This window comes from Rathayibacter sp. VKM Ac-2801 (genome assembly GCF_009834245.1).
GTDB lineage: Bacteria > Actinomycetota > Actinomycetes > Actinomycetales > Microbacteriaceae > Rathayibacter.
The window spans coordinates 1,922,404-2,146,479 of the sequence record NZ_CP047183.1; the positions used below are offsets into that span (position 1 = coordinate 1,922,404).

Below are 224,076 nucleotides of genomic sequence, written 5' to 3' on the forward strand. Positions count from 1 at the left end.
CCCTGGCTCCATCCGAGCATCACGATCTTCTCCTCCGATCCGACGGGCGGTACGTAGAACAGCAGTTGGTAGCCGTAGGTGGTCTCGATGCCGGTCGTCGACTTGTCGGTGCCCAGCAGGGTCTGCGAGGCGCCGGAGGTCGAGACGGTCGAGCCCTCGGCGGTGGGGCGGACGGTCGACGTCTCGGCGATGCTCGCCGCGACGAGGGCCCCCGAGTCGTTCGTCGCGAGCGCGATCGTCGGCGACGTGCCGGCGGCGTTCGAGAACTCGATCGAGGCGGTGTCCGGCAGCGCCTCGCGGTCGGCGTTCTTCTTGTCGACGCCGACCTGGCCCCGGAGGGTGTCGCCGTCGGCCGCGAAGAGCTCGGCGTACTGGCTCGAGTCGCCGTTGGCGAGCACGTCCGCGTACGCGGAGCCGACCGTCTGCGGGGCGAGCTTCATGAGGCGCGAGTCCGGCGCCACGATCGACGTGCCGACGGTGACCGGCGCGACGTCGGGGATCCGCGCGTTGGCCTCGAGCGAGATTGCGTAGTCGACCTTGTAGTCGACCCGCGGGCTCGCCTGGCTCATCATCAGCGCGATCGGGGCCTGGGTGGTGTCCGCCGAGTTCTGCACGACGGCGGTCACCAGGCGCGGCCACGACTCCGTGTCCTGCGGGAGCACCAGGCTCACCGGCGAGGCCGGGATCGTCTGCGGCGGGTCGATCGTCCCGCCCTTGGCGACGACGTCGTAATTGGTGGTGCGCTCGGTCAGCGCCTCGCCCTGGAAGCGCTCGGCGAGGATCCCGGCGTCCCGAGCGGCGTCGGCGCGCGACGCGACGTCGGCGACCTCGGCGACGATGTCCTCCGCCTGCTGCGTGGTGACCACGGGGGTCGGCTCGGCCGAGACCGGCTCGGCGCCCGCGGTCGCCGTGGCGGTCGCCGTCGGCGCCTCGCTCGCGCCCGCAGCGAGATCCGGCCAGTAGTCGGAGCTGCAGCCGGAGAGGAGCACGGTCGTCCCGAGGACGACGGGCAGCACCAGGGCCGCCCGGCGTCGCGAGGGCGCCGGCGACGCCGTGGAGGCCTGGATGCCGGCGCGCGGCCGGGGGCGGCGGGCGCCGCGCGGGATCCGGCCCTGCGGTCCCTTCCGGCGCGGGCCGTGCTGGCGGCGCAGGTGGACGAAGGCCCAGATGTACAGGACGAGGCCGAGCAGGAGGAACACGGCGCCGCCGAGCAGCAGCGGGCCGGCGAGGGGCGTCGCCGTGTCCACGGGCCAGCTGACGCGCACGGAGTCGGCTGCCGGCGCGGTGCCGTCGCTCGCGATGAGGATGGAGACGTCCTCCGGGACGTCGAGCGCCAGGGTCACGCTGCCGCTGCCCTCGAACTGCTCGAGCCAGAGGTCGGAGCCGCGCGGGTCGACGACGGCCGCGTCGGCGGTCTCGACGTCGGAGGAGAGCTGGACGCGCTCCCCCGTCTCCTCCGCGGAGGTGAGGGTGTCGTCGGCGCGTTCGTACCCGATGGCGTCGTAGCTCGAGCCGCCCACCCAGCCCAGCACGTCGGAGGTCGGGGCGTAGGCGACGACGAGGTCGCCGCTGCCCTCGACCGTGATCGTCTGGCGGCCCGGGTTGGCGCCCAGGGTGCTGCCTCCGATCACCGCGTAGGGAGCGGAGGAGTCGAGCGCGGTCTCGGCGGTGAGGGACTCCGGAGGAGCCCAGACCGTCCGCTGACCGATGCCGAGCACGATCATCGCGGCAGCGATGACGGTGGCGATGATGGCGAAGACGAACCGCACGAAAGAACTCCTCCTGCGTTGCCGGATCGGGGTGACGGCCGGGGCCGGCTCGGGGTACGCAGCCGGACCGGGGCGCGACGGCAACAGACAAAGACAGTCCACGATAGCCGATGCCCTCGCTCCGATGCCCGGGAGAAGCCGAGAGTGCGGCCCGACCGGCGCGCGGTGCGGGTGTCGCCCCGGCCGCGGCCTCCGCGCTGAATACACTTTCCGAGTGCCGCGAGCCCCACCGCGGTCCTGCTCTGAAGGAGACGACGTGGCGAACGACGAGGCCGAATTCACCCAGGTGTTCCGTGGCTACGACCGGGACGAGGTCGACAAGGCCGTCCAGGGCCTGCGCCGCGAGCTCATCCACTCGAACACCCAGGCGGCCGAGAGCGGCCGCGAGGTGAAGCGCCTCTCCTCCCGGATCGAGGGCCTCGAGAAGGAGCTGCAGCAGGTCGGCACCCCCACCTACGCCGGCCTGGGCGCCAAGCTCGAGCACACCCTGCGCGTGGCCGAGGAGCAGTCCGAGCGGATCATCGCGCAGGCCGAGAACGACGCCTCCGCTCTCCGCCGCTCCACGCGCGACGACGGCGACCGCATCGTCCAGGAGGCGCGCGACGAGGCCGAGCGCCTGGTGACCGAGGCGCGCCGCCGTGCGGACCGGACCCGCGACGAGTCCGAGGCGCAGGCCGCGGCGACGCTCGGCAAGGCCGCCGACGACCGCGACGTGATGACCCAGGACGCCGTCCGCGAGGCCGCCGCGATCCGCGGCACCGTGGCGACCGAGGCCGCCGAGACCCGCGCGACCGCGAAGCGCGAGGCCGCGGCGATCCGCTCCGAGGCCGAGCGCGAGGCCGCGGAGATGCGCGCCGTCGCCGCCCGCGAGATCGAGGTCGCCCGGGCCGAGGCAGCCCGCCTCGCCCAGGCCAACGAGCTCCTGCGGGCCGAGGTCGCCTCCGAGGTCGACCGGCTCCGCGCGGCCGTCGAGGCCGAGGTCGCCCAGGCGCGCTCGGCGGTCGAGGCCGAGGTGCTCTCGACTCGCGCCGCGCTCGACGCCGAGGTCGCCGCCGTCCGCGCCGAGGGAGCGCGCGAGATCGCCGACCAGCGCACCCGGCTCACCCAGGAGCGCGCCGAGGCCGTCGCCGTGCTCGACGCCGAGCTGGCGGGCCTGCGCGCCGCGTCCGCCGACGAGGCTGCAGCGCTCTCGCGCGAGGTCGAGCAGGCCCGCATCGACCTGGTGGTCGAGCTCGCCGCGCGCCGCGAGGAGGCCGACCGCGACGACCTGCTCCGCCACCAGGAGGCCGTCGCGCAGACCCAGCGCTACCTCGACGAGTCGAACCTGCAGCTCGCCGACGCGATCCGGCGCGCGAACGACAAGCGCCTCGAGGCGGACGCCCTCCGCAGCGACGCCCTCGACGACACGACGCGGCTGCGCCGGAAGGCCCAGGACGACTCCGACGCCCTCCTCGACGACGCTCGCGACCAGGCGCAGAAGCTCGTCGCGGACGCGGAGCGCCGCAGCCGCGAGCTGATGGACACCGCCGAGCGTCGCCTCGACGAGATCCGCACCGAGCGCGACGCGATCGCCGGCTACGTGTCCGGACTGCGCGGTCTCATCGGCCACATCGACGGACTCGCGGACGACAGCGACAGCGACGACTCCGACTCCGACGGCAGCGACTCCGACGGCGGCTCGTCCGGCCGCTAGGCGGTCGCCGCGCGGGCGGGCTCAGCCGAGCTCGCCCGCCCACTCCGTCGGCAGCGGGGACGAGGCGGGCGCGACGACGCGCACGATCTCGTCGAGGACCCGGCGGGTCTGCGCCTCGCCGACCCAGAGGTGCTTCCCGCCCTCCACGGCGACGAGGTCCAGCTGCGGCACGCTCGCGAAGCGCTCGGCGGCCGCCTCCGGCCGCAGGTAGTCGTCGAACTCCGGGACGAGCGCCACGAGCGGACGGCCGTCCTCGCCCCAGGCGGCGACCTCCTCCGCGCTCGTGCGGTGCAGCGGCGGCGAGAGCAGGATCGCTCCCTCGACCGGGTGCTCCCTCCCCCACTTCAGCGCGAGCTCGGTGCCGAAGGACCAGCCGACCAGCCAGGGGTGCGGCAGTCCGCGCTCCGCGACGAGCGCCAGGGCGGCGGCGACGTCGGCGCGCTCGTCGGTGCCGTGCCCGAACGCGCCCCCGCTCGTGCCCCGCGGCGACGCGGTGCCGCGGGTGTTGAAGCGGAGGACGGCCAGATCGGCGAGCGCGGGCAGCCGGGCGGCCGCCTTCCGCAGGATGTGCGAGTCCATGAAGCCGCCGTGGGTGGGCAGCGGATGCAGGGTCACCAGCGTCGCGACCGGCTCGCGCTCCAGGGGCAGCGCGAGCTCCCCGACGAGGGTCAGCCCGTCGGACGTGTGCAGCTCGACGTCCTCGCGGCGGGCGGGGAGGACGACGCCTCCGCGGATCTCGTGGCTCATCGTGCTCCTCGGATTCTCCAGCAGTGCGTGTGCCAGTGGCGGCGGCCGGCCAGGTCGGCCGCGTCACCGAGTGCGCCGTCGGCGCGCCAGGTGACCAGGTGCGCCTGGCCGATGTCGATGGTGAGCCCGCAGCCCGGGCAGAGGTAGTTCTTCACGGCCCGTGCGGCGGAGACGGGCTGGACGTTCCACTCCCGGCCCGCGTGGGACTCGGTGCGCCGGAAGCCGGCGAGCATCTGCGAGAGATCGCGCTGCTCGTCGTCGTCGTCACGGCGGCTGCCCCGGGGTCTGTTGCTGCGCGGCATCCCCCCAGTCTAGGAGGCCGCCGCCGGGCTCCTCCCGTCAGTGGGAGCTGTCGTCCATCTCGAGCCGGGTCTCCTCGGCGTCGAGCATCAGCTGCGCCCGCCGCAGCGTCCGCGAGGCGTAGACGCCGCGCCCTCGGGCGTCCAGCAGCGCCTCCCGCTCGGCGAGCAGCACCGCTCGGCGCAGCCGCAGGTACTGCGCGTGCGGGCCGAGAGGGGCGTCCTCCGCGCGGCCGACCTGCTCCCAGGCCACCTGGGAGCGGGTCAGAGTGTCGCGGCGCACGCGCTCGAGGACGCGCTCGCCCGCCTCGCCGTCGGGCAGCTCCGCCACCGCCTCGGGGAGGGCCTGGATGCCCGTGGCCGCCACCTCGTCGAGCAGGGTCGCGAGCTCGCGGCGGTCGGCCTCGCCGTCGGTGCCCTGGATGCCGGTGAGCCGGATCAGCGCGGGGAGCGTGGCACCCTGCAGGAGCAGGGTCACGACGGCGACGGTGAAGGCGATCAGGATCAGCTGGGAGCGGTAGGGAGTCTCGTCCGGCAGCGACTGGGCCGCGGCGAGCGTGACCACGCCGCGCATCCCGGACCAGGACAGGACGACTCCGCCTCGCCAGCCGAACGCCTCGCTCGTGGTCGCGGCCAGATCGGTCTCGCGCCGGAGGTAGAGCCGCTCCGCTCGCACCTGCCGCCGCCGGAAGCGCTCATCGCTGGTGGCGCTGTTGCGCAGCCGCATCACGCCCACCGCCAGCCGCCGGTTGATCCGCTCCGCCCGCCGACCGGAGCTGCGCAGCCACAGGAGCAGCGGCCACACGAAGAGCGTCCGCAGCACGATCAGGATGACCACCGTCGCCAGCCCCAGCAGCACCGCGGTGCCCACTCCGAACTCACCCGGGTCCACGACCCCCGAGACGATCGCCTTGATCTCGGCGCCCATCAGCAGGAAGACGCCGTTCTCGAGCAGGAACTGCGCTGTCCGCCAGTTGACCCGCTCGCTGATCCGCGACTGCGGCGAGAGGAAGCGCGCGCTGTTGTGGCCGGTGTAGATGCCGGTGACGACGACCGCGAGGACGCCCGACGCCCCCAGCTCCTCGGCCGGGATGTAGGCGAGGAAGGGCACAGCGAAGGAGACGGCGGTGTCCAGCACCGGGTCGCGCAGCTTCGAGCGGACGAAGACGGTGAGGAACCCCATAACGAGTCCGAGGGCGATCGCCATCAGGACGGAGTAGACGAAGAGGACGCCCACCTCGCCCACGTCGATCGCGTCGGTCGTGACGGAGGCGCCCACCACGGCGGCCGCGGCCGTCGCGGCCCGCAGCAGCACCAGCGCCGACGCGTCGTTCACGAGGCTCTCGCCCTCGAGCACCGTCACCAGGCGGGGCGGGAGTCCGAGCTTCTTGCCGATCGAGGTCGCGGCCACCGCGTCGGTCGGGCTCACGACGGCGCCCAGGGCGATCGCCGCGGGCAGGCTCAGATCGGGGAACACGAGGTAGAGGAAGCCGCCGACCACGAGGGCGGTCACGACGACCAGCAACACCGAGAGCCCGAAGATCGAGCGCAGGTTCCGCCGGAAATCGGTGAGCGGCACCTGGATCGCCGCCGAGTAGAGCAGCGGCGGCAGCACGCCTGCGAGGATCAGCTCCGGCTCGACCTCGATGTCCGGGACCCCGGGGAGGTAGGACGCGCCGATCCCGATGACGACCAGGAGCAGCGGCGCGGCGATCCCGAGGCGGCTCGAGAACCGCGCGACGGTGACGACCGTGATGATCCCGACGACCCCGAGCAGCGCGTAATCCACGGCACCAGGGTAGCGAGAGGCTCAGCCCGCCGGACGCGGTGCCGAGCCGAGGGGACCGATCAGTACCAGCCGACCGACTCCGAGTGGGCCCAGGCACCGCAGGGCGAGCCGTAGCGGCCGGAGATGTAGCCGAGGCCCCAGGTGATCTGGGTGCTCGCGTTGGTCGCCCAGTCGGCGCCGGCCGTGGCCATTTTGCTGCCGGGGAGCGCTTGCGGGATGCCGTACGCGCCGCTGGACTTGTTCTCGGCGTACACGTTCCAGCCGGATTCACGGTTCCAGAGCAGGACGAGGCAGTCGTACTCGCTGTCGGCCCAGCCGCGCTGCACGATCATGTCGTACGCGATGGCCTTCGCGGATCCGGGATCCGGAGCGGCGGCGCGCTGGACGGGAGCGGCGGTCTCGGCCTCGGCGGAGCCCGACTCCTCCTCGTCGGCGGTCGCGGAGGCGGTCTGCGTCTCGGTGGGGGTGGGCGTCGGGGTCGGAGTGGGCGTCGGCTTCGCCTCGGCGCCGAACGAGTCGCGCTGGACGGTCCGCTCGACGGCGTCCGCGACGACCAGCCGCTGTGCGGAGTCGCCGTTGAAGCGTGCCGGGGCCTGGTAGTAGGGAGACGCGACCGCACCGCTGGACGGATCGACGACGTTCACCATGGCGAACGCGATCGAGGCCGTGAACGCCAGCACCGTCACCGGGATCCGAGCCCAGGAGCGCCGCACCGGGGTCTGGTGCGGGACCGCCGGGCGACCGCTGGTGCGGTTCGCGGGCGTGCGGGCGACGGAGGTCTGAGGATGCTGAGCCACGATTACGAAAGCATAACGGACGATGACCTGATCGGCCAGCAGATCCGGCTCCGGTCAGCGGACCGCCAGCATCACGTCGACGACCGTGTCGAGCAGCAGGTCGACCTGCGCCTCGGCGTACCCGCCGCGCTGCGGGGCGAAGGAGACGGTCCGGACGTCGTCGACGGTCAGCACCGATCCGTCGCGGAAGTAGCCCGAGATCCTGTCGGCGAAGGCGTCGACCTGGCGGATGTTGTAGCCCGTCGTGAGAGCGCCGGCCCGGGTGAACCGCTCGCGGGGCGCACGGGCCAGCCGGTTCACGATCTCCTGCGCGGTCGCCCGCGCGTCCGCGAGCCACGCCTCCTCGCCCCGGGCCGCGATCGCGTACTGGCGCTCCCGCAGGGCGAAGGCGTCCTCGAGGCGCTCGAGCGCCGCATCGACGTGGGGCGCTGAGTAGCCGCCCTTGCGCAGGGTGAAGGCGGTGTGCCGCAGGTCGGCGGCGAGCAGGTCCGCCGGCCCCCCGGAGAGCTGCGAATAAGCCTCGCGCGCCGACGCGAGGAAGGAGTCGACCTCGGCCGTGTCGTAGCCGGGACGGGACTCGCGGGCTCGGGGGAAGGGAGCGGTCATCCCGACATCATGCCAAGCCGCGCGCCGGGAGCGGAATCGGCACGCCCCGCGGAGGCGCCCGCTCAGTGGGCGAAGAGGAAGTACAGCACGTAGGCCGCTGCGGCCGACGGCAGGATCGAGTCCAACCGGTCGAGGACTCCCCCGTGGCCCGGCAGCCAGGAGCTCATGTCCTTGATGCCGATGTCGCGCTTGATCAGCGACTCGGCGAGGTCGCCGAGCGTCGCGGTCAGCAGCACCACGGCCCCGAACACCGCGCCGACCCACCAGGGCTGGCCCAGCATGAGCAGAGCGAGCACGACGCCGACGACGATCCCCGCGACGGCGGCACCGGCGAAGCCCTCCCAGGTCTTCTTCGGGCTGATCCGCGGCGCCATCGGATGCTTGCCCCAGGTGAGTCCGCTCACGTAGGCGCCGGTGTCGACGACGATCACGAGCACCAGGAACGCGAACGCCCAGAGCTGGCCGCCGGGCTCGGCGACGAGGCGGATCGCGAAGGCGCCGAGGAAGGTCGTGTAGCCCTGGACGAACGCGCCGAGGCCGATGTCGAGGACGAGGTCCCGTCGGCTGGAGGCCGTGCGCCGGAAGAGCTGCTCGCCCAGGCGCCAGAGGCCGATGAGGACGGATCCGCCGAGGACCGTGGCCCACGCGGCCCCGAGTCCGCCATAGTAGGCGGCCGGCACGGCGACCACCGCGGCGATCCCGGTCGGGACGCGCGGGATGTCGCGACCAGCGTGGCGCAACGCGTTCGAGAGCTCCAGCGCCGCGAGCAGCACCACCACCCCGGCGAGCACCATGAAGAGCTCCTTGACCAGCAGCAGGCTGACGACCATCGCGCCGCCGCCGAGGAGGCCGATCGCGGTCGCGGAGACGAGGTTCCGGCCGGAGCGGGCGGTCAGGCGATCGTTCGTCGCCTCGAGCTGCGCGCGGGTCGCCTCGAGCTGGCGCTCGACGTCGGCACGGCCCTGCTGGGCGCGCGCACGCAGCGCGTCGCGGGTGACCATCCGGGATCCCCGGGCACCCGGGACGTGCGGAGACGGTCTCTTCTCGCCGCCCTCGGGTCCTTCGGGGATCTCGGGCACCGCTACACCTCGAGCAGTTCGGATTCCTTGCGCTTGAGCGCCTCGTCGATCGCGTCGACGTGCTGCTTCGTGAGCGCCTCGAGCTCCTTCTCGCCGCGGGCGAGCTCGTCGTCTCCGATGTCGCCCTTCAGCGCGTCGAGGTCGTCCTTGCCCTTGCGGCGGATGTTGCGCACCGCGATCTTGGCGTCCTCGGCCTTGGTGCGGACGATCTTGACGAACTCCTTGCGGCGCTCGGCGGTGAGCTCCGGCAGGGTCACGCGGATGATCGTGCCGTCGTTGGTCGGGTTGGCGCCGAGGTTCGGCATGTCCCGGATGGCCTGCTCGATGTCGCGCAGCGAGCCCTTGTCGTAGGGCGTCAGGACGAGCGTCCGGGCCTCCTGGTTCTGCATCGAGGCGAGCTGCGACAGCGGCGTCGGAGTGCCGTAGTAGCTCACCAGCACTTTCTGGAACATGCCGGGGTTCGCGCGTCCGGTGCGGACCGTGGAGAAGTCCTCCTTGGCGACCTCGACGGCCTTGCCCATCTTGGTCTTCGCGTCGGCCAGTACATCCGAGATCACAGGGAGCTCCTTAAGAGAGGGAAGTGGTCAGTCTAGTTCGAGACGAGCGTGCCGAGCTCGGCGCCGCGGATGGCCTTCGCGACGTTGCCCGAGGGCTCCATCCCGAAGACCTGCATCGGCATACCGTTGTCCATGCAGAGGCTGAATGCGGTGGAGTCGACCACCTTGAGGCCCCGCTGGAGCGCCTCCTGGTAGGTCAGCGCGTCGAGCTTCTTCGCGTCGGGATTCGTCCGCGGGTCGGCGTCGTACACGCCGTCCACGCCGTTCTTGGCGACGAGGACGACGTCGGCGTGCGTCTCGAGCGCACGCTGCGCGGCGACCGTGTCGGTCGAGAAGTACGGGAGTCCGGCGCCGGCGCCGAAGATGACGACGCGGCCCTTCTCCATGTGCCGGATCGCCCGGCGGGGGATGTAGGGCTCCGCGACCTGCGTCATCGCGATCGCGGACTGCACGCGCGTCTCGGCGCCCGCCTGCTCGAGGAAGTCCTGGAGGGCGAGTGCGTTCATCACCGTGCCCAGCATGCCCATGTAGTCGGCCCGGCCGCGGTCCATGCCGCGCTGCGAGAGCTCGGCTCCGCGGAAGAAGTTGCCGCCGCCGACGACCACCGAGATCTCCACCTCGGTGGCGGCATCGGCGATCTCGCGCGCGAGGGCGCTGATCACGTCCGGGTTCACGCCGAGCGTGCCGGCTCCGAACGCCTCCCCCGACAGCTTCAGAAGCACCCTGCGGCGCTTGCCCGTCGTCATCGCATCCGTCTCCGTCATGGACGTTTCCTCCCGTAGACCCGTACAAACCTATCCCGCGCGGAGCGGGCCCCGCGACCACGCCCGGGGCCGCCCCGGGCAGAGCGAAGGGAGCCCGGGTCGACTGAACGACCCGGACTCCCTCCTGCAGTGCTGTTAGGCGCCGACCTTGAAGCGGGCGAAGCCCGACACGGTCAGGCCCGCGTCGCTCAGGACCTTGCTGACGGACAGCTTGTTGTCCTTCGCGTAGTCCTGGTCGAGCAGGGCGACCTGCTTGAAGTACGCGTTCACGCGTCCCTCGATGATCTTCGGCAGGGCGGCCTCGGGCTTGCCCTCGCCGCGCGAGATCTCCTCGACGATGCGGCGCTCGTTGTCGACCTCGGACTGCGGCACGTCCTCGCGCGAGAGGTAGGACGGGTTCGCGAACGAGATGTGCTGGGCGACGGAGCGCGCGGTCTCGGCGTCCTCGCCCGCGTAGCCGACGACCACGCCGACCTGCGGGGGCAGGTCCTTGTTCGTCTTGTGGAGGTAGATCGCGAAGTGCTCGCCCGAGACGGAGGCCACGCGGCGCAGCTCCACCTTCTCGCCGAGGATCGCGGCCTCGTCGTCGATGAGGCCGGCGACGGTCTTGCCGTCGGCGGGGGCCGCGAGGGCCTCCTCGACCGTGGTGGAGCCGGCGGCGACGACCGCGGCGAGCACGGCGTCGGCGAGGGCGATGAACTTCGTGCCCTTGGCGACGAAGTCGGTCTCGCAGGCGAGCTCGATCATCGTGGCGACGCCGTCCTTCTCGGCGGCGGCGACGAGGCCCTCGCTCGTGGAGCGGTCGGCGCGCTTCGCGTTGCCCTTGGCGCCCTTGAGGCGGAGGATCTCGACCGCCTTGTCCAGGTCGCCGTCGGCCTCGACGAGCGCGTTCTTCGTGTCGACCATGCCGGTACCGAGCTGCTCGCGCAGCGTCTTGACGTCAGCGAGGCTGAAATTTGCCATGTTCTCGGAACTCCTCTTGGTTCGGAAACCCTGTGGCGCCGTCTCTCGCGGCGGCGGGCTCACGGGAGGAGCCCAGCACGCCGAGGTGACGGCGGTTCTTACTCGTGGTGAACGTGCACCGACCGAGCGGGGGCCGGACGACCGCGGGTGCGGCGTCCGACCCCCGTCACGGAACGGGGTGTCAGGCGGTGGCGGTCTCGTCGGTCGAGGTCGCGGCGACGTCGGCCTCAGGGGCCTCCTCCGCGGCGGGGGTCTCGGCCTCGACGACGGCCTCGTCGGCGGTCTCGGCCTCGGCGTCGGCGACCTTCTCGGTCTCCGCGCCGGCCTGCTCGTTCGGCTCCTGCACGTCGGCGGCGGGCGCACCGGTGGAGAGCAGCTCCTGCTCCCACTCGGCCAGCGGCTCGACGGCGGAGACGTTGCCCTCGGCCTCGGGCTTCTGGTGGCGCTGGATGAGGCCCTCGGCCGCGGCGTCGGCGACGATGCGGGTGAGCAGGCTCACCGAGCGGATCGCGTCGTCGTTGCCCGGGATCGGGTACTGGACCTCGTCCGGGTCGCAGTTCGTGTCGAGGATCCCGATGACCGGGATGCCCAGCTTCTTGGCCTCGTCGATCGCGAGGTGCTCCTTCTTGGTGTCGACGACCCAGAGGGCCGACGGCGTCTTCGAGAGGTTGCGGATGCCGCCGAGCGACTTGTGCAGCTTGTCGAGCTCGCGCTTCTTGATGAGGAGCTCCTTCTTGGTGAAGCCGCTCTTCGACGTGTCGTCGAAGTCGAGCTCCTCCAGCTCCTTCATGCGGGCGAGGCGCTTCGAGACCGTCTGGAAGTTGGTCAGGAGGCCGCCGAGCCAGCGCTGGTTGACGTAGGGCTGGCCGACGCGGGTGGCCTGCTCCGAGATCGCGTTCTGCGCCTGCTTCTTGGTGCCGACGAAGAGGATGGTGCCGCCGTGGGCGACCGTCTCCTTGACGAAGTCGTAGGTCTTGTCGATGTACGCCAGCGACTGCTGGAGGTCGATGATGTAGCTGCCCGAGCGCTCGGTCAGGATGAAGCGCTTCATCTTCGGGTTCCAGCGACGGGTCTGGTGCCCGAAGTGGACGCCGCTGTCGAGCAGCTGGCGCATGGTGACGACTGCCATGAGTCGTTCTCCTTGTCTCGGGGCCCGGGCGCACGACGGCGCCGAACTCCCGTTCGGTTGTCTGCGACGGCCGGTCGGCACGTCGCCCTGGCGCCCGGCGCACTCCCGCCCCGGCCGCGTGAGCGGAGAGGGACCGTGGGGAGCGGAGGCCGAATGGGCGCGCGTAGTCACCCCGACGAGCGAGGTGCTCCGTGGAGTCTAGCACCAGGACGGCCGCCTCCCCCGCTGCTGCAGGAGGGCGGCCGTCGGGGCTCGGGAGGCCGGTGCTACTTGCGCGCCGACTTCATCACGGTGCGGATGTGCAGCGTGTCCATCTCCTCCAGCGACCGGCCCTTCGTCTCGGGGACGAACATGAACACGAAGACGAACGAGAGAGCCGCGAACGTCGCGTACAGGCCGTAGGCCAGGGTCAGCGAGACGTCCTGCGAGAGGATCGGGAACGTCACCGTGATGGCGAAGTTGGCGATCCACTGGGCGGAGGCGGCCAGGCCGAGCGCGGCCGCGCGGATCCGGTTCGGGAAGATCTCGCCGAGGAGGACCCACACCAGCGGCCCCCAGGTCGCGCCGAAGAAGACGACGAACGCGTTCGCCGAGACGAGGGCGATCGGGCCCCAGGCACCGGGCAGCGAGACGTCCTCGCCGCTGATCGTCGACTGGCTGAAGGCGATCGCCATCAGCGCGAGGGAGATCGCCATGCCGGCGGAGCCGACCAGCAGCAGCGGCTTCCGGCCGACCTTGTCGACCAGGAAGATCGCCACGAAGGTGACGACGACGTTCACGACCGAGGTGAAGACCGAGATCGCGAAGGAGTTCGACTCGTCGAATCCGACCGCGCTCCAGAGCGAGGTGGAGTAGTAGAAGATCACGTTGATGCCCACGAACTGCTGGAACACCGACAGCAGGATGCCGACCCAGACCACCGGGAGCAGGCCGAGCGCAGGGCCGCGCAGGCTGGAGCGCTGAGCGTTCTCGGCGTCCTCGTCGATCTTCTTCTGGATGTCCGCGAGCGCCTCGTCGACCTCGTCGCGCGGAGTGACCGTCGCGAGCACTGCTCGGGCGTCCTCCGACCGGCCGCGGGTCGCGAGGTAGCGGGGCGACTCCGGCAGGGTCAGCGCCAGGAGGCCGTAGATCACCGCGGGAACGGCGCACGCGATGAACATCCACCGCCAGGCGGCGACGCCGAACCAGAAGGGCTCGGAGGCACCGTCGGCACTGGTCGCGATGAGGGTGTCCGAGAGCAGGGCGGCGAAGATGCCGAGCGTGATCGCCAGCTGCTGCAGCGACGCGAGGGCGCCGCGGATGGCCTTCGGCGCGATCTCCGAGATGTAGGTCGGAGCGATCACGGAGGCGATGCCGATGCCGAGGCCGCCGACGACGCGCCAGAGCACGAGGTCCCAGACCGCGAATGCCGCACCGGCGCCGATGGAGGAGATGAAGAAGAGCCCGGCGCCGAGCAGCATCACCTTGATCCGGCCCCAGCGGTCGGCCAGGCGGCCTGCGAGGTACGCGCCGAGCGCGCAGCCGAGCAGGGCGGAGGCGACGGCGAAGCCGATCAGGGCGGCCGAGAGCTGGAACTCGCCCTGCACCGCCTCCACGGCGCCGTTCACCACCGACGAGTCGAAGCCGAAGAGGAAGCCGCCGACCGCCGCCGCGATCGCGAGGCCGATCACCTTCCTCTTCAGCTTCGCCGCCGAGGGGTTCGGGATGTCCGCTCTCCCGCTGGTCGTGTCAGATCGTCCGCTGGTCATGGTCGTCTCCGATTCTCGCCGCCGGTGGGGCGGGGTGCCGCTCCCGAGCCGGATCACCGGCACGTTACTCCTCGCCGTGGTATCGCTGGGACGGGTTGCGCTCCGCCCCGGCCGAATGCCCTCCCTCCACAGCCGGGCTCATCGCGCTCCTCTCCCCTGATCCGCTCGGCCGGCGTGCGCCCGTGGACCGGTGCCGCGAGGGTGGCCGGATGATCCACTCCTCTCTTCTGCGCCCGGGCGTGTTCGCCCTCGCCGCTCTGCTCGTCGGGGCGCCTCTCGGCGCCTCGACTCCCGGTGCCCCGTCTCCCGGCCGGTCCGACCCGCGGTGGACGTCGCCTGTCGCGGGCTTCTCCGTCGTGGAGCCGTGGGGCGCGCCGGCCCACCGCTACGCCCCCGGGCACCGCGGGATCGACCTCGCGGCCCTGGCCGGGCAGACGGTGGTCGCCGTCGCGTCGGGGACGGTCTCCTTCTCGGGCAGAGTGGTCGACCGGTCCGTGGTGAGCATCGTGCACGCCGACGGGCTGGTGTCGACGGTCGAGCCGGTCGACGGATCGGTGACCGCGGGGCAGGTCCTCGACGCGGGGCAGCCGGTCGGAGTGGTCGGAGGAGGGGGCCACTGCGACGGGCGGTGCGTGCACCTCGGCGTTCGCGAGGGCGGAGACTACGTGTCGCCGATGCGGTTCTTCGGCGGGATCCCCCGGGCGGTGCTGCTGCCGATGGACGAGGCGGCGCAGGGTGCGGAGGGCGCGGCGGCCGCGTCCGGTGTCTCGCGGACCCGGTCAGGCGCGGGGGTGGGCGAGGCGGTAGGCGTCGCGGATGCGCTCGGTCGAGACGTGCGTGTAGATCTGCGTGGTGCCCAGGCTCGCGTGACCCAGCAGCTCCTGCACGGCGCGGAGGTCGGCTCCCCCGTCGAGCAGGTGGGTCGCCGCGGTGTGGCGGAGGGTGTGCGGGCCGGAGGGCCCGGAGCCCTGGCCGCCGTCGAGCAGCCTGGCCACGACGCCGTAGACCGTGCGCGGGGTGAGCCGCGCCCCCCGTCGGCCGAGCAGGAGCGCGCGGCTGCCGTCGCCGGTGGCGAGGGCGGGGCGGGCGCGGTCGAGGTAGGCGACGAGCGCCTCCTTCGCGGGGACGCCGAACGGGACGACCCGCTGCTTCGCGCCCTTGCCGGTGACGAGCACGGTGAGCCGGCCGAGGTCGACGTCTCCCACGTCGACCGCGACCAGCTCCGAGACGCGGATGCCCGAGGCGTAGAGCAGCTCGACGATCGCGAGGTCCCGCAGCGCCACCGGGTCCTCCGTCGCGCCGCGCGCCGCGACCGCGTCCAGCACCTGCTCCGCCTGCGGGTGCGTCAGGACCCGCGGCAGAGTCCGTCCTGACTTGGGCGTCTTGAGGCGTGCAGCGACGTCGAGGGGAAGCCTTTCGGTCCGCTGCGCCCAGGACGAGAAGGAGCGGACGGCGGCGGTACGCCGGGCGAGCGTCGCACGGGCGATCCCCGACTCCGACTCGCGCCAGAGCCAGTCGCGCAGCAGCTCGAGGTCGAGCTTGGCGGTGAGGAGCCGTTCCTTCTCCTCCGCGTGGGCGACGAGGCGCGCGAGGTCGGAGCGGTAGCCCTTCGCCGTGGCGGGCGAGAGCGAGCGCTCGTCGAGGACGTAGCGGAGGAAGTGCTCGACCGAGTCGGCGAGCGTCTCGCTGCTCATGATCCGTCCGGCATCCGCGACCAGAGGTCGATGCGCCCCTGCTCGTCGAGCCCCTCGAGCCGCTCGATCAGGTCCGTGCCGAACCGCGTCGCGATGGGGGCCGGCGCCGTCGGCACGAACGAGGCGGCCACCGTCTCCGGGTGGACGTGGACGAGCGAGAGGCTCTGCGCCCCATCGATGCCGGCCAGCTCCCGCTCGGGCGCCCCGAGGTCCATCGTGTAGCTGGTGGCGCCGGCGACGAGCACGGGCACGTCGGCGAAGGCCGCCGCGGTGGGGTAGTGCAGGTGCCCGCCGAGGATCGCGCGGACGTCGGTGCCGCGCACCACCTCCTCGAGCCGGTCGATGCCCCGCAGCTCGAGCACGGTCATCGCGCCGAGCGGTGTGGGCAGCGGAGGGTGGTGCAGGGCGAGGATGGTCCCGAGCGGCGCCGGTGCGGCGAGCTCCTCCTTCAGCCAGGCCAGCTGGGCCTCGGTGAGATCGCCGTGGTGGAAGCCGGGCACCGCGCTGTCGAGCGCGATGAGCCGGAGCCCGCCGAGGTCGACGACCTGGTCCACGGGTCCTGCGCCCGCCGGGTCCTGGTCGAGGAGCACCCGCCGGAAGGCTCCGCGCTCGTCGTGGTTGCCCATCACCCAGACGATCGGGCAGCCGAACCGCTCTGCAATCGGGTCGAGCTGCTCCCGAACGCGCCGGTAGGCGTCCTCCTCGCCGCGGTCCGCGACGTCCCCGGTGACGACGATCGCGTCCAGGCGTCCGCCGCGCTCGGTCAGCCGGCCGACCGCCTGCGCGAGACGGGCGACCGTGTCGACCTTCCCGTAGAGCGGAGCACCGCCGGCCAGCAGGTGCGTGTCGCTGAGATGCGCGATGACCCTGTCGGCCGCGCGGAAGTACCCGAGCTGCGGGCGCTCCCCGCCGTGTCCTGCTGCCGTGGCGTCCATGCCGCTCCCCTCGCCGATGCCCCTTCAGCGTAGGGCGGACCGCCGACAGCGCCGCGGCGGCGGGGCCGCTCTACGCTCGTGGGATGGATCTGGACTCGCAACTCGCCGCTCTGATGGTGCGCGATCGGACGTCGCTGGAGGAGCTGCTCACTGCGCACGCATCCGGGCTCTACGCCTGGTGGGATCCTTTCGGAGCCCTCGATGGACGGTGGCCTGAAGGCTTCCCCGTCGTCGGACAAGACGTGCCGCTCTACGTCGGCATCGCGAGAACCAGCCTCGCCGTCCGTGGTGGACAGATGCACCTCAAGAAGACCAGGATGTCGACCCTCCGCCGGTCGCTGGTCGGGCTCCTGCTCGACGAGCTCGACCTCTCCTCGTACATCCTCCCCTCGGGTGGGACGAAGTTCGGACTACGGCCGGACGGTGAGAGCGTCCTGATCGATTGGATGGTGGAGCATCTTCGGGTGTCCTCCGTCGCCGTCCCGCATCCCGGCGAGCACGAGCGCGCAATCGTCAGCCGCCTGCATCCACCGCTCAACGACGTCTTCGCTCATGACGGTCCCTACGGGTCGGCGATGCGCGCCGTCCGCGCCACGGCCCTCGCGCGCATCAGTGCCGCGCCTCGCGCCTGAAGACGGCGTGGTGCTACTGGACGGATCGCGGTCGACCGGACCTACCGGGCGCCGGTCGCGCGCCACCGGCCGTCGTCCCTCCGCTCGACGAGTCCTTCGGAGAGCAGTACTCCGAGGAGCGCTGACGCAGCGGTCGCTCCGAGGCCGCAGGCCTCACTGACCGCCGCTGCCTCCGAAGGTCCCCGATTGCGGAGAAGATCGAGGACCCGGGTCTGCTCCTCCGAGAGCGCCGTGCTCGGCTCGTCGGCGTCGCCCACACCGACCAGTTCGAGTACGTCCGGCGGCGAGGTGACGCAGGTCGCCGCGTACTCGCGCAGGAGGCGGTGGCAGCCGGCGGAGGAGGCGCTGGTCACCGGGCCCGGGACCGCGCCGAGGGGGCGGCCCAGGGCGGCGGCGTGGCCGGCGGTGTTGAGGGAGCCGGAGCGGGCGCCGGCCTCGACCACGACACTGGCGGACGTGGAGGCGGCGATGAGGCGGTTGCGCTGCAGGAAGCGCCAGCGGGTGGGGGTGGTGCCGGGCGGTACCTCCGTCGCGACGGCGCAGCCGGGGGTGGCGATGATCCGGTGGAGGAGGTCGGCGTGGGCCGTGGGATAGAGGCGGTCCGCTCCCCCGGCGAGGAAAGCGACGGTGCGGCCTCCCGAGCCGAGGGCGGCGCGGTGGGCGACCGCGTCGATCCCGAAGGCGCCGCCCGAGACGACGGAGACGCCTCGCGACGCGACGCCCGCGGCGAGTTCGGCGGCGACGTGCTCGCCGTAGCCGGTCGCAGCGCGTGCGCCGACGAGGGCGAGGCGGTGCGGCGGAGCGAAGGCGGCGGGATCACCGCGCAGCCAGAGCAGAAGGGGTGCGTGCGGCCCGAGGTCGTCCAGCGACTCGGGCCACTCGGGAGCCCCGGGAAGCAGCAGCCGGGCGCCGAGGCGCTCGGCGATCTCGAGACGGCGGAACAGGAGCCTGCGATCCAGGCGCGGACGCCATCGGGCCAGCCCCGACTGCAGGGCGGCGACCTCGGAGTCGAGGGGCGCGCGCGCCGGGTCGCCCTCCTCGGAGGGAGCGCGATGCGGGGGCGCGAGGATCTCCTCCGCGGAGCACGAGGACACGACGTGAGCGAAGGCCGCCGCCGCACCGAATCGCTCGACGAGGAGAGCTGCGACGGAGTCGCCGGGCTCGGTCAGCGAGTTCCAGCCGCACCGAGCGGCAGCGTCGATGAGCGCGCGCCGAGCACGGTCGGACTCGTCCGCCGGCTCACCGCCGGCAGCTGGACACGGTTCGGCTGCAGTGCGAGGCAGCAGTCGGCGGACGGCGCCGAGCTCCGCGGCGTCGAAGAGGGAATCGGGCAGGATCATGCGGCACCTCCTCGGAGGACGAGTGCGCGCGAGAGATGAGCTGCGGTCGGCCGGTCGGCCCCGTCGAGGTCCGCGAGCGTCCAGGCCAGGCGCAGGACCCGGTCGTAGCCGCGCATGGTCACAAGCCCGCGCTCGAGGGCACGGTCGAGCGTGCGGGACTCGGCACTGGTCGGGCGCACCGCGTCCGAGCGCAGCCAGGCGCCGGAGACCTCCGAGTTGAGCGTCCACGGAGTGGAGGAGAGGCGGGCAGCGGCCAGGGACCGCGCCGTGGCGACACGGGCGCGGGCCTGCGCGGTCGTCACGCCGGACGAGTCGCGGCGAGCGGCCAGCTGAGCCGCGCTGATCCGGCGGACCGTCAGGCGGATGTCGACGCGGTCGAGCAGCGGGCCGCTGAGCCGCGCGAGGTATCTGCGGCGTACCGCAGGAGCGCAGGTGCAGGTCTCTCCCGGGATTCCGAATCGGCCGCACGGGCACGGGTTCGCCGCGAGGACGAGCTGCACCCGCGCGGGGAACTCGGCGACGGCGTTCGCGCGGTGGATGCGGATCACTCCGGATTCGAGCGGCTGGCGGAGCGCGTCCAGGGCCACGGACGAGAACTCGGGGGCCTCGTCGAGGAACAGCACTCCCCGGGTGGCGCGGGCGACCGCGCCGGGGCGGATGCGGCCGCTGCCTCCGCCGACGATCGCTGCGGACGAGGCGGAGTGGTGCGGACTCTCGAACGGCGGCCTGCGCACCAACGCGCCACCCGTCGGCGCTCCGACGAGTGAGCGCATGCACGTGGCCTCGAGCGCTGCACCGTCGTCGAGATCGGGGAGGATGCCCGGCAGGCGCGAGGCGAGCATCGTCTTCCCGGCGCCGGGAGGCCCGAGCAGGAACACGTGGTGCCCGCCCGCCGCCGCGACGATCATCGCCTCGGCCGCCTCCTCGTTCCCCACCACGTCGGACAGGTCGAGGCGGGCCTCCGGCTCGGACACGGCCGAAGGTGACGGCGCGGCCTCCGGGAGTACCGGCACCTCCCACTCCGCTCCGTGCCAGACCGCGGCCGCCGCCAGCGAGGAGACCGCGATCACCTCGACGCCGTCGACCAGCTCCGCCTCGAGCCGGTCCTCGACGGGGACCATGACATGGCGCCTGCCCTCGCGGGCGGCCGCGAGCACCGCGGGCAGCACGCCCGGGACGGATCGGAGCCGGCCGTCCAGCCCGAGCTCCCCGATGTGGACGACCGCGGCGACCGACTCCGCATCGACCTCGCGGAGCGACGCGAGCGCGGCCAGCCCGATCGCGAGGTCGAAGGCGGAGCCGTGCTTGGGCATCGCCGCCGGCGAGAGGTTCACGGTGATCTTGTACTCGGCGATGGTGCTGCCGGAGTTGATCGCCGCCGAGCGCACCCGCTCCTTCGCCTGCGCGAGCGCCGCGTCGGGCAGCCCGATGATCACCATGCCGGGCGTGCCGTCGGCCGAGTGCGCCTCCACCCCGACCACGGCCCCCGCGAAGCCGACGAGACCGACGGCGGACGTCCTCCCCAGGCCCATCACGCCACCGCCCGCAGGTGCCGGATCTGCGACGGGACTCCCCCGGGTGCGACGATGCCGACCGCGTCGATCCGCAGGTGGCGGGAGCGCTCGTGGTGCTCGTCGGCCCAGGCGTAGGCGAGCCGGCGCAGACGCTGCGCCTTGGCCCGGGTGATGGCCTCGACCGGCAGGCCGAAGCGCGTCGACGAGCGCGTCTTCACCTCCACCACGACCAGTGCCGACCCGTCGCGGGCCACGATGTCGAGCTCGCCCTCTCGGACCCGCCAGTTGCGGTCGAGGATCTCGAATCCGCTGTCTCTCAGGTGCGCCGCCGCGATCTCCTCGCCGCGCCGCCCCAGTTCGTCCTTGTCCATGCGTCCTCCTGCCGGAAGCGTGCCGGAGCGGCGAGGAGCGCTGGACGGCCGGGAGGCTGATCCGGGGAGAGGAGGGCTGAGGAGGCGGGTGTGGAGGGATGTCGGAGCGGGGTCTCGGTACGCCGCCGAGGGCGGCTACTCGACCAGCAGGGTTCTTCGGCTCGTCCAGTGAGGAGCGGGCGATGCAGAAGACGAACGGCGCCCTACTCGTCGAGTGCGAGCTCCTTGGGGAGCTCGAACTCCTTGCGGGAGAGCTCCTCGACGTTGACGTCCTTGAAGGTCAGCACGCGCACCGACTTCACGAAGCGGTCGGAGCGGTAGACGTCCCAGACCCAGACGTCGCGCATGGTCAGCTCGAAGTAGAAGTCGTGCTCGGTGTCGCGGCGGACCAGGTCGACCTCGTTTGCCAGGTAGAACCGGCGCTCGGTCTCGACGACGTACGAGAACTGCGAGACGACGTCGCGGTACTCCCGGTACAGTGCCAGCTCGACCTCGCGGTCGTAGTCCTCGAATTCGTCCTCATCCATTGTTGGACAATCCTACGCCGCGCCGACGGGCCCGAGCGCCGGGAGCGGCTCCTCGACGCTCTCCCGCGACTTCGACAGCCAGGTCACCCGATGCAGCGGGGACGGGCCGACGCGCTCGATCCCCGCCCAGTGCGCAGCGCTGCCGTAGCCCTTGTTGCTGTCCCAGGCGTAGTCGGCGAAGTCGTCGTGGTGGCGCACCATCTGGCCGTCCCGGCCCACCTTGGCGAGCACGGAGGCGGCGGAGACGGCGGCGCAGTCGCGGTCGGCCTTCACGCGGGTGACGATGGTCAGCTCGGCCGCCCACTCGCCCAGCGCGGGCGTCAGCCAGTCGTGGGCGCCGTCGAGGAGGACGACGGCGGTGGCGAGGTCGACGCCCTGGTCGGCGAGGCGCTCGATGCCCCTCGAGGCCGCGCGGCCGAGGCCGGCGATGATCCCCGTCTCATCGATCTCGTCCGCCGAGGACTCGCCGATCGCCCAGGCCGAGACCCACTTCGCCACTCCCGGCAGCAGCGCCTCGCGGCGGGCGGGGGCGAGCATCTTGGAGTCGCGGAGCCCCTCGGGGAAGCGCCCGCAGCGGCTGCCGATCGACACGACACCGACCGAGACCGGGCCGGCGATCGCGCCGCGGCCGACCTCGTCGCAGCCGATGACCGTCTCGTAGCCCTGCCGGAAGAGGCGCCGCTCCTGCGTCAGCGTCGGCTCGGCGACGACCACCTAGCCCTGCCCGCTCTGCGCGTCGTCCGAGCCCTCCTCGGAGGCCTCGGTGTCGACTCCGCGGAACACCGACGGGTAGTCGTCGAGCCACGCCCACTGCTGGACGGGCCAGGTGACGAGGATCGCGCGGCCCACGACGTTGTCGATCGGCACGAAGCCGCCGCCCGGCTTGTCGGTGTTGTAGCGGGAGTCGGCGGAGTTGTAGCGGTTGTCGCCCATCACCCAGAGCGAGCCCTCGGGCACCACGACGTCGAAGGGGGTGGCCGAGACGGCCTGCACCCCGTCCGGCAGCTTCACGTAGGGCTCGTCGATCGGGTTGCCGTTGATCTCGACCTGGCCGAGCGGAGTGCAGCAGGTCACGTGGTCGCCGGGCAGGCCGATGACGCGCTTGATCAGGTGATCGTTGCTGTCGGGAGCGGTGAGGCCGACGAGCGCGAGGGCCGAGTCGACCGCGGCCTGGAACGGCGGCACGGAGGGCTCGGAGCTCGGCGAGAGCCATCCGCCGGGATCGCGGAAGACGACGACGTCGCCGCGCGAGATCGGCACGACTCCCGGCACGAGCTCGTTCACGAGGATCCGGTCGTTCTCGACGAGGGTCTGCTCCATCGAGGAGGACGGGATGTAGAACGAGCGGATCAGGAAGGTCTTCACGAGGAAGGAGACGAGCACTGCGACCACGAAGATGATCAGCACGTCGCGGAGGAACAGCAGGACTCCCCGGCGCCTGCGCGGGCGCTTCTCGGACGGATCCGCCGAGTGGCGGGCGTGATCCTCGCCTCCGGGGAGGCGGACCGGGGCCGTGCTGTCTGTCATCGCTCGCCGTCGCCCCTACTGTGCATCACCGGGTGGACTCCCCGGACGGATCGCCCCCGAGAAAGGGAGGAACCCCGGTCCATCATAGGTGGACCGGGGTTCCCGAGAAGTCGTGCGGATGCCGCTCAGGCGTCGCGCTTCTCCTTGATCTTGGCCTTCTTGCCGCGGAGGTTCCGCAGGTAGTAGAGCTTCGCGCGACGGACGTCACCGCGGGTGACGACCTCGATGTGGTCGATGACCGGCGAGTGCACGGGGAACGTGCGCTCGACGCCGACCTGGAAGCTCACCTTGCGGACGGTGAAGGTCTCGCGGACGCCCTCGTTGGAGCGGCCGATGACGACGCCCTGGAAGACCTGGATGCGCGAGCGGGTGCCCTCGACGATGTTGACGTGGACCTTGACGGTGTCGCCGGCGCGGAAGTCCGGGACATCGCTGCGGAGGGACGCCGCATCGACGGAATCGAGGATGTGCATGCTGTATCGCTCTCCGTGCCCGCCACAGGTCGAACACCGTTTCGTTGATGGAAGTCGGTCGTGCCCACGTCGTCGCGGCTCCCCTGTGGCAGAGCCTGCGCGAGGCACAAGCGCTCATTCTGCCATGCGGCGTCGATCCGCGTCAAAGCGGGGCCGTCGAGAGGGCGGGCCTCGCGACAAGGCGGAGTCTCGCAGGAGGTCTGACCCCTCAGAGGACGATCGTCTGCCCGTCCTGCGGGCGCTCCGGGTCGAAGCCCTCGCCGGCGACCGGACGGTGAGCGCCCTCGGCCTGGACGGTGGCCGCCTCCGTGAAGGCGAGCAGAGTGGCGCGGGCGTCCGTGAGGAACCGCCACGCCGAGTGCCAGAAGGCCGCCACTCCGAGGACCACCGAGAGCAGGCCCAGTGCCCAGGCGCCGGGCGGGAAGAAGCCGAAGGCGATCAGGGAGAGGTGCCAGGCGCCGACCACGGCCACGTCGCCCCAGGCGGGAGTGCGCGTGGGCCGCACGGTCACCCGGAATGCGACGATCGCGGCCACAGCCGCCAGCGCGACCGCCAGAATGGGGAGGGCGATCACCAGACCGAGCACGGTCCAGCCGCTCGATCCTCCGAAGACCCCGTACCCGAGGAGGATCCACAAGGGCAGCACGATCGCCGCCGGGAACTGCCAGGAACCGAATGCCCGTCGCGTGCGCATGCACCGACCGTACCCACCACCGCTGAGCGACGGCTCAGCGGACCCCGAGAGGATCAGGATGATCGAGCTACGCACGCCCGCCGAGATCGAGGAGATGCGTCCCGCCGGCCGCTTCGTCGGCGAGGTCCTGAAGGCCACCTCCGCCGCCGCCGCCGTGGGCGTGAACCTGCTGGAGCTCGACCGGCTCGCCCACGACATGATCCGCGCGGCCGGCGCCGAGTCCTGCTACATCGACTACCACCCCTCCTTCGGCGCGAGCCCGTTCGGCAAGGTCATCTGCACCTCCGTCAACGACGCGGTGCTGCACGGCCTGCCCTTCGACTACCGCCTGAAGGACGGCGACCTGCTCACCCTCGACTTCGCCGCCTCCGTGGACGGCTGGGTCGCCGACTCGGCGATCAGCGTCGTGGTCGGGACGCCGCGCGAGGAGGACCTCGCCCTCATCGACACCACCACCCGCGCGCTCGAGGCCGGCATCGCCGCCGCGCAGCCCGGGAAGAAGATCGGCGACATCTCCGCGGCCATCGCGGCCGTCGCGCACGCCGAGGGGCTGTCCATCAACACCGACTTCGGCGGCCACGGCGTCGGCCGCACGATGCACGGCGATCCGCACATCCCCAACGACGGACGCGCCGGGCGCGGCTACCCGCTCCGCCCGGGCCTCGTCGTCGCGATCGAGCCGTGGTTCCTGCAGACCACCGACGAGATCTACACGGACAAGGACGGCTGGACCCTCCGCAGCCGCGACGGTTCGCGAGGCGCCCACATGGAGCACACCATCGCGATCACCGAGACCGGGAACATCGTCCTGTCCGCGCGGGACTGACGTGCGGCGCTGGAGGAACGGGTGGACCGCGCTCAGCGTGGTCTACCTCGTGCTCGCGGCGGCCGGACTCGTCGGCACCTGGACCTGGAACGTGCGAGCGGTCCTGGACGGTGCGGACGTCGTCGCCGGCCTCGCCGCAGGCGGGCCATGGGTGTCGTCGTTCTCGACCGATCTGCTGGTGGTCGCGATCGCGGCCGTCGCCTTCATGGTGGTGGAGGGCCGTCGGATCGGGATGCGCCGCGTGTGGATCCTGGTGCTGCTCGCGCCGCTGGTCGCCCTGGCGTTCGCGTTCCCGCTCTTCCTCGCCCTCCGGGACCGGCACCTGGCCCTCGCGACCCGGTGATCGCCGCCGCGAGATGCCACCTGTGAGGACGACACGCCGCGGCGCCGCGTCAGAGGTGGCATCTCGCGGCGGGCGGGGCTCAGGGCAGCAGTTCGGGGCGGACGCGGCGCGTGCGCTCGACGCTCTGCTCGTGGCGCCAGGCGGCGATCGCTCCGTGGTTGCCGCTGAGGAGCACTGGAGGGACGTCGAGGCCGCGCCAGGACGCCGGCTTGGTGTAGCTCGGGTACTCGAGGAGCCCGTCGGAGTGGCTCTCCTCGACGAGGCTCGCCGGGTTGCCGACGACGCCCGGGACCAGGCGTCCGACGGCCTCGATCATCGCCATCACGGCGACCTCTCCCCCGTTGAGGACGTAGTCGCCGAGGCTGATCAGCCGGACGCGCGCGCGCTCGGCGGTGTGGTCGACGACGCGCTGGTCGATGCCCTCGTAGCGGCCGCAGCCGAAGACGAGGGAGGACTCCTCCGCGAGCTCGCGGGCCGTCGCCTGGGTGAAGAGCTCGCCCGCGGGCGACGGGAAGATCACGACGGGGTCGTCGGTGCCGTCGAGGATCGTGTCGAGCGCCTCGCCCCACGGCTCTGGTCGCATCACCATTCCGGCGCCGCCGCCGTAGGGCGTGTCGTCGACAGTGCGGTGGCGGTCGTGGGTGAAGTCGCGCAGGTCGTGCACGCCGAGCTCGATCAGCCCGCTCTGCCGCGCACGGCCGAGCAGGCTGATGTCGAGCACGCCGAAGAACTCCGGGAAGATCGTGACGATGTCGATCCTCACGACCGGGGCTCCTCCTCGGGGGCGGGGGCGGGGGCGGAGGCGGCGTCGGCGTCGGATGCGGCCGAGGGCTCGTCGTCCGCGGGCGACACGGGAGCGGCGTCGGCGTCCGACTCGTCGGCGTCCGCGGGCGCGCTCAGCGCCGGGTCCGCGAGGTCGACACCGCTGAGGTCGACCGCGGCGGGCTCCTCCTCGGGAGCCTCCTCGAACAGTCCGATCGGCGGCGTGACCGTGACGATCCCCGCGGCGGCGTCGACGGAGGGCACGATCGCGTTCACGAACGGCACCATCACCTCGCCGGAGGGAGTGCCGACGATGAGCAGGTCCTGCGCGGGGAAGTGGTCGACCCGGCGGACGGTGCCGACCTCGACGCCGTCGCGGACGACCTTCATGCCGACCAGCTGGTAGTCGTACCAGGAGTCGTCCTCGCCCGGCTGGGTCTGCACCTCCTCGTCGATCCAGAGGATCGCCTTCAGGAGGGTCTCGGCGGCGTTGCGGTCGTCGACGCCCCGGAAGAACGCGACGGGGTGGCTGTTGTACCAGCGCAGCTCGACGAGCTCGAGCTTCTTGCCGTGCCACTCGGAGGTGCGGGGCACCTGCAGCGTGAACGTGGATCCGGGGGTGAAGCGCTTGTCGGGCTCGTCCGTGTAGAGCTCGAGCTTGATGGCGCCCTTGAGCCCGTGGGCCTTGGTGAGTCGGGCGACGCGGAGCTGCGTCGTGCCCGGTCCGGTGACCGACACCTCTACTTGTCGGTGTCGACGACGTCGACGCGCACACGGCGCCCGTCGGCGAGCGCGGCGACGAGAGTGCGGACGGCCTTGGCGGTGCGACCGGAGCGTCCGATCACGCGGCCGAGGTCCTCGGGGTGCACACGCACCTCGAGGACCTCTCCGCGCGGGGAGCTCGTGGCCACGACACTGACCTCATCGGGGTTCTCGACGATCCCCTTGACGAGGTGTTCGACGGCGGGAGCGAGCACGAACTACGCCTCGGTGGAGGTCTCGTCGGCGGTGTCCTCGACCGGGGCGGCCTTGGCCGGAGCCTCGGACTTCGGCTTGAGGACGGGCTTCTTCTTCGCGTCGACGACGAACGGAGCCTTGGGCTCCTTCACCTGGACGGTGCTGACGGCGTCGGCGTCGCCCTGGAAGCGGCCCCAGTCGCCGGTCAGCTTGAGGATCGCGGCGACCTGCTCGGTCGGCTGCGCGCCGACTCCGAGCCAGTACTGCGCGCGCTCCGAGTCGACCTGGATGAACGAGGGCTGCTCGGTGGGGTGGTACTTGCCGATCTCCTCGATCACGCGGCCGTCGCGCTTGGTGCGCGAGTCGGCGACGACGATGCGGTAGTAGGGCGCCCGGATCTTGCCGAGGCGCTTCAGACGAATCTTGACAGCCACAATTCTCCTGTGTGGTCGTTGACCGGTGTCCGGTCGATGATGGATGAACTGAGCCGTGAGCGTGGGGGCACACCCGGCGGAAGCTCGAGGGGGTTTCGTCGGCGGTGAGTAGAGGGTCGACCGCCTCGGACCCGACGGATCATTCTGCCAGAAAAACCGCCCCGGTGCGGGCCCGGCACGCCGCCGCCGTCCAGCGCCCGCCCGGGAGCGGGCCGGGCGGTGCCGGGAGGGCCTCCGCCGGGGCTCGGCGTCCGCCCCGGCCACAGGTGGCAGGATGGCGAGGCGCGTCCCGATCGGCGGACGCCCGGATCCGATGAGGACCACGCCATGGAGATCAGCTTCGCCGCATCAGACCGCTCCACGCTCGGGATCGAGTGGGAGGTCGCGATCGTCGACCGGCAGACGGGTGATCTCGCCAACGTCGCCGACGTGGTGCTGGAGGCGCTCCGCGGCGACGACGGCGCCCCGCACCCGCACATCACCGGCGAGCTCCTGCGCAACACGGTCGAGCTGGTCTCGGGCGTGCACACCTCCGTCCGCGACGCGGTCGCCGACCTGCAGGACCAGTTGCGGCAGGTGCGCGAGATCACCGACCCGATGGGACTCGACCTCGTGTGCTCGGGCACGCACCCGTTCGCGCAGTGGTTCGACCAGACCATCACGGACAAGGAGCGGTACCACCGCCTCATCGACCGGACCCAGTGGTGGGGCCGGAACATGATGATCTGGGGCATCCACGTACACGTCGGCATCGAGCACCGCGACAAGGTGCTGCCGATCCTCAACTCCCTGCTCGACTACTACCCCCACCTGCAGGCGCTCTCGGCGTCGAGCCCGTTCTGGGGCGGAGTCGACACGGGCTACGCCTCGAACCGCGCGCTGATGTTCCAGCAGCTGCCGACGGCGGGCCTGCCTCCGCAGTTCGGAGCCTGGGCGAACTACGAGGAGTACGTCGACGACATGATGCGCACCGGTGTCATCGACGACCACACGGAGGTCCGCTGGGACATCCGCCCGTCGCCGCAGTGGGGCACGCTCGAGATGCGCGCCTGCGACGGCCTCTCCTCCGCGGAGGAGATCGGAGCGGTCGCGGCGCTGATCCAGTGCCTCGTCGAGCACCTCTCGTCGCGGCTGGACGCCGGCGAGGACCTGCCGACCATGCAGCCCTGGTACGTGCGCGAGAACAAGTGGCGCGCGGCCCGCTACGGACTCGACGCCGAGATCATCCTCGACGCCGCCGGAGCGGAGCGGCTGGTCACCGACGACATCCGCGACCTGCTCGTCACCCTCGCGCCGATCGCCGAGCGGCTCGACTGCGTGAAGGAGCTCGCCGACGTCGAGCTGATCCTGGTCGCCGGAGCCAGCTACCAGCGCCAGCTGCGGACGGCCGCGGCGAACGACGGCGACCTGAAGGCAGTGGTCCGGGCGCTCGCGGGCGAGCTGCGCGACGGGCTCCGGGACCCCCGTTCATGACGCGTCCCGTCCTCCTCGCCGCTGCGGCGATCGGCGCTCTGGCCCTCGGCCTCGCCGGCTGCTCGTCCTCGACCACGACCGGCCCGGCGAGCGCGTCGCCCGCCGGCACCGCCACTCCCCTCCCCACCGTCACCGCGGATCCGCTGCCGCTGTCGATCGGCGGCTCGCTGCCCGCCGGCTCCCGGGTGACCGTCGTCGGCGACAGCATCGTGCGCGGTCTGAACGTCGACCCGGACCAGGCCTGGCCCGCAATCGTCGGCGACGACCTCGGCTGGGCGGTCACCAACCTGGGCTGCGACGGCGGCGGCTTCATCGAGCCGGGCGACTGCGGCATCGCGATCGGCGACCGCGCGGAGGAGATCGCCGACACGGAGCCCGACGCGATCGTCCTGATCGCCAGCAGCAACGACCTGGGCTGGGATCCCGAGGACGTGGACGCGGCGATCGGCCCGGCCGTCGACGCGATCGCCTCCGCGTCGCCGTCGGCCCGGCTCATCGCGCTCGACTCGGTCTGGGGCCCGGACCCGCGCCCCACCGACCTCGACGAGTACGACGCGGCGCTGGTCGAGGCCGTCACCGCCGCCGGCGGCGGCGCGCTCGAGTACCCGGACCCGCTGCGCGATGACGGCCTGCTCGGCGAGGACGGCGTGCATCCGACCGTCGAGGGCCAGCGGGCTCTGGCCGACGCGTTCGAGGTCGCAGCGGAGAAGTCCGGGCTCGCCCGCGCCGTGCCGACCGGCCAGAAGGCGACGGACGCTCCGGCGGCCTGACGCCGACGCGGGACGCCGCCCGACGACGGCGTCCGACGGGTCAGCGCGCGGTGCTGTTCTTCCCGTCGCGCCAGCCGAGCAGGTCGCGCACGGGCGCCAGGTCGATGTCCGGGCCCGTGATGCCGAGCGTGAACAGGCGGGCGCCGAGGTCGTACTGCTGGTCGAGAACATCGAAGGAGGCGTCGCCGACCCCGCCGCGCACGCTCGCGCCGGTCGAGATCTCGATCGCCGCCGGGTCGCGGTCGACGCGGCCGCACCACTCCGACAGCACGCCGAGCTTGCGCTCGAGCGTCGGGACGTCCGAGAAGCTGTGCCAGATGTCGGCGTGCTCGGCGACGATGCGCAGCGTCTTCTTCTCGCCGCCGCCGCCGATCATCACCGGGATGTCGCGGGTGGGCGCCGGGTTGAGCATCGACCAGCGGCTGCGGATGCGCGGCATCGCCTCGGAGAGCTCGTCGAGTCGCGAGCCGGGGGTGCCGAACTCGTAGCCGTACTCCTCGTAGTCGCGCTCGAACCAGCCCGAGCCGATGCCGAAGATCAGACGGCCCTCGGCGCCCTTGGCGCTGATGTGGTCGACCGTGCGCGCCATGTCGGCGAGGAGGTCGGGGTTCCGGTAGCTGTTGCAGGTGACCAGCGGGCCGAACTCGATGCGGCTGGTCTGCTCCGCCCAGGCCGCGAGCATGCTCCAGCCCTCGAAGTGCAGGCCGTTCGGCTCTCCGGAGAGCGGGAAGAAGTGGTCCCAGTTGAAGGCGATGTCGACGCCGAGGTCCTCGAGCTCGGCGAGCGTGTCGCGGATGACCTCGTAGGGGACGTGCTGCGGTGCGATCTGGACGCCGATGCGGACGGGGCGCGCGTGTGCGGTTGTCATGCCCTCACGCTAGCGAGCGGGGCGCCTCACGGGGATCCCCGGTGCGGCGCAGGAGGGATGGCGCGCTACTCCCCCGCCGGATCCGGCGAGGCCGAGGGCGCCTCGTCGCTGGTCGAGCGGGCGAGCTTGACGACGGTGGCCCCCTCGTCGTCGAAGAGGCGGAGCCGGCCGCCGTCGAGCGAGGCCATCGCCGCCTCCGAGAAGATCATCGGCAGCGCGACGCCGTCGCAGGCGATCAGCGTGCTGGGCCCGGCCGAGACGGTGAGCGCGCCCTCCTGGTCGATCGACCACTCCCCCTGCGCGCCGTTGCAGCCGTCGGAGCCGGTCCAGGTCCCGTCCTCGGCGATGAGGAGGAACGGCACGTCGGGCGCGTCGTAGGCCACTCCGGTCACCCAGCGCCCGACGAGGTCCTCCGGGGAGGGCGCTGTCATCGCGTCGACCCCGGAGCCCTCGGCGCAGCCGGTGAGCCCGAGCACGGCCGCGAGGACGAGGACCCCGCCCGCGCGCCCGGCCGCGACCCACCTCATCGGCCGAGGAGCTTCTGCAGCTGCTCGAGCTCCTCCGGCGTGGGCTGGGCGCCCTTGCCGGCCCCCCCGCCCAGGCCGAAGCCGGAGCCGCCCGCGTCGCCCGGGCGGGGCCCGGAGGTGATCGCGGCGTTCTCGGCCGCGCGCTTGGCGGGGTTGCCGGACTTGCTGCTCTTCTTCTTCTGCGGCTTCGGGCGGCCCTGGTACCCGGCTCCGGGCACGGGGCCCATGCCGGGGACCGAGGGCATGCCGCCCTTGGCGACCGTCTTCATCATCTTGGCGGCCTGCTCGAAGCGCTGGACGAGCTGGTTGACGTCCGTGACCGTCATGCCGGAGCCGCGGGCGATGCGCAGGCGCCGCGAGCCGTTGAGCAGCTTCGGGTTGACCCGCTCCGCCTTCGTCATCGACTGGATGATCGCCTCGGTGCGCACGATCTCGCGCTCGTCGAACTGGTCGAGCTGCTCGCGCATGCCCTTCGCGCCGGGCAGCATGCCGATCATCTTCTTGATCGAGCCCATGTTGCGCAGCTGCTGCATCTGGCCGAGGAAGTCGTCGAGGGTGAACGTGTCCCCCATGATCTTCTCGGCGATCTTGCGGGCCTCGTCCTCGTCGAACGCGGACTGCGCCTGCTCGATGAGGGTCAGCACGTCGCCGAGGTCGAGGATGCGGCTCGCCATGCGGTCGGGGTGGAACTGCTCGAAGTCGTCGAGCGACTCGCCCGTGGAGGCGAAGAGGATCGGGCGGCCGGTGAGCGAGGCGACCGAGAGCGCCGCGCCTCCGCGGGCGTCGCCGTCGAGCTTGGACAGGACGACGCCGGTGAAGTCGACGCCCTCCTGGAAGGCCTTCGCGGTCGCGACCGCGTCCTGGCCGATCATCGCGTCGATGACGAACAGCACCTCGTCGGGATTGGTGACGCGGCGGATGTCGGCGGCCTGCTTCATCATGTCGGCGTCGACGCCGAGGCGTCCGGCCGTGTCGATGATGACCGTGTCGTACTGCTTGTCGGTCGCGAAGCGGATCGCGTTCTGGGCGACCTTGACCGGGCTGCCGACGCCGTTGCCCGGCTCGGGCGCGTAGACCGCGACTCCGGCCTGCTCGCCGACGACCTGCAGCTGCTGCACCGCGTTGGGGCGCTGGAGGTCGGCCGCGACGAGGAGCGGCGTGTGGCCGTCCTTGCCGAGGTACTTGCCCAGCTTGCCCGCGAGGGTCGTCTTGCCCGCGCCCTGGAGGCCGGCGAGCATGATGACGGTCGGCGGGCGCTTGGCGAACTCGAGGCGGCGGGACTGCCCGCCGAGGATCGCGACGAGCTCCTCGTTGACGATCTGGACGACCTGCTGGGCCGGGTTGAGCGCCTTGTTGACCTCGTCGCCGAGGGCGCGCTCGCGCACCTTGCCGGTGAACTCCTTCACGACCTCCAGCGCGACGTCGGCGTCGAGCAGGGCGCGCCGGATCTCGCGGACGGTGCCGTCGACGTCCGACGCGGAGAGCTTGCCCTTCGTGCGGAGGTTCTTGAAGGTCTCGACGAGTCGATCGGAGAGGGTGCCGAAAGTAGCCATGATGCCCGGAATTCTACCGGAGGCCCGGAGGGTCGGCGGGCGGGGCCGCCGATCGGCCCGTTAACGGCGCGATCGCGGTGTGGCGGATTAACTGGTCCCGGTCCAAGAACGAGGTTAGGGTGTCCCGGTGATCGAGACACTGGTGGCGGGCGACTCCGCGGACCCCCTGGACTACCGCGACGGCTGGGAGCTCCAGCGCCGCCTGCACGCCGAGGTGGTGGCGGGCGCGAGGCCGGACACCCTCGTGCTCTGCGAGCACTCCTCCGTCTACACCGCCGGCAAGCGCACCGAGGCGCACGAGCGCCCGGACGACGGCTCGCCCGTGGTCGACGTCGACCGAGGGGGCAGGATCACCTGGCACGGCCCGGGCCAGCTCGTCGGCTACCCGATCGTGCGTCTCGGCGAGCCGGTCGACGTCGTCGCCTACGTCCGCTCGCTGGAGGGCGTGCTGATCGCCGCTCTCGACGACCTGGGCGTGCAGGGTCGGCGCGTCGACGGGCGCTCGGGAGTGTGGATCCCGAGGGACGGCGGCGCCGACAAGATCGGCGCGATCGGCATCCGCGTCGCCTCGGGCGTGACGATGCACGGCTTCGCCCTCAACGTCGCGAACAGCCTCGAGCCCTACTCCCGCATCGTCGCCTGCGGCATCGCCGACGCCGGAGTGACCACACTCGAGCGCGTGCGCGGCGAGGCTCCGCCCATGGAGGCGGTGCGCGCGCGGGTCGCGACGCGCTTCGCGGAGGCGGCTCCCGCCTTCTCCGCCCGCGTCGAGGACGTCTTCGCGTGAGCGCCGAGGCCGGTGGTCGCAAGCTCCTGCGGTTGGAGATCCGCAACGCCGAGACGCCGATCGAGCGCAAGCCCGAGTGGATCCGCACGAAGGCGTCGATGGGCCCCGAGTACCGGCAGCTGCAGTCGCTGGTGAAGAGCGAGGAGCTGCACACGGTCTGCCAGGAGGCGGGCTGCCCGAACATCTTCGAGTGCTGGGAGGACCGGGAGGCGACCTTCCTCATCGGGGGCGCCCAGTGCACCCGCCGCTGCGACTTCTGCCAGATCGACACCGGGAAGCCCGCGGACTACGACGCGGACGAGCCCCGGCGCGTCGGCGAGTCCGTGGCGCGGATGAACCTCCGCTACGCGACCGTCACCGGAGTCGCGCGCGACGACCTGCCGGACGAGGGCTCCTGGCTCTACGCCGAGACCATCCGCCAGATCCACGCCCAGGCTCCGGGCACGGGCGTCGAGATCCTGGTCCCGGACTTCACCGGGCGCGCCGAGCACCTGCAGCGGGTGTTCGACGCGGAGCCGGAGGTGTTCGCCCACAACGTCGAGACGGTGCCGCGGATCTTCAAGCGCATCCGACCGGCCTTCCGCTACGAGCGCTCGCTCGACGTGCTGACCCAGGGCCGGGAGGCGGGGCTGATCACGAAGTCGAACCTCATCCTCGGCATGGGCGAGGAGCGGGAGGAGATCTCGCAGGCGCTGCAGGACCTCCACGACGCCGGCACCGACATCGTGACCATCACGCAGTACCTCCGGCCGACGCCGCGGCACCTGCCCGTGGACCGCTGGGTGCACCCGGAGGAGTTCGTGGCGATCAAGGAGGAGGCCGAGGACATCGGCTTCCTCGGCGTCCTCGCCGGGCCCCTGGTCCGCTCCTCCTACCGGGCCGGCCGCCTCTGGGCGCGCTCGATGGAGTCGAAGGGGCTGCCGGTTCCGGAGCACCTGCGCCACCTCGCCGACGCGGCGCTGGGCTTCTCGCAGGCCGTGTGAGCCGCCGCACCTAAATCCGGGCATGACATCAGTGCGTTCCCCTAACATACCTCAGGGTCTAGAATCGGCGAACGCCAACCAAAGCGCGTTAGTTCCGATAACACCAACTGCCAAGCGAGGACGCGACTTCATGGAAGATCCTACGAAGCTTTCGATAGGCCTTAAGGGAATTGGACATATCCTCCGGGACCAATCCCTGGAGGTTCCAGCTTATCAACGCAATTATGCATGGGGTCTCGAGCAAGTTGACGAGTACTGGTTCGACCTTCTTGCAGCACTATCGGCGGATCAACCTTTCTATTTTCTAGGGACCGTCGTCGTCGGCAAATCCCAAAGCGGCCTCACCTCCGTGATAGATGGGCAACAGCGCCTTGCTACCACGTCGATGTTGATTGCAGCAATCCGAGAGCAATTCACTACACATGAAGATACTGGCCGCGCTGAAACTATTCAGCGTCAGTATTTGGCCGCACCTTCACTTTTTGAAAACCGAATCCTCCCGAAACTTCGGTTGAACGCGGTCGATCAGCATTACTTTGAGCAGAAGGTACTCGGACTTAGCCCCGTCCAGCCACAGAGCGCACGACTCGAAATAGAACGAGCATACGATCGACTGAACTATCATCTAGAACGCGATATTCAGAGCGTTGGTCCGCGATGGGAGGATCGACTTCTTCGTTGGATTAGACTCCTCGAAGATAAAGCGCAACTGATCGTCGTTGCGGTTGCAGATGACGCTGACGCATTCGTCATTTTTGAGACATTAAATGATCGTGGTCTCGAATTATCGGTGGCTGATCTGATCAAGAACTATCTTCTTGGGCTTAGCCGATCAAATATTGACATCGCTCAAGACGAATGGGTTCGGCTGGTTCAAACAATAGAGCAAGTCGCAACTTCAAAGGAAGTGACGAACTTCATTCGGCAGTGGTGGAACTCGAGCAATGGAGCCACCAGAGAGAGAGATTTATACAGATCGCTCCGGAAGAAGGTGTTCTCCGAGACGAGCGCACTCAACACGCTCGAAGGGCTAGCGACCTCAGCCCCGCTGTATTCTGCACTACTCGACGCTGACCACTACTTGTGGGGAGACCACGATCCTCGTACGCGCAAGACCGTTGCACTTTTGCTTGAATTCGGTCTCGAGCAATATCGACCACTTGCACTTGCGGCACTGGAACATTTACCAACTCAGACAGTCGACACTCTTCTCCGTGCCGTCTTAAATTGGTCGACACGAGGAATAATTGGGGGCGGTATTGGAGGCGGGACAGCGGAGAGGGTGTACGCCGAAGCAGCCGTGCGAGTGCGCAACGGCAGGGCGGAATCAGTAAGGCATATACTCCACGAAGTTTTCCCCATTGTAGCCAGCGATCGAGAGTTTGAAACGGCCTTCACTTCACGTCGGATATTGCGCACTAACTACCTTCGCTATTTCCTTAGATCCTTAGCTAGCGAAGACGCAGTAGAAATTGAAGCCTTCAATGACTGCGTCCCAATAGGACTCTTTCCCCGCTCGGACCCTTCGGGATTTTGGCTTGGTGTAGTCGAGGAAGATCTTCGAGTCCAGCTCAGTTCACGGATTGGGAATTTTGCTCTCATCCGCGCGCAGGAGTCTGCGAATGTCCCCGTTGCGCCTGAAGACAGGCTTAAGTTTCTCGCCGAACATGACAAAATGCCGGAAGAATACCGCCTTTGGAACTCTATTTCTGAGAGAACAATCAATGAGCGCCAGCGTCTCATGGCAGCACGAGCTGTAAGTGTCTGGCCTTCCGAGCCTCTAGGTGGAGCTATTTGATGGACGCGAGCGAGCTCGGAGAAAATTGGCAACGCGCCTGCCGAAATGACGCGCTTTTGCAGCGCTTCGATGCTCCCGCGAGCAGTGAGCAGCTCGTTGCAGCCGTCCTTAGCAGAGTCAAGGGCGAGGGACGTCCATCTTTAACAGTCCTTAAGGGCCTGGCGGTCGGCTTTGCCGTATCAACTTGGGATTCGTTTCCTGAGGCTGCGTACCTGCAACTTGCTACTCTAGTTCAAGAGGCCGCTCGCGCACCTGACGCGGATCTTACGGAAGCGCTTGGAGTTCTTGCAGCACTGGGAGACGCATCAGTGACGATGTTACTTGAGGTGTGGAGGGGAGAGGCGGAGCAAGACAGTCTCACACAACTGGGTAATCGACGGCGCATGGAGACGACCGCTCGTGCACTGACGGATGCGGGAGTAGCATTCGAATATGCGTCAATCGATGTAGATGGTCTCAAAGCAGTCAATGATGGGCCAGGCGGCCATTCCGCAGGAGATGCCCTCCTTCGGAAGGTTGCAAAGCATCTGCAAACGCAAATACTTGAGAGCCAACTCGACTGCTTCCGCTATGGCGGAGATGAGTTCGGGATTATCTGCCGTGTTGGTGAGAATGGAGCACTAATTTTAGATAAGGCTATCGAGTCGTCCATGGCGAAGCTCGAGGATGGCATATGGTTTAGTTGGGGTTCGGCATCTTGGCCACAGCATGATGACAATTTCAACACAGTTCTCACCGCCGCCGACGAGATCATGTACGAACGGAAAAGAGCTCGCAAGGAGACACTACATGGTCATATTAAGTGAAATGACACCAAGATCGTCGAATAATGCCAACGGATATCAAGCGTCCAAGCGTTAGCTGACGAGCTGCTGGGCGAAGACGTGGGGGGTGAAGCCGGTGAGGTCGCCGATGCCCTCGCCCTGGCCCACGAGCTTGATCGGGATGCCGGTGCGCTCCTGGACCGCGAGGACGAAGCCGCCCTTCGCGGAACCGTCGAGCTTCGTGATGACCAGGCCGGTGACGCCGGCGTGCTCGATGAACGCCTCCGCCTGGCTCAACCCGTTCTGACCGGTCGTCGCGTCGAGGACGAGCAGGATCTCGGAGATGGGCGCCTGCTTCTCGATGACGCGCTTGATCTTCGTGAGCTCGTCCATCAGCCCGCCCTTGGTGTGCAGGCGGCCGGCCGTGTCGATGATGACCATCTCGACGCCGGTGTCCTTCGCGAACTGCACGGTCTGGAAGGCGACGGACGCGGGATCCTGGCGCTCCTGCTGCGGGCGGACGATCTGGGCGTCGGCGCGCTGCGCCCAGGTGGCGAGCTGGTCGACGGCGGCGGCGCGGAAGGTGTCGGCCGCGCCGACCACGACGCTCCGGCCGTAGTTGCGGAGGAACTTGGCGAACTTGCCGATGGTGGTGGTCTTGCCGACGCCGTTCACGCCGACCACGAGGATCACGGCGGGGCGCTCGCTGAGCTTGAGGGTCGTGTCGTACTTCGACAGGCGCTCCTCGAGGGACTCGCGGAGCATCCGCTGCAGGTCGCGCGGGTCGGTGGTGGAGTAGCGGGCCACCTTGGCGCGGAGGTCGTCGACGATCTCCTCGGTGATGTCGGGTCCGAAGTCGGCGGTGATCAGCGCCGTCTCGAGGTCGTCCCAGGTCTGGTCGTCGATCGTGCGCTTCTCGAACAGGCCGCGCAGTGCGCGGCCGAGCGACCAGGAGGTGCGTTCTGCCATGGGTCCAGGCTACCGGCGGACACGGTCGGCGCGGGCTGGGCGGGGGCTGGCTGGGCGGGGGCTGGCTGAGCGGGCAGGTGCTGGCGGCGCCGGTGCAGACGCGCGGGTGCGAGATGCGCGGGTGCGATCTGCAGGACCGACCCGCCCTCGCGCGCAGTCCTCGCGGAGGAGAGCGCTCACTTCCACAGGACCCCTGCAGATCGTCCCTGCAGATCGCACGCCTCCCTGCAGATCGCACAGGGGCCTGGAGAACGCACAGGGGCCCGCAGATCGCACACGAGCCTGCAGATCGCACAGGGGCCGGGAGAACGTACGCGGGCCTGAAGAGCGCGCACGGTCCTGGAGAGCACGCACGGGCCTGGAGAGCGCACGAGGGCCTGCAGATCGCACCAGGTCCTGGAGATCCCCCGCGCGCGGCTGCTTCAGGCCGGGGGCGCGGCGACCCGCTGGCCGACGACGGCCGAGACTCCGTCCTGCCGCATCGAGACCCCGTAGAGGGCGTCCGCGATCTCCATGGTCCGCTTCTGGTGGGTGATGACGATCAGCTGGCTGGAGGTGCGCAGGTCCTCGAAGATGCTGAGCAGCCGGCCGAGGTTGGCGTCGTCGAGCGCGGCCTCCACCTCGTCCATGATGTAGAAGGGGCTCGGGCGCGACTTGAAGATGGCGACCATGAACGCCACGGCCGCGAGCGAGCGCTCCCCTCCGGAGAGGAGCGAGAGCCGCTCGATCTTCTTGCCGGCCGGCCGCACTGCGACCTCGATGCCGGTGGTGAGCAGGTTCTCCGGGTCGGTCAGGCGGATGCTGCCGGTGCCGCCGGGGAAGAGGATCGGGAACACGTCCGCGAACGCCGCCTGCGTGTCGTCGAAGGCGGAGGCGAACACCGTCTGCATCGTCTCGTCGAGCTCCTCGATGATGGTGAGGAGGTCGCGGCGGGTCCCGGTGAGGTCGGCCAGCTGCTCGGTCAGGAACGCGTGCCGCTGCTCCAGGGCGGCGAACTCCTCCAGCGCGAGCGGATTGACGCGGCCCAGCTGCCCGAGCTGCTTCTCGGCCTTCTCGAGGCGGCGGCGCTGCTCCTCGCGGACGTACGGCCGCGGCTCCTGCTCCTCGTCCGTCTCGTCGGGGACGCCGACTCCGGGACCGTACTCCTCCACCAGCACGTCCTCGGCGAGCCCGAGCTCGGACGCGGCGCGCTCGAGCAGACCGCTGAGCTGCAGCCTCTTCTCGTAGATCTGCAGCTCGAGGCCGTGGACGCTCTCGGTCACGGACTGGAGCCGGTCGCGCAGGCTCCCCTCCTCGCGGCGGAGCCCCTGCAGCTCGGCGTTCTGCTGCGCGCGCGCCGCCTCGGCCGCGACGAGCTCGGCCCGGGCGTGCTGGACGGAGCGGTCGACGGAGGAGAGGACGGCGGGGAGCGCGGCGGTCACCTCGGCCGCCGCGTCGCGCTGGCGGCGGCGGATCACGGCGCGGCGCGCGGCCTCGTCGGCGGCGGCGCGGTCGGCGGCCAGCTGGCGGGCCAGCGCCTCCCCGCGGGACTGCTCCGCGCGCACCCGCTCCTTGGCGGTCTCGACGCCGAGCCGCGCCTCGATCTCGCGCTCGCGCGCGGTCTCGACGTCGCGCTGCAGACCGTCGCGGGCACTCGCGTCGAGCACCGGCCGGGGCCGGGCGCGCGCGGCGTCGAGCGCCGACTTCGCCTCCTGAGCCGCGCGCTCGGCGTCGCCGACCCGGTCCGAGGCGACGGCCAGCGCCCTCGAGCCCCGGCCGTGCTCGGCGGTGGCCGCCTCGAGCTGGGCGCGCACGCCGCCGAGCCGCTCGGTGTGGGCAGCGCGGGCGGCGTCGTGCTCGCGGAGGGCCGAGAGAGCGCTCGCGGCCTGCTCCTTCGCTCCGCGGAGTGCGCCGGTCTGCTCGGCCAGCTCGAAGCGGAGCCGGTCGATCCCGCCCTCGACCTCGTTCAGCCGGGCGGCGGCCGAGTCGCGCTCGGAGACGAGCTCGATCCGGCTGCGCTGCCCGCCGGAACCGGCGCTCTGCACGGCGTCGGAGAGGATCGCTCCGTCCCGGGTGGCCAGGACGGTGCCGGGATCGGTCCGCTCCCGCAGGCGCCGCGCCGCGGCGAGGTCCTCGACCACGAGCACGCGCTCCAGGAGCGAGAGGACGCCGGCCGGCGCCGTGACGAGGTCGCCCGCGCGGACCGCTCCCTCGGGAACGGTGAGGGCGACGTGCGGGCGCGCGGCGTCGGCGACCAGCAGCTCGACGCGTCCGAGGTCGCGTTCCAGCGCGGCGTCCACTGCAGCGTCGGCCCGGGCGGTCGATTCGACCAGCACGGCGTCGGCGATCGCGCCGAGGGCGGCGGCGATCGCGGCCTCGGACCCCGGCCGCACCTGGATCCCGTCGGCGACCCGCCCGCGCACCCCCTCGACCCGGGCGGCGATCAGCTCGGCCGAGCCGTCCGAGACGTCGAGGGCCAGAGACAGAGCACCGGTGCGGGCGGCCAGCGCCTCGCGCTCGCGCTCCAGGGCGTGCAGCTCCTCGCGCAGCCGATCGATCCCGCCCTCGGCGGCCGAGACCGCGGACTGGGCGAGCTCGTAGCCCTCGTCGAGGCCGCCGTCGGGGCCGCGGCCCGCCTCGTCCAGCTCCGCCTCCAGAGCATCGAGCGCCCGCCGCGCCGCCTCCTTCCGCCGGTCGGCCGCGTCCAGGGTGTTCTGCGCGCGCAGGACCTCGCCTCGGACGGACGCGAGACGGGACGCGGCGGTGTCGGCCTGCCCCGAGAGAGTCGAGAGCTCGAGGTCGTACCGCGAGACGAGGGCCGCCTGCGCTGCGATCTCCTCGTCGACGGCGTCGAGGGCGGAGCGGGCCGCGACGGTCGTGCGCTGAGCCTCGAGCCAGGCCGTCTCCGCGTCGAGGACGGCCTGCCGCAGGCGCTCCAGCTCGATCCGTGCCTCCTCCACCTGCGCGGGCGTGACCCGCGGCTGGATCTGCGGTTGCTCGGACTCGAGCTCGAGCATCGCGAGCCGCTGCCCGGCGAGGGCCGACAGGTTCCGCAGCCGCTCCTGCACCGACTCCAGCTCGAACGAGGTGCGCCGCGCGTCGTCGACCGCGTCGCCGACCGCCTCCGCCTCGATCCGCGCTCGCCGCAGCGTCGCCTGCTCGAGCCGCTGCTGCAGGACCACCCGCTCGCTGTGCCGCTCGCTCTCGGTGCGGGCGAAGCGGTCCAGAGCGGTCCGGAGCGCGACCACGTCGTCGGCGAGCAGGCGTGCCCGGGCGTCTCGCACCACGGCGGCGATCGTCTGCGCCTGCCGCGCGACCTCGGCCTGTCGCCCGAGCGGCTTGAGCTGGCGCCGGATCTCGCCCGCGAGGTCGGAGAGGCGGGTGAGGTTCGCCTGCATCGCCTCGAGCTTGCGGAGCGTCTTCTCCTTGCGGCGGCGGTGCTTGAGGATCCCGGCGGCCTCCTCGATGATCCCGCGCCGCTCCTCGGGGGTCGCGTGCAGCACCGCGTCGAGCTGCCCCTGTCCGACGATGACGTGCATCTCACGCCCGAGACCGGAGTCGCTCAGCAGCTCCTGCACGTCGAGCAGTCGGCAGCCGCGTCCGTTGATCGCGTACTCGCTGCCGCCGTTGCGGAAGAGGGTCCGGGTGATGGTCACCTCGGTGTACTCGATCGGCAGGGCGCCGTCCGAGTTGTCGATGGTGAGAGCCACCTCGGCGCGGCCGAGAGGACCGCGGGTGGAAGTGCCCGCGAAGATGACGTCCTCCATCTTGCCGCCGCGGAGGGTCTTCGCTCCCTGCTCCCCCATCACCCAGGCGAGCGCGTCGACGACGTTGCTCTTGCCCGAGCCGTTGGGGCCGACGACGCAGGTGACCCCCGGCTCGAAGGCGAACGTGGTCGGCTGAGCGAAGGACTTGAAACCCTTGAGGGTCAGGCTCTTCAGGTACACCTGGCCGCCTCGCTCCCGTCCACAACGCCTCCACGGTAGCCGACGGCCGCGCCGGGACCGGGAGGCGGAGCCCGATCGCGCGGACCTGCTGCGACGCTGGGCGGACGGAACGGGCCGGACGGGCGCTCCCGGCGCTCGGGAGTGCACACTGGGGTGGTGAACCGCTCCTCCGACCCGACGCCGCGCATCCGCGAGCTCGTGATCCCCGAGCGAGTGGGGGGCACCGGCTGGAGCGACTTCCTCGCCTTCACCGCCATCGGCGACGCGGTCGAGGCGGAGGGGACCGGCACCGCCGATCTGGGCTTCCCCGCCGAGGCGAGCCTCGGGGAGTGGCAGCAGCGCGAGCACTCCCCCCGCCGCGCCTTCCTCGCCGAGTCCGGCGGCCGTCCCGTCGGCAGCGGCGAGCTGCACTGGAGCACCGCCCCGGACGACGACGCGGCCTGGGTGTCGATCTCGGTCCTCCCGGCCGAACGCGGGCGAGGAGTGGGAACGGCGCTGATGGAGCGCCTGAGCGGCGAGGCGGTCGCTCTCGGCCGCCGTGTCCTGCAGACCTGGACGGCCCACCGGGCCGACGCCTCGGGCCCGCGGATCGACGCGCTCTCGGGAGCCGGATCCGTCCCCTCCGCCGACCCCGGGTCGCGACGGCTCGCCGCCCGCGGCTGGTCGCTCGAGCAGGTGGAGCGGGTGAGCGTCGCCCGGCTCCCCCTCGACGGCGAGGTCACGGCGTCGCGACGGGCCGCGGCGTCGGAGCACGCCTCCGGCTTCGACCTGCTGCACTGGCGAGGCGCGGCGCCGGAGGAGTGGATCGAGGACCTCCTGCTCCTGCGCTCGCGGATGTCGGTCCAGGCCCCGTCCGCCGGCCTCTCCGTGCCGGAGGAGACGTGGACCCGCGCGAGGCTCGCCGCCCACGAGACCGGCGCCGCGGCCGGAGGGCGTATCGAGCTGACCTCCGCGGCACTGCACCGCGCGAGCGGGCGCCTGGCCGGATACTGCACCGTCGACGTGATCCCGGGCCGCGCCGCCCTCTGGGGCGACACCCTCGTCCTGCCCGAGCACCGCGGACACCGGCTGGGGATGCTGCTCAAGCTCGACGCCCTCGAGCATCTCGCCCTGACCGCGCCGGAGTGCGGCGCCGTCTACACCTGGAACGCCGAGGAGAACCGCCCCATGCTCGCCGTGAACGAGGCCGTCGGCTTCGTCCCCGTCGCCCACGAGGGCCAGTGGAGGAAGGAGCTCGCATGACTCCGCTCGTCGAACCCGGACCACCGCTGACCGCCGCCGAGCGGGAGCGATTCGCGCGGCAGATCCGCCTGGGGCCGATCGGGGAGCTGGGGCAGCGGCGCCTCCGGAACGCACGCGTGCTCGTCCTCGGAGCGGGCGGCATCGGCTCGCCGGTGATCACGGCGCTCGCCGCGGCCGGGATCGGGCGGCTCGGCATCGTGGACGGCGACGTCGTCGAGCTCTCGAACCTGGCGCGGCAGACGGCGCACGACGACTCCTCTGTGGGCCGGTCGAAGGCGGAGTCCGCTGCGGCGACCGCGCGGCGGCTGTCCCCGGGGATCGACGCCCGCGCGTTCCCCGTCTCGCTGACCTCGGCCAACGTCGACTCCCTCGTCGCCGGCTGGGACGTGGTGGTCGACGGTTTCGACACCTTCGGCGCGCGCTACCTGGCCTCCGATGCGACGACCCGAGCTTGGATCCCGCACGTCTGGGGGTCGGCGCTCGGCTTCGACGGCCAGCTGTCGACCTTCTGGGCCGCGGCTCCGGGCGGAGGGGTGACTCTGCGAGCGCTGCACCCCGAGGCGGAGGACGCGGGCGACAGCTGCGCGAGTGTCGGCGTGCTGGGCGCGCTCTGCGCGATGATCGGCTCGGCGATGGCGGCGGAGGTCGTGAAGCTCGTGACCGGGGCGGGAGAGCCGCTCTTCGGGCGCGTGCTGGTGCACGACGCTCTCGACGCCTCCTGGGCCGAGCTCCCCCTCGAGCGGCGGGTGCCCGCGGTACCGGAGAGGCGGGCCTCGGCCGGCTCGATCACGGCGGCCGAGCTGCGGGAGCGGCTGGCCGGGCCGACGCCCCCGACCGTGGTGGACCTCCGCGAGGACGACGAGGACCGCTCCGTGGCGGTGCCGGGAGCGGTGCGGATGCCGATGTCGCGCTTCGATCCCGCAGCGCTGCCGTCGGGTCCGCTCGTGCTGCACTGCGCCTCCGGCGTGCGGTCGCGGCTGGCAGCGGAGCGGGCGGCAGCGGCGGGCGTGGCGTCCGACTCGCTCGACGGTGGCGCGGCAGCGTGGGCGCGGTGACCGCCCTCTGAAGCGCATCGGCCCCCGGGTCGTCGACGGGGGCGCGGGCTCCGTCGCCGTCGACCGGGATCGGCGAGGTTTCGGGCACGTCCCGACGAGGAATCGTGCTCGATCGCGGGATCGCGTCGAGCGCCGTCGGATGCTGAGAGGTGGCGCCGTGGTCACGGCCGCTGTCCCGAGGAGAGCATCGATGTCGTCCCACACCCTCCGCTCTGCGCGGCGCGCGGCCCTCCTCGATCCGTTCGACCCCGTCCCGCGGCGAGCGGTGCGGTGATGCCGCAGTCCTGGAGCGCAGCGGAGAGACGGCTCCGACGCCTCGGCTGGATCCCGCAGCGGCCTCTCCCCCACGGTGCCGTCGTCGATGCGATCACCTCGCCCCGGCTCAGCCTCAGCCGTGCCTGGCTGCAGAGCGGGGAGTTCGAGGTCCTCCCCCACCCCGGGCGGCTCCGCGTGCTGTTCAGTGCCGACGGGATCGGTCGCGTGAGGATCGGGGACGTCGACCACCGGCTCCCGCCCGGCAGCGCCCTGATGACCCGCGCCTCGACCGTCCAGTACGCGGCGGCGGTGAGCCCCTGGGCCCGCTTCGAGTGGCAGCTGCGTCCGTCCGTGCTCCGGGGAAGCTCGTTCTCGTCGATCATGGACACGGTGCTGGATCTTCCCGAGCCCTACTGGCGGGCTCTCATCGGCGCCGCGAACACGGTCCTCAACGTCGACGTCGAGCCGTCCGACGCGGCCTTCGAGCACTTCGAGATCGCGAGCGAGCACCTCATCGCGTCGGCGTTCTCAGCGCTCCTGCCCGCTCTCGACCGCGAGGACCGCTCCGCAGCGGGGGTCCTCGCCGCGGGCACTCGACTGATCGAGCGCCACTACCGCGACCGCTCCTTCACGGTGGAGACGCTGGCGGAGACCCTCGGAGTGTCGGTCAGCCACCTGCACCGCGCGTTCTCCTCCGCCGGCACCACACCGCGCCAGCAGATCGAGCGGTGGCGGGCCTTCGAGGCGCAGCGCCTCCTCGACGAGCTCGGCTCCCGATCGGGGGCGGACCTGGACCGCGTCGCGCAGTCGGCCGGGTTCAGCTCGCGCATCCACATGCAGCGGACCTTCCGCCGGATCGACGACGTGGGATGACGCCGACGGCGACGGAATCTCCGGGAACGGGCATCGAACGTCGTCGCACCCCGTTCCTCGTCGAGCAGAGGTCCGCTCTTGGGCAGGATCAGCGCGTCGGACACCCCTGACACCTCCGACAGAGACGGACACCCCATGACACACATCGACTCAGTGGACCCGAGCGCGGAGCCCTCCGGCACCCCGGACTCCTGGACCGTTCAGACCTCGGGGCGGCCTGCCCGCCGGACGATCGTGCAGGGCGCGGCGTGGACCATCCCGGTGGTCGCCGCCTCCGTGGCCACGCCCGCCTTCGCCGCCTCGACCCCCCTCGCGCTCGCCTTCGACGCCCCCGCCTACACCTTCGCCGCCTGCACGACGCGCAGCGTGTCGGTCCTGGCGACGACCGGCGGCACCCCGGCGGCGGGAGCCGCGGTCACGATCACTCTGCCCGCCGGCCTGACCAGCGGCGGCGCGCAGACCGTCTCGGCGACGACCGGCTCGGACGGACGGGTCAGCATCCCAGTCACGGCCGGCAACGTGGCCCAGACCGGCCTCGCCCTCACCGCCGTCTCCGGCGCCACGACCGCGGGCGCGTCGGCGAGCACCACGGCGACCGAGGGGAGTGCCATCCGGTACGTCCTCAACAACGAGGCGACGTCCACGACGTCCAACGGCAGCGTCCCCTCGGGCGCGGCGACCGTCGGACCCCGGCTGTACCTGACGGCGTCCGGCGATCTCTACCACAGCTCGACGAAGGTGGCGAGCGGCGTCACCAGCGCCCAGGGCTTCCGAGACCAGCAGAACCGCGACGTCGCCGATTTCGTCGCCGACGGAGTGTTCTACCGATTCGTCTCGGGCGATCCGGCGCCGAAGGCCCTCGGCACGGGCGTCCCGGCCGGCTCGACGGTGCACGCCCCGGCGTACTACGTCACTCCGTCCGGCGAGCTGCGGGTCGCCGACGGAACACTCGTCACCACGGGAGTGACGAGTGCGGACTCCTTCCGCGATGCGAGCAACCAGAACGTGATCGACGTCCTGACCGGAACCGAGATCGTCCGCTACATCGGCACGACGAAGAACCAGGTCATCGCCACGGGTGTTCAAGCAGGATCGACCGTCCTGGCGCCCGGGTACCACCTGACCCCGGACGGGCGCCTCTTCAACGGCTCCATCCTGATCACCACCGGGGTGACCAGTGCCGACGTGTTCCGCGATCAGCAGGGCCGCAACATCGCCGACGTGATCCAGAACGGCGCGCTCGTCCGGTACGGCGTGTTCGCGGACGTGACCGTGCCGCAGACGCGGATCGCGTCCGGCGTGCCCTCCGACGCGACCGCCTACGCGCCGGACTGCTACGTGACGAAGGACGGCCGCGCGTTCAGCGGCACGAAGCTGATCGCCACGGGAGTGGCGTCGGCGTTCAGCTTCCGCGATGTGCAGGGCCGCACGGTCTTCGACACGATGACCAACGCGATCTGCCCGTGATCCGGTCGGTCGGCCGCTGAGCCGAGCCCAGGCCGCGGGGCCGGCGACGCGCAGGTGGGACGCGACGGATCGTCGCGGTCCCCCGCTCTCGACATGCGCTCGCCGTCGGCGGCCATGCCGTCCACAGCTGCGCCGGGGCGCCTGGATCACTCCGGGAGTCCCGGCGCAGCCGCGACCGACCACCGAGATCTCGGCCCGCCTCCAGAGGACTGCGACGACCGTAGGAGCGCCGGTGGTCGCGGGTCAGCCGCCGGCGAACGGGGGCAGGACGTCGACCGCGGAGTCCGGGCGGAGCGGAGTCGCCCGGTCCGCCGTCGACACGCCGTCGACGAGGTACGTGCACCGCGCGAGCACATCGGCGGCCCTGGGAGCGGAGGCGACGAGGCGCTCCTCGAGCGCGCCCAGGTCGGGCACCTCGTCGAGCTCGTCGGAGGCGCGGCCGAGGGCGGCCTTCGCCGCGGCGAAGTAGCGGACCCGCACGATCATCCGCCGATCGCGCTCATCGTGCGCTCGGGCTGGACGAAGCCCGCGACGTTCATCTCGTGTCCTGCGGGCTTGGCCCACATCGCGCCGCGCCAGAGCTGGGCGACCTCGTGGTCGTCCGCCCCCGCGCGCATCGGGCCGAGGAGATCGGTCTCCTCGTTCGAGAAGAGGCAGCTGCGGACACCGCCCTCGGCCGTGAGCCGGGTGCGGCGGCAGTCGCCGCAGAAGTTCTCGGTGACGGACGCGATGATCCCCACCTGGCCGAGCACCTCGGTTCCCCCGGCCTCGCGCACGTCGAAGAGCTCTGCCGGCGCTCCGTCGCGCGGCGCCGCGTGGGGGCTGAGGGTGAAGCGCTCCGACAGCAGGGTGCGGATGTCCGCCGCCGTGATCATCGTCTCCCGGTCCCAGCCGTGGTCGGCGTCGAGAGCCATCTGCTCGATGAAGCGCAGCTGGTGGCCGCCCGCGAGGGCCCAGGCGAGCAGCTCCGGAGCCTCGAGGTCGTTGATCCCGGGCAGGAGCACCGCGTTGATCTTCGTCTGATCAAGGCCCGCGGGGCCGAGCGCGTCGATGCCGGCGAGCACACGGTCGAGGAACGGCCGCCGGGTGACCTTCGCGAACGTCTCGGCGCAGATCGAGTCGAGCGAGACGTTGACCCGGTTGAGCCCGGCCTCGGCGAGCGCCACCGCCCGTCCCGAGAGTCCGATCGCGTTCGTGGTGAGCGAGATCTCGGGACGCGGCTCGAGGGAGGCGACGTCGCGGATGATGTCGACGAGGTCCTTCCGCAGGAGCGGCTCGCCGCCGGTGAAGCGGATCTGGCGGACGCCGAACTGCTCCACGGCGATGCGCGCTAGGCGGAGGATCTCCTCGCGGCTGAGGAGGGACGCGGGCGGCTGGAACGGCAGGCCCTCGGCCGGCATGCAGTACGTGCAGCGCAGATTGCACTTGTCCGTCAGCGAGATCCGCAGATCGTCGGCGACGCGCCCGTAGCTGTCCAGGAGGAGCGGAGTGTCGGGGCGGTCGGCCGGGAGGACCGCGCTGCGCTGTCGGGGCCGGAAGCCCGGGATCCCCAGTGCTGTGCTCATCCGCTCACACTACGCCGCGGAACCGGGCGCGACCCGGCAAGATGGACTCGGTCCCGCCGCCGGTCGGGAACCGCCGCTCGCGAGAGGACACGATGACCTCGATCGACCTGCACGCCGCCCGGGTGCGGGCGCTGCTCGCGCCGCTGGCGACGCGGGGCGCCCGCGAGACGCTGAGCCTGGATCCGGCCGCCGTCGCCGCCGATCCGGGCGCCTACGACCGGCGGGTCCTCGCCCGCTCCGTCGACTCCCCGCTCGACCTGCCGCGCTTCGACAACTCGCAGATGGACGGCTTCGCGGTGCGGGCGGCCGACCTCGACGCCGCCGCTCCGGAGCATCCCGTCGCCCTGCCCGTCTCGGCGCCGATCCCCGCAGGCGACCGCGCGCCCCGGCACGAGCCCGGCACGGCGACCCCGATCATGACCGGCTCGCCGCTGCCGGAGGGGGCCGACGCCGTCGTCCCGGTCGAGCGCGTCGATCCTCCGCGCTTCCCCGCGGAGGGCAGCGTCGCCTTCGCGCACCCGGTGGTACCGGCGACCTTCGTGCGCGCCCGGGGCAGCGACGCCCGCCTCGGCGAGCTCGCCCTCCCCGCCGGTACGGTCCTCCGCGCGGCCCACTACGGACTCCTGGCCTCCCTCGGCCTGACCGAGGCGGAGGTGCTGCCGCGGCTCCGGGTGCTGATCGTCCCCACCGGCAACGAGATCCGCCCCGCCGGAGCGGTCCTCGAGGAGGCGCAGATCCACGACGCGAACGGCGCCCTGCTGGCCGAGGCGGTCCGCGAGGCGGGCGCGCTGCCCGTCGTCGCCGCCTGCACCAGCGACCGGGCCGAGGACCTCCTGGCGCTGCTCGAGGAGCACGCGGGCGAGGCCGACCTGGTGATCACGGTCGGCGGCGTCAGCGCCGGCGCCTACGAGGTCGTCCGCGACGCGCTCGGCCCGGCCGGGTCGGAGTTCGGCCACGTCGAGATGCAGCCGGGCGGTCCGCAGGGCCTCGGGCTCGTGCGCGTGGCCGAGGGGCTGCACCTGCCGGTCGTCTCGCTGCCCGGGAACCCGGTGAGCGCCCTGGTCTCGTTCGAGGTGTTCCTCCGGCCCGTGCTGCGCTCGCTCGCGGGACGGACGCCCGCCGAGAGGCCACGGCTGCGCGCGCGCCTGGGCACGGCGCTCGACTCGCCCGCGCACCTGCACCAGATCCGCCGCGGCGTCCTCGACGACGAGGGTCTCGTCCACCCGGTCGGCGGACCGGGCTCGCACCTGCTGGCGTCGTACGCCCGCTCCACCGTGCTCATCCATGTCCCTGTCGGGACGGACCACGCAGCGACCGGCGACACGGTCGAGATCTGGAGGATCGATGACTGAGAGCGACCGGCTCACCCATGTGCGCGGCGACGGAGCCGTGCACATGGTCGACGTGAGCGCGAAGGAGGTCACGGCCCGCACCGCCGTCGCCGAGGGGTACGTCGAGACCTCGCCCGAGGTGGTGCGGCTGCTCGAGCAGGGCGAGCTGCCCAAGGGCGAGGCACTCGGCGTGGCGCGGATCGCCGGGATCCTCGGCGCGAAGGCGACCTCGACCCTCATCCCCCTCTGCCACCCGCTGGCGCTGGACGGCGTCGACGTCGACCTCGAGCCACAGGACGGCCGCGTCCGCATCGAGGCGCGCGTGCGCACGACCGGGCGCACCGGCGTGGAGATGGAGGCGCTGACCGCGGTCAGCGTGGCCGCCCTCACGGTCTACGACATGATCAAGGCGGTCGATCGCGGTGCTGCGATCACCGGGATCCGTGTGCTCGCCAAAGCGGGCGGGAGGAGCGGCTCGTGGACGAGCGAATGAGCCCCGTGACGCGGCGGGCGGTGGCGGTCGTCGCCTCCACCCGAGCCGCCTCCGGCGTGTACGAGGACCGGACGGGGCCCGCACTCGAGGCCTGGTTCACCGCCCGCGGCTGGGAGTCCCGGGTGGTCGTCGTGGCCGACGGCGACGCGGTGGGCGAGGCGATCGCCGACGCGATCGGCGGCGGAGTCGACGTGGTCGTGACCACCGGCGGAACGGGTGTCGCCCCGAGCGACGTCACCCCGGAGCAGACCGCTCCCCTCCTGGAGCGGCCCCTGCCCGGCCTCGCCGAGGCTGTCCGCGCCAAGGGCGCCGCCCACGTCCCGACCGCCGTGCTCAGCCGCGGACTCGCCGGCGTCAGCGGCCGCACCGTCGTGGTGAACCTCCCCGGCTCCCCCGGCGGCGTCCGCGACGGGATCGACGTGCTCGACCCGGTGATCGGGCACCTGCTCGACCAGCTCGGAGGCGGCGACCATGCCCGCTGAGCCGGTCGCCCTCGCCCGCCTCGCGGCCGAGGCCATCACCGTCGACGAGTGCGAGCAGGCGGTCGAATCGCCGACGCACGGCGCCGTCGTGACCTTCGCGGGGGTCGTCCGCGACCACGACGAGGGCCGCGGCGTGCTCCGCCTGTCCTACGAGGCGCACCCGGACGCCCCCGCCGCACTCCTCGCCTCCGCCCGCCGCATCGCCGAGCGCTGGCCGGACGTCCGGATCGCCGCCGTGCACCGGGTGGGCGACCTCGTGGTCGGCGACCTCGCCCTCGCCTGCGCCGTGGCATCTGCCCACCGCGCGGCGGCCTTCGAAGCCTGCGCAGCGCTGGTCGACGACATCAAGGCGTCGGTGCCGATCTGGAAGGAGCAGTCCTTCGTCGACGGCAGCTCGGAGTGGGTCGCGAGCTTGGGTTGAACTCCGAGCCCGTCCCTGCCGGGCTCGGCGCGGTCGGCCCTCCGGGGTGGTCGCGTCCCGCAGAGCGAGGGACGACCGCCTAGATCGATCCGCTGGCACGCGGATCGACCGTTCGAACGGTGCTGATCTCCGAACCCGACCCTGCCGGGCTCGGCGCGGTCGGCCTTCCGAGGTGGTCGCGTCCCGCAGAGCGAGGGACGACCGCCTCGATCGATCCGCTGGCACGCGGATCGACCGTTCGGCTCATGGGCGAGAGCGGAGGGGGCGCTGCTCGAGAGCGGGAGGGTGCAGGCGGTTCCGACGTCCGGGCGGCTGCGAGGACGGGCGTCTCATGGCGGATCCGCCGGGGGGACGGTGGGCGGGGCCGCGGGAGGACGTGGTGGGGAAACACGGGCGTCACACGGGTGGGGTTCACTGGGGGGAGGCGCCCGACGGGCGCGGGACGGAGGCGCGGCATGGACCTGAATACGATCCAGCGCGTCCGGGTGGTGCGCGAGCGCTCCGAGCTGGCCGACCGCGGACCGCGCTCAGCGGTCATCGGAGGCGGCTCCTGGGTGTTCTCCCTCCCCCACGACCACCTCGACGAGCTCCTCGACCTGCAGGGATTCGAGTGGGAGCCGATCGTGCGCACGGACGACGGGCTCTCGATCGCCGCGACCTGCACGCTCAGCGAGCTCGCCGCGATGCCCGACGCGGGCGACTCCGCCCATCCGCTCTTCTTCCAGTGCTGCACGGCGCTGCTGGGCTCGTTCAAGATCTGGAACGTCGCCACCGTCGGCGGCAACATCGCCAACGCCCTGCCCGCCGGACCGATGATCAGCCTCGCCGCCGCGCTCGGCGCCACCGCCCTCGTCTGGCGGGCCGACGGCTCGGACGTCGCCGTGCCGGTCGCCGAGCTCGTGACGGGCAACATGACGACCTCCCTCGCCCGGGACGACGTCATCCGCTCGATCCAGTTCCCGCTCTCCTCCCTCCGGGCGCGCACCGCGTTCCGCAAGACGGCGCTCTCGCCTCTCGGACGCTCCGGCGCCGTCGTCATCGGCCGCCTCGACACCGACGGAGCGTTCGTGCTCACGATCACGGCGGCGACCGTCCGGCCGGAGCTGCTCCGCTTCGCCGCCACTCCCTCCGCGGCCGAGCTCGGCGCGGCCGTCGACGGCGTCGCGACCTGGTTCACCGACCCGCACGGAGCCGCGGACTGGCGCCACGCCGTCGTCCGCGTCCTCGCCGAGGAGATCCGCACCGAGCTGACCGGAGGCGCCCGATGAGGTTCACCGTCAACGGGGAGCCGGTCGACGCCTCCCCCCGCCCCGGCCAGGTGCTGCGCACCCTCCTCCGCGACCACGAGCACTTCGAGGTGAAGAAGGGGTGCGACGCGGGCGACTGCGGCGCCTGCTCCGTCCTCGTCGACGGGACGCCGTTCCACTCCTGCCTCTACCCCGCCCACCGCGTCGAGGGGCGCGAGGTGACGACCGCAGCCGGCCTCGGCACGCCCGAGGAGCCGAGCGCTGTGCAGGAGGCGTTCGTCGAGGCCGGCGCGTTCCAGTGCGGCTTCTGCACGGCCGGCATGGTGGTCACGGCCACGGCGCTCGACGGAGTCCGCGCCGAGGACGTGCCGCGGCTGATGAAGGGCAACCTCTGCCGGTGCACGGGCTACCGTCCCATCCGCGAGGCCGTGACGGGCGCCTGTGCGTCCGAGCACGGCGCGCATACGGCCGAGCCGTCCGGATCGGGTCGCACGGAGGCCCCGGCTCACGGACGGCACGCGGCCCCGCCGTCGGGTCTCACGCCCGTCCGCCGCACCGGTCGCCCGTCGGCCGAGGAGTCGCGGGTCGGCCGCTCGCTCGGCGCGCCCGCCGGCCGGCGGATCGTCCAGGGCCGCGAGCCCTTCACCCTGGACGTCGCCGTGCCCGGCCTGCTGCACCTGAAGGTCGTCCAGAGCCCGCACGCCCACGCGCGCATCCGCTCCATCGACACGACCGCCGCCCGCGCGATGCCGGGCGTCGTCGCGGTCCTGACCGCCGAGGACGTTCCGGACGTCCTCTACTCCACCGCCCGCCACGAGTCCCGGCTCGACGACCCGGACGACACCCGCATGCTCGACACGGTGGTCCGGTTCCGCGGGCAGCGCGTGGCCGTGGTGGTCGCGGAGTCGGTTGCCGAGGCGGAGGCGGCCTGCCGCGCCGTCGAGGTCGACTACGAGGTGCTGCCCGCCGTCTTCGACCCGGAGGAGGCGCGCTCCCCCGGCGCGCCGCTCCTGCACGCCGACAAGGACCCGATCGCCTCGCGCATCGCCCGGCCGGGGGCGAACGTCGTCGCCGAGTTGCACGGCGAGTACGGTGACGTGGCCGCCGGACTCGCGGACGCCGATGTCGTCGTCGAGGGCCGGTACTCGACCTCCCGAGTCGCGCACACGGCGCTCGAGACCCACGGCACCATCGGCTGGCTCGAGGGCGGAGAGCTGGTGCTGCGGACCTCGACGCAGGTGCCCTTCCTCGTGCGCGACGAGATCGCGCGCCTGTTCGACCGCGACCCGTCGACCGTCCGGGTCTTCACGGCACGGGTGGGCGGCGGTTTCGGCGGCAAGCAGGAGATCCTGACCGAGGACGTCGTCGCCCTCGCCGTGCTCGCCACCGGTCGGCCGGTGCAGTTCGAGTTCACCCGGAGCGACGAGTTCACGATGGCCCCGTGCCGTCACCCGATGCGGGTCGGCGTCACCCTCGGCGCCCGGCGCGACGGACGGCTGACGGCCCTCGCCGTGGACGTGCTCTCGGACACCGGCGCCTACGGCAACCACGGACCCGGCGTGATGTTCCACGGCACCTCGGAGTCGGTCGCCGTCTACAGCGCGCCCAGCAAGCGCGTCGACGCGCAGGCCGTCTACACGAACAACCTCCCCTCGGGGGCGTTCCGCGGCTACGGCCTCGGGCAGGTGATCTTCGGCATCGAGTCGGCGATGGACGATCTGGCCTCGGAGCTCGGGATCGACCCGTTCGAGCTGCGGCGGATCAACGCGGTGCGCCCGGGCGAGCCGCTGGTGGTCACGCACGTCGAGGGCGACGACATCGGCTTCGCCTCCTACGGGCTCGACCAGTGCCTCGACCTCACGGAGGCCGCGCTGGCCGGCGGCGGCGGCTCCCCCGCCCTCGACGGACCGGGATGGCGGACTGGGCAGGGCACCGCGCTGGCGATGATCGCCACCATCCCTCCGCGGGGCCACTTCTCGGAGGCGACCGTCACCGTCGACGGCGAGGGAGTGCTGACCATCGGCGTCGGCACGGCGGAGTTCGGCAACGGGACGACCACCGTGCACACGCAGCTGGTCGCGAGCGCCTTCCGCGCCTCCGCCGACCGGGTGCGGATCCGCCAGTCCGACACGGACGCGGCGCGCTACGACACGGGGGCGTTCGGCAGCGCGGGGACGGTGGTCGCGGGCAAGGCCGTGTACTCGGCCGCGACGCGCCTCCTCGCCGAGCTGCAGGCGCTCGCCAAGCGGCTCACCGGGCACGACGAGACCTTCGAGCCCGACGACGAGGGACTGCTCGCCCCGGACGGCACCCGGGTCGCTTTCGCCGACCTGGTGCGCGCGGCCGGCGGACCGGTCACCGCGACCGGGAGCGAGGACGGCGCTCAGCGCTCGCTCGCGTTCAACGTCCAGGGCTTCCGCGTCGCAGTGCACGAGCCCACGGGCGAGGTGCGGATCCTGCAGTCGGTGCAGGCGGCCGACGCCGGCTTCGTGATCAACCCGGCGCAGTGCCGCGGGCAGGTCGAGGGCGGAGTCGCGCAGGCGATCGGCTCGGCGCTGTACGAGGAGGTGATCCTCGACGGCGAGGGCACCGTGACCACGGCGATCCTCCGGAACTACCACATCCCGCAGATGGCGGACGTGCCCGTGACCGAGGTCCTCTTCGCGGACACCGCCGACGACCTCGGGCCGTTCGGTGCGAAGTCGATGAGTGAGGCGCCCTACAACCCGGTCGCCCCCGCACTCGCCAACGCCGTCCGCGACGCGATCGGCGTCCGGCCGACCGAGCTGCCGCTCTCCCGTGACCGGATCTGGCGGCTCCTGCACCCGGGCGCGGCCCCGGTCGCGACCGTCGAGGCGGAGGCGCCTCCCGGCTGAGCGACGGCGGGTCGAGCGCCGACCGACCGAGTGGCGCCCGGCTGCACGCCGATCGGCTGCCGCCGCTCAGACGCGCGACGCCAGCTCCGCGCTCGCCCGGGCCACCTCGCGGGCGATCGCGTCCTCGTCCGCGTTCACCAGCCGTCCCTCCCGCACCGTCGGGCGCCCCTGCACCAGGAGCAGGCTCAGCGGCGGCTGCGCTCCGAGAGCGAGGGCAGCGACCGGGTCCGCGATGCCCGCGTGCTCGATCCCGTCGATCCGCCAGAGCGCGAGGTCGGCGAGCTTGCCGACCTCGATCGATCCGATCTCGTCCTGCCGGCCGAGCACTCGGGCCCCGCCGATCGTGGCGACCGAGAGGGCCTGCCGGGCGCTCATCCGGTCGGCGCCGGCACGCAAGCGGTTCATCAGCACAGCGGCACGGATCTCGGAGCCGAGCTGCCCGGACTCGTTGGACGCCGCGCCGTCCACGCCGAGGCCGACCGGTGCTCCTGCCGCCAGCAGCTGCGGGATCGGCGCGATGCCCGCCGCGAGCCGGCCGTTCGAGGACGGGCAGTGCGCGACTCCGGTGCCCGTGGCCGCGAACTTCGCGATCGCGTCGGAGTCGAGGTGCACGCAGTGCGCCATCCAGACGTCGTCGCCGAGCCAGCCGAGCGACTCCAGGTGGTCGGTGGGCGAGAGGCCGAACGCCTCGCGCGTGTAGGCGTCCTCCTCCACGGTCTCGGAGCCGTGGGTGTGCAGCCGGACCCCGAGCTGCCGGGCGAGGACCGCCGACTCGCGCAGCAGGTCGGTGGTCACCGAGAACGGCGAGCACGGCGCGATCGCGACCCGCACCATCGCGTCGGCGGAGGCGTCGTGGTAGCGCTGAACCGTCTCTCCGCTGGCCTGCAGCGCGGCCGCCGTGGTCTCGACGGCGAAGTCCGGCGGGAGGCCGCCCCGGGACTCGCCGAGGTCCATCGACCCTCGGGTCGCGTGCAGCCGGAGGCCGAGGGTGCCTGCCGCGTCCACGATGCCGCCGACGATGTCGCCGGAGCCCCGCGGGAAGACGTAGTGGTGGTCGGCGACGGTGCTGCAGCCGGACCGGGCGAGGACACCCATCGCGCCGAGGGCGGCGGAGCGGGTCAGGTCGGCGTCGATGCGGGACCAGGCGGGGTAGAGCGCGACCAGCCAGTCGAAGAGGATCGAGTCCTGCGCCCAGCCGCGGGTGAGCCACTGGTAGAGGTGGTGGTGCGTGTTGACGAGCCCGGGAGTGAGCAGGTGGCCGCGGCCGTCGACCCGTGTGAGCGCGATCGCCTCCTGCGCCGGCAGACCCGTCGGGGACCGTCCGTCGAGGGCCCAGGCCGGCGGGTCGCCGGCCCCGACCGCGACGATGCGGGAGTCGTCGACGACGACGTGGCCGACGGGGTGCTCGGTCGCGTGCGCGTCGACGGTGGCGACGTGGGCTCCGGTGAGGACGTGGCGCTGCATGCCCCGAGCATGGCAGCGCGGTGTTTCGCGGCCGTTTCCCGCCGGTGCGCGCGATCTGCAGGGGGCTGTGCCGTCTGCAGGAAAGGTGCGCGCGATCTGCAGGGGGCTGTGCCGTCTGCAGGAAGGGTGCGTGCGATCTGCAGGGGGCTGTGTCATCCGCAGGACCGGCGCGTGCGATCTGCAGGAGCGGAGTGTGCGATTCGCAGGAGGGAGTGCCGTCTGCAGGTGGCGTGGGTGCGATCTGCAGGGGATTCGCGCCGGAAGGCTTATCCTTCCGCGCGATCCGTGGAGGACGAGCAGCATTCCCTGCGAATCGCACATACTCCTGCAGACGGCACTAAACCCTGCAGATCGCACAAAGGCCTGCAGATCGCACGGGACCTGCACATCGCACAGGCGCCTGCAGATCGCACGGAACGCAGCGCTCAGCGCACCGCGTGGATCGGGCCCGAGCGCCCCACCAGCGGCTCCCCCGACGTCCCCGTACGCGCGGCGAGCACCTCCGCGAGGATCGACACGGCCGTCTCCTCCGGCGTCGACGCGCCGATGTCCAGACCGATCGGCGAGTGCAGGCGGGCGAGCGCCTCCTCCGGCACCCCCGCCTCGCGCAGCAGCCGCAGCCGCCGCTCGTGGGTGCGCCGCGAGCCCATCGCGCCGACGTAGGCGACCGGGAGCGCGAGCGCGGTCTCGAGCAGCGGAATGTCGAACTTCTCGTCGTGGGTGAGCACCGCGATCACGGTGCGGGAGTCGACCGCGGCGCGGGCGAGGTGGTCGGACGGCCACTCGACGACGACCTCGTCGGCGCCGGGGAAGCGCTCGGCGGTCGCGAACACCGGACGCGCGTCGCAGACGGTCACGCGGTAGCCGAGCAGGGAGCCCGCGGAGCAGAGCGCGGCGGAGAAGTCGACGGCGCCGAAGATCAGCAGACGCGGCCGCTCGGCGTTCACGACGTAGGCGATCTCGAGCTCGGCGCCCCGGCAGGAGGTCTCGACCGTGGCCGAGCGGCCGGAGGCCAGGCGCGCCTCGCGCTCGGCGAGGATGCGGCGGGCGGTGTCCTCGTCCAGGTGCGGGCCGACGACGTCCTGGAGGCGCGTCGCTCCGGTGAGCACGAGGCCGACCAGCTCCTCCGGGCCGCCGACGACGATCGCCAGCGCGGCCGAGCGGCCGGCACGGGCGGCGCGCAGCTCGGCGAGGACCGCGGTGGAGCCGGGGTCGACGACTTGGCCGAACACCCGCAGCTGCCCCCCGCAGGACAGGCCCGCGGCGAAAGCGGCCTCGTCGTCGAAGCCGAAGTGCTCGGACGCGCTGCCCGAGGTGCCGAGCACCTCCTGGGCCAGCGCGTACGCCTGCGCCTCGACGCAGCCGCCGGAGATCGAGCCGATCGCGCGCCCGTCGGCGTCGACCGCCATGGAGGAGCCGAGAGCGCGGGGAGCCGAGCCGAAGACGTGCGTGACGGTGACGACGGCGACGCGCCCGCCCTCCTCGACGCGCTCGAGCAGGGCGGCGGCGATGTCGAGCACGACGGCCTCCTCTTCTCGGACGGGAGGCGACGGCGCCGGGGCTGCGGGGAGGCCGGGCGGAGCCGCCGACGGGCGCTCACACGCAGGAAACATGCCGAGTATAGGGTCGATCCATGCCTGACGACGCTCCCTTCCTCGACCTCGTGATCCGCGCCTCCGACGTGCTGACCGAGAACGGCCGGCGTCCGGCCAGCATCGCGATCGCCGAGGGCCTGATCGTCGCGGTCGGCGAGCGGGACGCCCCCTGGCGGACGACGGAGGAGATCGTCGTGCCCGAGGGCCAGGTCCTGATCCCGGGGATCGTCGACACCCACGTGCACGTCAACGAGCCGGGCCGCACGGAGTGGGAGGGCTTCGCCTCCGCCACCCGCGCGGCCGCCGCCGGGGGCGTCACCACGATCATCGACATGCCGCTGAACTCGATCCCGCCGACCACCACGGTGGCGGGGCTCGAGGCCAAGCGCGCGGCCGCCGGGCCGCAGGCGCAGGTGGACGTCGGCTTCTGGGGCGGGGCGATCCCCTCGAACCTCGGCACGCTGCGCGAGCTGCACGACGCGGGCGTCTTCGGCTTCAAGTGCTTCCTCTCGCCGAGCGGCGTGGACGAGTTCCCGCACCTGAGCCGGGAGCAGCTCGTCGAGGCGATGCGCGAGATCGCCCGGTTCGACGGACTGCTGATCGTGCACGCCGAGGACCCGGCCGAGCTGGAGGCGAGCGCGCTGGAGCCCGGCGCCTCCTACGGCGCGTTCGTCGACTCCCGCCCGCCCGCCTCCGAGCGCAGCGCGATCCTGCACGTGATCGAGGCCGTCCGCGAGACCGGCTGCCGGGCGCACATCCTGCACCTCTCCTCCGCCGATGCGCTGCCGCTCCTGCGCGAGGCGAAGGCCGAGGGGCTGCCGATCACCGCCGAGACCTGCCCGCACTACCTCACCTTCGACGCCGGCTCGATCCCCGACGGCGGCACGCAGTTCAAGTGCTGCCCGCCGATCCGCGACGAGCGCAACCGCGAGCTGCTCTGGAAGGGGCTGCTCGACGGGACGATCGACATCATCGCCTCGGACCACTCCCCCGCCACCGCCGAGCTGAAGCTCCCCGCGGGCGGCGACTTCGGCGTCGCCTGGGGCGGGATCTCCGGACTCGAGCTGAGCTTCCGCGCGGTCTGGACCGGGGCCCGCGAGCGGGGCATCCCGCTCGAGCAGGTCGTCGCCTGGATGTCCACGGCGACCGCCGCGTTCGCCGGGCTCGGCCAGAAGGGACTGCTGCACGCGGGCTCCGACGCGGACCTGGTCGCGTTCGATCCGGAGGCGCAGTGGCGCGTGGACGTCGACGCGCTCTCGCACCGGAACCCCGTCTCGGCGTACGAGGGCCGCGTCCTCCGCGGCGCCGTCGCCGCCACCTGGGTCGGCGGGCGCCGCGTCACCGCCGAGACGATCCCGCCCGCCGGACGCCTCCTCACCCGCCCCTGACCTCGTCCCGCCGATCTCCCGCGCCCATGACGACCACATCTCGGGGAGCCCCGTCACTCGCGGCGGCCGCCCCCGTGTCATCAGCACGTTTCGAGCGTGTGAACGGAGGCGGGTCGGGGCCGCGGAGCGGGCGGATCGCACAAGACTCGGAGTCTCGGCGACGGCTGCTCGGGATGCTCCGCCGGTGCGCGGAGCCCCCGGCAGGCGCGAGGCTGGCAGACGGGCTCGCAGGAGCCGCGAGCAGGACGGGCACCACCGCGTGACCTGGCCCGGCCGCACGGAACGGACAGGAGCGGACATGTCGATCATCCTCGGGGACCACCAGTACGGGAAGGCCGAGAACCGCGTCGTGCGGATCTACCGCGAGACCCCGCGGCACGAGATCCACGACGTCAACGTCTCCACCGCCCTCCGGGGCGACTTCGAGGCCGCGCACCGCGAGGGCGACCAATCGGCCGTCCTGCCCACGGACACGCAGAAGCAGACGGCCTACGCCTTCGCCAAGGAGAAGGGTCTGCGCTCGATCGAGCCGTACGGTCTTGAGCTGGCCCGCCACTTCGTCGACGGCTACGAGCCCGTCCACGGCGCCCGCATCGAGATCGAGGAGTTCGCCTGGGAGCGCGTGCTGGTGGACGGGCGCGAGCACGACCACACCTGGGTCCGGAAGGGCCAGGAGACGCGGATCGCGTCGGTCACGGTCGAGGGCTCGGGCGAGGAGCGGCGGATCTGGATCACCGGCGGCTTCAAGGACCTCACGATCCTCAAGTCGACGGGGAGCGAGTTCCACGGCTTCCTCACCGATCCGTACACGGTCCTCCAGCCGACGAACGACCGGGTGATGGCGACCTCGCTGGTCGCGAAGTGGCGCTTCGCCCTCACCGAGGACGAGATCGCGGCGATGGACTGGGAAGCGGTCTACGCGGGCGTCAAGGCGCTGATGACGAGCCGCTTCGCGACCGTGCACTCCCTCGCCCTCCAGCAGACGCTCTTCGAGATGGGGAAGGCGGTCCTGGAGGAGTACCCGCAGATCGTCGAGATCCGCCTCTCCGCACCGAACAAGCACCACTTCGTCTACGACCTCTCGCCCTTCGGCGTCGAGAACGACAACGAGGTCTTCCACGCCGACGACCGCCCGTACGGGCTGATCCAGGCGAGCGTCACCCGAGACGACGCGCCGCCCGCGGGCTCCGCCTGGACCGCCTACACGGGCCTGGTGTGACCGGCGCCGGGGGCGTCCACCGGGGGCACGTCCTGCACGTCTCCGGAGGCGCGACCCTCGAGACCGCCCGCGAGTCGCTGGTGTCGATCCCGGACGGTGCTCTCGCCGTGGACGACGACGGCACGATCGCCTGGATCGGTCCGTACCGCGAGCTGCCGGACCGCTTCGCGCGCCGGCCGGTCTCCGGCGACGCCGCGTCGATCCTGCTGCCCGGCTTCGTCGACGCGCACGTGCACTTCCCCCAGACGTTCTCGACCGACGGGTTCGGCGGCGGCCAGCTGCTCGAGTGGCTCGACCGGACGGTGTTCCCGGCGGAGGCGCGGCTCGCCGACCCGGAGTTCGCCGACGTGGTCGCACGCGCCTTCACGCGTCGGCGGGTGGCCGCGGGCACGACCGCCGCGATGGTCTTCGGCTCCGCGTTCCCGGCCGCGCAGGACGCCCTCTTCCAGCGCACCCGCGAGGCGGGGCTGCGGATCGTGTCCGGGCGCGGCATCCAGACCGTCGGCCCGGCCTCGGCGGCTCCCCTGATCACCTCGGAGGAGGAGGCGCTGACGCTCGCGTCCGAGGAGATCGCCCGCTGGCACGGGAGAGACCCGCTCCTGCAGGTCGCGCTCGTCCCGCGGTTCTCGCTGTCCGTCACTCCCCGGACCCTCGGAGCACTCGGCGACCTCTACGACGACGTCCGCGGACGCGGCGTCTACGTCCACAGCCACCTCAACGAGAACGACCGGCCCGGCGACGGCGAGATCGCCGCCGTGCTCGGCTCGTTCGGCACCCGCAGCTATCTCGACACCTACGACGGGCTCTTCCTGCCGGGCTCCGCGCGCGGCGGCTCCTCGCTCCTCGGGCCGCGCACGATCCTCGCCCACGCCGTGCACTGCCAGGACGCGGAGCTGCACCGGATGGCGGAGACCGGCACCTCGATCGCCCACTGCCCGACCTCCCAGCAGTTCCTCGGCTCCGGCACCATGCCCTGGCGTCGGACCGCCGCCTCGGGGGTCACCGTCGCTCTCGGCACGGACGTGGGCGCGGGAGACGAGTGGCTGCTGGCGCGAGTGGCGAACGACGCCTTCAAGGTGCACCTCTCGGAGCCCGGCGACGCGGCCGTCGCCCTGCATCCGGCCGAGCTCCTGTTCACGTCGACCCTCGCCGGCGCGCGGGCGCTCGACCAGGAGGACCGCTTCGGCAGCCTCGACCCCGGGAAGGACGCGGACTTCCTCCGGATCGAACCCGACCGGTGGGAGCCGCTCGCCGACGTGCTCGCCCACGGCATCCGCGCGGAAGACGAGGAGGAGGCGACCGCCCAGCTTCTCTTCGCCCTGCTGATGACCCTGCGCGAGCCGGCGATCGCCGCGGTGCACGTCCGGGGCAGGCGGGTCTCGGCTCCGGAGTGACGGGGCGGGCCGGGGCGGCACGGTACGGACCGCGCGCCGCCGGCCGTCAGCGCAGGCGCAGCGCCAGGAACAGGTCGGCGCGGTCCGCCGTGTCCGACAGGTCGCGCTGAGTCAGCTCCTCCACCCTCGCGATGCGGTACCGCACCGTGTTCAGGTGCAGGTGCGTCTGCTCCGCCGTGCGCACCCACGAGCCGCCGCAGTCGAGGAACGCCGCGAGCGTGGCGACCAGCTGCGAGCCGTACCGAGCGTCGTGCTCCACCAGCCGCCCGAGCACCAGCTCGACGAACACCGAGCGCAGGTGGTCGGGGACCGCGCTCAGCAGCTGCACGGCGGAGGTGACCTCCCCGGAGTCGCTGACCCGCACGGGCGCGTCGTCGCCCGGAGAGCCCGGCAGCAGCATCCCGTAGCGCGCCGAGCGAAGGGCGCCGCCGAGCGCGGGCAGCGGAGTCGCGGCGCTCGTCCCGACGCGCAGCACGGCGCCCGGCCACGCGGCTCCCGCTCGTCGGAGCGCCGAGGTGACGACGGCGAGCGGATCCGCGCCGGTCGGGATCGCGTCGGTCGCCTCGGTGGGCAGCACGGCCACCGCGCAGCCCTGGGCGTCGCGTCCGACCACGGCTCGGCCGAGGTGCGCGGCGGCGTCGACCAGCACCCGGCGCGCCAGGTCCGGAGGCGCGTCCCCCTCGAACTCGGCGGCGACCACGGCGCACCGCCCGGCGCCGCCGAGTCCGAGCTGCCGCAGGTACACCGCGGCCTCGGGCTGCTCGCTGTCCTCCTCCACGAGCTCGAGCAGGCGGTCGGCGAGAGCGGAGTCGGCCGAGAGCGCCGCCTCCCGCTGCAGCCGGTAGACCCCCACGACTCCGGCGAGCTCGGTCACGGCGTCGAGGACCGCGGCGGGCCAGTCGTTCCAGTCGCCCCCGACGACGACCAGCCAGGAGGTGGCGCGGTGCTCGCCCGCACCGGCGACGGTGAGGACCGACAGCGCGCCGCCGCGGGCGTCCGGGACCACGACCGGGCTGCGCCGGGCCGTGAGCGCCCCGTGGACGACCCGCTCGACCTCGCCCAGCCCGAGGGGCGAGGCGGAGGCCGCGGTCCGGCCGGTCGCGGTCAGCACCGACACCGGGAGTCCGAGCTCGCGGGAGGTGCGCGCGACGAGCTCGTCGAGCTGCTGCCCCCGGTAGACCTCGGTCAGCAGCTCCCGCTGGCGGGCGAGCGCGGCCGTCAGCCGGGCCACGCGGTCGCCGGCGAGAGCGTTCGAGAGGTGCGCCGTGATCGCGCCGAACGACACGTCGGCCGGCACGGCGATCAGCGGGACGTCGTGCGCGCGGCAGGCGACGACGAGGTCGTCCGGCACGAAGCCCAGCAGTCCCTCGCCCGCGAGCAGAGCACTGGCGCCGGAATCCGCGACCGCAGCGACGAAGGCCGCGCTGTCCTGGGCGTCCCGGCGCCAGACGAGACCGGTCAGCACCAGCTGGTCGCGCGAGAGGTAGCGGCGCGGATCGAGGAGATCGGTCGTGAAGATGCCGTCGACCGGCCGCGCGAGCGCTCCGTCGCCGGCGACCAGCACGCGCAGCCGCAGCTGCGGCGCGTCGAGGACGTCCTGCAGCTGCATCAGCTGCCCCGGTAGGTCGAGTAGGCGAAGGGGCTGAGCAGGAGCGGGATGTGGAAGTGCGCCTCCTCGTCGTCGAGCCGGAACGCGACGACGACCTCGGGGTAGAACGACTCGGTGTCCGAGGCGGCGAACCAGGCGCCGGTGTCGAAGACGACCCGGTGGACCCCGGCGGGCAGGCGCTCCGGCCCGAAGGCCGTCACGCGGCCGTCGTCGTCGGTGAGGGCCTCGGCGAGGCGCTCCCAGCCGGGGCCGACGCGGGCGTCGAGTGCCACCGGGACGCCGCGCGCGGGGCGGCCGTGGACGGCGTCCAGCACGTGGGTGGTGACGCGGCTGGCGTGCCCGCTCATCGTCCCGCCTCCGCCCGGACGAGGCGCCCGTCCTCGAGCCCGCGGACCCGCAGCACCGTGATCTCCCGCAGCTGCTCCGCGACGACGCGCGCCTCCGTCTCGTCGTCGAGCCCGAGCCTCCGCTCCAGCTCCGCGACGACCTCGGCCCGGTCGCGGCCGGCCGCGCGGAGGAGGAACACGCGTCCGAACCGCTCCTCGTAGGCGCGGTTGCCGGCCAGCAGCCGCCGGGTCAGCTCCTCGTCGCCGGTGCTGCTCGCAGCCTGCTCCGCGGCCGAGAACGCGGAGGAGCGCCCCGCGCCCGCGTGCCGCTCCCCGATCCGCGGGTGGTCGGCCAGCGCCGCCTCCACCTCCTCCTCGGTGAGCGTGCGCGCCGCCCGCCCGGCGGCGTCGGCCAGCGCGTCGGCCGACGGATAGGGCGCACCGGAGGCGACCTCGTCGGCCCAGCGCGGGACGGCGAGGCAGGCGAGCAGCACGTCGCGGGCGGTCTCGGATCGGGTGTCGGTCATGCGGTCTCCTTCGTCCGGCGGAGCGGGGGCTCGGCCTGCGGCACGATGGTCGGATGGAACTGGTCGGGAGTCGGGACCTCGTCGGCCTGGTGCTCGCGGCGGGCGCGGGACGCCGGGCGGGCGGCCCGAAGGCGCTGCGACGCGACGCGGCGGGAGTGCCCTGGGTGGAGCGGGCCGCCGAGAGGCTCCGCGCGGTCGGCTGCGGGCGGGTGCTCGTGGTCCTGGGCGCCGAGGCCGGACGGGCGCGGCTCCTGGTGCCGCCGTCCGCGGACGTGGTCGTCGCGGCCGAGTGGGAGACCGGCCTCTCGGCGTCGCTCCTCGCGGGTCTCGCCGCGGCCGAGGGCGTCGCCGCTCTGATCGCCCTGGTCGACCTGCCCGAGGAGCCGCCGAGCGTGGGGGCGCGACTGCTCGCGGAGGCGCCGGTCGCGCCGGACGTGCTCGCCCGCGCGCTCTTCCGCGGTCGGCCCGGTCATCCGGTGCTGCTGGGGCGTGACCACTGGCCGGAGCTCCTCACCGGCGCGCACGGCGACGCCGGCGCGCGCGACCTGCTCCGCGCGAGGGGCGCGCGCGGGGTCGAGTGCGGCGACCTGTGGACGGGAGCCGACCGCGACGGGCCGGACTGAGCCGGTCACGTCAGGCCCGCGTCGTCGAGGGCGGCGGCCAGCGCCCGCCACGCCAGCGTGGCGCAGACGGATCGGACCGGGTTGCCCGCCACCGCGAGCAGCGCCTGCTCCTCGCCGGCGAGAGCACCCTCCCGGAGCGCCATCGCCGCGAGGAAGGCGTCGATCCGCTCCCGCACCGCCGACGCCGGCAGCCCGTCGAGGCCGTCCACGAGCAGCGAGGCGGAGCCCCGCGAGACCTCGCACCCCCGCCCGCTCCAGGCGAGGCGCACCTGCTCCGCGCCGCCGTCGACGCGCAGCTCGATCCGATCGCCGCAGGTGGGGGTGATCAGCTCGGCGCGGCCGAGGGACGGAGCCGGGTCGGCCTGCCCGACGGGATCCTTGGCGTGCGCGCGGATCAGCTCCGCCGCCTCGCTCACGGCCGGTCCTCCAGCTCGGCGAGCTCCGCGTAGGCGGTGCTGATCCCCGCGATCCGCTCGCGCGACTCCCTCGGGGACGCGCCGAGCACTCCGGAGGCCACGAGCGCGACCGCGCTCATCGCCGCCGCGTAGCTGTCGAGCGCCGTGCCGCTGTCGACCGGGCACTCCAGCCAGACCGCAGCATGCTCCGCGTAGCGCCGGGCGGGCGGATCCGCGAGGAGCACCACGGGCACCTCTCGCGCGGCGAGCGTCCCGATCAGGGCGGCGAAGGAGGCGGGGCGGCGGCGGAAGCCGACCAGCACGACGGCGTCGTCGGCTCCGAGCCCCTCGAGCTCCTCGCCGAGCGACTGGCCCGGCTGCGGGGCGATCCGGACGCGCCCGCGCGCCTGCGCGAGCTGCTGGCGCAAGTGCAGCGCCACCGGGTAGCTGTTGCGCAGTCCGATCACGACGACCTCGCGCGCTCCCGCGATCAGCCGCACCGCCTCCTCCAGCCGCCCGCCGCCGAACGCGGCGGCCAGCCGGGCCAGGTTCGCCCGCTCGCCCTCGAGGTGCGCGGCGAGCGGATCCCCCTGCCCCCGCGCAGGACCGACCGGCACCCCGGAGGACCGCAGCGCCCGGGCGTGCTCGCGCACCTCCTGCGAGTTCGAGAACCCCAGGCGGCGGAACAGCCGCGAGACCGTGGCCTTGGACACTCCGCTGTGCTGGGCGAGCTCGGTCGCCGTGTAGACCGCCAGATCGCCGAGGTGGTCGAGGATGAAGTCGGCCGCCCGCTGCTCCTGCCGCGACAGCGCGGCGTAGCCGGCATCGATGCGGTGGCCGATGCTCGTCGAGGGGGCGGGGGCGGCGGTCACGCGGTCGGCGTCCCGTCGGCGAGCGCCAGGACGGCCGCCTCGAAGGCGTCGAGCGCGGTCGCGACGTCGGCCTCGGTCACGTTCTCGTCCGGGTGGTGGCTGACACCGCCCTCGCAGCGGAGGAAGAGCATCGCGTACTCGGCGAGGTCGGCGACCGCCATCGCGTCGTGGCCGGCCTTGGAGAACAGCACCATCGGCTCCGCGTCCCCGGTCGCGCGGATGCCCGCCCGCACGACGTCCTGGAGCCGCGAGGAGGCGACGACGGCGGGGGCCGAGTGGGTCTCCTCCACCGTCAGGGCGAGACGGCGGCGCGACGCCGACTCCGACATCGCGTGCTCGATGGCGTCCCACGCCGCGTCGCGCTGGGCATCGGTCTCGGCGCGGAGGTCGAGACTGAACTCGACCCGGCCCGGGATGACGTTGACCGCGCCCGGGAAGGTCTCGAGCCGGCCGACGGTGGCGATCACGCCCTGCTCCCGCGCTATCCGCTCCACAGCGAGCACGGCCTCGGCCGCTCCGGTGAGCGCGTCGCGGCGGCGGTCGAGCGGGACTCCGCCCGCGTGCCCGGCCTTGCCGGTGAGGGTGAGCGCGAAGCGACGGGCACCCGCGATGGAGGAGACCACCGCGAGGGCGCGGTCGGCCTCCTCGAGGTAGGGGCCCTGCTCGATGTGCGCCTCGAGGTAGGCGAGCACGTCCTGCGCGTCGCGCGCGGCGGTGCGGATGCGCGAGGGGTCCAGCCCGAACCCGTAGAACGCCTCGACGAGCGTGGTCCCGTCGGCGTCCTCGAGCTCCCACCAGTGCTCGTCCCAGGTGCCGGCGAGGGCGCGGGAGCCGAGGAGCGCCGTGCCGAAGCGGGTGCCCTCCTCGTCGCCGAACGCGACGACCTCGACGGCGAACGGCAGGCGCCGGCCCGCCCCGTGCAGCCGCGAGACCACGGCGATCGCCAGCATCACGCCGAGGATCCCGTCGTAGCGGCCCGCGTCCGGGACGGTGTCGAGGTGCGAGCCGAGCAGGAGCGCCGGGAGTCCCGGAGTCGCGCCCTCGTAGCGGCCGCACTGGTTGCCGGCCGCGTCCTGCCAGGTGCGCATGCCGGCCTCGGTCATCCAGCGCGCGGCCATCGCGTTCACCCGGGCGTGCTCGGGCGAGAGGTAGACCCGCTCGATGCCGTCGCGGCTCGAGGAGACCGCGGCGAGCTCGTCGCAGCGGGCCATGATCGCGGCGGCGTCGAGGGCGGTCGCGCGGGCCTCGGCCGTGGAGGCCGGGTCCGTGGCGGCGGGATCCGTGGTGGTGCCGGTCACGCCCGCGCCGCCCCGTACACCTCGTAGGCTCCCGCGACTCCGCCGCCCACCGGCACGGAGGCGCCCGCGCGGCGCAGCACCGCCTCCAGCGCCGCCAGGGTGGTCAGCACAGCGTCCGTCCGGGCGTTGTAGCCCATCGTGCCGATGCGCCAGACCTTCCCGTGCAGCGGGCCGAAGGACGTGCCGATCTCGATGCCGAAGTCGGCGAGCATCTCCCCGCGCACCGCGTCCCCGTTCACACCCTGCGGGATGTGCACCGCGACGACGTTCGTCATCTTGTGCCCGACGTCGCCGAACACCTCGAGGCCGAGGCCGCGGACTCCGGCGAGCATCGCCGAGCCGTGCAGCGCGTGGCGGGCGACCGTCTCGTCCAGGCCCTCCTCGACGACGATGCGGGCGCACTCGCGCGCGCCGTAGAGCATCGTGGTCGCCTCGGTGTGGTGGTTGAGGCGGCGCGGCCCCCAGTAGTCGAAGACCATGCCGAGATCGAAGTAGTTGGAGCGGACGCGGTGGGCGCTGACGGCGTCGCCCTCGTCGCGGATACCCGCCTCGATGCTCTTGCGCGACTCGATCACCGCGACGGCCTTCTCGGAGAAGGTGACCGGCGCCGATCCGGACGGGCCGCCCAGGCACTTCTGGAGCCCCGCGGTGACCGCGTCGAGCCCGAGCTCGTCGGTCGCGAAGGCGTTGCCCGCGAGGGAGGCGGTGACGTCGGTGTAGAAGAGGGCGCCGTGCTTCTCGCAGAGCGCGCCGAGCTCCTCCAGCGGCTGCGCCATGGTGGTCGACGTGTCGCCGTGCACCACGGCCAGCATCTTCGGCTTCACCCGGGCCAGGGCCTCGGCGATCGCCGACACGGGGAAGACCTGCCCCCACTCGGCCTCGATCACGTGCACCTCCGCGCCGCACCGCTCCGCGATCTCGCGGAGGAGATGACCGAACCGTCCGAAGATCGGCACGAGCACGCGGTCGCCCGGCTCCAGCATCGAGACCAGCGCCGCCTCGATGCCCGCGCGGCTCGTGCCGTCGACGAGCATCGTCTTCTCATTGCGGGTGCGGAACACCTGCCGGTACAGCTCCTGCGTCTCCGTCATCGTCGCCGTCATGAACGGGTCGTACTGCCCGACCAGCTGCGCCGACATCGCGCGCAGGACGCGCGGATCCGCATTGATCGGCCCCGGGCCCATCAGCAGGCGCGGCGGCGGATCGACGGGCAGGAACGGTGCGGGCGCGGTCATGGGCCACCTCTTCACGAGCGGGAGAGAAACAGTCGTTTCACCCGGGAAGCCTATGCGACAGACGTTTCGCCGGTGTTTCGAGGCGTTCATCGGGTCGAGATCCTCGACAGACCTTCCTCCACAGGGGTGTTCCGGGAGCGGGTTCTCCCGACCGGACGCACCCGCGGCCCGTGTGTCGGTGGTCGCTGGTTCAATACAGGTATGGCGGATCGGATGCAGCAGGGACTCGAGGAGGTCCGCGCCCTCGGCGACCGCGCGGCGCTGCTCGCCCGCTCCGCGGCTCCGCTCCACCTCGCCTCCGCCGAGGCGCTGCACGAGGCGTACACGGCTGCCGTGCGTCGCCCGGAGGCGTTCGCCCGCGGCGGGTCGCCCGCCGAGTCGCGCGACCTCGTGGAGCGCTCCGTTCGGGCCGAGCTCGCCGTGGCGCTGGCCGTGTCCGAGCGCGTGGCCGCCCGCGAGCTCGACCACGCCCGCCTGCTGGTCGAGCACCTGCCGTGCACGCGCGCCGCGCTGGCCGATGCCCGGCTGCGCTGGGAGGCGGGGCAGATCATCTGCGGAGTCGCGGCCACCCTGCCGCCGGCCTCCCTGCCGGAGTTCGACGAGCGTGCCGCTGGACTGGCCGCCTCGATGACGCCCACCCAGCTGCGCCGACGCCTCGCCCGATTGCGGGACGAGCTGCACGACAGTCCTCTCGCCGACCGGCACACCCGCGCTCGGGAGGACCGGGCCGTCTGGGTCTCGCCCGAGCAGGACGGCATGGCCACGCTCTGCGCGACCCTCCCCGCTCCGGCCGCGCTCGGTGCGCTCGCGCGGCTCGACCGGATCGCCCGCACCCTTCGCGACTCGAACGGCGACGGGAGCGATCCGGTGGAGGAGCGCACGCTCGCGCAGCTGCGGGCCGACGCCCTGGTCGACCTCCTCTGCGACGGCGACGTGTCCGGCACGGCGCCGGGCGACGATCGGCCGCGCACCTCCGCCCCCGGCATCCGCGCCGAGGTGCGCCTGATCCTCGCCGCGAGCACCGCGACCGGACGCGACGAGACTCCCGCGGAGCTCGACGGCTACGGCCTCGTCCCGGCCGGCGTCGCGCGCGAGCTCCTCGGAGCCGATTCGAGCGTCACTCCGGTGCTCACCCAGCCGAGCACGGGCGCCGTCGTCTCCGTCGGACGCACGCACCGCCTCCCTCCCCCGCGGATGCGCCTCGCCCTCCAGCTGCGCGACCGGACCTGCCGCTTCCCCGGCTGCACCCGGTCCGCGGCGATCGCCGAGGCCGACCACACGCTGGAGTGGCGTCACGGCGGCGCCACCGCCCTCCACAACCTGGCGTCGCTCTGCGTCGCCCACCACCACGTCCGCCACGGCGACCGCTGGACCTACACGCTCCACCCCGACGGATCAGCCGACTGGACCACCCCCACGGGCCGCCGCGTGGTCACCCGTCCGCCCGATCCGCCCGTACCGCCCCCACCGCCGACGCGCAGACCGAGCTTCAGCGATGCGCCGCCTCCGTTCTGACGGCGGAAGGAGCCGCGCCCGTGCGGGCGTGCGCACGCGGGCGTGTGCCCGGCCCCGCGCCTGCCGTGCAGGGCTGATCCGGCGGCCGGCATCGCCCGATGGCCAGCCCGTGGAAGCCGGTCGTTCGAAGCGCCCGCCGACGAACCGGCCTGCGGAACCTGCACTCGCTGCACCCGGGATCGTTCCACCCTCCGGGCTCGGCGCTCCTGCCCACAGCCGGATCCGCACCCGGGGACGGCGATCACCGCAGCGATACGGGCACGACGGCGCAGCTCCCGCCCCGGATCCACGAGGGAGGGAGAGTGCAGCGCAGCTCCGGTTCCGGATTCGCGACGAGGGAGGAGGGAGGGAGAGAGGCACGCAGGCACAGAGGCAAGGAGCGCGCGGCTCGGCCGACCTCACATCGCGTCTGCCAGCTCCAGCAGCGCGAGATCCGACCCCCGCGGTCCCACCAGGCAGAGACCCGCCGGAGCGCCGTCGACCCTCAGCCGCGGCACCGACAGCGCCGGGTACCCGCCGATCCCGGCGACGCAGGTCAGGCCGAGCGTCGCCGTCCGCGCCGCGTCGATCGCGTCGGCCGACGCGTCCAGGGCCGGCGCCACCGACGACGTCGACGGCAGGAGCAGCACCCGCCCGTCGAGCGCGCGGTCGAGCGCCTCCCGGAAGCCCGCGACACGCGCCCGCGCGCCCGCCTCCGTCTCCTCGTCGACGAGCGAGGCCGCGTCGAAGCGCGCCTGCACGTCCGCCGCCAGCACCCCCGGGTGCGCAGCGACCCACGAGCCGCTCGACCGCCACGCCTCCGCCGCCTGCACGAGCCGGAACGCCTCGAGCATCTCCGCGACGGGCGGCAGCTCCACCTCGTCGGCGCTCAGACCCACGACGGCCGCTCGGAACGCCGCCCCGACGGCCGCGTCCACCCCGCCCAGCAGTGCCGGTGCCACCGCGAGATTCCGAACCGGCGTGCCGGCCGTCAGGCAGACCTCGGCCACCCGCCTCAGCGTGCCGAGATCCCGCGTCAGCCACCCCACGGTGTCGAAGCTCGGAGCCAGCGGCAGCAGCCCCTCGACGGGCACCGCACCGTGGGTCGTCCTCAGACCCCACAGCCCCTGGTACGAGGCGGGGACCCTGATCGAGCCCGCCGTGTCGGTCGCCAGCCCGACGGCAGCCTGCCCGAGCGACACGGCGGTCGCCGGTCCGCTCGACGATCCGCCCGGGATCGCCCCGGGCACGGCCGGATTCGGCGGCGTCCCGTAGCCGGAGTTCCGGCCGGCGATGCTGTACGCGAACTCGTCGGTCTGAGCGATCCCGCGCACCGACGCTCCCGCTGCGAGCAGCTGCGCGACGGCCGGAGCGGTCGCCGCCTCGATCGGCGCGGAGGCGAGGCGGGCCGGCACTCCCGCGCCGATCCGCTGGCCCTCGATCGCGAAGAGGTCCTTCACCGCGACGTCCAGTCCGTCGAGGGTCCCCGAACCGGCGGCCGGCACGAGCGGCGCGCCGACGGCCCGCCAGACGCGGGGGTCGAGCGCCGGCGCGGGCGCCTGCACCTGCGCGGCGCGCACCCGCCAGGTCCCGCCCTCCCGCGACCACAGCTGCGTGACGAGCCCGCGCCCACCACGGACCGGAGCGTTCACGCTCACCACGAGCGCCGTGTCCGCGTCGATCGCCCGCACGTGCAGCTCGACCAGCTCCCGCACCGGCGCACCGCCCCGACGGCCCCGGAAGCCGGTGATCGCCGTGTGCCCGACGAGCAGCCCGGAAGGGTCGCCCCGGAGCGTCGTCGGCGCGTCGACGAACGCGTCGGCGAGCGCCGCGACGTCGTCCGCGCCGAGCGCCGCCTCGTACGCCAGGACCGCGTCCACCAGCATGTCCGGCAGATCGCCCTCGAGGGTCGTCACCCGCGGGTCAGTCATCGAAGTCGGCCGTCCGGACGCGGGCGTGCACGCCCTTCACCAGGTCGACCACCTGCGAGATGTCGAAGTCGGTCGCCGCGCTGAGGTAGGCGTAGGCGTGAGCCGGGTCCATCCCGTAGCGGGCGGCCAGCAGCGCGATGGCGGCGCGGACGCACTTCTGCACGGCGACGTCCAGGTCCTCGTCCATCCCGGTGGGCACGAGGAACTCGCCGGTCTCCCCCATCGGTCCGAGCATCTCCCCGAACGCCGCGAGCGCTTCGGCGCGCGGGACGACCTCCAGGCGCACCCGGACGCGCAGGCTCGCCTCCATCGCCGTCAGCGCCACCTCGCCGTCGCCCTGCGCGAAGTGGGGATCGCCGACGTACGCGAGGGCGCCCGGGACCTGCACGGGCAGGTAGAGGCTGGTGCCGGCCGTCAGCAGCGCGATGTCGATGTTGCCCCCGTGCGCACCGGGCGGCACCGAGTGCGGGCGCTCCTCCCCCGCGACAGCGACGCCCATGATGCCGAGGAACGGCCGGAGCGGGAACCGGGCGGCCCGCTCCCCTCCCGGCACCAGCGGGATCACGCCCCGGAGCCCGCCCTGCGCGTCCTCGTCGACGCGCGCGAAGACGCTGAACGGCCCCTCCTGCAGCGGGTACTCGCCCGGCAGCGCCCCGCGGCCGTGCCGGTTCGAGACGACTCCGTACGGCACGCGCGGCTCGGCCTCGAGCAGGGTCATCCGGAGCAGGTCCCCCGGCAGCGCTCCCCGGACCGCGATCGGTCCCGTGATCACGTGCGGTCCGTCCGTCTCGCCGTCGCGGAACGGCCCGTCGGCGGCGAGTGCCACCGCGTCGCGCAGCACCCCCTCCGGAGCGACTCCGTGGCGGCCGAAGAAGGCGACCGGATCGCGGCCCTGGTCCTCCAGCACGCCCTCGTGGCTGAGCGTGTCGATGACGACCTCGGCCCCCGAGTCGACGGTGAGCACGGGCGCGTCCGCCGCGCAGGGCAGACGCCCCCACAGCACCGACCCCGGCTCGGCCGGCAGGTAGTCCACCCCCGGCGGCACTCCCTCACCGGGCTGCACCGCCCACTCCGTCCACCGCATGCGCGACCGCCTCCCGCGCGGCCCGTCCGCGCCGTCCGACCCTAACCGCGCCGTGTTTCGAGCAGGTGCACGCGTGTGCCACGATTCTCCAGACCCGCCCCCGACGACAGGACTCCTGTGCTCCGACGCCTGCGCACCCGCTCCGAGGGCGCGACCCTCGGCCTGATGCTCGCCCTCACCTTCTCGACCGGCATCATCGACGCCGTCGGGTACCTCGGGCTCGACCGCGTCTTCGCCGGCAACATGACCGGCAACGTCGTCATCCTCGGCATGGCCCTCTCCGGCGCGGCCGACCTGCCCGTGATCGGACCCCTGATCGCGCTGGGAGCCTTCATGATCGGCGCCGTGATCGGCGGCCGGGTACTGCGGCCGGTGAAGAAGGGCTGGACGTCGCGCTCGACCTGGCTCTTCGCGGTGGTCGGCATCCTGCTCGGCGCCCTGGCGATCGTGCTCGCGGTCGTGCCCGAGCACCCCGAGCCGCTCGCCTTCACCGTCACCGGCGTGCTGGGCGGTGCGATGGGCCTCCAGGCCGCGACCGCCCGCCACCTCGCCGTGAAGGACGTCACGACGGTCGTCGTCACCTCGACGATCACCGGCCTCGCCGCGGACTCGCGCCTCGCGGGAGGCTCCGGTCAGCCGTGGTTCCGCCGCGCCGCCGCAATCGCCCTGATCGCCGCGGGTGCCGGTGTCGGCGCGCTCGCCCTGCTGGTCGGGCTCTGGCTCGGCCTCGCGATCGCCGCGGTCATCACTCTCGTCGCGACGCTCCTCGGCGAGCTCGTCGTCCACTCCCGGTACGCTCCGGCGCCCGCCGACGCCGCCGCCTGACGCGACACCTCCCGGCGCCTCAGCGCGGCAGCTGCTGGCAGTGCGGGCAGAGGTGCGAGGAGCGGTTCATGAACGGCACCCGAACGATCGCCTCGCCGCACCGGGCGCACGGCTTCCCGGTCTGCCCGTAGGCGTGCAGGCTGTGCGAGAAGTAGCCGGAGGCGCCGTTCACGTTCACGTACTGCGCGTCGAAGCTGGTGCCGCCCTCGGCCAGCGCCCGCTCGAGCACCGAGCGGACCTCGGCGAAGAGGCGGCGGATGCGCGCCTCCCCGAGCGACGAGCTCGGCCGCTCCGGGTGCAGCTCCGCCGCCCACAGCGACTCGTCCGCGTAGATGTTCCCGATGCCGCTCACCAGCGTCTGGTCGAGCAGCGCCCGCTTGATCCCGCTGCTCCTCCTGGCCAGCGACGCGACGACCGCGTCCAGGTCGAAGGAGCGATCGAGCGGATCCCGGGCGATGTGCGCGACCTGCGAGGGCACGGCGTGCAGCCAGCCGCCTCCGCGAGCCTCCTCGCCCGCATAGCCGCCCGGCGCTCCGTCCGGGGTCGGCACCAGCGCGTCGACCGCCATCGAGCCGAAGATCCGCTGGTCGACGAAGTGCAGGGCGAGCTCGCCGTGCTCGGGGTGCTCGATCCCGATCCGGATGCGCGCCAGCCGCGGCAGCGCCGCATCCGCCGTGCGCAGCAGCACCTGTCCGCTCATGCCGAGGTGCACCAGCAGCGCCTCGTCGCGGCCCGCCGGCAGCCAGAGGAACTTCCCGCGCCGCACCGCCGCTTCGAGACGGCGCCCGACGAGCAGGCGCTCGAAGGTCCCGTTTGGATGCACATGCCGCTTCAGCGAGCGCTCGTCGACGATCTCGACGCCGGTCACCAGCGAGCCGGTGACCGCGGGAGCGAGGCCCGCCCGCACCACCTCGACCTCGGGCAGCTCGGGCACGGTCAGTCCGGGACCGCGGGAGCGGCGGGTGCACCGGGGGCCGCCAGACGCGTCCACGCGTCCAGCGCGGCGGCCATCTCGGCCGCCTTCTTGCTGGTCCCCTCGCCGCGGGCCGTCACGAGTCCGCCGACGATCACGGTGGCGACGAAGACCTTGTTGTGGTCGGGGCCGGTGGCGGCGATCTCATAGCGCGGGGCCGGCGCACCGCGCTCGGCGGCCGCCTCCTGGAGGCTCGTCTTCGGATCCATCGAGACGCCGAAGCGGAGCGGATCGGCCCGCAGAGGGGCGATCAGGCGCAGCACCAGATCGCGGGCGGCGTCGGGTCCGGTGCCCAGGTAGACGGCGCCGATGATCGCCTCGACGGTGTCGGCGAGGATCGACGCCTTGTCGCGGCCGCCGGTCAGCTCCTCGCCGCGTCCGAGGCGGAGGAACTCGCCGAGGCCGATGCCGCGGGCGATCTCGGCGAGTGCGACGGTCGAGACGAGGCTCGCCCGGCGCTTGGCCAGGTCGCCCTCGCTGAGGGCCGGGTACTCGGTGTAGAGCATGACGGTCACGGCCTGCCCGAGGATCGAGTCGCCGAGGAACTCGAGGCGCTCGTTGTGCGGGATGCCGCCGTGCTCGAAAGCGAACGACCGGTGCGTCAGGGCCAGCTCGAAGAGCTCACCGTCGAGGCTCACGCCGAGCGTGGCCTCCAGACGCGACCGGTCGTCGCTGGAGGGTCGTGCGGAGGTCTGGTTCACCATGGACCGCGGTCCGTTCGTCGAGAGGCGGTGCGCCCCGCGCCGTGCGGACCAGGAGCGGGATCAGACGTCGGCGACCTTGCGGCCCTTGTACTCGAGGAACAGCGCGGTGCCCGCGGAGTCCTCGACGACCTTGGCGCGGTGGGGAAGGCTGTAGACGACCTTGCCGTTCTCGATGGTCTTGACGAGGGTGGGGACCTCGGCCTTCCACTGCGAACGACGGGCGTGGGTGTTCGCGCGGGACTTCTTCCTCTTGGGAACAGCCATGATTCTCTCTTCTCTACCTCTAGTCGGATTCGGTGCGGGCGGTCGCGCCCTCACCGCTGTCTGCGGAAGCTCTGTCGGTGGAAGCTCCGGGCGCTGCGGCCCCGCCGTCCCCCTCGCTCAACCCTGCGAGCGCGGCCCACCGGGAGTCGCGCGGCGCCTCGGGTTCGGGCGTGGAGGAATCGGCCAGCCGCTCCCCCGTGACGGGGTCGAGGCCCGGACAGTCCGGCCGGCAGACCGGCTGGAACGGCAGCGACAGAACCACCGCATCCCTGACCAGAGGTTCAAGATCCACGTGGTCGTCGTGAACCTCATAGTCGAAAGCTTCGTCAGAAGAGTACGCGAAAAGTTCCTGGAACTCGACATCGACAGGCAGGGAGATGTCGGTCAGGCACCGGCTGCACTCGCCGTCGGCCCTCGCGGACACCTCGACACTGGCCAGGATCCCCTCGTGCACGGACTCGAGCCGGACGTCGAGATCGACGGCCGATCCCTTGCGGACCGCGACGATCCCCTCGCCGAACTGCTCCGGCGCCTCGAGCTCGAGGCGGTGCTCGCGCATCTCGCCCGGCCGCCTCACGAGGTCGCGCACGTTCACGGTGAACGGCGTCTTCTTGAAAGTAGTCACGAGGATCCAGCCTACCCCTCCCGGCCCGCCCCTGGGCGGGAGGGGCCGGGAGGAGCGGCGCCGGGGCTCAGGCGCCGCCGGCCTCCAGCGTCACGTCGATCGGCGCGTAGTCCGCGCCGCTCGTGTCCACTCCCTCGTCGGCGAGCTCCGCGAGCGCCTTCTCGACGTACTCGTTCGAGTAGGCGGTGGCGGGCGGGTCCGCGCTGATGATCGTCGCGCCGGTCTCGTTCTCCGTCTCCTTCGCGATGTCGACCGTCTGCTGCCATGCAGCCTCGTCGATCATCCCGACGCCGTCTGTCGAGGGCCAGATCAGCTTGTTGACCTCGTTGGTCATCCAGAGCTGGTGGCTGGTGCCGAGCGTGGACCCGGCCGCGGTGACGATGTCGGCCGCCGCCTGCGGGTCGTCCTTCGCGTAGATCCAGCCCTTGATCGAGGCCTTGATGAAGGCGACCGTCTGCTCGGCGTACGCGTCGTCGTCGGCGAGCCTGCCCGCGTCCGCCCAGATCGCGTCCTGGAGCATCGCGGTGCCCACGTCGTTCCAGCTGATGACGTTCAGGTCCTCGGGCCGGTACAGCTCCCCCGTCGCCGGGTCCACCGTCTCCAGGACCTGCGCGTACTCGTTGTAGGTCATCGCCTGCGCCGCGTCGATGTCGCCCGCGAGGAAGCCGTTCATGTCGAACTGCTGCTGCACCAGCGAGATGTCGTCGAGGGAGACGCCGTCCTTCTGCATGCCGGCGAACAGCTCCCACTCGTTGCCGTAGCCCCAGCTGCCCACGCTCTTCCCGGCGAGGTCGGCGGGCGAGGTGATCCCCTTGTCCTTGAAGGAGATCTGGGTGGTGGCGCTGCGCTCGAAGATCTGCGCGACGTCGGTGATCGCGGCCCCCTGCTCGATCGAGCCGAGGACCTTGGGGACCCAGGAGATCGCGTAGTCGGCGTCGCCCGAGGCGAGCACGTCCTGAGGGACGATGTCGCCGCCCCCCTCGGCGATCGTCACGTCGAGGCCCTCGTCCTCGTAGTAGCCCTGGTCGACGGCGGCGTAGTACCCGGCGAACTGCGCCTGGGCCACCCACTGCAGCTGCAGGGTGACCGGCGTGAGGCCGTCGGAGCCGGAGTCGGATCCCGGGTCGGAGCCGCCGGAGGCGCTGCAGCCGGTGAGCGCGAGGCCCACGGCCGCGAAGGCGGCGGTCGTCGTCAGGGTGATGCGGGTGCGTCTGGTCACGGGTCCTCCTGGTGCGGTCTGCGGGGTCGCCGGTGCGGCGCGCCCCGTGGTGCGGCGGTGCAGGTGGTGCTGTGGTGCAGGTGGCGCTGGTGATGCGGGCGGTGCGGTGGTGCAGCGGTGCGGATGGTGCGTCGGGTGGAGTCGCTCGTCGGGAGACGGGAGACGGGAGACGGGAAACGGGAAACGGGAATCGGGAATCGGGTAACGGGAATCGGGTGAGGATCGAGGAGGGAGCCCGGACGCGCGGCGCCGCGCTCAGCGCAGCCGGCTGCGGCGGAGCGCGAACGCCTCGAGCGCGGCCGTCACGCAGTAGAACGCGAGGCCGACGAGCACGGCGCCCAGGACGTAGGCGTAGGCGAGCGCGTAGTCGCTGCCCGAGGCCGCCGTGGTGATCGACTTGCCGAGCCCGCCCACGGGTCCGCCGAAGTACTCGGCGACCAGCGCCGAGATCACCGCGAGCGAGGAGGCGATGCGGAGCCCGGTGAAGACGTAGGGCACCGCTCCGGGCAGCGTGATCGTGCGGGCGGTCTGCCACGGCGTCGCCGCGTAGGCCTTCAGCAGGTCCCGGTGCACGGGGGCCGCCTGCCGCAGCCCGCGCAGCGTCGTGACGTAGACCGGCACGAACACGGCGAGTGCCGCCACGAGCTGCCGCGCGGTCTCGGCGTTCGCTCCGAACATCGTGTAGAGCACCGGAGCGAGGGCGACGATCGGCACGACGGCGGCCGCGGCCACGATCGGCGCGACCAGCCCGTCGAAGACCCTCGCGAGCGCCGAGAGCCCGGCGACCACGACCGCCAGCACCGCGCCGACCAGCAGGCCCACCAGCGCGTTGCGGCCGGTCACCGCGCTGCCCTCGGCGACGGATCCGACGTTCGCGGCGAACTCCCGTCCGATCGCGAGCGGCGACGGGAGCACGAACGGCTGGATCGCCAGAGCGGTGACCCCGGCCTGCCAGAGCAGGACCGCGGCGATCCCGAGCACGAGCGGAGCGAGCACGCTGCGCGCCAGCGCCGTCGTGCTCACCGGTTCTCCACTCCGCGCGGCACGGCGGCGAGGTCGCCGTGCAGCAGCTCGCGCACGGCGCTCACGTCGCGGAAGAACGCCGTGTCCTCCCGGACCGCCGCGTCGCGCTCGGACGCTCCGGGGAGTCCGACCGGGAGCACGTCGCGGATCCTGCCCGGACGCGGCGACATCACCACGACGCGGTCCGAGAGGAACACCGCCTCCGGGATCGAATGGGTGACGAAGACGACGGCGGCGCCGGTCTCCCGCCGGATCCGCAGCAGCTCCGTCTGCATCCGCTCGCGGGTCATCTCGTCGAGCGCCCCGAACGGCTCGTCCATGAGGAGCAGGCGCGGGCTCTCGGCGAGCGCCCGGGCGATGGCGACGCGCTGCTGCATCCCGCCGGAGAGCTGGTCGGGGTAGGAGTCGGCGAAGTCGCCGAGCCCGACCAGCGCCAGCAGCTCGTCGACCCGCGACCGCCGGGCGCCGGCGGCGACGCCGTGCAGCTCCAGCGGCAGGGCGATGTTCGCCCGGATCGTGCGCCACGGCAGGAGACCCGCCTGCTGGAACGCGATCCCGTAGTCCTGGTCGAGCCTCGCCTGCCGGGCCGTCTTGCCGAACACCGCGATCGACCCGGAGTCCGGCTCGTCGAGGTCGGCGATGAGCCGCAGCAGCGTCGACTTTCCGCAGCCGGACGGGCCGATCAGCGAGACGAACTCCCCCGCGGCCACCTCGAGCGAGACGTCCTGGAGCGCCGTGACGCTCGCGGCGCGGGCGGTGGTGAAGGTCCTCGTGACGGAGTCGACGACGACCGCGGATCCTGCAGTGCTCATGCGGGCTGCTCCCCTCGGCGGAACGGACGGAGGAGGGTGCCGAGCAGGGCGACGGCGCCTGCGGCCGCGAGGCCCACCAGCACCGCCCCGAGGATCGGCGCCCAGGGCTTGGCGGGGTCGCCTCCGGCAGCGGAGGCGAACTCGATGATCATGCGGCCGATCCCGCCGCGCAGGCCGATCGAGACCTCGGCGACGATCGTGCCGACGACGGCGCTGACCGCTCCGAGCCGGAGGGCCGGCAGCAGGTAGGGCACGCTCGCCGGGAGCCTCAGGCGCACCAGCGTCTTCCACCAGCCGACGCCGTACACGTGCATCAGCTCGACCTGGTGGGCCGTCGGCGAGCCGAGCCCGCGGAGCGCCCCGATCGAGACGGGGAAGAACGCGAGGTAGGAGGCGATCAGAGCCACCGACATCCAGTTCTCCCACGTCACCGGTCCGAGCTCGAGCTGCGACCCCCAGCGCCGCACCAGCGGGGCGATGGCGATCAGGGGCACCGTCTGGCTCAGCACGATCCAGGGCAGCACCGCCGACTCCGCCGTGCGGAACCGCTGCATCACGAGAGCCAGGAGCAGTCCGACGACGGTGCCGACCACCCAGCCGACGGCGGCGATCCCGAGCGAGAAGGCGCTCGCCCCCAGGACGGCCGACCAGAGCGCCGGAGCGTTGCGCGCTCCGGTGACCGGCTCGCCGAGCCGCGCCGCGATCTCCCAGAGGTGGGGCATCGCGATGGCGCTGGTGCGCGGGAGCACCGTGACGCCTCCGACGACCACGCCGGCCTCGGGCCCGAGAGCCTTCCAGCCCTCCCACACCAGCGCGAGCAGGAGCAGCCCGCCGGCGCCGAGCACGAGCCCGCGCGCGAGGGCCGGTCTCATGCGCGGGCCACGATGTGCTCGCGCAGCTCGGGGATGACCCGCTCGCCGTACACGCGCAGCGTCTCCTCCTTGTTGTCGTGCTGGAGGTACCCCGCGAACTGCGTCACGCCGATGTCGGCGAGCGCCCGGAGCTTCTCGATGTGCTCGTCCGCCGTGCCCAGCACGCAGAACCGCTCGACGATCTCGTCCGGCACGAAGGCGGTGTGGCTGTTGCCCGCGCGGCCGTGCTCGTTGTAGTCGTAGCCCTCGCGGCCGACGATGTAGTCCGTCAGCGCCTGCGGCACCGCTCCGGAGGCGCCGTAGCGCCCCACGATGTCGGCCACGTGGTTGCCGACCATCCCGCCGAACCAGCGGCACTGGTCGCGCATGTGCTCCCGGTCGGTTCCGATGTACATCGGCGCCGCGACGCAGAACTGCAGCGACTCGGGATCCCGGCCGGCGTTCGCCGCCGCCTCCTTGACGGCGCCGATCATCCATCGCGCGATGTCCACGTCGGCCAGCTGCAGGATGAAGCCGTCGCCGACCTCGCCCGCGAGCTTCAGGGCGAGCGGGCCGTAGGCGGCCACCCACATCTCCAGGGACGAGCCCCGGCTCCACGGGAACTGCAGCGTCTGGCCGTTGTACTCGACCGGCCGGCTGTTGGCGAGCTCGCGGATGACGTGGATCGACTCCCGCAGCGTCTTGAGCGTCGTCGGAGCTCCTCCGGTCACCCTCACCGCGGAGTCGCCGCGGCCGATCCCGCACACTGTGCGGTTCCCGTACATCTCGTTGAGCGTCGCGTGCAGCGAGGCGATGACCGTCCAGTCGCGCGTGGCGGGGTTGGTGACCATCGGGCCGACCGTGATCCGGTGCGTCCTCTCGAGGATCTGCGAGTAGATCACGTAGGGCTCCTGCCAGAGCAGGTGCGAGTCGAAGGTCCACGCGTAGTCGAAGCCGTGCGTCTCGGCGAGGACGGCGAGCGCGACGGTGCGCGAGGCGGGCGGGTTGGTCTGGAGGACGACTCCGAAGTCCATGGGGTTCCTTCTGCTCGGATCAGGTACTGGCTCGGATCGGACGCCGGCTCGGCTCAGATCAGGTACTGGCTCAGACCGCGCGGGATGTACTTGCCGTCGCCCTTCGTGCCGACGTAGGAGCCGTCGTCGACGACGACCCTGCCGCGGGAGATCACCGTGTCGACGTGGCCGTCGATCTCGAAGCCCTCCCAGGCCGAGTAGTCCATATTCATGTGGTGGCTGCGGCCCTCGCCGATCCCGATCGACGTGTGCCCGTTCGGGTCGTAGACGACGACGTCGCCGTCGGCCCCGGGCTGGATGACGCCCTTCCTCCCGTACATCCCGAACATCCGCGCGGGAGTGGTCGAGGTGAGCTCCACCCAGCGCGGCAGGGAGATCTGCCCGGACACCACGCCCTGGTACATCAGGTCCATCCGGTGCTCGACCGAGCCGATGCCGTTGGGGATCTTCGAGAAGTCCCCGACGCCCATGTCCTTCTGGCCCTTCATGCAGAAGGGGCAGTGGTCGGTCGAGACCATCTGGATGTCGTTGGTGCGCAGCGACTGCCACATGTGGTGCTGGTGCCCCTCCGCCTTCGAGCGCAGGGGCGTGGAGCACACCCACTTCGCGCCCTCGAAGCCCGGCGCGCCGAGCTGCTCCTCGAGCGACAGGTAGAGGTACTGCGGGCAGGTCTCCCCGAAGACGTTCATGCCGCGGTCGCGGGCCTGCGCGATCTGCTCCACCGCCTGCTTCGCGGAGACGTGCACCACGTACAGCGGCGCGCCGGTGAGGTCGGCGATCATGATCGCCCGGTGCGTCGCCTCCTCCTCCGCCTGCCACGGCCGCGAGGTGCCGTGGAAGTACGGCGAGGTGTTCCCGGCGGCGAGGGTCTGCTTCACCAGCTCGTCGATGAGGGCGCCGTTCTCGGCGTGCATCATCATCATCGCGCCGTTCTCGGCGCCCTTCTGGAACGCCCGGAGGATCTGCCCGTCGTCCGAGAGGAACACGCCCTTGTAGGCCATGAACAGCTTGAAGCTGGTCACGCCCTCGCGCATCAGCTCGTCCATCGCGACGAGCGAGGAGTCCTGCACGTCCGAGAGGATCTGGTGGAAGCCGTAGTCGATCGCGCAGTTGCCGGCCGCCTTCTCCTGCCACGCCTGGAAGCGGTCGACAACCTTCTCGCCCGGGTACTGCACCACGAAGTCCACGATCGACGTCGTGCCTCCCCAGGCCGCGGCCCGCGTGCCGGTCTCGAACGTGTCCGAGGCGGAGGTGCCGCCGAACGGCATCTCCATGTGCGTGTGCGCGTCGATCCCGCCCGGGATGACGTACTTGCCGCTCGCGTCGATCACCCGGTCCACGTTCGCCGCCAGGTCGAAGCCCAGCAGCGTGGAGCCGGGAGCGAGGACCGCGGCGATCGTCTCGCCGTCGATCAGGACGTCTGCTTCTCCGGTGCCGGTCGCGTTGACGACCGTCCCGCCGGTGATGAGGGTCTTCATCGGTCTTCCCCGTCTCGAACTGCGGTCACGGCTTCGGGATGCTGGTGTACGACTCCGGCCGGCGGTCCCGGTAGAACTGCCAGTCGTCGCGCATCTCCTGCACCATGTCCATCTCGAGATCCCGGATCAGGATCTCCTCGGCCTCTCCCGAACCCCGCTCGCCGACGAACTCCCCCCGCGGATCGATGATCTGGCTGGTGCCGTAGAAGTCGACCGCGAGCTCGCCGTACTCGTTGTCCTCCCGGCCGACCCGGTTGGGCTGCAGCACGAAGTAGCCGTTCGCCACGGCGGCGGCCGGACCCTCGACCTCCCACAGCCGGTTCGACAGGCCGGGCTTGGTGGCGTTGGGGTTGAAGACGAGGTGGGCGCCGTTCAGGCCCAGCTCGCGCCAGCCCTCGGGGAAGTGGCGGTCGTAGCAGATGTGGACGCCGACCTTGCCGACCGCGGTGTCGAAGACCGGGAAGCCGAGGTTCCCGGGCCGGAAGTAGAACTTCTCCCAGAAGCGGTCCAGGTGCGGGATGTGGTGCTTGCGGTACTTGCCGAGGATCGTCCCGTCGGCGTCGACCACGACCGCGGTGTTGTAGTAGACGCCGGTCTGCTCCTCCTCGTAGATCGGGAGGATCATCACCACGCCCAGCTCCTTCGCGAGGGCCGCGAAGCGCTGCACGATCGGCCCGTCGGCGGGCTCGGCGTAGCGGTAGTACTTCTTGTCCTGCGTGATGCCGAAGTACGGGCCGTAGAACAGCTCCTGGAAGCAGACGATCTGCGCGCCGTCGGCCGCGGCGTCCCGGGCCATCCGCTCGTGCTTGTCGAGCATCGACTCCTTGTCGCCGGTCCAGGTCGTCTGGGTGATCGCTGCGCGGACGATGGTCATCGGTACCTCCATGCTCGGGCGTCCCTGTCCGGCTCCGGTCGTGCTCCGCCGGGCGGTGCGGAGCCGGGGACGTGGACCCACTGTGGTCCCCGCCGGGCCGGAAGGCAATGACGGACCGTCCGGCTCCGCGGACAGGGCTTCATCGTCGGGGTTCGACGTTTCCCCGGTGTTTCCGGCGCGGATCCGCAGCATTAAGGCTCGCCGGGTGAGGAATCCGTCGGTGCCGCTAGCGTGGGCGGATGCGCATCACGATCCTGGCCGGAGGCGTCGGCGGCGCCCGCTTCACCTCGGCGGTCCGCGAGCACCTCCGCGATCTCGAGGCCGCCGGGGGCGAGGCGAGCGAGATCACCGTCGTCGTCAACACCGGCGACGACATGTGGCTCACCGGCCTCAAGGTCTGCCCCGACCTCGACTCGATCACCTACGCGCTCGGCGGAGTGAACGACACCGAGCGCGGCTGGGGCCGGGCCGGCGAGAGCGAGCGGGTCTCGGCCGAGCTCACCGCCTTCGGCGTCGGCTGGCCGTGGTTCACCCTCGGCGACCTCGACCTCGGCACCCACATCGCCCGCAGCTCGATGCTGCGCGACGGCCTCACCCTCTCCGAGGCGACCGCCCGGATCACCGCCCGCTGGCCGCTGGGGGTCCGCCTCCTGCCGATGTCGGACCAGGACGTCGAGACCCACGTCGAGGTCGAGCTGCCCGGTGAGGGTGTGCGGCTCCTCCACTTCGAGGAGTGGTGGGTGCGGCTGCGCGCCTCCGCGCCCGCCCGCCGCTTCGTCCAGCAGGGGGTGGAGGGCGCCCGTCCCGCCCCGGGCGTGCTCGAGGCGATCGCCGACACCGACGCGGTGCTCGTCGCCCCCTCCAATCCCGTCGTCTCGATCGGCACGATCCTCGGCGTCCCCGGGATCGCGGACGCCCTCCGCCGGACCTCGGCACCCGTCGTGGGCGTCTCCCCCGTCATCGGCGGCGCGGTGGTGCGCGGCATGGCCGACGCCTGCCTCGCCGCGATCGGCGTCGAGACCTCCGCCGCGGCCGTCGGCCGCCACTACGGAGCGCGGAGCGAGGGCGGCCTCCTCGACGCCTGGCTCGTCGGCGAGGAGGACGCGGACGCGGTCCCGGCGCTCGAGTCGGCGGGGCTCCGCACCCGCTCCGTGCCGCTCTGGCTGACCGGCCGGGAGGCCTCCGTGCGGCTCGCCGCCGACGCTCTGGCCGCCGCGAGAGGCTGAGCGGAGCCTCCTCCACAGGGCGGCGCGTCGCGGGTCGCACCGCGGATCCGGTCACGCCTCCCACGGGGCGTCCCGTTCCCTTGTACGGTCGGAGGCGGACGAACTCCCCGATTCACCCCCGCATCGGATCCGGACCCCCCTCGGTCGTGCCCTCGACCGCGTCCTCAGCACACCTCCGAGCCCCGCGGAGCCGTGCATCGGCAACACAGGAGGACACCATGGAGCCCAGCTCGAGGATCACCACCGAGCGGATCGAGCCCGACATCGTGGTCATCCGCCCCGTCGGCCGGCTCGACCTCTCCACGGCGTGGGAGCTCGAAGCGGTCCTCCAGCGCGCGCTCGAGGCGGGAGAGGTCCGGGTGGTCGTCGACCTGGCCGCGGTCGAGTTCCTCGACTCGTCCGGGCTCGGAGTCCTCGTCGCCGGCCTCAAGGAGGCGCGGAAGGCGGGCGGCGAGCTGCGCGTGGCCGCCGCCGGCGAGCAGCCCGCCATGGTGCTCGGCCTGTCCAACCTCGACCGCCTGCTCGGGAGCGCCGAGACCGTCGAGGAGGCCTGCCGTGCCTGAGCGCTCCTTCGTCGTGCGCACGCCGCCGGAGGACGGCGTCACCGCCGTCCACGAGGCCCTCGAGGAGCTGTGGCTCGAGGAGCCGGGCGTCACGCGTGTCGACCGGATGTCGTTCGAGACCGCGCTGGTCGAGCTGACCTCGAACATCGTCCAGCACGCCCGGTCGTACCGGCACATCATCTGCCTGGTCGAGATCCGCGTCGACGCGTCCGAGCTGCGCGCCTCGCTCAACGACTCCGCCGAGGAGGCGCCCGCCGAGGTCGCCGACCCCCGCGACATGCCGGACGAGTGGGACGAGGCCGGCCGCGGGATCCCGTTCATCCACGCCCTCGTCACCGAGTTCTCCTACCGCCGGGTCGACGGGCAGAACCTCTGGGTCCTCGCCCGAACCCGCACGTGAGCGAGTCGTCCGAGCGCGCCCGCCTCGCCGCTGTCGCCGAGCTCGGGATCGGCCTGAGCACCCCGCAGGAGCGCTTCGACAGGATCACCCGCGTCGCTCGCCGGCTCCTGCGCGTCCCCCTCGCCGAGATCAACATCCTCGAGGAGTCGACGCAGTTCACGAAGTCGCCCCAGCGCTCGGCCCGGACGAGCAGGATGCTGCGCGCCGACTCGATGTGCGACGTCACGGTCCAGCAGAGCGACATCCTCGTCGTCGAGGACGCCACCGCCGATCCGCGGTTCGCCGACCGCGGCGTGGTCACCGGATCCCCCCATGTCCGCTTCTACGCGGGCCGCCCGCTCGTCGTCGGGGACGGCCTCCGCGTCGGCACGATCTGCATCATCGACAGCGAGGTGCGCGGCTTCTCGGAGGAGGAGCGCGAGATCCTCGAGGACCTCGGCCGGTGGGCCGAGCGGGAGCTGCGCGAGATCGCCCTCTCCGGACGCGGGAGCGAGACGCAGGAGCGGCTCCGGCCCGAGCGCCTCGACCTCGGCGAGTGGAGCCTCGACTCGCTGACCACGCCGCTGCACGACGTCGCCGGCGACTACACGGCGTGGCGCCGCGAAGGCGACGAACTCTCCCTCGAGCTGGTCGACGTGATGGGCAAGGGGGTGTCGGCCGCGATCGTCGCCTCGGCGATCCGCTCCGCGTTCCAGGCGCGGCCGGAGCTTGCTCCCGCGGCGGCCGTCGAGGCCGTCAACCGCCAGCTCCTGCCCGACCTGACCGCGACCGGGATGTTCGCGACCGCGCTGATCGCCCGGGTCGACCTCGCGAGCGGTGCCCTCTCGTTCGTGGACAGCGGCCACGGCCTCACCCTCCTCCTCCGAGCCGACGGCGCCACGGAGCGGCTCGCCTCCACCGGCGTCCCGCTCGGGATCGCCGCCGACGTCTCCTGGGAGGAGGAGCAGCGCGTGCTCGCCCCCGGCGACGCGCTCTTCTCCTGCAGCGACGGCCTGCTCGACGTCTTCGGCGGGCGCCTCGACGCGCTCGACCGCCTCGCCGAGCTGGTGCGGAGCAACGACGACCCCGCTCTCCTCGAGCGTCTGCACGCTCTCGCAGACGACGCGCACGACGATGTGACAGCGTTGGTGCTGCGGCGCTCCGCAGCGCCCTACCCCTCCTGATCCTGATCGAAAGGACCTCCCCCATGCCTGGTGCACTCGTCCTCGCCGGCGGCGGCCTCGCCGGAATCGCCTGGGAGCTCGGCGTCCTCCGCGGCCTCGCCGACGCCTCCCCCGAGGCGGCCCGCCTCCTGCTCGATGCGTCGACGACCTTCATCGGCACCTCCGCGGGCTCCGCGGTCGCGGCGCAGCTGAGCACCGGCACCGGCCTCGACGAGTCGTACGAGGCCCAGCTCCAGGAGGAGTCCGCCGAGATCGGGGCGGACGTCGACGGCGAGCGCCTCCAGGCCCTCTTCGCCGCGGCCGTCGAGGGCGCGACCTCGCCCCAGGACGCGCGGCGCCGCATCGGCACCCTCGCGCTCGAGGCCGAGACGCTCCCCGAGGACACCCGCCGGGCGGTCATCTCGGCCCGCGTGGGCGACGCCGACTGGCCCGAGCAGCGCCTGCTCATCACCGCGGTCGACACGGCCTCCGGCGAGCTGCGCGTGTTCGACCGCGAGAGCGGCGTCGGCCTCGTCGACGCGATCTCCGCCAGCTGCGCCGTCCCCGGGGTCTGGCCGCCCGTCAGCATCGACGGCGTGCGCTACATGGACGGCGGCGTGCGCTCGGGCAGCAACGCCGACCTCGCCGCGGGAGCCGACTGGGTCCTCATCGTGACTCCGCTGCCGGGAGTCGGCACGCCCGGAGCGGGCCTGATCCCGACCGGCGAGCTCGACGCCCTCGCGGACTCGCGGGTCGAGGTGCTCTACGCCGACGAGGAGTCGGTGCGCGCCTTCGGCCCGAACTCGCTCGACCCGGCCGTCCGCGCAGCATCCGCCCGCGCCGGTCGCGCTCAGGGAGCCCGGCTCGCCTCGCGGATCGCCGCGCTGGTCGGCGCCGAGTAGCCGGTCTCAGCGCCGCACGCTGTAGCGCGTGAAGACCGTGCCGTCGGCGAAGCGGTGCTCCTCGCGCAGATCGAGGCGCGCGTGGAACCCGCACGGGAGGAAGTGGGTGCCGCCGCCCACCGCCACCGGCACCGTGTAGACCTGCACCTCGTCGACGATCCCGGCGAGAAGCGCGTGGCCGGCGAGGGTCGGCCCGCCGATCGAGACGTCGTGGTCGGCGGCGCTGACCTGCGCGGCGACGACGACCGGGTCGAAACCGCCCTCGACGCGGGTGCGGCGGGTGCCTGCCGACTCCAGCGTGGTCGAGTACACGACCTTGTCGGCCGCCCGCCACATCTCCTGGAAGTCGCGGATGAACGCGAACTCCTCCGCGAGGACCCAGGTCTCCTCCCAGGCGCGCATGACCTCGTACATGCGCCGCCCGTACAGGTACGTGCGCACCCGCCCCTCCCGCTCGGTGATGAAGCGGTGCACGGCGGGTCGCGGCTCCGCCCAGGCGAACCCGCCGTCCGCGTCGTTCACGTAGCCGTCGAGCGACGCGATCGAGCTGTAGATGAGCGCGCCCACGTCGGCCTCTCTCCGTGGCCGGCTTCGGGACCGTCCACGGGCGCGACCGTAGGCCTCCCCCCTCCGTCCGGCAATGACCACCGAGGTCTCTGGCGCGAATCGACGGGCCGCCGCTGCACCGGCCGGTGCTCCCGGCGGTCCGCGCTGTCTCCCGGACCGCGTACCGTGGTCGTGCCGCAGGGAGCGGACGTGAAGGGTTCGGGATGAAGATCAGCCAGCTGCGCCACTTCGTGGCGGTCGCCGAGGAGCTGCACTTCGTGCGCGCCGCCGAGCGCCTCGGCATCTCTCGGCAGAAGCTCGACTCCTCCGTCGCCGCCGTCGAGCTCGACCTCGGCAAGCCGCTCTTCGAGCCCGGAGCCGCCGCCACGACCCTCACTGCGGCCGGGCGGCAGCGCCTCGCCTCGGCCCGCGAGGAGCTCGCCGCGCTCGGCGACGAGCCGGAGGCGGCCCCGAAGTCGGGCGGCAAGGCCAAGGCCTCGAAGGGGACCGGCCGCGCCCCGATCGTCAAGGGCCAGCCCAAGCCCTACAAGCGCCGCCAGTCCCGCTGACGCGGAGCGTCCGATCGCCGGAGTGTGGGCCCTACCGGGCTCGAACCGATGACATCCACGGTGTAAACGTGGCGCTCTACCAACTGAGCTAAAGGCCCCCGTCGCGGGCGCACCCGCGGACGATCGTTCCGATCCTACGGCAGGCGGAGCGGCCGCCTGCGGGCACTAGCCTCGGCACATGACCGCCCACAGCGACTCCCGGGCGAGGCGGCGCGCCGAGAGCCGCTGGCCCGCCTCCGCCGCGATCCTCGTGGCCGTCGCCCTGAACGTGGCCGGCCACAGCGCAGACACCTCGGTCGTCCGCCTCGTCGCCGCGGGCATCACGCTCGCGCTGCTCGTGCCGCTGTTCGTCGTCAACCCGCACCGGCTCGACAGCGAGACGCGCTGGTCGCGCGGAATCTCCATCGCGCTGGCGGTCGTGCTCGCCGTCGCGAACCAGGTGAACGTCGTCGCCGTGGTCGTCGACCTCGTCGACGGCACGGCCGACGGCCCGCCGCTGCTGCTCACCGCGCTCCAGGTCTGGGTCACCAACGTCGTCGCGTACGCGCTGCTGTTCTGGGAGCTCGACCGCGGCGGTCCGGTCGCTCGCGGGACGCTCCCCCGCACCGAGCTGCCGGCGGCCGACTTCGCCTTCCCGCAGGACACCTACCGCGACACCGCGCCGGAGGTCGCCGCGACCTCCTCCGAGCGCGCCGACTGGCGGCCCGGGTTCGTCGACTACCTCTCGGTCTCGACGACGAACACCATGGCGTTCAGCCCGACCGACACGATGCCGCTGTCGAGCCGGATGAAGCTCCTGATGATCGTCGAGGCGTTCACCGGCTTCGTCCTGCTGGCCCTCGTGATCTCGCGGGCGGTCAACATCCTCAGCTGACGACCGGTCCGCCTCCGGAGGGTCAGACGCGCGCGGGAGCGAGGGCGTCGATCGCGGCGCGGTACGCGTCGATCGAGCGCGGCTCGCCCGGGGCGGTCATGAAGGTGTCGCGGATGACGCCGGCCTTGTCGATGAGGAAGGTCGCGCGGGTCGCGTAGCCCTTCGCCTCGGTGAACACGCCGTACTGCTTGGCGACGTCGCCGTGCGGCCAGAAGTCGGAGAGGAGCGTGAAGTCGTAGCCCTGCTTCTCGCCCCAGGCGCGCAGCGTGTGCTTGGAGTCGACCGAGATTCCGATCAGCTCCACGTCGGCGTGCTCGAAGAGGGAGAGGTTCTCGCGCAACGCGCAGAACTCGCCCGTGCACGTGCCGGAGAAGGCGAGGGGGAAGAACACCAGGGCGACGTTGCGCCGCCCGTGGAAGTCGCCCAGCTGGATGCGCTCGCCGTACTGGTTCGCGAGTTCGAAGTCGGGAGCCAGGGTCAGCTTCTCGAGAGCCATCGGTCCGATGTCCTTCCGTGCGCACGAGAGTCGCGCGAGCACGAGGGGCAATGCTAGACCCGCTCCGCGCAGACTCCAAGGAACAGCCCGTATCCCCCGATCGCGGGCCGGTCGGCACGTCCCGTCTGGCGCTCTCCTACAGTCGCCCGCGCCCATCCCTCGTGGATCACCACAGTGCGATTCCAGGTTCGGGGCACGGGAATCGCTAGGCTGACGGAGGTGCCCGCGCGCGGCTCGTCATCCGAGCCCCGGATCCGCGGATCCGCACCGCTTCATGAGAGTGATGTCTCGGGCACGATCTGCCCCCAGAGAGAGGTCGAGGGTGACTGTTAACGATCAGGACCCGTATTCCGTCGGTCACGTGGACTCGGACCCCGAGGAAACGTCGGAGTGGAACGAGTCGCTCGATGCGCTCGTCGAGGAGCGGGGCCGGGGTCGCGGGCGCGACGTCATGCTCAGCCTCCTCAAGCGCTCCAAGGAGCTCCACCTCGGCGTGCCGATGGTGCCCACCACGGACTACATCAACACCATCGCGCCCGAGAACGAGCCCGACTTCCCGGGCGACGAGGACGTCGAGCGCCGCTACCGCGCATGGATCCGCTGGAACGCGGCCATCCTCGTGCACCGCGCGCAGCGTCCCGGCATCGGGGTCGGCGGCCACATCTCGACGTACGCGTCGAGCGCGTCGCTCTACGAGGTCGGCTTCAACCACTTCTTCCGCGGCCAGGACCACCCGGGCGGCGGCGACCAGATCTTCATCCAGGGCCACGCCTCCCCCGGCCCGTACGCGCGCGCCTTCCTCGAGGGACGCCTGAGCGAGCACCAGCTCGACGGCTTCCGTCAGGAGAAGTCGCACCAGGGCGGCGGGCTCTCCAGCTACCCGCACCCGCGCCTCATGCCCGAGTTCTGGCAGTTCCCGACCGTGTCGATGGGCCTCGGCCCGATCAACGCGATCTACCAGGCGCAGGCGAACAAGTACCTCACCAACCGCGGCATCAAGGACGCCTCCGACCAGCAGGTCTGGGCGTTCCTCGGCGACGGCGAGATGGACGAGGTCGAGTCGCGCGGTCAGCTCCAGGTCGCCGCGAACGACGGCCTCGACAACCTGAACTTCATCGTCAACTGCAACCTTCAGCGCCTCGACGGACCCGTCCGCGGCAACGGCAAGATCGTGCAGGAGCTCGAGTCGTACTTCCGCGGCGCGGGCTGGAACGTCATCAAGCTCATCTGGGGCCGCGAGTGGGACGACCTGCTCGCCCGCGACACCGAGGGCGCGCTGCTCGACCTGATGAACAGGACGCCCGACGGCGACTTCCAGACCTACAAGACGGAGGACGGCGCCTACGTCCGCGAGAACTTCTTCGGCCGCGACCCGCGCGCCAAGAAGCTCGTCGAGGGCTACTCCGACGAGCAGATCTGGGGCCTGCGCCGCGGCGGCCACGACTACCGCAAGATCTACGCGGCCATGAAGGCCGCGACGGAGCACAAGGGCCAGCCCACCGTCATCCTCGCCCACACCATCAAGGGCTACGGTCTCGGCCGCAGCTTCGAGGGCCGCAACGCGACCCACCAGATGAAGAAGATGACGCTGGACAACCTCAAGTCGTTCCGCGACACGATGCGCATCCCGATCACGGACGCGCAGCTCGAGGAGAACCCCTACCTCCCGCCGTACTACCACCCCGGTCAGAACGACGAGGCGATCGAGTACCTGCAGGAGCGCCGCCGCGCGCTCGGCGGCTACCTCCCCGAGCGCCGCTCGAAGTACACGCAGCTGAACCTCCCCGAGGACTCGGCGTACGCGGTCGGCAAGAAGGGCTCCGGGACGCAGGAGATCGCCACCACCATGGCGTTCGTCCGCATCCTGAAGGACATCCTCCGCTCGAAGGACTTCGGCAACCGCGTCGTCCCGATCATCCCGGACGAGGCGCGCACCTTCGGCATGGACGCGTTCTTCCCGAACGCGAAGATCTACAACCCGCGCGGCCAGCACTACACGTCGGTCGACCGCGAGCTCCTCCTGGCCTACAAGGAGAGCCCGCAGGGCCAGATCCTCCACGTCGGCATCAACGAGGCGGGCGCCCTCGCGGCGTTCACCGCGATCGGCACCTCGTACTCGACGCAGGGCGAGCCGCTCATCCCGGTCTACGTCTTCTACTCGATGTTCGGGTTCCAGCGCACGGGCGACGCGATCTGGGCGGCCGGCGACATGATGTCGCGCGGCTTCATGATCGGAGCCACCGCGGGACGCACCACGCTGACCGGCGAGGGGCTCCAGCACGCGGACGGGCACTCCCCGATCCTCGCGGCGACCAACCCGGCCGTGGTGAGCTACGACCCGGCCTACGGGTACGAGATCGCGCACATCGTGCAGTCCGGACTCGAGCGCATGTACGGCGGGAAGCACTCCGACCCGAACGTCATGTACTACATCACGGTCTACAACGAGCCGATCGTGCAGCCGAAGGAGCCGGAGGACGTCGACGTCGAGGGCATCGTCCGCGGCATCCACCGCATCTCCTGGGGCCAGTGGGACGGGCCGAAGGCCCAGCTCCTCGCCTCGGGCGTCGCGGTGCCGTGGGCGATCGAGGCGCAGAAGCTCCTCGCCGAGGACTGGGGCGTCTCGGCGGACGTCTGGTCGGTCACCTCGTGGAACGAGCTGCGCCGCGACGGCATCAAGGCCGAGCAGCACAACTTCCTCCACCCCGAGGACGCCGAGCAGGTGCCGTACGTGACGCAGAAGCTGGCCGAGGCGAAGGGCCCCTTCGTCGCCGTCTCGGACTTCTCGCACCAGGTCCCGGACCAGCTGCGCCAGTTCATCCCGGGCGACTTCGCGACGCTCGGCGCGGACGACTTCGGCTTCTCGGACACCCGTGCAGCGGCGCGGCGCTACTTCCAGATCGACGGCCCCTCGGTCGTCGTGCGGACGCTGCAGCTGCTCGCCAAGCGCGGCGAGGTCGACCCCTCGCTCGCGGTCCAGGCGATCGAGAAGTACCGCCTCCTCGACGTCAACGCCGGCACCACCGGCAACGCGGGCGGCGAGAGCTGACGGACGAGTCCGTGCTCTCGCAGGAACCCGCACCGTCGAGTGCGCGGGGTCCTGCTCCTGCGGCGGAGCGTCCGGCCATCCGGCCGGGCGCTCCCCGCACGAAGGAGCAGACCCTCGCCTGGCTGCGCACCCTCGCCGGTGAGCTCTCGACGCAGACGATCAAGCGCCTCGAGGACACGCTGCCCTGGTACGGCAGCATGCCCCCCGGCCGGCGCTCCGCGGTCGGCCTCGTCGCCCAGGCCGGCATCACCTCGTTCATCTCGTGGTTCGACGACCCGTCGGCCACGCCGTGGATCGCGGCGGACGTGTTCGGAGCCGCTCCCCGCGAGCTGCTGCGCTCCGTGTCGCTGACGCAGACGCTGCAGCTGATCAAGGTGACGGTCGAGGTCGTCGAGGACCGGATCAAGAACGGCGGGGAGGACCTCCGCGAGGCGATCCTGCTCTACTCGCGGGAGATCGCCTTCGCCGCGGCCGATGTCTACGCCCGCGCCGCCGAGGCCCGCGGGCTGTGGGACGCGCGCCTGGAGGCGCTGGTCGTCGACTCGATCCTCACGGGCGAGGCCGACGACGAGCTGCCCAGCCGCATCGCCGCGCTCGGCTGGCACGGCCACGGCGAGGTCGCCGTCCTGGTGGGCACCGCCCCCAAGATGCTCGACGTCGATCAGCTGCGCCGCACGGCCCGGCACATGGACGCCGACGTGCTGATCGGCGTGCAGGGCAGCCGTCTCGTCCTGGTCATCGGCCGCGCCGAGCCGAGCGAGAACGCCACGGAGGAGACCGGTCCGCCGGTCGCGTTCCTCGAGATCGCGGAGGCGCTCGAGCCCGGCTTCGGGACGGGCCACCTCGTCCTCGGCCACGAGGTGCCGACCCTGGTCGAGGCGTCCCGCAGCGCCCGCGCGGCCCTCGCCGGCTTCGCGGTCGCCCGCTCCTGGCGGAACGCGCCGCGACCGGTCAACGCCGACGACCTCCTCCCCGAGCGCGCCCTCGCCGGCGACCCGCTCGCCCGGCAGAGCCTCATCACACAGATCTACCGCCCCCTGCAGAAGCACTCGACCGAGCTCCTGACCACGCTGTGGGCCTACCTCGACAACGGCCGCTCCCTCGAGGCGACCGCGCGCGAGCTGTTCGTGCACCCGAACACGGTGCGCTACCGCCTCAAGCGGGTCGCCGAGGTGATCGGATGGGACGCGACGGGCGCCCGCGAGGCGCTCATCCTCCAGTCCGCCCTCATCCTCGGCTCCATGAGCGACCCGGACGGCGCCGTCCGCCGGAAGCCGTCCCGCCGCTGAGCCCCTCCCTCCTCAGAACGCCTCCCGCTACTGACCACTTGTAGACCCGCGACAAGCTCTTTGTGCTTTGTCAGTGGCTCCACGCGCCGCATGTGCGAGCGCAGATCGGAAGACTGGATACCGTGATCGTCGTCGTCGCCCCGGGTCAGGGCTCCCAGACCCCCGGATTCCTCGCGCCCTGGCTCGAGATCCCCTCCGTGGCCGAGCAGGTCGCCGCGCACTCGGAGGCGGTCGGCATCGACCTCGCCGCGCACGGCACCGTCTCGGATGCGGACACCATCCGCGACACCGCGGTGGCCCAGCCCCTGATCGTCTCCGCGGGCCTCGTGAGCCTCGCCGCCCTCCTCGAGGGCGGACGCCGCGAGCGCATCGCGGGCATCGCCGGTCACTCGGTCGGCGAGATCACCGCGGCCGCCGGAGCCGGAGTCCTCACCGAGGCCGACGCGCTGGTGTTCGTCCGCGAGCGCGCCCGTGCCATGGCCGCCGCGGCCGCCGCCGCGCCGACCGCGATGAGCGCGGTCCTCGGCGGCGACGAGCAGGCCCTGATCGCCCGGCTCGACGAGCTCGGCCTCGAGCCGGCCAACTACAACGGCGGCGGGCAGATCGTCGTCGCCGGCGCGGTCGACGCGCTCGAGGCCCTCAAGGCGGAGCCGCTGCGCGGGACCCGCGTGATCCCCCTGCAGGTGGCCGGCGCCTTCCACACCCGCTACATGGCGCCCGCCCGCGACTCCCTCGTCGGCGTCGCCGCCGGGCTGACCCCCTCCGACCCGACGCTCCGGCTCTGGACGAACCGCGACGGGTCGGTCGTCGACTCCGGCGCCGCGTTCCTCGAGCTGCTCGTCGGCCAGGTCGCCTCCCCCGTCCGCTGGGACCTCTGCATGGCGGCCTTCGCCGACGCGGGCGTCACCGGGATCATCGAGCTGGCACCCGCCGGCGCGCTGGTCGGCCTCGCCAAGCGCGGCCTCAAGGGCGTGCCGAGCATCGCCATCACGACCCCCGACGACGTGGACGCCGCCCGCGCCTTCCTCGACGAGCACGCCGCCTAGCAGGAGAGACCCCATGACGACCCCTTCCCTCACCCAGTCCAGCGGCAGCGCGTACACCCGGATCCTCGGCATCGGCGCGGCCCGCGGCGACCTCGTCGTCCCGAACGACGACCTGATCGAGCCGATCAACTCCTCCGACGAGTGGATCCGCCAGCGCACCGGCATCATCGAGCGCCGCCGCGCCTCCGCCGACATCCACGCGGTCGACCTCGCGACCGCCGCGTCCCTCGAGGCGATCGAGAAGGCGGGCATCCGCCCGGACCAGATCGGCGTCGTGCTCGTCTCCACGATCAGCAACACCGTGCAGACCCCGTCGCTGGCAGCGCTCCTCGCCGACCGCATCGGCGCGAACCCGGCCCCGGCCTACGACATCTCGGCCGCCTGCGCCGGCTACACCTACGGCATCGCCCAGGCCGACTCCTTCATCCGCTCCGGCCTGGCCGAGTACGTGCTCGTCGTCGGAGCCGAGAAGCTGTCCGAGCTGGTCAAGCCGACCGACCGCAGCATCTCCTTCCTCCTGGGCGACGGCGCGGGCGCCGCGATCGTCGGACCCAGCGACACCGCCGGCATCTCGAAGACCGTGTGGGGATCCGACGGCTCCAAGTGGGACACCGTCGGCATGGACAACCCGCTCGCGGCCTACCGCGACGGCACCGCCGAGTGGCCCACCCTCCGTCAGGACGGCCCGTCGGTCTTCCGCTGGGCGGTCTGGGAGATGGCCAAGGTCGCCAAGCAGGCGCTCGCGGAGGCGGGAGTCCAGCCCGAGGACCTCGCCGCGTTCATCCCGCACCAGGCGAACATGCGCATCATCGACGAGCTCGCGAAGCAGCTGAAGCTGCCCGAGACCGTCGCGATCGGCCGCGACATCGAGACGACCGGCAACACCTCCGCCGCGTCGATCCCGCTCGCCACCCACCGCCTGCTCGAGGAGCACCCGGAGCTGCACGGCGGACTCGCGCTGCAGATCGGCTTCGGCGCCGGTCTGGTGTTCGGCGCGCAGGTCGTGGTGCTCCCGTGACCGGCGCGACCCCACCCCTAAACTGACCTACGGTCACTGACGAACACCCGAAGAAACCCCCAAGGAGAGAACCATGGCACTGTCCAACGAAGAAGTCCTCGCCGGCCTGGCCGAGCTTGTCAACGACGAGACGGGCATCGCCACCGACTCCGTCGAGATGGACAAGTCGTTCACCGACGACCTCGACATCGACTCCATCTCGATGATGACGATCGTCGTCAACGCCGAGGAGAAGTTCGACGTGAAGATCCCCGACGACGAGGTCAAGAACCTCAAGACGGTCGGCGACGCGGTCCGCTTCATCGTCAAGGCGTCCGAGTAGTCAGCGCCCGCGCACCCCGCCCTCGTGCGGACACCCCGGCCGGCGACCGTCGGCCGGGGTGAGCCCGGCACCCACCCACACGGAACAGAGAAGCTCGTCATGACCAAGAAGATCGTCGTCACCGGAATCGGTGCCAGCACTCCCCTCGGCGGGACCGCCCGGGAGTCCTGGAACGCACTCCTCGCCGGCGAATCGGGTGTCCGCTCCCTCGAGCAGGACTGGGTCGCTCAGTACGACATCCCGGTCACCTTCGCCGCGCAGGCCAAGGTGCGCCCGGAGGAGGTGCTCGCCCGCCCCGAGGCCAAGCGCCTCGACCCCTCCAGCCAGTTCGCGCTCATCTCGGCCCGCGAGGCCTGGGCCGACTCCGGCATCACCGACGTCGACCCGCTCCGCGTGGGTGTCGACTACTCGACCGGCATCGGCGGCCTCTGGACTCTCATGGACGCGTGGGACACCCTCCGCGAGCGCGGAGCCCGCCGGGTCCTGCCGATGACCATCCCGATGCTCATGCCCAACGCGGCCGCCGCCGCGATCAGCATGGCCATCCCCTCCCGCGCCTACGCCCGCACCGACGTGTCGGCCTGCGCCTCCAGCACCGAGGCCCTCGCGAACGCCTACGAGCACATGCAGCTCGGCCTCGCCGACGTGGTCATCGCCGGCGGCACGGAGTCGGTCGTCCACCCGCTCCCGATCGCCGCCTTCGCCTCGATGCAGGCCCTCTCTCGGCGCAACGACGACCCGGCGACCGCCTCGCGCCCCTACGACGTCTCGCGCGACGGCTTCGTCCTCGGAGAGGGCGCCGCAACGCTCATCCTCGAGACCGAGGAGCACGCCCTCGCCCGCGGAGCCCGCATCTACGCGGAGCTCGCCGGCGGCGCCGTCACCAGCGACTCGTACCACATCACCGCCCCCGATCCCGAGGGCTCCGCCGCCGCCCGCGCCATGATCGGCGCCCTCGAGCGGGCCGGAGCCGCCCTCACCGACGTCACCCACGTCAACGCCCACGCGACGAGCACCCCGGTCGGCGACATCGCCGAGTACCGCGCACTGCTGCGCGTCTTCGGCGACCACCTGCCGAACATCGCCGTCTCCGCGACCAAGGCGGCCACCGGCCATCTCCTCGGCGGCACCGGCGCCCTCGAAGCGATCTTCACCGTGCTCGCGCTCCACGAGCGCACCGCACCCCCCACCATCAACCTCGTCGAGCAGGACCCCCAGATCCCCCTCGACGTCGTCACCAGCCCCCGCGCGCTCGGCGACGGACCGCTGGTCGCGATCTCGAACTCGTTCGGGTTCGGGGGGCACAATGCTGTTGCCGCTTTCCGGACGGTGTAGCGGGGCGTAGCCCCGCTCCACCGTGCGGAAAGCGGGCTGCGCCGCTCCTCGCGCGGCGCAGGCGCGTCCGCTCGAGGAGGGGGCGGGGTCTCCGAGGGCCGGTGCGGTGCGGCGACGGTGATCCGCTGGAACGCGGATCCCCGGATACGCCTCGTGCCGCGAGGGCCCTGCGCCTCCGTCTGGTGCGGGCTGGCGAGAACACCGTCTCGTGAGGAGCGCGGGCTTCGCCGCGACTCGGGTCGGACGGTCCGACCAAGGGAGCTGTCCGGGTGGGAGCGCGGCTTCGCCGCGGCTCGGGTCGGATGCTTCGGTTGAAGCAACTGTGCTGGAGGGGAGCGCGGGCTTCGCCGCGGCTCGGGTCAGATGCTCGGACCAGGACAGTCGCGCTCGTGTGAAGCACGCGCCACGCCGCGACTCCGGCTGTTCGTGTCGGGTGGAACGGTGGTGCGGGTGACCGCGCGAGTTCGACACGAACCCCTTCGGGAATGTGGGGACCTCCGCTAGCCGCCTGATCGAGGGTGCGGAGCGAGCAGCACCGCGAGGCGTATCCGCCGATCCGCGTGCCAGCGGATCGGCGTCGCCGGACGCCGGACGCTCTACGGAACCCGACCACCTCCCCCAGCCGACCGCGCGACGCCGCGCAGGAAGCGGCGTCGAGACGATTCAGCGCGTCGCAGGTGCGGGAGCGAGCGGGACACGCGAGGCGTATCCGCCGATCCGCGTGCCAGCGGATCGGCGTCGCCGGACGCGAGACGCTCTACGGAACGCGACCACCTGACCGAGCCGACCGCGCGACGCCGCGCAGGGAGCGGCGTCGAGACAGCTCAGCCGACCCCGTGCATCCAGACGACGGGGGCGAAGTCGCCGCCGTAGCGGAAGGGCTCGAGCTCGTCCTCCCAGGCCTGGCCGAGGGCGAGGCGCAGCTCGCGGTGCAGCTCGATGGGATCGGCGCCGGCGAGCTCCATGGCGGAGCGGATGCGGTCCTCGGGCACGACGGTGTTGCCCGCGCTGTCGGTCTGCGCGTAGAAGATGCCGAGCTCGGGCGTGTGCATCCAGCGGCCGCCGTCGACGCCGGGAGAGGGCTCCTCGGTGACCTCGTAGCGGACGTCGGCCCAGCCGCGGAGAGCGGACGCGATGACGGCACCGGTTCCGACCGGGCCCTCCCAGGCGAACTCGGCGCGCAGCGTGCTGCGGAGCACGGGCTGCTCGATCCAGGCGAAGTTCACGGCACGACCGAGAGCGCGACCTGTCCCCCACTCGAGGTGGGGGCAGAGCGCGCGGGGGGCGGAGTGCACGAAGAGCACACCCCGAGTCTGCTGCGCCACCATGGTGTCCTCCGTTCGTCCCGGTGCGTCTTCCCCAACGACCCGGACCACGGAACACTCTGCGGTGCGCCTTCTTCGATTATGACGGTGGACGTGCCACCACGCCCGATCATGCAGGAGCGGCGCACCTCCGTCAAGGCGGCTCGCCGCGCCTGCTCGACCGGCCGCGGGCGGCTCCTGCCTATACTCGGGTCGTCCGCCCCGCCGGATGCCGCACACCGCCAGACGCCCGCCGGGAGGAGCACCGTGTCCGTCCGCGACGGCCTGCTCGCCCTGCTCACGCTCGGCCCCGCCTACGGCCTCCAGCTGCACGCCGAGCTCCTCGACCGTGCGGCGCACCGGCCTCGGATCAACGTCGGCCAGATCTACTCGACGCTGGAGCGCCTGCGCGAGCGGGGACTCGTCGTCTCGGCAGGGTCCACCGACGACGGTCTCCCCCTGCACGCCCTCACCGACGAGGGCCGCGCGGAGGCCGCCGCTTGGCTGACGGGTGACGGAGCGTCCCCCGAGGAGGACTGGGACGACGTCCTCGACCGGGTGCTGCTGGCGTCGAGCCTGTCCGGCGCCGACCTCGCCGCCGTCCTCGACGCGTACGAGAGCTCGTTGCCCGCCGCCGCCGCGGAGCAGACGGAGGAGGAGGACCCGCACCCGCAGCGCCGCCTCGCCGCGATCGCCGCCCGCGTGCGGGAGGAGGCCCTGCGGCGCCTTCTCGAGGCGGCCCGCGACGAGCTCACGGGCGACGGGCCGGGACGGGGCGTGCGCGGGTACGCCCTCGAGCGTCCCCGCCGGGGCCGTCCCGCCTCGAGCCGGGACGAGACAGGCACGGGTGCCGTCGCCTAGGGTGGTTCGCATGTCCCGCACCCCCCTCGGTCTCCGCGTCCCCTCCCGGGCGCGCCGGCGCCTCGTCGCCGCCGGAGCGGGCACGGTCCTCGTCCTGTGCGCCGCCCTCGCCGCCCCGCTCTCCGCGTCCGCCGCCTACGACCCGTCCGACTACCCCTCGTGGTCCGATGTCGAGGCCGCGAAGTCGAGCGAGAGCGCCACCGCCGCCGAGGTCGACCGCATCACCGCCTTCCTCGCCGACCTGCGGGACCAGGCCGCAGCCCTCACCGACGCCGCCATCAGCCGCGCCGCTGAGGCGGACGCCGCGCAGAGCGCTCTCGACGAGGCGACCCAGCGGGTGAGCGCCCTGGAGGAGCGCGCCTCCGCCGCCCGCTCGGACGCCGATGCCGCGAAGGAGCAGGCCGGCCGCCTCGCCGCGCAGCTCTACCGCAACGGCGGGACCGACGCGACGCTCAACCTCCTCATCGGCGGCGACGAGTCGAGCGAGCTGCTCTACCGCCTCGGCACGATGACCCAGCTCACGCAGCAGACCAGCCGGCTCCAGACCGCGGCCCAGTCGACCGAGAACCAGGCCGTCTCCCTCGCCGCCCAGGCCGAGCAGGCCCGGGGCGAGCGCGTCTCCCTCGCCACCGCCGCGGCCGACGCGCTCTCCGCCGCCCGCTCCGCGCAGGCCGAGGCCGACGCCAAGGTCGCCGACCAGGAGAAGTACAGCCAGGAGCTCTACACGCAGCTCGCCTCGCTCAAGAACACCACCGCCGAGATCGAGCGGGAGTACGCCGACGGCCAGGACGCCAAGTCGGCCTTCGAGGAGCAGCAGCGCCTCTCCCGTCTCGCCGCCGAGGCCGAGGCCGCCCGCCAGCGCGCGGCGTCGGCCCCCGCTGCGGCCGCGGCTCCGGCAGCGCCCTCCAACGGCGGAGGTGGAGGAGGAGGCGGAGGACCGGTCGAGCTCGGCAACGACGACCCGACCGGTGCGCGCAACAGCTCCGCCAAGACGATCGCCGCCCTCGGCACCTACGCCGGCCGCACGGACGGCCTCTCCCCCGCGCAGGCCCAGGCCTACGCCCGCACCGCCGTCGGCCGCTTCGGCTGGGGAGCGGACCAGGTCGACCGCTGCCTCATCCCGCTGTGGAACGGCGAGTCGGGGTGGCGATGGAACGCGCTGAACCGCTCCTCGGGCGCCTACGGCATCCCCCAGGCCCTCCCGGCGAGCAAGATGGCCAACTCCGGAGCCGACTACCAGACGAACGCGGCGACGCAGGTCGACTGGGGGCTCTCGTACATCAAGAGCGCCTACGGCTCGCCCTGCAACGCGTGGTCGAGCTGGAACAGCCGCTCGCCGCACTGGTACTGAGCCCGCGCCTCACTTCGCCTGGTCGTAGGAGTCGACGACGGCGACGGTGACCGGGAAGTCGACCTCGCCCTCCCCGAAGAGCGAGCGTCCGGCGCGCACCGCCGCCTCGCGGACGATCGCGGCGACCCGCTCGCCGGCGTCGGCGGGAGCGTGCACGATCACCTCGTCGTGCAGGAAGTAGACGAGGTGCGCCCGGCCGACCGCACCGCCCTCGGCGCGGAGTCGTGCCCGCAGCTCGCCCATCCAGCACAGCGCCCACTCGGCCGCGGTCCCCTGCACCACGAAGTTGCGGGTGAAGCGTCCCCACTCGCGCGCTCGCGGCGCATCGGCCGAGAGCCCCTCGGGGCCGGGCGGCGAGCTGCGCCCCAGCCACGTCGAGACACTCTCGCCGCGCTCCCCCGCCCGAGCCGCCGCCTCGACGTGCGCGACCGAGCGCGGGTAGGCACGGGCGAGCCTCGGGAGCAGCCGCCCGGCCTCCCCGCTCGTCGCCCCGTACATCGCCCCCAGCATCGCGACCTTCGCCCGCGGCCGGTCGGGGACCACGCCGGCGTCGACGATGCCCTGGTAGAGGTCGCGGCCCCGCCCGGCGGCGGCCATCGCCGAGTCGGCCGAGAGCGAGGCGAGGATGCGCGGCTCGAGCTGCGCCGCATCGGCGACCACGAGGCTCCAGCCCGGGTCGGCGGTGACCGCGGCGCGGATCTGCCGCGGCAGCTGCAGCGCCCCTCCGCCCGAGGTCGCCCAGCGGCCGGTGACGACGCCGCCCACCACGTACTCCGGCCGGAACCGCCCGTCGCGCACCCACGCGTCGAGCCAGGCCCAGCCGTTGGCGGTGAGCAGGCGGGAGAGCTTCTTGTACTCCAGGAGCGGCGGCACCGCGGGGTGCTCGATGGACTGCAGCTCCCAGGAGCGCGTCGACTCGACCGGCAGTCCCGCGCGCCGCAGCGCCTTGAGGAGCTCGGCCGGCGAGTCGGGGTTGAGCTCCGGCGCGCCGAGCTCGTCGCGCAGGCGGACGGCCAGCGCCTCCAGCCGGGCCGGGCGGCCGCCGAAGAGCGGTCGGGGGCCGAGCATCCCGGTGAGCACCCGGTCGTGCACGTCGGCGCGCCAGGGCAGTCCTGCGTGGGCGATCTCGCGCGCGATCAGCGCACCCACGGACTCCGCCGCGAGCAGCAGGCGGAGCCGGCCCGCCTCGGCGGCGCCGGAGAGCGCCTCCTCCTGCCGGGCCAGCTCGAGGACGGGGTCGAGCTCGTCGGAGCCGCCTGAGGCCTCCTCGAAGCCGATCAGCGTGTCCAGCGCGGCGGGGGCGGCGGCTCCCGCGTCCCACGCGTCGAGGGGCGACCGCGCGAGAGCCGATCCTGCGGAGGCGACGGAGCGGCGGAGGATCGCGCGGGCCAGCCGGAGGTCGTGGCACCGGGCGACGACCACGCCGGCCGACAGCAGGGCGGGGTACCAGCGCGCGGTGTCGTCCCAGACCCAGCGCGGGCGCTCCGCCTCCCGCTCCCGGACGAACGCCGCCAGCTCGGCCGGTCCCCGACCGCTCCCGGCCTCGGCGCCGCCGACGGGGTCGAGCGCCCGCCACGCCCCGGTGGGGCCGCCGACGAGTGCGAGGAGCATCGGGCCATTCTCCCCCGCGGCGGACGTGGAGACCGCCGCCGCAGGGACGGCCGGGCTCCCGATCTCGACGGGGGTCACGGCGACGGCCGCGAGGGCGGGTAGCCGGGGAAGGGCTTCTCCTGCGCCGTCGGCGGCTGATGGGCCCAGAGGGCGGCCGCGATGGTGTCCATCGAGCGGGAGTAGCCCACGAGCGTGCGCCTCTCCGGCTCGGCCGCCCAGGTCACCGCGCGGAACCAGGTCTCGCGGTACGGGCCGGTCTCGATGCGGCGCACCAGGCCGATCCGGCCGGTGCGCAGGGCGTCGACCATCACCCACTCGTCCTGCCCGCTGCTGCGCAGCATCTGGAGCGGACTCCACTCGATCATCGCGCCTCCCACCGGTCGATCCGCGGCCGTGGCGAGCACGAGCGCCGCGGCGTACACTCGCAGACTATCGAACACATGTTCGAACGGCCAACCGGGTCCGGCGAGTGAACGGGAGCACGACGATGGCGGTGATCGACGAGACGGCGCTGGTCTCGACCGACGGCGAGGGAGTGCCGATCGCGCTCGAGTGGCGGGGCGGGAGCTACCGGGTGACCGATCGGCCGACGGTGTGGACCTGCACGAGCGAGTGGTGGGCGCCCCTCGCGGGGTTCCCGCCGACGTTCGGGCGCACGCCGGTGAGCATCGGCGGCTGGCGCTTCCAGGCGACGGACCTCGCGACCGGCGGAGCGTTCGTGCTCGACGTGGTCGCGTCGACGGAGCCGCAGTGGAGCGTGGTGCGGATCTACGAGTAGTGCCGGCGCGGGGCCGGCCGGGCGGCTACTTGTCGGCCGACCAGGGCGCCCGCGTCATGGCGATGAGTGCCGCGACTCCGGAGACGAGGCCGACACCGGCGATGGCGGACACGACGAGCCAGAGAACGAGTTCCATGCCGCCAGTCTACCGAGCCCCGGAGCGGATCCTCTCCGCCCCGCATCCATCCCCCGGCTATGGAATAGCCTGGGCAGAGTGACCGACGCCCCCACCCGCGCGAGTGTCGGACTGCGCTCGGAGCGCGGCCCGATCCTGCTGTCCCTGATGATCTCGACCGCTCTGGTCGCCCTCGACGCCACGATCCTCTCGACGGCCGTGCCGTCCATCGTCGCCGACCTCGGCGGCTTCGAGCAGTTCCCCTGGCTGTTCTCGATCTACCTGCTGGCCCAGGCCGTCTCGGTCCCCCTCTACGGCAAGCTCGCCGATGTGATCGGGCGCAAGCCCATCATGCTGATCGGCATCGCCCTGTTCCTGGTCGGCTCGCTCCTGTGCGGCCTCGCCTGGAGCATGCCTGCGCTCATCGCGTTCCGGGCCCTGCAGGGCCTGGGGGCCGGAGCGATCCAGCCGATGGGCATCACCATCGCCGGCGACATCTACACGGTCGCCGAGCGCGCGAAGACCCAGGGCTACCTCGCGAGCGTCTGGGGCATCTCCTCGGTCGTCGGGCCGACCCTCGGCGGCGTGCTCTCGGACCTGGGCGCCTGGCGCGGCATCTTCCTCGTCAACATCCCCCTGTGCCTCCTGGCGGCGTTCCTCCTGATCCGCAGCTTCCGCGAGACCACGCGGGGCGAGAAGCAGCGGATCGACGTGGCTGGCGCCTCCGTGCTCGCCGTGGGCACCGCGCTGCTCATCCTCGGACTGCTCGAGGGCGGCAGCGCCTGGCCGTGGCTCTCCCCCGCCGGAGTCGGCGTGTTCGTCGTCTCGGCCCTCGCGTTCGCCGGCTTCGTCGCGATCGAGCGGCGCGCGGCCGCCCCGGTGCTCCCCCTCTGGGTCCTCACGCGGCGCGTGCTGATCTCGACCAGCCTGGTCTCGGTGACCGTCGGCGCGATCACGCTCGGCGTCACCTCGTACTTCCCGACCTTCGCGCAGGGCGTGCTGGGAAGCTCCGCCCTCGGCGCGGGATTCGCCGTCGCCGCGATGACGCTCGGCTGGCCGGTCGCCGCGAGCCTGTCGGGCCGGCTCTACCTGCGCATCGGCTTCCGCAACACGGGCTTCCTCGGAGCGGGGCTCGTCGTGATCGGCACGGCGCTGACCGTCCTGCTCGGCTCCTCCTCGACGCTGTGGGAGATCGCCGGCTTCTGCGTGCTGATCGGCGCCGGCATGGGGCTCGTGGCGACTCCGACGCTGATCCGGGCGCAGTCGAGCGTCGACTGGAACGAGCGCGGAGTGGTCTCCTCGACCAACTTCTTCGCCCGGAACATCGGCAGCGCCGTCGCCGTGGCCGTGTTCGGCGCGATCGTGAACGCGAAGGCGGGCGGCGGCGTCCCCGCACCCGCGGACCTCGCCGAGGGCACCCGCTTCGTCTGCATCGCGCTGACGGTCCTCGCCGTGGGCATGCTCGCCGCGGTCTGGGCCATGCCGAAGGAGGGGCGCCCCGCGCCCGACGAGGATCGGGCAGCGAAGGCCGAGCCCGACCCGGCCCGGCCGGACGCCGTCCAGCCCTAGTCGTCCGCGGAGTCGTCAGCCGGAGCGGCGCGCCGCGGCCGTCGCCCGCAGGCGGTCGCGGTGGGTGCGGCGCACGCGGTGCGTCCAGCGCTGCAGGGACGATCCCATCCCGGGATGCCGCGCCAGCGTGTGCAGAGCGCGGTCGAAGCGGCGGAGCATGTCGGCGAAGGCGTCGAAGGGACGCGCCGAGATGCCGACCTCGAGGTGACGGTCGAGCACGATCCGGTGCCGGAGTCCCAGGTGCACGCTGATCTCGACGTCGTCGTGCACGTAGGCGTCGTGCCGGTGCATCTCCTCCGCGATCTCCTCCCACGCGGACCGGCGGACGGCGCAGTTCGAGCCGAACAGCGGCCAGTTGGCCAGAGCCGACCCCATCAGCACGAAGTAGGCGTCCATGTAGGCGACCCGCGCGATCGCCCGGGCGATCGGGCCGAGCTCGTCGAAGCGACCGGGACCGGTCACCGCTCCGACCTCGGGATCGGCGAAGTGACCGGCCAGACGCGCCAGCCAGTCGGGTCCCGGGCGCGAGTCCGCATCGAGCCGCGCGAGGACGTCGCCGTGCGCCTCGTCGAAGCCGTGCGCCGTGCTCGCCGGGATCCCGGCGCCGTCGTGCCGCACCACCCGCGCGCCCGCCGCCCGGGCGACGGCAGCACTGTCGTCGGTGCTCCCGTCGTCGACCACGACGATCTCGAACGGAGCGAGCGTCTGCTCGCGGAGGAGCTCGAGCAGCTGCTCGAGGTGGCGGGCGTCGTCCTTCACAGGGACGACGACCGAGATGCGCCGGTGATCCATCCGCCCAGTCAACGGGATCGGGGCGTTCAACGGCGACACCGCCACGCGTCTCGGGCCGGCTCGGCCGCCGTCGGCCTCCTCCACGAGCCGGCGGACCGGCGCGAGTCCCGACCACGGCGCCCGCCCGCCGGGTACTCTCGAAGGGGTGCTCCGGCGGGCGGGGCGCCTGCTCCGGGATGTAGGTGACGCACGTGTGGTTCCGGCGTCGACGCAGGTTCAAGATGGAGCCGTACGACCCCGATGAGAACCCGTCGCGCGAGCCGGCCTCCGTCGAGGAGGCCGCCGAGGAGGGCCTGATGCTCGCGCAGTACGCGAGCCGGATGGCCGTGAAGAACCGGGTGCTGATGGACGGCCTCGGCGCCGACGTCCCCTTCGACTCCGGCCGCTACTCCGTCGTCGCCGCTGAGGAGCTCGAGAAGCTGGCGCGCGAGTCCGAGGCGGCCGCCGAGCGCCTGCGCGGCATCGCCGCCGATGTGACCTCGGTGGGCGGCCGCTCCGATCACGTGCACGACTACCGCTCCGCCGACGTCGACAACCTCGACCATCGCGAACGGCTCTCGCTCCTGGTCGCCGACTCCCTCCACCGCCGGGCACAGGACGAGGAGTACCTCGCGACGCTCGTCGACGACGCCCGCCAGGACGCGTGGCGCGAGCTAGCGCAGTCGATCGAGGAGACTCTCGACCGGACCTCGCGGATCGACCCCGACGACGAGGAGTACCGCCGCGACCGCTCGGTGCGGATGGCGCTCGTGGTCGTCGACGATCTGGTCAAGCTGGCGGAGGAGCGCGGCGTCAGCCTCGAGGACTGACGGGCTCGGCGGGGGCGGTCCGACGCCGGGATCGGCCGGGGCTCAGGCCCAGCCGGCGCGGAACGACTCGGTCGCCTCGGCGGAGCGCTCCCGGACCGACTCCAGCAGCTCCTCCATGGTGGAGCTGCGGAGGAACACAAGGCGGTCGAGCTCGGTGACCGGTGCGACGCCGGCGAGCTGCCAGGCATGCGCGGCCGGATCCTCCGCGAGCTCGACGACCGCGCCGTAACGCTGCTCGACGAACTCGCTGGCGACCGCCAGTGCCGTGCGGACCGCCGACTCCGCTGCGGCCAGCGCGGGGGCGTGCTTCTCGTCCCACTCCAGATCGGGCAGGAGGCGGACCTCGGCACGCGGGTACGGGTCGTCCTCGTACCAGCGGACGACCTCGAAGCGCTCCTCACCGACGGAGTCCAGCGTGACGAACGACTCCGCACCGTCGATGTTCAGGATGCGCGCGCGGGCGCCGACCGCGAACCGCTGGTCACCGCCGCCCACCTCCTGGCCGCGCTCGATGAGCACGACGCCGAACGCGAGGGTCTCGTCCTCGAGGACGTCGCCGAGCATCCGCAGGTACCGCGGCTCGAACAGCCGGAGCGGGAGCGGCATGTGCGGCAGGAGCACGGAGCCGAGCGGGAACATCGGAAGATCAGGCACGAGTTCAGGCAATCACGTCGAGCGGAGAGCGGCCAGTACGGGCGCGGCGCGTCGGGACGTGCTAGCGCATCGCGCCACCGCATCACAGGGGGTCGCGCCACGACCGAGGAGCCGCGGGACGCGGGCACCGGACGCGCGCGGATACTCGCCACCGACAGGAGGATCCCCGACGGTCCCGTCGGTCCGACGCGGCTCCCGCGCAGACTGTCCCCATGGATCTCGCCGAACTCCGGGCCGTCGTCCGCGGGGACCTGGCCGCCAAGGGCCACGCCTCCGACCGGCTCACCGTCCTCGTCCTCCGACTCGGGCAGTACTCGAGCTCCCGGAGGACCCGGCTCCCCCTCTACATCGTCTACCGCCTCGTCGATCTCGTCTGGACCCGCATGATCGTCGGAGCCGAGCTGCCGCCGACCGCTCAGGTCGGGCCCGGCCTGCGGCTGCCCCACTGGGGCCGCGGGGTGATCCTGCACCCGCGCACGGTCATCGGGAGGAACGCGTTCATCTACCACGGCGTCACCATCGGCGAGTCGAAGGGCCGGACTCCCGTCATCGGCGACGACGTATACATCGGCGCCCGCGCGACGATCGTCGGGGCCGTGACCGTCGGTGACCGGGTGCGGATCGGAGCCGGCGCCGTCGTCGTCCGCGACGTCGCCTCCGACTCGTCCGCGGTCGGCGTGCCGGCGAGGACCGCCTCGGCGGCGTCCTGAGGCGCTGCCCGTCGGTCTGACGGGGCCGGACCGCCCGCACGCTCCGACGAGACCGACATCACGACGATGCCCGACCCGACGCTGGAGGGACGGAACCGCCGCTGGTGGAGCGGAGTAGGGCGTACGGGACTTGAACCCGTGACCGACGGATTATGAGTCCGCTGCTCTGACCGGCTGAGCTAACGCCCCGCGGCGGCCGTCCGAGCGGCCGTCAAGTGGCGGCGGGTGCGGACGCAGCGTCGGAGGCCGGATCGGCCACCGGCTCCCCACGATACAGGCTCTCGAAGGTGCTGATCGTGCGGTTGATGTCGTGCGCGGCGACGATGCGGAGGGACGCGCGCTTCATCGCCTCGAAGTCCTCCTGATCGGCCGTGAGCACGGCGGTGAGGCGCTCGGCGAGGGCCTCGGCGCTGCCCGGCGCGAAGAGGTAGCCGTTCTCGCCGTCGTGCACGAGGTGCGGGAGGGCCATCGCGTCGGCGGCGACGACGGGGAGGGCCGAGGCCATCGCCTCCATCGTCGCGATGCTCTGCAGCTCGGCGATGGACGGCATGGCGAAGACGGTGGCGCGGGTGTACGCCTCCTTCAGCTCGGCGTCCGAGACGTAGCCGGTGAAGCGGACTCGGTCGGCGATGCCGAGGGTCGTGGCGAGCTGCTGGAGGTTGCGCATCTGGTCGCCGCCGCCGACGATCTCGAGCTTCGCGTCGAGCGCCGAGTCGAGCAGGGCGACGGCGCGGAGCAGGACGTCGATGTGCTTCTCGCCGGTCACGCGGCCGACGAAGAGGATCGAGTTGCCGGCGCGCGCTTCGAAGTCGGGCGTGTAGTTGTCGGCGTCGATGCCGCAGGAGATGGCGTGGACGCCCCGGAGGCCCGTGTACTTCTCGAGGAACTGCGCGGCCTTGCGGGTCGGCGTGGTGACCGCCTCCGCCCGGCCGAAGGTGCGGCGCGCGGCCCGCCACGCCATCGCCACGGCCTTCGCCTGCACGGCCTTCGGCAGGAGGGTGAACTCGAGCATGTTCTCGGGCATGAAGTGGTTCGTGCCGACGATGCGGATGCCGCGCTTGGCCGCCTCGATCCCGAGGCCGCGGCCGACGATGATGTGCGACTGGAAGTGCACGACGTCGGGCTTCACCTCGTCGAGGATGCGCGCGCTGTTCTGACGGATCCGCCACGGCATCGCGAAGCGCAGCCAGTCGTGCGGGTACCAGCGCCAGCTGTAGAGGCGGTGCACGATGATCCGCTGGCCCTCGTGCGTCTCGACCCGGGTGCCGCTCCAGCCGTCGGCCGACGGGGCGACGACGTGCACCTCGTGGCCGCGCTGCGCGAGACCGGCGGCGAGGCGCTCGGCGAACTTCGCGGCTCCGTTCACGTCGGGGGCGAAGGTGTCGCAGCCGATCACGACCGTCAGCGGTCGGGAGTCGGGCGATCCCGGTCGGGACGCGTCGCGGGGATCTGACACGGGAGGTCCTATCGGTGTCGTGCCGCTCGGGGAGAGAAGGGAGCGATCGGCGGAGGTCGGTCGGTTTCGGGGCTCTCGGCGCGGACCCATTGTAGGCAGAGGAGTCCTCACCACCCGGGATCCCGCGCCGTCAGCGCGCCTGCGGGTGGTGCTTGGCGAGGAGGAAGACGCCGTAGATGGCGACGGCGCCGGCCGCGATGAAGAGCGGGATCGCCCACGGGGCCGCGTACTGCGCCTCTCCGAGCACGACGATGCCGATCGCGACGGCGACCAGCGGGTCGATGACGGTGAGGCCCGCGACGACGAGGTCCGGCGGGCCGGAGGAGTAGGCGTTCTGCACGAAGTACCCGCCGAGGGCGGTCGCGGCCAGGAGCGCCACGATGCAGACCACCGTCAGCGGGTCGAACTCGCCGTACTTGATGCGGTTGAGCACGACCTTCGCGAGCGTCGCGACGAAGCCGTAGACCACTCCGGCGCCCACGATGTAGAAGATCGCCTTCGCTCCGCGGCGGAAGACGCGGAAGGCGATGACGAAGACCGTGAGCACCACGGCGAGGATCACGAGGATCGTGATGAGCTCGGGCGTCTGGATGGACTTGTCGACGGCGTTGAACGCCGCCACGAGGACGAACGTGCCGACACCCCCGACGCAGAGCACGATCGCCCGGATCGACGCCGCGTTCAGGCGCACCCGGCTGACCCGCGCGTTCACGACCGCGGTGATCACGAGCGCCACCGCTCCGAGCGGCTGCACCACGATGAGCGGGGAGAAGCCGAGGCTCGTCAGCTGGAAGACGATCGCCAGGCCCAGGAGCAGGGTGCCGATCACCCACGAGGGGCGCGAGAGCAGGGCGACCAGCTGGCCGCCGCTGAGGCCGGAGGAGCCGGAGCGCTTCGAGAACCGCTCCACCTTCGCCACTCCGCGGTGCTGGAACTGCGCGCCGAGGGAGAGGAACACCGCGCCCACGAGGGCGATCGGGATGCCGATGAACTTCGCCGGGTCGTTGAGGAGTTCGGCGAGATCGGCGGGCATGGGGACGACCCTACCCAGAACGCCTCCGGGAGTCCTCCGACGCACGGGTGAGGGGCTGAGCCCAGCGGATGATCCTCGCGGACCCGGTCGGCGGGCCCGCGGTACCCTGTCCCCCATGGCCGTCCTCCCCATCCGCATCGCCGGCGACCCCGTCCTGCACTCCCCCGCCGCCCCCGTCACCGAGTTCGACGACACGCTGCGCACCCTCGTCGCCGACATGTTCGAGACGATGGACACCGCCCCCGGAGTCGGCCTCGCCGGCCCTCAGGTCGGGGTCCCGCTGCGCCTGTTCGTCTACGACTACGCCGACGACGACGGCACCCCCCGCCGCGGCGTCGCGATCAACCCCGAGCTGTTCGTCACGCCGACCCCGCTCGGCGAGGCGGACGAGGACACGGATTCGGAGGGGTGCCTGTCCTTCCCCGGCGAGCGCTTCCCGCTCCGCCGCTCCGAGCGCGCGATCCTCCGCGCGGTCGACCTCGAGCAGGAGCCGTTCGAGATCGTCGCGGACGGCTGGTTCGCGCGCGTGTTCCAGCACGAGTTCGACCACCTCGACGGCGTGCTCTACATCGACCGCCTCGAGCACGACTACCACAAGCCGGTCGCGAAGATCACCCGCAAGCGCGGCTGGGGCGGCCCCGGCGTCTCGTGGCTGCCCGGCGTGGAGCACCTCGAGGACTGACGCGGGCCGCGAGTCCCCGAGAGTCGTCGCACTCGAGCCCGAGTGCAATAACTCCTGCAGACTCGGGAGGCGGGCGGGCGGCCTCACTGCTCGCGGTCGGCTTCCCGAGGAGGTGCGTTCCGCGGAGCGGGTCCTGTCGGGCTAGCCGGGAAGCCCTGACAGGTCGACCCCGTGCACGCCGTTGTGGTGGCGGATCGCGGGGAACGAGGCGGTGACGCTCCGGCCGACGCCGGGCGTCCGCTTCTCGGTCACGTCGCCGCCGAAGAGGGCGGCGCGCTCGCGCAGCTCGGCGAGCGCGGGGCTGTCGATGCGCTCGGTGAGCGAGCGGAGATCCGCCTCGAGAGCGCTGGCGTCCTGCTCCGCCGCGCCGTGCTGCTCGCGGTCGTCGTCGACCTCCACCCGCAGGCCCGTGGTCGTCCACCGGGAGCTGATGCGGACCTCGGTCCCTGCACCGCCGGACTCCAGGGCCGAGTCGAAGGCGTACTCGAGCACCCGGAGGACGGCCACCTCGGCGCCGTCCTGCAACGGGAACGGCTCGCCGAACGACTCCTCGCGGACGCTCAGGCCGCGCTCGCGGGCGCCCTCGATCAGGGGGACGGAGCCGCCGGTGCGCGGCAGCTCCCCCGGATCGACGGAGGCGACGGTCGCGATGCGGCGCAGCTGCGCCAGCGAGGCCTCGGCCGCCCGCACGGCCCGCTGCGCCGATCGCGCGGCCGCGGCCGGGTCGCGGTCGATCGTGAGCCGGACGCTCTCGGCCTCCTCGACGACGTGCGCGGCGCTGCGGACCGCGAGCTGCTCGAGCTCGCCGACGATGCGGAGCCTCGCCTCCTGCTCGCCGACCGCCAGCTCGAGGCGGACGACGCGCGCCGCCTCCTCCGCACGGCTCTCGGCGGCACGGCGCTCGGCGCCGACGGCGCGGCGCCACAGCACGACGACCGCGACCAGGGCGATCAGGGCGAGGACGAGGACGACTTCGAGCACGACGGCCTCCGGGGGACGGGACGGGTTCGGCACGGGAGTGCCGGAGAGAGATCGTACCCGCGCCGCGGACGGCGGACCTGAGGCCGCGGAGGGGGTTGCGGACCCGGACTCAGCCGTCCGAGCGCACGGAGCGGGTCACGGTGAAGCGGCGGTCGCGCGCCACCACCGTGGTCGGCCCGACCGCGCGGCGCAGCTCGGCCGGGTGCGCCAGATGGGAGTTGAAGACCGTCCAGAGCACGCCCCCGGGGCGCAGCACGCGGCCGGCCGCGCGGAGCATGCGCCGGGCGACGAGGTCGGTGACGGCTCCGTCGGAGTGGAACGGCGGATTGCAGAGCACGGCGTCGACCGAGGACGGCTCCAGGGTCGAGGCGTTGTCGTCGCGGAGGACGCGGACGGCGAGCCCGTTGGCCGCCGCGGTCGCCCGGGCGGACTCGACCGCGGCACGGGAGGTGTCCGTCGCGGTCACGGCGAGGTCGGGGCGGGCCCGGGCCACCACGGCGGCGAGCACGCCGGTCCCGCAGCCGAGGTCGAGGGCGGTGCCCGCGGGGAGGGAGTCGAGGTCGAGGGCCGCGAGGAGGGCGCGGGTGCCGAAGTCCAGTCGCGCGCCGGCGAAGGCTCCCGGCAGCGCGACGACCTCGAGGTCGAGCTCGTCCAGACGGCGCCGCTCGGGCACGGGCGCGGGCGGCTGGTCGGGGAGCGCGCCGCTCGCGAGCAGGGCGCGCGACTTCTGCCGGGCGAGGGAGACGTCGATCCGCTCATAGCGGGCGGCGAGCACGTCGTTCATCGTGCGGGTCATGTGCTTGATGCGGCCGGCGCCGATCAGGGTCGCGGCCGGATTCGCGAGTGCCGTCTCGGCCGCGACCGCGGCCAGGGCATCGAGCGAGCGCGGCAGACGCAGGAGCACCGTGTCGGCGTCGCGGACGGCCTCCGCGACGGAGTCGACGATCTCGATCGGCGCGGGATCGACGCCCGACGTGCGCACCGTCTCGAGGTTCTGCGCCAGAGCGCGCTCGGCGGTGATCGAGTCCTGCACGACGCGCACGGCACGGCCGTCGGCGGCGAGGCCGAGGCTCAGCGCCCCGTAGGCGTCCCCGATCACGGCGAGGCTGCCCCGATCGGCGGCGAGGTCGAGCAGCAGCCGGTCGCTGGCGTCGACGGCGACGAGATCCGGAGCCTCGACGTCGGGGCGGCGGCGCAGGAGGGCGAGCACGTCCTCGCGCATCGCGCCTCCGATCGTCGATCCGAGCGGGCCGTCGAGGGCGACCGCCCGCGGGCACGAAAAAAGGGCCCGAGAGTGGAGTCCCGGACCCTTCGCTCCCCGACTTGGACTCGAACCAAGAACCTACCGGTTAACAGCCGATTGCTCTGCCAATTGAGCTATCGAGGATCATCCGACCACCCGGAGGCGATCAGCGCGGTACTACTTTAGCAAACTCTTCGCGAACGCAAAATCGGCGCCGCACTCAATAGCCCGAGCCCGGGTCGACGCGGCCGACGAACGGCTCGCCGGCGGCGGACGCGGCCACGTTGGCGCGCACGCGCTCGGCCAGGAGAGGCGCGGTGATCTCGGGGGTGTCCGCGCTGTGGGGCGTGATCAGGCACCGGGGCTCGCTCCAGAGCGGATGCCCGTCCGGCAGCGGCTCGGGGTCCGTCACGTCGAGGGCGGCGCCGGCGAGACGGCCCTCGGCGAGGGCCGCGACGAGCGCGTCCGTGTCGACGAGGCTCCCCCGTGCGACGTTGACGAGCACGGCGTGAGCGGGGAGCCGTGCGAGGAGACCGGCGTCGACCATCCGCTCCGTGCCCGAGGTGGCGGCGGCGGCCAGCACCAGCACGTCGGCCTCCGCCGCGGCCTCGGCGAGCCGCGACGTCGGCAGCGTGCGCTCGGCGCCCTCCACCGGCTCGCCGCCGCGGCGGACGATCGTCACCCGGCAGTCGAAGACGTCGAGCAGCCGCAGGAGCTCGCGAGCGATCCCTCCCGCTCCGACGATCACCACGGAGGCGCGGTGCAGCGTGACCGCCTTCTTCGGCCCCCACGACTCGGCGCGCGCCCGCTCCGGCAGCGAGCGGAGCAGCGCCAGCACCAGCGCGAGCGCGTGCTCGGCCACCGGTTCCGCGTAGGCGCCCTTGGCGCTGGTCCAGACGACGTCCTCGCGGGACGCGGCGAGCACGGGCGCGAAGACGTCGACGCCGGCCCAGGGCAGCTGCACCCAGCGGATCGACGGGTGCTCCTCCAGCACCGCGGCCAGCTCGTCGGTGCGGCCGTAGGACAGCCAGAGCAGCGCGTCCGGACTCTCGTCGAGTCCGACGACCACTCCCCCGCCCGACTCGACCGCCTCGGCGAACACCGGCTTCGGCCGCGGGAGCACCGCGACGCGCGGGACGGTCACTGGTCGGCCGCCTCGACGCGCTGCGCTCGAGAGGCGTCGAAGCGCTCGTACTCGGCGAAGGCCGCTCCGAGCTCGCGCACGTAGGGGTGCCGCGCCTCGATCAGCACGTCCAGCAGCGGACCGTAGGCGACGACCTCGCCGCCGACGAGCACCGCGATCCGGTCGGTCGCCCGGCTCAGCACGTCGATGTCGTGGCTGACCACGACGGCCGCGAAGCCCTCCCGGCGCCGCAGGTCGGCGAGGAGGTCGACGATCGACTCGCGCACCGTCGCGTCGATGCCCGAGGTCGGCTCGTCGGCGATCAGCACCTTCGGCCCGAGCACGAGCGAGCGGGCCACGGCCACGCGCTGGCGCTGCCCACTGGAGAGCTCGTAAGGGTAGCGGTCCAGGAGGAACAGCGGCAGGTGCACGGAGTCGAGCAGCGTCGCCACCCGCACCGCCGCCGCCTTCGGGTCGTAGTGGCGGTCGCGGACGAAGATCGGCTCGGCGATCAGCTCCGAGACGGTCAGCTCGGGGCGGAGGGTCGCGCCGGCGTCCTGCGCGAGATGCGCGACGTCGACGGTGAAGCGCTTGAGCTCGCGGGCGGGGAGCGAGCGGAGCCGGTGCCCCGCGACCGTCGCGTCCCCGCCGATGATCACCGGGCGCGTGCGGCCGCCGTCGTGTCCCAGGCCGTCGCCGCCGAGCACGCGCGCGAGGGTGGACTTGCCCGAGCCGCTGCCGCCGAGGATCCCGAGCACCTCGCCCGGCTCCACCCGGAGGCTCACTCCCCGCAGCGCCGTCCACCGGCGGCTGATGCCGCGCGGCGGGTACTCGACGCTGAGGTCGTCGACGACGATGGGGGCCGGATCCCCGGTGGTCCGGCTCACGCCCGGCGCTCCGCCTCGACGATGCTGCGCAGCAGCTCGCGCCTCGAGGCCTGCTCGACCGGGTCGGGCACGGGCAGGGAGGCGAGCAGGCGCTGCGTGTAGGGGTGCTTCGGCGACGCGAGCACCTCGGCTCCCGTCCCCTCCTCGACCAGCTCGCCGCGGTAGAGCACCGCGATGCGGTCGGCGAGCAGGTCGACCACGGCGAGGTCGTGGCTGATGAACAGCGAGGCGAAGCCGAACTCGCGCTGCAGCTCGGCGAAGAGCTCGAGCACGCGGGCCTGCACCGACACGTCGAGCGCCGAGGTCGGCTCGTCGGCGATCAGCAGCTTCGGCTCGAGGGCGAGGGCCCGGGCGAGGCTGGCGCGCTGGCGTTGGCCGCCGGAGAGCTCGTGCGGGTAGCGGTCGCCGTAGGAGCGAGGCAGCTGCACCGCCTCCAGGAGCTCGTCGACGCGGGAGCGCGCCCCGGCGGCGTCGCCGGCCCGTCCGTGCACGATCAGCGGCTCGGCCACGCACTCCGCGATGGTGAGCAGCGGGTTGAAGCTCGACGCCGGGTCCTGGAACACGAAGCCGATGTCGCCGCGGACCGGTCGGAAGGCGCGCTCGCGGATGCCGCGCATCTCCTTGCCGAGGACCGTCAGCGACCCGCCGGTCACCGGCGTCAGGCCCGCGATGGCGCGCCCGATGGTGGTCTTGCCCGAGCCGCTCTCGCCGACGAGGCCGAGCACCTCACCCGCGCGGATGCGCAGCGAGACGCCGTCGACCGCGACGAAGCCGGGGCGGCCGAGCCGACCGGGGTACTGGATCCGCAGGCCCTCGGCGGCGACGAGCGTCTCGGCCTCGGGGGCCTCGGCGCGCTCGACGGCGCGGACGCGGGCGCGCTCGACGCCCTGGCCCACGTGCGGGACGGCGGCGAGGAGCTTCCTCGTGTACTCGGCCTTCGGCGCCGAGAACAGCTCGGAGACCGTCGCCTCCTCGACGAGCTCGCCCTGATACATCACGGCGACGCGGTCGGCCAGGTCGGCGACGACGCCCATGTTGTGGGTGATCAGCACGATCGAGGTGCCGAACTCGTCTCGGCACCGGCGGAGCAGGTCGAGGATCTCGGCCTGCACGGTCACGTCGAGAGCCGTGGTCGGCTCGTCCGCGACGATCAGACCGGGGTCCAGGACCAGGGCCATCGCGATGACGACGCGCTGCTTCTGGCCGCCCGAGAACTGGTGCGGGTAGTAGTCGACCCGCTTCTCCGGGTCCGGGATGCCGACGGTGCGCAGGACGTCGATCGCGCGCTGCCGCGCCTCCTTCTTCGAGACGGAGCCGTGGGCGCGCAGCCCCTCCGCGATCTGCCAGCCCACCGTGAAGACCGGGTTGAGGGCGGTTCCCGGCTCCTGGAAGACCATGGCGACGTCGGTGCCGCGCAGCTCCCGGAGGCGCGCCCTGGGCACGGAGACGACGTCGGTCGCCGCGCTCCCGTCCTTCTTCGAGAGCAGGACCACTCCGGAGGCGGTGGCCGTCTCGGGCAGGAGGCCGAGGATGGTCTTCGCGGTCACGGTCTTGCCGCTGCCGGACTCGCCGACGATCGCCAGGACCTCGCCGCGCTCGACGCGCAGGCTCACCCCGGCAACGGCGCGGACGGCTCCGCGGTCGCTCGCGAAGGCGACCTCGAGGTCGGTGATGTCCACGATCGGACGCGCTGAGGCGTCCCGGACGATGCGCTGGTCGCTCATCGCGTCCCCTCCACTCCGGCGACGGGGTCGTGCCCCGGCGTCTCCAGGCCGTCGGCGGCGAGGACGCCGCCCGGCACGACGGACGTCGCGGCGACGTCGCCGGCACCGGCGGCCACCGCGCGCCGACCGCGCAGGCGCGGGTCGGCGAGGTCGTTCAGGCTCTCGCCCACGAGGGTGATGCCCAGCACCACGAGCACGATCGCGAGCCCCGGGAAGACCGAGGTCCACCAGATGCCGCTCGTGACGTCCGACAGCGCCTTGTTGAGGTCGTAGCCCCACTCGGCGGCCGACGTCGGCTCGATTCCGAAGCCGAGGAAGCCCAGGCCCGCGAGGGTCAGGATCGCCTCGGAGGAGTTGAGCGTGAAGATCAGCGGCAGCGTGCGCGTCGCGTTGCGCAGGACGTGGCGGAACATGATCCGCGGCGTCGACGCTCCGATGACCTTCGCCGACTCGACGAAGGCGTCGCCCTTGATCCGCACGGTCTCGGCCCGGATGACGCGGAAGTACTGCGGGATGTAGACCACGGTGATCGAGACGGCCGCGGCGAAGATGCCGGCCCAGAGGTTCGACTGCCCGCCGGAGATGACGATCGACATCACGATCGCCAGCAGCAGGGTCGGGAACGCGTAGATCGCGTCGCAGATCACGACGAGGACGCGGTCGAGCCAGCCGCCGAGGTAGCCGGAGACGAGGCCGAGGAAGACGCCGAGGAAGATCGACAGGACCACGGCGACGACGATCACGAGGAACGCGGTCTGCGCTCCCCAGATCACGCGCGAGAGCACGTCGTAGCCGCCGACGGTGGTGCCGAGCAGGTGCTCCGCGCTCGGCGGCTCCTGCGCGCCGAACGACTCGCCGCCCGACCGCAGCTGCGAGTAGCCGTAGGGCGCGATGAGGGGGGCGAACAGGGCCACCAGCAGGAAGGCACCGGTGATGATCAGGCCGGTGACGAGCATCCCCCGCTGGAGGCCGACGCTCTGCCGGAGCTGGTGGACGACCGGCAGGCGGTCGACGAGGCGGCGGCGCGGGCGCGCCGGGGAGGTGGTGCTCATGCTCAGTACCTCACTCGCGGGTCGATGAGCGCCGCGATGACGTCGACGATGAAGTTGGTCAGCGCCACGATGACGGCGAGCAGGGCGACGATGCCCTGCACGGCCACGAAGTCGCGGGCCTGGAGGTACTCCGCCAGCTGGAAGCCGAGGCCCTTCCACTCGAAGGTGGTCTCGGTGAGGACGGCGCCGCCGAGCAGCAGGGCGATCTGCAGGCCGATCACGGTGATGATCGGGATGAGCGCCGGCCGGTAGGCGTGCGTGCGGACGAGCCGGAACTCGCTCACGCCGCGCGAGCGCGCCGCGTCGACGTAGTCGGTGCCGAGCGTGCCGATCACGTTGGTGCGCACCAGGCGCAGGAAGATGCCCGCGGTCAGCAGGCCCAGCGCGACGGCGGGGAGCACCGCGTGGGAAAGCACGTCCGAGATCGCGGCCGGGTCGCCGGTCTGGATCGCGTCGATGAGGTAGATGCCGGTCTTGTTCTCGAGGAACTGGAGCGAGAGCTCGGTGCTCGTCGAGGCGCGCCCGGCGACGGGGAACCACTTCAGCCAGACGGAGAACACCAGCTTCAGCAGCAGGCCCGCGAAGAACACCGGGGTCGCGTAGCAGAGGATCGCGAAGATGCGCAGCACCGCGTCGGGCGTGCGGTCGCGGTGGTAGGCGGCGAGCATGCCGAGCGGGATGCCGACCAGGAACGCCACGATCAGGGCGTAGAAGGCGAGCTCGACCGTCGCGGCGCCGTAGGTGAGGAGCACCTCGGTGACGGGGCGGTTGTCGCTCAGGGTGGTGCCGAAGTCGCCCGTCAGCAGCTTGCCGAGGTACTCGAGGTACTGCACGATCAGCGGCCGGTCGTAGCCGGCGGCGGACACGCGCTCGGCGAGCTGGTCCGCGGTCAGGCGGCCGCCGAGGGCCGCCGTGATCGGGTCGCCCGTGGAGCGCATCAGGAGGAACACCAGCGTCACGAGGATGAAGACGGTGGGGATGATGAGCAGGAAGCGGACGAGCAGGTAGCGCCCGAGTCCGCCCCCGGAGCCGCGCGGTCGCCGGGTGGGCGCCGTCGCCGCAGCCGTCGTGGCTGTCGTCACGTGATGCCTTTCGTGGAGAACGGCCGGCGCCTCCTGTCGGGGAGGCGCCGGCCGCGAGGGGGGTGGATCAGCCCTTGCTGAGTGCCGCGTAGCGGAACTTGAACGAGGCGTCGAGGGTGTCCTCGGCTCCGCTCACGGTGCTGCCGACGACCGCGACCTGCGAGCCCTGCAGGTAGGGGACGGTCGAGAGCTGCGCCGCGACCTTCTCCTGGATCTGCTCGATCAGCGCGGTGCGCGCGTCGGCGTCGGTGGTCGAGACCTGCTGCGCGATCAGGCTCTGCACCTCGGCGTCGTCGAAGTGGTTCGCGAGGAAGTTCTCCTTGATGAAGAACGGCGAGAGGTAGTTGTCGGCGTCGGGGTAGTCGGGGAACCAGCCGAGCTGGTACGCCGGGTAGACGTCGCTCGAGCGGTCCTTCGAGTACTGCACCCACTCCGTGGTCTGCAGGTTCACGGTGAAGAGGCCGGTCGACTCCAGCTGGTCCTTGATCAGCGCGTACTCGTCGCCCGAGGACGGACCGTAGTGGTCGTTCGAGTACTGCAGGTTGAGGGTGACCGGAGCGGTGACGCCGGCGGCCTCGAGGGTCGCCTTCGCCTTGTCCGCGTCGGGCGCGCCGTTGCCGTCGCCGTAGAGCGACTTGAGCGGCTCGACCGCGCCGGTCAGACCGGCGGGGACGTAGGAGTAGAGGGGGGTGTAGGTGCCCTTGTAGACCTGGTCGGCGATCTCGTCGCGGTCGATCAGGTCGGCGACGGCCTGGCGCACGGCGAGGGCCTTGGCGCTGTCGGCCTCGCCGGTGGTCGCGCCGAAGGGCTGGGTGTCGAAGTTGAAGACGATGTAGCGGATCTCGCCGCCGGGGCCGTCCACGACCTTGACCGTGTCGTTGCCGCGGAGGTCGTCGATGTCCGTCGCCGAGAGGCTGCGGAACGCGACGTCGATGTTCCCCTCCTGGATGTCCAGCTTGAGGTTGGACGAATCCGCGTAGTACTTGACGTTGACGGTGTCCGTCTTCGCCTCGCCGAGAACGCCCTGGTAGTCCGGGTACGCCTTGTACTGGATGAGGTTGTTCACGTCGTAGTTCGCGATCGTGTACTGGCCGGCGAAGGCGTCGCCCGAGACGATGTCGGCGTCCGCGGTCAGCTCGTCGGCCGAGAAGACCTCCTCGTCCACGATCGGGCCGGCGGGGCTCGAGAGGATCTGCGGGAAGGTCTGGTCGTTCTCGGACTTGAGCGTGAAGACCACGGTCGTGTCGTCCGGAGCCGCGACGCTGTCGAGGTTCGCAAGGAGCGAGGACGGGCCGTTCTCCGCCGCGATTCCGACCTGGCGGTCGAAGGAGAACTTCACGTCGGAGGAGGTGAGGTCGTGGCCGTTGGCCCACTTCAGTCCCTCCTTCAGCTTCACGGTGTACTCCGTGGGGGCGGTGAACTCCGCCGACTCGGCGATGTCGGGCTCGACGTCCGGGCTGCCGTAGGGGGTGTTCATCAGGAACGGGAACACCTGGTTCATCACGGCGAAGGAGCCGTTGTCGTAGGAGCCCGCAGGGTCGAGGGTCGTGATCTTGTCGGTGGTGCCGATGGTCAGGGCCCCTCCGGCGCTGCCGCCGGACGAGTCGTTCCCGCCGGCGGCGCAGCCCGTCAGCACGAGCGCGACCGCGGCGAAGCCTGCGGCGGCGGCCAGTGCACGGGTGCCGCGAGTGGATGCGGAATTCATCTCCGTCTGCCTCTTCCTGTCAAGGATGGGATGCGGGCGCGCTCCGGGCGCGCGGACTCTCGGCACACAGATCTCCTGTGGGCTGTGGCGTCACGACACTGGACGCCCGCATTGCTGTTCCTCATAGGTAACACAGTTGTGAGCGCTCTCCGAACCGGCACGGGCGTGCGGCCGATTTCTTCACACGACCGCAACACGCTCACTCCGTGCGCAGCGCCCGCTTCTCGCGCTCGAGCTCGACCAGGCGCACCTGCACCGCGCGCGCCATCACCGGATCGGCGGACGCGCGCTGCAGCGCCCCGCGCAGCTCGGCGATCTCGCGGAGCAGATCGCGCTCGATGAGCGAGATCGCCACGTCGCGGGAGTAGCGGGCGAGCCCCTCCTCGTCGGCGGCCGGGATCGGCGCCACCGCGAGCTGGCGCACCAGCGAGGCGAAGGGACCGGGGACGTCGTCGGCGACGTGCTCGACCCAGTCGCGGTCCTCCGCCCGCTCGAGGTTCGCGACCACGGCGTCGCGGACCACGCGGAGGGTCTCGTTCGTGACCGCAGCGTGCGCCGCCCGGGCCAGGAGCTCCGGGCCCATCGCCTGGGGCAGCTGGAGCATCGCCATCAGCGCCTCGCGCTCGATCCGCGTGACGACGTCGACGGGCAGATCGGCGATGCGCGCGCCGAGCGGCGCCTCGGCCGCGGGCGACTCGCCGCTGCCCCGTCCGCCCTGCTGATCGCGGCCCTCGGGTCCGGAGGAGCGGGGCCGGGATCCGGCGGAGCGCACGGCGGAGTTGACCTCGGCCATGTCCAGGCCGAGCATCCGGGCGAGCTCGCGGGAGTAGCCGGGCCGCAGCGCCGGGTCGCGGATCTCGGCGACGACCGGGGCGGCCGCGCGCAGAGCCGCGATCCGCCCCTCGACCGTCTCGAGGTCGTACCGGTCGAGCAGCTGACGGATCACGAACTCGAACATCGGCTTCTTGTCGTCGATGAGGCGGCGGACGGCGTCGTCTCCGCGGTTCAGGCGGAGGTCGCAGGGGTCCAGGCCCTCGGGCGCGACGGCGACGAAGGTCTGCGCGGCGAAGCGGTGCTCCTCCTGGAACGCGCGCATCGCGGCCTTCTGCCCCGCCGCGTCGGGGTCGAAGGTGAAGACGACCTCGCCGACCCCGCTGTCATCGCCCAGCACCCGGCGCAGCACCTTGATGTGGTCGACGCCGAAGGACGTGCCGCAGGTGGCGACCGCGGTGGTGACGCCGGCGAGGTGGCAGGCCATGACGTCCGTGTAGCCCTCCACGACGACCACCCGGTGCCCGCGGGAGATGTCGCGCTTGGCGAGGTCGAGCCCGTAGAGCACCTGGGACTTGTGGTAGACGGGCGTCTCGGGGGTGTTGAGGTACTTGGGGCCCTTGTCCTCCTCGAGGAGGCGGCGGGCGCCGAAGCCGACGGTCTGGCCGGTGACGTCGCGGATCGGCCAGACGAGGCGGCCCCGGAAGCGGTCGTAGACGCCGCCGCGGTTGTTGCTGCTGACCAGGCCGGCCGTGGTCAGCTCCTCCTCCGAGAAGCCGCGGCGCTTGAGCGCGGTGGTGAGCCCGTCCCAGCCGTCGGGCGCGAAGCCGACACCGAAGCGGTCGGCGGCGGCGCGGTCGAAGCCCCGCTCGCCGAGGAAGCGACGGCCGACGTCGGCGCCGGGGGTCGCCAGCTGCTCGCGGAAGTACTCCTCCGCGGCGTCGTTCGCGGCCAGGAGGCGCGCGCGCCCGCCGGTCTCGGGTGCGCGGCCGTCGCCGTCCTCGTACTGCAGCGGGAAGCCGATGCGCCCGGCGAGGCGCTCGACGGTCTCGCTGAACGAGCTGTGGTCCATCTTCATGACGAAGCTGTAGACGTCGCCCGACTCCTGGCAGCCGAAGCAGTGGTAGAAGCCGGCCTGCGGGCGGACGTGGAAGCTGGGGCTGCGCTCGTCGTGGAAGGGGCAGAGGCCCTTCAGCGAGCCGATGCCGGCCGACTTCAGCGTGACGTACTCGCCGATCACGTCGCCGATGTTCACCCGCGCCTTGACCTCCTCGACATCTGACTGTCGGATCCGAGGCATGGGGTCCATCGTATCGGCCGCCGGGGCCGCCGAGCCGGGGTGGGGAGAACTGCTGGCGGCCCGGTCGCGACGGCGGTGGCTACGTGCGGTCCGAGCGCGCGGGCGCCGCGGCGATCTCGGCGGCGACCTCGTGCAGGGCCGAGCGGACGACTCCGGCGGCGTCGTCGAGCGGCCTCGAGGAGGCGACGAGGAAGGAGCGCGCGGGGCGCCGGGCGGCGTCGACGGGCACGGCGACCACACCGCGCGGCAGTCCTGCGATCGCGAGAGCCGGGACGGTCGTGACGCCGAGCCCGGCCGCGACGAAGCCGAGGCGGCTGCTCCACGCGTCGATCTCGGCCACCACCCGCGGCCGCTCGGCGTCCGGCCAGACGCCGAACTGCGGCTCGCCCCTCCCCCCGCGGCCGACCACCCAGTCGGCGTCGGCCAGGTCGCGGAGGGAGAGGCGCCGGACGCGGGCCCAGGGGTGGTGGTCGGCGACGGCGAGGTGCAGGGCGCCGGAGGGCAGGACCTCGGTCTCGAGCCCGGTCAGGTCGTGCTCGTCGGGCTCCGTGCCGACCGCGACGACGGCCAGGTCGAGGCGTCCGGCGCGGAGGCGGCGCAGCTGCACCGGCGTGGAGGACTCGAGGAGGACGATCTCGATCGCCGGGTGGTCGCGGCGCACCCGGGCGATCGTCTCCGGCGCGAGGCGCATCGCGGTGGTCGGGAACCCGCCGAGGAGGACCCGTCCGAGCAGAGGCCGGTCCAGGGCCGCGACCTCCCGGGCGGCGGCGTCGAGGTGGTCGAGCACGGCCGCGCTGTGACGGGCGAGGCCGAGAGCCGCGGCCGTCGGGACGACTCCCCGCGGGCCGCGCTGGAACAGCGGCACTCCGGCCGCCTCCTCCAGCGCCGCGATCTGCTTCGAGACGGCCGACTGGGTGAAGCCCGTCTCCTCCGAAGCGCCGGTGAAGGATCCCGTGCGCAGCACCGCCACCAGGGCGCGGAGCAGCTGCGGGTGCACGTCGAGGGGCATCGGGCCAGTATGCGTCAGGCAGTCCGATGTGGAATGCCGGAGGTGACGAGCATTCGCTACCGGAAGGCGCTCGGTCCGAGAAGACTCGCCTGCATGACGACGACGAGGACCTGGTTCATCACCGGCACGACGAGCGGCTTCGGCCGGCTCTGGGCGGAGGCGGCGCTCGAGCGCGGCGACCGGGTCGCGGCCACGGCCCGCGACACGGGCCGGCTCGCCGACCTGGCCGCCCGCTTCCCGGAGCGGCTGCTCGCGCTCGAGCTCGACGTGACCGACCGCGACGGCGTGCTCGACGCCGTCGCACAGGCGGAGCAGCGCTTCGGCGGGATCGACATCGTCGTGAACAACGCCGGCTACGGCCACTTCGGCATGGTCGAGGAGCTGACCGAGCGGGAGATCCGCGAGCAGATGGAGACGAACTTCTTCGGGGCGCTCTGGGTGACCCAGGCCGCGCTCCCGGCGCTGCGGCGCTCCCGGGGGCGCCTGCTGCAGGTCACCAGCGAGGGCGGCGTGCGCGCCTTCCCCGGGATCGGCGCGTACCACGCGTCGAAGTGGGCGCTGGAGGGACTGAGCGAATCGCTGCGGCAGGAGGTGGAGGCGCTCGGCGTCCGCGTCACCTGCGTCGAGCCCGGCCCCTACGCCACCGACTGGCTCTCGCGCGGGTCGCGGCGCAGCGCCGAGCGGGAGGAGTACACGACTGTGCGCGAGCACGGACCGGAGTTCTCGGTCGGCGACCCGGTCGCGACGATCCCGGCGATCCTCCGCCTCGTCGATGCGGCGGACCCGCCCGCCCGCCTGGTGCTCGGCTCGGTGCTCCCGATGATCGAGGCCGTCTACGAGGAGCGGCTGCGCACCTGGCGGTCCTGGTCGGACGTCTCGGCGGCGGCGTTCGGCGGCGGGCGGTGACCGGTCCCGACAGCGCGGGCTCGGTCCGTGTGCAGGAGGTCGTGGATCCGCACGACCACGAGATCGACGCGCCGCCGAGGGACGAGCTCCGGCTCGTCCTGGTGACGGCCGGCTCCTACGTGATCGAGAGCGCCCGACCCCACGGCCGCTGGGCGACCGGGCAGGCGGCCCCGGGCCGCACGTCCGCGACCCCGCCCGGGCGGGAGATCCGGGCCTCCTGGAGCAGCAGGAGCACGGAGCGGTTCGCCTCGCTGCACGTCGCCGTCGGATCGAGGCTGGTGGCGAGCGTCCTCGAGGCGTTCCCCGGCACGCCGGCCGCGCGGCTCGACGTCCTCGCGCTCGGCGACGACTACGTGCGCGCCTCGATGCTCGCGATCGGCCGGGCCGCACGCGTCGGCGCTCCCGCCCTGCTCGGGGAGACGGCGGCCCTCTCGCTGGTGGCGCATCTGCTCTCGCTCCCCGAGCCGGTCGCCCGGCGGGCCGAGCCCGGCCTCTCCCCCGCCCAGCTCGCCCTGGTCGCCGACCACCTCGTGGACCGGCTCGCGGATGCCGTGACCCTCGACGAGCTCGCCGCCCTGGTGCACCTCAGCCCGTTCCACTTCCTGCGCCGGTTCTCCGCCGCCACGGGGTCCACGCCGATGCGCCGCCTGACGGCGCTGCGGATGGAGCACGGCCGCGCGCTGCTGAGCCGCTCGGACGCTCCCGTCGCGGCGGTCGCCGCCGCCTGCGGCTACAGCACGCCCGCGGCCTTCGCCGCCGCCTACCGCCGCCACCACGGCGTCAGCCCGCGCGAGCACCGCGCCCGGTTCGAGTGAGGCGGTCAGGCGGCCAGGCGCCCCGCGGCGTCCACGCGCAGCTCTGCGAGGCGGTCGCGCGTCGCGAGCAGGTCCTCGATCTGCGCGTCGAGGCGGGCGTGCTCGCGTTCGAGGAGGCCGAGCATCGCCCGGGTGGTGGTGCCGGAGTAGATGCACGGGAGGAGCTGCACGACCTCGGTGCTGCCCAGGCCCGCCCGGAACAGCTGCTGGATCAGCAGGACCCGGTCGACGGCGTCCTGCTCGTAGACGCGCTGACCGCCGTCCGTCCGGCAGGAGCGGATCAGCTCCCGCGTCTCGTAGTAGCGGAGCGATCGCACGCTCACTCCCGTGCGCTCCGCGAGCTCGCCGATCCTCATCCGTTCTCCTCCGACCCCTTGCAGCTGACACTGATGTCAGATCCTACGGTCGACGACATGGACATCACAGGATCGACAGCACTCGTCACCGGCGCCAATCGGGGCCTCGGCGCCCGCTTCGTCGACCAGCTCCTCGACCGGGGCGCCGAGCGCGTCTACGCGACGGCGCGGCGGCTCCCGACGCTCGCGAGGCTCGATGCCGACCCGCGCGTCGTGACCCTCGAGCTCGACGTCACCGACCCCCGGCAGGTCGCCGCCGCCGCGGCCCGGGCCCGCGATGTCGACCTGCTCGTCAACAACGCGGGCATCGCCACCCTTCAGGACCTCGTCACCGGCGATCTCGAGCTCATCCGGGCGGAGATGGACACCCACTTCTACGGAGTCCTCGGGATGACGCGGGCCTTCGCCCCGATCCTCGGGAGCAACGGCGGCGGCGCGATCGTCTCGGTCCTGTCGCTGCTGTCCTTCCGCACCTATCCGGGCAACGGCGCCTACGCGGCGGCGAAGGCCGCGGAATGGCAGCTGACCAACAGCACTCGGCTCGAGCTGGCCGCACAGGGGACGCAGGTCCTGGCCCTGCACCTGTCCTCGACCGACACCGACATGATGGCCGGCTGGGACGTCCCCAAGGCGAGTCCGGAGTCGGCGGTCGCGCTCGCCCTCGACGCTCTGGAGGCGGGCCGCGAGGAGGCGCTCGACGAGGAGACCGCCGAGGTGAAGGCCCTGCTCGACCGCTCGCCCGAGGAGCTCTACGCGGCCCTCCGCTCGCCCACCGCCTCGTGACCGTCGTTCCGCAGGATCGCGCTCGTCCTCCGCAGGACCGCGATACCGCGGCGGACCCGGCCGCCCGAGAGTGGGATCGCCCCTCCTCCCCGATGAAAGGACCACCATGTCGAAAGTCGTGATCGTCTCCGGCGCCTCGAGCGGCTTCGGAGCGATGACCGTCCGCAGGCTCACCCTCGCCGGGCACCGCGTGTACGCCGGGATGCGCGCCCTCGGCACCCGCAACGCTCCGGCCGCCCGGGAGGCCCGCGACTTCGCCGAGCAGCACGGCGTGGACCTCCGCCCGATCGAGCTCGACGTGTCGGACCAGGCCTCCGTCGACGCCGCCGTCGCCCGCATCGCGGACGAGAGCGACGGGATCGACGTCGTCGTCCACAACGCCGGCCACATGGTCCTCGGGCCGACCGAGGCCTTCACGGTGGAGCAGCTCGCCGCGGCCTACGACGTCAACGTCCTCTCGACGCAGCGGCTGAACCACGCGGTCCTGCCGATCCTCCGCGCGCAGGAGGAGGGGCTGCTGGTGTGGGTGGGCTCGTCGAGCTCGCGCGGCGGCACCCCGCCGTACCTCGGGCCGTACTTCGCCGCGAAGGCCGCGGAGGACGCGCTCGCGGTCGGCTACGCGGTGGAGGTGGCGCGCTTCGGGATCGACACGGTGATCGTCGTCCCGGGGTCGTACACGACCGGGACCAACCACTTCGCCCACGCCGGCCGGGCGGAGCGCGACGACATCGCCTCCGCGTACGAGGACCGCTACCCGGGTCTGATGGAGGACGTGTCGGCGCGCCTCGCCGAGCTCGCCCCCGACGACGCCGACCCGGAGGAGGTCGCCGCCGAGATCGCGCGGGTGGTCGACCTGCCCCGCGGCTCGCGCCCCTTCCGGATCGTCATCGATCCGGCCGACGACGGCGCCGCCCGCGTCTTCGAGCTCTGCGACGCCGTCCGCCGCGAGTTCTACGAGAGGATCCGCATGCAGGACCTGCTCGCCCCCACCGACACCACGACCCAGGGAGAGACCCGATGACCGCACAGCACCAGCCCCGCACCGCTCTCGTGACCGGCGGCTCCGGAGGCATCGGGCGCGCCGTCGTCGAGCGCCTCGCCCGCGACGGCTTCTCGGTCGCGGTGCACTACTCCGGCAACCGCGACCGTGCAGAGAGCGTCGCGGCGCGAGCCCGGGAGACGGGCGTCGAGGCCGTCGTCGTCGGAGGCGACGTCGCGGACGAGACGGCGATGGCGGCAGCCTTCAGCGAGGCCGAGGAAGCGCTCGGCGGTCTGGACGTGGTGGTCAACACCGCGGGGATCATGATCCTCGGGCCCGTCGCGACCTTCGATCTCGCGGACCTCGACCGGATGCACCGCACCAACATCCGCGGGCCCTTCGTCATCGCGCAGCTCGCCGCGGCGAGGCTCCGGCCCGGCGGCGCGATCATCGGCTTCTCCACCAGCGTGACGCGCACGTCGTTCCCGACCTACGCGCCCTACGTCGCGTCGAAGGCGGCGGTCGAGGCGATGACCCTCGTCCTCGCGCGCGAGCTGAGGGGCCGGGACATCACCGTCAACGCCGTGGCTCCGGGGCCCACCGCCACTCCCCTGTTCCTCGACGGGAAGTCGGAGGAGGAGGTGGCCCGGCTCTCCGGCGCCGTCCCGCTGGAGCGGCTCGGGCAGCCCGAGGACATCGCCGAGACCGTCGCGTTCCTGGCCGGACCCGGCCGCTGGATCAACGGGCAGATCGTCTTCGTCAACGGCGGTCTCGCCTAGGCGGCGCGGGCGGAGCGGCCGCACTGCTCCGCCCGTGTCCGCGCGTCTCAGGGGACACGCAACCCGAGATCAGGGTCATCCCTGATCCGTCCCCGCCCGCCGTCTCCGAGAATCGACCCATGCCCCCTGCCGCCTCCCGCCCGCCCCTCCTGCGCGCTCTGCTCGTCGCCCTGCTCGGCGGTCTCGTCCTGGGCGGGCTCACCAGCCTGCTGCAGGGCTCCCTCCCGCCGTCGCTGAGCTCGTTCGCCAACTCCTCCGGGGGCTGGTCGATGCTCGTGTTCGCGCTCGTGCGCCTCGGCGGCGCCCGGCCTGTGGCGGCGGCCGCGCTCGGACTGCTGAGCTTCTGGGCGCTCCTCGAGGGCTACGACCTGGTGACCGCGGCGCGCGGCTTCGGCTACTCGCTCCCCTTCACCGACGTCTTCTGGCTGCTCGCCGTCCCCGCCGGTCCGATCCTGGGGGCCGCCGCCGCGCTCACCCTCCACGGATCGAGGACCTGGCGCGTCCTGGCCGTCGCGCCGCTCTCGGGCGTGCTGATCGGCGAGGGCGTCTGGGCGCTGGGCGCGGTCGCCGACACCACGAGTCCGGTGTACTGGTGGCTCCAGATCGTCCTGGGTGCTGGCTTCCTCGTCCTGGCCGTCGTGCGGAGGAGGCCCCGGGTGCTCGTCTCGCTCGCGGCTCTCGGCGTCACCGCGGCGGCCGCCGTCGCCTTCTTCGTCGTCTACTCCGCGCTGTGAACCGCCGTTCGACCGGGCCGTCGCGGCCCCTCCGCGCACTCGCGGGTGCCGCCCTCCTCCTGGCCCTCGCCGGGTGCGCCGGCACGGCGGACACCCCGGTCACGCCGCCGTCGTCCACCTCCGTGCCGTCTCCGGCGTCCTCCGCCACCCCTCCACCGATCGACGTCTCCGCCGACCTGGCCGCGCTCGAGAGGGAGTTCGACGCCCGGATCGGCGTCAGCGCCGTCGACACCGGCTCGGGCCGCAGGGTCGAGCACCGGGCCGACGAGCGCTTCGGCTACGCCTCGAGCCTCAAGGCTCTCGCCGCGGCGGAGTTCCTGCGCACCGTCCCCGCCGCCGAGCGGGACGACGTGGTGACCTGGACCGCCGCCGACATCGAGGCGGCGGGCTACTCCCCCGTCACAGAGGCGAGCACCGCCACCGGCCTGCCTCTGTCGCAGCTCGCCGAGGCAGCGGTCCGCCGGAGCGACAACACGGCGCTGAACCTGGTGCTCCGGCGCCTCGGCGGACCCTCCGCCCTCGACCGCGGACTCGAGGCCCTCGGTGACACCACGACCGAGGTGGTGAACGAGGAGCCCGCGCTGAACACGATCGAGCCCGGCAGCACCGAGGACACCACCACCCCGGCCGCGTTCACGGCGGACCTCGCCGCGGTCGCCACGGGTGACGTGCTGTCCGCGGAGGACCGCGCGCTCCTGCTCGACTGGATGAGCGGCAACGCCACCGGCGACACGCTCGTCCGGGCGGGTGCACCGGCCGGCTGGAGCGTCGCGGACAAGTCCGGGGGCGCCGGCGGGATCCGCAACGACGTCGCCGTAGTGACGCCGCCCGGGCGGGACGCGGTCGTACTGTCGATCCTCACGTCGCGGAACGACCCGGAGGCGGACTACGACGACGCGCTCGTCGCCCGCGCCGCGGCCGTCGTGCTGGGAGCGCTGCAGTAGCGTCCGCTCTCCGTCAGCAGTGCCGGTTCACGTAGCCCGTTGCGCCACGGGGGACGACGTCGCGGTCGCGGAGGGTGACCGAGATGCGCCGGCCCTGCTCGGCGCAGGCCTCGGCGTAGGCGGACCGGCCGTTGTCGGTGTACTCGATCTCGTAGACCTGGCGCCCGTAGACGTCCGTGTAGGCCGCGCACTCGTCGTAGACCTGGCACTCCTCGACGACCGCGAAGTCGAAGCCGACCGTCCTCCTCCCGGCAGCGGCGTGGTCGGCCCCGTTCTTCTGGCCGATCGCCAGGCCGGAGCGGTGAGCGCGCGCCGTCAGGAGGGTGGCGAACGCCAGCGCCTGCGATGTCGTCAGCCTCCCGCCCGAGCGGGTGTAGCTGTCCAGGTTGTCGGCCTCGACGGCGTCGAAGCCGTCCTCGGCGCAGCCGTCGATCCAGGCGCCCACGATCGCGAGCAGAGCGGTCCGCTTCGCGGAGGTCGAGACGTCGAAGAGGTACTCGTCCGGCCAGCCCGGGTCGGCGAGGGGCTTCCCGTCCGCTCTCCTCACCAGGAGCTCGGGGTGCCGCTTCGCGAAGGCGGCGCTCTCGCCGGGCTGGGTCTGGAAGGCGTTCACGTAGCAGATGCTGTACCGGCCGGCGGCGGGCGGATCCGTGCGGTCGCGGTCGACGATCGTGACGCTCGACGCCGGAGCGTAGGCGCCTCCCAGCTGGTAGTCGAGGACGCCGTTCGCGGGAGGGAGGAGCGGAGCCGCCGAGGCGGCGGCGGGCTGGACCAGCAGCAGACCGGCGACGACCAGGGCGAGGAGGCCGAGACGGGGCCGACGCGGCCTCATCCGGGTGACCCCGCCCGAACGCGCCCTGCGGCTCGCACCCCCGTGGCCGCCGGCAGCGCGCCGAGTGCGAGCTCGCCGATCCCGGCGATGCGGTCCGCCGGTGCTCCGTCACGGGCCTGCATCGACATCCCGCTGAGCACGGCGACGACGAACGCGGCGACGGATCCGGCGTCCGTCTCCGGCGACACGTCGCCCTCCTCGACGCCCCGCTCGACACGGGCGGTGACGAGCGCCTCCATCTCCCGGCGACGAGCCTCGAGCCGCGGCTCGCTCAGCACGAAGCAGCCGGCCGGAGTGCCGGGCGCGGAGTACCCCTCCGCGCTGACGCGGACGACGGCAGCGACGGCCTCCCGCGCCGTCGGCCTGTCGAGCAGCTCCTCGAGCACGGCGTTCGCGGTGCCGGAGTAGCAGTCCGCGGCGGCCTCGAACAGCTCGTCCTTGTCGCCGAAGGCCGCGTACAGACTCGGCGCCGAGATGCCGATGTCGCGAGTGAGCACCGCGACCGTGGTCTCGTCGTAGCCGTCGCTCCAGAAGCGGTTCATCGCGGTCCGCAGCGCCGCTTCGCGATCGAAGCTCCTCGGTCGTCCTGCCATGCCCATCAATCTATAGCAGGCGCTACGGAATGTGCTAGCGTCCTCGCCACACGTTCTTTATCGATCGCTACAGAAAGCGGGACCCCATGCAGATCCACGACTCCATCGCCCTCGTCACCGGCGCCAACCGGGGCATCGGCGCCGAGTTCGTCCGGCAGCTCCGCGCCCGCGGGGCCCGGACCGTCTACGCCGCCGCCCGCGACGTCTCTTCGATCCAGGCGAGCGAGGGCGTGGTGCCCGTCGCGCTCGACGTGACGGACCCGGCGCGCATCGAGCAGCTGGCCGCCGAGCTCGGCGACGTGCAGATCCTCGTCAACAACGCGGGCATCGCGCCGACCGTGCCCTTCCTCACCGGCGACATCGCGGAGATCCGCCGCACCGTCGAGACGAACGCGTTCGGACCGCTCCTGCTGGCCCGCGCCTTCGCCGGCCACCTGCGCCGCGCCGGCGGCGGCGCCGTGCTCAACGTGCTGTCCGTGTCGTCCTTCACGTCGTTCCCGGGCGCCGAGTCCTACTCGATGTCGAAGGCCGCGGCGTGGAGCGCGACCGACGGCCTCCGCCTCGCTCTCGCCGAGCAGGGCACCCAGGTCCTGGGCCTGCACATGGGGTTCGTCGACACCGACATGGCGTCCTGGACGGACGCGCCCAAGTCCTCGCCCGACGCGATCGTGACCGCCGCCCTCGACGGCCTCGAGCGCGGCGACTCCGAGGTGCTCGCCGACGACATCGCCCGCAGCGTCAAGACCGGCCTCGCTCTCGACCCCGCGGAGCGCTACGGGCAGCTGCTCGCCGACTGATCCTCGTTCGGCGGGGTCACCGGAGGTCGTCGTCGATGCTGCGGAGGTCGAGGACGAAGCGGTAGCGCACGTCGTTCCTCGCCAGCCGGTCGAGGGCGGTCCCGATCTCCGCGACCGGCAGCACCTCCACCTCCGCGGCGACGCCTTCAGCGGCGCAGAAGTCGAGCAGGTCCTGCGTGTACCGGCGCCCTCCGCTGCCGGCCGAGGCGAGCCTCTTCCTGCCGACGAGCAGGTCCAGGACGTCGACCGTCACCGTGCCGAGGTGCCCGAGGAGGAACAGGGTGCCGTCGAGGGCGAGGACGCGCAGGTAGGGCGCCGGGTCGTGCGGGGCGGACACCGTGTCGATCTCGACGTCGAGCGAGTCGCGAGCGGCGGCGAGCGCCTCCGCGTCGGTCGTGACGACGACGTGCTGCGCTCCGAGCCTGCGGGCGTCGGCCTCCTTGCCCGGTGACGTGGTCAGGAGCGTGACCTCGGCGCCGAGAGCCGCGCCGAGGCGGACCGCCAGGTGACCGAGTCCGCCGAGGCCCGCCACGCCCAGACGGGTCCCGGGGCCGACTCCCGACGCTCTCAGCGGCTCCCAGACCGTGATCCCCGCGCAGAGCAGCGGTGCGGCCGCGGCCGGATCCAGCCCCTCGGGGAGCGCATAGGCGAACCGCTCGCCCACGACGTACCGGCCGGAGTACGCCCCGAGCGTGGGCGTGCCGTCGACCCGGTCCCTGCCGCCGTACGTGAGGGTCGGGAAGCTCTCGCAGAAGTTCTCCTGGCCCGCGCGGCACATGCCGCACTCGCCGCACGAGTCGACGATGTTCCCTACCGCGACCGCGTCGCCCGGGCGGAACGCCGTGACCGCCGCGCCGACGGCGAGGACCTCGCCGACGAACTCGTGACCGGGGACGAGCGGGAATCCCGCGTCGGCGCCCAGCGCGTGGAGGTCGCTGTGGCAGACGCCGCAGAAGTCGACGCGGACGTCGAGGTCGTCGGCGCGCAGCTCGCGCCGCTCGAGGACGAAGGGACGGAGGGAGTCGCCGGGACGCTCGGCGAGGAGTGCAGTGGTGAGCATGCCAGCGAGACTACCTACCGGTTGGTAGGTCACGCAGGATCATCAGCGGAGTCGCAGGGCCGCGTCGACGACCTCTCCCAGCGCGGCTCGTCGGCGCTGGTGCACCGGGTGCGGGTCGCCGCGGTCGGCGACCACGGTGACGGAGCCCTGGGCCCAGGCCGCGGCGGTCGCGATGAGGAGGGTCCAGAGGTCGGCGGGGTCGAGGTCGGGGCGGAGGACGCCGGCGCGCTGCTGCTCCGCGATGTCGGCGAGGTTCGCCTCGTCGATGCCCTCGTTGCCCGCGTAGAGGTAGCCGGCCGGCTCCTGCTCGAGCCGCTTCCACATGACCAGGCGCATCAGCGCGGGGTCGGCCAGGTAGTCGTCGTAGAGCCGTCTCGCGTAGTCCGCGGGGTCCGCCGCCGTGAAGGGCACCCGCTGGGCGTTGGCGAGCACGTGCGCGTCGAACACCGCGTCGAACAGTCGCTCCTTCGCTCCGAAGTGCGAGTACAGCATCGGCTTGCTCATCCCCGACCGTGCCGCGATCCGGTCCACCCGTGCTCCCGCCAGCCCGTGCGCCGCGAACTCCTCCGTCGCCGCCTCGAGGATCCGCTGCCGTGTCCGCTCCGCTCCCACGCCCTCACCGTACCCGCCGCTCCCGCGCCCGCTCGCGCCTCGCCCCACCATCGGCACCGCCGAACAGCCGATCCGCGTGGAGCGGATCGCCCCAGGCGGACGCACCCCGCTCCACGAAACGCACCCCCGTCACCAAGCCGCCCGCGCCACGCCGGGCAGGGACCGGCGTGCCACCGGCACCGCCGAACGGCCGATCCGCGTGCCAGCGGATCGTCCCAGGCGGACGCACCCCGCTCCCCGGAACGCACCACCTCGACAAGCCGACCGCGCCACGCCGGGCGAGGACCGGCGCGCCACCGGCACCGCCGAACGGCCGATCCGCGTGCCAGCGGATCGCCCTAGGCGGACGCACCCCGCTCTACGAATCGCACCCCGTCGAGAAGCCGACCGCGCCACGCCGGGCAGGGACCGGCGTGGCACCGGCGCCGCCGAACGGCCGATCCGCGTGCCAGCGGATCGCCTTAGGCGGACGCACCCCGCTCCCTGGAACGCGCCACCTCGACAAGCCGACCGCGGTGACGCCGGGCGAGGACCGGCGGCACCGCTGAGCCGGGCGCCGCCCGGCTCAGCGCATTCAACACAGCCTCTCGAACCATGCGAGGGCGCTCTGGTCGGTGAGGTTCGCGACCTGGTCGACGATGACGCGGCGGCGGGCGTCGTCGTCGCCGGCGGCGTGCCAGTCCTCGGCGAAGCCGGGCTCGAGCGTTCCCGGGCCGCGGTCGAGGAGGGTGTCGGCGAGGCGGGTGAGGACTTCGCGCTGCTGGGCGTAGATGGGCTGGCGGGTGTTCCGCGACATCACGAAGGTCGCGACGATGCCCTTGAGGACGGCGATCTCGGCCTGCTGCTCGCGGGGGACGACGACGTGGCCGCCGAAGCGGACGAGGTCGGGGTGCTGGTAGGCCTCGCGGGTGGCCTCGGTGGCGGCGGCGGCGAAGCGGCCGATGAGCTGGCTGGTGAGGTTCTTGAGCCGGGCCTGGTCGCGGCGGGAGCCGTCCCAGGAGGAGACCCACACGTCGAGCGAGTCGAGTCGGTCGAAGGCGGCGACGAGCTCGTCGTGTCCGACCTCCCCGCCCACCCAGGAGTGCATCGACTGCACGAGGTCCTCGTGGTCGGCGCGGGAGCCGAGTGCTTCGACGTCGATGTATCCGGAGACCACCGCGTCCTCGAAGTCGTGCACGGAGTAGGCGATGTCGTCCGAGAGGTCCATCACCTCGGCCTCGATGCAGCGCACCCCCTCGGGGGCGCCTTCCCGCATCCAGGCGAACGCGGGGGCGTCGTCGGCGTAGAAGCCGAACTTGGCGCGGCCCGACGGGTCGGCGACCGAGCGCGTGTCGGGCCAGGGGTACTTGCAGCTCGCGTCGAGGCTGGCGCGGGTGAGGTTCAGCCCGTAGGGGCGGGCGTCCTCGCCGAACACCTTCGGCTCGAGCCGCGTGAGCAGCCGGAAGGTCTGCGCGTTGCCCTCGAAGCCGCCGATCCCCTCGGCCCAGGTGTTGAGCGCGCGCTCGCCGTTGTGCCCGAACGGCGGGTGCCCGATGTCGTGGGCGAGGCAGGCCGTGTCGACGACGTCGGGGTCCAGGTCGAGGCTCGTGGCGAGCTCCCGGCCGATCTGCGCCACCTCGAGCGAGTGCGTCAGGCGGTTGCGCGCGAAGTCGACACCGGCCGTAGGGCTGAGCACCTGGGTCTTCGCGGCCAGGCGGCGGAGCGCGCTGGAGTGGAAGAGCCGGGCGCGGTCGCGGGCGAAGTCGGAGCGGCGGGTCGAGTGGTCCTCCGGCAGGAATCGCTCGGTGTCGACGAGCGAGTACCCCCAGAGCGCGCGGTCATCCACCGCTGTTGTGGATCTCGGCGGCCGAGACCGCGTCGCGCTGCCCGGCGTCGAGCTCGCGGGACTCGAGCCAGCGGTCCGGCAGGGAGGGGACCTTCGGCGAGCCGGCGCGGCCCCGCTGCCCCTCGGCCGCCTCGCCGGGGTAGGGCTGCGTCCAGTCGAGCGTCGCCAGGAGCTCGTCGAGCTGCGCGAGCGACTCGACGGTCGCCAGGCGGGCGCGGAGGTCGCCGCCGACGGCGTAGCCCTTGAAGTACCAGGCGACGTGCTTGCGGATGTCGCGGCAGCCGCGCTCCTCGCTCTCGAAGAAGTCGACGAGCAGCTCCGCGTGGCGGCGGAACGCCTCGGCGACCTGCCCGAGCGAGGGGCGGAACCGCTCGTCGGAGCCGGCGAACGCGGCGGCCAGGTCGCCGAAGAGCCAGGGGCGCCCGAGGCAGCCGCGACCGACGACGACTCCGTCGCAGCCCGTCTCGGCCATCATCCGCAGCGCGTCCTCGGCCGACCAGATGTCGCCGTTGCCCAGCACGGGCACGCTCGTGACCGTCTCCTTGAGCGTGGCGATCGCCGACCAGTCGGCGTGCCCGCTGTAGAACTCCGACGCGGTGCGCGCGTGCAGCGCGATCGACGCGACTCCGGCGCCCTCGGCGGCACGGGCGGCCTCGAGGTAGGTGAGGTGGTCCGGGTCGATGCCCTTGCGCATCTTGACGGTGAGCGGGACGTCGCCGGCGGCCTTCACGGCGCCCTCGACGATCTGCCGGAACAACGGGAGCTTCCACGGCAGAGCCGCTCCCCCGCCCTTCCGGGTGACCTTGGGCACGGGGCAGCCGAAGTTGAGGTCGATGTGGTCGGCCCGGTCCTCGGCGACGAGCATGGTGACGGCCTCGGCGACCGTGACCGGGTCCACTCCGTAGAGCTGGATCGAGCGCACCGACTCGCTGGGGTGGTGGCGGATGAGGCGCATCGACTCCGGCGTGCGCTCGACGAGCGCGCGGGAGGTGATCATCTCGCTGACGTAGAGGCCGTTGCCGAACTCGCGGCAGAGGCGGCGGAACGCCGTGTTGGTGATGCCCGCCATGGGGGCGAGCACCACCGGCGCGTCGAGTTCGAGGGGGCCGATCCGGAGCGCCGGCGCGGTGCGCGCGGGCGGGGCGGCCGTGAGAGTGGAGGACATCGGTATCGATTCTCCCAGATCCTGTGTTGGGGAAGGCGGAGTGACGAGCGGAGAGGTGGAGAGATGAGCGGGAGCACACCTGTGGAGGACGGTTCGCAGCGGCTGGAGGCGGACGCGTCCGCCCGTGGCCTGGCGGTCGAGATCGTGGAGAGGCCGACTGCCGGCAGCCTGCACGAGGCGGCCGCGCTGCTCGGCATCGAGCCCGGCGACATCGTGAAGTCGCTCGTGGTGAAGCGCCACGACGGCGGCTACCTGTTCGCTCTCGTCCCCGGCGGGCGGCAGATCGCATGGCCGAAGCTGCGCGCGGTGGTCGGAGTGAACAAGCTCCGCCTCCCCGACGAGACGGCCGCCCTCGAAGCGACCGGCTACCGGCGCGGCACCATCACCCCGATCGGCTCCACGACGGCCTGGCCGGTCTACGCCGACGAGCGGATCCTCGGCCGCCGCGTGGCGATGGGAGCGGGGGCCGACGGGCGCAGCGCCTTCGTCGACGCGGACGCCCTCGTGGCCGCCTACGGCGCGACCGTGGCCGACATCACCGTGGAGGAGCCTCCGCGCTGATCGACGGCACGGTCCGCGGTCCGGTTCCCGCGTCCGGCGGCACGGCGCAGACACCGTCCGCGCACAGCGGCCCGTCGGAGCCGCCGAGCATCTCGAACGGTCCGCTCATGCGACGGCCGCCCGCTGCTCCAGCACGTGCTCGAGCACCTCGGTGAACGCCGCCGGCTCCTGGGCGCCGGAGACGCCGAAGCGCCCGTCGAGGACGAAGAACGGCACCCCCGAGATCCCGTACTCGCGGGCCTGGGCGATGTCGGACTGCACCCGCCCGAGGTAGCGCTGGTCCTCGAGAGCGCGGCGCGTCTCCGCCGGGTCGAGCCCGACCTCGCCGGCGAGCGAGGCGAGCACGTCCGGGTCGGCCAGGTCGCGGCCCTCGATGAAGTACGCGCTCAGCAGCCGCTCGACGAGCTCGAGCTGCAGTCCGTTCTCCTTGGCGTGGTGGAGCGCCTGGTGGGCGGTGACCGTCTTGACGTGGCGCACCGACTCGAAGTGGTAGTCGAGGCCGACGCTCGCCGCGATCGCCGTGACGGAGTCGAGCATCTCCTGCGCCTGCGCCTCCGGGACGCCCTTGTGCTCGGCGAGGAACGCCGCCTCTCCCCCGCGGTAGTCCTCCGGGGTGTCCGGCGAGAGCTCGAAGCTGCGGTACTCGACGACGACCTCCGGAGCCTCGGGGTGCGCGGCGCGGAAGGCCTCGAGGCCCCGCTCGAACCGGCGCTTCCCGATGTAGCACCAGGGGCAGGCGATGTCGGACCAGACGTCGACGGACAGGGGGCTCGGCTCAGCACTCACCCCCAGGACAACGGAGGGGGCGCTCCGCTATTCCCGCAGCACGCGGACGAGCTCGTCCACGTCGGACTCGTCGTTCCAGAGGTGGAAGGCGATGCGGAGCCGGCCGCCGCGGCCCGAGACGCGCAGACCCGCGGCCTGCAGCCGCTCCAGGTCGGCTCCCCCCTCGTCCGGCCAGGACACGAGCGCCCGGTGCTGAGGCTCCCGGTCCAGCCGCTCGCACAGCGAGTCTCCGAGACCGGAGGCGTGCGCCCAGACCGCGTCGAGGTCGAGCGAGCGGAACAGGGCGAGCGACGCCTCGGCTCCGGCGAACGCCTGCCAGGCCGGCGAGACGTCGAAGCGGCGGGCGTTCTCGGCCAGGTGCATCGCCGGTCCGTAGCAGGACGACCACACGTCCTCCCCCGAGTACCAGCCCGCCTGAACGGGGACGAGCTCGGCCGCATAGGCGGGCGAAACGGTGAGGAACGCCACTCCGCGCGGCGAGCACAGCCACTTGTAGGCGTGGGTGAGGGTCGCGTCGAAGCGGGAGGCGTCGACCGGCAGGACGCCGGCGGCCTGCGTGAGGTCGCACGCGGTCCGCACCCCGTGCCGCGCGGCCGCGTCGAGGACGGCGTCGAGATCGGCGAGGGCCCCGCTGCTGGATTGCACGGCGGAGAAGACGACGAGGTCGTCCGCGTCCTCGACGGAGTCGGCCAGCGCCTCGAGCGCGACGGAGCGCACGACCACTCCGCGGTGCGCCTGGGCGAGGAAGGGGAACACGATGGAGGAGAAGTCGCCGTCCACGCAGAGGACGCGGGCCCCGTCGGGGAGCGAGGCGGCGAGCACGGCGGCCATGGCGGAGGTCTGCGAGCCGATCGCGACGCGGTCGACCGGAACGCCGGCGATCGCGGCGAACGAGGCCCGAGCGCGCTCGGCGACCGCTCCGTAGGCGGCTGCCGTGCTCTCCCCGGACGACCAGACGTCGAGGTCGGCGCGCAGCGCCTCCACGGTCTCCCGCGGCGGCAGGCCGAGGGTGCAGGCGTTGTGGTAGCCGCGGGCACCGGTGAAGCGCGCGCGCAGGTCGGCGTGGTTCGGCAGTGCGGTGCTCACCCCTCGAGGATGACGCTCCGGAGCCGGATCGCCAAGACCGGGGAGCGACCGGGCGCGTCGGCGGCGGGCCCGGTCAGCGGGCGGCGAGGGCGTGCGCCTGCTCGAGGACGGCGACGACCTCGCGGGCCTCGCGGACGTCGACCGGCGAGGGAGCGCCCTCCTGGAGCGACCGCGCGACCTGCTCGAGGAACGCGGCGTAGCGTCCCCGCTCGCTCGGCACGGGGTGGGAGCCGGACTCGTCGACCAGGACGCCCCAGCCCTCCGGCGTGACCTCGCCGAAGCCCTCGTCGTCCGGCCGGGCGCCGCCGGTGCGGAGCGCGCTCTCCTGCGGATCGAGACCGTCGACGCTGAACGCGGCGCGCGTGCCGAGCACGCGGAAGCGGGGGCCGGTCGCCCGGGCGACGCGGCTCATGGCGAGGTGGGATCGCACGCCGCTGTCGTGCAGGAGCGAGACGAACGCGTCGTCCTCGCTCGCCGAGCCCTCGTGGACGGTCCGGGTCTCGGCCGCCGTCACGACCGCCGGGCCGAAGAGCAGCAGCGCCTGGTCGACCAGGTGGCTGCCGAGATCGAAGAGGATCCCGCCGCCCTCCGCCGGACCTGTCCCACTCTGCCACCGGCCCGTCTTCGGCGCGCTCCAGCGCTCGAAGGTCGACTCGAAGCGGAGGACCTCACCGAGGACTCCTTCGCCCAGGAGGCGGCGGAGGGTGAGCAGATCGGCGTCCCAGCGTCGGTTCTGGAAGACGAAGACGGGCGCGCCGCTGCGCTCGGAGGCGGCGATGATCGCGTCCGCGTCGGCCGTGCTCGGTGCGAAGGGCTTGTCGATCACGACGGCGGCACCGGCCTCGAGCACCCGGACGGCCTGCTCCCGGTGCACCGACGGCGGCGAGGCGAGCACGACCAGCTCCGGCCGCTCGGCGAGCACCGCGTCGAGGTCGGGCACGATCCTGGCGAGCGGATGCGCGGCGGAGGCCGCCGCGATCCGACCGGCGTCGCGCGTGGAGACGGCGACGACCTCGAACGCCGGGTCGGCCGCGAGGAACGGACCGTGGAAGACGCTGCCCGCGAGCCCGAAGCCGACGATCCCGGCCCGGATCACGAGGAGGCCCCCGGCACGTCGACCGCGCCGCCGAACCGGCGGGAGCGGCCGGAGTAGTGCTCGATCGCATCCCAGAGGTCGGCCCGGGTGAAGTCCGGCCAGAGCCGGTCGAGGAACACCATCTCGGCGTAGGCGCTCTGCCAGAGCAGGAAGTTGCTGGTGCGCTGCTCGCCGGAGGAGCGCACGAAGAGGTCGACGTCCGGCATCTCGGGCACGTACAGCGCCCGGGCGATCGTCTTCTCGGAGATGCCGGAGGGCTTGAGACGCCCTGCCTGGACCTCGGAAGCGAGCCGCTGCACCGCGTCGGCGATCTCGGTGCGCCCGCCGTAGTTGACGCACATCGTGAGGGTGAGCACATCGTTGTCCGCGGTCATCCGCTCGGCGAACTGCAGCTCGTTGATCACCGACGCCCACAGGCGCGGCTTCCGGCCGGCCCAGCGGATGCGCACGCCCCACTCGTTGAGCTGGTCGCGGCGGCGGTGCAGAACGTCGCGGTTGAAGCCCATCAGGAAGCGCACCTCCTCGGGCGAGCGCTTCCAGTTCTCGGTCGAGAACGCGTAGACGCTGAGGTGCTTCACGCCGATCTGGATCGCTCCGGCCACGACGTCCAGCAGAGCCGACTCGCCGCGCTTGTGCCCCTCGATCCGCGTCAGGCCGCGGGAGTTCGCCCAGCGGCCGTTGCCGTCCATCACGATCGCGACGTGGCCCGGCACGGCCTTCCGCGGGATCGCGGGCGGGTGGATCCCGGTCCAGTCGAGGGGGCGGTACGGCTCGGCGTCCTTGTGGGTGAAGGGCTTCATCGGGTGACGTGCTCCAGGGATCTCAGACCGCGTTCGAGGTGGAACTGCGTGTAGGCGGCGACCACTCCGCTCGCCCGCGACCGCGTGGTCGGCTCGGTGGTCTCGGCGTGGGCCCAGTCTCCCGTGAGCAGCGCGCCCAGCAGGACCACGACCTCCGGTGCGACCCGCGGTGCGCCGGGCGGCGTGCAGTCGGTGCAGACGACGCCTCCGAGCTGCACCACGACCGCGCCGTGGGGTCCGGGGGCGCCGCAGCGCGCGCAGTCCTCGAAGCTGGGCGCCCAGCCCGCGATCGAGAGCGCCCGCAGGAGGTAGGAGTCGAGGGTCAGCACCGGCTCGTGCTCGTGCTTCGAGAGCGAGCGCAGGGCCCCGACGAGCAGGAGGTACTGCTGCAGGGAGGCGTCCGCGTCGGTGAGGCGGTCGGCCGTCTCGACCATCGCGCTCGCCGCGGTGTAGCTGTCGTAGTCGGCGGCGATGAGCGCACCGTAGGCGCCGAGCGACTCGGCCTGCGTGACGATGTCGAGGCTCCGGCCCTCGTAGAGCTGGAGGTCGGCGACCATGAACGGCTCGAGCCGCGAGCCGAACTTGGAGCCGGTCTTGCGCACGCCCTTCGCCACCGCGCGGATCTTGCCGTGGCTGCGCGAGAGCAGCGTCACGATACGGTCGGCCTCGCCCAGCTTGTGCGTGCGTAGCACCACGGCTTCGTCGCGATAGGTGGGCATCCCCCGATTATCCCCCCGACCCCCGACACCGGCCTGGCAGCCCGGCCGGAGCAGGGCTCGCGCCGTGGAACGATGTCCGGGTGGCAGCCTCCCTCTTCGAGATCCCGGCCTGGGCCGACCTGCTCGCGATCGCCATCGGCTGCCTCCAGGGCGCGATGTTCGCGGGCGAGTTCCGCGACCGCCGGATCGACCTGCTCGGCGTGACGATCATCGGCACGGCCACCGGCCTCGGCGGCGGCGTGCTCCGCGACCTGCTGCTGCAGACCCCGCTGGTGGCGCTGCACACCAACGCCTACCTCCTCGTCGCTGTGACCGCCTCGCTCCTCGGAATGCTGCTGCAGCACGTGCTCAACCGGGTCGACGGCACCATCACCGCCCTCGACGCGCTGACCCTGGGGCTCTTCGGCGCGATCGGCACCACGAAGGCCCTGTCGCTCGGCGTGCCGGAGGTGCCGGCCGTGTTCGTCGGGACGGTGTCGGCGGTCGGCGGCTCGGTCGTGCGCGACATCCTCCTCAACCGCCCGATCGCGCTGATGCACGTGGGCTCGCTGTACGCGGTCGCGGCGTCCGTCGGCACGGGAGTGCTCGTCGTGGCGCTGCGGTTCGGGGTGACGATCGACTTCGCGGCGCCCCTCGCCGTGGCGGTGGTGACGCTCATCCGCCTGCTCGCGGTGCGCTACGGCTGGAGCCTGCCCGAGCAGCGCGCCCTGAGGGGCGTGCCGCGCCTCCGCTGGCGCCGGCGCACCTGAGGCCGCTGCTCCGCTGCGGACGGAGCGAGCCGCCGTGGGGACCCGCTGGTGCGGGCTCCCCCGACGGCTCGAGGCGTCGCGGCGGTGCGGGTCAGGCCGAGGCGCCGGCCAGCTCGCGGACCGGGACCTCCTCGCGCAGAGCGCGGTTGACGGCCGAGACGATGGCCTTGAGCGAGGCGGTCGAGATGTCGGCATCCACGCCCACGCCCCACAGGGTGCGGCCGTTCACCGTGCACTCGACGTAGGAGGCGGCCAGCGCGTCGCCTCCGGCGCTGAGGGCGTGCTCGACGTAGTCGAGGACCCGGACCTCGACGCCCTGCTGCTCCAGCACGGCCTCGAAGGCGTTGATCGGGCCGTTGCCCCGCGAGCTGGCCGAGACGCGCTCGTCGCCCACCCGGAGCACCGCGTCCAGGGCGATGCTGCCGCCCAGATCGCTCGACGTGTTCGTGCGCAGCAGCTCGAAACGGCCCCACTTCTCGTCGGCGCGCTCGGCGGGCGCCGGCAGGTACTCGTCCTGGAACACCGTCCAGATCTGCTCGCTGGTGACCTCGCCGCCCTCGGCGTCGGTCTTGGCCTGCACGACGCCCGAGAACTCGATCTGGAGCCGGCGCGGCAGGTCGAGCGCGTGGTCCGTCTTCAGCAGGTACGCGACCCCGCCCTTGCCGGACTGCGAGTTGACGCGGATGACCGCCTCATAGGAGCGGCCCAGGTCCTTCGGGTCCACCGGCAGGTAGGGCACCGCCCAGGTGAGCTCGTCGACGCTGCGGCCGGTGCGCTCGGCCTCGGCCTGCATCGCCTCGAAGCCCTTCTTGATGGCGTCCTGGTGCGAGCCGCTGAAGGCGGTGAAGACCAGGTCGCCCGCCCAGGGGCTGCGCTCGGGCACGGGCAGCTGGTTGCAGTACTCGGCGGTGCGCTTGATGCCGTCCATGTCGCTGAAGTCGATCTGCGGGTCGATCCCCTGGGTGAACAGGTTGACGCCCAGCGCGACCAGGTCGACGTTGCCGGTGCGCTCGCCGTTGCCGAAGAGGCAGCCCTCGATCCGGTCGGCGCCGGCCAGGTAGCCCAGCTCGGCCGCCGCCACGGCCGTGCCGCGGTCGTTGTGGGGGTGCAGCGACAGCACGATGTTCTCGCGCTGGGCGAGGTTGCGGCTCATCCACTCGATCGAGTCGGCGTAGACGTTCGGGGTGGCCATCTCGACGGTGGCGGGCAGGTTCAGGATGACCTTGCGCTCCGGGGTCGGCTCGAAGACCTCGACCACGCGGTCGCAGATCTCGCGGGCGAAGTCGAGCTCGGTGCCGGTGTAGCTCTCGGGCGAGTACTCGTAGTAGACGGCCGTGCCGGGGACGGTCGACTCCATCTCGCGGCACTTGCGGGCGCCGGCCAGGGCGATGTCGATGATGCCCTGGCGGTCCTTGCGGAACACGACCTCGCGCTGCAGCACGCTCGTGGAGTTGTAGAGGTGCACGATCGCCTGGCGCGCGCCGCGGATCGACTCGTAGGTGCGCTCGATCAGGTGGTCGCGGGCCTGGGTCAGCACCTGGATGGTGACGTCCTCGGGGATCGCGCCCTCCTCGATGAGGCTGCGAACGAAGTCGAAGTCGGTCTGGCTCGCGCTCGGGAACCCGACCTCGATCTCCTTGTAGCCCATCCGGACCAGCAGGTCGAACATGATGCGCTTGCGCTCGGGGCTCATCGGATCGATGAGCGCCTGGTTGCCGTCGCGCAGGTCGACGGCGCACCAGCGGGGCGCGGACGTGATCCGCTTCGACGGCCAGGTGCGGTCGGGCAGGTCCACGGCGATCAGCTCGTGGAAGGGACGGTACTTGCCGATCGGCATGGGCGACGGCTTCTGGTTGTTCAGCATGAGGTGCTCTCCCGGCGCAGTGGTGCGCACGTGTCTGTTCTCGCTCGTGACCGATCCCGCTCGCACGCGGCACCGCTGGTGGGCGGTGCCGGTCGGGCGGTCTCGCGGGGACCCGGATGCGGATCGACCTCGCGGGCGAGGGATGGTTCAGCCGACGACGGACTCCGCGACGAGGATGGCCTGAGGATCAGATCTCGTCGCGGCGGAGAAGGAGGAGCTGTCCGAAGCGCACCCGGTCAGGGTAGCACCGCCCCCGCGGCGCGTCACCCCGGCGTCCCGCTCTACGAGACCAGGCCGTTCTCGTAGGCGTAGACCACCAGCTGCACGCGGTCGCGCAGGCCGAGCTTGCCGAGGGTGCGGCTGATGTGCGTCTTCACCGTGGCCTCGCTCAGGAACTCGGCGCGGGCGATCTCGGTGTTGCTCATCCCCCGCGCGGCCAGGTGGAAGATCTCGCGCTCGCGGTCGGTGAGGGTCGCGAAGGCGGGCGGGGTCTCCCGTCCGCTGCCCGCCGCTCCGAAGTGCTCGAAGAGCTCGCGGGTCGCGGAGGCGGCGACCACGGCGGTCCCCGCGTGCACGGTGCGGACGGAGGCGAGGAGGAAGCCGGGCTCCGTGTCCTTCAGGAGGAAGCCGCTCGCGCCCGCCCGGATGGCACGCGCGGCGGCCTCGTCGAGGTCGAAGGTGGTCAGCACGAGGATGCGCGGAGGCTCGACCCGCCGCTCCTGCGCGTCCGCGAGGATCCGCCGGGTCGACTCGATCCCGTCGACGCCCGGCATCCGGATGTCCATCAGCACGACGTCCGGGGCCAGTCGCGCGACCAGCTCCGCGCCCTCCGCTCCGTCCGAGGCCTCGCCGACCACCTCGAGGTCGGGCTGCGAGCCGAGGAGCATGCGGATGCCGGCGCGGAAGAGGGCCTGGTCGTCGACCAGGACGAGGCGGATGGTGTCGGTCATGCGGGGCTGCCTCCGGAGGCGAGGGGTGGGGCGGTGCGGGCGAGGGACGGAGAGGAGGGCAGGCGCGCGTCGACGACGAAGTCGTCCCCGACCGGGCCGGCGGCGAGCACTCCCCCGACGAGAGCGGCCCGCTCGCGCATGCCGACCAGGCCGTGGCCCTCGCCCGGCAGGGAGTCGCGCTCGACGTCGGCACAGCGGGCGTTGCGCACGGTCAGGGCGAGCTCGCCGCCGTCCTGGCGCAGGGCGATGTCGAGCGGCGAGCCCGGGCGGCCGTGGCGGAGAGCGTTCGTGGTCGCCTCCTGGGCGATGCGGTACAGGGCGAGACCGACGGCGCGCGGCACCGCCTCGAGGTCGACGGCCAGCTCGGCGCGGACGGGGGCGCCGGCTCCGCCCACGCTGTCGAGGAGGGCCGGCAGGTCGCGGGCGCCGGGCTGCGGGCCGTCGCTCTGCGAGTGGCGCAGCTGGGCGAGCAGCACGCGCACGTCGCCGAGGGCGTCCCGTGCGACGGAGGAGATGGTCAGCAGCGCGGCGTCGGTCTGCTCGGGGCTGCCGGCACCGAGGTAGCGCGCGCCGTCGGCCTGCGCGATCACCACGGCGAGAGAGTGGGCGACGACGTCGTGCATGTCGCGCGCGATCCGGTTGCGCTCCTCCACGGTGTCGAGCTCGCGCTGCGCCCGGGCGCGCTCCTGCTCGGCCTGCGCGCGCAGGGTCTGGCCCTCCCGGGCCCGGCGGACCGACCGGGAGAGCAGGCCGATGGTCCAGGAGAGGCCGAGCGTCGCGAGGATCCCGCCGAAGGTGGCGCCGGCCGGCAGGAGGCCGTCGTAGGCGTTCGCGACGAGGTCGAACACGAGGACGAGGTAGACGACGGCGACCACGGCACCGAGGACGGCCGACACCGCGCCCGCGATCCGGATCCGCCGCGACTCCGACGCTCCGGCGCCGAAGAGGACCGCCAGGATGGCCAGATCCGCCGGTCCGGGAGCGAGGCTCGCGCTCATCTGCAGGGCGGCACCGGCCCAGGCGATCGAGAGTGCGAGCGCCGGGGACCGCCGGTGCAGCACGAGCGCGACCGCGAGCACGCCCGCGACCAGCAGCTGCATCCCGCCGTCCACCCCGGCGAACGGGAGGCCGGCGACGAGGAGGAGCAGCAGCGCCTGACCGCCGGCGACCCCCACCGCGAAGGGGTCCTGCGGGCCGGCGACCCGCGTCAGCAGCGCATCGATCCGATCGCCCGCGAGGACCGGCGCCCGCAGCGCGTTGAGGTACACGAGGACCTTCGCAGCACCGAGCACGGAGGTGACCGCGAGGGCGACCAGGGCGAGGACCACGAACTCCACGCGGGCCGGGAGCCCGGACGGATCGAGCGGGCCGGAGAGACCGAGCGCGACGGTGACGCCGCCGATCCCGGCGAGGATCAGGCCGCCCGCGAGCGCCAGGGCACGGGTCCAGGGGCCCACCCGGCGGGTGGTCTGCCAGAGGACGACCAGGCCGACGAGCACCCCGTCGACGGGGACGCCGCCCAGCAGGACGCCTCCGTCGGCGAGCGCGCCGACCGCGACGAGCGAGGGCGCGAGCGCGGGCAGGAAGCCCGCGACCGCGAGGGCCAGCGCGAGCACGAGGCCGCCGGGGATGCGCTCGGACGGAGTGACCCCGGTGAGCCCGAGCAGCAGGTGGAGGGCGGCGAGCAGCGCCCCGGCGATCGGCAGGGCCGCCGGTCGGTCGAGGAGGGCGCGCATGGGGTCCACGCTACGGGTCCGCGCGCCCGGGAGCGTCGTCCTGGAGGGTGACCGTCGTCGTCCCTCCGGCGTCAGAAGCCCAGGCGCCCCAGCAGCTTCGGGTCGCGCTGCCACTCCTTGGCGACCTTCACCCGGATGGAGAGGAAGACGCGGCGGCCCAGCAGGCGCTCGATCTGCTCCCGTGAGACGGCGCCCACCTCGCGCAGGCGCTGGCCGCCCTTGCCGATGATGATGCCCTTCTGGCTGTCGCGCTCCACGAAGACGTTGGCGTAGATGTCGATCAGCGAGCCGTCCTCGCGCTCGACCATGTCGTCGAGCGTCACGGCGAGGGAGTGCGGCAGCTCGTCCGAGACGCCCTCGAGGGCGGCCTCGCGGATGAACTCGGCGATCCGCGAGGACAGGTCCTCGTCGGTCACCGCCTCCTCCGGGTAGAGGGCGGGCGAGACCGGCATGAGGCGCAGCAGTTCGACGGCCAGGACGTCCAGCTGCTCCTCGGTCACGGCCGAGATCGGCACGATCGTGTCCCACTCGCGCAGCTCCGACACGGCGAGCAGCTGCTTCGCGACGGACTTCTTCGAGGAGAGGTCCACCTTCGAGACGATCGCGACCTTCCGTGCACGCGGGAAGGAGTCGAGCTGCTCGTTGATGAAGCGGTCGCCGGGGCCGATCGGCTCGTCGGCGGGGAACAGCATCCCGATCACGTCGACGTCGCCGAGGGTCGAGGTGACGAGCGAGTTGAGCCGCTCGCCGAGGAGCGTGCGCGGCCGGTGGATGCCGGGGGTGTCGACGACGACCAGCTGGCCGTCGGTGCGGTGCACGACCCCGCGGATCGCGCGCCGCGTGGTCTGGGGCTTGGAGCTCGTGATGGCGATCTTCTCGCCGACGAGGGCGTTCGTGAGCGTCGACTTGCCCACGTTGGGGCGGCCGACGAAGGACACGAAGCCCGCCCGGTAGGGAGCGGCGGCGGGAGTGGTGTCGGTCATCGTGCGTCCTCGTGCTGATCGCCCGTGGCTCCGCGGGTGGGAGCCGTGCTCGGGCTGGGGGTGGTGGTGCCGCCGTCCGCGATGATCGCGACGGGGCCGGTGCCGGGCTCGCCGGCGGTGTCCAGATCGGGATCGCGGCGGACGATCACCGTGGAGATGGTCCCACGGCGCGGGTCCGCCTGCTCGGCCTCGAGCAGCACTCCGCCGATCCGCGCCGTCGCGCCGCGCTCGGGGAGGCGCCCGTAGGCCTTGGTCAGGAGCCCGCCGACCGAGTCGACGTCGTCGTCCTCGAGGTCCAGCTCGAACAGCTCGCCGAGCTCGTCCACCGGCAGGCGCGCCGAGACGCGGTAGACGCCGGGCGCCGTCTCCTCGAAGAGATCGACCTCGCGGTCGTACTCGTCCGAGATGTCGCCGACGAGCTCCTCGATGAGGTCCTCCAGCGTCACCAGGCCCGCGATGCCGCCGTACTCGTCGACGACCATCGCGAGGTGGTTGGACTCGAGCTGCATCTGGCGGAGCAGCTCGTCGGCCTTCTTGGACTCGGGCACGAACAGCGCGGGGCGCGCGAGATCGGCGACCGTGTCGTCGTCGTCCGGCCGCTCGTAGGTGTGCCGGGCGACGTCGCGCAGGTAGAGCACGCCGAGGACGTCGTCGACGCCGTCGCCGATCACGGGGAGCCGGGAGATGCCGCGGCTCAGCAGGAGTCCCATGCCGGCGCCGACGGAGGAGGTCGCCTCGATCGTCACCATGTCGGTGCGGGGCACCATCACCTCGCGGACGAAGGTGTCGTTGAACTCGAAGATCGAGTGGATCAGCTCGCGGTCGTCCTGCTCGAGCACGTCCTGCTCGGTGGCCTCGTCGACCATGCTGAGCAGCTGCTCCTCGGAGGAGAAGCCCGCCGAGCGCCCGGTCCCCGGGGTCACCCGGTTGCCGAGGGCCACGAGCCCGTGCGCGACCGGGCCCAGCGCGAGCCGGAGCACGTGCACGAGCGAGGCGCTGGTGGACAGGACCGCGCGGGCGTTCGCGCGCCCGACGCTCCGCGGGCTGGAGCCGACCAGGACGAACGAGACCGCCGCCATGATGAGGACCGCCAGCAGGAGCGCGAGCCAGAGCTGCGGCACCTCGACGACCAGCACCGTGGTGACGAACACCGCGGCCGTGGTCTCGGCCGCGATCCGCGAGAAGTTGACGACGTTGACGTGGGCGCTCATGTCGCCCGCGATCGCGCGGAGCGCGCGGGCGCTGCGGGAGTGCTGGGCCATGTCGAGCAGGTCGCTGCGCGAGAGGACGCCGAGTGCGGCGTCGGTCGCCGCGAACCAGCCGCCGACGGCGACGAGCGCGAGGGCGGCGATGAGGAGCTGGAGAGTGGGCACGGCGCGCTCTAGCGGCGTCGCTCGCTGATGTGGAAGCCGACCAGGATGTCGCGCTGGATGCCGAACATCTCGCGCTCCTCCTCCGGCTCGGCGTGGTCGAAGCCGAGCAGGTGCAGGAGCCCGTGGGCGGTCAGCAGCTGGAGCTCGTCGAGCACGGAGTGGCCCGCCGCCTCGGCCTGCGACTGCGCGACCTGCGGGCAGAGCACGATGTCGCCCAGGAGCCCCGCGGGGGTCTGCTCGTCCTCGGTGCCGGGGCGCAGCTCGTCCATCGGGAAGCTGAGCACGTCGGTCGGCCCCGGCTCGTCCATCCACTGCACGTGCAGCTGCTCCATCGCGCCCTCGTCGACCAGCACGATCGCGAGCTCGGCGTCGGGGTGGACGTGGAGCGAGTCGAGCGCGTAGCCGGCGAGGCGCAGCAGGGCGGCCTCGTCGACGGGGACGCTCGACTCGTTGTTGATCTCGATGCTCACGGGGGCGGGTCTTCCTTCGGTTCGGGAGGGGCGGGCGGACTCAGCCGCGCGGAGGCTGGCGGTCGCCGGGCGGACGGGCGGCCTGGCCCCGGCGCTCGGCGCGGTTCGCGAACTCCCGGGCCTGCTCGCGCTCGAAGTGCTGCGCCTGCTTCTGCTGGTCGTACTCGGTGTACGCGTCCACGATGCGGCCGACCAGGCTGTGGCGCACCACGTCCTCGCTGGTCAGGCGCGAGAAGTGGATGTCGTCGATGCCGTCGAGAACCCGCGTCACGAGGCGGAGTCCGCTCGCGCCGGTCGGCAGGTCGACCTGGGTGATGTCGCCGGTGACGACCATCTTGGAGCCGAAGCCGAGGCGGGTGAGGAACATCTTCATCTGCTCGGGCGTGGTGTTCTGCGCCTCGTCGAGCACGACGAACGAGTTGTTGAGAGTGCGCCCGCGCATGTAGGCGAGCGGCGCGACCTCGATCGTGCCGGCCGCGAGCAGCTTCGGGACGATCTCGGGGTCCATCATCTCGTTGAGCGCGTCGTAGAGCGGCCGCAGGTACGGGTCGATCTTGTCGGTGAGCGAGCCGGGCAGGTAGCCCAGCCGCTCCCCCGCCTCGACCGCCGGACGGGTCAGGATGATCCGCTCGACCTCCTTGCGCTGCAGCGACTGCACGGCCTTCGCCATCGCCAGGTAGGTCTTGCCGGTCCCGGCCGGGCCGATGCCGAAGACGATCGTGTTCTGATCGACCGCGTCGACGTACTCGCGCTGGCCGAGCGTCTTGGGCCTCACACTCCGTCCGCGGGCGGTGAGGATGGCCTGGCCGAACGCCTCGGCCGGGCTCATCGGCCCGCCGTTCTGCAGGATGCGGGCGGACTCGCGCACGCCCTCCGGGTCGAGATCGTGCCCGCTCGCGGTCATGCGCACCAGTTCTTCCACCAGGCGCGTCGCCGCGGCGACGGGCTCGCGCTCGCCGTCGAGCGTCACCTCGTTGCCGCGCACGTGCACCCGGACATCGGGGAATCGTCCTTCGACCGCTCGGATGAGGCGGTCCTGGGGTCCGAGGAGGCGCACCATCGCGACTCCGTCGACGGCGACGACGCGCCGCGTCGTCTCGGACGCGTCCGCGCCGGGGGCGGGACGCTCGTCGGGGCTCGCGCCCGTGTTCTCAACCGCTGGCAAGGGAGCCTTCCGTCTGGTGGCCGCCCAGGACGTGGGCGTGGACGTGGAACACGGTCTGGCCCGCTTCTTCGCCGGAGTTGAAGACGAGGCGGAACTGACCGTTGCTGTGGGCGTCGGCGAGCGACTGGGCGACCTGCACCATCTCGGCGAGCAGGGCCGGATCGGCGGCGGCGAGGGCGGCGACCGTGGCGTACTCCTGGGTCTTCGGGAAGACGAGGAGGTGGACGGGCGCCTTCGGCTCGATGTCGGTGATCGCGAGGATGCGCTCGTTCTCGAACACCACATCGGCCGGGATCTCGCCCTGGACGATGCGCGTGAAGACGGTGGGTTCGCTCATGCACTCATCTTAAACGGGGCCCGTGCGCGGCGGGAGCCGCGTTCGCCCACGGCACCCTGCTCCGGCGCCCCGAGGCGCCTGGGGAGGAGCGTCACCAGCGGCCCAGGCGGGCCGAGAGGACGGCGATCGCAGCAGGCCCGGCGGTCGAGGTGCGCAGGACGGAGTCGCCGAGCGCGACGGCCTCGGCGCCCGCCTCCGCGAGCAGCCGCAACTCCTCCGGAGCGATGCCGCCCTCGGGCCCGACGACGAGCACCAGATCGCGTCCGTCGGGGACCACCTGGGAGAGCCGCGCCTGCGCCGAGGGCTCGAGGACCAGCACGCGCGCGGTCGCGGCGCGCGCGACGAGACCGCGCACCTGCTCGAGCGGCGCGACCTCGGGAACCCAGGGGCGCAGCGACTGCTTGCTCGCCTCGCGAACGATGGCGCGCCAGCGCTCCCGCCCCTTCTCCTCCTTCGGGCCCGACCACCGCGAGATCGACCGCGCGGCCTGCCACGGGACGACCTCGTCCACCCCGAGCTCGGTCGCCGCCTGCACGGCGAGCTCGTCGCGGTCGCCCTTCGCGAGCGCCTGGACGAGGACCAGGCGCGGGGACGGCACCGGGGACTCCTGCACCGACTCCACGACCAGCGCCACCCGCGCCGGCTCCGCGCTCTCGACGAGGGCGGTCGCGACGAGCCCGCGCCCGTCGCCGACCCGGACGCTCTCGCCCGCGCGGATCCGGCTGACGGTCGCGGCGTGCCGGGCCTCCGCGCCGGTGAGCGCGAGCCGGCCCCCGACGACGAAGCCGTCGGAGTCCAGCGACTCGTCGATGTAGTGGTGCGCCACGGGCTCAGCCCAGGAAGCGGTCGCGGAGCTTGGAGAACAGGCCCTGCTGGAAGTGGGTCAGCGCGGGCTTCTGCGGCTTGTAGTGCTTCGCCAGCTCCTGGACCAGCTCCCGCTCGCGGTGGCCCAGCTTCGTCGGGGTGACGACCTGGATGCCGATGCGGAGGTCGCCGCGTCCGCTGCCGCGCAGACGCGTGACTCCGCGACCCTTGATCGTGACGATCTCGGTGCTCTGCGTGCCCGGCTTGATCTCGATCTCGATGTCGCCGTCGAGCGCCTTGAGCGACGCCGTGGAGCCGAGGATCGCGTCCGTCATCTGCACCTCGAGGGTGCAGAGCAGGTCGTCGCCGTTGCGGCTGAAGACGTCGTGGTGCTTGACCTTGATCTCGAGGTACAGGTCGCCGTTGGGGCCGCCGGCCGGGCCGACCTCGCCGCTGCCGGGCATCTGCAGGCGCAGGCCCGTGTCGACTCCCGCGGGGACGTCGACGGGGATGGTGCGGCGGGCGCGGACGCGTCCCTGGCCCTGGCAGGTGGAGCAGGGGGTCGCGATGACGGTGCCGTAGCCGCGGCAGGTGCCGCAGGGGCTCGCCGTCATCACGTTGCCCAGGAGCGAGCGGACCGTGCGCTGGATCTGGCCGGAGCCGTGGCAGATGTCGCAGGTCACCGGCGAGGTGCCGGGCTGGCAGCACGAGCCCTGGCACGTCTCGCAGAGCACCGCCGTGTCGACCTCGAGGTCGCGGTGGGCGCCGAAGATGACCTCGTCGAGCGAGACCTCCACGCGCAGCAGGGCGTCCTGACCGCGCTCGCGGCGGGAGCGCGGTCCGCGGGACGAGCCCTGCGCGCCCTGGCCGAAGAAGGTCTCGAAGATGTCGCCGAACCCGCCGAAGCCCTGGCCTCCGCCGCCGAACCCCTCCTGGGGCCCGCGGTCGTACTGCGCCCGCTGCTGAGCGTCGCTCAGGACGTCGTAGGCGTGCGTGACGAGCTTGAAGCGCTCGGAGGCGTCCGCGCTCGGGTTGACGTCGGGGTGCAGCTCGCGGGCGAGTCGGCGGTACGCCTTCTTGATCTCGTCGGCGGAGGCGTCGCGGTCGACGCCCAGCACTTCGTAGTGATCGGCCACAGGTGGCTTCGTCCTTCGTTCGTGGGTCGGTGGGCCGGGCGCGGCGCACCGGGGGAACCGGCGGGGGCCGGGAGGTCGGGCCTACTCCTCGCCGAGGAGGCGGGAGAGGTAGCGGGCGACGGCGCGCACCGCGGTGATGTTGCCGGAGTAGTCCATCCGGATCGGTCCGAGCACGCCCAGGCGCGAGATCTGGCCGCCCGCGGTGTTGTAGCCGCTCGTGAGGACCGAGGTCTCCTGCAGCCCGAACGGGGCGTTCTCGCGGCCGATGCGCACCGAGATGCCCCGGGGATCCGGAGTCATCTCGGCGAAGAGCCGCAGGAGCTCCACCTGCTCCTCGATCGCCTCGAGCACCGGGTAGATGCTGCCCGAGAAGTCCTCCTCGGTGCGGACGAGGTTCGCGGCGCCGGCCATGACCAGGCGGTCCTGCCGATTGGCGCCGACCTGCTCGAGCAGGGTCTGCACGATCGGCGTCAGCACCTGCCGCCGCTCGGGGCTGAAGCGCTCCGCGACGGAGCCGAGCGTCTCGGCCGCCTGCTGGAGCCCCAGGCCGAGCACGGCCGTGTTGAGCTTCGCGCGGATCTCGCCGAGGAGCGCGTCGTCCACGTCCTCCGGGGTCTCGAGCACGCGCTGGTCGACCCGGCCCGTGTCGGTGATCAGCACCGACAGGAGGCGGCGGGGCGCGAGGGCGACGAGCTCCACGTGGCGCAGCCGCGCGGCTCCGAACGACGGGTACTGCACGAGCGCGACGCTGTTGGTGAGCTGCGAGAGCAGGCGGACGGTCTTGACCAGCACCTCGTCGAGGTCCGGGCTCTGTCCGAGGAACGTCTCGATCGCCTGGCGCTGCGCGGAGGTGAGCGGGCGCAGGTCGGCCAGCTGGTCGACGAAGAGGCGGTAGCCCTTGTCGGTCGGCACGCGTCCGGAGGAGGTGTGCGGAGCCGCGATCAGCTCCTCCTCCTCGAGCTGGGCCATCTCGTTGCGGATGGTGGCGGCCGAGACGCCGAACGCGTGGCGCTCGACGATCGACTTGGAGCCCACCGGCTCCCGGTTCGCCACGTAGTCCTGCACGATCACGCGCAGGACCTGGAGACCGCGCTCCGTCACCATACGACCGACCTCCCGCCGGACTCCGAGTGCCCGCGGGCACGACCGTCTGCGGCGCTGACGCCGCGCGGAGCCTGGCACTCCGCAACTCTGAGTGCCAATCATAACCGGGAGGCAGACCGCCAGGCGGGGTTGCGCGGGGATCGGCCGGGGTGCACTCCTGCAGGGCCTCGGGGAGGAGCCCCGTCATCCCCGAGGAGGAGGTCCCGCGCGGCCCGGTGCGCGGGGGGTCGCCTCATGCCACGATGGACGCCGAGTGCACGGGGGAAGCCCGTCGCCGCCGCCGGAACGGAGACCATCATGTCGGCCACCCCTCCCCCGCCCCCCGTCTACGGGACCCCGGCTCCGCCGCTGAACCCGGCCGACGAGAAGACCTGGGCGATCGTCACGCACGTGACCGGCATCTTCTTCAGCTTCCTGCCCTCGCTGATCGTCTTCCTGGTCTTCAAGGGGCGCGGACCGTTCCTCGAGGCGCACGCCAAGACGGCCCTCAACTTCCACCTGACGACGCTGATCGCCTACGTCGCCGGGACGATCCTGTCCTTCGTGCTCGTCGGCTTCATCGTGTTCCTGGTCGTGCCGATCCTGGTGATCGTCTTCGCGATCATCGCCTCGGTGCGCGCCAGCGCGGGCGAGTACTACACGTACCCGCTCAGCATCCCGTTCTTCAAGTAGCCGCGGCACCGGGGCGGCCGTTCGCGGGCCGCCCCGGGACCCGGCCTCAGCCGTCGGTGAGCCGGCGCACGACCGCGTCGGCCAGCAGACGGCCGCGCAGGGTCAGCACGATCCGCCCGCGGAGCGCCGCCCGGCCGTCGACGAGGCCGTCGGCGATGAGCCCCGCCACCTCGCTGCGCCGAGCGGCGTCGATCGAGTCGATCGGCAGCCCGTCCGCCAGGCGCGAGCGCAGCAGCACGTCCTCCACCCGCCGCGTGCCCGCGTCGAGGGTCTCGCGCCCGGCAGCGGGCGAGGCTCCGGTGCTCAGCCGGTCGGCGTAGGCCGCCGGGTGCTTCACGTTCCACCAGCGCACGCCCCCGACGTGGCTGTGCGCGCCGGGACCGACGCCCCACCAGTCGTGGCCGAGCCAGTACGAGAGGTTGTGCCGGGAGCGGTGCGCGTCGTCGCGCGCCCAGTTGCTGACCTCGTACCAGGAGTACCCGGCCGCGGCCAGGCGCGCGTCGGCGAGCTCGTACATGTCGGCGGTGAGGTCGTCGTCGGGGGTCGCGACCTCGCCGCGGCGGATCTGCCGGGCGAGCTTCGTGCCGTCCTCCACGATCAGGGCGTAGGCCGAGAGGTGGTCCGGCCGGTTGGCCAGCGCGGAGTCGAGCGACCGCTCCCAGTCGGCCAGGGACTCCCCCGGCGTGCCGTAGATGAGGTCGAGGCTGACCTGCAGGCCGGCCTCCCGCGCCCACTCGACCACGAGCGGGACCCGCTCCGGGTCGTGGGTGCGCTCCAGCGTGGCGAGGACGTGCGGCACGGCCGACTGCATGCCGAAGCTGACTCGGGTGAATCCCGCCTCGGCCAGCGCGCCGAGGTAGGCGGCGTCGACGGAGTCGGGGTTCGCCTCGGTGGTGATCTCGGCGTCGGGCGCGACCCCGAAGTGGGTGCGGAGGCCGTCCAGCATCCGCACCAGGTCGCCGGCGGGCAGCAGCGTGGGCGTACCGCCGCCGAAGAAGACCGTGCGGGCGGGGCGCCGGGGCAGGCCCGCGCGCTCGAGCACCTCGGCGCCGAGAGCCATCTCGGTGATCGCCTCGTCGGCGTAGTCCTGCTGCTTCGCCCCGCGGAGCTCCGTCGCCGTGTAGGTGTTGAAGTCGCAGTACCCGCAGCGGACCCGGCAGAACGGCACGTGCACGTAGAGGCCGAGGTCGCGCTGCTCCACGCCGTCGACGACGGACGCGGGCAGTCCGCCGTCGAGCGGAGCAGGATCGGCGATCGGGAGGGCGCTCCCCACGTCAGCTGACGCGCGCCGGCAGCAGCGCGCGCAGGTACTTGGCGACCTGGCGCTTCTGCACGGCGCGCAGCAGCGGCGCGCCCAGGCGGTAGAGGCGGGTGGAGGGACGCGAGAAGACCCGGATGACGAGCCAGACCGAGTCGTCCGCGCGCTTCTCGACGACGAAGGACTCCTCGCCGCTCTCGGGGTGGCCCTCGAGAGTGCCGTAGGCGAAGCCGACCTGGTCGGGTTCGTCGACGACGTAGACCACGCGCACCGGGGCGTCGAAGACGCGGCCGAGCAGGGTCACACGGAGCACGGCGGTGACGCCGGCGGTGATGTAGGGGGTGCCGTCGGGGGCGAAGTGCTCCTCCGTCGGCCGGCTGACGAGGTCGATCGGGGTGCCCGCGGCGTCGAAGTTGACGCCGGTGTACTGCACGCCGCTGCCGCTGGTGATGTCGGTCACCTCGATGCCGCTGCCGCGCTGCACGCCCCAGGTCATCAGGGACGCGGTGGTGATGGCGAAGCGCTCGTCGCCCGAGCCGAGCCGGGCCTCGAAGCGCTCGGCCGTGAAGCCGTCCGGCGGGTACTCGAGCAGGTCGGGGGCCAGCGTGCCGCCGACGGCCGCGTAGGTGACCTGCGGCTGGCCCTCGAAGTTGGAGCGGCGGATGCTCACGTCCCGACCTTCTTCCCGGACTCCTCGAGCGCGGCGCGCGTCGAGTCCGCGCGCCGGGTGGTGCTGTCCATCCGACTCAGCGTATCCGACGCTCGCGGCGCGGAGCCGGGAGACGACGGAGGGCCCTCCCCGCCGGAGCGGGAGGAGGGCCCTCGTCGTGGTGCGGGTCGGCTCAGCTGCAGGGAGTCAGCTTCTGGACGGCCGGCGACAGGGTGCCGGTGCCGCCGAGGAGGACGACGCGCGTCGCTCCGCCGGCCTTGATGTCCTGCAGCACCTTGACCGGCACGCAGGTCGGGGGCACGGCGAAGAGGGGGCTCCCCGTGCGCCCGGCGGCCGCGGCTCCGGCCAGGGCGTCGGGGAAGTTCTCGCCGGTGGCCAGGAACACGGTCTTCGACCCGCGGGGGAAGGCCGCCCGGTTGAGCTGCTCCGAGGTGTCGTAGCGGTCGACTCCGCCGATGCGGGTCACGGCCGGTCCGGCCGGCACCGTGAGGGAGTTCTGGATGCCGGCGCTGACCGACAGCTCGGAGCCCGCGATGGTGAGCACCGGAGGCCGGAGCCCCCTCAGGATCCCGACGGTGGTCGGGTCGGCCGCCGGGAGGCCGCCGTTCACGAGGACGACGGGGGCGGAGTTCTTGCCCGCGGCGGCGGTGGCGCTGAGCGCGTCGGGGAACTTCTCGCCGGTCGCGAGCCAGGCCCCCTTCGGCGAGCCGCCTCCGAAGGCGCTCTCGATGATCTTCCGCGACGTGTCGTAGCGGTCGGTGCCTCCGAGGCGGAAGACCCTCCCGTTCGCGTACTGGCCGAGGTCGGTGGCGAGGGCGTCGCTGACGCTGAGGTCGGAGCCGACGACGACGATCCGCTGGGGCTTGAGACGGGTGAGCTCGTCGCGGACGACCTGGCTCACCGAGTCGCGGTCGACCAGGAGGAGCGGGCCGCCCTGCTTCGCGGCGGCGGGACCAGCGCTGAGCGCGTCGGGGAAGTTCGCGCCGGTGGCGATGTAGACGACGGGCACGCCGGGGGTGTCGAAGGTCGCCTTCGAGATCTCGACGGCGGTGCCCTGGCGGTCGGTGCCCGCGAGGCGGACGACCTCGGGGCCGGTGCCCGAGGTCGGCGTCGGGGTGGGGGTGGTCGTCGACGGGACGACGCGCAGCGGCGCGCGCACGATGACGCCGGTGCCGGCCGGCTGCTCGCCGCCACGGCTGAGTCCCTTCACCTCGACGGACGGGGCTCCGAGCGGCGACGTGTCGCTGAAGTTGAGGTAGCGGTCGAAGAACTCCTGGGTCGGCCGGATCGCGACGCCTCGTCCGTCCTCCACGACCGTGGGGGCGGCCTTCAGGCGGCCGCCGTCGTCCGTGCCGACCGTGGCGCTGAGGCCCGCGAGGTCGAAGAAGCCGGGAACGCCGGAGTCGAGGACGATGACGTCGCCCGCGCCGGCCTCGGTGACGGTGCCGCCGCCGGCCCAGAATTCGCCGCCGGCGCGATCGGAGGAGGTGGACGTCGACAGGTCGAGGTCGGCCTCCGTGGATCCGCTCGCAGCAGCCACGGCGAGGGTGGCGGAGAGGCCGAGGACGAAGCCTGTCCGGTCGACGCCGGCCGGAGCGTAGGCGTCGGCCGCCTCGTCCTCGACGCCGTTCAGGCGGAGCGAGAGCGAGGTGCCGCCGAAGGAGCCGGCGGCGCGCCCGATCGGGATGTCGATCGAATTGGTGGCGGTGTCGACGACGGATTCGCCGCTCGCGAGGTCCGTCGCGGTGCTGCCCAGCTGCCACTCCACGACCCGGTAGCCGGGGTGCGACCACTCGGTGAAGGTGTCGGGTGCGGTGGAGTCGGGCAGCTCGACGGTCAGCGTGGTCGCGTCTCCGGGCACCGGCAGCGGCTCGGTGCTGCCGAACCGGCCGTTGTCCGACCAGAAGTAGGGCGCGGGCGCGACCGTGATCACCCTGTTCGCTGCGGAGGCCGGTCCCGCCGCCACCAGCGATCCCGCTGCGACGGCCGCGATGCTCGCGAGCGCCGCCCCCGTCCTGATCCAGCGCTTCCTCGTGCTCGTAGGCACCACGGACTACCACCCTTCGTCATGGTGGAGGACCGGTCGTCGACGCTGCAGCCCCCCGTGCGAATCGATCCCGATCCACGGCCGCGTCCTGGCGTCCGAAAGCTATCGGTCCGCTGAGAGGCGCCGCAATCCCCGCGGACACGATGTCCCGGACGGGGGGTGCGTCACCCGTCCGGGAGGGAGGACGGGCGCCGGCGCCGGGGCGACGGGGCTCGCGCTACTTCTTGTCCTTGGTCTCGACGTCGCCCGAGAGCGCGGCGATGAACGCCTCCTGGGGGACCTCGACGCGGCCGACCATCTTCATCCGCTTCTTGCCCTCCTTCTGCTTCTCGAGGAGCTTGCGCTTGCGGGTGATGTCGCCGCCGTAGCACTTGGCCAGGACGTCCTTGCGCATCGCGCTGATCGACTCGCGGGCGATGATCCGGGCGCCGATGGCGGCCTGGATCGGCACCTCGAACTGCTGCCGCGGGATCAGCTTGCGCAGGCGTCCCGTCATCAGCACGCCGTAGGCGTAGGCCTTCTCCCGGTGCACGATGGCGCTGAACGCGTCGACCTGCTCGCCCTGCAGCAGGATGTCGACCTTCACCAGGTCGGCCTCCTGCGAGCCGGCGGGCTCGTAGTCGAGCGACGCGTAGCCGGCGGTCTTCGACTTGAGGTTGTCGAAGAAGTCGAAGACGATCTCGCCGAGGGGCATGTGGTAGCGGATCTCGACCCGGTCCTCGCCCAGGTACTCCATGCCGATCAGGGTTCCGCGGCGGCTCTGGCAGAGCTCCATGATCGTGCCGACGTAGTCCTTCGGCGCGAGGATCGCGGCCTTGACGATCGGCTCCGTGACGGCGGCGATCTTGCCGACGGGGAACTCGCTCGGGTTGGTGACGGTGACGGTCTTCTTGTCCTCCGTCGAGACCTCGTAGATGACCGAGGGCGCCGTGGTGATGAGGTCGAGCCCGAACTCGCGCTGCAGGCGCTCGGTGATGATCTCGAGGTGCAGTAGGCCGAGGAAGCCGCAGCGGAAGCCGAAGCCGAGCGCCACCGACGTCTCGGGCTCGTACACGAGCGCCGCGTCCGAGAGCTTGAGCTTGTCGAGGGCCTCGCGCAGGTCCGGGTAGTCGCTGCCGTCGATCGGGTAGAGGCCCGAGAAGACCATCGGCAGCGGCTCGGTGTAGCCGGGCAGCGCCTGCGTCGCGGGCTTGGACGCCGTGGTGACGGTGTCGCCGACCTTCGACTGGCGGACGTCCTTCACACCGGTGATCAGGTAGCCCACCTCGCCGACCGCGAGACCCTGCGTCGCGACGGGCTCGGGGCTCGACACGCCGATCTCGAGGATCTCGTGCGTGGCGCGGGTCGACATCATCTGGATCTTCTCGCGCGGCGAGAGCTTGCCGTCGATCATCCGGACGTAGGTGACGACGCCGCGGTAGGCGTCGTACACGGAGTCGAAGATCATGGCGCGCGCGGGGGCGGACGGGTCGCCGACGGGCGGCGGGATGAGCTCGGTGACGCGGTCGAGCAGCGCCTCGACGCCCATGCCGGTCTTGCCGGAGACGCGGAGGACGTCGTCCGGTTCGCCGCCGATGAGGCTCGCGAGCTCCTTCGCGTACTTCTCGGGGTCGGCGGCCGGCAGGTCGATCTTGTTCAGGACCGGGATGATCGTGAGGTCGTTCTCGAGCGCGAGGTAGAGGTTCGCGAGCGTCTGGGCCTCGATGCCCTGCGCCGCGTCGACCAGGAGGATCGCGCCCTCGCAGGCCGCCAGCGAGCGGCTGACCTCGTAGGAGAAGTCGACGTGGCCCGGAGTGTCGATCATGTTCAGGGCGAACGTGCGCCCGTCGCGCTCCCATGGCATCCGCACGGCCTGCGACTTGATCGTGATGCCGCGCTCGCGCTCGATGTCCATGCGGTCGAGGTACTGCGCGCGCATCGCCCGGTCCTCGACGACACCCGTGATGCCGAGCATCCGGTCGGCGAGGGTGGACTTGCCGTGGTCGATGTGGGCGATGATGCAGAAGTTGCGGATGGACGCCGGATCGGTCGCGGCGGGCTCGAGCCCGGAGTGTGCACGTGGAGACATCGTGGGACCAGTGTCCCATGCCCGGCGGCGGAGGCCGGGACCGGGCGCTACAGATCGAGTCCGTAGGTGCGGGTGGGCTCGACGCCGGGCGGGTTCTCGCGCTCGCCGAGGCGGACGAAGCCCATGCTCTCGTAGAGGGCGTGCGCGGTGGTCATCAGCGTGCCGCTGTTCATCACGACCCGCTGGAGGCCCCGCTCGGCGGCGAGCATCACGACGAACTCGGTGAGCAGGCGCCCGAGTCCCCGCCCGCGCGCCTCCGGGGCGACGGCGAGCAGCCGCCAGTCCAGCTCGCCGGGGCGGCCGAGCTCGTAGAGGTTCGCGCCCGGGCGCGCGGTGGTGACGGTGGCGAGGATCCGCCCGTCGCCCTCGACGGCGACCCAGACCTCGCCCTCGGCGTCGTGGCGGGCGACCGCGGCGACGTCGGCGGCGTACTCCTCGCCCAGCTCGTAGTCGTGGGCGTAGGCGGCGAGCCGGAGGCGCGAGACCTCGTCGTACTCCTCCGCCCGGACGCGGCGGACCAGCACCTCGGCGGCGCTCATCCGCGCACCGGGGCCGGGAGCGAGCGAAGCCCGTGCTCGAGCGCGGCGGGGTCCGCGGCGAGGCAGACGCGGATCCAGCCCTCGCCGGTGCGGCCGAAGGCGCTGCCGGGCGCGACGGCGACGAGGGTCTCGAGGAGGAACGACTCGACCCACGAGGCGACGTCCCCGCCGGTCGCGTGCGCCATGTCGATCCACAGGTAGAACGCGCCCTCGGGCTCGCGGTAGGCGATCCCGAGCTCGTCGAGCACTCCCGTCGCGAGCCGCAGGTTGGCGAGGTAGTGGTCGGAGGCGGAGGCCACCGCGTCCTGCGGCCCGGTCAGAGCGGCGAGGGCAGCGCGCTGGTCCGGAGTGGCGACGCAGCTGATCGCCGCCTCCTGCACGGTGACCATGATCGAGGTGAAGCCGGGAGGTGTCACGAGGTAGCCGACGCGGACGCCGGTCATCGCGTAGGTCTTCGAGAAGGAGAAGACACTGAGGACGCGGTCGGCATCGTCCCCGCGCTCTTGCGCGATCGCCGCGAGGCTCACATGCGGGCGCCCGTAGGTGAAGTACTCGTAGACCTCGTCGCTGAGCACCCAGAGGTCGTGGCGCCGGGCGATGTCGAGCAGGCGCTCGAGGACCTCTCTCGGGAACACCACGCCGAGCGGGTTGGACGGGCTGTTGACGATCAAGACGCGGGTCCGGTCGGTGATGAGGCGCTCGATCTCGTCGGGATCGGGGAGGAAGGCGTTCTCGGCGCGCAGCGTGTACGGCACGGGCACGGCGCCGATGGTCCGCGCGTTGGTCGTGAAGACGGTGTAGCCGGGGTCGGGGATCAGCACCTCGTCGCCGGGGCCGAGCAGGAGCGTCATCGCCTGGTGCAGCGCCTGCGTGGCGCCGACGGTCACCCAGACCTGCTCGACGTCGGCCTCGATGCCGTTGTCGCGCGCCAGCTTCTCCACGATCGCCCGCCGCAGCTCGGGGACGCCGCCGTTCGGCCCGTAGCGGGTGTCGTCGGCCGCCCACGCCGCCCGGGCCGCCTCGATGATGTGCGGCGCGGTCGGCACGTCGGGCTCGCCCACCGCGAGGAGGGTGACTCCGTCGAGCCGCAGCGCGATCTCGAACAGGTGGCGGATGCCCGAGGGCGGCACCGCGGAGAGGTGATCGGCGAGACGGGGCACCGGCGTCACGTTACCGGCGGCCCCGAGGCGCGAGACGCCACTGCGCCCCGCATCCCCCGGCGTGTCGCCCCGGCGGCCTCGACGCGGACGGCGGTGCACCCGCGGGCGCGGCGCGGTTGAAGGGTGACGACGGGTGCGCTAAAGTTCCTTGTTGGCTTGCGCTCCCCCTCCGGACACCCGGCAGGCGTGGAGTGATCAGAAGCCGGCGACCTCCAGTCGCACCGCAGGGCGTTCAGACGCCCGCGGAAGGGGCACTCCGTCGAGTAGCCGGCTGCACACACGCACATCCGAGAAGAAGGTAATCCACGTGGCAAACATCAAGTCGCAGATCAAGCGCAACCTCACCAACAAGAAGGCGAACGAGCGCAACAAGGCCGTCAAGAGCGAGCTGAAGACCGCCATCCGCTCGGTCCACACCGCCATCGCCGCCGGCGACACCGAGAAGGCCGGCACCGCCCTCGCCTTCGCCGCCAAGAAGCTCGACAAGGCCGCCAGCAAGGGCGTCATCCACAAGAACCAGGCCGCGAACCGCAAGTCGGCCATCGCGAAGCAGGTCGCCGCGCTGTAATACTGCGCGAAGCTGCAACGACGAAGGGTCCGGCCTCTGGCCGGGCCCTTCGTCGTTGCAGCTTCGCGGTCGACGGCCTCCTCGTTCCTCGTCGGCCGTCGCGCGGTCGGCTCCCACGGGTGGTCGCGGTGGGAGGAGCGGGTCCCGTTCCGGGTACGACGATCCGCTCGCACGCGGATCGCCGGTGAGCGGTGCCGTCTTCGACGGGCTCCTCGTGCCTCGTCGCCCGTCGCGCAGTCGGCTCCCACGGGTGGTCGCGGTGGGAGGAGCGGGTTCCGATCCGGGTACGACGATCCGCTGGCACGCGGATCGCCGGTGACCCTGCGAGGTGGACGACTCCCTCGAGCGCCGATCGCCGATCGCTCCGCGGAGGGGCTGATCACTTACGGCCGGTCGAGTAGGCGCGAAGCGGCGTATCGGGACCTGCCGGCTCCGAGGTCGATCCTGTGAAGCGGATCTCGGCGGGGGCTTCTCGGGCGGGTCAGAGGCCTCGGGCGGAGACGACGGAGACCATGCGCTCGAGGGCGTAGACGGGGTCGCGGGTGGCGCCCTTCACGTTGGCGTCGGCATCGGCGACCGTGAGGATCGCGGTGCCGAGGCCCTCGCCGGTCCAGCCCTGCAGGTCGCGCCGGGCCCGGTCCACCTGCCACGGAGCGAGGCCCAGGCGCGAGGCGACCTGGCCCGAGCCCTCCCGGGAGCCGGCGACCTTCGCCATGGTGCGCAGCTTGCTCGCGAACGCGGCGACGATCGGGACCGGGTCGGCGCCGGAGGCGAGGGCGTGGCGGAGCCCGAGCAGCGCCTCGCCGTGACGACCCGCGATCGCGGAGTCGGCGACGGTGAAGGCCGTCGTCTCGACGCGGCCGCCGTAGTACTTCGCGACGGTCGCCTCGGTGATCTCGCCGGTGACGTCGGACAGCAGCTGCTGGCACGCCGACGCGAGCTCGTCGAGGTCGTCGGAGAACGCCGACACCAGGGCGCGGACGGCGCCGGTGGTCGCCGTGCGGCCGGCGGTACGGAACTCGGCGATCGCGAAGTCGACCTTGTCGCTCTCGCGCTTGAGCTCGGCGCAGACGATCTCGATTCCGCCGCCCGTGCCCGAGCGGATGGCGTCGAGGAGCTTCTTGCCCCGGTTGCCGCCGCCGTGGCGGAGCACCAGGGTCGCCCCGTCCGCGGGCGCCGAGAGGTAGTCGAGGGTCTCGAGGAGGAACGCGTCCGTGCACTTCTCGACATTCGACACGCGGATGAGGCGTGGCTCGTCGAAGAGGGACGGGCTCGCGAGCGTCAGGAGCTCCCCCGGCGCGTAGCCGCCGGCGTCGATGTCGCTGACCTCGAGGCTCGGATCCTCGGCGCGGAGGAACTCGCGGAGGAAGCGCAGCGCGCGGTCGGCGAGGAACTGCTCCGGGCCGGTGATCAGCACGATCGGCGCCGGCCGGGTCTGGTTCCAGGCGAGCTGCGGGATCGCGGCCTTCGAGGGCGCTGCCTTCGCGCGCGCCGGGGCCCTGCCTGCCATGCCGTGTCCTTCCGTGCCGCGCCCGTCCGAGCGCCCTCCACCCTACGGCCCGCTCGCGGCGCCCCGAGGCCGCCGCGGAAGCCGTCGCGCCGCTCGCCCAGACCGCGATCCCGTCGCTGCGGGACGCGAGCACGACCGTACCCTCGACATCCGACCTCAGCGCCTCGACCCCGCGCTCGGCCAGCAGGGCGAGGAGCGACGGCTTCGGGTGTCCGTAGTCGTTCCCCGCCCCGACGGAGATCAGTCCGACGCCCGCGCCGAGCGCGTCGTAGAGCGCGGGCGACTGATCGGCGGAGCCGTGGTGCGCGACCTTGACCACGTCGACCCGGCCGACCTGTAGCCGGGAGACGCGCCCCTGCTCCTGCTCGCCGAGATCGCCCAGCAGCGCGACGGAGAGCGGGCCGCCACGGGTGTCCGGGCCGATGTCGACCCGGAGGGTCACGCTCGCCTCGTTCCCGCGCAGCGCGCTCCTGCGCTCCGGCCACTCGACCCTCCAGCGCAGCGAGCCGAGGGCGCCGCTGTCACCGCGGACCGCCTCCTGCACGGCGACCCCCGCGCCGGTGAGCGCCGCCCGGTCGCGCTCGTCGTCGCGGCCCGCGACGGGCCCGACGAGCGCGGCGTCGGTCCGTCCGAGGACGGCCTGGAGCCCGCCGACGTGGTCGAGGTCGTAGTGCGTGAGCACCAGCAGCGGGATCCGGTCCACTCCCATCAGGCGGAGGCAGGCCTCGAGCGGTGCGGGCTCGGGTCCCGTGTCGACGAGCAGCACGCCCGCGTCTCCCCGGAGGAGGACCGCGTCTCCCTGCCCGACGTCGCACATCGCGACGCGCCAGTCCTCGGGCACCGAGGCGGCGCGGAGGAGCGGCGTGGCGACGGTGGTGCCGCCGGCGGCCGCGATCGCGCACGCCAGCCCGACCGCGGCGATCCTGCGCACCCTTGCGAGCCGCGGCGCGCGCGTGACCAGCACGAGCGCGAGCAGGGTCAGGACGGTGAGCGCGAGCGCTCCTCCCACTCCCGGCCACCAGGCGATCCTGGGGGCGGGCCACGAGTCGACGGCGCGGGCGATCGCGGCGATCCACCAGGCGGGGACGGCGGCGAGACGGATCGCCGCGTCGGCGGCTCCGGGCCACCACGGAGCGAGCAGGCAGCCGATGAGCCCCAGCCCGGTCGCGGCGGGTGCCGCCGGCTCGGCGAGCAGGTTGGCGAGCACTCCGTACACCGGCACCGACGGGTCCACGAGCAGCAGCACGGGCTGGCAGGCGAGCTGCGCCGCGGTCGGCACCGCGAGGAGCAGGGCGAGCGGCCGGGGCAGCACCCGGCCGAGAGCGCTCGCGATCGGCTCGGCGAGCAGCAGGAGTCCGGCCGTGGCGAGGACGGACAGCACGAAGCCGAGCCTCCCCGCGATCGACGGGTCGGCGGCCACGAGCACGACGACGGTCGCGAGCAGGGCGGGCACCGCCGCTCCGGAGCGCCGCCCGAGCCGCGCGAGGAGGACCACCGTCGCCATCACCGCGGCCCGCACCACGCTCGGCTCGGGGGTCACCAGCACGACGAAGCCTGCGAGCAGGGCGAGGGCGGCGACGGTCCGGAGGCGGCGCCCGGCACCGAGGAGCGCCGCGATCGTCCAGCCGGCGACCACCACGACTGCGCAGTTGGCGCCCGAGACGGCGGTCAGGTGCGTGAGCGACGCGGTGCGCATCGCCTCCTCGAGCCCTGCGTCGAGCGCGGACGTGTCGCCGGTCGCGAGCCCGGGCAGCAGCCCCGCGACATCGCCGCCGACCACCCCCGCGCGGTCGAGGAAGCGCGAGCGCAGCACCTCCGCAACGGCCGCCGCTCCTCCGGGACCGCGCCGGTCCTGGACGGACGCCGCCCTCAGCATCGTCGCCTCGCCGACCGGCCCCTCCGCTGCCCCTGCGCGGGCCTTCAGGTCGAGCTCGGCACCGACCGACAGCCGGCCGCCGGGATCGGCGAGCAGCACGCGGACCGGGGCCGCGGTCGACGCGTTTCCCACCCGCAGCGCCGTCGCGTCGAACCACACTCCTCCGGTGGCGAGCGGACGGGCACCCGTGTCGACGCGCACGGTGACCGGGGTGAGGGCGCGGTCCTCCTGGGCCGTCCGCAGCGACGCCGGATGATCTCCGGGCGCCGCGGCCACGACGGAGGTGAGGGCGAGGGCGGCGCCGGCGCCCGCGACGAGCACCGCGCCGACCAGCCGTCCGCCGAGGCCGCGCCGGAGGAGGACGCACGCCGTCCCGAGGAGCACCCAGGCCGCGGCGCACCACGCGGGGCCCCACTCGAGTACCGCCGCGACCGGCAGCATCCCGGCCGCCCACGCCGTGCTCCAGGCGGCCGCCGCCGCCGGCAGGAGCCGCAGGTCCGCCGCCCGGACGCTCCTCACGGCGCGACCTGGTCGCGGAACGCGGCGAGCGTCTTCTCGCCGATCCCGGGGACCTCGAGCAGCTGGTCGACGGAGGTGAACGGTCCGTTCGCCTCCCGGTGGGCGACGATCTTCTTCGCAGTCGCGGGGCCTATCTCGGGCAGCTCCTCCAGCTGGGCCGCCGTCGCCGTGCTCAGGCTCAGCACGGATCCGGCGGCGGAGGCCCCTCCCGGAGCGGATCCGCCCGGCGCCGCTCCCCTCGCGGCCGGCGCCGCTCCCACGGCCGGCACGACGATCTGCTCGCCGTCGACGAGCCTCCGGGCCAGGTTGACCGCGGCGCGCTCCGCCGACTCCTGGAACCCGCCGGCCGCGGCGACCGCGTCCGCCACCCGCGCCTCCGGCGACAGGACGTACAGCCCCGGGGCGGCGACCTCGCCGGCCACGTGCACGTAGAGCGACTCGGCCACCGCAGCGGGCGCATTCGTCGTCACGGCGGGCTCCAGGACGCGCTCGTGCCCGCTCGACCGCGCTCCGGCGAGCAGCACCGCGACGACCGCGGCGCCGATCACGAGCACGACCGCCGCTCCCACCCCCACGCGCCAGCGCGGGCGGGCGCGCCGGGGCCGCAGCAGCGCCGTCGGCTGCTCGTCGTCCGTCCCGCTGGTCTCTGGCATCCGACGACGGTAGGACGCGAGTCACCGCCCGGAACGGCCGCCGACGCCGACCCGGGGAGAGCCCGCCGGATCGCCTCCCTGTGGAGGAGCGGGCGGCCCAGGCGCAGCACGCACGACCGGGCCCCTCCCGCGAGAGGAGGAGCCCCGTCAGCACGAAGCGGCTAGACCGCCTTCGTCACCAGGTTCACCAGGCGCGGCGCCCGCACGATCGCCTTCACGACCTCGCGGCCGACGAGAGCCCGGGCGACGCCGGCCGTGGCCCGCGCCTTCTCCTCGAGCTCGTCGGAGGAGATCTTCGGCGAGACCTCGAGCCGGTCGCGGACCTTGCCGTCGACCTGCAGGATCGCCGTGACCTTCTCCTCGACCAGGAGCGACGGGTCGGCCTTGCGCCACAGCGCGTGCGCGACGGTGCCCTCGTAGCCCAGACGGTGCCACATGTCCTCGGCCGTGTACGGCGCGAACAGGTTGAGGGCCATCGCGACCACCTCGACCGCCTCGCGGACCGCGGGGTCGCCGGCTCCGGCGCCCGAGTCGACGACCTTGCGGGTCGCGTTGACGAGCTCCATCAGCCGCGCGACCACGACGTTGAACTTGAACGCCTCGATCAGCGACGGGGACTCCGCGAGGAAGCGGTGCGTCTGGCGGCGCAGAGCCGCGTCGCCCGTCCTCCACTCGACGTCGGGCTTCGAGGTGACGTCCTTCGCCAGGCGCCAGGCGCGGGCCAGGAACTTCGCGCTGCCGCCGGGCGAGACGTCGGCCCAGTCGATGTCGTCCTCGGGCGGGCCGGCGAACGCCATCGTCAGGCGCACGGCGTCGACGCCGAACTCGTCCAGCTGGTCCGACAGGCGGACGATGTTGCCCTTCGACTTCGACATCGCCGCGCCGTCCATCTGCACCATGCCCTGGTTCAGCAGCGCCGTGAACGGCTCCGTGAACGAGACGTAGCCCAGGTCGAACAGCACCTTGGTGATGAAGCGCGCGTACAGCAGGTGCAGGATCGCGTGCGTCACGCCTCCGACGTACTGGTCGACCGGCGCCCACTTCTCGGCGAGCTTCGGATCGAACGCCTGCGTGTCGTCCTTCGGCGAGAGGAAGCGGAGGAAGTACCACGAGGAGTCGACGAAGGTGTCCATCGTGTCCGGATCCCGGCGCGCGGGCGAGCCGTCCACCGGGTGCGGCACGTTCACCCAGTCCTCCGCCGCTCCCAGCGGCGACGAGCCCTTCGGCTGCAGATCGAGGCCGTCGGTGGAGGGCAGGACGACGGGCAGCTGGTCCTCGGGCACCGGCACGAGCTCGCCGTCGGCTCCGTGGATGATCGGGATGGGGGTGCCCCAGTAGCGCTGGCGCGAGATCAGCCAGTCGCGCAGGCGGTAGTTCTTGGCCGAGCGGCCGCGGCCGCGCTCCTCGAGCATCCTGGTGACGCGCTCGATGGCGGTGCGCTTGGAGAGCCCGTCGAGCGGACCGGAGTTGATCAGGCGGCCGTCGCCGGTCAGCGCCTCGCCGGTCGTGGCGGGGTCGAGCGAGTACTCCTTCTCGAGCGCGGCCAGCTCCTCCGGGTCCTCCGGGATGACCGGGATCGCCCCGGTGACGGAGGCGTTGGTGTCGACGACCACGCGCACGGGCAGGTCGAACGCGCGGGCGAAGTCGAGGTCGCGCTGGTCGTGCGCGGGCACGGCCATGACGGCGCCGTGGCCGTAGTCGGAGAGGACGTAGTCGGCGGCCCAGATCGGCAGCCGCTCGCCGTTCACGGGGTTCACCGCGTAGCGGCCGAGGAACACGCCGGTCTTGGGGCGGTCGGCGGTCAGGCGCTCGATCTCGCTCGACTTCTGCACCGTCTCGAGGTAGCTGCGGAACGCGTCGCGGATCGCGGGCTCGGAGCCCTCGACCAGCTCGGAGGCGAGGTCCGAGTCGGGCGCGACGACCATGAAGGTCGCCCCGTAGAGCGTGTCCGGACGCGTGGTGAAGACGGTGACGCGCTCGTCGCGGCCCTCGATCTCGAACTCGACGTCGGCGCCGATGGAGCGGCCGATCCAGTTGCGCTGCATGGCGATGACCTTCGACGGCCAGGAGCCCTCGAGCTGGTTCAGGTCGTCGAGCAGGCGGTCGGCGTAGTCGGTGATCTTGAAGTACCACTGCGTGAGCTTCTTCTTGACCACGACCGCGCCGGAGCGCTCGGAGGTGCCGTCCGCCAGGACCTGCTCGTTCGCCAGGACCGTCTGGTCCACCGGGTCCCAGTTGACCCAGCTGTCCTTGCGGTAGGCGAGGCCCTTCTCGTACATCTTGAGGAACAGCCACTGGTTCCACTTGTAGTACTCGGGGTCGGAGGTGTGCAGCACGCGGTCCCAGTCGAAGGACGCGGCGTAGCGCTTCATCGAGCGCTTCTGCTGCTCGATGTTGTCGTAGGTCCAGGTGACCGGGTTCAGTCCGCGCTTGATCGCGGCGTTCTCGGCGGGCAGGCCGAAGCTGTCCCAGCCGATCGGGTGGAGGACGTTGAAGCCCTGCTGGCGCCAGTAGCGCGCGATGACGTCGCCGAGCGCGTACGCCTCGGCGTGGCCCATGTGCAGGTCGCCCGAGGGGTACGGGAACATGTCGAGCACGTACTTGCGGGGGCGCTTGTCGTCGGGGTCGTCCGTCGCGAACGGGCGCGTCTCCTCCCAGATCGGGAGCCACTTCTCCTGGAGCGCTCGGAAGTCGTAGCGCTCCTCGTCGCTCGCGCCGGTCTGCCGGGAGGTGTCTTCTGCCACAGGTGCTTCTCACTTCTGAAGGAGGGGGAGAACGCGCACGCGTGGGCGGCTGCGTTCGACCATCAACCCTACTGGCCCTGCGCGCACGGCAGACGAACGCGGCGCCCGCTCACGCCTCGGCGGCGCCCAGCACGGCGAGGAGCGCCCGGGCCTTCAGCCGCGTCTCCTCGACCTCCTCCTCCGGCACCGAGAGCGCGGTGATGCCGCCGCCGGTGCCCAGGCGGGCGCGCTCACCGTCGAGCACGAGGGTGCGGATCGTCATCGCGAGGTCCAGCGAGCCGTCCGAGCCCAGGCGGCCGAAGGCGCCGGAGTAGACGCCGCGGGGGCCGCCCTCCCACTCGCGGAGCAGCTCCACGGCCCGGCGCTTGGGCGCCCCGGTCATCGAGCCGGCCGGGAAGAGGGCCGCGATCAGCTCGGAGGTCCCGACGCCGGGCGCCCGGCGGGCCGAGACCTCGCTGACCAGCTGGTGGACGTGCGGGTAGCTCTCCACCTCGAGCAGGCGGTCGACGACGACGGAGCCGGGGGCGGCGATCCGGGCGAGGTCGTTGCGGACGAGGTCCACGATCATCACGTTCTCGGCCCGCTCCTTCACGCTCGAGACGAGCTCGTCCCGGAGCGCGCGGTCCTCGTCTGCGTCCCGGCCCCGGGGGCGCGTCCCCTTGATGGGATGCGTGGCCACGCGTCCGTCGGCGCCGCCGGTGAGGAACCGCTCGGGCGAGGCGCTGACGAGTGCGAGCGGGCCGAGGCGGATCAGCCCGCCGTGATGGCTCGGGCTCGAGCGGCGGAGGCGACGGTACGCCTCGACCGGATCGAACCGGCCCTCGACGACGATCTCGTCGGTGAGGCAGAGCTGGTAGGCGTCGCCCGCGCGGATGGCCTCCTGGCAGCGGCCGATCAGCGCCGTGTACTCGGCGGCGGAGTGACGGCGGATCGGGACGCCGGCGGGCTCGGGATCCGCGGGGTCCGCGGGTGCGGGTCCGCCGACGAGCTCGAGCATGCGCGCGGTGAGCTCCTGCACTTCTCCCGTGGCGATCAGGCGGACGGTCCGGGCCCCGTGGTCGAACTCGAGCACGGGGTCGCCCCGGAGCAGGGCGAGGGCGGGCGGATCCCCGGGGCCGGCGGGCGCCGTCGGCAGGGAGACGGAGGCGGCTCCGGCCTCGTAGGAGATCCAGCCGTAGCGGCCGAGCGCGCGGTCGCCCGCGGAGGCCTCGTCGTCGACCGCGGCGAGCGCCGCCGCCACGTCGCCGCCGGCCTCGACGAGGAGCACGTCCTCCGGGGCGCACGAGCCGAGGTAGGAGCGGCCGCTCGTCGCTCCGGGGCCCGAGTCGAGCCAGAACGACGTCTCGGCCGCGGCGAACAGGGCGACGTGCGCGAGCTCCGGATCGACCCAGGGCAGCTCGATCGAGCGGACGTGCTGATCCTCCGAGACCACTGGGCTAGCGTAGGCGGTCGTGGACGGCGAGCGGGTTCAGGTGTGGGACGGGCGGGCCCTGACGACCTTTCCCGAGCCGCCCGGCGCCTCCCTGGACGCGGCCGACTCCTGGCTGGTCGACGAGGGCCGGGTCCGCGGGCTCGACCTGCACCGCGAGCGCTTCGCCGCCTCCGTCGTGTCGGCGGGCGGGCACCCGGACGTCGAGCCGTTCCTCGACGCCGCGATCGCCGCCCTGCCCCGCGAGGGCCGCTCCTTCCCCCGCGTCGAGCTCTCCGGAGGCGCCCTGCGGCTCCGGCTGCGAGAGGCTCCGCCGACGACCCGCTCCGTCGTGCTGTGGACGAGCCCGGTGGATCCGCGGCGGACCCCCTCCTGGAAGGGCCCGGACATCGCGCGTCTGGCGCTCCTGCGCACGCGCGCGCGGGCCGCGGGAGCGGACGAGGCCGTGCTGCTCGACGCCGAGGGCGCCGTCATCGACGGAGCGAGCAGCGCGGTCCTGTGGTGGCTGGGCGACGCGCTGGTCGTCCCTCCGGCGACGAGCACCCGCGTGCGCAGCGTGACGGCGCGCACGGTCTCGGTGCTCGCGGGCGCGCTCGGCGTGGACGTGATCGAGGCCCCGGCCGAGCCGGAGTCGCTCGAGGGCCGGGAGGTCTGGACGGCGAACGCCCTGCACGGCCTGCGGCTGGCGACCGCCTGGGTGGACGGACCGGAGCTCGCCGCGGAGCCGGGCCGCCTGGACGCCTGGCGGAAGCGGCTGGACGCTCTCAGGCGGCCCCTCCCGGCGCTCTGACCCGCGGAGGACTCCAGCTCCCGCGCGTCCCCCAGACGGAGGGCCCCCGTTCCGGTCGCACTCGGGCGTCCGCCGTGCGAGCATCGAGTACCCCCTCTCCCGGCCCCGCCGCCACTCGAGAAAGTCCTGCGATGACGCGTTCCCCCTCCCCCCGCCCCCTCGCCTCCGGGCTGATCGCGCTCGTCGCGACCGGCGCCCTGCTCTTCGGCGCGACCCCGGCCCTCGCCGCCGAGAACCCGCAGAAGCCGCTCTCCTCCTCCGAGGAGGCGCCCACCGGCCTCGCCCCCGCGAGCGAGTCGCCCGAGGCCGCCCAGCAGACCGCCCGCGCGGCCGTCAGCTACTACAACGCCCTCGTCGGCGGCGAGGAGCTGGCCGCCGGCCAGCGCATCGTCTCGGGCACGAACGGCTACTCGTTCCGGATGCAGACCGACGGCAACGCCGTGACCTACGACCCGCAGGGCCGCCCCACCTTCGCCACGAACACCCAGGGCCGCGGCGACCACCTGGTGATGCAGACCGACGGCAACATGGTCGTCTACTCCGCCAAGGGCAGCCCCGTGTGGAGCACCGACACGACCAACGAGGCGGGCGCCTCCGTGATCATGCAACCCGACGGCAACCTCGTCGTCTACCGCGAGAACGGCTCGCCCGCCTGGGCGAGCAGCGTCCGCCGCGTCATCGCCGAGCCGGTGACCGACACCCTGTTCACGGAGCAGACCCTCCGCCCCGTCCACCAGCTGACCTCCGCCGACGGCCGCTTCAGCGCCGTCATGCAGAACGACGGGAACTTCGTCGGCTACGGCCCCCAGGGCGCCGTCTGGGGCACCGGCACCGGCGGCTCCGGCAACCGCATCACCATGCAGAAGGACGGCAACGCCGTCATCTACGGGTCCGACGGCTCCGTCAAGTGGTTCTCGGGCACGCGCGGGAAGGATCTCCGGCTGGGCATCAACAACGCCGGCTCGCTCATCATCGTGAACCCGTCCGACGACGTGATCTGGACCAGCCAGGCCGCGTTCCCCTCGACCACGCTCTACGCGGCGAACTCGCTCGAGGCCGGCAGCTTCCTCCGCTCCGCGAACGGCGTCTACCGAGCGGTGATGCAGGCGGACGGCAACTTCGTCGTCTACGGCAAGAACGGCCCGATCTGGGCGTCGAAGACCACCCGCGCCGGCGGCTTCTTCGCCATCGACACCAGCGGGCAGATCGCCGTGGGCACCGAGACGACGAGCGGATGGTCGGTCGTCCCGCCCGCCGCGTCGGTCGGCCCCTACAAGCTCGTCATGCAGGACGACGGCAACCTCGTCGAGTACGACAGCCGCCGCGCGGTCTGGGCCAGCCGCGGCTGACGCCCCTCGCCACGACGCCCCCTGGTCCCCGGACCGGGGGGCGTCGTCGTCTCCCCCGCCGTGGGACGATTCCCCCGACCCCGCCTCTCTTCCCGACAGGACCCCTCCGATGACGCACCTCCCCTCCGGCCGCTCCCTGGCCGTCCCTCTCGCGGCGCTCGCCGCCACGGGCGCCCTCCTGCTGGGCTCGCTGCCCGCCTCCGCGGTCGAGGCCACGCCCTCGGCCTCCTCCGCCGTCGCCTCCGCCGCAGTCCTCCGTGCCGGCGAGCAGCTCGCGCGGGGCGAGCGCCTGGTGTCCCCCGACGGCGGCTCCTCCCTCGTGATGCAGACCGACGGCAACGCCGTGGTCTCCGCCGCCGGAGGCCGGCCCACCTGGGCCTCGGGCACGCAGGGGCGCGGCGACAGCCTGCGGATGCAGTCCGACGGCAACCTCGTCGTGTACGCGGCCGACGGACGCCCCGTCTGGGCGAGCGGCACGGTGGCGGACCCGGGCGGCGAGCTGCGCATGCAGGACGACGGCAACCTCGTGATCTACCGCCGCAGCGGCTCGGCCGCCTGGGCCAGCAGCGTCGGGGGCCGGATCGACGAGCCGCGCACCGACACCCTCCGCCGCGGGAGCACCCTGTACGCGGGGAACCGGCTCGCCACCCAGGGAGGCACCACGGCGGTGATGCAGGCGGACGGCAACTTCGTCGTCTACGGGCTGGGCGGAGCTCTCTGGGCGAGCGGGACCCGCGGACAGGGCAACGTCCTCCGGATGCAGGACGACGGCAACGCCGTGGTCTACAGCGCGAGCGGCGCTGCCCAGTGGGCGTCGGACACGGCCGGCGAGCCGGGCGCCACGATGGTCCTCCGCGAGGGCGATCTCCGGATCGCGGACGACTACGGCGTCCTCTGGAGCAGTGCTGCGCTCGTCGTGCGCGATTCGCTCTCCCCGAGCGGCCGCGTCGTCGCGGGCACGCGGCTGACCTCGGCGAGCGGGCAGTGGCGGGCCGAGATGCAGCGCGACGGCAACTTCGTCGTCTACGGGCCGAACGGTGCGGACTGGGCCACGAACACCTCCTCCGCCTCCGGTGCCGACTTCTCGATGAACTCCGAGGGCTGGCTGACCGTGGCCGACTCCCGGAACCTGTGGCTGCAGTTCCCGAAGACCTTCTTCGGCATCGGCTCGAGCGGCGTCGTCGCGCCCTACCGCCTCGTGCTGCAGAACGACGGCAACCTCGTCGAGTACGACGGCCTCGGCCGGGCCGTCTGGGCGAGCCGGGGCTGACGCGAGACGCATGATGGAGGGGTGAGCGACCCCGGCGACTTCATCCGCTCGGCCCTCGAGTACGAGGGCGACGTCTGGCGCGCGCAGGACGTGCGCGAGCGCCTGGGCGCAGGGCTGGACTCGACGGGGGCCTCGGTCGGGGCGGTCCGCGGCACCGTCCGCGACGCGCTGAGGAAGTTCCGCTCGCTCGAGCACGACGACGTGACCGCCCTCTCCTCCGAGCTCTGGGAGCCGGCGGTGTTCGAGCCGCGCCTGGCGGCCGTGGTGCTGCTGCAGTCCCGCGCCGAGTGGCTGCGCGGCTCCGACCTCACCCGGCTCGAGGGCTTCGTCCGCGACTCGCGCGTGGACGAGCTGAGCGACCCGCTGGCCCGCGACGTCGTCGCTCCAATGCTGGCCGGGCTGCGCGGTGCGGCGCTGACCCGGGCGGACGCGGTCCTCGACCGCTGGGAGGCGGAGGGCGGGCGCCTGGCGCGCGCGGCCTCCCTGGCGCGGGCCTCGGCTCGGTCGGAGCACGGCTGACCGGCCGGTCGGGCGTGCCGACCGTCCTCGCGGAGCCGGGCGTCCCTCAGGCGGCCAGGTGCTCCACGGCCGCCGTGCCGTCCGCCACCCGGATCCGCGTGTCGAACACCAGGCCGGGATCGACGCGGTGCGCGATCAGGACCACCGTCCGCCCCTCGGCGGCGCGGAGCAGATCCCCGAGCAGCGCGTCAGCCACGGGAGCGTCCACCGACGCTGTCGGCTCGTCCAGCACCAGCACGCGGAAGTCGGCCAGGAGTGCGCGAGCGAGCGCGATCCGCTGCGCCTGGCCGCCCGAGACGAGCGAGCCCCGCTCCCCCACCCGCGCGTCGAGCCCGCCGCGTGCAGCGGCCCAGGGCCCGAGCCCGACCCGCTCCAGCACCGCCTCCAGCACGGCGTCGTCGGCTTCGGGCCGCGCGAAGAGGAGGTTCTGCCGGATCGTGTCGTCGAAGAGGTACGGCTGCTGCTCCACGAGCCCGACCTGCTTCCGCACCTCCGCCTGAGGGAGTGTGCGCGCCTCGACTCCGCCCAGGAGGTAGCTGCCGGAGTGGTCGAGGAAGCGCACCAGAGCGTGCGCGAGCGTGGTCTTCCCGGAGCCGCTGCCGCCGGTGACGAGCACGCGGGCGCCCTCCGGCAGGTCGAGCGAGACACCGCTGAGCGCGGCCGAGTCCGCGCCGGGCCAGCTCACCGACAGGTCGCGCATGACGATGCCCGCGCCCCGGGGAGCCCGGGCGTGCGGGTCCACGTCCGCGTCGGTCGCGAGCGCCGGCGACGCCGCCTCCGCGTCCAGATCGGCCAGGCGCTGCGCACTCGAGAGGGCGGTGCGCGCCGCCTGCACGGCGAGCGGCGCGGCGGCGGCGACCTCGAAGACCGCGAGCGGCACGAGCGCGACGACTCCCAGCGCCGGACCGCCGAGGTCGCCGACCACCGGGATCCCGAGCGCGAGGCCCGCCCAGACCGCACCGCCCGAGCAGAGAGCGAGGACGGCCGCGGCCAGTCCGGCGGAGGCCGCCCGTCGTCGCGCCGCCCGGGCCAGCGACTCCTCCGCGCGTGCCACGTCCGCCAGAGCTTCTCCGGCCGCGTCGAAGGCGATCAGCACGTCGAGGCGGGTGACCAGCAGGTTCAGGCGCTCGGCGAGCTCCCCTCGCAGCGGCGCCAGCTCGCGGTCCGCCTGCGCGGAGAGCCGGCCGGCGCCCAGCGCCCCGCCCGCGAAGGCGAGGACGAGCAGCGCCAGCAGCACGGCGCCCATCGCCGGCAGCAGCAGCCAGACGCCGACCACGGAGACCGTCGCGACTACCGCCACGACGGCCAGCGGCTGCACGACGCGCAGCGGCACGTCCTGCTGGGCGTCGACGTCCGACACCACCCGGGAGACCAGATCGCCGCGGCGCACGCGGCCCAGCCCGTCCGGCGCGACCGGCACCAGGCGCTCGTACACGCCCGCCCGGAGCTCCGCCAGCGCGCGGAAGGCGGCGTCGTGGCCGGTCAGCCGCTCGAGGTAGCGGAAGAAGGCCCGCGCCAGCGCGAACGCCCGCACGCCCACGACGGCCATCGAGAGGAACAGGATCGGGGGCTGCTCGGCCGCGCGGACGATCAGCCAGGCCGAGCAGGCCAGCAGGGCCACGACGGAGGCGGAGGAGAGCAGCCCGAAGGACAGGCCCGGCAGGAAGCGGCGCGGCCCGGGCATCGCGGCACGGAGGACGTCGGAGCGGTTCACCTCGCGACCACCCCCGCGGGCGCCAGCGCGATCACGGTGTCGGCCGCCGCGACGGTCGCGGGCCGGTGGCTGGCGACGACGACGATCGTCCCGCTCTCGGCCAGCGTCCGGAGCCCGGCGAGCAGGGCCCGCTCCGACTCCTCGTCGAGGGCGGCGGTCGGCTCGTCCAGGGCCAGCACGGCGCACTCGCGCTCGAGCAGGCGGTGCACGGCGCGGGCGACGGCGACGCGGGCGCTCTGCCCGCCCGAGAGGCCCGTCCCCTCGGCGTCGAGCCGGCGCTCCGGGTCCACGTCGGCCGCGGCGATCGCCAGGGCCCGCCGCACGCGCTCGGGGTCCGGCGAGAGCGCTCCGAGCCCGACCGTGGACGCGACGGTCCCTGGGAGCAGGTCGGGCCGCTGGCCCGCCCAGGCGAGCATCGAGCGCAGATCCGCGACCGGCGACCCGCCGAGCAGCAGTGTGCCGGAGAAGGGCACGAAGCCCGCGAGCGCGGCGAGCAGCGTCGACTTCCCGGATCCGCTGGGCCCGGTCACCACGGTGATCGAGCCGACGGGCAGCACCGCGTCCACAGGAGCGAGCGTCCGGCCGCGTCCGTCGTCGACCGCGAGCCCCCGCAGCTCGAGTGCTCCCGTCGCCACCGGGGCCGCCCCACGAGGGGGCAGGGCCGCCGCGCGCTCGAGGACGGCGAAGGCGCGGTCCGCCGCCTGCACCCCGTCGGCCGCCGCGTGGAACTCGGCACCCACCTGGCGCACCGGCAGGAACACGTCCGGCGCCAGCACCAGCACGAACAACCCGACGGCCAGCCCCAGCGAGCCGTCGACGAGCCGCAGCCCGATCGAGACCGCGACCAGTGCGACCGACAGCGAGCCGGCGAGCTCGAGCACGAAGCCGCTGACGAAGGTCACTCGCAGCACCTTCATCGTGTGCACGCGGTAGTCCTCGGTCAGCGCGCGGATCCGCGTCGCCTGCCGCTCGGCCCGCCCGAAGATCTTGAGCGTCGCGAGGCCGCCGACGGTGTCGACGAAGCCGGACGCGAGGGCCTGCAGCCGCTCCCACTGCCGCGCCTGCACGGCCTGCGTCGCCCAGCCGATCAGCACCATGAACACCGGGATGAGCGGCAGGGTCACCACCAGGAACACCGCGCTGAGCGGATCGGCGAGGAAGACCACGAGCGTCAGGAGCGGCGTCGCCACCGCGGTGGCGATCAGCTGCGGGAGGTAGCGGGCGAAGTAGCCGTCGAGGGAGTCCAGTCCGCCGCCCAGCAGCGCGACGACACCGCCCGATCCCCCCTCGGAGCGCCCGGCCGGGCCGAGCTCGACCAGCGCGGCGAGGACCGCCTGCCGCAGCTGAGCCTTCGCTCCTGCTCCGCCGCGCACCGCGTTCGCCTCGGTCGCCCAGGCGAGGGCCGCCCGCGCCGCGACGACCGCGAGCAGGGCGGCCAGGAGCGGCGCGAGGTCGTCGGCGCTCCTCCCGTCGACCGCGCCGGCCACCAGCTGCGCCACGAGCCACGCGAAGGCGACGATCGCGAGGGTCCTGGCCAGCGCGAGCGCTCCGCCGAGCAGGAGGAACACGCGGGCCGCCCGGGCGTAGCGGAGCAGGCGCGGATCGAGGGGCTTCACGTCAGTGGGCGTCGACCGGGATGTGCGCGCGGCTGATGCGCTTGCGGAAGATCCAGTAGGTCCAGGCCTGGTAGCCGACGATGAGCGGCACGAACACCAGGGCGGTCCAGCTCATGACCGTCAGCGTATAGGGCGTGCTGGAGGCGTTCTCGATCGTCAGCCCGTAGGCGGGGACGTTCGAGGCGGGCATCACCGCGGGGAACAGCGTCGCGAAGAGGGCGAGCACGGCGAGCGCGATGGTGCCGGCCAGCAGCGCGAAGGCGCGTCCCTCCCGGCCCCGCGTGATGGCGAGCCAGCCGCCGATGAGGGTGGCGGCCGCCCCAGCCGAGAGCGCCCAGGAGGCGGTGCTCCCCTGGCCGACGTTGGTCCAGGCCAGGAAGACCGCGGCGACGACCACGGTGAGCAGCCCCGCGCGGGCCGCCAGGCGGCGCGCCCGCTCGCGGATCCCCCCCTCCGTCTTCAGGGCGACGAAGACGACTCCGTGCGTGAAGAAGAGCAGGAGGGTCGTCGCTCCGCCCAGGAGCGCGTAGGGGTTCAGCAGGTCCAGGACGGTGCCGATGTAGTTGTGGTCGGCGTCCATCGGGACGCCCTGCACGATGTTGGCGAAGGCCACTCCCCAGAGGAAGGCGGGCACCGCGGAGCCGACGACGATCATCGCGTCGAAGCGCCGCTTCCACTGCGCCTCCGGGCGCTGGTGCCGGTACTCGAACGAGACGCCGCGAGCGATCAGCGCGAGCAGGATGAGCAGCAGCGGCAGGTAGAACCCGCTGAAGAGCGTGGCGTACCACTCCGGGAAGGCGGCGAACAGGGCGGCCCCGGCGACGATCACCCACGTCTCGTTGAGGTCCCACACCGGGCCGATCGTGTTGATCAGCACGCGGCGGTCGGTGTCGTCGCGCCCGAGGAACGGGAGCGACATGCCGACGCCGAAGTCGAACCCGTCGAGGACGAAGTAGCCGATGAAGAAGAACGCGACGATCCAGAACCAGAGAACGGCGAGATCCATGGGGGGTGCCTCCTAGTAGACGGTGCCGACGAGCTGCGGGCGACCGCTCTCCTCGTCGACCTCGGGAGCGTCGTCGGGGCCGGCCTGCGCGGCCCGCTTGATCAGGCGGAACTCGACCACGGCGAGCGTGCCGTAGATCGCGGTGAAGGCGAGCAGCGAGATCAGGACCTCGAGGCCGCTCACTCCGGGCGAGACTCCGTCGGCGGTCTTCAGCAGTCCGAACACGAGCCACGGCTGGCGGCCCATCTCGGTGAAGACCCAGCCCACGATCATCGCCATCAGCGGCAGCGGGGCGGCCCAGACCGCGATCTTCCACATCCACTGCTTCGGCTCGCGGCCCTTGCGGGTGAACCACAGGCCCGCCGCGGCCACGCCGATGGCGAGGACGCCGAGCGCCATCATCCAGCGGAACGACCAGTAGGTGACCCAGATGATCGGCGTGTAGTCGCCGGGCCCGTAGACCCGGGTGTACTGCGCCTGGAGGTCGTTGATGCCCTCGACCGTGCCGGTGAAGGTGTGAGTCGAGAGGAAGGAGAGCAGGTAGGGGATGCGGATCGAGAACAGCTCGCTCGAGCCGTCCGGAGTGCCCCAGGTGAAGACCGAGAAGGAGGCGTCGACGCCCGTGGACGTCTTGTAGAGCGCCTCCGCGGCCGCCATCTTCATCGGCTGCGTGTCGACCATCGCCAGGCCGAGCGAGTCGCCGGTGAACAGGGTCAGACCACCGCTTATGAGCATCATCCAGGCGCCGAACTTCAGCGCGGGGCGCATGGTCTCGAGGTGCTGGCTCCGCGAGAGGTGGTACGCCGCGACGCTGACGATCACGGCCGCCGAGACCATGAAGCAGGCGAAGATCGTGTGCGGGAACGCGGCGAGCGCGACCTTGTTGGTCAGGAGCGCCCAGATGTCCGTGAGCTCAGCGCGGCCCTTGGTCTCGTTGATGCGGAAGCCGACCGGGTTCTGCATGAACGCGTTCGCGGCGATGATGAAGTAGGCCGAGAGGGTGGTCCCCAGCGTGGTCAGCCAGATGGTGGCCAGGTGCAGCTTCTCGGGCAGCTTGTCCCAGCCGAAGATCCAGAGGCCGATGAAGGTCGCCTCGAGGAAGAAGGCGAGCAGGCCCTCGAACGCGAGCGGCGCCCCGAAGACGTCGCCGACGAAGCGGGAGTAGTCGCTCCAGTTCATCCCGAACTGGAACTCCTGGACGATCCCGGTGACGACGCCCATCGCGAAGTTGATCAGGAAGAGCTTCCCGAAGAACTTCGTCAGCTGCAGGTAGTGCACCTTCCCGGTGCGCACCCAGCAGGTCTGGAAGATCGCGACGGTGAGCGCCATGCCGATCGTGAGCGGCACGAACAGGAAGTGGTAGATCGTCGTCAGACCGAACTGCCATCTCGACAGCAGGAGCGGATCCAGGAGTTCGTTCACAGCTCCGAGAGTAGGTCGGCGCGAGGGGTCCGGCGGCCTCCGATCCCAGTACTGGGGCGGATGTGCGGCCCTCCGCGGAGTTCCGGCGACACCCTTTCCGGGGTGGCCCCGGACGCCCCTCCGAGCAGGACCGCCGACCGGTCGCTCGACGTCGAGACAGTCCCTCTCGACGTCGAGCAAGTCGCCCGCGAGGCGACTGCCGAGCAGGGCTCGCCCCCGTCGGACGCGCCGCCGCCGACCTCTCGACGCCGAGCGATCAGGCGACCGGCCGAGTACTGAGGGTTCGTCTCACGCGGATCCAGCGCTTTCCCAGGCGCACATCCGCGACATCGGTCGTGGGAATCCGTTCAGGGCCTGCCCTCGCCGACGGACGCGTCGGGCGCGGGCACTCGGTGACGCCGATGCCGTGGCGCCGTCGGAAGGCGCCCCGCGGGTCAGCCGGCGTCGACGCGCGAGCGGGAGCCGGAGAACCAGGCGGGCGCCTGGAAGCCGTACTTCAGCACGGGCAGATCGCGCGTGAGGCGCCAGTAGCCCAGAGCCGCCGCGACGCCGATCCCGCAGACCAGGAGCGGCACGACCGGACCGATGACGTCGAGCCAGCGCTGTCCCTCGAAGAGCAGCAGGCCGCTCGTGGCGAGCGAGACGAAGAGGACGTGCACTACGTACACCGGGAGCGTGTTGCGGCCGATGAAGGTGATCCAGCCCGCGCCGCGCCTGGTCGAGAGGAAGCGGGCGACCACGAGCCCGGCGAGGACCGCCAGGACGCTCACCAGGACCAGCCCGATCGTCAGCAGCGGGAAGCGGCCGCGGACGGCGAGGATGACGCCGGCGAGCGCGAGGAACAGCACGCCGAAGCCGAGTCCGCTGACGATCCCGCGGCGCTCCACGAACGCGATCACCGCGTTCCGCAGGTAGAGGCCGAGCAGGAAGAACATCAGGTAGCGGGCCATGCCGTCCCAGGCGATGTTCCCGGTGCCCTCGGAGGTGCTGGAGCGGACGGCGTACCAGACCACGGCGATCGCGGTCGCGATGCCGATCTGCACCCGCCAGTCGATCCGGCCCTGCGCGAGCTTGGCGGCCGCGAAGAAGATGGTGAGCGCGTAGAGGAACCAGAGCCCGTTGTGCGGCATCACCGGCTGGAGGAGGAGCGCGAGCGGGTCGGACTCGTTCGTCCCGCCCGGGTTGGGCACCACCAGGAAGAAGAGGAAGCGCACCACCGACCAGAGCAGGAACGCCCACACCAGCAGGCTCAGCCGCGAGCGCCAGAGCTCCGACCACGACCGGGTGAGCACCGAGCCGGCGAACAGCCCCGAGGCGAGGAAGAACAGCGGCATCCGGAAGGTGATGAGGAGCAGGTTGATGTCGTTCCACGAGTCGGGGGCGATCCCGGCCGTCGTGGTCCACTGAACGGAGTGGGCCAGGGCGACCAGGATGATCGCGATGCCCTTCGCCGTGTCCACCCAGGTGATGCGTGCGCGTGCCATGAGTCCTCGTCGTGATCGTCCATCGGAAGTCGGCCGGCGGCGACGATGGCGATGGCGATGTGCAAGTGTGGCACGGCTGTGCATCCTCTGTGATGTTCTGCGCGGATCCGATCGCGACGATCCGGTGACGCGGAGACGGCCACCCGGTGCGCGGGGCCTCGAACGGCCTCTCGCGGACGACGCGCGTCCGCCGATGCCCGATGATCGAGCCATGACTCGAGCGACGCCCTCCGGCTCCGCCCCCGGCCCCCGCCGCATCCGCCTCCGCCTCCTGGTCGTGCTGCTGGTGCTCGCGCTGGTCCTCGCCGGCGCGGGCATCGCCCTCTCGCTCGCCTCCCGGGGCGGTGGCGGGGGCGATCCGGCCGCGGGCTCCTCCGAGCCCGGTCCGACCTCCTCCGTCGACATGGCCGAGAGGGTCGCCGGGCTCGAGAAGCGCTTCGCCGCCGGGTTCCCGCAGCACAGCATCGTCCTCACGGGCAGCTCCACGATCGGCCGCTGGACGACCTCGAAGGAGGACCTGCGCCCGCTCGAGACCTACAACATCGGGATCGGCGGGACGACGGTCGCCGATCACCTCGCGTGGCTGGACCGCATGGTCGCCCCCTTCGATCCCCGCGCCGTCATCGTGTACGTGGGAGCGAACGACATCAGCGGCGAGGAGGGCTCGCGCACCGGCGCGCAGACCGCGGGCGCCGTCGTCGAGTACCTCCAGCGCGTGGAGGAGGTCGCCCCCGACGCCGAGCTGTTCTACGTCGAGATCGCCCAGACGCCCGCCCGCGCCTCCGTCGGCGCCGAGGTCCGCGCCGCGAACAGCGCGGTCAGCTCCTACGCCGAGACGGACGACCGCGTCACCTTCGTCCCCACCGCCGAGGCGCTCCTCACCGCCGACGGCGCGGTCGACCCGTCCCTCTTCGTCGACGACGGCCTGCACTTCGACGAGGCCGGCTACGCCCGGTTCTCGGAGGCGGTCCGCGCGGTGGTCCTGCCCGCTCTGGAGTGAGCGGGCGGACCGCCGCATTGCGGCCCCGCTCCGCGTGAGCGGTTCGGGGACACCGCGCCCGGATCCCGCAGTGTTGACCCTGAAGGGGGACACGGCCCCTCGCCCGCGCGCGCCTATCCTGGCCCCGCGTCATCGCCGACAGCGCCCTCTGCACCGCCGCAGACCGCCGCTCGCTCAGCAGCGCCGACCGTCTCGGAGTCACCGATGCCCCGCTCGAGGATCCTCCCCCGTCGTCTCGCCCTGGTCACCGTCCTGGCGATCACGGCCGCCGCGCTCGTCACCGGTCCCGCGGGTCCGGCGTCCGCCGCTCCCGTCGTGCCCGCCGGATTCACCGACTCGAGGGTGGCGGCCGTCCCCGCACCGACCGCTCTCGCCTTCACGACCGACGGGCGCACCCTGGTCTCCTCGCAGACCGGAGCGATCCGGGTGATCCGCGGCGGCGCCCTGGTCGCCACCCCGGCCCTCGACCTGCGCTCGAAGGTCTGCGCCAACGGCGAGCGCGGCGTGCTCGGCCTCGCGGTCGACCCCGCACCGGGCTCGCGCACTGTCGTCGTCTACTACACCGCGAAGGGCTCCGACTCCTCCTGCCCGACCAACGCCGGCGGCACGGTCAATCCCGCGGGAGCTCCGCGCAACCGCGTCTCCTCGTTCCAGCTCGGCACCGACGACCGCATCGACCCGGCCTCCGAGCGCGTCCTCCTCGACGGCATCTACTCCCCCGCGAGCAACCACAACGGCGGCGACCTCGCCATCGGCAAGGACGGTCTGCTCTACGTCAGCGTCGGCGACGGCGGCTGCGACTACCGCGGCGGAGTCGGCTCGCCGGGCGGCAGCGGCTGCGGCGGCCGGAACGACGCCGCGCGCGACCCGAACATCCTGAACGGCAAGATCCTGCGGGTCACCCTCACCGGCGGCGTCCCGGCCGGCAACCCGTACCTGGGCACCGGAACCGCCTCGTGCCGGCTCGCCCCGGCCGCCGCGGGCGTGCGCTGCCGCGAGACGTTCGCGAGCGGCCTGCGCAATCCGTTCCGGATGGCGTTCGACCCGAACGCGACCGGCACCGTGTTCCGCATCAACGACGTGGGCCAGGACGCCTGGGAGGAGATCGACCAGGGTGTCGCCGGCGCCGACTACGGCTGGAACACCCGCGAGGGCCACTGCGCGAAGACAGGCTCGGCCTCGAACTGCGGAGCCGCGGCGCCCGCCGGGCTCACCGACCCGGTCTTCGACTACGCGCACAGCAGCGGCTGCGCCTCGATCACGGGCGGCGCCTACGTCCCCCGCGGTGTCTGGCCGGCCGCCTACGACGGCGCGTACCTCTTCGGCGACTACGTCTGCGGGAAGATCCGGACCCTCGGCCGCACCGGCGCGGCAGGCGATCTCGTGACCGGCCTCGGCGGCAGCAGCGCCGTCGCCATGGCCTTCGGCCCCTCGCGCGGGACCCAGGACCTCTTCTACACCAGCTACGCGAACGGCGGCGAGGTCCGGCGACTGGCCTACACCGCCGCGGCGAACCGCGCCCCGACCGCGACCCTCACCGCCGCCCCCTCCTCCGGTGCGGCTCCTCTCGCCGCGCGGCTGAACGGCTCCGGCAGCAGCGACCCGGAGGGCGGCGCTCTCACCTACCTCTGGTCCTTCGGCGACGGCACCCCCGACCGCATCACGACCGGCCCGACCTTCACCCACAGCTACGCCGCCGGCAGCTTCACCGCGTCCCTCCGCGTGCGCGATCCGAAGGGAGCCGTCTCCGCGCCCGCGACGACGAGGATCACCTCGGGAGACAGCGCGCCGACGGTGAGCATCACCGCACCCGCCGACGGAGGGGTGTTCGTCACGGGCCGGAGCTACGGTCTCCGCGCCACGGCTACCGATCCCGAGGACGGCTCTCTGCCCGCCTCGGCGCTCACCTGGACGGTCCAGCGCCGCCACGCGCAGCACACGCATCCCTTCCTCGGGCCGCTGACGGGGAACGACCTCTCCTTCGTCGCCCCCGGTCCGGAGGACCTCGCCGCCGCCGCGGACAGCGACCTCCTGATCAGCGTCACGGCGACCGACTCGAGCGGAGTGTCGACGACGGCGACGCGGACGTTCTCGCCGCAGAAGGTCTCCGTCACCCTGGCCACCGCTCCCGCCGGCCGGACCGTCGTCGCCAACGGCACCGAGGTGGCCGGAGGCACGACCGTCGTCTCGTGGGCGGGCTCGGCTCTCCAGCTGGAGGTCCCGGACCAGACCGACGCGTCGGGCACGGCCTACCGGTTCTCGTCCTGGTCGGACGGCGGCGCCGCCTCGCACAGCGTCGTCACTCCCGGGAGCAGCACCACGCTGACGGCGACCCTCGTCGCTGCAGGGCTCCCCGGCGCTCCGACCGCGGTCACCGCCACGGCGGGCTCGGACGGCACGGCGACGCTCGCGTGGTCGCCCCCTGCGGGGACCGGGGGCTCGGCGGTCACCGGCTACCGGGTGTCGCGCGACGGGTCCGACACGAGCGGAGCCGGAGCCTGGAGCGCCGTCGTCGCCGCGACCAAGCGCTCGCAGACCTTCACGAAGCTGGTCCCGGGCCGCAGCTACACGCTCTCGGTGCAGGCGGTCACGGCGAGCGGCACCGGCCCGGCCGCCTCCGCGCTGGTCGCCGTCCCCTGACCCTCCGCGTCCACCGGCCTCCCGGGCCCAGCCCTGCCGCCGCCCAGCCGTGCGCCCCTACGATCGAGCCATGCCGAGCATCCGGAGCCGCCGTCGGCCCCAGCCCCCGACCGAGTCCGCGGCGGGCGGGGGCTCCCGGTGAACGACACGCTCACCGGGATCCTGGACTTCGTCGTCAGCGTCCCCCCGGTCTGGCGGACGCTCCTCGCGGGACTGGCGATCTTCTTCGAGACCACGATCCTGGCGGGCCTCGTCGTGCCCGGCGACACGATCGTGATCGTCAGCGCGACCGGCGTCACCAGCCCGCTCCAGTTCGTCGCGCTGGCCGTCACCGTCGTCATCGGCGCTCTCTGCGGCGAGTCCGTCGGCTTCTACCTCGGCCGCTGGTTCGGGCCGCGGATCCGCGCGTCTCGCCTGGGGCGCCGGCTCGGCGAGAAGAACTGGCTGAAGGCCGAGCGCTACCTCGCGCGGCGCGGCGGGTTCGCGGTGTTCCTCTCGCGCTTCCTGCCGGTGCTGCACTCGCTGATCCCGCTGACGGTGGGGATGAGCGGGATGCGCTACCGGACCTTCATGGCCTGGACGATCCCGGCGTGCGTGCTGTGGTCCTCGGCCTACGTCGGCGTCGGCGCGGCCGCAGCCGGCAGCTACCGGGAGCTGTCCGAGAGCCTGCACGGCGCCGGCTACGTCTTCGTGGGCGTCATCGTCGTCTTCGCCCTGCTCGTGCTCCTCGGGAAGAAGCTCCTGAACAGAGCGGAGGCGCGCCACCTCGACGAGTGACGCGCCTCCGGGCGTGGATCCGGGGAGGATCAGCCGACGAGACCCGCCGACTTCAGCCACTCGCCCGCGATCGCGGACGCGGACTTCTGCTCGTTGACGCTCTCGGAGTTGAGGGCCACGAGGTCATCGGCCGTGAGCTTCGCGCTGACCGCGTTCAGCACCTCGGCCGCGTCGTCCGTGATCTTGCTGGAGACGATCGGCACGACGTTGTCGGCCACGAACAGGCCGTCGGGGTCCTCGAGAGCGACGAGGTCGTTCTTCTGGATGTTCGGGTCGGCCGTGTAGACGTTCGCCAGCTGGATCTGGTCGCTGGTGAGCGCGTCGACGGTGGTCGATCCGCCGCTGTCCTCGATCGCCTGGAAGGTGGTCGTGATGCCGTACTTCGACTGCAGGGTGTCGGGCCCGTAGGGGCGCGTCTGCAGCTCGGAGTTGCCGCCCACCACGATCGGGTCGGTGACGTTCTTGAGCGACGCGATGTCGGTCAGGTCCCACTTGTCGGCGAAGGCCTGGGTGACGGTGTACGAGTTCTGGTCGCTGGCCTCGGCGGCGTCGAGGGCGCGGAGGCCGTCCGGCAGCGCGTCGCCGAGCGCGGAGTACACGTCGTCGGCGGTGGTGGCCGTCGCGTCGGGCTCGAGCGCCTGCAGGAGGCTGCCGTCGTACTCCGGGAAGACGTCGATGGATCCGCTCTCGATCTCGGGCAGGTAGATCTCGCGCTGGCCGATGCGCAGCTGGCGGTCGACGGTGAAGCCGTCGTTCTCCAGGGCCTGCGCGTAGATCTCGGCGAGGATCTCGTTCGAGTAGTAGTCCTGCGAGCCGACCACGATGGTCTCGCTGCCCGCAGTCGCACCCGATCCCTCATCGAGCGGATCGCTCGAGGAACACCCTGCCAGTGCCACGACGGCACCGACCGCGAGTGCGCTGAGCGCGACACGGCCCTTCGTGAAATGTGCTGTGAACATTGCTATTTCCCTTCTTCGATGGGGATTCCCATCACCGCGCGTCGTCGGGGCGACGAGGCGCGGGAACCTGTGCGGCCGGCGGTGCCGGCCAGGCCGAGCACGACTCCGCGCGGCACGGCGAGCCGCTGGAGGAGGGCGAAGAGGACCTCGCTGAGGAGCGTCAGCACGATCACCAGGATCGAGCCGGCGAGCATCTGCGGGTAGTCCCCCGACTTCACTCCGCGGAAGATGTACTGCCCGAGGCCTCCGGCGCCGATGTAGTCGGCGAGCGTGGCGGTCGCGATGATCTGCAGCGCCGCCGAGCGGAGCCCGCCGATGAGCAGGGGCAGGCCCAGGGGGATCTCGACCTTCGTCAGGATCTGCCACTCGGTCATGCCCATCGAGCGCGCCGCGTCGACCGTGCGGCGGTCGACCGCCTCGAGTCCGGAGTACGCGCCGGCGAGCACCGACGGGATCGCGAGCACGACCAGCGCGATCAGCGGAGCGCCGAGGCCGAGCCCCAGGCTCATCGCCGCGAGGACGAGCACGCCCAGCGTCGGCAGAGCGCGCAGGCCGCCCGCGACCGGCACCGCGATGCCCTTGCCGCGCCCGGTGTGCCCGATCAGGTACCCGATCGGGATCGCGATCGCGGCCGCGATGACGAGCACCAGGAGGCTGATGCCGACGTGCTGGGCGACACGGGTCGGGATCGCGTAGACCCCGGTCCAGTGCGCGGGATCGGCGATCCAGGCGAAGGCCTCGGCGATGAGGTTCACGACGTCACCGCCCTCTCGACCGCGACCGGCCTGCGCGAGCGGCGCGTGCGCTCCAGGGCCGTCCAGGGCATGAGGAGCCGGCCGATCAGCACCAGCAGTCCGTCGAGCACCAGCGCGAGCACGATGGTGAGGACGATGCCTGTGACGATCTCACCGGTGATGCCGCGCTGGAAGCCGTCGGTGAAGAGCAGGCCGAGGCTCTGGATCCCGAGCACCGCGCCGACCGTCACCAGGCTGACCGTGCTGACCGTGACCACGCGCAGGCCCGAGAGCAGGACCGGACCCGCCAGCGGGAACTCGACCCGCCAGAAGCGCGCCCAGCCGGAGTAGCCCATCGCGGTCGCCGACTGGCGGACGTCGTCCGAGACCGCGCCCAGCGCGTCCGAGGTGGTGCGCACCATCAGCGCGACGCCGTAGAGGGTGAGGCCCGTGATCACGTTGGCGGTCGAGCGGAGCGGGATGCCCAGCAGGACCGGCAGCAGGATGAACATGGCCAGCGAGGGGATGGCGTAGAGCACGCCGAGCCCCGTCAGCAGGGTGCCGCGGCTCCAGCGGTAGCGGTTCGCGAACCAGCCGAACGGCAGCGAGACGAGGAAGCTGAGCAGGATCGGCGGAACCGACAGGGCCAGGTGCGCCAGCAGGTTCGCGACGATCGCGTCCGTGTTGTTGACGACCCAGTTCACGCGGCGGGGCCGTCCTGTGCGCGCAGCACGCCGGTCGGGCGCCCGTCGCCGTCGACCACGATGCGGGCGCCGTCGCGCTCCTCGATCCGGAGCGAGCGCTTGCCGCGGTCGGCGCCGACGAAGCCGGCGACGAACTCGCTCGCGGGGTTCGCCAGGATCTCGGCGGGCGAGCCCTTCTGCGCGATCCGGCCGCCCTTCTCCAGGATGACGACCTGGTCGCCGAGCAGGAACGCCTCGTCGATGTCGTGGGTGACGAAGACCACGGTCTTGTCGAGCTCGTCCTGGAGACGCAGGGTCTCGCGCTGCAGGTCGGCGCGCACGAGCGGGTCGACCGCTCCGAACGGCTCGTCCATGAGCAGGATGTTCGGGTCGACCGCGAGCCCGCGCGCCACGCCGACGCGCTGCTGCTGGCCGCCGGAGAGCTGGCTGGGGTACCGGGCGGCGAGCGCGCGGTCCAGGCCGACCGTGTCCATCAGCTCGAGCGCGCGGGCGTGCGCCTGCTTCTTGGCGACTCCGTTCAACCGCGGCACGGTCGCGATGTTGTCGATCACCCTGCGGTGCGGCAGGAGGCCGGAGTTCTGCATCACGTAGCCGATGCGGCGGCGGAGCGCGACGGCGGGCAGGGAGGAGATGTCCTCGCCGTCGATCTCGATGGTGCCGGAGGTCGGTTCGATCATCCGGTTGATCATGCGGAGGATCGTGGTCTTCCCGCAGCCGGAGGAGCCGACGAAGACGGTGGTCTGCCGGGAGGGCAGCACGAGCGAGAAGTCGTCGACCGCCCGCGTGCCGTCCGGGTACTGCTTGCTGACGCTGCTGAACTCGATCACGAGGCCGCCCGCCGTCCGGCGGCGTGCGCGCCGATCTGTCCCTGGTCCACGACTGTGCCCGCTCTCGCTCCGCGCGTCCGGCCGTTGCACGGCCCGCGGCCCCGAACGGGGCCAGGCGGCAAGGAAAACATCATTAGCAGCCGCCTGCCAACCCGGACCGCGAAGTGTTGCGGGATGTTCCGGGAGCGACTAGGGCCTTGACAGCCCGGAAAGGTCAGGACTCCTCGACGGCTCCGTAGTGCGAGGTCATGTAGTGGCGCAGCAGCGAGCGGCTCTCGTCGATGAAGCGCTGGTCGCCGTTGGGGTCGATGAGGAACGCGCGCGTGAGCAGCGCGTCCGCGACCTCGATGGTCACCTCGAGGCGGAAGGACAGCTGCGCCCCGCCCGGGAGTCCGTACTCGGACGCGAGGATCTCGGCGAAGCGGCGCGCGAAGAAGCCGGCCTCGAACGCCTCGCCCGCGACCTCGGGGGCGTGGATCGTGTCGACGAAGCGGATGGAGCGGAAGCCCGGCTCGTTGCGGTGCATCTCGCAGAAGGCGTCGATCGCGCAGTCGACCGCGCCCCACCAGTTGCCCGGGTGGGTGTCGCGGATCTCGGTGATGACACGGCGGCGGAAGCGCTCGAGGGCCCGCTCGCGCAGCGCCTGGAGGACGGCGATGCGGTCCGGGAAGTAGCGGTAGACCGTGCCGATCGCGGCTCCCGCGCGCTCGGCGACCATCGCCGTGGTCAGGCGGTCGAAGCCGACCTCGTCCACGACGGCGGCCGCCGCGTCGAGCAGCGAGGCGAGACGAGCGGCGCTGCGCACCTGCACCGGCTCGTTGCGGACCTGGGACGATTCACCGAACGGTCGGTCGACGAGGTTTCCAAGAGGCACGGCGGGCTCCTTCGGTCGTGGTTCCTACAATCGTACGCACGCCGACCATCGGTCGGGGTCGTTTCATCGAAAGTCCCTCGTGTTTCGCGCCCCCGGACGGGCGACGGCTCCGCGGGTCCGATCAACCCGGGAGAAACCATGTGCGGACGCTTCGTCCTCTCGCAGACCACCGCCGATCTGGTGGCGCTCTTCGACATCGACGAGCCGGGCGCCGACCTGCCGGATCCGTCCTGGAACATCGCGCCGACCCAGCGGATCGCCGTGGTCGCGGAGTCGATGAAGGGGGTCGAGGAGGGCAGTCCGCCGCGTCGCCGGCTCGCCGGGGCCCGCTGGGGCCTGGTGCCCCGCTCCGCCGCCGACCCGTCCGCGGGGCCGCCGCTGTTCAATGCGCGGATCGAGTCCGTCGCCGAGAAGCCGTCGTTCCGCGAGTCCTACGCTTCCCGTCGCGCGATCGTGCCCGCCTCGGGCTGGTACGAGTGGCGGGTCGGCGCGGACGGGGCGAAGGCTCCCGTCTACGTCTCGCCGGGCGAGGGCTCGCTCCTCCTCTTCGCCGGCCTCTACGAGTGGTGGCGCTCAGCTCAGCCGGGCGCTCCGTGGCTGCTCTCGGCGACGATCCTCACCCGCCCCTCCGCCGGGCCGCTCGCCGAGGTGCACGAGCGGATGCCGGTGCTGCTGCAGCCGGAGCTGATCGAGGACTGGCTGGATCCGGCGTCCCCCGGGGACGGCGAGCTCCTGCGCGCGGCCGCCGAGGGCGCGGCCGAGCTGGCCGAGGAGCTCGAGGTTCACGGCGTCGGGGCGGCGGTGGGCTCCGTCTCGGCGAACGGCCCCGAGCTGATCGAGCCGACCGGCGCCTGACGATCGCGTGAGAGCGCGATCCGCACTCCGGCATCCGGTCTGACAGACTGGGCGGATGCCGCTGACGCCCGAGAGCAAGCCCCTGAGCGCAGGCAAGGCCGAGGTCATGCACCGCGCCGCCCGCCTCGAGGACCGACTCCACTCCTTCCGGATGAGGCGCGTCAAGCGCAAGGGCTACGTCCCACGGGTCATCCCGTACACCGGCTACGGCTCGACCACGCAGCTGCGGGTCCTGGCCCGCGTCCTCTACACGCGGCCGACCCCTCCCGGAGTCGAGGAGGTCCGCCCCGTCGAGGGCGTGCGCGGCTGGCGGAGCTTCACCAGCGTCTTCGTGAGCGGGGCCGTCGTGACCGTCGAGGCCGACGGGCAGACCCATCAGGTGACGGCCGACCGCGGCGGAGTCGTCGACGCGGACCTCCCGATCACGCTCGAGCCCGGCCGGCACACGATCACCTTCTCGACCGCGGGCTCGAAGCCCGTCGAGGCGCCCGTCTTCATCGTGCGCCCGGAGTCGCGGCTCGGCGTCGTCTCGGACGTCGACGACACGGTGATGGTCACCGCGCTCCCCCGCCCTTTCGTCGCAGCCTGGAACACCTTCGTGCTCGACGAGCACGCCCGGATGCCCACGCCCGGCATGGCGGTCTTCCTCGACCGCTTCGCCCGGCAGTACGAGGGGTCCCCCGTCATCTACCTGTCCACGGGCGCGTGGAACGTCGCCCCGGCGCTCACCCGCTTCCTCTCGCGGCACCTGTACCCGGCCGGAGCGCTCCTCCTGACCGACTGGGGCCCCACCCACGACCGCTGGTTCCGCAGCGGCAAGCAGCACAAGGAGATGAACCTCCGCCGTCTCGCGGCCGAGTTCCCGGACGTGCGCTGGCTGCTCGTCGGAGACGACGGTCAGCACGACGAGGAGATCTACTCCGACTTCGCGGCCGAGCACCCCGACAAGGTCGCGGCGATCGCGATCCGGCAGCTCTCCACCGGCGAGGCGGTGCTCGCGGGCGGCCGGTCCAAGGCCGAGGACCGCTCCGAGACCAGCGGCACGACCTGGGTCTACGCGCCCGACGGCGCCGGCATCTCCGAGCAGCTGACGGAGCTCGGCATCCTCTGATCCGGCACCGGCCCCGGGAACGACGGAGCCGTCCGCTCCCCGGAGGGAGGGACGGCTCCGGTCGATCGGCTCTGACTACGCCTGGTGGGCGGCCTGCAGGTCGAGGGTGATGGTGACCTTCTCGCCGATGAGCACGCCACCGGTCTCGAGGGCCGCGTTGTAGGTCAGACCGAAGTCGGTGCGGTCGATGGTCGCCTTGGCGGTGAGGCCGGCCTTGTAGTTGCCGTAGGGGTCGGTGCCGAAGCCGCCGAACTCCACCTCGAAGGTGACGGGCTTGGTGGTGCCCTTGATGGTGAGCTCGCCGTCGACGAGGAAGTCGTCGCCGTTCGGGCGGACGGCGGTGGAGACGAAGTGGATCTCCGGGTACTGCTCGGCCTCGAAGAAGTCGCCGGTGCGGAGGTGGCCGTCGCGGTTGGGCTCGTTGGTGTTGACGGAGGCGACCTCGGCGGTGGCCTCGACCTTGGAGTCGAGCGGGTTCTCGCCGGTGGTGAACGTGGCGGTGAAGCGCTCGAACTTGCCCTTGACCTTGCTGATCATCAGGTGGCGGACGCTGAACGCGACCTCGCTGTGGGTGGGGTCGATGACCCAGGTGCCGGCCTTGTAGCCGGGGATGGTGACGGTGTCGGTCATGGTTTCTCCTCGAGTGTGACGGTCGTCGCGGGGAGAGCGTCCCCGTCCGATGTATGCAAGCGCATCGACGTCGATCAGTATTCCATGTAGCGACAACTATTTCATCCACGTTCCGTCGAAGGATCGGCGGACGCCCCGTGAACACGCGGTGCCGCACCCCGGACGGGGGCCGGCCCCGCACTCCGGGGCGGTCGTCAGCGGTCGGCGGGGGCCGGGTTGCGGATGCCGAGGAGGGAGACGACGCCGCCGGCGACCAGGAGGGCGGAGGTCGCGACGGCCGCGCGGGAGAAGCCCTCGACGTCGAGCGAGTCGCCGACCACGAGCGAGGTGGCGGCGATGGCGACCAGCCCGGCGATGCGCGAGACCGCGTTGTTCACGGCGGAGCCCACTCCGCTGTGCCCGTCCTCGACCGCGCCGAGGATCGTCGAGGTCAGCGGGGCGACCGTCACCGCGAGGCCGAAGCCGAACAGGAGGATCCCCGGCAGCAGCTGCGTGGCGTAGTCGGCGCCCTCGTCGACGAAGGACAGCAGGAGGAACCCGGCTGCGGCGATCAGCGGTCCGACGCCCATGAAGAGCCTCGGACCGAACCGCGCCGACAGCGACCCGGAGACCTGCGAGAGCAGGAGCAGCAGGATCGTCGGCGGGAGTGTCGCGAGTCCGGCCAGGGTCGCCGAGAAGCCCAGGGTCTGCTGCAGGAACAGGCCCAGCGCGAAGAAGCCGAACGAGAGCGCGCCGTAGACGAACGCCGTCGAGACGTTGCCGACGGTGAAGTTCCGCGACGCGAAGAGCGACAGAGGGAGCATCGGGTGCGCCGCGCGCCGCTCCCACACGACGAACGCGACGAGGGCGGCGACTCCCCCGATCAGGGCGGTCAGCACGAGCGGGTGCTGGATCCCGAGCCGCTCCTGCTCGATCAGCGCGAACACCGGCCCTCCCAGGCCGATCACCCCGAGCACCGCGCCGACGCCGTCGATCGGCACCCGGGTCCCTGAGTCGACCGCGCCGAGCCTACGCAGCAGGACGAGCGTCACCGCGATCGGCAGCAGGTTGAGGGCGAAGACGTACCGCCACGAGCCCGCGTCCACCAGCAGGCCGCCGAGCACGGGCCCGGCGATCGTCGCCGTGCCGGTCCAGGCCGTCCACGCGCCGATGGTCCGGGCCTGCGCTGCGCCGTGGACCGTCGCGATGATGAGGGCGAGCGAGCTGGGCACGAGGATCGCCCCGGCGGCGCCCTGGAGCATCCGCGCCACGATGAGGACCTCGGCGGTGGGGGCCAGCGCGCAGAGGAGCGAGGTGATGCCGAAGCCGATCAGGCCGATGGTCATGCTGCGGGCCCGGCCGATGCGGTCGGCGAGCGAGCCGGCCACGAGGATCAGCGCGCCGAGCGTGATCAGGTACCCGTCGACCACCCACTGCTGCACCGCGAGCCCGCCGCCGAGCTCGCGGGTGATCGCGGGCAGGGCGACGTTGACGACGGTGCCGTCGAGGAAGGCGACGAAGGAGGCGAGGACGGCCACCACGAGCACCGCGCGGCGGCGCTTCTCGGCGGGGTCGGCGGAGGCGGTCATGCTCGGGCTCTGCTCACCCGCTCACCGTACCGGCGACCACCGCTCCCGGGGCCCGGAGGACGGGCATCCGCGCCCCGGAGCGCGGCCGCACGACGGATCCAGACTCGTCGCCTACTCTCGTAGCCATGTCTGCGCAAGGAACCGCCCGCGGCGGCGTGCTCGCCCGGGTCCTCGGGATCGTCGGAGCCAGCCTCGCCGGGGGCCTGCTGATCACGGTCGGAGTCACTCCCGCCCTCGCCGTCACCGGTCTCGCCGAGAACAACCCGATCGGGCTGTTCGAGACGGTGCCCGAGTACCTCGAGCTCGGCCAGCTGGCCCAGAAGACCGAGATCTACGCGAAGCGCACCGACGGCTCGGACGAGCTGCTCGCCTCCTTCTACGCGCAGAACCGCGAGGAGGTCGCCTTCGACCAGGTCAGCCAGTCCGTCAAGGACGCGGCGGTCTCGACCGAGGACCCGCGCTTCTACGACCACGGCGGCGTCGACCTGCAGGGCACGATCCGCGCGGTGCTCAGCAACATCGTCGGCGGGGACCTCCAGGGCGGCTCCTCGATCACCCAGCAGTACGTCAAGAACGTCCTCGTGCAGAAGGCGGAGTCGCTGAGCGCGACCGACGAGGCCGCCTCGGAGGCCGCCTACGAGGAGGCGACCGCGACCACTCCGAGCCGCAAGCTCAAGGAGATGAAGCTCGCCGTCGACCTCGAGAAGAAGTACAGCAAGGACGACATCCTCCTGGGCTACCTCAACATCGCCGGTTTCGGCGGCCAGGTCTACGGCATCCAGGCGGCGGCCGAGTACTACTTCTCGACCACCGCGGCCGATCTGAGCCTCGCGCAGGCCGCGAGCCTGATCGCCACGGTCAACAACCCCAACGGCCTCAGGATCGACCAGCCCGAGAACATCCCGGACAACAGGGTCCGCCGCGACTACGTCCTCGACCAGATGCTGAAGGAGGGGAAGATCTCGCAGGCCGATCACGACGCCGCCGTCGCGGAGGAGGTCGTCCCCGCCATCACGCAGACGCCCACCGGCTGCCAGACGGCCGGCAACGCGGCCTTCTTCTGCGACTACATCACCCGGGTCGTCCAGAACGACCCGGCGTTCGGCGACGACGCGGACACCCGACTCGCGAACTTCCAGCGCGGCGGCTACAAGATCTACACGACGCTCGACCGCGACCTGCAGGACACCGCGGCCAACGCGACGAACAACGCCGTCCCCAAGGTCCCCACCCTCGACACCAACATCGGCAGCGCGACCGTCTCGATGGAGGTCGGCACCGGCCGGATCCTGGCGATGGTGCAGAACAAGGACTACGACGCGGCCGGCGCTGTGAACGGCGCGAACTTCTCCGCGGTCAACTTCAACACCGACACGGCCTACGGCGGATCCGCCGGGTTCCAGGTCGGATCGACGTACAAGGTCTTCACGCTCGCGCAGTGGCTCGCGAGCGGCCGCACCCTGAACGAGACGATCAACGGCCGCGAGCGCACCTTCTCGGGCTTCCCCGCCAGCTGTGCGCCCGGCGGCGAGCTCGACACCTCCTACGAGGTCAACAACGACGACGGCGAGAACGGCAGCTACAGCGTGCTGACCGGCACGATGCAGTCGATCAACACGGTCTACGTCTCGATGGCGCAGCAGCTCGACCTCTGCGCGATCCGCGACCGCGCGGTCGGCTTCGGAGTGAAGGCGGCCGACGGCGGCGAGGTCGACTACAAGCCGTCCGCCGTCCTCGGCTCGGACACGCTCATCTCGCCGCTTTCGATGGTCACCGCCTTCGCCGGCTTCGCCAACAACGGCACCGCCTGCTCCGCGATCGCCATCGACTCGATCACCGATGCGACCGGCGCCGCGGTCCAGCCGCCGACCTCCACCTGCAACCAGGCCCTCAGCCCGGAGCTGACGGCGGTCGCGAACTACGCCCTGCAGAGGGTCGTCACCGGCGGCACCGCCGCCCAGTCCGACCCGGACGACGGCATCGAGCACATCGGCAAGACGGGCACCACCGACAACGCGGAGTCGACCTGGATGGACGGCGCGAGCTCGCGAGTCGCGACCGTGGTCTGGGTGGGCAACATCGACGGCCACACCTCGATGCGCGAGGTCCGCTTCCCGAACTCCGAGCTCGAGAGCCGGCCCTACGCCTCCAACATCCGCCACTACATCTGGAACTCGGTGATGACCCGCGCCGACCAGAAGTACGGCGGGGACGACTTCGAGGAGCCCAGCAGCGCCCTGCTGAACGGCCGCCAGATCGCGGTGCCGACCGTCTCCGGCCGCTCGGTCGACGACGCCACGGAGGCGCTGGAGGACCTCGGCTTCGACGTCGAGGAGGGGGCGACCATCGACTCGTCGCTCCCCGCCGGAGTGGTGGCGGGCACCGACCCGGCCGCGGGGACGACCGTCGCGCGCTACTCCGACATCGCCCTGCTGATCAGCAACGGCTCGCAGGTCCCTGCCGCCGCCACCGAGGCACCGGCTCCGGCGCCGACCGGCACGGGAGTCCCGGCGACCGAGGCTCCGCCGGCGACGCCCACGGCCACTCCGACAGCGACGCCCACAGCGACTCCGACGGCGGAGGTCGAGGAGTGAGCTTCGACGCGGACTTCCTCGGCGTCCCTGCTGCGGCGCCGTGCCTGAGGGTCGAGCGCCCGGTGCGGCTCCTGCCGTACACGCACTTCGAGGTGCTGCTGGATCCGGAGCGGCGCCTGGCCGTCTCGACGGCCGTGAACATCGACGGCGCGCGCCTGGTCGAGCTCGGCCGCGGCGACGACTGGCACCTCGACGAGCGCATCCCCGCCTCCGAGCAGACCGGGCCGGAGGTGTACGCCCGCAACGACCTCGACCGGGGCCACCTCGTCCGCCGCCGCGACCCCGTCTGGGGCGACCGGGACGAGGCCGCCGCGGCCAACCGCGACAGCTTCTGCTACACGAACGCCGCGCCCCAGGCGAGCGGCTTCAATCAGTCGCAGGAGCTGTGGCTCGGGCTCGAGACGCTGGTTCTCGAGTACGCGCAGACCTGGCGCACGCGCCTGAGCGTCTTCACCGGGCCCGTGCTCGCGGACGACGACCCGGTCTACCGCGGCACGGGCATCCCCCGCCGCTTCTGGAAGATCGCCGCGTGGAGCCCGGACGGATCGACGCTCGCGACCAGCGCCTACCTGCTCGACCAGAGCGAGCTCGTGGAGCGGGTGCGCGAGGGCCTGGTGCCGCTCGGCGGCTTCAGGACGTTCCAGCTGCCCGTCGCCGGCATCGGCGAGCTGACCGGTCTCGACGTGGACCTCCTCGCCGAGGCAGACGTGCTCGGCGGCGCAGGACTCCGGCCGGAGCCGTGGCGCGAGCTCGTGCAGCCGTCCGACGTGGCGAGCGGCCTCCTCCCCCGCTGAGGCCCCTCCGGGGGCAGGATGGGCGGATGAGCACCCCCGTCCTGGTCGAGATCACCTCCGGCGCCGTCGTGCTCCGCGACCCGGAGGGTCCTCTCGTCCGCGTGGACGAGGCGGGCTACCTCCGCGGCGACGGGGTCTTCGAGACCGTCGCGGTCCTCGGCGGACGTCCCCGCGCGCTCGCCGAGCACCTCGAGCGGCTGGCCGGGTCGGCCCGGGCCGTCGGGCTGACGATCCCGGAGGCATCGCTCTGGTCCCGAGCGGTCGAGCTCGCCGTGGCGGAGCACGACCGGGTGGACGACCTGACGATCCGCTTCATCGCCGCCCACGGCTCGGGCGACTCCGCCCGGTGCACCGTCCGCGCGGCTCCGACTCCCGACTCGAGCGCGCTCCGGGAGGAGGGCGCAGCCGTCGTCGTGCTGGACCGCGGGTATGCGAGCGGCCCGCTCGCGCCGTGGCTGCTCCCGGGCGTCAAGACCACCTCGGGCGCCGTCACCCGGGCGGCGCTGCGCGAGGCGGCCACGCGGGGTGCGGACGACGTGGTGTGGCGCACGAGCGACGGGCTGCTCCTCGAGGGGGCGACCTCGAGCCTGGTGCTCCTCGCCGACGGGGTGCTGGCGACGCCGCTCTCGGGCAGCGTGCTCGCCGGCACGACGGTCGAGCGGATCCTCGCGCTGGGCGAGCGCCGCGGTCTCGCGTCCTCGCGCCGCGAGCTGCCCGTCTCGGCGCTCACCGGCGCCGACGCGGCCTGGCTGGTGTCAAGCACCCGGCGGGCGATCCCCGTCCGCTCGGTCGACGGCGCACCGCTCGGGATCGACGCCGGCCTGACGGCGGCGTTCGAGGCGGGTCTGCTCGGCGGCTGACCGCGGCGGCGGCTCGGGATCCGCCGCGCCTCAGGCCGCCGCTGCCAGCGCGCGGGAGGTGTGCGGGCCGACGCCGGCCTCCTCCGCGTCGCCGAGGTCGGCGAGCGTGTCGACGTCCAGGCGCAGCGTCGACGAGCCGGGCAGCACGACGACGGTGCAGCCCGCGTCGCGGTGCCGGGCCAGAGACCCCGGGCCGAACGCCGGAGCGACCAGGGCTCCGGCCGCCAGCAGGAGCGCCGTGGTGCCGCTCCCCTCGCGGTCCGGGACGACGGCGGGGAGCGACCGCGTCGCGAGCGCCTCGGCGAGGTCCGCCGGCAGCAGCGCGGGCAGGTCCCCGGTCAGCACGATCACCGGGGCGTCGGGCCGCCGGTGCAGGGCGGTCGCGGCTCCCCGGGACACGGCGGCGTCGAGGGTCCCCGGGTCGGGCACCACCACCAGCTGCGGATGCTCCGCCCGCGCGCGGTCGGCCGCACCGGCGTCGGACGTGACCAGGAGCAGGCTCGCCACCGGCTCGGCGGCGGCCACGGCGGCGAGCGTGTCCAGGAGGAACGCCTCGGCCAGCGCCGCGCGCCCCGGCACGTCGAGGCGCGTCTTCGAGCCGCCGCGGCCCTTGAAGACGACGACCGCGCTCCAGCCGGTCACGCGCGCTCCTCGCTCGCGGCGGCCCCGGCCGCGAAGCCCTCGGCGTAGGCCTCGTCAGCGCCGAGGCGGAACATGTCGTCGGGACCCGTGCGGGTCAACGTGCGGGCGCCCGGGCTCTCGACCCCCGTCACCAGGCGGGCGAGTCCCCGGACGACGGCGACGGGTCGTCCGCTCGCCTTGCCCTTCACCAGATCGCCGAGTGCGGCGATCTCGTCCGCCACGGCCGGCATGGTCACTCCGAGCGTGCGCCCCAGGGCGTCGACACCGCCGCGGAGGTCGTCGATCACGAGGACGCCCGCGGCTCCGATGGCCGCGTCGGTCTGCCCGACGCGCCAGGCGCGGCCCAGGGTGTCGCTGACGAGCACGCCGACCTCCACGCCGAGCCGCTCCCGGAGGCCCGCACAGAGGGCCCGCGCTGAGGCGTCGGGGTCGACGGGGAGGAGGAGGACCGTCCCCTCCGCGACGTTGCTGGCGTCGACTCCAGCCGCCGCCTGCACGATCCCGAGGCGGTTCTCCACGATGCGGGTGACGCCGGAGCCGTGCGCCCGGGTGGCGACGACGCGGACGGTCTCGGCCGTGATCGCGTCCTCGCGGTCGGCGGCGGCGACGACGCGCCCCTCCGCCTTCGAGACGACCTTGCTCGTGACGACGAGGATGTCGCCGTCCGCGGGCCGGTCCTCCTCGGCGGCGGCGGCGACGGCAGCGAGGATCAGCTCGAGCAGGTCGTCACCGGGTGTCACCTCCGGGATGCCGTCGAGGGCCCAGGCCTGCACGCGCGTCTCGCTCACCGGTCCATTCTCCCGGCTGCCGCGGGCGCACGGGTCCACGGCTCCGAGATCGCCCGGGTGGACGATCGGCGGCGCCTCAGCCGGCGGCGAGGTACGCGGCGACCGCGGGCGGCACGTAGGGGGCCACGTCGCCGCCGAGGGAGGAGACCTGCCGCACCAGCGAGCTCGACACGTGGGCGTGCGCCGGATCGGGCAGGAGGAACACCGTCTCGACGTGCGCGAGGTTGCGGTTCACGATCGCCATGGGGGTCTCGTACGCCACGTCGACCTGCGAGCGGATGCCCTTCACCAGGATGCTCGCGCCGACGTCGGTGCAGTAGTCGATGAGCAGGCCCATGCTCCAGGAGGCGACGACGATCCGCCCCTCGACCCCCGCCTCCACGATCGACTGCTCGATGAGCGAGACGCGCTGGGCGATCGGCAGCAGCGCCGTCTTGGCGGGGTTGTGCACCACCACCACGTGCAGCTCGTCGACCAGGCGCGCGGCCCGCTCGATCACGTCGAGATGCCCCAGGGTCACGGGGTCGAAGGAGCCGGGGACGACGGCGATGCGGGCCATGCCGACAGAGTAGCGGGCGCGCACCGCCTAGCTCTTGGCGAGGAACTCCCGGTCGCGGTCCTGCACGCGGCGCTCGAGCGCGGCCCGCAGCCGGTCGTGCGCGGCGAGGGACGGGTCCTCCGCCAGGAGGCGCTCGGCCAGCGCCCGCGCCTCCACGATCACGTCGGCGTCCTGCACCACCCGCAGCAGGCGGAGCGACGAGCGGCCGCCGGACTGCGAGTCGCCCAGCACGTCGCCCTCGCGGCGCAGCTCCAGATCGACCTCGGCGAGCGCGAAGCCGTCGAGCGTCGCGGCGACCGCCTCCACCCGCTCGCGCGCGACCGTCCCCGCCTCCGCCGCCGTCACGAACAGGCACACCCCCGCGACGCCGCCGCGCCCGATGCGCCCGCGGAGCTGGTGCAGCTGCGAGACCCCGAACCGCTCGGCGTCCAGCACGACCATCATCGAGGCGTTCGGCACGTCCACGCCGACCTCGATGACCGTCGTCGACACCAGCACGTCGATCTCCCCCGCGGCGAAGGAGCGCATCACGGCGTCCTTCTCCTCCGTCGTCATCCGCCCGTGCAGCGCGGCCGACCGCCGCTTCCCGAGCAGCGGATGCGCGCGCACGCCCTCCAGCGTCGCCGCGACGGTCGTGAGCGGCGCGGCGGCGTCCTCCTCGGGCGGCTGCGCTCCCTCGGCGGGCTCCCCCGGCTCGATCGCCGGGCAGACGAGGTAGACCTGGTGACCCGAGCGGATCTCCTCCTCGGCCCGCTCCCACGCCCGCGCGATCCACGCGGGATGGTCGGCGAGCGGCACCACGTGGCTCGTGATGCCGGGGCGCCCCGCGGGCAGCTCGCGGATGGTCGAGGTGTCGAGATCGCCGAAGACCGTCATGGCGACGGTCCGCGGGATGGGCGTGGCCGTCAGCACGAGCACGTGCGGCGGGGTGGCGCCCTTCCGGCGCAGGGCGTCGCGCTGGTCGACGCCGAAGCGGTGCTGCTCGTCGATCACGACGAGGCCCAGATCGTAGAAGGAGACCGCGTCGCCGAGGAGGGCGTGCGTGCCGACGACGATCTTCGCCGTGCCCGAGACGATCCGGAGGAGGGCCGCGCGACGCTGCGCCGCTCCCAGCCCGCCGGTGAGGAGGGTCGGCACCAGCTCGGCCGCGAGCTCCGGACCGAGGGTCCTCGCGATCGAGCGGAGGTGCTGCCCGGCGAGCACCTCGGTGGGTGCGAGCAGCGCCGCCTGCCCGCCGCTCTCGGCCGTCGCGAGCATCGCCCGGAGCGCGACGTGGGTCTTGCCGGAGCCGACCTCGCCCTGCACCAGCCGGGTCATCGGGCTCTCGGCGGCCAGGTCGGCGGCGATCTCGTGCCCCACCGCGGTCTGGTCGCCGGTGAGGGCGAAGGGCAGCGCCGCGTCGAAGCGCTCGAGCAGCCCCCCGGGGCCGGGCACGCGAGCGGTCGCGGGACTGCTTCGCGCAGACGCCCGGCGCTCGAGCAGGGCGAGCTGCAGGAGGAACGCCTCGTGGAAGCGCAGCGTCTCGCGCGCCTGCGCCTCCTCGCCCTCGCGCTGCGGCCGGTGGATCAGCTCCAGCGCCTCGCCGAGACCCAGCAGTGAGCGGCCGGCGCGCACCTGCTCGGGCATCGGGTCCGGCACGTCGCGCAGGCCGTCCAGCAGCACGCCGATCGCGGCCTGGAGCTGCCAGCTCGAGATCGCGCTGGTCGCCGGGTAGATCGGGATCGGCCGCTCGGCCCAGTCCTTCGCGAGCTCGCCGCCTCCCGTCTCCGTCGCGGCGGCCTCCTCGTCGTCGAACAGGCGGTAGTCGGGATGGGTGAGCTGAGGGGTGTCGCGGAACATCGAGACCGTGCCCGCGAAGATCCCGCGCACGCCGCGGTGGAGCTTCGCCGCGCGCCAGGGCTGTCCGAAGAACGTCAGCGAGAGCGTGCCCGAGCCGTCCGAGATGACGACCTCGAGCAGGTTGCCGCGCCGGTTGCGCATCGGGCGCTCGCGCACCTCGCGCACCTCCGCCACGATCGTCACGCTCTCGCCCACGGGGAGGCGCGAGAGGGCCGTCAGCTCGCCCCGCTTCGCGTAGCGGCGCGGGTAGTGGCCCAGGAGCTCGCCGACCGTGCGGTACCCGAAGGCCTTCTCGACCGCGCTCGCCGTGCGCGGCCCGATCAGCGGCGCGAGCGAGGCGTCGAGGGGGTCCGGGATCACCTAGCGATCATAGGTCGGACCTCGGACGCGCGAGCCGGGCGACCGGGTCCAGCGCCGAGCGGGGGACGACCGACGCGAGCAGCCGCCGACCGGCACCCGCGGAGCCGCGGAGCGCGGCGGCCACGGCGGTCGCGTCGTCCCACGCCTCCGACTCGCTCGCGGACGGCGAGTAGCGCCGGCGCTCGACGCGCTCCCGGAGCCCCTGCAGACGTGCCGCCGCTCCGGGTTCGAGGGCGGGAGCCATGCGGGCCTCCTGCGCGCGGGGCGACTCCGTGTCCTCCACGGGAACGCCCAGATCGCGGGCGGTCGCCAGCAGCTCGGCCCAGGCGGCCTCGACGGAGCCGGAGCGGGCGGACCGGCGGCGCAGCGCGCGCTGGACGGCGCGCATCAGCCAGGGCACGAGCACGAGCAGCAGGAGGAGCACCCAGAGCGTCGCCGCAGGAGCCGCCGTGGTGCTCGAGGCGCCGACGGCACCGGGGGTCGGCGTGGCCGAGGCGGCGGTCGGAGTGGGCGTCGCAGCGGGAGCGCTGGTCGCGCCGGGCGCGGTGGTCGCGGTCGAGCCCGGGGCGGTGGGTCCCGAGGACGCCGTCGCGCTCGGCAGGGTGTACGAGGCCGGGGCCCCGCGGCTGGGCGTCGGCTCGAAGGGCAGCCAGCCGACCCCCTCGAAGTACAGCTCCGGCCAGGCGTGCAGGTCGGAGGAGAGGACGCGGTAGGTGGTCAGGTCGCTGCCGCCGGAGGGCACGACGGAGCCGGGCTGGTAGCCGATGGCGAGCCGCGACGGGATCCCGAGCTCGCGCGCCATCACCGCCATCGCCGAGGCGAAGTGGACGCAGTAGCCCTCCTTCGTCGTCAGGAACGCCGAGAGCACGCCGACTCCGTCGCCGTCGTAGCCCTCCTCCGCCGGGGTGTCCTCGGAGTAGCGGAACTCGGACGAGCGGAAGTACGTCTGCAGCGCACGCGCCCGGTCGTAGGCGGTCGGAGCCTCCGCCGTGACCTCCTCGGCCGTGGTGCGGACGATCTCGGGCACGTCGTCGGGCAGCGAGAGGTAGCGGTCGACGCCGGACGGCGCGGGAGCGGCCAGCAGCTGCTGCGGGTCGGGCTCGAGCCGCAGCGCCTGCACCTGGTAGTCGTCGCCGGAGCGGGTCGTCGCGTCGCCGCGGATCGAGCCGTCCTGCACGTCCTGGAGCCAGCCGTCGCCGACGCCCGTCAGCGACGAGACCGGATACGGCACCGGGAGCCACTGGCTCCGCAGCGTCTCCACCGAGACGTCGACCTCCTCCGCCTCGCGCGGCACTCTCTCGGAGAGCCCCTCGGGCGCGATCGGCGCGTCGATCGGAGCGGTCTGCTCCGTCTCGCTCGGCGCCCAGTCGTCGCCGTCGAAGTCGGAGACGGTCAGCACGCGGAGGTAGACGGGCAGGTCCGAGTCGGTGGCGTAGCGCAGCACGGTCACGGGGTTCGGGCGGCGCAGGTCCGCGCCGAGGGCGACCACCGGGTCGATCGCCCCGTTGAAGAGGCTGCCGGAGACGCCCGAGGGGGCGCTGGTGCGCGCGTAGCCGGCCGCCGATCCGGCGACGACTCCCGCGCCCAGGACGACCACGGTCACGGCCGCGAACGCGGGCAGCACGGCCGAGGCCGCGCTCGGGCCGCTCGGGCGGCGGGGGGCGGCTGTGGCGGCGAGCACGCCCGCGTAGGCGAGCGCTGTCACGACGAGGCTCGCCCAGGACACCTCGGAGGGGTCCACGATCGCCGGCACGGCGAGCAGCGCCGCGGGGAACAGCCCCGCCAGCGCGGGGAGACGGACGGAGAAGGCGAACAGGTCCGCCGCCCAGGCGAGCACGACCACCCCGCCGATCAGGAGGAACGAGATGCCGTCGTCGGCGACGGCCGGGAGCCCCTGCTGGGCGATGGACTGGAAGCCGCCCTGCGCGAGCGCCTCCGCCTGAGCGACGGCGCCGGGAGTGGGGATCACGAACAGCAGTGCCCGACCGGGCACGAACATCGCGGTCAGCACGCCGACCACGGTCAGCGTGCCGAGGATCGGCGGGACGACGGGATGCACGCGCAGAGCCCGGGCGGCGGCCGGGACGCCGAGGACCACGGCGACGGCGCTCGCGAGGAGCACCAGCCAGTCGACGCCGACGAGGAGCCGGCCGATCCCGGCGGCCGCGGCCGTGATCGCGAGGAAGAGCAGACCGCTCAGAGGAGCCGACCCGGCGCGCGGATCGCTCTCGGCGCGGCGGCTCACGCCACCACCCGCAGGGCGAGGGCCTGCGCCCACGCCTCCTCGACGGAGGCGCTCGGGTCGACGGACACGGCGTACCATCCGAGCGAGGCGAGAGCCGCCTCCTCCTCGACAGTGCCGGCGACGACGAAGGCGATCGCGGGGCGCGACTGCGCAGCCAGGGAGCCGAGGTCGTCGAGGTCCGACTCGAGGAGGCGGGTGAGCACGGCGAAGACCGGGCGCACTCCCCCGGTGTCGCGCATGTCGGCCGCGATCCGGGTCACGGCGGCGACCGACTCGCGCGAGGGCGCCAGCTCGGCCAGGCGCAGCAGCACGTCGTGCGCCACTTCGCGCTCGTCCTCCGAGTGCTCCGGCTCGCCGTCCGCACCCGTCTCGACGAGGTGGGTCTCGAAGCCGCGGTCGAGCAGGTGGACCGCGAGAGAGGCCGTCATCGACACCGCCCACTCCAACCGGTCGTCGCCGCGCCGCTCGAGCACGCGCTCGGCCCGGGTCTCGAGGAGGATCCAGGCGTGCGGGTCGGTGTTCTGCTCGTCCTGGCGGACCATGAGCTCGCCGGAGCGGGCGCTCGCCCGCCAGTGCACCCGGCGCATGGCGTCACCCGGGCGGTAGTCGCGCGGGATCACGTCGTCCGTGCCGGCGCCGGCCGTCGCGTGCGCGACCGGGCTCGATCCGCCGGCTCCGTGCGCGTCGAGCACGTCGCTCTGGAGCGGTACGACCCGCGGAGTCACGACGAAGGGCTGCGCCGCCCCCACGACGCTCTCGCGGAGCGCGAGCCCGAGGCCGTCGCCGCGCACCAGGCGCAGCGGGCCGATGCGGTGAATCCCGCGCCGCTCGGCGGGCAGACGGTAGCGGGCGCGCACGCGGCCGCCCGACGGGACGCCCGGGAGCCCGAAGACGCCCTCGGCGACCGGCCGGCCGACGACGACTCCGCGCTCCACGCGCTCGAGCCGGTCGTGGGCGCGGGCTCCGCTGCGGACAGCGCGGCCGCGGTTCTCGAGCAGCACGTCGACCTCCACCACGTCGCCGGCCGCGACGGTCTGTGGAGCGAAGCGGCGCTGCACCCGGAACGACGCCGGTGCCAGGAGCAGGGAGACGAGCGCGCCCACGGGCAGGCCCAGCAGCACCAGGCCGACGAACAGCAGCTCGCGGAACTCCGACAGCGGCGCGATCACCACCCCCGCGACGCCCAGGAGCAGGAGCGCCCAGCCGCGCAGCGTCAGCGCGACGCCGCGGAGCGCGGGCAGGCCGCCGAGACGGGACGACGGCGTCTCGGTCGGGCGGGCCTCAGTCGCCACGGTTGCCGAAAGGGACGGGGGTGGCCGCGACGATGCGCTGCACGATCTCGGTGACCGAGTGCGAGGATCCGGCGCCGGAGCGGCCGGGGAGGCGCGTGGCGGGCAGGAGGCGGTGGCCGAGCACGGGGACGGCGAGCGCGTCCACGTCGTCCGGCACGACGAAGTCGCGGTCGCTGAGGGCGGCGAGCGCCTTCGCGGCGGCGATCAGCTGGAGTGTGGCGCGCGGACTCCCGCCGAGCCGCAGCTCGGGGTCGACGCGGGTGGCCTGCATGATCGCCACCACGTACTCCTGCACGGGCGGTGCGACGTACACGGAGCGCACGTAGGCCATCATCCGCTCGAGCTCGGCGAGGCCGACGACGGGCCGCAGCTCCTCGAGCGGGCTGGCCGAGTCGCGGGTGCGGATCATCTCGAGCTCGGCGCGCTCGTCGGGGTAGCCGAGGGAGAGGCGCGCCATGAAACGGTCGCGCTGAGCCTCGGGCAGCGAGTAGGTGCCCTCCATCTCGACCGGGTTCTGCGTCGCGATCACGGCGAAGGGGCGCGGGAGGAGGTGAGTGGTGCCGTCGACCGAGACCTGGCGCTCCTCCATGCACTCCAGCAGCGCCGACTGCGTCTTGGGCGAGGCCCGGTTGATCTCGTCGCCGATCAGGATGTTCGCGAACACCGGGCCCGGCTTGAACTCGAAGTCGCGGGTCGCCTGGTTGTAGACCGAGACCCCCGTGACGTCGGAGGGGAGCAGGTCGGGCGTGAACTGGATGCGCGCGACACTGCCGCCGACCGAGGCCGCCAGCGACTTCGCCAGGACCGTCTTGCCGGTGCCGGGGACGTCCTCCATCAGGAGGTGCCCGCCGGCGAGGAACACCGTCAGCGCCATCGAGACCTCGGCCGACTTGCCGTCGATCACGCGGGTGAGGTTCCCGAGGACGGCGCCGCAGTGCGCGGTGAACTCCTCGCGGGTCAGGGGCGTCTCGGGTGCCGCTCGGCGGCCGACAGCGGAGCGGGTGTCTTCGAGCGACGTCATAGCTACGGATTCTCGCAGTCCTGACGGGAAAAGGGTCCAGGTTCCGCGAGTTCGCAGTGTGCCGCCAGGCGGGAGCCGCTCGGCCGCCGCAGGACGCCGCGGGCGCGGGAGCCGCCCTATGCTCGGTCCGGTGACCAGGATCATCGCCGGATTCGCCGGCTCGCTCACCCTCCGGGTCCCGCGCGCGGGCACCCGCCCCACCAGCGACCGCGTGCGCGAGGCCGTCTTCTCGGCCCTCGAGGCCCGGGACGCCCTCGACGGCGCGACGGTGGTCGACCTCTACGCCGGCTCCGGCGCCCTCGGGCTCGAGTCGGCCAGCCGCGGAGCGAGCGCGGTCGTCCTCGTCGAGCGCGACCCGAAGGCGGCGCGGACCGCGGGCGAGAACGCGCGGGCGATCGCGACCGCCGCGACCAAGAACAAGCGGCCCGCCCCGCGGATCGAGGTGGTGACCGGCTCGGTCCGCTCGTTCCTCGACGGCTCGCCGGCCCTCAACACGGACACGGTGTTCCTCGATCCGCCCTACGACCTCGGCGAGGACGACCTCGCCGCCGACCTCGCCGGCGTGCTGCCGCTGCTGCGGGAGGACGCGGTGGTCGTCGTGGAGCGGAGCTCCCGCAGCCCGGAGCCGCGCTGGCCCGCGGGCCTGGAGCGGGAGCGGAGGAAGGACTACGGCGAGACCACGATCTGGTGGGCTTCGCCTGCTTCGCCTGCGTCGCCCGTCTCCGAGTAGCGGTCCTCTGCCCCGGTCCGAGCGACCGGCCTCAGCCCGCCGCGCCGTCCCAGCCGAGGTAGGGGTCCCAGCCCCCGCGATCCTCGAGCGCGCGCCCGCCCAGCCGCACCTCCGGCTCGCCGTCGCTGACGACCCCGAGCGGGACGAAGCCCTCCGGCAGCACCGAGGCGGGCGGGAAGCACGCGAGCATCGCGTGGTCCTCGCCGCCTCCCAGCACCAGCGCCCTCGCCAGGTCGAGGTCCACGCCCTCCACCTCCGTGAGCTCGCGTGCGTGCTCGTCGACCGCCGCGGGATCGAGGTCGATCGTCACTCCGCTCGCCCGCGCCATCCGCCGGGCGTCGAGCACCACGCCGTCCGAGACGTCCATCATCGCGGTGGCGGTCCCGCCCGCGGCCTCGCCCGCGGAGATAGGCGCAGTCGGCCGCAGCTGCGCCTCGAGGAGGGACGGATGACGCTCGCGGAGCCGGGCGGCGAGGTCGGCCGACGGCTCCCCGTCCCGCCGCGCCTGCTCGAACAAGAGTCGCAGCCCGAGCCCCGCTCGTCCCAGCGGACCGGCCACGGCGAGCACGTCCCCCGGCCTCGCACCGCTCCTCAGCACCGGCGGCCGTCCGTCGAGTGAGCCGAACGCCGTGATCGAGAGCGTCAGCGTCGCGGAGGCGGACAGGTCTCCCCCGACGACTCCGCATCCCGGCGCCATCGCGGCGCAGCCGGCGGCGAGCCCACCTGCGATCCCCTCCAGCACGTCGACGCCCAGCGACCGGGGTGCCGCCAGCGCGACGACGAGCCCGGTGGGCCGGGCCCCCATCGCCGCGACGTCGGCGAGGTTCGAGGCCGCCGCCTTCCAGCCCAGGTCCGCAGGGCTCGACCAGGCCAGCCGGAAGTCCGGGCCGTGCACCATCATATCCGTGGTCACCACGAAGCGGCCGTCGGGAGCGCGCAGCACCGCGCAGTCGTCTCCGGGCCCGACCAGGGTCTCTGCTCCCGGGCCGCCGAGGCGGGCCAGCACCCTCGCGAGCACCTCGCCCTCGCTGAGCTCGGCCAGGGTGGGACTTCGATCCTCTGCCATGGTTCACACGCTAGCGTTGACGGCGATGTCCCCCCGCCGACTCCGCTCCCCCCTCCTCGCCGCCGCCGCTGTCCTGCTGCTCTCGGGCTGCTCGGCCAGCGTCGCCCTCGAGCCCGCCGCCGACGCGACGAGCACCGGCTGTGCCGAGGTCTCGGTGCGCCTGCCCGACGTGGTCGCGGAGCAGCCCGAGCGCGAGACGAACGCTCAGGGCACCGCCGCCTGGGGCACCCCGGCCGCGGTCATCCTGCACTGCGGAGTCGAGGTTCCCGGCCCCACGACGGACCTCTGCGTGAACGTCAGCGGAGTCGACTGGATCATCGACGAGACGCAGAAGGACGAGGACATCTACACGCTGACCACCTACGGGCGCGATCCCGCCGTGGAGATCACTGTCGACCAGAGCCGCGCGTCCGGATCCTCCGCGGCGCTCGACCTGGCGAACGCCGTCTCCTACATCCCGCAGACCCGTGAGTGCACCGACGTCTCGGACGCCGACACTCTCGACCCCACGGGCACGCCCACCGGCTGATCCTCAGCGGACGGCGACGTCCGCGAGGCCCGTGCAGCGGTGCTCGGCGTCGGCCGGAAGCGCCGACACCGCCGGGACGAGGTCGAGGAGCACCGTGCTGCCGGACGCCCGGTCCCCGTCGACGACCACTTCCGTCGCGGCCCCTCCCCGCGGCCGTCGGTCGAGCATCATCAGGAGCCTCAGCGGTCCGGACCCAGGGCCAGCCCGACGACGCGACGGGCGTGCTCCTCCGTCGCCCCGAGCTCGCGCGCGCGGGACGCGTACACGGCGGCTGCGGCCTGCAGCTCGCGCTCCAGCGCGTCGACTCCGCCTGCCACGACGGTGCCGGCCCGGCCGCGCGTCTCGACCAGGCCCGCCGACTCCAGCTCCCGGTACGACCGGGCGACCGTCCCCGCGGCGACGCCCAGGGTCTCGGCCAGCGCGCGCACCGGCGGGAGCCGCGTGCCGACCGGCAGCTCGCCCGCGGCGATCAGAGCGGTGATCTGCTCGCGGATCTGCTCGAAGGGCGCCGCGGCCGCGCCCGCCTCGACGCGGACCGCGAGCGCCGGCGTCATCGGGCGGCGACCGGGACGCGGTCGAGCGCCGAGTCGAGCAGCTCGCTGATGAGGTCCGGGTAGTCCACGCCGCTCGCGCCCCACATGCGCGGGAACATCGAGACCGGCGTGAACCCGGGCATGGTGTTGATCTCATTGACGACGAAGCCGTCGGCGGTGAGGAAGAAGTCGACCCGGGCCAGGCCCTCGGCTCCGATCGCGTCGAAGGCGCGGATCGCGAGGGACCGCATCTCGGCGAGCTCGCCGCCGGTGAGGTCGGCCGGGCAGACCAGCTCGATGCCGGACGCCCCGAGGTACTTCGCCTCGAAGTCGTAGAAGCCGCGGCCGGTGACGACCACCTCGCCGGCGACGGAGGCGCGGGCCGGAGCACCGCGGCGGCCGCCGAGCACGCCGATCTCGACCTCGCGGCCGACGATGCCCGACTCGATCAGCACCCGCGAGTCGTGCGCGAACGCCTCCTCGAGCGCGGCCTCGAGCTGCTCGCGCTCGTCGATCCGGCTGACGCCCACGCTCGAGCCGGCCCGCGCCGGCTTCACGAACGCGGGCAGGCCCAGCTCGTCGAGCGCCGAGGAGGCGTCGCCCGGGTCGGCGCGCCACTCCGCCTCGGTCACGGTGTACCAGGGCGCCACCGCGAGGCCCGCGGCCTGCAGGACCGTCTTGGTGAAGTGCTTGTCCATGCCGAGCGCCGACGCGAGCACGCCCGAGCCGACGTAGGGCAGCCCGACGAGCTCGAGCATCCCCTGAACGGTGCCGTCCTCGCCCCACGGGCCGTGCAGGATCGGCAGCACCACGTCGACCTCGCCGAGCGAGCGCGTCGCGCCGTCCTCGGAGGTCACGGTGAGCTCGCGCGAGAGGGCCGACTCCGGCCAGTGCACGCGGGAGCCGTCGTCCTCGACGCGGGGCAGCGACGCGGCGTCGAGAGCGAACTTCTCGGGACGGTCCTCCTCGAGCACGAACGCGCCGTCGGAGGTGATCCCGACGGGGATCACTTCGAAGCGGTCACGGTCGATCGCCCGCAGCACCCCGGCCGCCGTTGCGCAGCTGATCGAGTGCTCGCTGGAGCGCCCCCCGAACAGAACGGCCACGCGGAGCTTGCTGGTCATCGAGGTTCCTCTCACCCTGTGGCTCGTCCGAATCCGTGGTCAGGTGCGGCGCGATGTCCTTCGGATCGAGCGTACCGGCGAGCACCTGCGACACCTGCTCGACGATGGGCATGTCGACTCCCCTGGCGCGGGCCAGCTCGAGGACCGGCGCGACGGAGGCGAGCCCCTCCGCCGTCTGCTGCATCGACTTCACCACGTCGGTGAAGCTGTAGCCCTGGCCGAGCAGGCGCCCGGCCGTGTTGTTGCGCGAGAGCGACGAGCTCGACGTCGCGATGAGGTCGCCGAGCCCGGCGAGCCCGGCCATCGTCTCGGCTCGTCCGCCGTACGCGACCGCGAAGTCGGTCATCTCGGCGAGACCGCGCGTGATGATCGACGCCTTCGTGTTCTCGCCGTATCCGACGCCGTCGACGATGCCGATCGCCACGGCGATGAGGTTCTTCAGCACGCCGCCGAACTCGGTCCCGATCACGTCGGTGTTCACGTAGGAGCGGAAGTAGCGGTTGGTGGCCGCGAGGGCCACCTCCTGCGCGGTGACGAGGCTCTCGGAGGCGATGACCGCCGCGGTCGGCTGCTCCTTCGCGATCTCGAGGGCGAGGTTGGGCCCGGAGGCGACGGCGATCCGGTCGGGCGAGACCGGCAGCATCTGCGCGATCACCTCGCTCATCCGCTGGCCGGTGCCCTTCTCGACGCCCTTCATCAGGCTCACCAGCACCGTGCGCTCGGTGAGGAACGGCGTGATCGCCTCGAGGTTGCTCCGCAGCGACTGCGACGGGATGGAGAGGTAGACGTGGTCCGCGCCCTCCAGCGCCTCCTCGATGCGCGGCGTGGCCCGGATGTTGCGCGGGAGGTTGATGCCGGGGAGGTAGTCGCTGTTGCGCTTGGCCTCGGTGATCTCGCGGGCCAGCTCGGCACGGCGCGCCCACATCACGACGTCGGAGCCGCCGTCGGCGAGGATCTTCGCGAACGTGGTGCCCCAGCTGCCGGCGCCGAGGACGGCGACGCGGCGCGGCACGGGGATGGGCGCCTTCCTACTGCTCGGACTCAAAGCGACCCGTGCCCTTCTGGTTGTGCTCGGAGGGGTTCCAGCGCTTCTCGGGCGCCGTCTCGCCGCGCAGCTCCTCGAGCAGAGCGGTGATGGCGGCCATCACGACGGCCGAGGCCTCGTTGAGGGTGGCGGAGTCGAGGCTGCGGCCCCGGAAGGCGGACAGGTCGACGGGGTCGCCGACGACGACGTCGACGCGCTTGCGCCGGAAGAGGGTGATCCGCTTGGAGTAGCGGCCCATCAGCTGCTGCGCGCCCCAGTGCGCGACCGGGACGACGGGCAGGCCGTACTGCAGCGCCATCCGCACCGCTCCCGTCTTCCCGCGCATCGGCCAGAGCTCGGGGTCGCGGGTGAGGGTGCCCTCCGGGTAGATGATGACCGAGCGGCCCTCGTCCACGAGAGCCTTCGCGGTCTTCAGCGGCTCGCTGCCGCGGACAGAGCCCGAGCGCTCGACGGGGATCTGCCCGGACCTGCGCAGGATCGCCCCGAGCACGGGCACCGAGAACAGCGAGGCCTTGGCGAGGAAGCGCGGTGCGCGGCCGGAGCGCCACAGGGTCCAGCCGGTGATGATCGGGTCGATCTCGCTGTAGTGGTTCGGCGCGAACACGAAGGCCCCGGTGCTCGGGATCCTGTCGGCGTTCCGGATCCGCAGGTCGACCGAGGCGGTCATCACGGGGATCACCGCCGCCGCGAGGAACCAGAAGATGGACGGACGGCTTCGCTCAGACACCCGCCCATCCTCGCATCCCGCATCGGAGGCGCCGCGTCCCCACGCCCGGGAGCAGAGGGCCCCGCGGCGGGAGGAGGAGCGCACGGCCGCCGGGTACGGTACCGGCATGCCCCGTCCGCGTCGCCGCCCGTCGCCGTGGGACGCCGTCGGCAGGGCGCTCGGCCGCCTCATCGACTCACCGATCGCGCTGTCCGGCCTGGTGCTCCTGATCGTGTGGGGAGTCGTGCTCCTCGCCACGCAGGCAGAGCGCGACGCGGCCGCGCTCGGCGCCGGCCTCCTGCTGACGCTCGCGGTCCTCGTCGGCGGCTCGGCGGCCGTCGCCCTCGTGATCGGCGGAGTCGACACCCTCTGGCGCGTGGCGGTGGCACCGCTCGCGCACGTCGAGGCGGAGGCGACCGGCGGCGTCGCCGTCCTCGGGCGCGGTCGCCTCGGTGCGGGTCTCCGGCGCATCGAGCCGCGCTTCCCGCTGCCGACGCTGCGGCCCTACGCGGTGGTCGTCCCGCGCCGCCGGGGGCTGACCGTCTCCTTCGGCGACTGGGGCGTCGTGGTGCCCTGGGCGCGGATCGCGCGGCTGGAGCGGCGGTGGGTCCTGGTGGGCCTGCGTCCGCGCGAGGCCCTCGACGTCGTCCTGGCCGGGACGCGGCGCGGGCGGCTGACGCTGGTCCTGGTCGAGTCGCCCGGACTGCTCGGCCTCAGGCCCGCGCCGGAGATGACCCTCGCGCTCCTCGAGAAGCGGATCCGGGGACGCCTGGACGAGGACGCGGAACCGCCCGCGTGGGGCGCGCCCGGACGCGACAGGACCCCGGGCCGCTGAGGACGGTCGTCCTCCGCGGCACCGGGGTCCCGGCGGGCGGCTACGCGTCGAGCGAGAAGTCGGCGCCCAGCAGCTCGAGCTTGGTGAGGAAGTTCTCGTAGCCGCGGCTGATGATGCCGACGTTCGAGACCGTCGAGGTGCCCTCGGCCGAGAGCGCCGCGATCAGGTGCGAGAAGCCGCCGCGCAGATCCGGCACGACGATGTCGGCGCCGTGCAGCTTCGACGGGCCCGAGATCACGGCCGAGTGCATGAAGTTGCGCTGCCCGAAGCGGCAGGCCTGACCGCCGAGGCACTCGCGGTGGATCTGGATGGTGGCGCCCATCTCGACGAGCGCGTCGACGAAGCCGAAGCGCTGCTCGTAGACGGTCTCGTGCACGATCGAGACGCCCTTGGCCTTCGTGAGCGCCACGACCAGCGGCTGCTGCCAGTCGGTCATGAAGCCGGGGTGCACGTCGGTCTCGATGATGACCGGCTTGAGCTCGCCGCCCGGGTGGTAGAAGCGGATGCCGTCCTCGGCGATCTCGAACGCGCCGCCGACCTTGCGGAAGACGTTGAGGAAGGTGGTCATCTCCTGCTGGCGGGCGCCCCCGACGAAGATGTCGCCGTCGGTCGCGAGGGCCGCGGCCGCCCAGGAGGCCGCCTCGTTGCGGTCGAAGAGCGCGCGGTGGGAGTAGCCGGTGAGCCGGTCCACGCCCTCGATGCGGATCACGCGGTCGGTGTCGACCGAGATGATGGCGCCCATCTTCTGCAGGATGTTGATCAGGTCCATGATCTCGGGCTCGATCGCCGCGCCCGAGAGCTCCGTGATGCCGGAGGCGCGGACCGCGGTCAGGAGCACCTGCTCGGTCGCTCCGACGCTCGGGTACGGGAGCGACACCTTGGCGCCGTGCAGGCCCTCGGGGGCCGACATCCGGATGCCCGAGGGCAGCTTCTCGATGACCGCGCCGAAGTTGCGGAGGACCTCGAGGTGGTAGTCGATCGGGCGGTCGCCGATGCGGCAGCCGCCGAGGTCGGGGATGAACGCCTCGCCCAGGCGGTGCAGGAGCGGGCCGCAGAAGAGGATCGGGATGCGGCTGGAGCCGGCGTGCGCGTCGATGTCGGCGAAGTGCGCGGACTCGACGTTGGAGGGGTCGAGGATCAGCTCGCCGACCTCGGCACCCTGCTTCACCTTGACGCCGTGCACCTCGAGGAGGCCCTTGACGACGCGGACGTCGCTGATGTCGGGCACGTCGCGGAGGGTGGAGGCGGTCTCGCCGAGGAGCGCCGCGACCATCGCCTTGGTGACGAGGTTCTTCGCTCCCTTGAGCTCGATGCGCCCCACCAGCGGCCGACCGCCCTTGATGGTGATCCGCTCCGTCGTCATCCCCACGCGGGCTCCCGAGGCCTTGGCGTCCTGGAGGGCCTTGGCGTCCTGAAGAAGTGTGTTCACGCTATTTCACCGGCAATGTCTTGGGCCGCCAGCTCTCGCGGCGGGTCTCGAATTCGGAAATGAGCGCTTCATCGCGCAGGGTCAGGCCGATGTCGTCCAGGCCCTCGATCAGGCGCCATCGAGTGTAGTCGTCGATCTCGAAGTCGAAGGCCTCGCCACCGGCGGTGACCGTACGCGCAACCAGATCGACCGTCGGTTCTATTCCCGGGGTGCTCTCGATGATGTCCCACAGCCGCTCGACGTCGGCCTCGGACACGACGGCGGCCAGCAGCCCCTGCTTGCCGGCGTTGCCGCGGAAGATGTCGCCGAAGCGGGGCGAGATCACGACCCGGAAGCCGTAGTCGCGCAGCGCCCACACGGCGTGCTCGCGGCTGGAGCCCGTGCCGAAGTCGGGGCCGGCCACGAGGATGCCCGCGCCGCGGTACCGCTCCTGGTTGAGGACGAAGTCCTCCTCCTGGCGCCAGCCGTGGAACAGGGCGTCCTCGAATCCGGTCTTCGTGATGCGGCGGAGGTAGACGCCGGGGAGGATCTGGTCGGTGTCGACGTCGGCGCGCTTCAGGGGCGCCGCGATCGCGGTGACGGTCTCGAACTTCTGCACGGTCAGACCCCCGCCCTCTCGCGCGCCGGCTCCAGGTCGGAGGGGCTCGAGAGCGTGCCGCGCACGGCCGTGGCGGCGGCGACGAGCGGCGAGACGAGGTGGGTCTTCGCCCCCTTGCCCTGACGACCCTCGAAGTTGCGGTTGGAGGTGGACGCGACGCGCTCCCCCTCGAGGAGCTGGTCGGTGTTCATGCCGAGGCACATCGAGCAGCCGGCGAAGCGCCACTCCGCCCCGAACGCCGTGACGACCCGGTCGATGCCCTCGGCCTCCGCCTCGAGCCGTACGCGGGCGGAGCCGGGGACGACCATCACGCGGACGCCCGGGGCCTTGGTGCGCCCCTCGACGATCGCGGCGAAGGCCCGCAGGTCCTCGATCCGCGAGTTGGTGCAGGAGCCCATGAAGACGACGTCGACCGGGATCTCCTTCATCGGCGTCCCGGGCTCGAGCGCCATGTACTGGAGCGCGCGCAGGGCGCTGGTGCGCTCGTTCAGATCGTCGATCGCCTCGGGGTCGGGGACGGACTGCGAGAGCGAGACGCCCTGGCCCGGGTTCGTCCCCCAGGTGACGAACGGCTCGAGCGCGTCGGCGTCGATCACGACCTCGGCGTCGAACACCGCGCCCTCGTCGCTCGTCAGCGTCCGCCAGTAGGCGACGGCGGCGTCCCAGTCCTCGCCCTCGGGGGCGTGCGGACGGCCCCGCAGGTACGAGAACGTGGTCTCGTCGGGTGCGACCATGCCGGCGCGCGCCCCCGCCTCGATCGACATGTTGCAGATCGTCATCCGGCCCTCCATCGAGAGCGCCCGGATCGCCGAGCCGCGGTACTCGAGGATGTAGCCCTGGCCGCCGCCGGTGCCGATGCGGGCGATCACGGCGAGGATGACGTCCTTCGCCGTGACCCCCTCCTTCAGCGTGCCCTCGACGGTGATCGCCATCGTCTTGAAGGGCTGCAGCGGCAGCGTCTGCGTGGCCATCACGTGCTCGACCTCGCTCGTGCCGATGCCGAAGGCGATCGCGCCGAACGCGCCGTGCGTGGAGGTGTGCGAGTCGCCGCAGACGACGGTGATCCCCGGCATCGTCAGGCCGAGCTGCGGGCCGACGACGTGCACGATGCCCTGCTCCACGTCGCCGAGGGAGTGCAGGCGGACGCCGAACTCGCCGGCGTTCCGGCGCAGCGCCTCGATCTGGGCCCGGCTGGTCGGGTCCTCGATGGGCCGGCCGATCTGCAGGGTCGGCGTGTTGTGGTCCTCGGTCGCGATGGTGAGATCGGGGCGGCGGAGGGGACGCCCGGCCGCGCGCAGGCCGTCGAACGGCTGGGGGCTCGTCACCTCGTGCAGGAGGTGGAGGTCGATGTAGACGAGGTCCGGAGCGCCGTTCTCGCCCTTGACGACGACGTGGTCGTCCCAGACCTTCTCGGCGAGGGTGCGGGGCCTCGGTGCGCGGATCGGCTCCGCGTGGGAGCGGGGATCCGCTCCGCTCGACGCGGGCGCGGCTGCGCCGGGTGACTTCTCGATCATGACGGGTCCTTCTCCTCCAAGAGTCGCTGCTCGGCCGGGCGAGGCACCGCGACGAGGGAGGCCGTCAGATCGAGGTCTCGTCGCGGCACGGAAGGAGGTGCGGGCCGCTCAGCATGGACCGAGAATAGCACCGCGCTCCCCCGCTCCCGGGAGCCGGCGGCGCGGAGTCGCCGGGTTCAGGCGCGGGCGTCCAGCACCGCGTCGACGACGACGACGGTCACATTGTCCCGCCCTCCGGCCTCCACCGCCGCGCCCACCAGCGCCTGGGCGAGGTCGGCCGGGTCGCCGGAGTCGCGGCGCGCGAACAGCGCCGCGATCCGCTCGTCCGAGAGCTCCTTGGTGAGCCCGTCGGAGCAGAGCAGGTAGCTGGCGCGCGGCACGACGGGGAGCGTCCAGACGTCCGTCTCCACCTCCTCGTCGGCGCCCAGGGCGCGGGTGACGATGTTGCGGTCGGGGTGCGACTCGGCGGACTCCCGCGTGAGCAGGCCCGCCGACACGAGCTCCTGCACGGCCGAGTGGTCCACGGTCAGCTGCTCGAGCTCCGTCCCGTCCCAGCGGTAGACGCGGGAGTCCCCGACGTTGAAGAGCGCCCAGCGGGCGGGCCCGGAGGGCTCGGGCAGGACGAGCATCAGCCCCGTGAGCGTCGTGCCGCAGAGCGCACCGCCCACCTCCAGCGCGCGCACCGCCGTGTTGGCGCCCTCGACCAGGTCGAACACCGCGTCGACCGGCCCGAGGGCCGTCGGCCGCTTCTCGTGCAGGGCCTCGACCGCCGCGGCACTCGCGAGGTCCCCGCGGGCGTGCCCGCCCATGCCGTCGGCGACCGCGAGCAGCAGCTCGTCGGCGAGGAGGGAGTCCTCATTGACCCGGCGGACGGCTCCGACGTCGGTGCTGCTGCTGACGGCGAGCCGCAGCGCCCCCTGGGGCAGGTCGACGGTGGTGGTCGTCATCGCGGGGTCACTTCTCCTCGGCGGCCGAGCGGGCGTCGTCCGAGACGACCTCGGGGTGCCCGTCGTGCATCTCGATGTGGCGGTGCTCGCGGCGCATCTTCGCCAGGCTCGCGAGGGTCGCGACGGTCATGCTCAGGACGATGACCACGAGCGAGGTGATCGTGTCGATGTCCCACACGGGCACGGGCTCGCCGCCGTTGAGGAAGGGCAGGTCGTTCTCGTGCAGGGCGTGCAGGACGAGCTTCACGCCGATGAAGGCGAGGATGAACGCGATGCCGTACTTGAGGTACTCGAGCTTGTCGATGAGGCCGCCGAGCAGGAAGTAGAGCTGGCGGAGCCCCATGAGGGCGAAGATGTTCGCGGTGAAGACGATGAACGGGCTCTCCGTGATGCCGAAGATCGCCGGGATCGAGTCGAGCGCGAAGAGCAGGTCGGTGGAGCCGATCGCGAGGAACACGATCAGCATCGGCGTGAAGTACTTCTTCCCGTCCTTCACCGTGCGGATCTTCGAGCCGTCGAACTCGTCCGAGATCTTCACGCGCTTGCGGAGGAGGCGGATGAGCAGGTTGTCCGTGCCCTCGTCCTCGTCCTCCTTGCCGAACGCCTGGTTCCAGGCCGTGTAGACCAGGAACGCGCCGAAGAGATAGAAGATCCAGCTGAAGCTCTCGATGAGCTGCGCGCCGAGCAGGATGAAGATCCCGCGGAAGACCAGCGCGATGATGATGCCCACCATCAGCACCTCCTGCTGCAGCTTCGCCGGCACCGCGAAGCGGCCCATGATGATGACGAAGACGAACAGGTTGTCGATCGAGAGGCTGTACTCGGTCAGCCAGCCCGCGACGAACTGGCCCGCGAGCTCGCCGCCGCCGAGGATCAGCATCGCCAGCGCGAAGATCAGCGCGAGCGTGACGTAGAAGCCGACCCAGAGGCCGGACTCCTTCAGGCTCGGCACGTGCGGGCGCTTGTAGACCAGCAGCAGGTCGGCGGCGAGGATCAGGCTGAGGACGACGAACGAGCCGATCACGAACCAGACGGGCAGATCGAGCATGAGGGCCTTCCGAGTGGGTGGGGGCCGAAAGTCTCTCCCCGGGGAGCGGACGGCCGTGCCGGTCCGCGTCACCCGTCCCGCCCCCGGCGCCGCGCAGGGGCGGTGCGTACTGACGGGAGCGGAAAGGCGGGATACTCCCCTTCGCGGATGCGATCCTAGCGCCGATCCGGCCGGGTGCCGCGCCCGGGCGGCAGAGCGGGACCGGGGCGATCGACGCAGCGTGTCGAGCGGGTGCCGAGTGGCGAGCACCCGGGCGTTAAACGAGAAGAACCCCCGGTCAGACCGGGGGTTCTTCTCGTGTTGCCGTGGTGACCCCAGCGGGATTTGAACCCGCGTTACCGCCGTGAGAGGGCGACGTCCTAGGCCGCTAAACGATGGGGCCGCGTTTTTGCAACTCGAAGAGTGTTGCACACGGATCCGCATCGATGCAAATCGAGCGCCCGGCCCACCCGGTCTCCGCGCGGCCCGGGCCTTGCCCGCCGCCCTCCGAGGCGGTTGGCTCGGGGCATGAGACTGACGAAACTCGAGCACGCCGCCGTCCTGATCGAGGAGGACGGCGCCCGCCTGGTGATCGATCCCGGGTCCTTCACCCGGCCTGTCGAGGGGACGGCCGGCACCGTCGCCGTGGTGCTCACCCACGAGCACGCCGACCACTGGACCCCGGATCAGCTGCAGCGCCTGCGCGACGCGGCCCCGTCGCTGCGGATCCTCGGCCCGGCCGGGGTCGCCGCCGCCGCCGAGGGCTTCGACGTCGAGACGGTCGCGGACGGCGACGTGGTGACGGTCGGCCCGTTCGAGCTGCGCTTCTTCGGCGCCCGCCACGCGGTGATCCACCGCAGCATCCCCGTCATCGACAACGTGGGCGTGCTCGTGAACGGCCGCGTCTACTACGCCGGCGACTCGTTCACCGTTCCCGAGGGCGTCGACGTCGAGGTCCTCGCGGCTCCGTCGGGAGCGCCGTGGATGAAGATCGCCGAGGCGATGGACTACGTGCTCGAGATCGCGCCGCGGCACGCCTTCGCGACCCACGAGCAGGTCCTCTCGGAGGCGGGGCGCGCGCTCGGCCACGACCGGCTCGGCTGGGCCGTGCGGGAGGGCGGCGGCGAGTACCACGCGCTCGAGCCCGGCGACGTGCTCGAGCTCTGACGCCGGGTGCGCCGACGGCCGGGTCGGGGGTGAGCCCCGGCCCGGCCGTCGAGCGGTTCCGCTAGCGGATCAGTAGTACTCGCCCTGGCGGTAGTCCCAGGAGTCGAACTGCTCGGCGAGGTTGAGCATGATGCGCTCGTAGTCGAGGCCGCGGCGGATCAG

General features: G+C 72.7%; 212 protein-coding genes, 4 tRNA genes and 2 pseudogenes (2 of these 218 cut by a window edge). 76 read left to right on the forward strand and 142 right to left on the reverse strand.

The features are described from left to right. On the reverse strand, positions 1–1,769 hold the 5' portion of the coding sequence (locus GSU45_RS08825; RefSeq protein WP_159914303.1) for a hypothetical protein. Its footprint begins 28 nt before the window's first position; the window shows 1,769 of its 1,797 coding nt (coding positions 1–1,769); its start codon is at positions 1,767–1,769; its stop codon lies beyond the left edge, outside the window. A gap of 256 nt (positions 1,770–2,025) precedes the next feature. On the opposite strand from GSU45_RS08825, the gene GSU45_RS08830 reads away from it, so the two are divergent. Continuing rightward, entirely contained in the window at positions 2,026–3,462 is a 1,437-nt protein-coding gene (locus GSU45_RS08830) for a DivIVA domain-containing protein (protein WP_159914305.1), read from the forward strand. Positions 3,463–3,483: 21 nt separating this feature from the next. Here GSU45_RS08830 and GSU45_RS08835 read toward each other — a convergent pair whose 3' ends face one another. The 11 genes from GSU45_RS08835 to GSU45_RS08885 all read right to left on the reverse strand — a co-directional run bounded on the left by GSU45_RS08835 (position 3,484) and on the right by GSU45_RS08885 (position 13,940). After that, complete coding sequence (locus tag GSU45_RS08835) at positions 3,484–4,209, reverse strand: alpha/beta fold hydrolase (protein WP_159914307.1); 726 nt, start codon at positions 4,207–4,209, stop codon at positions 3,484–3,486. After that, positions 4,206–4,511, reverse strand: coding sequence for a hypothetical protein (locus GSU45_RS08840; protein ID WP_208543419.1), 306 nt, complete (start codon positions 4,509–4,511; stop codon positions 4,206–4,208). The genes GSU45_RS08835 and GSU45_RS08840 overlap by 4 nt, the downstream gene beginning before the upstream one ends. A gap of 37 nt (positions 4,512–4,548) precedes the next feature. Further along, entirely contained in the window at positions 4,549–6,297 is a 1,749-nt protein-coding gene (locus tag GSU45_RS08845) for a sodium:proton antiporter (RefSeq protein WP_159914309.1), read from the reverse strand. A 59-nt stretch (positions 6,298–6,356) separates the two neighbouring features. Then, entirely contained in the window at positions 6,357–7,094 is a 738-nt protein-coding gene (locus GSU45_RS08850) for a lytic transglycosylase domain-containing protein (RefSeq protein ID WP_244248070.1), read from the reverse strand. 54 nt (positions 7,095–7,148) lie between these two features. Beyond that, complete coding sequence (locus GSU45_RS08855; RefSeq protein WP_159914311.1) at positions 7,149–7,700, reverse strand: DivIVA domain-containing protein; 552 nt, start codon at positions 7,698–7,700, stop codon at positions 7,149–7,151. 62 nt (positions 7,701–7,762) lie between these two features. Next, a complete protein-coding gene (locus tag GSU45_RS08860) occupies positions 7,763–8,701 on the reverse strand; it encodes a phosphatidate cytidylyltransferase (protein ID WP_159914313.1) in 939 nt (312 codons plus the stop codon). Between the two features lie 80 nt (positions 8,702–8,781). Then, complete coding sequence (gene frr / locus GSU45_RS08865) at positions 8,782–9,336, reverse strand: ribosome recycling factor (protein ID WP_104232499.1); 555 nt, start codon at positions 9,334–9,336, stop codon at positions 8,782–8,784. Between the two features lie 32 nt (positions 9,337–9,368). Beyond that, complete coding sequence (gene pyrH / locus GSU45_RS08870) at positions 9,369–10,100, reverse strand: UMP kinase (protein WP_104223894.1); 732 nt, start codon at positions 10,098–10,100, stop codon at positions 9,369–9,371. A 135-nt stretch (positions 10,101–10,235) separates the two neighbouring features. Continuing rightward, entirely contained in the window at positions 10,236–11,063 is an 828-nt protein-coding gene (gene tsf, locus GSU45_RS08875) for a translation elongation factor Ts (RefSeq protein ID WP_159914315.1), read from the reverse strand. A 181-nt stretch (positions 11,064–11,244) separates the two neighbouring features. Then, a complete protein-coding gene (rpsB, locus tag GSU45_RS08880; RefSeq protein WP_104272925.1) occupies positions 11,245–12,192 on the reverse strand; it encodes a 30S ribosomal protein S2 in 948 nt (315 codons plus the stop codon). Between the two features lie 266 nt (positions 12,193–12,458). Further along, positions 12,459–13,940 (reverse strand): sugar porter family MFS transporter, encoded by a 1,482-nt coding sequence (locus tag GSU45_RS08885; RefSeq protein WP_159914317.1) that lies wholly within the window; start codon positions 13,938–13,940, stop codon positions 12,459–12,461. Between the two features lie 209 nt (positions 13,941–14,149). Between GSU45_RS08885 and GSU45_RS08890 the strand changes: the two are divergent. Further along, positions 14,150–14,602, forward strand: a pseudogene (locus tag GSU45_RS08890) (peptidoglycan DD-metalloendopeptidase family protein); the annotation flags it as partial. 117 nt (positions 14,603–14,719) lie between these two features. Here GSU45_RS08890 and GSU45_RS08895 read toward each other — a convergent pair. Together GSU45_RS08895 and GSU45_RS08900 are read right to left on the reverse strand one after the other, a co-directional pair. After that, the gene (locus tag GSU45_RS08895; RefSeq protein WP_159914319.1) at positions 14,720–15,634 is read right to left on the reverse strand and encodes a tyrosine recombinase XerC; all 915 of its coding nucleotides are present in this window, start codon (positions 15,632–15,634) and stop codon (positions 14,720–14,722) included. Beyond that, positions 15,631–16,569: a phosphodiesterase gene (locus GSU45_RS08900; RefSeq protein WP_159914321.1), complete on the reverse strand. Its 939-nt coding sequence runs from the start codon at positions 16,567–16,569 to the stop codon at positions 15,631–15,633. The genes GSU45_RS08895 and GSU45_RS08900 overlap by 4 nt, the downstream gene beginning before the upstream one ends. 83 nt (positions 16,570–16,652) lie before the next feature. On the opposite strand from GSU45_RS08900, the gene GSU45_RS08905 reads away from it, so the two are divergent. Beyond that, entirely contained in the window at positions 16,653–17,201 is a 549-nt protein-coding gene (locus tag GSU45_RS08905) for a GIY-YIG nuclease family protein (RefSeq protein WP_159914323.1), read from the forward strand. 41 nt (positions 17,202–17,242) lie between these two features. Here GSU45_RS08905 and dprA read toward each other — a convergent pair whose 3' ends face one another. The 8 genes from dprA to GSU45_RS08945 form a co-directional block, all read right to left on the reverse strand. Next, on the reverse strand, positions 17,243–18,541 hold the full coding sequence (gene dprA, locus GSU45_RS08910; RefSeq protein WP_159914325.1) for a DNA-processing protein DprA: 1,299 nt from the start codon (positions 18,539–18,541) through the stop codon (positions 17,243–17,245). Beyond that, positions 18,538–20,073: a YifB family Mg chelatase-like AAA ATPase gene (locus GSU45_RS08915; protein WP_159914327.1), complete on the reverse strand. Its 1,536-nt coding sequence runs from the start codon at positions 20,071–20,073 to the stop codon at positions 18,538–18,540. Before GSU45_RS08915 ends, dprA begins: the two co-directional genes overlap by 4 nt. Then, positions 20,073–20,426 (reverse strand): YraN family protein, encoded by a 354-nt coding sequence (locus GSU45_RS08920; RefSeq protein ID WP_104280503.1) that lies wholly within the window; start codon positions 20,424–20,426, stop codon positions 20,073–20,075. Before GSU45_RS08920 ends, GSU45_RS08915 begins: the two co-directional genes overlap by 1 nt. A 203-nt stretch (positions 20,427–20,629) precedes the next feature. Next, positions 20,630–20,953, reverse strand: a complete 324-nt coding sequence (locus tag GSU45_RS08925) for a DUF2469 domain-containing protein (protein ID WP_055792576.1) — start codon at positions 20,951–20,953, stop codon at positions 20,630–20,632. Between the two features lie 12 nt (positions 20,954–20,965). Beyond that, complete coding sequence (locus GSU45_RS08930; RefSeq protein ID WP_159914329.1) at positions 20,966–21,667, reverse strand: ribonuclease HII; 702 nt, start codon at positions 21,665–21,667, stop codon at positions 20,966–20,968. After that, complete coding sequence (lepB, locus tag GSU45_RS08935; protein ID WP_159914331.1) at positions 21,668–22,480, reverse strand: signal peptidase I; 813 nt, start codon at positions 22,478–22,480, stop codon at positions 21,668–21,670. It abuts the gene before it with no gap. Positions 22,481–22,605: 125 nt separating this feature from the next. After that, positions 22,606–22,953, reverse strand: coding sequence for a 50S ribosomal protein L19 (gene rplS, locus GSU45_RS08940; RefSeq protein ID WP_159914333.1), 348 nt, complete (start codon positions 22,951–22,953; stop codon positions 22,606–22,608). Between the two features lie 208 nt (positions 22,954–23,161). Then, on the reverse strand, positions 23,162–23,647 hold the full coding sequence (locus GSU45_RS08945) for a hypothetical protein (RefSeq protein WP_159914335.1): 486 nt from the start codon (positions 23,645–23,647) through the stop codon (positions 23,162–23,164). Between the two features lie 58 nt (positions 23,648–23,705). On the opposite strand from GSU45_RS08945, the gene map reads away from it, so the two are divergent. Continuing rightward, complete coding sequence (map, locus tag GSU45_RS08950; protein WP_159914337.1) at positions 23,706–24,473, forward strand: type I methionyl aminopeptidase; 768 nt, start codon at positions 23,706–23,708, stop codon at positions 24,471–24,473. Between the two features lies 1 nt (position 24,474). Then, positions 24,475–24,816, forward strand: coding sequence for a DUF2834 domain-containing protein (locus GSU45_RS08955; protein WP_244248071.1), 342 nt, complete (start codon positions 24,475–24,477; stop codon positions 24,814–24,816). Positions 24,817–24,895: 79 nt separating this feature from the next. Here the strand turns inward: GSU45_RS08955 and trmD are convergent, their stop codons facing one another. From trmD to rpsP, 4 genes and pseudogenes are all read right to left on the reverse strand, one after another. After that, positions 24,896–25,579: a tRNA (guanosine(37)-N1)-methyltransferase TrmD gene (trmD, locus tag GSU45_RS08960; protein ID WP_159914339.1), complete on the reverse strand. Its 684-nt coding sequence runs from the start codon at positions 25,577–25,579 to the stop codon at positions 24,896–24,898. A gap of 182 nt (positions 25,580–25,761) precedes the next feature. Further along, positions 25,762–26,316, reverse strand: a pseudogene (gene rimM / locus GSU45_RS08965) (ribosome maturation factor RimM); the annotation flags it as partial. Between the two features lie 2 nt (positions 26,317–26,318). Next, complete coding sequence (locus GSU45_RS08970) at positions 26,319–26,555, reverse strand: RNA-binding protein (protein WP_068210678.1); 237 nt, start codon at positions 26,553–26,555, stop codon at positions 26,319–26,321. Between the two features lie 3 nt (positions 26,556–26,558). Beyond that, positions 26,559–26,969 carry a 30S ribosomal protein S16 gene (gene rpsP / locus GSU45_RS08975; RefSeq protein ID WP_159914343.1) on the reverse strand — a complete coding sequence of 137 codons (411 nt, stop codon included), beginning with the start codon at positions 26,967–26,969 and terminating at the stop codon, positions 26,559–26,561. Positions 26,970–27,296: 327 nt separating this feature from the next. Here rpsP and GSU45_RS08980 point away from each other — a divergent pair, with 327 nt between their 5' ends. Further along, the gene (locus GSU45_RS08980; protein WP_159914345.1) at positions 27,297–28,442 is read left to right on the forward strand and encodes a glutamate--cysteine ligase; all 1,146 of its coding nucleotides are present in this window, start codon (positions 27,297–27,299) and stop codon (positions 28,440–28,442) included. After that, positions 28,439–29,212 carry an SGNH/GDSL hydrolase family protein gene (locus GSU45_RS08985; protein WP_159914347.1) on the forward strand — a complete coding sequence of 258 codons (774 nt, stop codon included), beginning with the start codon at positions 28,439–28,441 and terminating at the stop codon, positions 29,210–29,212. The genes GSU45_RS08980 and GSU45_RS08985 overlap by 4 nt, the downstream gene beginning before the upstream one ends. A gap of 40 nt (positions 29,213–29,252) precedes the next feature. Here GSU45_RS08985 and GSU45_RS08990 read toward each other — a convergent pair whose 3' ends face one another. From GSU45_RS08990 to ffh, 3 genes are all read right to left on the reverse strand, one after another. Further along, positions 29,253–30,080: an LLM class F420-dependent oxidoreductase gene (locus GSU45_RS08990; protein WP_159914350.1), complete on the reverse strand. Its 828-nt coding sequence runs from the start codon at positions 30,078–30,080 to the stop codon at positions 29,253–29,255. A gap of 65 nt (positions 30,081–30,145) precedes the next feature. Further along, entirely contained in the window at positions 30,146–30,607 is a 462-nt protein-coding gene (locus GSU45_RS08995) for an META domain-containing protein (RefSeq protein ID WP_159914352.1), read from the reverse strand. Further along, positions 30,604–32,160, reverse strand: coding sequence for a signal recognition particle protein (gene ffh, locus GSU45_RS09000; protein WP_159914354.1), 1,557 nt, complete (start codon positions 32,158–32,160; stop codon positions 30,604–30,606). The genes GSU45_RS08995 and ffh overlap by 4 nt, the downstream gene beginning before the upstream one ends. A gap of 127 nt (positions 32,161–32,287) precedes the next feature. On the opposite strand from ffh, the gene lipB reads away from it, so the two are divergent. The 4 genes from lipB (at position 32,288) to GSU45_RS09020 (ending at position 36,534) form a co-directional block, all read left to right on the forward strand. Further along, positions 32,288–32,947, forward strand: a complete 660-nt coding sequence (gene lipB / locus GSU45_RS09005; protein ID WP_159914356.1) for a lipoyl(octanoyl) transferase LipB — start codon at positions 32,288–32,290, stop codon at positions 32,945–32,947. After that, complete coding sequence (lipA, locus tag GSU45_RS09010; protein ID WP_104292199.1) at positions 32,944–33,930, forward strand: lipoyl synthase; 987 nt, start codon at positions 32,944–32,946, stop codon at positions 33,928–33,930. The genes lipB and lipA overlap by 4 nt, the downstream gene beginning before the upstream one ends. 130 nt (positions 33,931–34,060) lie before the next feature. Beyond that, complete coding sequence (locus tag GSU45_RS09015) at positions 34,061–35,728, forward strand: DUF262 domain-containing protein (RefSeq protein ID WP_159914358.1); 1,668 nt, start codon at positions 34,061–34,063, stop codon at positions 35,726–35,728. After that, positions 35,728–36,534, forward strand: a complete 807-nt coding sequence (locus tag GSU45_RS09020; RefSeq protein WP_159914360.1) for a GGDEF domain-containing protein — start codon at positions 35,728–35,730, stop codon at positions 36,532–36,534. Before GSU45_RS09015 ends, GSU45_RS09020 begins: the two co-directional genes overlap by 1 nt. Before the next feature lie 51 nt (positions 36,535–36,585). Here GSU45_RS09020 and ftsY read toward each other — a convergent pair whose 3' ends face one another. Continuing rightward, the gene (gene ftsY / locus GSU45_RS09025) at positions 36,586–37,461 is read right to left on the reverse strand and encodes a signal recognition particle-docking protein FtsY (protein WP_104223920.1); all 876 of its coding nucleotides are present in this window, start codon (positions 37,459–37,461) and stop codon (positions 36,586–36,588) included. Positions 37,462–37,883: 422 nt separating this feature from the next. Further along, on the reverse strand, positions 37,884–41,387 hold the full coding sequence (smc, locus tag GSU45_RS09030; protein WP_159914362.1) for a chromosome segregation protein SMC: 3,504 nt from the start codon (positions 41,385–41,387) through the stop codon (positions 37,884–37,886). Positions 41,388–41,543: 156 nt separating this feature from the next. Here smc and GSU45_RS09035 point away from each other — a divergent pair, with 156 nt between their 5' ends. From GSU45_RS09035 to GSU45_RS09050, 4 genes are all read left to right on the forward strand, one after another. Then, positions 41,544–42,629 carry a GNAT family N-acetyltransferase gene (locus GSU45_RS09035; protein WP_159914364.1) on the forward strand — a complete coding sequence of 362 codons (1,086 nt, stop codon included), beginning with the start codon at positions 41,544–41,546 and terminating at the stop codon, positions 42,627–42,629. Further along, positions 42,626–43,684 carry a ThiF family adenylyltransferase gene (locus GSU45_RS09040; RefSeq protein ID WP_159914366.1) on the forward strand — a complete coding sequence of 353 codons (1,059 nt, stop codon included), beginning with the start codon at positions 42,626–42,628 and terminating at the stop codon, positions 43,682–43,684. The genes GSU45_RS09035 and GSU45_RS09040 overlap by 4 nt, the downstream gene beginning before the upstream one ends. A gap of 273 nt (positions 43,685–43,957) precedes the next feature. Next, positions 43,958–44,812: an AraC family transcriptional regulator gene (locus GSU45_RS09045; protein WP_159914368.1), complete on the forward strand. Its 855-nt coding sequence runs from the start codon at positions 43,958–43,960 to the stop codon at positions 44,810–44,812. A 135-nt stretch (positions 44,813–44,947) separates the two neighbouring features. After that, the gene (locus GSU45_RS09050; protein WP_159914370.1) at positions 44,948–46,279 is read left to right on the forward strand and encodes a hypothetical protein; all 1,332 of its coding nucleotides are present in this window, start codon (positions 44,948–44,950) and stop codon (positions 46,277–46,279) included. A 243-nt stretch (positions 46,280–46,522) separates the two neighbouring features. Here GSU45_RS09050 and GSU45_RS09055 read toward each other — a convergent pair whose 3' ends face one another. After that, on the reverse strand, positions 46,523–46,765 hold the full coding sequence (locus GSU45_RS09055; RefSeq protein ID WP_159914372.1) for a MoaD/ThiS family protein: 243 nt from the start codon (positions 46,763–46,765) through the stop codon (positions 46,523–46,525). After that, entirely contained in the window at positions 46,762–47,844 is a 1,083-nt protein-coding gene (gene moaA, locus GSU45_RS09060; RefSeq protein ID WP_159914374.1) for a GTP 3',8-cyclase MoaA, read from the reverse strand. The genes GSU45_RS09055 and moaA overlap by 4 nt, the downstream gene beginning before the upstream one ends. Before the next feature lie 92 nt (positions 47,845–47,936). On the opposite strand from moaA, the gene glp reads away from it, so the two are divergent. The 6 genes from glp (at position 47,937) to GSU45_RS09090 (ending at position 54,694) form a co-directional block, all read left to right on the forward strand. Continuing rightward, positions 47,937–49,196, forward strand: coding sequence for a gephyrin-like molybdotransferase Glp (glp, locus tag GSU45_RS09065; RefSeq protein ID WP_159914376.1), 1,260 nt, complete (start codon positions 47,937–47,939; stop codon positions 49,194–49,196). Then, positions 49,189–49,668 (forward strand): cyclic pyranopterin monophosphate synthase MoaC, encoded by a 480-nt coding sequence (moaC, locus tag GSU45_RS09070; RefSeq protein WP_159914378.1) that lies wholly within the window; start codon positions 49,189–49,191, stop codon positions 49,666–49,668. The genes glp and moaC overlap by 8 nt, the downstream gene beginning before the upstream one ends. Beyond that, positions 49,653–50,150, forward strand: coding sequence for a molybdenum cofactor synthesis domain-containing protein (locus GSU45_RS09075; protein WP_244248072.1), 498 nt, complete (start codon positions 49,653–49,655; stop codon positions 50,148–50,150). The genes moaC and GSU45_RS09075 overlap by 16 nt, the downstream gene beginning before the upstream one ends. After that, a complete protein-coding gene (locus GSU45_RS09080; RefSeq protein WP_159914380.1) occupies positions 50,140–50,571 on the forward strand; it encodes a molybdenum cofactor biosynthesis protein MoaE in 432 nt (143 codons plus the stop codon). Before GSU45_RS09075 ends, GSU45_RS09080 begins: the two co-directional genes overlap by 11 nt. Positions 50,572–51,026: 455 nt before the next feature. Continuing rightward, positions 51,027–51,839, forward strand: a complete 813-nt coding sequence (locus tag GSU45_RS09085) for an FAD binding domain-containing protein (RefSeq protein ID WP_159914382.1) — start codon at positions 51,027–51,029, stop codon at positions 51,837–51,839. Then, positions 51,836–54,694 carry a molybdopterin cofactor-binding domain-containing protein gene (locus GSU45_RS09090; RefSeq protein ID WP_159914384.1) on the forward strand — a complete coding sequence of 953 codons (2,859 nt, stop codon included), beginning with the start codon at positions 51,836–51,838 and terminating at the stop codon, positions 54,692–54,694. Before GSU45_RS09085 ends, GSU45_RS09090 begins: the two co-directional genes overlap by 4 nt. 66 nt (positions 54,695–54,760) lie before the next feature. On the opposite strand, the gene GSU45_RS09095 is transcribed toward GSU45_RS09090, so the two are convergent. Both GSU45_RS09095 and GSU45_RS09100 read right to left on the reverse strand, forming a co-directional pair. Then, positions 54,761–56,158 carry an 8-oxoguanine deaminase gene (locus GSU45_RS09095; protein WP_159914386.1) on the reverse strand — a complete coding sequence of 466 codons (1,398 nt, stop codon included), beginning with the start codon at positions 56,156–56,158 and terminating at the stop codon, positions 54,761–54,763. A 425-nt stretch (positions 56,159–56,583) separates the two neighbouring features. Then, positions 56,584–57,678: an XdhC/CoxI family protein gene (locus GSU45_RS09100; RefSeq protein WP_159914388.1), complete on the reverse strand. Its 1,095-nt coding sequence runs from the start codon at positions 57,676–57,678 to the stop codon at positions 56,584–56,586. A gap of 113 nt (positions 57,679–57,791) precedes the next feature. On the opposite strand from GSU45_RS09100, the gene allB reads away from it, so the two are divergent. The 3 genes from allB (at position 57,792) to GSU45_RS09115 (ending at position 61,754) form a co-directional block, all read left to right on the forward strand. Further along, a complete protein-coding gene (gene allB, locus GSU45_RS09105) occupies positions 57,792–59,141 on the forward strand; it encodes an allantoinase AllB (protein WP_159914390.1) in 1,350 nt (449 codons plus the stop codon). A gap of 298 nt (positions 59,142–59,439) precedes the next feature. Continuing rightward, entirely contained in the window at positions 59,440–60,360 is a 921-nt protein-coding gene (pucL, locus tag GSU45_RS09110) for a factor-independent urate hydroxylase (RefSeq protein WP_159914392.1), read from the forward strand. Further along, complete coding sequence (locus GSU45_RS09115) at positions 60,357–61,754, forward strand: amidohydrolase family protein (protein ID WP_159914394.1); 1,398 nt, start codon at positions 60,357–60,359, stop codon at positions 61,752–61,754. Before pucL ends, GSU45_RS09115 begins: the two co-directional genes overlap by 4 nt. Positions 61,755–61,800: 46 nt before the next feature. On the opposite strand, the gene GSU45_RS09120 is transcribed toward GSU45_RS09115, so the two are convergent. From GSU45_RS09120 to uraD, 3 genes are read right to left on the reverse strand one after another with little or no spacing between them, the layout of a single operon-like run. Further along, positions 61,801–63,363, reverse strand: a complete 1,563-nt coding sequence (locus tag GSU45_RS09120) for a PucR family transcriptional regulator (protein WP_159914396.1) — start codon at positions 63,361–63,363, stop codon at positions 61,801–61,803. Then, a complete protein-coding gene (gene uraH, locus GSU45_RS09125) occupies positions 63,363–63,710 on the reverse strand; it encodes a hydroxyisourate hydrolase (protein ID WP_159914398.1) in 348 nt (115 codons plus the stop codon). Before uraH ends, GSU45_RS09120 begins: the two co-directional genes overlap by 1 nt. Continuing rightward, the gene (gene uraD / locus GSU45_RS09130; protein WP_159914400.1) at positions 63,707–64,216 is read right to left on the reverse strand and encodes a 2-oxo-4-hydroxy-4-carboxy-5-ureidoimidazoline decarboxylase; all 510 of its coding nucleotides are present in this window, start codon (positions 64,214–64,216) and stop codon (positions 63,707–63,709) included. The genes uraH and uraD overlap by 4 nt, the downstream gene beginning before the upstream one ends. 53 nt (positions 64,217–64,269) lie before the next feature. Between uraD and GSU45_RS09135 the strand changes: the two genes are divergently transcribed. Further along, positions 64,270–64,839, forward strand: a complete 570-nt coding sequence (locus GSU45_RS09135; RefSeq protein WP_159914402.1) for an NTP transferase domain-containing protein — start codon at positions 64,270–64,272, stop codon at positions 64,837–64,839. Positions 64,840–64,844: 5 nt separating this feature from the next. Here the strand turns inward: GSU45_RS09135 and GSU45_RS09140 are convergent, their stop codons facing one another. From GSU45_RS09140 to GSU45_RS09155, 4 genes are read right to left on the reverse strand one after another with little or no spacing between them, the layout of a single operon-like run. After that, positions 64,845–65,255 carry an iron-sulfur cluster assembly scaffold protein gene (locus GSU45_RS09140; protein ID WP_159914404.1) on the reverse strand — a complete coding sequence of 137 codons (411 nt, stop codon included), beginning with the start codon at positions 65,253–65,255 and terminating at the stop codon, positions 64,845–64,847. Beyond that, complete coding sequence (locus GSU45_RS09145) at positions 65,252–66,106, reverse strand: MurR/RpiR family transcriptional regulator (RefSeq protein ID WP_208543420.1); 855 nt, start codon at positions 66,104–66,106, stop codon at positions 65,252–65,254. Before GSU45_RS09145 ends, GSU45_RS09140 begins: the two co-directional genes overlap by 4 nt. Next, positions 66,103–67,404 carry an allantoate amidohydrolase gene (locus GSU45_RS09150; RefSeq protein WP_244248073.1) on the reverse strand — a complete coding sequence of 434 codons (1,302 nt, stop codon included), beginning with the start codon at positions 67,402–67,404 and terminating at the stop codon, positions 66,103–66,105. The genes GSU45_RS09145 and GSU45_RS09150 overlap by 4 nt, the downstream gene beginning before the upstream one ends. Then, on the reverse strand, positions 67,401–68,639 hold the full coding sequence (locus GSU45_RS09155) for an alanine--glyoxylate aminotransferase family protein (RefSeq protein WP_244248074.1): 1,239 nt from the start codon (positions 68,637–68,639) through the stop codon (positions 67,401–67,403). The genes GSU45_RS09150 and GSU45_RS09155 overlap by 4 nt, the downstream gene beginning before the upstream one ends. A 201-nt stretch (positions 68,640–68,840) precedes the next feature. Between GSU45_RS09155 and GSU45_RS09160 the strand changes: the two genes are divergently transcribed. Then, the gene (locus GSU45_RS09160) at positions 68,841–70,154 is read left to right on the forward strand and encodes an HNH endonuclease signature motif containing protein (protein ID WP_159914406.1); all 1,314 of its coding nucleotides are present in this window, start codon (positions 68,841–68,843) and stop codon (positions 70,152–70,154) included. Positions 70,155–70,552: 398 nt separating this feature from the next. On the opposite strand, the gene GSU45_RS09165 is transcribed toward GSU45_RS09160, so the two are convergent. Next, a complete protein-coding gene (locus GSU45_RS09165) occupies positions 70,553–72,064 on the reverse strand; it encodes an AtzH-like domain-containing protein (RefSeq protein ID WP_159914408.1) in 1,512 nt (503 codons plus the stop codon). Continuing rightward, positions 72,057–73,148, reverse strand: a complete 1,092-nt coding sequence (locus GSU45_RS09170; protein WP_159914410.1) for an acetamidase/formamidase family protein — start codon at positions 73,146–73,148, stop codon at positions 72,057–72,059. The genes GSU45_RS09165 and GSU45_RS09170 overlap by 8 nt, the downstream gene beginning before the upstream one ends. A 117-nt stretch (positions 73,149–73,265) precedes the next feature. Here GSU45_RS09170 and GSU45_RS09175 point away from each other — a divergent pair, with 117 nt between their 5' ends. Beyond that, positions 73,266–73,973 (forward strand): YoaK family protein, encoded by a 708-nt coding sequence (locus GSU45_RS09175; protein WP_348272058.1) that lies wholly within the window; start codon positions 73,266–73,268, stop codon positions 73,971–73,973. 19 nt (positions 73,974–73,992) lie between these two features. Here the strand turns inward: GSU45_RS09175 and mutM are convergent, their stop codons facing one another. From mutM to GSU45_RS09230, 11 genes are all read right to left on the reverse strand, one after another. Beyond that, positions 73,993–74,907 (reverse strand): bifunctional DNA-formamidopyrimidine glycosylase/DNA-(apurinic or apyrimidinic site) lyase, encoded by a 915-nt coding sequence (mutM, locus tag GSU45_RS09180; RefSeq protein ID WP_159914412.1) that lies wholly within the window; start codon positions 74,905–74,907, stop codon positions 73,993–73,995. 2 nt (positions 74,908–74,909) lie between these two features. After that, positions 74,910–75,650, reverse strand: a complete 741-nt coding sequence (gene rnc / locus GSU45_RS09185) for a ribonuclease III (protein WP_159914414.1) — start codon at positions 75,648–75,650, stop codon at positions 74,910–74,912. Between the two features lie 60 nt (positions 75,651–75,710). Continuing rightward, positions 75,711–75,914, reverse strand: coding sequence for a 50S ribosomal protein L32 (gene rpmF, locus GSU45_RS09190; protein WP_104223482.1), 204 nt, complete (start codon positions 75,912–75,914; stop codon positions 75,711–75,713). A 19-nt stretch (positions 75,915–75,933) separates the two neighbouring features. Continuing rightward, a complete protein-coding gene (locus tag GSU45_RS09195) occupies positions 75,934–76,473 on the reverse strand; it encodes a YceD family protein (RefSeq protein ID WP_104226701.1) in 540 nt (179 codons plus the stop codon). 133 nt (positions 76,474–76,606) lie between these two features. Continuing rightward, a complete protein-coding gene (locus tag GSU45_RS09200; RefSeq protein WP_244248075.1) occupies positions 76,607–77,758 on the reverse strand; it encodes an ABC transporter substrate-binding protein in 1,152 nt (383 codons plus the stop codon). Positions 77,759–78,013: 255 nt separating this feature from the next. Then, positions 78,014–78,781 (reverse strand): ABC transporter permease subunit, encoded by a 768-nt coding sequence (locus tag GSU45_RS09205; RefSeq protein ID WP_159914416.1) that lies wholly within the window; start codon positions 78,779–78,781, stop codon positions 78,014–78,016. Further along, positions 78,778–79,593: an ABC transporter ATP-binding protein gene (locus tag GSU45_RS09210; protein ID WP_159914418.1), complete on the reverse strand. Its 816-nt coding sequence runs from the start codon at positions 79,591–79,593 to the stop codon at positions 78,778–78,780. Before GSU45_RS09210 ends, GSU45_RS09205 begins: the two co-directional genes overlap by 4 nt. Beyond that, positions 79,590–80,465, reverse strand: coding sequence for an ABC transporter permease subunit (locus GSU45_RS09215; RefSeq protein ID WP_159914420.1), 876 nt, complete (start codon positions 80,463–80,465; stop codon positions 79,590–79,592). Before GSU45_RS09215 ends, GSU45_RS09210 begins: the two co-directional genes overlap by 4 nt. Further along, on the reverse strand, positions 80,462–81,478 hold the full coding sequence (locus GSU45_RS09220) for a TIGR03842 family LLM class F420-dependent oxidoreductase (RefSeq protein WP_159914422.1): 1,017 nt from the start codon (positions 81,476–81,478) through the stop codon (positions 80,462–80,464). The genes GSU45_RS09215 and GSU45_RS09220 overlap by 4 nt, the downstream gene beginning before the upstream one ends. A gap of 53 nt (positions 81,479–81,531) precedes the next feature. Further along, positions 81,532–82,956 (reverse strand): dihydropyrimidinase, encoded by a 1,425-nt coding sequence (hydA, locus tag GSU45_RS09225; RefSeq protein ID WP_159914424.1) that lies wholly within the window; start codon positions 82,954–82,956, stop codon positions 81,532–81,534. A gap of 25 nt (positions 82,957–82,981) precedes the next feature. Continuing rightward, positions 82,982–83,830: a nitrilase-related carbon-nitrogen hydrolase gene (locus tag GSU45_RS09230; RefSeq protein WP_159914426.1), complete on the reverse strand. Its 849-nt coding sequence runs from the start codon at positions 83,828–83,830 to the stop codon at positions 82,982–82,984. A gap of 239 nt (positions 83,831–84,069) precedes the next feature. On the opposite strand from GSU45_RS09230, the gene cofD reads away from it, so the two are divergent. The 5 genes from cofD (at position 84,070) to GSU45_RS09255 (ending at position 88,063) form a co-directional block, all read left to right on the forward strand. Beyond that, the gene (gene cofD, locus GSU45_RS09235) at positions 84,070–85,056 is read left to right on the forward strand and encodes a 2-phospho-L-lactate transferase (RefSeq protein WP_159914428.1); all 987 of its coding nucleotides are present in this window, start codon (positions 84,070–84,072) and stop codon (positions 85,054–85,056) included. A gap of 218 nt (positions 85,057–85,274) precedes the next feature. Then, complete coding sequence (locus GSU45_RS09240) at positions 85,275–85,619, forward strand: STAS domain-containing protein (protein WP_159914430.1); 345 nt, start codon at positions 85,275–85,277, stop codon at positions 85,617–85,619. Beyond that, the gene (locus GSU45_RS09245; protein ID WP_159914432.1) at positions 85,612–86,019 is read left to right on the forward strand and encodes an ATP-binding protein; all 408 of its coding nucleotides are present in this window, start codon (positions 85,612–85,614) and stop codon (positions 86,017–86,019) included. Before GSU45_RS09240 ends, GSU45_RS09245 begins: the two co-directional genes overlap by 8 nt. Beyond that, complete coding sequence (locus GSU45_RS09250; protein WP_159914434.1) at positions 86,016–87,182, forward strand: GAF domain-containing SpoIIE family protein phosphatase; 1,167 nt, start codon at positions 86,016–86,018, stop codon at positions 87,180–87,182. Before GSU45_RS09245 ends, GSU45_RS09250 begins: the two co-directional genes overlap by 4 nt. A gap of 23 nt (positions 87,183–87,205) precedes the next feature. Further along, positions 87,206–88,063: a patatin-like phospholipase family protein gene (locus tag GSU45_RS09255; RefSeq protein WP_159914436.1), complete on the forward strand. Its 858-nt coding sequence runs from the start codon at positions 87,206–87,208 to the stop codon at positions 88,061–88,063. Between the two features lie 6 nt (positions 88,064–88,069). Here GSU45_RS09255 and GSU45_RS09260 read toward each other — a convergent pair whose 3' ends face one another. Beyond that, positions 88,070–88,630, reverse strand: coding sequence for a dihydrofolate reductase family protein (locus tag GSU45_RS09260; RefSeq protein WP_159914438.1), 561 nt, complete (start codon positions 88,628–88,630; stop codon positions 88,070–88,072). Between the two features lie 203 nt (positions 88,631–88,833). Between GSU45_RS09260 and GSU45_RS09265 the strand changes: the two genes are divergently transcribed. Further along, positions 88,834–89,178: a LysR family transcriptional regulator gene (locus tag GSU45_RS09265; RefSeq protein WP_104223469.1), complete on the forward strand. Its 345-nt coding sequence runs from the start codon at positions 88,834–88,836 to the stop codon at positions 89,176–89,178. 25 nt (positions 89,179–89,203) lie between these two features. Here the strand turns inward: GSU45_RS09265 and GSU45_RS09270 are convergent. Continuing rightward, positions 89,204–89,276: transfer RNA gene (locus GSU45_RS09270), tRNA-Val, on the reverse strand. Between the two features lie 80 nt (positions 89,277–89,356). Between GSU45_RS09270 and GSU45_RS09275 the strand changes: the two genes are divergently transcribed. Further along, positions 89,357–90,052, forward strand: a complete 696-nt coding sequence (locus GSU45_RS09275) for a hypothetical protein (RefSeq protein WP_159914440.1) — start codon at positions 89,357–89,359, stop codon at positions 90,050–90,052. A gap of 22 nt (positions 90,053–90,074) precedes the next feature. Here the strand turns inward: GSU45_RS09275 and GSU45_RS09280 are convergent, their stop codons facing one another. After that, on the reverse strand, positions 90,075–90,548 hold the full coding sequence (locus tag GSU45_RS09280) for a peroxiredoxin (protein WP_104292595.1): 474 nt from the start codon (positions 90,546–90,548) through the stop codon (positions 90,075–90,077). A 322-nt stretch (positions 90,549–90,870) separates the two neighbouring features. Between GSU45_RS09280 and aceE the strand changes: the two genes are divergently transcribed. The 6 genes from aceE to GSU45_RS09310 all read left to right on the forward strand — a co-directional run bounded on the left by aceE (position 90,871) and on the right by GSU45_RS09310 (position 98,607). Continuing rightward, the gene (gene aceE / locus GSU45_RS09285; RefSeq protein ID WP_159914442.1) at positions 90,871–93,597 is read left to right on the forward strand and encodes a pyruvate dehydrogenase (acetyl-transferring), homodimeric type; all 2,727 of its coding nucleotides are present in this window, start codon (positions 90,871–90,873) and stop codon (positions 93,595–93,597) included. A gap of 77 nt (positions 93,598–93,674) precedes the next feature. Further along, a complete protein-coding gene (locus tag GSU45_RS09290) occupies positions 93,675–94,886 on the forward strand; it encodes a helix-turn-helix domain-containing protein (protein WP_159917017.1) in 1,212 nt (403 codons plus the stop codon). A gap of 122 nt (positions 94,887–95,008) precedes the next feature. Continuing rightward, positions 95,009–95,932, forward strand: a complete 924-nt coding sequence (locus GSU45_RS09295; protein ID WP_159914444.1) for an ACP S-malonyltransferase — start codon at positions 95,009–95,011, stop codon at positions 95,930–95,932. 13 nt (positions 95,933–95,945) lie between these two features. Then, positions 95,946–96,950, forward strand: a complete 1,005-nt coding sequence (locus GSU45_RS09300; protein WP_159914446.1) for a beta-ketoacyl-ACP synthase III — start codon at positions 95,946–95,948, stop codon at positions 96,948–96,950. A gap of 73 nt (positions 96,951–97,023) precedes the next feature. Beyond that, a complete protein-coding gene (locus tag GSU45_RS09305; RefSeq protein WP_104223463.1) occupies positions 97,024–97,272 on the forward strand; it encodes an acyl carrier protein in 249 nt (82 codons plus the stop codon). A gap of 99 nt (positions 97,273–97,371) precedes the next feature. Further along, on the forward strand, positions 97,372–98,607 hold the full coding sequence (locus GSU45_RS09310) for a beta-ketoacyl-[acyl-carrier-protein] synthase family protein (RefSeq protein ID WP_159914448.1): 1,236 nt from the start codon (positions 97,372–97,374) through the stop codon (positions 98,605–98,607). An 824-nt stretch (positions 98,608–99,431) separates the two neighbouring features. Here the strand turns inward: GSU45_RS09310 and GSU45_RS09315 are convergent. Beyond that, positions 99,432–99,935, reverse strand: coding sequence for a DUF3145 domain-containing protein (locus GSU45_RS09315; protein WP_104226674.1), 504 nt, complete (start codon positions 99,933–99,935; stop codon positions 99,432–99,434). 243 nt (positions 99,936–100,178) lie between these two features. On the opposite strand from GSU45_RS09315, the gene GSU45_RS09320 reads away from it, so the two are divergent. Then, positions 100,179–100,772, forward strand: coding sequence for a PadR family transcriptional regulator (locus GSU45_RS09320; RefSeq protein ID WP_159914449.1), 594 nt, complete (start codon positions 100,179–100,181; stop codon positions 100,770–100,772). Positions 100,773–100,782: 10 nt separating this feature from the next. Beyond that, positions 100,783–102,123 carry a hypothetical protein gene (locus tag GSU45_RS09325; RefSeq protein ID WP_244248076.1) on the forward strand — a complete coding sequence of 447 codons (1,341 nt, stop codon included), beginning with the start codon at positions 100,783–100,785 and terminating at the stop codon, positions 102,121–102,123. Between the two features lie 9 nt (positions 102,124–102,132). Here the strand turns inward: GSU45_RS09325 and GSU45_RS09330 are convergent, their stop codons facing one another. Next, positions 102,133–103,734 (reverse strand): bifunctional 3'-5' exonuclease/DNA polymerase, encoded by a 1,602-nt coding sequence (locus tag GSU45_RS09330; RefSeq protein ID WP_159914450.1) that lies wholly within the window; start codon positions 103,732–103,734, stop codon positions 102,133–102,135. 74 nt (positions 103,735–103,808) lie between these two features. Further along, positions 103,809–104,099 (reverse strand): hypothetical protein, encoded by a 291-nt coding sequence (locus GSU45_RS09335; protein WP_146076962.1) that lies wholly within the window; start codon positions 104,097–104,099, stop codon positions 103,809–103,811. A 104-nt stretch (positions 104,100–104,203) separates the two neighbouring features. Here GSU45_RS09335 and GSU45_RS09340 point away from each other — a divergent pair, with 104 nt between their 5' ends. Together GSU45_RS09340 and GSU45_RS09345 are read left to right on the forward strand one after the other, a co-directional pair. Next, on the forward strand, positions 104,204–104,512 hold the full coding sequence (locus GSU45_RS09340) for a hypothetical protein (RefSeq protein WP_159914451.1): 309 nt from the start codon (positions 104,204–104,206) through the stop codon (positions 104,510–104,512). Positions 104,513–104,795: 283 nt separating this feature from the next. Continuing rightward, positions 104,796–106,196: an MDR family MFS transporter gene (locus tag GSU45_RS09345; RefSeq protein WP_159917021.1), complete on the forward strand. Its 1,401-nt coding sequence runs from the start codon at positions 104,796–104,798 to the stop codon at positions 106,194–106,196. A 15-nt stretch (positions 106,197–106,211) separates the two neighbouring features. Here the strand turns inward: GSU45_RS09345 and GSU45_RS09350 are convergent, their stop codons facing one another. Beyond that, on the reverse strand, positions 106,212–106,988 hold the full coding sequence (locus GSU45_RS09350) for a glycosyltransferase family 2 protein (RefSeq protein WP_159914452.1): 777 nt from the start codon (positions 106,986–106,988) through the stop codon (positions 106,212–106,214). Positions 106,989–107,209: 221 nt separating this feature from the next. On the opposite strand from GSU45_RS09350, the gene GSU45_RS09355 reads away from it, so the two are divergent. Beyond that, a complete protein-coding gene (locus tag GSU45_RS09355; protein WP_104223455.1) occupies positions 107,210–107,797 on the forward strand; it encodes a hypothetical protein in 588 nt (195 codons plus the stop codon). Between the two features lie 42 nt (positions 107,798–107,839). Here the strand turns inward: GSU45_RS09355 and GSU45_RS09360 are convergent, their stop codons facing one another. Then, positions 107,840–108,451 (reverse strand): LON peptidase substrate-binding domain-containing protein, encoded by a 612-nt coding sequence (locus tag GSU45_RS09360; RefSeq protein WP_244248077.1) that lies wholly within the window; start codon positions 108,449–108,451, stop codon positions 107,840–107,842. 212 nt (positions 108,452–108,663) lie between these two features. Between GSU45_RS09360 and GSU45_RS09365 the strand changes: the two genes are divergently transcribed. After that, positions 108,664–109,161 (forward strand): serine acetyltransferase, encoded by a 498-nt coding sequence (locus GSU45_RS09365; RefSeq protein ID WP_159914453.1) that lies wholly within the window; start codon positions 108,664–108,666, stop codon positions 109,159–109,161. Positions 109,162–109,276: 115 nt separating this feature from the next. On the opposite strand, the gene GSU45_RS09370 is transcribed toward GSU45_RS09365, so the two are convergent. The 3 genes from GSU45_RS09370 to GSU45_RS09380 form a co-directional block, all read right to left on the reverse strand. Next, positions 109,277–109,350: transfer RNA gene (locus GSU45_RS09370), tRNA-Ile, on the reverse strand. A gap of 22 nt (positions 109,351–109,372) precedes the next feature. Beyond that, positions 109,373–110,617, reverse strand: coding sequence for a glycosyltransferase (locus tag GSU45_RS09375; protein ID WP_244248078.1), 1,245 nt, complete (start codon positions 110,615–110,617; stop codon positions 109,373–109,375). A 130-nt stretch (positions 110,618–110,747) separates the two neighbouring features. After that, positions 110,748–111,650 carry a DMT family transporter gene (locus GSU45_RS09380; RefSeq protein ID WP_104223451.1) on the reverse strand — a complete coding sequence of 301 codons (903 nt, stop codon included), beginning with the start codon at positions 111,648–111,650 and terminating at the stop codon, positions 110,748–110,750. A gap of 115 nt (positions 111,651–111,765) precedes the next feature. Here GSU45_RS09380 and def point away from each other — a divergent pair, with 115 nt between their 5' ends. Next, entirely contained in the window at positions 111,766–112,332 is a 567-nt protein-coding gene (gene def, locus GSU45_RS09385; protein ID WP_159914455.1) for a peptide deformylase, read from the forward strand. Positions 112,333–112,473: 141 nt separating this feature from the next. On the opposite strand, the gene GSU45_RS09390 is transcribed toward def, so the two are convergent. The 11 genes from GSU45_RS09390 to GSU45_RS09440 form a co-directional block, all read right to left on the reverse strand. Further along, positions 112,474–113,313, reverse strand: coding sequence for a hypothetical protein (locus GSU45_RS09390; protein WP_159914456.1), 840 nt, complete (start codon positions 113,311–113,313; stop codon positions 112,474–112,476). Positions 113,314–113,422: 109 nt separating this feature from the next. Continuing rightward, positions 113,423–114,535, reverse strand: a complete 1,113-nt coding sequence (locus GSU45_RS09395; RefSeq protein ID WP_159914458.1) for a class I SAM-dependent methyltransferase — start codon at positions 114,533–114,535, stop codon at positions 113,423–113,425. Positions 114,536–114,627: 92 nt separating this feature from the next. Further along, positions 114,628–114,700 (reverse strand) — tRNA-Asn (locus GSU45_RS09400). A 76-nt stretch (positions 114,701–114,776) separates the two neighbouring features. Then, positions 114,777–115,700 carry a D-isomer specific 2-hydroxyacid dehydrogenase family protein gene (locus tag GSU45_RS09405; protein ID WP_244248079.1) on the reverse strand — a complete coding sequence of 308 codons (924 nt, stop codon included), beginning with the start codon at positions 115,698–115,700 and terminating at the stop codon, positions 114,777–114,779. Beyond that, entirely contained in the window at positions 115,697–116,566 is an 870-nt protein-coding gene (locus GSU45_RS09410) for an ATP-binding cassette domain-containing protein (RefSeq protein ID WP_159914460.1), read from the reverse strand. The genes GSU45_RS09405 and GSU45_RS09410 overlap by 4 nt, the downstream gene beginning before the upstream one ends. Continuing rightward, positions 116,563–118,290: an ABC transporter ATP-binding protein gene (locus tag GSU45_RS09415; protein ID WP_159914462.1), complete on the reverse strand. Its 1,728-nt coding sequence runs from the start codon at positions 118,288–118,290 to the stop codon at positions 116,563–116,565. Before GSU45_RS09415 ends, GSU45_RS09410 begins: the two co-directional genes overlap by 4 nt. Beyond that, complete coding sequence (locus GSU45_RS09420) at positions 118,287–119,342, reverse strand: ABC transporter permease (RefSeq protein WP_104238213.1); 1,056 nt, start codon at positions 119,340–119,342, stop codon at positions 118,287–118,289. The genes GSU45_RS09415 and GSU45_RS09420 overlap by 4 nt, the downstream gene beginning before the upstream one ends. Before the next feature lie 2 nt (positions 119,343–119,344). Further along, positions 119,345–120,424, reverse strand: a complete 1,080-nt coding sequence (locus tag GSU45_RS09425; RefSeq protein ID WP_159914464.1) for an ABC transporter permease — start codon at positions 120,422–120,424, stop codon at positions 119,345–119,347. Positions 120,425–120,491: 67 nt separating this feature from the next. Further along, positions 120,492–122,129, reverse strand: a complete 1,638-nt coding sequence (locus GSU45_RS09430; RefSeq protein ID WP_159914466.1) for an ABC transporter substrate-binding protein — start codon at positions 122,127–122,129, stop codon at positions 120,492–120,494. Between the two features lie 199 nt (positions 122,130–122,328). Beyond that, positions 122,329–124,200 carry a DNA primase gene (gene dnaG / locus GSU45_RS09435; protein WP_159914468.1) on the reverse strand — a complete coding sequence of 624 codons (1,872 nt, stop codon included), beginning with the start codon at positions 124,198–124,200 and terminating at the stop codon, positions 122,329–122,331. Between the two features lie 79 nt (positions 124,201–124,279). Next, complete coding sequence (locus tag GSU45_RS09440; RefSeq protein ID WP_159914470.1) at positions 124,280–125,209, reverse strand: LysR family transcriptional regulator; 930 nt, start codon at positions 125,207–125,209, stop codon at positions 124,280–124,282. A gap of 93 nt (positions 125,210–125,302) precedes the next feature. Here GSU45_RS09440 and GSU45_RS09445 point away from each other — a divergent pair, with 93 nt between their 5' ends. Both GSU45_RS09445 and GSU45_RS09450 read left to right on the forward strand, forming a co-directional pair. Continuing rightward, positions 125,303–126,115 (forward strand): SDR family NAD(P)-dependent oxidoreductase, encoded by an 813-nt coding sequence (locus tag GSU45_RS09445; protein ID WP_159914472.1) that lies wholly within the window; start codon positions 125,303–125,305, stop codon positions 126,113–126,115. After that, entirely contained in the window at positions 126,112–126,930 is an 819-nt protein-coding gene (locus GSU45_RS09450) for an AraC family transcriptional regulator (protein ID WP_159914474.1), read from the forward strand. Before GSU45_RS09445 ends, GSU45_RS09450 begins: the two co-directional genes overlap by 4 nt. 5 nt (positions 126,931–126,935) lie before the next feature. On the opposite strand, the gene GSU45_RS17240 is transcribed toward GSU45_RS09450, so the two are convergent. Further along, positions 126,936–127,286, reverse strand: coding sequence for a MerR family transcriptional regulator (locus GSU45_RS17240; RefSeq protein WP_159914476.1), 351 nt, complete (start codon positions 127,284–127,286; stop codon positions 126,936–126,938). A gap of 57 nt (positions 127,287–127,343) precedes the next feature. Here GSU45_RS17240 and GSU45_RS09460 point away from each other — a divergent pair, with 57 nt between their 5' ends. The 5 genes from GSU45_RS09460 to bla all read left to right on the forward strand — a co-directional run bounded on the left by GSU45_RS09460 (position 127,344) and on the right by bla (position 131,505). Continuing rightward, a complete protein-coding gene (locus GSU45_RS09460; RefSeq protein ID WP_159914478.1) occupies positions 127,344–128,069 on the forward strand; it encodes an SDR family oxidoreductase in 726 nt (241 codons plus the stop codon). A gap of 106 nt (positions 128,070–128,175) precedes the next feature. Then, positions 128,176–129,090 carry an SDR family NAD(P)-dependent oxidoreductase gene (locus tag GSU45_RS09465; protein ID WP_159914480.1) on the forward strand — a complete coding sequence of 305 codons (915 nt, stop codon included), beginning with the start codon at positions 128,176–128,178 and terminating at the stop codon, positions 129,088–129,090. Continuing rightward, positions 129,087–129,827: an SDR family oxidoreductase gene (locus GSU45_RS09470; protein ID WP_159914482.1), complete on the forward strand. Its 741-nt coding sequence runs from the start codon at positions 129,087–129,089 to the stop codon at positions 129,825–129,827. The genes GSU45_RS09465 and GSU45_RS09470 overlap by 4 nt, the downstream gene beginning before the upstream one ends. A 119-nt stretch (positions 129,828–129,946) precedes the next feature. Next, positions 129,947–130,561, forward strand: coding sequence for a DUF6518 family protein (locus tag GSU45_RS09475; RefSeq protein WP_159914484.1), 615 nt, complete (start codon positions 129,947–129,949; stop codon positions 130,559–130,561). Then, positions 130,558–131,505, forward strand: a complete 948-nt coding sequence (bla, locus tag GSU45_RS09480; RefSeq protein ID WP_159914486.1) for a class A beta-lactamase — start codon at positions 130,558–130,560, stop codon at positions 131,503–131,505. Before GSU45_RS09475 ends, bla begins: the two co-directional genes overlap by 4 nt. A gap of 13 nt (positions 131,506–131,518) precedes the next feature. On the opposite strand, the gene GSU45_RS09485 is transcribed toward bla, so the two are convergent. Further along, positions 131,519–132,337, reverse strand: a complete 819-nt coding sequence (locus tag GSU45_RS09485) for an endo alpha-1,4 polygalactosaminidase (protein ID WP_159914488.1) — start codon at positions 132,335–132,337, stop codon at positions 131,519–131,521. Next, positions 132,334–132,930 (reverse strand): TetR/AcrR family transcriptional regulator, encoded by a 597-nt coding sequence (locus tag GSU45_RS09490; protein ID WP_159914490.1) that lies wholly within the window; start codon positions 132,928–132,930, stop codon positions 132,334–132,336. Before GSU45_RS09490 ends, GSU45_RS09485 begins: the two co-directional genes overlap by 4 nt. Positions 132,931–133,016: 86 nt before the next feature. Here GSU45_RS09490 and GSU45_RS09495 point away from each other — a divergent pair, with 86 nt between their 5' ends. Further along, positions 133,017–133,727, forward strand: coding sequence for an SDR family oxidoreductase (locus GSU45_RS09495; RefSeq protein ID WP_159914492.1), 711 nt, complete (start codon positions 133,017–133,019; stop codon positions 133,725–133,727). A gap of 16 nt (positions 133,728–133,743) precedes the next feature. Here GSU45_RS09495 and GSU45_RS09500 read toward each other — a convergent pair whose 3' ends face one another. The 4 genes from GSU45_RS09500 to dusB all read right to left on the reverse strand — a co-directional run bounded on the left by GSU45_RS09500 (position 133,744) and on the right by dusB (position 138,389). Then, positions 133,744–134,787: an NAD(P)-dependent alcohol dehydrogenase gene (locus tag GSU45_RS09500; protein ID WP_159914494.1), complete on the reverse strand. Its 1,044-nt coding sequence runs from the start codon at positions 134,785–134,787 to the stop codon at positions 133,744–133,746. A 42-nt stretch (positions 134,788–134,829) separates the two neighbouring features. Next, positions 134,830–135,399: a TetR family transcriptional regulator gene (locus GSU45_RS09505; protein ID WP_244248080.1), complete on the reverse strand. Its 570-nt coding sequence runs from the start codon at positions 135,397–135,399 to the stop codon at positions 134,830–134,832. Positions 135,400–135,973: 574 nt separating this feature from the next. Continuing rightward, on the reverse strand, positions 135,974–137,224 hold the full coding sequence (locus tag GSU45_RS09510; RefSeq protein ID WP_159914498.1) for a deoxyguanosinetriphosphate triphosphohydrolase: 1,251 nt from the start codon (positions 137,222–137,224) through the stop codon (positions 135,974–135,976). After that, positions 137,217–138,389 carry a tRNA dihydrouridine synthase DusB gene (gene dusB, locus GSU45_RS09515; protein ID WP_104223437.1) on the reverse strand — a complete coding sequence of 391 codons (1,173 nt, stop codon included), beginning with the start codon at positions 138,387–138,389 and terminating at the stop codon, positions 137,217–137,219. Before dusB ends, GSU45_RS09510 begins: the two co-directional genes overlap by 8 nt. A 63-nt stretch (positions 138,390–138,452) precedes the next feature. On the opposite strand from dusB, the gene GSU45_RS09520 reads away from it, so the two are divergent. Continuing rightward, positions 138,453–138,950 (forward strand): YbaK/EbsC family protein, encoded by a 498-nt coding sequence (locus tag GSU45_RS09520; RefSeq protein ID WP_159914500.1) that lies wholly within the window; start codon positions 138,453–138,455, stop codon positions 138,948–138,950. A 105-nt stretch (positions 138,951–139,055) separates the two neighbouring features. Here the strand turns inward: GSU45_RS09520 and GSU45_RS09525 are convergent, their stop codons facing one another. From GSU45_RS09525 to recO, 5 genes are all read right to left on the reverse strand, one after another. Then, complete coding sequence (locus tag GSU45_RS09525; protein ID WP_159914502.1) at positions 139,056–139,736, reverse strand: DsbA family oxidoreductase; 681 nt, start codon at positions 139,734–139,736, stop codon at positions 139,056–139,058. A 27-nt stretch (positions 139,737–139,763) separates the two neighbouring features. Continuing rightward, complete coding sequence (locus GSU45_RS09530; RefSeq protein ID WP_159914504.1) at positions 139,764–140,822, reverse strand: aminotransferase class V-fold PLP-dependent enzyme; 1,059 nt, start codon at positions 140,820–140,822, stop codon at positions 139,764–139,766. Between the two features lie 73 nt (positions 140,823–140,895). Continuing rightward, positions 140,896–141,918 (reverse strand): Gfo/Idh/MocA family oxidoreductase, encoded by a 1,023-nt coding sequence (locus tag GSU45_RS09535; protein WP_159914506.1) that lies wholly within the window; start codon positions 141,916–141,918, stop codon positions 140,896–140,898. Continuing rightward, the gene (locus tag GSU45_RS09540) at positions 141,915–142,718 is read right to left on the reverse strand and encodes an isoprenyl transferase (protein ID WP_159914508.1); all 804 of its coding nucleotides are present in this window, start codon (positions 142,716–142,718) and stop codon (positions 141,915–141,917) included. The genes GSU45_RS09535 and GSU45_RS09540 overlap by 4 nt, the downstream gene beginning before the upstream one ends. Next, entirely contained in the window at positions 142,715–143,437 is a 723-nt protein-coding gene (gene recO, locus GSU45_RS09545) for a DNA repair protein RecO (RefSeq protein WP_104276822.1), read from the reverse strand. The genes GSU45_RS09540 and recO overlap by 4 nt, the downstream gene beginning before the upstream one ends. 80 nt (positions 143,438–143,517) lie before the next feature. Between recO and GSU45_RS09550 the strand changes: the two genes are divergently transcribed. Then, positions 143,518–144,186, forward strand: coding sequence for a TRIC cation channel family protein (locus GSU45_RS09550; protein ID WP_159914510.1), 669 nt, complete (start codon positions 143,518–143,520; stop codon positions 144,184–144,186). A 91-nt stretch (positions 144,187–144,277) separates the two neighbouring features. On the opposite strand, the gene leuA is transcribed toward GSU45_RS09550, so the two are convergent. The 11 genes from leuA to hrcA all read right to left on the reverse strand — a co-directional run bounded on the left by leuA (position 144,278) and on the right by hrcA (position 156,108). Next, a complete protein-coding gene (gene leuA, locus GSU45_RS09555; RefSeq protein WP_159917027.1) occupies positions 144,278–146,050 on the reverse strand; it encodes a 2-isopropylmalate synthase in 1,773 nt (590 codons plus the stop codon). 281 nt (positions 146,051–146,331) lie between these two features. Then, positions 146,332–147,000: a response regulator transcription factor gene (locus tag GSU45_RS09560; protein ID WP_104234459.1), complete on the reverse strand. Its 669-nt coding sequence runs from the start codon at positions 146,998–147,000 to the stop codon at positions 146,332–146,334. Then, positions 146,997–148,736 (reverse strand): histidine kinase, encoded by a 1,740-nt coding sequence (locus GSU45_RS09565; protein ID WP_159914512.1) that lies wholly within the window; start codon positions 148,734–148,736, stop codon positions 146,997–146,999. Before GSU45_RS09565 ends, GSU45_RS09560 begins: the two co-directional genes overlap by 4 nt. 71 nt (positions 148,737–148,807) lie before the next feature. Further along, positions 148,808–149,719, reverse strand: coding sequence for a GTPase Era (era, locus tag GSU45_RS09570; protein WP_159914514.1), 912 nt, complete (start codon positions 149,717–149,719; stop codon positions 148,808–148,810). Then, positions 149,716–151,092 (reverse strand): hemolysin family protein, encoded by a 1,377-nt coding sequence (locus GSU45_RS09575; protein ID WP_104223425.1) that lies wholly within the window; start codon positions 151,090–151,092, stop codon positions 149,716–149,718. The genes era and GSU45_RS09575 overlap by 4 nt, the downstream gene beginning before the upstream one ends. Positions 151,093–151,100: 8 nt before the next feature. Continuing rightward, positions 151,101–151,562, reverse strand: a complete 462-nt coding sequence (ybeY, locus tag GSU45_RS09580) for an rRNA maturation RNase YbeY (RefSeq protein ID WP_159858479.1) — start codon at positions 151,560–151,562, stop codon at positions 151,101–151,103. Positions 151,563–151,602: 40 nt separating this feature from the next. Then, entirely contained in the window at positions 151,603–152,622 is a 1,020-nt protein-coding gene (locus tag GSU45_RS09585; protein ID WP_159917029.1) for a PhoH family protein, read from the reverse strand. Between the two features lie 91 nt (positions 152,623–152,713). Further along, positions 152,714–153,064, reverse strand: a complete 351-nt coding sequence (locus tag GSU45_RS09590; RefSeq protein WP_159914516.1) for an HIT domain-containing protein — start codon at positions 153,062–153,064, stop codon at positions 152,714–152,716. Between the two features lie 91 nt (positions 153,065–153,155). Further along, entirely contained in the window at positions 153,156–153,890 is a 735-nt protein-coding gene (locus GSU45_RS09595; RefSeq protein ID WP_159914518.1) for a 16S rRNA (uracil(1498)-N(3))-methyltransferase, read from the reverse strand. 4 nt (positions 153,891–153,894) lie between these two features. Next, a complete protein-coding gene (dnaJ, locus tag GSU45_RS09600) occupies positions 153,895–155,004 on the reverse strand; it encodes a molecular chaperone DnaJ (protein WP_159914520.1) in 1,110 nt (369 codons plus the stop codon). 81 nt (positions 155,005–155,085) lie between these two features. Beyond that, positions 155,086–156,108, reverse strand: a complete 1,023-nt coding sequence (gene hrcA / locus GSU45_RS09605; RefSeq protein ID WP_104276574.1) for a heat-inducible transcriptional repressor HrcA — start codon at positions 156,106–156,108, stop codon at positions 155,086–155,088. A gap of 297 nt (positions 156,109–156,405) precedes the next feature. Between hrcA and GSU45_RS09610 the strand changes: the two genes are divergently transcribed. Beyond that, a complete protein-coding gene (locus GSU45_RS09610) occupies positions 156,406–156,780 on the forward strand; it encodes a DUF4870 domain-containing protein (protein WP_104223130.1) in 375 nt (124 codons plus the stop codon). Between the two features lie 46 nt (positions 156,781–156,826). Here the strand turns inward: GSU45_RS09610 and hemW are convergent, their stop codons facing one another. From hemW to GSU45_RS09640, 6 genes are all read right to left on the reverse strand, one after another. Beyond that, entirely contained in the window at positions 156,827–158,053 is a 1,227-nt protein-coding gene (hemW, locus tag GSU45_RS09615; protein WP_159914522.1) for a radical SAM family heme chaperone HemW, read from the reverse strand. Position 158,054: 1 nt separating this feature from the next. Then, positions 158,055–158,708, reverse strand: a complete 654-nt coding sequence (locus tag GSU45_RS09620) for a DUF1990 domain-containing protein (RefSeq protein WP_244248081.1) — start codon at positions 158,706–158,708, stop codon at positions 158,055–158,057. Positions 158,709–158,880: 172 nt separating this feature from the next. Beyond that, the gene (locus tag GSU45_RS09625) at positions 158,881–160,758 is read right to left on the reverse strand and encodes a cell wall-binding repeat-containing protein (RefSeq protein WP_159914524.1); all 1,878 of its coding nucleotides are present in this window, start codon (positions 160,756–160,758) and stop codon (positions 158,881–158,883) included. Positions 160,759–160,972: 214 nt separating this feature from the next. Next, complete coding sequence (gene lepA / locus GSU45_RS09630; protein WP_159914526.1) at positions 160,973–162,823, reverse strand: translation elongation factor 4; 1,851 nt, start codon at positions 162,821–162,823, stop codon at positions 160,973–160,975. Between the two features lie 47 nt (positions 162,824–162,870). Beyond that, positions 162,871–163,362: a GNAT family N-acetyltransferase gene (locus GSU45_RS09635; RefSeq protein WP_159914528.1), complete on the reverse strand. Its 492-nt coding sequence runs from the start codon at positions 163,360–163,362 to the stop codon at positions 162,871–162,873. Next, complete coding sequence (locus GSU45_RS09640; protein WP_159914530.1) at positions 163,359–164,522, reverse strand: aminotransferase class I/II-fold pyridoxal phosphate-dependent enzyme; 1,164 nt, start codon at positions 164,520–164,522, stop codon at positions 163,359–163,361. The genes GSU45_RS09635 and GSU45_RS09640 overlap by 4 nt, the downstream gene beginning before the upstream one ends. Positions 164,523–164,829: 307 nt before the next feature. On the opposite strand from GSU45_RS09640, the gene rpsT reads away from it, so the two are divergent. After that, the gene (gene rpsT / locus GSU45_RS09645; RefSeq protein WP_097165711.1) at positions 164,830–165,090 is read left to right on the forward strand and encodes a 30S ribosomal protein S20; all 261 of its coding nucleotides are present in this window, start codon (positions 164,830–164,832) and stop codon (positions 165,088–165,090) included. 481 nt (positions 165,091–165,571) lie between these two features. Here rpsT and holA read toward each other — a convergent pair whose 3' ends face one another. Further along, positions 165,572–166,600 (reverse strand): DNA polymerase III subunit delta, encoded by a 1,029-nt coding sequence (holA, locus tag GSU45_RS09650; protein WP_104225645.1) that lies wholly within the window; start codon positions 166,598–166,600, stop codon positions 165,572–165,574. Between the two features lie 863 nt (positions 166,601–167,463). On the opposite strand from holA, the gene GSU45_RS17245 reads away from it, so the two are divergent. Continuing rightward, positions 167,464–168,732, forward strand: coding sequence for a hypothetical protein (locus GSU45_RS17245; protein ID WP_244248082.1), 1,269 nt, complete (start codon positions 167,464–167,466; stop codon positions 168,730–168,732). A gap of 259 nt (positions 168,733–168,991) precedes the next feature. Here GSU45_RS17245 and GSU45_RS09665 read toward each other — a convergent pair whose 3' ends face one another. From GSU45_RS09665 to GSU45_RS09675, 3 genes are all read right to left on the reverse strand, one after another. Next, positions 168,992–169,648: a ComEA family DNA-binding protein gene (locus tag GSU45_RS09665; RefSeq protein ID WP_159914532.1), complete on the reverse strand. Its 657-nt coding sequence runs from the start codon at positions 169,646–169,648 to the stop codon at positions 168,992–168,994. A 161-nt stretch (positions 169,649–169,809) separates the two neighbouring features. Beyond that, positions 169,810–172,392 (reverse strand): leucine--tRNA ligase, encoded by a 2,583-nt coding sequence (gene leuS / locus GSU45_RS09670; protein WP_159914534.1) that lies wholly within the window; start codon positions 172,390–172,392, stop codon positions 169,810–169,812. A gap of 109 nt (positions 172,393–172,501) precedes the next feature. Next, a complete protein-coding gene (locus GSU45_RS09675) occupies positions 172,502–173,824 on the reverse strand; it encodes an anthranilate synthase component I family protein (protein ID WP_159914536.1) in 1,323 nt (440 codons plus the stop codon). Positions 173,825–173,843: 19 nt separating this feature from the next. Here GSU45_RS09675 and GSU45_RS09680 point away from each other — a divergent pair, with 19 nt between their 5' ends. The 4 genes from GSU45_RS09680 to GSU45_RS09695 all read left to right on the forward strand — a co-directional run bounded on the left by GSU45_RS09680 (position 173,844) and on the right by GSU45_RS09695 (position 177,749). Continuing rightward, positions 173,844–174,611, forward strand: a complete 768-nt coding sequence (locus tag GSU45_RS09680) for an aminotransferase class IV (RefSeq protein ID WP_244248083.1) — start codon at positions 173,844–173,846, stop codon at positions 174,609–174,611. Between the two features lie 131 nt (positions 174,612–174,742). Further along, on the forward strand, positions 174,743–175,960 hold the full coding sequence (locus GSU45_RS09685) for a hypothetical protein (protein WP_159914538.1): 1,218 nt from the start codon (positions 174,743–174,745) through the stop codon (positions 175,958–175,960). Between the two features lie 109 nt (positions 175,961–176,069). After that, the gene (locus GSU45_RS09690; protein WP_159914540.1) at positions 176,070–177,230 is read left to right on the forward strand and encodes a hypothetical protein; all 1,161 of its coding nucleotides are present in this window, start codon (positions 176,070–176,072) and stop codon (positions 177,228–177,230) included. A gap of 21 nt (positions 177,231–177,251) precedes the next feature. Beyond that, positions 177,252–177,749 carry a DNA alkylation repair protein gene (locus GSU45_RS09695; RefSeq protein WP_159914542.1) on the forward strand — a complete coding sequence of 166 codons (498 nt, stop codon included), beginning with the start codon at positions 177,252–177,254 and terminating at the stop codon, positions 177,747–177,749. Positions 177,750–177,795: 46 nt separating this feature from the next. Here GSU45_RS09695 and cydC read toward each other — a convergent pair whose 3' ends face one another. The 5 genes from cydC to GSU45_RS09720 all read right to left on the reverse strand — a co-directional run bounded on the left by cydC (position 177,796) and on the right by GSU45_RS09720 (position 184,991). Beyond that, positions 177,796–179,463: a thiol reductant ABC exporter subunit CydC gene (cydC, locus tag GSU45_RS09700; RefSeq protein ID WP_159914544.1), complete on the reverse strand. Its 1,668-nt coding sequence runs from the start codon at positions 179,461–179,463 to the stop codon at positions 177,796–177,798. Next, entirely contained in the window at positions 179,460–181,079 is a 1,620-nt protein-coding gene (gene cydD / locus GSU45_RS09705; RefSeq protein WP_159914546.1) for a thiol reductant ABC exporter subunit CydD, read from the reverse strand. The genes cydC and cydD overlap by 4 nt, the downstream gene beginning before the upstream one ends. Position 181,080: 1 nt before the next feature. Further along, the gene (gene cydB / locus GSU45_RS09710; RefSeq protein ID WP_159914548.1) at positions 181,081–182,085 is read right to left on the reverse strand and encodes a cytochrome d ubiquinol oxidase subunit II; all 1,005 of its coding nucleotides are present in this window, start codon (positions 182,083–182,085) and stop codon (positions 181,081–181,083) included. 12 nt (positions 182,086–182,097) lie between these two features. Further along, positions 182,098–183,507, reverse strand: a complete 1,410-nt coding sequence (locus GSU45_RS09715; protein WP_159914550.1) for a cytochrome ubiquinol oxidase subunit I — start codon at positions 183,505–183,507, stop codon at positions 182,098–182,100. Between the two features lie 434 nt (positions 183,508–183,941). Next, positions 183,942–184,991 (reverse strand): acyltransferase family protein, encoded by a 1,050-nt coding sequence (locus tag GSU45_RS09720; protein ID WP_159914552.1) that lies wholly within the window; start codon positions 184,989–184,991, stop codon positions 183,942–183,944. A gap of 211 nt (positions 184,992–185,202) precedes the next feature. On the opposite strand from GSU45_RS09720, the gene GSU45_RS09725 reads away from it, so the two are divergent. The 3 genes from GSU45_RS09725 (at position 185,203) to GSU45_RS09735 (ending at position 189,408) form a co-directional block, all read left to right on the forward strand. Next, complete coding sequence (locus tag GSU45_RS09725) at positions 185,203–185,991, forward strand: GDSL-type esterase/lipase family protein (protein WP_159914554.1); 789 nt, start codon at positions 185,203–185,205, stop codon at positions 185,989–185,991. Between the two features lie 204 nt (positions 185,992–186,195). Beyond that, positions 186,196–188,631: a PQQ-dependent sugar dehydrogenase gene (locus tag GSU45_RS09730; RefSeq protein ID WP_159914556.1), complete on the forward strand. Its 2,436-nt coding sequence runs from the start codon at positions 186,196–186,198 to the stop codon at positions 188,629–188,631. A gap of 138 nt (positions 188,632–188,769) precedes the next feature. Next, a complete protein-coding gene (locus tag GSU45_RS09735; RefSeq protein WP_104313315.1) occupies positions 188,770–189,408 on the forward strand; it encodes a DedA family protein in 639 nt (212 codons plus the stop codon). 29 nt (positions 189,409–189,437) lie between these two features. Here the strand turns inward: GSU45_RS09735 and GSU45_RS09740 are convergent, their stop codons facing one another. From GSU45_RS09740 to GSU45_RS09760, 5 genes are all read right to left on the reverse strand, one after another. Then, positions 189,438–190,367: an ABC transporter substrate-binding protein gene (locus GSU45_RS09740; protein WP_159914558.1), complete on the reverse strand. Its 930-nt coding sequence runs from the start codon at positions 190,365–190,367 to the stop codon at positions 189,438–189,440. Between the two features lie 2 nt (positions 190,368–190,369). Further along, the gene (locus GSU45_RS09745) at positions 190,370–191,122 is read right to left on the reverse strand and encodes an ABC transporter permease (protein ID WP_159914560.1); all 753 of its coding nucleotides are present in this window, start codon (positions 191,120–191,122) and stop codon (positions 190,370–190,372) included. Next, positions 191,119–191,805, reverse strand: coding sequence for an ABC transporter permease subunit (locus tag GSU45_RS09750; protein ID WP_159914562.1), 687 nt, complete (start codon positions 191,803–191,805; stop codon positions 191,119–191,121). The genes GSU45_RS09745 and GSU45_RS09750 overlap by 4 nt, the downstream gene beginning before the upstream one ends. Further along, a complete protein-coding gene (locus GSU45_RS09755; RefSeq protein ID WP_159914564.1) occupies positions 191,802–192,632 on the reverse strand; it encodes an ATP-binding cassette domain-containing protein in 831 nt (276 codons plus the stop codon). The genes GSU45_RS09750 and GSU45_RS09755 overlap by 4 nt, the downstream gene beginning before the upstream one ends. Before the next feature lie 214 nt (positions 192,633–192,846). Continuing rightward, on the reverse strand, positions 192,847–193,506 hold the full coding sequence (locus tag GSU45_RS09760; RefSeq protein WP_104223107.1) for a TetR family transcriptional regulator: 660 nt from the start codon (positions 193,504–193,506) through the stop codon (positions 192,847–192,849). A gap of 138 nt (positions 193,507–193,644) precedes the next feature. On the opposite strand from GSU45_RS09760, the gene GSU45_RS09765 reads away from it, so the two are divergent. Both GSU45_RS09765 and GSU45_RS09770 read left to right on the forward strand, forming a co-directional pair. Beyond that, complete coding sequence (locus GSU45_RS09765) at positions 193,645–194,361, forward strand: SOS response-associated peptidase (protein WP_159914566.1); 717 nt, start codon at positions 193,645–193,647, stop codon at positions 194,359–194,361. A gap of 55 nt (positions 194,362–194,416) precedes the next feature. Further along, positions 194,417–195,472, forward strand: a complete 1,056-nt coding sequence (locus GSU45_RS09770) for a phosphatase domain-containing protein (protein ID WP_244248084.1) — start codon at positions 194,417–194,419, stop codon at positions 195,470–195,472. A gap of 75 nt (positions 195,473–195,547) precedes the next feature. On the opposite strand, the gene GSU45_RS09775 is transcribed toward GSU45_RS09770, so the two are convergent. Next, a complete protein-coding gene (locus tag GSU45_RS09775; RefSeq protein WP_104237910.1) occupies positions 195,548–196,102 on the reverse strand; it encodes a YceI family protein in 555 nt (184 codons plus the stop codon). Positions 196,103–196,296: 194 nt separating this feature from the next. Then, complete coding sequence (locus GSU45_RS09780; protein ID WP_159914568.1) at positions 196,297–197,670, reverse strand: DHA2 family efflux MFS transporter permease subunit; 1,374 nt, start codon at positions 197,668–197,670, stop codon at positions 196,297–196,299. A gap of 125 nt (positions 197,671–197,795) precedes the next feature. Here GSU45_RS09780 and GSU45_RS09785 point away from each other — a divergent pair, with 125 nt between their 5' ends. Genes GSU45_RS09785 through GSU45_RS09795 form a run of 3 tightly spaced genes read left to right on the forward strand, consistent with a single transcriptional unit; the run spans position 197,796 to position 201,918 of the window. Next, positions 197,796–200,264 carry a transglycosylase domain-containing protein gene (locus GSU45_RS09785; RefSeq protein ID WP_159914570.1) on the forward strand — a complete coding sequence of 823 codons (2,469 nt, stop codon included), beginning with the start codon at positions 197,796–197,798 and terminating at the stop codon, positions 200,262–200,264. Next, on the forward strand, positions 200,261–201,058 hold the full coding sequence (locus GSU45_RS09790; protein ID WP_244248085.1) for a DNA/RNA non-specific endonuclease: 798 nt from the start codon (positions 200,261–200,263) through the stop codon (positions 201,056–201,058). Before GSU45_RS09785 ends, GSU45_RS09790 begins: the two co-directional genes overlap by 4 nt. Positions 201,059–201,084: 26 nt before the next feature. After that, positions 201,085–201,918 (forward strand): aminotransferase class IV, encoded by an 834-nt coding sequence (locus GSU45_RS09795; RefSeq protein ID WP_159914572.1) that lies wholly within the window; start codon positions 201,085–201,087, stop codon positions 201,916–201,918. Positions 201,919–201,948: 30 nt separating this feature from the next. Here GSU45_RS09795 and cofC read toward each other — a convergent pair whose 3' ends face one another. The 7 genes from cofC to GSU45_RS09830 form a co-directional block, all read right to left on the reverse strand. Further along, entirely contained in the window at positions 201,949–202,560 is a 612-nt protein-coding gene (gene cofC / locus GSU45_RS09800; protein WP_159914574.1) for a 2-phospho-L-lactate guanylyltransferase, read from the reverse strand. After that, positions 202,557–203,348, reverse strand: coding sequence for a coenzyme F420-0:L-glutamate ligase (gene cofE / locus GSU45_RS09805; protein WP_208543421.1), 792 nt, complete (start codon positions 203,346–203,348; stop codon positions 202,557–202,559). Before cofE ends, cofC begins: the two co-directional genes overlap by 4 nt. 76 nt (positions 203,349–203,424) lie before the next feature. Next, positions 203,425–203,907: a pantetheine-phosphate adenylyltransferase gene (gene coaD, locus GSU45_RS09810; RefSeq protein WP_159914576.1), complete on the reverse strand. Its 483-nt coding sequence runs from the start codon at positions 203,905–203,907 to the stop codon at positions 203,425–203,427. Between the two features lie 27 nt (positions 203,908–203,934). Further along, on the reverse strand, positions 203,935–206,103 hold the full coding sequence (locus GSU45_RS09815; protein ID WP_159917041.1) for an ATP-dependent DNA helicase RecG: 2,169 nt from the start codon (positions 206,101–206,103) through the stop codon (positions 203,935–203,937). Positions 206,104–206,113: 10 nt separating this feature from the next. After that, positions 206,114–208,351 (reverse strand): DUF3488 and transglutaminase-like domain-containing protein, encoded by a 2,238-nt coding sequence (locus tag GSU45_RS09820; RefSeq protein ID WP_159914578.1) that lies wholly within the window; start codon positions 208,349–208,351, stop codon positions 206,114–206,116. Then, positions 208,348–209,643: a DUF58 domain-containing protein gene (locus GSU45_RS09825; RefSeq protein ID WP_159914580.1), complete on the reverse strand. Its 1,296-nt coding sequence runs from the start codon at positions 209,641–209,643 to the stop codon at positions 208,348–208,350. The genes GSU45_RS09820 and GSU45_RS09825 overlap by 4 nt, the downstream gene beginning before the upstream one ends. Next, positions 209,633–210,664 carry a MoxR family ATPase gene (locus GSU45_RS09830; RefSeq protein WP_104225624.1) on the reverse strand — a complete coding sequence of 344 codons (1,032 nt, stop codon included), beginning with the start codon at positions 210,662–210,664 and terminating at the stop codon, positions 209,633–209,635. Before GSU45_RS09830 ends, GSU45_RS09825 begins: the two co-directional genes overlap by 11 nt. A 130-nt stretch (positions 210,665–210,794) precedes the next feature. Here GSU45_RS09830 and GSU45_RS09835 point away from each other — a divergent pair, with 130 nt between their 5' ends. Then, complete coding sequence (locus tag GSU45_RS09835) at positions 210,795–211,394, forward strand: RsmD family RNA methyltransferase (RefSeq protein ID WP_159914582.1); 600 nt, start codon at positions 210,795–210,797, stop codon at positions 211,392–211,394. A gap of 31 nt (positions 211,395–211,425) precedes the next feature. Here the strand turns inward: GSU45_RS09835 and thiL are convergent, their stop codons facing one another. Further along, on the reverse strand, positions 211,426–212,460 hold the full coding sequence (gene thiL / locus GSU45_RS09840) for a thiamine-phosphate kinase (protein ID WP_159914584.1): 1,035 nt from the start codon (positions 212,458–212,460) through the stop codon (positions 211,426–211,428). Positions 212,461–212,485: 25 nt separating this feature from the next. Between thiL and GSU45_RS09845 the strand changes: the two genes are divergently transcribed. Then, entirely contained in the window at positions 212,486–212,989 is a 504-nt protein-coding gene (locus GSU45_RS09845) for a DUF3515 family protein (RefSeq protein ID WP_159914586.1), read from the forward strand. Between the two features lie 3 nt (positions 212,990–212,992). Here GSU45_RS09845 and GSU45_RS09850 read toward each other — a convergent pair whose 3' ends face one another. From GSU45_RS09850 to GSU45_RS09870, 5 genes are read right to left on the reverse strand one after another with little or no spacing between them, the layout of a single operon-like run. Continuing rightward, the gene (locus GSU45_RS09850) at positions 212,993–213,160 is read right to left on the reverse strand and encodes a hypothetical protein (RefSeq protein ID WP_159914588.1); all 168 of its coding nucleotides are present in this window, start codon (positions 213,158–213,160) and stop codon (positions 212,993–212,995) included. 8 nt (positions 213,161–213,168) lie between these two features. Next, positions 213,169–213,543, reverse strand: a complete 375-nt coding sequence (locus GSU45_RS17380; RefSeq protein WP_159914590.1) for a GntR family transcriptional regulator — start codon at positions 213,541–213,543, stop codon at positions 213,169–213,171. Then, positions 213,540–214,646, reverse strand: a complete 1,107-nt coding sequence (locus GSU45_RS09860; protein WP_159914592.1) for a D-alanine--D-alanine ligase family protein — start codon at positions 214,644–214,646, stop codon at positions 213,540–213,542. Before GSU45_RS09860 ends, GSU45_RS17380 begins: the two co-directional genes overlap by 4 nt. Further along, the gene (locus GSU45_RS09865; protein ID WP_181067828.1) at positions 214,543–215,658 is read right to left on the reverse strand and encodes an NAD(P)H-dependent glycerol-3-phosphate dehydrogenase; all 1,116 of its coding nucleotides are present in this window, start codon (positions 215,656–215,658) and stop codon (positions 214,543–214,545) included. Before GSU45_RS09865 ends, GSU45_RS09860 begins: the two co-directional genes overlap by 104 nt. A 16-nt stretch (positions 215,659–215,674) precedes the next feature. Next, positions 215,675–216,418, reverse strand: coding sequence for a lysophospholipid acyltransferase family protein (locus tag GSU45_RS09870; RefSeq protein ID WP_244248086.1), 744 nt, complete (start codon positions 216,416–216,418; stop codon positions 215,675–215,677). Between the two features lie 106 nt (positions 216,419–216,524). On the opposite strand from GSU45_RS09870, the gene GSU45_RS09875 reads away from it, so the two are divergent. After that, complete coding sequence (locus GSU45_RS09875; protein ID WP_159914596.1) at positions 216,525–217,232, forward strand: hypothetical protein; 708 nt, start codon at positions 216,525–216,527, stop codon at positions 217,230–217,232. Between the two features lie 40 nt (positions 217,233–217,272). On the opposite strand, the gene murA is transcribed toward GSU45_RS09875, so the two are convergent. The 6 genes from murA to GSU45_RS09905 form a co-directional block, all read right to left on the reverse strand. Continuing rightward, the gene (murA, locus tag GSU45_RS09880; RefSeq protein WP_167299052.1) at positions 217,273–218,595 is read right to left on the reverse strand and encodes a UDP-N-acetylglucosamine 1-carboxyvinyltransferase; all 1,323 of its coding nucleotides are present in this window, start codon (positions 218,593–218,595) and stop codon (positions 217,273–217,275) included. Between the two features lie 67 nt (positions 218,596–218,662). Then, positions 218,663–219,259, reverse strand: coding sequence for a 3-isopropylmalate dehydratase small subunit (gene leuD, locus GSU45_RS09885; protein WP_159914598.1), 597 nt, complete (start codon positions 219,257–219,259; stop codon positions 218,663–218,665). Positions 219,260–219,261: 2 nt separating this feature from the next. Further along, a complete protein-coding gene (leuC, locus tag GSU45_RS09890) occupies positions 219,262–220,773 on the reverse strand; it encodes a 3-isopropylmalate dehydratase large subunit (RefSeq protein WP_159914600.1) in 1,512 nt (503 codons plus the stop codon). A gap of 176 nt (positions 220,774–220,949) precedes the next feature. Beyond that, positions 220,950–221,720 carry a protein phosphatase 2C domain-containing protein gene (locus GSU45_RS09895; protein WP_159914602.1) on the reverse strand — a complete coding sequence of 257 codons (771 nt, stop codon included), beginning with the start codon at positions 221,718–221,720 and terminating at the stop codon, positions 220,950–220,952. A gap of 7 nt (positions 221,721–221,727) precedes the next feature. Then, on the reverse strand, positions 221,728–222,768 hold the full coding sequence (locus tag GSU45_RS09900) for a TerC family protein (protein WP_159914604.1): 1,041 nt from the start codon (positions 222,766–222,768) through the stop codon (positions 221,728–221,730). Between the two features lie 306 nt (positions 222,769–223,074). Further along, a tRNA-Glu gene (locus GSU45_RS09905) sits at positions 223,075–223,150 on the reverse strand. 125 nt (positions 223,151–223,275) lie between these two features. Between GSU45_RS09905 and GSU45_RS09910 the strand changes: the two genes are divergently transcribed. After that, positions 223,276–223,914 carry an MBL fold metallo-hydrolase gene (locus GSU45_RS09910; RefSeq protein WP_159914606.1) on the forward strand — a complete coding sequence of 213 codons (639 nt, stop codon included), beginning with the start codon at positions 223,276–223,278 and terminating at the stop codon, positions 223,912–223,914. A 69-nt stretch (positions 223,915–223,983) separates the two neighbouring features. Here the strand turns inward: GSU45_RS09910 and GSU45_RS09915 are convergent, their stop codons facing one another. Next, positions 223,984–224,076 carry the end of a Sua5/YciO/YrdC/YwlC family protein gene (locus GSU45_RS09915; protein WP_159914608.1) on the reverse strand. The gene runs 687 nt beyond the window's last position, so 93 of the gene's 780 nt are visible here — the last part of the coding sequence; its start codon lies off the right edge, out of view; it ends in the stop codon at positions 223,984–223,986.

What these genes read in the sequence shown, in the direction of transcription:
- GSU45_RS09780 (WP_159914568.1), bottom strand. Translation starts at nt 197,670, where the DNA reads ATGACCGCCTCCGCCGACCCCGCCGAGAAGCGCCGCCGCGCGGTGCTC.
- ffh (WP_159914354.1), bottom strand. Translation starts at nt 32,160, where the DNA reads ATGGCTACTTTCGGCACCCTCTCCGATCGACTCGTCGAGACCTTCAAG.
- GSU45_RS09220 (WP_159914422.1), bottom strand. Translation starts at nt 81,478, where the DNA reads ATGGACTTCGGAGTCGTCCTCCAGACCAACCCGCCCGCCTCGCGCACC.
- GSU45_RS08885 (WP_159914317.1), bottom strand. Translation starts at nt 13,940, where the DNA reads ATGACCAGCGGACGATCTGACACGACCAGCGGGAGAGCGGACATCCCG.
- GSU45_RS09170 (WP_159914410.1), bottom strand. Translation starts at nt 73,148, where the DNA reads ATGCGGTGGACGGAGTGGGCGGTGCAGCCCGGTGAGGGAGTGCCGCCG.
- coaD (WP_159914576.1), bottom strand. Translation starts at nt 203,907, where the DNA reads ATGGCCCGCATCGCCGTCGTCCCCGGCTCCTTCGACCCCGTGACCCTG.
- GSU45_RS09430 (WP_159914466.1), bottom strand. Translation starts at nt 122,129, where the DNA reads ATGAATTCCGCATCCACTCGCGGCACCCGTGCACTGGCCGCCGCCGCA.
- moaA (WP_159914374.1), bottom strand. Translation starts at nt 47,844, where the DNA reads ATGAGCACAGCACTGGGGATCCCGGGCTTCCGGCCCCGACAGCGCAGC.
- lepB (WP_159914331.1), bottom strand. Translation starts at nt 22,480, where the DNA reads ATGACAGACAGCACGGCCCCGGTCCGCCTCCCCGGAGGCGAGGATCAC.
- GSU45_RS09875 (WP_159914596.1), top strand. Translation starts at nt 216,525, where the DNA reads ATGCCCCGTCCGCGTCGCCGCCCGTCGCCGTGGGACGCCGTCGGCAGG.
- GSU45_RS09380 (WP_104223451.1), bottom strand. Translation starts at nt 111,650, where the DNA reads ATGCCCGCCGATCTCGCCGAACTCCTCAACGACCCGGCGAAGTTCATC.
- tsf (WP_159914315.1), bottom strand. Translation starts at nt 11,063, where the DNA reads ATGGCAAATTTCAGCCTCGCTGACGTCAAGACGCTGCGCGAGCAGCTC.
- GSU45_RS09325 (WP_244248076.1), top strand. Translation starts at nt 100,783, where the DNA reads ATGTCCCGCACCCCCCTCGGTCTCCGCGTCCCCTCCCGGGCGCGCCGG.
- GSU45_RS09420 (WP_104238213.1), bottom strand. Translation starts at nt 119,342, where the DNA reads ATGAGCACCACCTCCCCGGCGCGCCCGCGCCGCCGCCTCGTCGACCGC.
- leuA (WP_159917027.1), bottom strand. Translation starts at nt 146,050, where the DNA reads ATGCTGAACAACCAGAAGCCGTCGCCCATGCCGATCGGCAAGTACCGT.
- GSU45_RS09165 (WP_159914408.1), bottom strand. Translation starts at nt 72,064, where the DNA reads ATGACTGACCCGCGGGTGACGACCCTCGAGGGCGATCTGCCGGACATG.
- GSU45_RS09365 (WP_159914453.1), top strand. Translation starts at nt 108,664, where the DNA reads ATGGATCTCGCCGAACTCCGGGCCGTCGTCCGCGGGGACCTGGCCGCC.
- pucL (WP_159914392.1), top strand. Translation starts at nt 59,440, where the DNA reads ATGTCGATCATCCTCGGGGACCACCAGTACGGGAAGGCCGAGAACCGC.
- GSU45_RS09350 (WP_159914452.1), bottom strand. Translation starts at nt 106,988, where the DNA reads ATGGATCACCGGCGCATCTCGGTCGTCGTCCCTGTGAAGGACGACGCC.
- GSU45_RS08980 (WP_159914345.1), top strand. Translation starts at nt 27,297, where the DNA reads ATGGAGATCAGCTTCGCCGCATCAGACCGCTCCACGCTCGGGATCGAG.
- GSU45_RS09685 (WP_159914538.1), top strand. Translation starts at nt 174,743, where the DNA reads ATGACGCGTTCCCCCTCCCCCCGCCCCCTCGCCTCCGGGCTGATCGCG.
- GSU45_RS09465 (WP_159914480.1), top strand. Translation starts at nt 128,176, where the DNA reads ATGTCGAAAGTCGTGATCGTCTCCGGCGCCTCGAGCGGCTTCGGAGCG.
- GSU45_RS09085 (WP_159914382.1), top strand. Translation starts at nt 51,027, where the DNA reads ATGGACCTGAATACGATCCAGCGCGTCCGGGTGGTGCGCGAGCGCTCC.
- GSU45_RS09850 (WP_159914588.1), bottom strand. Translation starts at nt 213,160, where the DNA reads ATGATGCTCGACCGACGGCCGCGGGGAGGGGCCGCGACGGAAGTGGTC.
- GSU45_RS09635 (WP_159914528.1), bottom strand. Translation starts at nt 163,362, where the DNA reads ATGAGCGCCGCCGAGGTGCTGGTCCGCCGCGTCCGGGCGGAGGAGTAC.
- GSU45_RS08920 (WP_104280503.1), bottom strand. Translation starts at nt 20,426, where the DNA reads ATGGACAAGGACGAACTGGGGCGGCGCGGCGAGGAGATCGCGGCGGCG.
- rnc (WP_159914414.1), bottom strand. Translation starts at nt 75,650, where the DNA reads ATGGTGAACCAGACCTCCGCACGACCCTCCAGCGACGACCGGTCGCGT.
- allB (WP_159914390.1), top strand. Translation starts at nt 57,792, where the DNA reads ATGCCTGACGACGCTCCCTTCCTCGACCTCGTGATCCGCGCCTCCGAC.
- GSU45_RS08990 (WP_159914350.1), bottom strand. Translation starts at nt 30,080, where the DNA reads ATGACAACCGCACACGCGCGCCCCGTCCGCATCGGCGTCCAGATCGCA.
- recO (WP_104276822.1), bottom strand. Translation starts at nt 143,437, where the DNA reads ATGCCCACCTATCGCGACGAAGCCGTGGTGCTACGCACGCACAAGCTG.
- GSU45_RS09160 (WP_159914406.1), top strand. Translation starts at nt 68,841, where the DNA reads ATGGCGGATCGGATGCAGCAGGGACTCGAGGAGGTCCGCGCCCTCGGC.
- GSU45_RS09485 (WP_159914488.1), bottom strand. Translation starts at nt 132,337, where the DNA reads ATGAGGCCGCGTCGGCCCCGTCTCGGCCTCCTCGCCCTGGTCGTCGCC.
- rpmF (WP_104223482.1), bottom strand. Translation starts at nt 75,914, where the DNA reads ATGGCTGTTCCCAAGAGGAAGAAGTCCCGCGCGAACACCCACGCCCGT.
- hydA (WP_159914424.1), bottom strand. Translation starts at nt 82,956, where the DNA reads ATGAAGACCCTCATCACCGGCGGGACGGTCGTCAACGCGACCGGCACC.
- GSU45_RS08905 (WP_159914323.1), top strand. Translation starts at nt 16,653, where the DNA reads ATGGATCTGGACTCGCAACTCGCCGCTCTGATGGTGCGCGATCGGACG.
- GSU45_RS09255 (WP_159914436.1), top strand. Translation starts at nt 87,206, where the DNA reads ATGCCTGGTGCACTCGTCCTCGCCGGCGGCGGCCTCGCCGGAATCGCC.
- GSU45_RS09120 (WP_159914396.1), bottom strand. Translation starts at nt 63,363, where the DNA reads ATGCAGCTGCAGGACGTCCTCGACGCGCCGCAGCTGCGGCTGCGCGTG.
- map (WP_159914337.1), top strand. Translation starts at nt 23,706, where the DNA reads ATGATCGAGCTACGCACGCCCGCCGAGATCGAGGAGATGCGTCCCGCC.
- moaC (WP_159914378.1), top strand. Translation starts at nt 49,189, where the DNA reads ATGACTGAGAGCGACCGGCTCACCCATGTGCGCGGCGACGGAGCCGTG.
- rpsB (WP_104272925.1), bottom strand. Translation starts at nt 12,192, where the DNA reads ATGGCAGTCGTCACCATGCGCCAGCTGCTCGACAGCGGCGTCCACTTC.
- GSU45_RS09860 (WP_159914592.1), bottom strand. Translation starts at nt 214,646, where the DNA reads ATGACCAGCAAGCTCCGCGTGGCCGTTCTGTTCGGGGGGCGCTCCAGC.
- GSU45_RS09795 (WP_159914572.1), top strand. Translation starts at nt 201,085, where the DNA reads ATGAGCACCCCCGTCCTGGTCGAGATCACCTCCGGCGCCGTCGTGCTC.
- GSU45_RS09470 (WP_159914482.1), top strand. Translation starts at nt 129,087, where the DNA reads ATGACCGCACAGCACCAGCCCCGCACCGCTCTCGTGACCGGCGGCTCC.
- thiL (WP_159914584.1), bottom strand. Translation starts at nt 212,460, where the DNA reads ATGGCAGAGGATCGAAGTCCCACCCTGGCCGAGCTCAGCGAGGGCGAG.
- GSU45_RS09335 (WP_146076962.1), bottom strand. Translation starts at nt 104,099, where the DNA reads ATGATCGAGTGGAGTCCGCTCCAGATGCTGCGCAGCAGCGGGCAGGAC.
- GSU45_RS09155 (WP_244248074.1), bottom strand. Translation starts at nt 68,639, where the DNA reads ATGACCGCGCCCGCACCGTTCCTGCCCGTCGATCCGCCGCCGCGCCTG.
- GSU45_RS09355 (WP_104223455.1), top strand. Translation starts at nt 107,210, where the DNA reads ATGGAGCCGTACGACCCCGATGAGAACCCGTCGCGCGAGCCGGCCTCC.
- GSU45_RS09895 (WP_159914602.1), bottom strand. Translation starts at nt 221,720, where the DNA reads ATGACGACCACCACCGTCGACCTGCCCCAGGGGGCGCTGCGGCTCGCC.
- GSU45_RS09500 (WP_159914494.1), bottom strand. Translation starts at nt 134,787, where the DNA reads ATGCTCACCACTGCACTCCTCGCCGAGCGTCCCGGCGACTCCCTCCGT.
- GSU45_RS09445 (WP_159914472.1), top strand. Translation starts at nt 125,303, where the DNA reads ATGACGACGACGAGGACCTGGTTCATCACCGGCACGACGAGCGGCTTC.
- dusB (WP_104223437.1), bottom strand. Translation starts at nt 138,389, where the DNA reads ATGTCCTCCACTCTCACGGCCGCCCCGCCCGCGCGCACCGCGCCGGCG.
- GSU45_RS08900 (WP_159914321.1), bottom strand. Translation starts at nt 16,569, where the DNA reads ATGGACGCCACGGCAGCAGGACACGGCGGGGAGCGCCCGCAGCTCGGG.
- GSU45_RS08860 (WP_159914313.1), bottom strand. Translation starts at nt 8,701, where the DNA reads ATGGTCACCCGCGACGCGCTGCGTGCGCGCGCCCAGCAGGGCCGTGCC.
- GSU45_RS09045 (WP_159914368.1), top strand. Translation starts at nt 43,958, where the DNA reads ATGCCGCAGTCCTGGAGCGCAGCGGAGAGACGGCTCCGACGCCTCGGC.
- GSU45_RS09845 (WP_159914586.1), top strand. Translation starts at nt 212,486, where the DNA reads ATGTCCCCCCGCCGACTCCGCTCCCCCCTCCTCGCCGCCGCCGCTGTC.
- GSU45_RS09040 (WP_159914366.1), top strand. Translation starts at nt 42,626, where the DNA reads ATGACTCCGCTCGTCGAACCCGGACCACCGCTGACCGCCGCCGAGCGG.
- GSU45_RS09280 (WP_104292595.1), bottom strand. Translation starts at nt 90,548, where the DNA reads ATGGCTCTCGAGAAGCTGACCCTGGCTCCCGACTTCGAACTCGCGAAC.
- GSU45_RS09135 (WP_159914402.1), top strand. Translation starts at nt 64,270, where the DNA reads ATGGAACTGGTCGGGAGTCGGGACCTCGTCGGCCTGGTGCTCGCGGCG.
- GSU45_RS09215 (WP_159914420.1), bottom strand. Translation starts at nt 80,465, where the DNA reads ATGAGACCGGCCCTCGCGCGCGGGCTCGTGCTCGGCGCCGGCGGGCTG.
- GSU45_RS09725 (WP_159914554.1), top strand. Translation starts at nt 185,203, where the DNA reads ATGACTCGAGCGACGCCCTCCGGCTCCGCCCCCGGCCCCCGCCGCATC.
- GSU45_RS09095 (WP_159914386.1), bottom strand. Translation starts at nt 56,158, where the DNA reads ATGCAGCGCCACGTCCTCACCGGAGCCCACGTCGCCACCGTCGACGCG.
- GSU45_RS08925 (WP_055792576.1), bottom strand. Translation starts at nt 20,953, where the DNA reads ATGGATGAGGACGAATTCGAGGACTACGACCGCGAGGTCGAGCTGGCA.
- GSU45_RS08985 (WP_159914347.1), top strand. Translation starts at nt 28,439, where the DNA reads ATGACGCGTCCCGTCCTCCTCGCCGCTGCGGCGATCGGCGCTCTGGCC.
- def (WP_159914455.1), top strand. Translation starts at nt 111,766, where the DNA reads ATGGCCGTCCTCCCCATCCGCATCGCCGGCGACCCCGTCCTGCACTCC.
- GSU45_RS09395 (WP_159914458.1), bottom strand. Translation starts at nt 114,535, where the DNA reads ATGCGCGAGGACGTGCTCGCCCTCCTGCGCCGCCGCCCCGACGTCGAG.
- glp (WP_159914376.1), top strand. Translation starts at nt 47,937, where the DNA reads ATGACCTCGATCGACCTGCACGCCGCCCGGGTGCGGGCGCTGCTCGCG.
- GSU45_RS17240 (WP_159914476.1), bottom strand. Translation starts at nt 127,286, where the DNA reads ATGAGGATCGGCGAGCTCGCGGAGCGCACGGGAGTGAGCGTGCGATCG.
- GSU45_RS09495 (WP_159914492.1), top strand. Translation starts at nt 133,017, where the DNA reads ATGCAGATCCACGACTCCATCGCCCTCGTCACCGGCGCCAACCGGGGC.
- hrcA (WP_104276574.1), bottom strand. Translation starts at nt 156,108, where the DNA reads ATGGTGACGGAGCGCGGTCTCCAGGTCCTGCGCGTGATCGTGCAGGAC.
- GSU45_RS09910 (WP_159914606.1), top strand. Translation starts at nt 223,276, where the DNA reads ATGAGACTGACGAAACTCGAGCACGCCGCCGTCCTGATCGAGGAGGAC.
- GSU45_RS09415 (WP_159914462.1), bottom strand. Translation starts at nt 118,290, where the DNA reads ATGAGCGACCAGCGCATCGTCCGGGACGCCTCAGCGCGTCCGATCGTG.
- GSU45_RS08945 (WP_159914335.1), bottom strand. Translation starts at nt 23,647, where the DNA reads ATGCGCACGCGACGGGCATTCGGTTCCTGGCAGTTCCCGGCGGCGATC.
- GSU45_RS09770 (WP_244248084.1), top strand. Translation starts at nt 194,417, where the DNA reads ATGCCGCTGACGCCCGAGAGCAAGCCCCTGAGCGCAGGCAAGGCCGAG.
- GSU45_RS09720 (WP_159914552.1), bottom strand. Translation starts at nt 184,991, where the DNA reads ATGGCACGCGCACGCATCACCTGGGTGGACACGGCGAAGGGCATCGCG.
- GSU45_RS09015 (WP_159914358.1), top strand. Translation starts at nt 34,061, where the DNA reads ATGGAAGATCCTACGAAGCTTTCGATAGGCCTTAAGGGAATTGGACAT.
- GSU45_RS09900 (WP_159914604.1), bottom strand. Translation starts at nt 222,768, where the DNA reads ATGCTCGATCTGCCCGTCTGGTTCGTGATCGGCTCGTTCGTCGTCCTC.
- GSU45_RS09610 (WP_104223130.1), top strand. Translation starts at nt 156,406, where the DNA reads ATGTCGGCCACCCCTCCCCCGCCCCCCGTCTACGGGACCCCGGCTCCG.
- GSU45_RS09590 (WP_159914516.1), bottom strand. Translation starts at nt 153,064, where the DNA reads ATGAGCGAACCCACCGTCTTCACGCGCATCGTCCAGGGCGAGATCCCG.
- GSU45_RS09050 (WP_159914370.1), top strand. Translation starts at nt 44,948, where the DNA reads ATGACACACATCGACTCAGTGGACCCGAGCGCGGAGCCCTCCGGCACC.
- GSU45_RS08855 (WP_159914311.1), bottom strand. Translation starts at nt 7,700, where the DNA reads ATGACCGCTCCCTTCCCCCGAGCCCGCGAGTCCCGTCCCGGCTACGAC.
- GSU45_RS17380 (WP_159914590.1), bottom strand. Translation starts at nt 213,543, where the DNA reads ATGACGCCGGCGCTCGCGGTCCGCGTCGAGGCGGGCGCGGCCGCGGCG.
- lepA (WP_159914526.1), bottom strand. Translation starts at nt 162,823, where the DNA reads ATGTCTCCACGTGCACACTCCGGGCTCGAGCCCGCCGCGACCGATCCG.
- murA (WP_167299052.1), bottom strand. Translation starts at nt 218,595, where the DNA reads ATGACGACGGAGCGGATCACCATCAAGGGCGGTCGGCCGCTGGTGGGG.
- GSU45_RS08915 (WP_159914327.1), bottom strand. Translation starts at nt 20,073, where the DNA reads ATGGGCCTGGGGAGGACGTCCGCCGTCGGTCTCGTCGGCTTCGCGGGG.
- GSU45_RS09310 (WP_159914448.1), top strand. Translation starts at nt 97,372, where the DNA reads ATGACCAAGAAGATCGTCGTCACCGGAATCGGTGCCAGCACTCCCCTC.
- GSU45_RS09765 (WP_159914566.1), top strand. Translation starts at nt 193,645, where the DNA reads ATGTGCGGACGCTTCGTCCTCTCGCAGACCACCGCCGATCTGGTGGCG.
- GSU45_RS09305 (WP_104223463.1), top strand. Translation starts at nt 97,024, where the DNA reads ATGGCACTGTCCAACGAAGAAGTCCTCGCCGGCCTGGCCGAGCTTGTC.
- GSU45_RS09730 (WP_159914556.1), top strand. Translation starts at nt 186,196, where the DNA reads ATGCCCCGCTCGAGGATCCTCCCCCGTCGTCTCGCCCTGGTCACCGTC.
- GSU45_RS09460 (WP_159914478.1), top strand. Translation starts at nt 127,344, where the DNA reads ATGGACATCACAGGATCGACAGCACTCGTCACCGGCGCCAATCGGGGC.
- GSU45_RS09490 (WP_159914490.1), bottom strand. Translation starts at nt 132,930, where the DNA reads ATGGCAGGACGACCGAGGAGCTTCGATCGCGAAGCGGCGCTGCGGACC.
- pyrH (WP_104223894.1), bottom strand. Translation starts at nt 10,100, where the DNA reads ATGACGGAGACGGATGCGATGACGACGGGCAAGCGCCGCAGGGTGCTT.
- GSU45_RS09560 (WP_104234459.1), bottom strand. Translation starts at nt 147,000, where the DNA reads ATGACCGACACCATCCGCCTCGTCCTGGTCGACGACCAGGCCCTCTTC.
- GSU45_RS09240 (WP_159914430.1), top strand. Translation starts at nt 85,275, where the DNA reads ATGGAGCCCAGCTCGAGGATCACCACCGAGCGGATCGAGCCCGACATC.
- GSU45_RS08835 (WP_159914307.1), bottom strand. Translation starts at nt 4,209, where the DNA reads ATGAGCCACGAGATCCGCGGAGGCGTCGTCCTCCCCGCCCGCCGCGAG.
- GSU45_RS09440 (WP_159914470.1), bottom strand. Translation starts at nt 125,209, where the DNA reads ATGCCCCTCGACGTGCACCCGCAGCTGCTCCGCGCCCTGGTGGCGGTG.
- GSU45_RS09020 (WP_159914360.1), top strand. Translation starts at nt 35,728, where the DNA reads ATGGACGCGAGCGAGCTCGGAGAAAATTGGCAACGCGCCTGCCGAAAT.
- GSU45_RS09540 (WP_159914508.1), bottom strand. Translation starts at nt 142,718, where the DNA reads ATGAAGCCCTTCACCCACAAGGACGCCGAGCCGTACCGCCCCCTCGAC.
- GSU45_RS09565 (WP_159914512.1), bottom strand. Translation starts at nt 148,736, where the DNA reads ATGCGCGCCCTCCTCGACCGACCGGCGGCCCTGCCGATCGCCGGGGCG.
- era (WP_159914514.1), bottom strand. Translation starts at nt 149,719, where the DNA reads ATGACCGACACCACTCCCGCCGCCGCTCCCTACCGGGCGGGCTTCGTG.
- GSU45_RS09315 (WP_104226674.1), bottom strand. Translation starts at nt 99,935, where the DNA reads ATGGTGGCGCAGCAGACTCGGGGTGTGCTCTTCGTGCACTCCGCCCCC.
- cydB (WP_159914548.1), bottom strand. Translation starts at nt 182,085, where the DNA reads ATGGATCTCGCCGTTCTCTGGTTCTGGATCGTCGCGTTCTTCTTCATC.
- GSU45_RS09690 (WP_159914540.1), top strand. Translation starts at nt 176,070, where the DNA reads ATGACGCACCTCCCCTCCGGCCGCTCCCTGGCCGTCCCTCTCGCGGCG.
- GSU45_RS09330 (WP_159914450.1), bottom strand. Translation starts at nt 103,734, where the DNA reads ATGCTCCTCGCACTCGTCGGCGGCCCCACCGGGGCGTGGCGGGCGCTC.
- GSU45_RS09275 (WP_159914440.1), top strand. Translation starts at nt 89,357, where the DNA reads ATGACCGCCCACAGCGACTCCCGGGCGAGGCGGCGCGCCGAGAGCCGC.
- GSU45_RS09210 (WP_159914418.1), bottom strand. Translation starts at nt 79,593, where the DNA reads ATGAGCACTGCAGGATCCGCGGTCGTCGTCGACTCCGTCACGAGGACC.
- uraD (WP_159914400.1), bottom strand. Translation starts at nt 64,216, where the DNA reads ATGACCGACACCCGATCCGAGACCGCCCGCGACGTGCTGCTCGCCTGC.
- GSU45_RS09775 (WP_104237910.1), bottom strand. Translation starts at nt 196,102, where the DNA reads ATGACCGACACCGTCACCATCCCCGGCTACAAGGCCGGCACCTGGGTC.
- GSU45_RS09300 (WP_159914446.1), top strand. Translation starts at nt 95,946, where the DNA reads ATGACGACCCCTTCCCTCACCCAGTCCAGCGGCAGCGCGTACACCCGG.
- GSU45_RS09585 (WP_159917029.1), bottom strand. Translation starts at nt 152,622, where the DNA reads ATGGTGCGCCTCCTCGGACCCCAGGACCGCCTCATCCGAGCGGTCGAA.
- GSU45_RS09230 (WP_159914426.1), bottom strand. Translation starts at nt 83,830, where the DNA reads ATGACCATCGTCCGCGCAGCGATCACCCAGACGACCTGGACCGGCGAC.
- ftsY (WP_104223920.1), bottom strand. Translation starts at nt 37,461, where the DNA reads ATGGCAGAACGCACCTCCTGGTCGCTCGGCCGCGCACTGCGCGGCCTG.
- uraH (WP_159914398.1), bottom strand. Translation starts at nt 63,710, where the DNA reads ATGAGCGGGCACGCCAGCCGCGTCACCACCCACGTGCTGGACGCCGTC.
- GSU45_RS08840 (WP_208543419.1), bottom strand. Translation starts at nt 4,511, where the DNA reads ATGCCGCGCAGCAACAGACCCCGGGGCAGCCGCCGTGACGACGACGAC.
- dprA (WP_159914325.1), bottom strand. Translation starts at nt 18,541, where the DNA reads ATGATCCTGCCCGATTCCCTCTTCGACGCCGCGGAGCTCGGCGCCGTC.
- dnaG (WP_159914468.1), bottom strand. Translation starts at nt 124,200, where the DNA reads ATGCCTCGGATCCGACAGTCAGATGTCGAGGAGGTCAAGGCGCGGGTG.
- cofD (WP_159914428.1), top strand. Translation starts at nt 84,070, where the DNA reads ATGCGCATCACGATCCTGGCCGGAGGCGTCGGCGGCGCCCGCTTCACC.
- GSU45_RS09345 (WP_159917021.1), top strand. Translation starts at nt 104,796, where the DNA reads ATGATCTCGACCGCTCTGGTCGCCCTCGACGCCACGATCCTCTCGACG.
- GSU45_RS08995 (WP_159914352.1), bottom strand. Translation starts at nt 30,607, where the DNA reads ATGAGGTGGGTCGCGGCCGGGCGCGCGGGCGGGGTCCTCGTCCTCGCG.
- GSU45_RS09195 (WP_104226701.1), bottom strand. Translation starts at nt 76,473, where the DNA reads ATGCGCGAGCACCGCCTCGAGCTCGAGGCGCCGGAGCAGTTCGGCGAG.
- leuC (WP_159914600.1), bottom strand. Translation starts at nt 220,773, where the DNA reads ATGATCGAGAAGTCACCCGGCGCAGCCGCGCCCGCGTCGAGCGGAGCG.
- GSU45_RS09740 (WP_159914558.1), bottom strand. Translation starts at nt 190,367, where the DNA reads ATGTTCACAGCACATTTCACGAAGGGCCGTGTCGCGCTCAGCGCACTC.
- GSU45_RS09055 (WP_159914372.1), bottom strand. Translation starts at nt 46,765, where the DNA reads ATGATCGTGCGGGTCCGCTACTTCGCCGCGGCGAAGGCCGCCCTCGGC.
- GSU45_RS09830 (WP_104225624.1), bottom strand. Translation starts at nt 210,664, where the DNA reads ATGACGTCGCTCGAAGACACCCGCTCCGCTGTCGGCCGCCGAGCGGCA.
- GSU45_RS09665 (WP_159914532.1), bottom strand. Translation starts at nt 169,648, where the DNA reads ATGCCAGAGACCAGCGGGACGGACGACGAGCAGCCGACGGCGCTGCTG.
- GSU45_RS09090 (WP_159914384.1), top strand. Translation starts at nt 51,836, where the DNA reads ATGAGGTTCACCGTCAACGGGGAGCCGGTCGACGCCTCCCCCCGCCCC.
- rplS (WP_159914333.1), bottom strand. Translation starts at nt 22,953, where the DNA reads ATGCACATCCTCGATTCCGTCGATGCGGCGTCCCTCCGCAGCGATGTC.
- GSU45_RS09475 (WP_159914484.1), top strand. Translation starts at nt 129,947, where the DNA reads ATGCCCCCTGCCGCCTCCCGCCCGCCCCTCCTGCGCGCTCTGCTCGTC.
- GSU45_RS09520 (WP_159914500.1), top strand. Translation starts at nt 138,453, where the DNA reads ATGAGCGGGAGCACACCTGTGGAGGACGGTTCGCAGCGGCTGGAGGCG.
- GSU45_RS09785 (WP_159914570.1), top strand. Translation starts at nt 197,796, where the DNA reads ATGTCTGCGCAAGGAACCGCCCGCGGCGGCGTGCTCGCCCGGGTCCTC.
- GSU45_RS08895 (WP_159914319.1), bottom strand. Translation starts at nt 15,634, where the DNA reads ATGAGCAGCGAGACGCTCGCCGACTCGGTCGAGCACTTCCTCCGCTAC.
- holA (WP_104225645.1), bottom strand. Translation starts at nt 166,600, where the DNA reads ATGGCAGGCAGGGCCCCGGCGCGCGCGAAGGCAGCGCCCTCGAAGGCC.
- GSU45_RS09265 (WP_104223469.1), top strand. Translation starts at nt 88,834, where the DNA reads ATGAAGATCAGCCAGCTGCGCCACTTCGTGGCGGTCGCCGAGGAGCTG.
- GSU45_RS09080 (WP_159914380.1), top strand. Translation starts at nt 50,140, where the DNA reads ATGCCCGCTGAGCCGGTCGCCCTCGCCCGCCTCGCGGCCGAGGCCATC.